The sequence below is a fragment of the Cellulosimicrobium sp. E-16 genome, from assembly GCF_049913115.1.
In the GTDB taxonomy this organism is placed as follows: Bacteria; Actinomycetota; Actinomycetes; order Actinomycetales; family Cellulomonadaceae; genus Cellulosimicrobium.
In genome coordinates, this window is sequence record NZ_CP183974.1 from 3657904 (window position 1) to 3888589 (window position 230686).

A 230686-nucleotide genomic window follows, 5' to 3' on the forward strand; every position below is an offset into this window, starting at 1 on the left:
GTCGACGACCGCGCCGTCGCCGCGGCGGGGCGTCAGGTCGACAGGTACCAGGGGCGGCACGGCCGGACGCCGCCCACGGCGGCGCCGGCCTGACCCCGGCCCCTCAGGACCTCTGGCCCGTCGACCCGGTCCTTCGGCGGCCATACGCCCGCCCGCGGCGAGGCACGCTGGTACCGGGAGCTCCTCCGAGGGCCGGAGGAGCCGGTGAGGAGGTCGGTACGCATGTCGCGGACGTACGTGGTCACGGGTTCGGCGTCGGGGGTCGGTGCGTCCACCGCCGCGCTGCTGCGCGACCGGGGGGACCGCGTGGTCGGTGTCGACCTGCGCGACGCCGAGGTCGAGGCCGACCTGAGCACCCCTCACGGCCGGGCGCGCGCCGTCGACCGCGTCACGACGCTCACCGACGGGCGCGTCGACGGGGCCATCGCGTGCGCGGGCATCTCCGCCCCGGTACCGAAGACCGTCGCCGTGAACTTCTTCGGCGTCACGCGGCTCCTCGCCGCGCTGCTCCCCGCGCTCGAACGGTCGGACGCGCCGCGCGTCGCCGTCGTGTCGTCCATGGCGACCCTGCAGCCGGTCTCCGACGAGCTCGTCGCCGCGTGCCTCGCGGACGACGAGGACGCGGCGCTGCGCGTCGCCGCGGCGCTCGCGGACCAGGGGCCCGAGGTCGGCTACCTCAGCTACCCGTCGTCCAAGCGCGCGCTCTCGCGGTGGGTGCGGCGCGAGTGCGTCACCCCGGCGTGGGCGGGTCGGGGGATCCCGCTCAACGCCGTCGCCCCGGGGACGGTGCTCACGCCCATGACGTCCGAGCTGCTCGCGACCCCGGAGTCCGCCGCCATGGTCGACGCCGCCGTCCCGATGCCCCTGCACGGGCACCAGTCGCCCGAGTCGGTCGCGAGCCTGCTGCTGTGGCTCACCGACCCGGCGAACACCCACGTCACCGGGCAGACGGTCTACGACGACGGCGGTGCCGACGCCGTGCTGCGCGGGGACGACGTGTGGACGGGGACGACGCCTACGCCAGCCGGGTGAGCCCGCGCTTGAGGCCGCGGATCGCCTGACCGATGCGGTGCTCGTTCTCGATGAGCGCGAACCGCACGAACTCGTCGCCGCCGGGGCCGAACCCGACGCCCGGGGAGACGGCGACGTCGCACTCCTCGACGAGGTGCGTCGCGAACTCGATCGAGCCCATGTCGCGGTAGGGCTCGGGGATCCGGGCCCAGGCGAACATCGTGCCGCCGGGCTTGTGGATGTCCCAGCCGATGCGCTGGAGGCCGTCGTACAAGGCGTCGCGACGCGACTCGTAGACGGACGAGATCTCCTGCGGGAACTCCGTCGCCTCGTTGAGCGTGACGGTCGCGGCGATCTGGATCGGCTGGAACGTGCCGTAGTCGAGGTAGCTCTTGAGCTTGGCGAGCGCCCCGACGACGTCGCGGCGCCCCACGAGGAACGCGACGCGCCAGCCCGCCATGGAGAACGACTTCGTCATGGAGTAGAGCTCGACCGCCACCTCGCGCGCGCCCTCGCACTCCATGATCGACGGCGGCTCGAACCCGTCGAACGTCATGTCCGCGTACGCGAGGTCGTGCACGAGCACGACGTCCTTGTCCCGGGCCCAGTCGACGAGGCGCTGGAGGTCCTGCTTGGTCGCGACCGTCGTCGTCGGGTTGTGCGGGAACGACAGCACGACGACGCGCGGCTTGGGCCAGCCCAGCTCCCACGCCTCGATGATCCGGTCGATGTACCCCGCGGCGTCGGTCCCGTCGCCGATGGGGACCTGGCGCGCGTCGGCGCCTGCGAAGTAGGGGCCCCAGATGTGGATGGGGTAGCTGGGCGTGGGGACGAGCGCGACGTCGCCCGGCTGGAGCAGCACCCACATGAGGTGGCTGAAGCCCTCCTTGGCGCCGATGGTCGAGATGATCTCCGTGTCCGGGTCGAGGCTCACGCCGAACCGGCGCTGGTACAGGCCCGCGACGGCCTCGCGGAGCTTGGGGATGCCGCGCGACGCGGAGTAGCGGTGGTTGCGCGAGTTCTGCGCGGCCTCGGCGAGCTTGTCGACCGCGACCTGCGGGCTGGGCAGGTCCGGGTTGCCGAAGCCGAGGTCCACGATGTCGCGCCCCGCTCGGCGTGCCTCGATCTTGAGCCCGTCGATGATGGTGAAGACGTAGGGCGGCAGACCGGGGATCCGGCGGAACTCCATCGCAGTGCTCCAGCTCTGTGCGGCGCTCCCGGGCGCGGGGGTGCGCGCGGGTCGCGGGTCTCGCAGGGTACGCCTGCTGCCGGACGCCGCGCGTCCCGTCTCGTCGGGACGCGCGCTCAGCCCTCCCAGCCGAGGTTGCGCGCCATGCGCTCGAGCGTCGCGACCGTCTGGGCGTACTCCGCGCGGCTCACGCCCTCGGCGACGCGCTCGCGCGCGAGCGACACGGCGTCGAGCAGGTCGTGGTAGGCATGGTTGCCGGCGACGGTCACGGACAACCGGCCCGCGCCGTCGCGCGCGACCCAGCCCCGCCGCACGAGGTCGTCGATCTCGGCCGTCACGGCGCTCGCCCCGTGCCCGACCCCCGGGGCGGCGCCCGTGAACGGCGACAGCACGCCGTCGACGCTCGTCTCCTCGCTCACGCCGTCCCGGATCGTGTTGAGCACCTGCCAGTGTCGGCGCGTGAGCCCCGAGTGCTGGAACACGCCGTCGAAGCTCTCGTCGATGAGCCGGTCGACGAGCTTGAGCCAGTACCCGATAGGCCGTTCCGCCGCGCCGGCCGGAGGGGTCGTGGCGGGCGTCGGGTCGTCGCTCATCGGGTACCTCCCGGGTGCTCGGGTCACGGCTGCTCCCACTCTCGCACCCGCCCGCGCGACGCGCCCGGCGGGCCCCGCTGCCGCGCCCGCTGGCTCCCCCACGCCCCCGGCCCGGGTGGCAGAGTGGGCGCATGAGCGAGAACACTCCCGCGGTGCGCCGCGCGCTGATCGTCGTCGACGTCCAGCCCACGTTCTGCGAGGGCGGGGAGCTGGGGGTCGAGGGCGGGAACGCCGTCGCCCAGCGCATCGCCGACCACGCGCGCGACCACCGCGACGCCTACGACCTCGTCGTCACGACCCAGGACTGGCACGTCGACCCGGGCGAGCACTGGAGCCCGGAGCCGGACTTCGTCGACACGTGGCCGCCGCACGGGATCGCGGGCACCCCGAACGCCGAGCTGCACCCCGCGCTGGCCGACCTCGCGCCTGACGCCGGGGTGAAGAAGGGCGAGTACCAGGCCGCGTACTCCGGCTTCGAGGGGGTCGACGTCGGCGGCCGGCCGCTCGCGGACGTCCTGCACGACGCAGGGATCGAGGCGGTCGACGTCGTCGGCATCGCCGAGTCGCACTGCGTGCGCGCGACGGCGCTCGACGCCCACGCGCTCGGCCTCGCCACCCGGGTCCTCACCGACCTCACCGTGCCGGTCACGCCCGAGCTCGGCGCCGCAGCGCGCGAGGAGCTCGCCGCGGCGGGCGTCGCGCTCGAGCCGAGCGCCGCCGTCGGGCGCTGACGGCCCGTCCCGCGCGGGCTCAGCGGCGGCGCGCCTCCAGCGCCGCTGCGTAGAGGTCGCGCTTCGCGACCCCCGCGTCCTGGGCGACGTCCGCGACGACCTCCTTGAGCCGCTCGCCGCCGTCGACGCGCGCGAGGACTCCCGGCACGAGCTCGGTGAGCGGGACCGGGCCGCGGGGCGGCGCGCCACCGACCACGACGCAGATCTCCCCGCGGAGCTGCTCCTCGGCGGCGCGCTCCGCGAGCTCGGCGAGGGGCCCGCGCAGCACCTCCTCGTACGTCTTGGTGAGCTCGCGCGCGACCGCGGCGGGCCGGTCCGGGCCGAACGCCTCGGCCATCGCGGCGAGCGTCTCCGCCACCCGGTGCGGCGCCTCGAAGAACACGAGCGTGCGCGGCTCGTCGGCGAGCGCGGCGAGCGCGCGCGACCGGTCGCCCGCCTTGCGCGGCAGGAAGCCCTCGAAGCAGAAGCGGTCCGTCGGGAGGCCCGAGAGCGCGAGAGCGGTGAGCACCGCGCTCGGCCCGGGCGCCGTCGTGACCGGGACCCCGCGCTCGACCGCGCGCGCGACGACGCGGAAACCCGGGTCGGACACGCTCGGCATGCCCGCGTCGGACACGACGAGCACCGTCCCGCCGTCGTCGACGACGTCGAGCAGGTCGTCCGCGCGGTCGGACTCGTTGTGCTCGTGGAAGCTCAGCACGCGACCACCGACCTGCACGCCCAGCCGGCCCGCGAGCGCGTGCAGGCGGCGCGTGTCCTCCGCCGCGACGACGTCCGCCTCCGCGAGCAGCCGCCGCAGCCGAGGGCTCGCGTCCTCCGCGTTGCCGATCGGGGTGCCGCCCAGCACCAGGTGCCCGGCCTCCCGCGGGGTCGTGGGCCGGTCGGCGTCGGGCGCGTCGGTCGAGGAGGACATGGTTCCCAGGGTTCCACACCCGTGTGCCCCTACGATGGCCAGCGTGTCCCAGCCGCCCGCCGACGCGCACCCCGGACCCCGGCACGCGACCGACGCCCCCGACGAGCCCGGCGACGCGTCGGCCCAGCCGTCCGACGTCGAGCCCGACGGCGTTCCTTCAGACGCCGACGCATCGCCCTCGCGCCTCGCGCAGGACGCCGACGACGCGCCCGACCTGACCCATCGCGAGCGCCTCCTGCTCGCCCTGCTCGGGCCTCGCCGTCTGGCGCTGGGGGCGACCGCGCACGACCGGCTGTGGGGGTGGCTCGGGGTCGCGATCGTCGCCGCCGTCGCGGCCGTGCTGCGGCTGTGGAACCTCGGCCGCCCGGGCACGCTCGTGTTCGACGAGACGTACTACGTCAAGCAGGCGTGGACGCTGCTCCAGGTCGGGTACGAGGCCGACTGGCCCGAGGAGCCGAACCCGGCGTTCGAGGCCGGGGACGTGAACTCGTTCCTCCCGACCGCCGACTACGTGGTCCACCCCCCGCTCGGCAAGTGGATGATCGCGCTCGGGATGAGGTTCTTCGGTGGCGCGGAGAACCCGTGGTCGTGGCGGATCGCGTCCGCGGTCGTCGGGGTGGTCGCCGTCGTGCTCGTGGCGCGGATCGCCCGGCGCCTGTTCGCCTCGACGGCGATGGGGATCGTCGCGGGCGCGCTCATGGCCGTGGACGGCGAGGCGATCGTGCACTCCCGCACGGGTCTGCTCGACAACATGCTCATGATCTGGGTGCTCGTCGCGTTCGGGTGCCTGCTCCTCGACCGCGAGCAGGCGCGCCGGCGCCTCGCCGAGCGCTGCGGGGCGATCCTCGACGCGGGCGCGAGGATCGGTCGCTACGGCCCCGGGCTCGGGTGGCGGTGGTGGCGGTTCGCCGCGGCCGTCGCGCTGGGCCTCGCGTGCGGGGTCAAGTGGTCGGGGCTGTACTTCCTCGCCGTCCTCGCCGTCGTGTCGGTGCTGTGGGACGCGACGGCGCGGCGCACCGCGGGCGTCGGGCGCTGGTGGGAGGACGCGCTCGTGCGCGACGCGATCCCGGCCGCGCTCGTCATGCTCCCGACGGCGGCGCTCGCCTACCTCGCGTCGTGGACCTCGTGGTTCCGGAGCCCCGGGGCGTACATGCGCCAGTGGGCGCTCGACCACCCCGGCGAGGGGGTCCAGTGGCTCCCGCCCGGCCTGCGGTCGCTGTGGGAGTACCACCTCAAGATGTGGGACTTCCACAACGGGCTCACGTCCGAGCACACCTACGAGGCGCACCCGCTCGGGTGGATCCTCCAGTGGCGCCCCACCTCGTTCTACTGGCGCTCCTACGACCCTGGCGAGGCGGGGTGCGAGGTGGAGCGCTGCGCCCGCGCGATCACGTCGCTCGGCAACCCCGTGCTGTGGTGGACGGCGGCGCTCGCGATCCTCGTCGCGCTCTGGGCGCTCGTGCGGCTCAAGGACTGGCGGGCGCTCGCCGTGCTCAGCGGCATCGTCGCCGGGTGGGCGCCCTGGTTCCTCTACGCCGAGCGGACCATCTTCACGTTCTACTCGATCGTGTTCACGCCGTGGGTCGTGCTCACGCTCGTGTACGCGATGACGCTCGCGCTCGAACGCACCGAGCACCGCCCGGTCGCGCGAGCGCGCGTGAAGGTGGTGCTCACGGTCCTGCTCACGACGATCGGCGCCGTCAGCGTGTTCTTCTACCCCATCTGGACGGCGTGGCAGGTGCCGTACTGGTTCTGGCGCCTGCACATGTGGCTGCCGACCTGGATCTGACGCGTCACCAGTCGACCTGCGCGGACTCGTGGAACGCGATCCCCGCGCGGCGCCAGACGTGCGCCTCGCGGGCGACGCGGCGACGGAAGCCGTCCCAGTCCTTGCGGTCCGGAGCGGTCCAGCCGACCTCCGCGACGGCGCTCAGGCGCGGCAGGAGCATCGTGAACAGCGCGTCGAGCGTCGGGATGCGCTCGGTCCACACCGCCGCCTCGACGCCCTCGATCGTCTCGACCGGCAGACCGGGCACGACCGCCTCGGGCTCCCAGTCGTAGGAGTCGCGCACCTCGACGAGGCCGGCCCAGTCCTGCCCCAGGGCGGGGTCGAACTCGGCCGTGTAGCGCATGTCGAGGTAGACGCGGTTCGCGGGCGACAGGATGACGCGCGCCCCGGACTTCGCGGCGTCGACCAGGTACGTGAGGTCCATGGGGTGCGTGTCCCAGTACTGCACGATCGTGCCCGGGCGCAGCGGCGCCTTCGCGGCCTCCTGCCACGCGACCGGCTTCTTGCCGGCCTCGAGCACCAGGCGCTCGCACAGCTCGACGAACTGCGCGTACTCCGCGGGCTCCATCTTCAGCACCTCGTCACCGCCGAGGTGCACGTGCTCGCCGTCCGTCGCGTGCGCCAGGTCCATGAAGACGTCGCGCAGGAACGGCTCCGTGGCCGGCAGGTCGAACGTGAGGCGCGAGAAGCCGACCTCGATGCCGGAGTAGGCGTCGGTCGCGACGCCGTCGGGCATGAGGTCCCCGTACACGTGCGTCGCCGCGTTGATGTGGCCGGGGACGTCGATCTCCGGCACGACCCGCACGAAGCGCTCCGCCGCGTGGTCCTGCAGCGCGCGGAAGTCCGCGAGCGACAGGTGCCCGCCCTTCCCGCCCGACGTGTCGCTCCCCGAGGAGAGCTTGGCGAGCTCGGGCCGGGACGGCGACTCGATGCGCCAGCCCTGGTCGTCCGTGAGGTGCAGGTGGAGCACGTTGAGCTTGTACGCCGCCGCGACGTCGATCACGGCACGCAGCGCGTCGAGGCCGAAGAACGTCCGCGCGAGGTCCACGGACAGGCCGCGCCAGGGGTAGCGGGGCGCGTCGTGCACGACGACGTGGGGCACCCGCGCGGGCTCGTCGCCCGGGCCGGGCGCCTCGACGAGCTGCCGCAGCGTCTGCACCGCGTGGAGCAGCCCGGCGGGCTCGGCGGCGGTCGCGGTGATCCCGGCCTCGTCGACGACCAGGCTGTACCGCTCCGGGCTCGTGGAACCCTCGGGACCGGCCGGCTCGTCGACCCGGAGCACGAGCGCGGTGGGGGTCGGGGAGCCCGACCCGGCACCCGCCGTGGCGCCCGACGCCGGGTCGTGGTGCGTCGCGGCGACGCCGTCGAGGCCGCTCAGGAGCGAGGCGGCCAGGTCCCCGAGCCACGGGGCGGTCCGCTCGAGACGAAGCGCGTGGACCTCCAGCGTGGCGACGGGAACGTGGCCCGTCCCGGGCTCGACGTGCAGGGGCTGGGGGATGACCGAGACCATCGGGTACCTCGTCGTCTGGCTGGGATCGAATCGATTCGGCTTTTGCGAGCGACACACCCTAACCCGCCGCTCGGGGCGCGGCCAAGCGCCCCCGGACTAGCGCGAGGGCGCGACGTACCGCGGGCTCGGGTCGAGCGAGAGCACGCCCTCGACGTCACGGGCCGGGTCCGACGAACCGGTCGTCCAGCCGCCGGCCACACCCTGCGGCAGCCCGTCGAGGAGCAGCCCCCAGTCCTGCACCCGTGCGGCGTAGCTGTCGCCCGAGGTGGACTGCAGGACCACAGCCGCCTCCCCTGACCCCAGGTCGAGGTCGGACGCCCCCCGGATCGCGTCCCCGTCCGAGCGCTGGAGCACGACCAGCTTCTGCGGGAGCCCCTTCGTCCGCACGACCTCGCCGACCGCGTCGATCGCCGCGCCCAGCTCGGCCGCGTCCACGGTGCCGGCCGGGGAACCGTCGCCGACCCGGCGCGCGTCGACGTCGAGCGCCACACCCACGGTCGGGCGGGCGAGGACGTCCGCGTACTCGGTCACCTGCTCGTCGAACGACGCGCGGCCCGGTTCGAGGCGCAGCACGACCATGACCCCCGCCTCGGACGCCGCGTCCACGAGCGGCACCAGCTCCTCGGCCGGGATCTCGGTCGAGTAGTCCCGGTCCTCGCCGGGGTTCGACGACGCCCGGGTCGCCGGGACCTCGAGCACCGGGACCACGGTCTCCTCCGGCACGGCCTCCGCGTACGACGCCGCCGCGTCCTGCGCGCGCGTGACGGCGTCGGACACCGCCCACTCCCCCACCGCCTCGAGCCCGGAGGTCACCGCGTCCGCCTCGACCGCCACGTACCGCACGCCGTCGGCGAGCACGAGCTGCGACCCGCTCGGGAGCAGGTCGCCGGCCTCGGCCGCGCGCAGCCGCCACCCCAGGTCCTCCGCGGACCCGAAGCTCGCCCCGATGCCCACGACCGCGAGCGCCTTCGCGGCCGCGAGCGCGTCGATGACCTCCGCCGAGGAGCGCGGGTCGCCCTGCGGCACCTCGAGCGGCACCGCCCCGGCCGCACGGGCGGTCGCGATCGCCGCGGACTGCGGGCCGCCGGGCGCGTCGAGCCCCCCCGGCTCCGTGAGGGCGAGCACCTCGGTCAGCGTCTCCGGCTCGCCGCGCTCGGGCAGCGCGGCGCGGACGTCGTCGAGGTCGTGCGGATCGAGAGCACCGTCGGCGCCGAGCGCCCCCACGTCGAGCAGGACCCGCTCGACGCCCTCGACGTCGCCCAGCGTCGCGCGCTCCGGGGTCTCACCCGTGTCGTCCTGCCCGGGGGGCGCGTCCGCCTCGCCGACCTCGACGGCCGCGACCGTGCCGAGCCGGGCGAGCTCCGTGCGCAGCCCCCCGTCGGAGATGGCGCCGCCGACCAGGAGCACGGGCGCGGCGAGCTCGACCGCCGCGGCGGCGGCCGTGGCCCGCGCCGCCTCGTCGTCGGCGACGGCGAGGACGACGACGGGTGCGGACGTGAAGAACGCCTGGCTGCTCGTCAGGGCGAGCTCCGCCGGATCGGTCGAGTCCAGCACGAGGACGCCGTCGCTGGGCTCCGCGGCACGGGCGACGAGCCCGGTCTCGTCCGAGGACGGTCCGTCCGCCTTCGCGGTCTCCGCGGCGCAGCCACCGAGCGCCGCAACGGCACCGAGACTGAGGACGACGGGGAGGGCGACAGGGACGAATCGGACCTTCCGAGAGTTCACGCCCCCATCATCGCGCATGCCCCACGGCTCGCAGACCCACGGATGTGTGGGACTCGTGACGGTCGGCCCGTCGCGTGGACGGCGGACGAACCGCCGACCCGTGTCGGGGACGCGCCGCGGGCGGTCGGGACGGCGGGCGGCCTCGACCGGCATACTGGCCGGGCCCGAACCCACCGCCGAGGAGATCGCATGTCGACCCCCGACCAGCCCGACCAGAACCCGCAGCCCGGCGGGACGCCGTCCGGACCGCCCTCGTACGGCGCTCCGCAGCCCGGCCAGCCCCAGCAGCCGCCGCAGGCCCCGCAGTACGGCGCCCCGCAGGCGCCCCAGTACGGCGCACCGCAGGCACCGCAGTACGGAGCCCCCCAGGGTGGCACCCCCGGATACTCCGCCCCGGCCCAGGACCCCGGCAAGACGATGGGCATCGTCGGCCTCGTCCTGTCCTTCCTCGGCTGCCTCTCGATCGTGGGCCTGATCCTCAGCATCATCGCCTTCAACAAGTCGAAGAAGGCCGGCTACAAGAACGGCGTCGCCCTCGCGGGCATCATCGTCGGTGCCGTCGTGCTGGTGATCTCGATCGTCGTGGGCATCATCATCGGCGTTACCACGTCCGCCGTCATCGAGAAGTGCGAGGAGCTCGGGCCGGGCACGCACTACGAGAACGGCATCGAGTACACCTGCCCGGGCTGACCCGCGACTCGTCGGCCTCCGCGCGCGATCCGAGCACGCGAACGAGGGCCCTCGCCGACCGGCGGGGGCCCTCGTCGTCCGTCAGCCCGCGTCCGCGGCGCAGCGGAACCCGAGGTGCGTCGTCGCGCTGTCGTCCGACTGCGGGGAGCGGGCCGCGGGACGGTACCGGCGGCAGTACTCGGGCGCGCACAGGTGCGACCCTCCCTTGGTGGCGCGCAGGACCTGCGGCGACGTCGTCGGCGCCAGGAGATTCGGCCGCGCACCGGCGTCCGGCCCGCGCGTCCCCGGGACGACGTGACGGGGGGCGAAGGTGTCGGCCGTCCACTCCCACGTGTTCCCGACGAGGTCCACCAGCCCGTACGCGTTTGGCTCGTACGAGCCGACGGGCGACGTCCCGCCCCAGCCCTCGTTCAGGTACGGGAACCGGCCCTGCCACGTGTTCGCCCTCGGACGCCCGCCCGGCGCCAGCTCGTCGCCCCACGCGAACTCGGCGTCCTCCAAACCGCCCCGCGCGGCGCGCTCCCACTCGGCCTCCGTCGGGAGGCGGCGGCCCGCCCAGGCCGCGTAGGCCGACGCGTCCTCGAACGCGACGAGCACCACCGGGTGGTCGGGGCGGTCGTCGACGTCGGAGCCCGGCCCCTGCGGCGCGCGCCACGACGCCCCCGGCTGCCACCGCCACCACTGCCGCCAGTCGCGCAGGTCGACGGGACCGGCCGTCGGGGTGAACACCAGGCCTCCCGGCACCAGGTCCGCCGGGTCGGCCCCCGGGAAGTCGGCCGGGTCGAGCGCGCGCTCCGCGACGGTCACGTAGCCGGTCTCCGCGACGAAAGCCGCGAACTGCGCGTTCGTCACCGCGTGCCGCTCGAGCAGGAACGGCTCGACCTCACGGACGTGCGCCGGCCCTTCCTCCGGGTAGTGCCGGTCGGAACCCATGCGGAACGTCCCGCCGGGGACGGGGACGAGCTCGGTGAGCGCCACGCGGCCAGCATAGGTGCGACGTGTGCGGACGACGCAGAGGCCAGCATCCGTCGCGAGGGTTTCTGACCGTCGGCGCGGGAGGGCGCCAAGAGCCTGATATCACCGCAGAAAAGACGAGACCCTCGCCTTCGCAGGTCGTGGACCTGGTCTGGCGAGGGTCTCTCCGGTGGAGCTAGGGGGATTCGAACCCCCGACCTTCTCATTGCGAACGAGACGCGCTACCAACTGCGCCATAGCCCCTCAAGCGAGGAACAGACTAGCACCCCGGGGGCGGGGTCTACCAAACCGGCCACCCCCGGGGGAGCTACTGCCCTGCAGCCCGACGGCGGGCGAGGATCTCGTTGAGGTCGAGACCCAGCGTCTCGGTCGACGGCTTGCGCTCGTCGCCCGCGGCGGGCTCGGGCGCGCCGGACGACACGTCCACGACGACCTCGACCGCGGCGGCCGGCGCGGGTGCGGCGCCCGCCCGGGCGGGCGAGACGACGTCGTCGTCCGTGAGCGGGACGGGCTCGCGGCGCGGTGCCGTGGGCTTCATCGTGTACGTCGGAGGCGGCACGGGCACCGGGTCCCAGGCGCGACCCGACGGTACGTGGTCCTCCTCGACGACCTCGACGACCTCCGTCACGTCGACCGACACCTCCGTGACGACCACGGAGGTCACGCCCGAGCCGCCGCGAGCAGTGGCGGGCTCCTCGGAGCCGGAGTCGTCGGCCGCGGTCGTGCTCGACGCGGTCGTGCGCTCGCGCGGTGACGAGGCGGAAGCCGCGGACGTCCCGGAGAGCCCCGCCGCGGTGGCGTTCGCCCGCGCGAGGTCCTGGGGCGTGACGCGCGGGATCATCTGCGTGCTCACCTGCGACCCGTGCACGGCGCGGCCGGTGACGCGCGGACGGGCGCCCCGGGGCGCGGGCGGCGCCCCCAGGACGGTCCCGCGCGCGACACGGGCGGCGGCACGACGCTCGGCCAGCCACGCGGCGTCGGACCGCTGCGCGGCGAGCACCGCACGACGGCCCAGCACGAGCACGAGCCCGAGGAACGCCGTCGGGACCACGCCGACCCACCACGGGACGTACCCGAGCGCGACGACGACCCACACCGCGACGCTCGCGAGGAGCAGCACGACCGTGAGCGCGAGACGGCGGCGCGCCGCGGCGGCGCGCCGCTCGAGGAGGGCGAGGCGGGACTGCTCGGACGCCGGCTGACGGCGCGGCGGTGCCCCGCGCGAGGGTGACGCGCTCTCGGTGCTCCCCATGGCGTGCGTTCCCTCCTCCTCGTGCGTCCGGTCCTCCGACCGGCCCTGCGATCCCGCTCCCCCGAGCAGGGGGCGCCCGCCGCCGGCGGGACCGGAGGCGATCGCGGCGACGGTCGTGACGCCGTCGAGCCGCGCGTCCCACCGGTCCATCCCTCCGCCACCCGGGCCGGCGACGGCCAGGACGCGCAGGGAGCCGGAGAAGCGGTCGTCCGTGCGCGCCTCCAGCAGCTGCTGCCGGTGACGCACCCGGTGCGGGACGTAGAACCCGACCCACAGCAGGAACACCGCGAGCGCGACGATCCCCGAGGCCGATTCCACATCACGACCGTAGGCGAGGCGCGCGGCCACGCTCCGCACGCGCTCCGGCGTGTCGGTCGGCTCAGATGGTCTCGCGGCGCTTCGCCTGCCAGCGCGCGAGGAGCCCGTCGGGGACCTCCTCGCTCGTGATCGCGAACGTCCGGTGGTCGCGCCACGCCCCCTGGATGTGCAGGAACCGCTCGCGCACGCCCTCGTCGCGCAGGCCCAGCTTCTCCACGACGCGCAGGCTCGGGCCGTTCTCCGGGCGGATGTTGATCTCGATGCGGTGCAGGCCGAGGACCGCGAAGCAGTAGTCCGTCGCCATGGCCACGGAGGTGGGGATGACGCCGCGGCCCGCGACGTGCTCGCTCACCCAGTAGCCGATGCTCGCGCCGCACAGCGACCCGTACGTGATCGAGGAGACCGTGAGCTGGCCGACGAGCTCGCCGTCCAGCTCGACGGCGAACGGCAGCGACGACCCGGCCCGCGCCTGGGCGGACAGGACGCGGACGTACTCGGCGAACGTCGGCGGGCCTCCCCCGCTGCCGGGGCGCGGCGACGTGCCCTCCCAACGCTCGAGCCAGTCCGCGTTGTGCGCGCGCAGGCGCATCCACGCGTTCGCGTCCCGACGGCGCAGCGGGCGCAGCACGATCGAGCCGCCCAGCGTGTCGTCCCGCAGTGTCACGGGCCACGGCTTGGTGACGGTCCAGCCGCGCGTGATCTTGTGCGTCATCCGGCGGTGACCGTCCTCGGGGAGCTCTCGGCGGGCACGGGCGGGCGCCCGGTCCTCGGTGCACAGGGTGACACCACCGACGGCCCGCGCGCCACCGCGTGGTGGCGCACGGACCGTCGGGTCGTGCCGTGGTCGACGCGCAGGGGCCCCGGGGGCCACGGGCCCCGCGCGTCCGTCGTCGTCAGCCCGAGCGTGGATCAGCCCAGGGTGACGACGACCTTCGCCTCGGTGCCCTCCGGCAGCGCGGGGATCGGGGCCGTCGGGTCGTGCTCGACGCCGTCGACCGTCACGGAGCGCACGCCCTTGGACACGTGGTCGGGGTTGCGGACCTCGATGTCGTAGACGGCGCCGCGCCACTCGCGACGCACCTCGAACCCGTCCCAGTCCTTCGGGATCGACGGGTCGACGACCAGGCCGTCGAGCGCGAGGCGCACGCCGAGGACGTACTTGGTCACCGCGGTGTACATCCAGCCGGCCGTGCCCGTGAGCCACGGGTTCTGCGCCTTGCCGAACCACTCGTGGTCGCGGCCGTAGAGGAACTGGACGTACGCGTACGGCTCCGCGCCGCGCACCTCGATGTTGTCGTTCTGGTGGTACGGCAGGATCGCGTCGTAGAACTGCACGGCCTCGTCGCCGCGCCCGAGCATCGCCTCGGCGATGATCGGCCACGCGTTGGGGTGGGAGAAGATCGCGGCGTTCTCCTTGATGCCCGGGTAGACGCGCGTGACGAAGCCGACCGTGTCGTCGACCTTGGTGAACGCGGGCCAGTTGAGGTGGTTGCCGTACTCGGAGCCGAGCAGCTCGCGCACCGCGTCCATCGACGCCTCGCCGCGCTCCTGGCTCGTGATGCCCGCGATGACGGGCCAGGCCTGGTGCTCGAGGAAGATCTTGCCCTCCTCGTTCTCGGCCGAGCCGATCTTCACGCCGTCGCGCGTGTACCCGCGGATCCACCAGCGGCCGTCCCAGAGCTGGGTGTCCGCGACCTTGGCGATGCGCTCGCGCTCGGCCGTGAACCGCGCGACGTCCGCCTCGGCCCGCTCGTCGCCCGCCGCGGCGAGCGGCTCCGCGATCTCGAGGAACGCGCCGATCGCCCACGCGTGCAGGAACGTCACGAGCGAGGTCTCGCCGCCGCCGAGGTTGAGGCAGTCGTTCCAGTCCGCGCGCAGGCCCAGCGCGACGCCGTTCTGGCCCACCTGCTCCGCGGAGAACTCGAGCGCCTTCACCAGGTGGTCGTACACGGTCGCGGGCGTGCCCTCGGCGAACGGGATCTCCAGGTCGAGGAACGAGCGGTCGCCCGTCTCCTTGACGTACTCGACGACCGACGGCACGAGCCACAGGTGGTCGTCCGAGCACGTGTCCTCGAGGCCGTGGATGAGGTCCTTCGGGTCGACCGTGGGCACGATCGTCGGCGACGGGACGTCGGGCAGCTTCTCCGCGTCGGGGTCGAACGCCTTGGGGTCGAACAGGTGCAGGCCGTACCCGGCCTCCGTCTGCGCGCGCAGGAGCTCGACGATGCGCTGGCGCGTCTTCGTCGGGTTCGAGTGGATGACGCTCATGACGTCCTGCGCGGTGTCGCGGTACCCGAGGCCCGCGCGGCCGCCCACCTCGACGAACGACGCGAAGCGCGACCACTGCACGCACGTCTCCGCCTGGAGGAGGGTCCACGAGTTGATCATCGTGTTCATGCCCTCGTGGGGCGTGCGGATCCGCAGCTTGTCCTGCTTGGTGCGCCAGAACGCGCGGAGCCGAGCGCGCTCGGCGTCGACCGTCGCGACGTCCGAGTACTTCGCCTGGATCGCACGGCCGGCCGCGTCGCGCGAGCCGTAGCCGAGCATGTAGACGAGGCGCTTGGTCTCGCCCGGCGCGAGCATGATCTTGTGCTGGAGCGCACCGCAGTGGTTCTGCGTCGTCGCGGACTCGTTCGAACCGTGCCCGCGCTCGATCGCGATCGGGTTCGCCTCGGAGCGGTACGGGCCGATGAAGTTGTCGCGCAGCGAGTCGTACGACGACGGCGTCTCGCTCGACGCGAAGAAGTGGTACGTCCACGGCTCGTAGTAGAAGTCGTACTCGATGATGCCGTCCTCGTAGGAGGAGCCGGACGCGTAGAGCGACATCTGGAGGTTCTGGTTGTCGATCGTGATCGTGTGGAAGCTGAACTCCACGTACGACCCGACGGTGAGCTCACGCACCTCGTCCGTCGTGTTCGTCAGCCGGACGTCCCAGACCTCGACGTCGTCGTCCACGGGGATGAAGACCGTCTGCTCGGCGTCGACACCCTTGTACTCGGCACGGAACGTCGAGTAGCCGAGCCCGTGCCGGGTCGTCCAACGACCCGCCCCGCCCGCGGGGTCGAGCTCCTCGCCGGGGCCGACGAACGGCTTGCCGACCGGCTGCCACGACACCGACCAGAAGTCGCCGTCCGCGTCGTCGCGCAGGTACACGTAGTGGCCCGGCCGGTCGACCGGGACACCGTTCTGCCGGAAGCGGGTGATCCGGCCGTACTGCGAGCTCTTGTAGTACGAGTACCCCCCGCCGGTGTGCGACAGCACGGTGCACAGGTTCTTGCTGCCGAGGTAGTTCGTCCACGAGACGGGGACGTCGGGGCGCTCGACGACGTACTCGTCGTGCGCGGTGTCGAAGTGGCCGTAGCGCATCGTTGCTCTGGTTCCTGTCGTGGGGTGGGGCTGGGGGCCGGGGGGATGGGGGGTGGTCCGGGGCCGTCAGACGCCGGCGGTGACGAACCCTTGGAGCCACTCGAGCAGCTCGGCGGCCTTCTCGGGCGAGTCCGCCTCGACGAACATGCGCAGGACGGGCTCGGTGCCGGAGAACCGCAGGAGCGCCCAGTTGTCGTTCTCGAGGAGGATCTTGGTGCCGTCGAGGTGGGAGACCGAGACGACAGGGTAGGGGCCGACGTGCGTGAGCGGCTCCGCCTCGAGGCGCCGCGGCACCTCGACGCGCATCTCCGGCGTCGCCGGCACGCCCGCCTCGAGCGTGTGGAGGCGACCCGTGATCTCGTAGATCATCGCGCGCAGCTCGGAGATCCGCTTGCCCGTGCGGGCCAGCATCTCGGCCACCAGGGCGCACGCGAAGATGCCGTCCTTGCCGAGGATCCAGCCGCGGATCGTCAGGCCGCCCGACGACTCGCCGCCGAGCACGGCACCGATCTCCTCCATGCCTGCCGTGACGTGCTTGAAGCCGACCTTGACCTCGCGCGACTCCTCGCCGAAGTGGGCCGCGAGGCGGTCGAGCAGGTGCGTCGTCGCGAGGTTGCGCACGACGCCGCCCTTCTCGCCGCGGACCTCGTGCAGGTACCAGTACAGGAGGAGGAGCAGGTCGTTCGTCGAGATGTACTCGCCGGTCTCGTCGACGATGCCGATGCGGTCGGAGTCGCCGTCCGTGGCCATGCCGAGGTCGTAGCGGCCCCCGCCCTGCTGGATCATCGTCACGAGCGTGCTCAGGCGCTGCAGGTCCGGCGCGGGCGCGACCCCGCCGAACAGGGGGTTGTGCGTCGCGTGGATGAACTCCGAGCGCACGCGCATGTCGGACAGGATCGTGCCGAGCGTGAGCTGGCTCGTGCCGTACATCGGGTCGACGACCACCTGGAGGTCCGAGCCGCGCACGGCGTCCACGTCGATGATCTTCTCGATCGCGTCCACGTACGGGTCGGTGAGCGACCGGTCCACCACGACGCCGGCGCGGCGCGCCACGTCGATGTCGAGCGTGATGACGTCGTCGACCGACAGCGCGTTGGCCTCGTCCTGGTAGCGGTCCGTCTCGTCGTCGAGCGGGAGCGAGCCGTCCTGGCGGAACACCTTCATGCCGTTCCACTCGGGCGGGTTGTGGCTCGACGTGACGATGATCCCGTACGCCGCGCCGAGGTACGGGGCGGCGAACGTCACGAGCGGGGTCGGGACGTCGTCGGGCAGGAGCGTGACCGCGATGTTGTTGCCCGCGAAGACCTCGGCCGCCGCGATGGCCGACTCGCGCGAGAGGAAGCGGCGGTCGCCGCCGATCACGACGCCCTTCGCGTCCAGTCCCCGGCGGATCGTCTCGTTCGCGATCGCCTGGCAGAGCCGGCGCACGTTCGCGAGCGTGTACCCCTCGCCGATGACCGCGCGCCAGCCGCCCGTGCCGAAGACGATCTTGGTGTCCGTGTTCTTCTTCGGGACGAACAGGCGCTTGAGGACGATGTCCGCCGCCTGCGCGAGCTCGTCCGGCGTGTTGATGCCGCGCACCTCGTCGACGTCGACGATCCGGTACGACGAGATGCGCTTCCCCGCGCCGATGACGCGGCGGGCCAGCTCCGTGAGGCGGTGCTCGCCGTCGGACGCCATGCGCTCGAGCTCGCCGAACAGCAGGCCCGGCGCCGCGACGTACGCACCGACGTTGATCTCCGTGCGCGGCCCGGAGACGCCGCCCGCCTCGGACGACTCGAGGATCGCCGTGATCTCGCCCTCGGCGCGCACCACGCGGCCATAGCCGCCCGGGTCGTCCACGACGGCCGAGAGGAGCGAGAGGTCCGCGCCGGTGAGGGTGTGACGCGTGAGCAGGCCGAGGAGCGACTCCGAGCGCAGCAGGGGCGTGTCCGCGTACGCGACCAGCACCGGCTCGTCGACCCCGAGCCCCAGCACCGAGGCGACCGCCCCGCGCGCTGCGAGGACCGCGTCGCCGGTGCCCAGCGGCGCCTCCTGCTCGACGTAGACGACGTCCTCGCCGAGCAGCTCGCGCACCGTCGGGTCGTCGGGCGCCACCACGACGACGATGCGGCTCGCGTCCACCACGCGGCGCACGTTCGCCACCGCGAGCTCGACGACCGTCGCGCTGCCCAGCGGCCGGGACAGGAGCTCGCGCGACGCGGCGTCGTGCCCCGCGGCGAGCACGACGGCGGCCCTCGCGGTCCGGGCGTGGGCGCTCCCCCGCGGTCGCGGGGTCGTCGCGCTGGGCTTCGCGGGCGTCGTCGCGGTCATGGCGTCCTCACTGGTCGACCTCCGTCGGACCACGACCCATTTGTCAGGAGTCCGAACTACTGGCTCCCTCTGATCATAGGCACCCCGGACCCGTCGGCGGAACCCGATCCGGCCCACCAGGGCCGAAGGTCACCCGCGCGGCGTCCGCACGGAACCGCGAGCCGGGTGACAATAGGGACATGAGTGGCCCGGTCCAGCCGTACCCCCTGCACGGAAGCATCGAAGCCGAGGACGCGAAGGAGATCCTCCGCAAGGCCATCCGCACCAACCGCCAGGCGCGGTCCGAGCGGCTCCGCAAGGAAGCGGCCGCCGCGATCGCCGACGTCGTCGAGACCATCCCCGAGGTCGCCGCCGCCACGTGCGTCGCGACCTACGCGGCCCGCCCCGCCGAACCCGGCACCACGGAGATGCTCGAACGTCTCTCCGCACGCGGGGTGCGCGTCCTGCTCCCCGTGCTCGGCGCCGGCCTCCAGCGCGACTGGGCCCTGTACGACGGCCCCGCCGACCTCCAGGTCCGCGCCCCCGGCCGACCGCCCGAACCCGGCACCCCGTCGCTCGGGGCCGAGGCCATCGCACAGGCCGACGTCGTCGTCGCCCCCGCGCTCGCCGTCGACTCGCGCGGCGTCCGTCTCGGCCAGGGCGGCGGCTGGTACGACCGCGCCCTCGAGCACCTGCGCCCCGGGACCAAGGTCGTCGCCGTCGTCTTCCCCGAGGAGGTCTACGACGCGTCCGACCGCCCGCTCCCGGTCGAGTCCCACGACAAGACCGTCGACGCCGTCGCGACCCCCCTCGGCTGGCGCTGGCTCCCGTAGCGTCTCCGGCGGCGGACACCTTCCCGCTGCGCCCGTCCGGACCACGGCTCGGTCGGCCCGTCGCGCTCGGCCTGCCGCCGTGGCGCGACGGCCCCGCGCCCGGACCGGGGACTACGGGACGAGGGTGAGCTCGTCCTTGCTGGCCTCGGCGACGGCCTGCGTGGAGAACGGCCAGTCGTACGTCTCGCCGCGGGCCCAGGTCTGGAGCTGGTCGGAGTAGTGCCTGGACGCCGGGTGGCCGGAGGTGCCGGTGACGGTGACCCAGGTGGAGCCGTCGAGGTCGTCGAGGTCGACGACCATCCGCATCGACGGGCCGGCCGTCACGTCGAACGAGCCGGAGGCCGCGTCCCAGGCCGTCGCGTTGACGATCGACGAGCCGCCGGGCATGCCGACGGGGTCGGGGTTGACCCAGTTGCGGACGGGACCGGGGATGGACTCGCCGCCGAGGATCGGGTGCTCGAGCGCGAGCACGTGGAGCGTGCCCCAGGCCCAGTCGGAGGGCTGCTTGCTCTGCTCCACGGTCAGGTCGAGGCGCGCGGAGACGAGCGCCTGGGTGAGGACCTCGTCGCGCGTCTCGACGACGCTGACGGTCTGGCGGTCGTCCCAGAACGGGTCGGTCGGGTTCTCGAGGAGGTTCTGCACGACGGCGAGCCAGCGGCTCCCGCCGTTGGGTCGCGCCGACTCGGGCAGGTCGTCCCAGAAGGTGAGCTGGAGCAGGTTGCGCCAGACCGCGGCGAAGTACGCGGCCGCGGCGGAGTCGGTGTCCGTCCGGTAGTCCCAGTCCGCGAGGAGCGCCTGGCCCTCGGCCTCGAAGCTGTCGTCGATCTCCTGGTCGAGCAGGAGCGGCACGAGCACCTCGGCGTAGGGGCTGCGGTCGTCGGTCTGGATCTCGTTCATCGTGTCGACGTCGACCGGTCGCCCGGCGGAGATCTCGGCCTCGAGGAGCTGGCGGATGCGCTGCGAACGGTAGCCGTAGTCCCAGTCGGTCGTGAGGAACGGCGCGACGCCGCTGGGCAGGACGGCCTGGTTGGCGGCGACGACGAACCCCTCGGCCGGGTCGACGACGCGCGGCATCTGCTCGCTCGGGACGTACCCCTGCCAGTCGTAGCGCTCGTCGGAGCCGTCGCGGGGCCACGTGCCGTCCGACGGCACCTCGGCGTCGGGCACGGCCTGGCGGACGGGGATCTTGCCGGGCGCCTGGTAGCCGATCTGGCCGTCCACCGTCGCGAAGACGATGTTCTGCGCGGGCACCTCGAACAGCGCCGCGGCGGCCTGCATGTCGTCGGCGTCCTGTGCGAGGTTGAACGCGAAGACCGCGTCGGCGGTGCGGCCCGGCTCGAGCGCGGTCCACTGGAGGGAGACGGCGTACTCGCCCAGGCGCGTGTCGAGGGCGGGGGTGTCGACGGCGGACTCGGTCGCGGGGATCGCCTCGGAGACGATCGGCCCGTGCACGGTCGAGCGGATCTCGAGCTCGACGTCATCGCCTCCGGCGACGCTCAGCGTCTCGGTCCGGGTCTCGAGCGGAACCCACTCGTCGCCGCGCAGGTAGGTGTCGTCCCGCACGCGCTCGACGAAGAAGTCGGTGACGTCGGCGCCCATGTTCGTCAGGCCCCACGCGAGCTGCGCGTTGTGGCCGATGATGACGCCGGGGAACCCGGCGAACGAGAAGCCCGCGACGTCGAACGCGCACTGCGGCCCGACCTCGTTGCAGTGCAGTCCGACCTGCGCCCAGATCCCGGGGGCGCCGAGGCTCAGGTGCGGGTCGTTGGCGAGGATCGGCTTGCCGCTGGCCGTGTGGTCGCCGGAGACGACCCACGAGTTGGAGCCCGTGCCCTCGCCGCGCCCGATGAGCACGGGGACGGCGTCGAGCGCGCGGTCGGCGGCCTCGAGCGCGCCCTGGAGATGGTCGGTGCCGTACGCGGCACGGGCCTCGGGGCCGAGCTCGAGCGCGACCTGCTGGGGGTTGTCGAGATCGCCCGGGTCGAGGATGGGCGCGTTGACGTCGGACGGGTAGGCGGGGAACAGCGCAGCGACGCGCCCCGCGTCCTGGAGCGTGCTGTACGACAGCGCGCGCTCCAGCTCGTCGTCGTAGTTGCCGCGGAGGTCCCACGCCATCGCCTTGAGCCAGGCGAGCGAGTCGACCGGGTCCCAGGGCTCGGGCTCGGCGACGTCGACCTGGAGCCCGAGCACGGTGTACTCGATCGCGATCTCGGACGGGCTGCGGTTCTCGAGGTACGCGTTGACGCCCTCGGCGTAGGCCTGGAGGTACGACTTCGTCTCGGGCGAGACGACGTCCCACTCCTCCTCGGCGACCTGCCGCCAGCCGAACGTCCGCGTCACGGTGTCGGCGGCGATCGCGTCGGGGTTGTCGCCCACGAGCTCGGCGAGCCGGCCCGCGGTGACGTGCCGGCGGTAGTCCATCTCGAAGAAGCGGTCCTGCGCCTGGACGTATCCCTGCGCGCGGAAGAGGTCCTCGGGCGTGTCCGCGTAGATCTGCGGCACGCCCTGGGCGTCGCGCAGCACCGTGACCTGCCCCTCGAGCCCGGGGAGCTCGACCTCGCCGGACGTCTGCGGCAGCGGCCGGCGCACGGTGACGACGACGAAGGCGGCGCCGGCGACGATCGCGAGGACCAGGAGCACGGCGACGCCGATCAGGACGCGCCGTCGTGCCGAACGCCGGCGCCGGGGCGGAGCCGGCGCCTCGGCCGGCGTCGCGGGGTCGGCACCGGGGACGGAGTCACCGGCGGGGGCCTCGGCGGGTTCGTGCACAGACACGGATGCGAGACTACCCGGCCCGGGGCGAGCACCGGGCCGCGTATGATTAGCACTCGGAAGTTTCGAGTGCCAGGCGGTGTTGACACCGACGACCCGGCCGAGACCGACCCGATCCCGACCCGCCGGTGGCCGCCCGACGGCCGTCTCGTGAACGAGGAGAACCCGTGCCCACCTACGCGTACACGTGCACCGCCTGCGGTCACGCCTTCGACATCCACCAGTCGTTCAGCGACGACGCCCTCACGGTGTGCCCCGAGTGCTCGGGTCGCCTGCGCAAGGTGTTCTCCTCGGTCGGCGTGACGTTCAAGGGCTCAGGCTTCTACCGCACGGACTCGCGCTCGGGCGGGAAGTCCTCGACGGCGCCCGCCGCCTCGAAGCCGGCCTCCTCCTCCGCGGCGTCCGGCGCGAGCACCACGTCCGGCAGCTCGACCAGCACCTCGTCCTCGTCGGGAAGCTCGACCGCCTCCTGACCTGACGCCCGCGGGCGCGGTCCGCGGGCAGCACCGCCGACGGCGGTCGACCACAGCCCCGCTCCGGACGGCACGTCCGGGCGTCGACGCTGCGTCCCGTCCACAGGTCCGCACCGGTCCGCGCGTGCCCCGCCCGGCGGGTGGCTACGGTCACGCGCATGCTGCGCTCGCCCCGCCTACCGGATCCCCGCCCGCGACCCGACCGTTCGCCCGCGCGGCGACGGCTGCTGCGCGGGGTGTGGTGGCGGTCCCGGTTCGTCGTGGCCGCGCTGTGCTGCGGCGCAGCGTCCTCCGTGGTCGTCGGGGCGCTCCGCCCTCCCCCTCCCCCGACCGCCCCTGCCGTCGTCACCACGCGTGAGGTGCCGGCAGGCGCCCTGCTGACGGAGGCGGACCTCCGTGTGGACCGCGTGTCCGCGGAGCTCGTCCCGGCGGGGTCCGCGGCAGGTCCGGGCGACGTCGTCGGGCGCCGCGCGACCGTCGCCCTGGCCGCGGGCACCCTGCTCCAGGACGCGCTCGTCACCGGTGGCGAGCTCGCCGCCGCGGCTCCCGCGGGCACGGTCGTCGCGCCCGTCCGGCTCGATCCCGGCGTCGCGGCCCTCCTCGGCCCGGGAGACCGCGTCGACCTCCTCGCCGCGGGCGACCAGGTGCTCACGACGGCGCTCACGAGCGCGGCGACCGACGGCCAGGACCCGACGGCCGTCGACCCCTACCTCGCCCGCGCGGCCGTCGTCGTGCCGGCACCCGAGCCCGAGGGCGGGGGCGGGCTGCTCGGGACGGGCGGGTCAGGCTCGGACGTCGTGACGCTCGTCGCCGTGCGTCCCGAGGAGGCGGTCCGGCTCGCGGCCGTGAGCGGGCAGACGGGTGTCACGGCCGTCCTCGTGCCCTGACGGGCGACCCGAGGACCCGAGCGGCGTGCAGGGTGAACCCGACGCCGGTGCCCGACCCGCCGGGCCAGGCCGTTGCCCATCGGTACCCGCGTTGGGAGGATCGCGCGTGCACCTGTCGTGGCACCGCCGCCACGCGGACCACCGACCTGAGAGGGAAGCAGCACATGAAGGGCGTGTTCCAGGGATTCAAGGAGTTCGTGCTCCGAGGCAACGCGATCGACCTGGCGGTCGGCGTCGTCATCGGCGCGGCGTTCACCGGGGTCGTCACGGCGATCGTCGAGGACTTCATCAATCCCCTCATCGGGGCGATCTTCGGCAAGCCCGACCTCACCGGTCTGTGGGACATCACGCTGCGCGCGGGGAACGAGGCGGAGGGCATCCCGGCGTCCGTGATCTCCGTGGGCGGCGTGCTCAACGCGATCCTCCAGTTCCTCATCGTCGCCCTCGCGCTCTACTTCTTCATCGTGCTGCCGATGAACAAGCTCGCCGAGCGGCGCAAGAAGGACGTCGAGCCCGAGCCCGAGGCTCCGGCAGAGGACGTACGCGTCCTCCAGGAGATCCGCGACCTCCTCGCGGCGCAGGCGGGCACCGGCCCGGGCGGAGCACCCGGCGGCCCGACGCCGCCGCGCGGCCTCTGAGCACGAGCCACCCGGCCGCCGCCTGAGATCCCGCAGCGTGGCGACCCTCGGACGAACCCGGGGTTGCTCCTCACCTCACGCCATGGATGGGGAACGACCCCGGGTTCGACACGTCAGCGAGCAGCTCGGCGCCGACGACCGCCACCACGGACCGGCCGCGGGACTCGTCCGTGCCAGTGCCGACCGTAGGCCGTCGTCAGTGTCGCGCGGTCAGTGCCGCCCGTAGTGGGGTGGGACGTCCCCGAGCAGACGGTCGTCGTTCTCGCCCCGGACCCCCCGTCCGGGCGCCGCCTCGTCGCCCCAGCCCTCGGACCGCTCGTCGGCGCTCACCCCGGACACGACCTCGCTCTCCGTCCCCCGTCGCACGGCCCGCCGCGGCCGACGACGCCGCCCCGCGCCGTCGGGCGCGTCGTGCGTGCGGTCAGGACTCGGGTCGGACGTGGTGCTCACGCCTCCATCGTCGCACCGCTGGCCGACCGGGCGTGGACCACCCACCCGCCCATGGGGGAAAGACGCTCGAGGGCACCAGACGCCGGACCCGGGCGACACGACGACCCCTGTGCCGAGTAGCCGGTGTGATCTCCGGGAGCGCGGCGCACGGTGAGACGACATGGCGGGGTGGGAGGCGGCGCCGGGTCGTGGCGGGCCTGGCGGGAGCCGCGAGGAACGAGCGGCGGATGGTAGACCCGGCGCCGCCTCCCACCCCGCACCCAGCCCGACCACGCGGGTAGTGTTCCCCCGGCCCCGCCCCAGCACGACCACGCGGGCAGTAATCACATGCCGACGGCTACAGGTCGTCGTCGCCGTGCTGCTCGTCGTCGTCGATCACCGGCACGACGACGATCCTGTCGCCCCCGCCGGTCTGCGCGACGCCCCCGGTCTCCGGGAGCCGCTCGTCGCGCACCGCCTGCACGACCCGCCGGATGCGCTCGGCCTCCTTGGCCGGGTCGAGGAACGCGGCGGCGGACCACACCTGCGCGACGGTCCACCCGATGCGCTCGAGGCGCTCGGCCACCTGCCGGTCCCGGACGCGCACGCTGCGCTCGGCGACGTAGGCGGCATCGTCGGTGAGGACGGCGACGAGGAGCTCGCCGGGGAGGTCGGGGTGGCCGACGACGAGCGGGATGCGGTCACCGTCGCCGATCCCGTAGTCGGTCTCGACGACGAGGCCGGCGCGCCAGAGGCGCTCGGCGAGGTCGAGCACGAGCCGGTCGGGGCTGCCGCCGAGGTCGACGCCGTTGCCGAGGGTCACCTGGTCGGAGGCGCCGCTGCGCTGCTCCGCGAGGTCGAGGACCTCGGCGAGCAGCCGGGCACCCGCGCCGCGCAGGCGCTCGGGGTCGAGGTCGCCCGCGGTGAAGCAGGTCACGACGTGGAGGCGGCGGCGGGTCGCGCCGACCGAGTCGAGCAGCATCGCCTCGGCGCCGGGCGTGTTGAGGATGCCGAACCGGTGCAGCACGCGGCCGTGCGGCGTCCGGCCGAACCCGACCGACAGGACGATGGTGTCGCGCACGAGCCCGGCGACGCCGGAGACGTCGGCGACGACGACGGGCTCGGCCCGGGACCCGGAGAAGAAGCCGGCGAGCGCAGGGTTCTGGCGCACCTCGACGAGGAGGGCGTCGCGGATGCGGTCCGCGTGCAGAGGCGTGACGGTGACGATCGCGAGGGACTCGTCGGGTCGCGTGAGCGCGTGCTCGATCGCGACCTCGACGACCCGGTCGACCTCGGCCTGGGTGCTCTCGACCGCGCCGGACGTCGGGTCGGGCATGCCCGCGCCGTCGACGACGTCGAGCTGGACGAGGACCTCGGCGCGCGGCAGGGGCGCGGGGCGCAGCACGCCGTCGTAGCCGTGCTCGGCGAGGAACGTCGTGACGAAGGGGTCGCGCCGCGACCCGTCGGCGAGGAGCTCGACCGTCGGCAGCAGCTCGGCGAGCTCGCGCACGGTCTCGGTCGAGGCGGCGCGGGGGTCGCCGACCGCGACGACCTGCCGCCCGCGAGCGAGGGCGGAGAGCACGAGCTCGACGGGCGCGTGCTCGATCGCGTCGAGGACGACGAGGTCGACGGTGCGCGTCGCGGGGACGAGGTGCGGCATGAGGGTCGGCGTGGCGACGAGCACGGGGCGCAGGCGCCGCAGCACGGCGGGGTGCTTCTCGGCCGTCTCCCGCAGGCTCACGAGGCGGCCCTCGAGCAGCTCGGTGAACAGGTCCTCGGCCTCGTCGCGGTGCTCGCGCATCGCGGTCCCGAGGTGGTCGCGGACCGCCGCGCGGACGGGTGCCGCCAGCGATGCGACGTGCGTGCGGTCGAGGTCGCGGAACCGGCGCGCGAGCGCGTCGAGGCCGGCGCCGTCCTGCCCGGCCAGCGCCTGGTCCTGGGCGAGCACCTGCTCGAACACGGAGCTCCACCACGCGAGCTCCAGCTCCGGACCCACGAAGTCGGGCTCGACGCGGCGCGCCGCGAGGTCGGCGAGGAGCTCGCCGAGGCCGAGGTCGGTGAGCCGGCGCAGGATGGCGGTCCGCGCGGGCAGGGAGTCGAGGGACTCGGCGTCCTCGGCGAGCGCGTCCAGCCGGGTCGCGAGCGCGTCGAGCGGGGCGTCGAGGAGGTCGTTCCCGCCGGGGGTGCCGTCGAGCGCGGGCGCGAGCTCCTCCACGTCGATGCGCACGGCCTCGTGCGTGTCCTCGATCGCGGACAGCCCCTCGGGCAGGACGGGCCAGCCACCGCGCGGGCACTGCTCCTGCCAGACCGCGCGCTGCGCCTGCACCTCGACGAGCGCGGCGTGCAGGTCGGGCACGCGCACGCCCGGGCGGACCATGTCGCGCGCCTGGCGGCGCAGCCGGCGCCGGACGAACCAGCCCATCTCGACGCCGCGCTGCTCGCGCCACTGCTTGGTCGCGGTCGCCTCGACCATGTCCTGGGCGGTGCGCTCGAAGATGAGCGGCTGGAACACGTCGAGCGTGCCGCGCATCCCCCCGAGCATGGTGAGCTGGTCGCCCCACTGGCGCAGCGTCGTCGCGGGCGTGAGCCCCGTGCGCTGCGCGACCTGCCCGACCTGCGCGCGCAGCTGCGGGAGCGTGTGCGTGCGCAGCCGCTCGACGCGCACGAGCGCGTCGTGCGCCTCCTGCGGCGTGGCGAGGGCGGCGCCGTACCAGGGGGTCGAGGTCGCCCGTGCGGTGAACGCGCCGAGCAGTGCGGCCTCGCGCAGCTCTGCGGCGGCGCGTTCCCGCTGCGGCCCGACGCCGAGCACGACCTCGGTCGTGAGGCGCACCCGGGTGTCGGGGGCCGGGCGCTCGGCGGTGAGCCGGGCGAGCGCCTGGAGCGCGTCGTAGGCGGACACGCCCCACGGGTCGCGCACGAGGTGCAGCGCCTCGATGTACCCCGCGAGCCGGGCGCGCGCCCCGAGCAGCGCGTCGCGCGTGCGCGCGAGGTCCTCGTCCTCGCCCGGCTCGGGCTCGGTCGCCATCGCGGACAGGAGGCGGTGCGACGCCGTCTCGCGCCACGTCGGCTCCGGCACGATGTCGAGCACGAGGCCGCCCAGGCCCAGCTCGTCGAGCCGTGCGAGGAGCGCGTCCGCGGCGCGGCGGTGGCCCGGGACGTACAGCACGTGACGCCCCGACGCCGCGGCCTCGGCGACGACGGCCGCGAGCGTGCCCGCGACGTCGGAGCCGGCCGGCGCGTCGACGAAGAGGTGCGACCCGCTCGCGAGCACGTCGACGACGTGGCGCTGGGACGGGTCGAGGTCGCCGGCGCCCCGCTCGTGCACCGGGTCCGCGTCGCCGACGCGCCGCGCGGGCAGCTCGGCGCGCAACGCCGTGGCCGACCGCTCGTCCCCGGCGAGCGCGGCGACGACCTCGTGCCGCTCGAGCGCGGGCGCGAGCTCGTCGAGGTCGTCGACGAGGACCTGCCCCGGGTGCACGAACGTGCCGACGAGGACGCGGTGGGTCAGGTCGAAGTCGTCGAGGACGGCCTGGCCGAGCGCGGCGATACGACGGGTCGCGTCGCCGGGGTCGAACCCCGCGCCGGTGAACGTGGAGCGCGCGAGCGTCACCGGGTCGAGGAGCGCGCCGTGCGCGCGCAGCGTGCGCGCGAGGAGCGGGTTGATCTCGGCCGTCGGCTCGAGGGTCAGCTCGTAGTCGGTCTCGCCGTCCCCGCGCGGCGTCACGGTCAGGGGGCGCAGGAGCACGGGCGCGCGCACGGTCCGGGACGTCGGCTCCTGCTCGCCCTCCTCGACCTCGCCCCGCGGGTGGTGGCCGGCGTCGGGGACGCGTGCGTCGTCGTGCCCGGCGGACCCGCCCTGCGCGTCGGGGACCGCGGGGCCCTGGTCCCCGTCCGTGGGGCGGCCGGGTCCGTCGGCGCCCGGGGCGGCCACGTCGTCGTCCGCGCTCGGGACGATCGTCGCGGGGGTGCGACCCGCGACCCGCGCGAGCGCCGCGACGTCGTCCTCCGCGAGCGGTGCCGCGAGGCTCTGGGTCCAGGTCGCGACCCCGATCGCCAGGTACGTGGGCGCGACGCCGTAGCGCTGGGCGTGCTCGGCGGCGCGGACCACGACGGCGCGCGCGCGGCGCCGCGCGGCAGGCAGCGACCCGCCCTCGCGGAACAGGTTCGAGAGCCGGGTCGGTCGCCCGGCGAAGAGCTGAGCGACGCCCGAGGGGTGGGCCGCCGTCAGGTCGACGACGGCGTCGCCGAGGAGCGAGACGTCGGCGAGCGACGACCCCCCGGCGAGCTCGACGAGACCAGCACGCCACCGCGTCACGGCCTCGTCGACGAGGTCGGCCGTGGTGGGCTCGGGGACGAGCACGGGGCGGGGCGGCGTCACGTCGTCGTCCGGCGCGTCCGCCTGGTCGGCCCCGTCGGGAGCGGTCGCGGGCAGCCGAGCAGGATCGGCCACGCTCCGGGCGGCTGAGCTGGTGCGGGCTGCGGCATTCACCCTCCGACGCTAACCGTCCGCCTCGCGAGGCCCGGGGCGGCGCGCCGGAGGGTCGGCGACCCGGTCCGCCGGGCGGCGCCGGGCCGTGGCCGCCCTCCGACGGGTCGAGCGCGGGACGCTCTGGAGGCGGGACGACGAACGGCCCCGGATCACGAGAATTCGTGTTCCGAGGCCGTCGTTCCGAGCTATTCCGGGGTGTTCTCCCGGAGAAGTGTGAAACAGCGCGCACCGCGCAGGGGGCAGGCGATGCGCGCTGTCGAGGACTATCTTGCACGGCGAGATGCCGGGCGTCAACACGGTCCGCGGTCCTGGACGGGTGAATCACCCGCGCCCCCCAGAGACATCTGAGAACCACCTGGACGAGCGTCCACAACATGCGCGTGATTCCGCGAATTCGAGAGCCCGGACGGCCGCCTCGACGGTGTGGCGCACACCACACCGCACGGCGTGCGGCGAGGCTCCCGCGGCGCCCGACAGCGGTCCACGCGGCCCTCGGCAGGATACGTCGCCGGCGTCGGGCCGCCTTGCCCGTCGCCCCGGGGTCGTGCACCACCCGGGCGCGACGACCGACACCGGCGCGCCCGCCGCACCGCTCCGACCGGCGGCGTCACAGGATCTCTCCCGTTCGTCTGAGCCCCCGGCACGACGCCCCTGAGCGAGGTCCACACGAGCGGCCTACCGTGGGAGGACGCCCGTGGCCCGACGCCGGTCCCTGGCGCGCGGTCGTCGTCCACGGCCGGTGGCGGCGGGTGGTCCTGCCCGCCGACGACCGGAAACCCGCACCACGTGACGACACCCCCAGCCCCCCGCCCCGAGAGCGACGACTCCCCCGCCTCGCGCCCCGCGCCCCACGACGCCGGACGCGAGGCAGGGCGTGCCGCCGCGGAGACCGCACCCGCGAAGGAGCGCGAGGCCCCGGCCCGGCTCTCCCTCACGCAGGTCGTCGCGAGCTCTCTCGCCGCCGTGAGCACCACGGTGCTGCTGTCGTACTTCGGGACCGCGGGCACGATCATCGGCGCCGGCATCGCGAGCGCCCTCACCGTCGTCGCGAACTACGTCTACACGCGCTCGATCCAGAAGACGCGCGAGCAGCTCGTCCCTGTCGTCGGCAAGGTCGTGCAGGTGACCACCGGCGCGAGCACCGCACGCGACCGCGCGACGACCACCGCCGTCACGACCGCGGTCGCGAGCGTGCCGCGCGGGACGGTCGTCGTGGCGGACCCGGCGTCCGACGCGGGTGCGGCGGCGCCTGTCGAGCCGGACGACGACACGACCAGGACGGAGGAGGCCGTGGACCGGGGCGACGTCGGCGCTCCGCCCGAGCCGGGCACGGACCCGGAGCCGCCGCAGAACGCCTGGCTGCGGCTCGTCGACCGCTACGGCCGCGGCCGGGTGCTGACCGTGTCGGCGCTCGCCCTGTTCGTCGTGGTGATGGGCGTCGTGCTCGTCGTCGAGCTCGCGATCGGCAAGCCGATCTCGGACGCCGTGCGGGGCGTGGAGGGCTCGGGGACGACGATCAGCCGCGAACGCTCGACCGGCACGGAGGATCCCGCGACGCCCGCGCCGTCGAACCCGGGCGTGGACCCGTCGACCGTGCCGACCCAGGAGCCCGCGCCCGCTCCGTCGACGACGCCGACCCCGGCACCGACCGACGAGCCCTCGACCACGCCGACGCCGGAACCCACCGAAGAGCCCACGCAGGAGCCCTCACCGGACCCGACGACGCCAGCACCCGAGCCGACCGAGCCCGCCCCCGGCACGGGTGAGGGCGGCGGCGCAGGAACGGGCGAGGGCGCCGAGGCCGAGACGGGCGGCAGCACCGGCACGGCGCCGACACCTGCACCGTCCACGCCCGCCTCGGCCTAGACCTCGCGGCCGGACGACGACGGCGGTGGGAGGATCCGAGGATGCGCCGGTCCCCGCACGCTCCCGCCCTCCGCGCGACCGCCCTCGCGCTGGCCTTCCTGGCCGGGCTCGCCCCGCTGCTGGCGGGGTGCGCGGCCGCCGACGACTCCGACGGGGCCGCCGCGCCCCCGGACCGGCCCGCGGACGTCGCCGGGACCGTCGCCCGTGACGAGGGCGCGCCGCGACTCGTCGACGCGTCCGACCCCTACTACGAGGGCATGTCGCTCCTGTCCGAGAGCACCCTGGTCCTGGACACGGAGGGCGCGCGGGTCGACGGCGACACCCTGACCGACGGTGACGCCGTGGAGGTGTGGGCCGACCTGTGTGCGGAGTCGTACCCCGTGCAGTGCCAGGTGGTCGCGGTGCGCGTCGTCGGCTGAGCGGGCCCCGCGCTCGGGAGCAGAGGGGCGTTCGGTGCGCCTGGCCAGATTCGAACTGGCGACACCCGCTTTAGGAGAGCGGTGCTCTATCCCCTGAGCTACAGGCGCGCGGCCCCGGGGAACGGGCCGGGGGACAGCCTAGCCGTCGGTGGCCGTCGGAGGCGAAGCGCGCCCGCGCCGACGGTGACCGTCGGTGACCGTCGTGCAGGAGCGTGGCCGGCAAGTGGTCGGCGCGCGAGGATGGGCGCATGCCCACCGGACGTGCCGACGCGCCACGCCGCGTCCTCCTCGACTGCGACCCCGGCCACGACGACGCGATCGCGATGCTCCTCGCGCACGGCAGCCCCGCCGTCGACCTCGTCGCCGTGACGACGGTCGCCGGCAACCAGACGCTGGAGAAGGTCACGCGCAACGCGCTCGCGGTCGCCGAGCTGGCCGGGATCGACGTCCCGGTCGCAGCAGGGTGCGACCGCCCGCTCGTCCGGCCGCGGATCGTCGCGCCGGACATCCACGGCGACTCCGGGATGGACGGGCCGGTCCTGCCCACCCCGCGCCGCGCCGTCGACCGCCGCCACGCGGTGGACCTCATCGTGGACACGGTCATGGGCGCCGAGCCCGGCGAGATCACCCTCGTGCCGACGGGGCCGCTGACGAACGTCGCGATGGCGGCGCGCAGGGAGCCGCGCATCGTGCCGCGCGTGCGGGAGGTCGTGATGATGGGCGGCGGCTACCACGTGGGCAACCGCACGCCGGTCGCGGAGTTCAACGTGCTCGCCGACCCGGAGGCCGCGCACGTCGTGCTGAACGAGGCGTGGCCGGTGACGATGGTCGGCCTGGACCTCACGCACCAGGCCGTCGCGACGCCCGACGTGCGCGAGCGGCTCTCCGCGCTCGACACCGCGCCCTCCCGGTTCGTCGGGGAGCTGCTCGACTTCTACGGGGCGACGTACCGCTCGGCGCAGGGCTTCCCCTACCCGCCCGTCCACGACCCGTGCGCGGTCGCCGCCGTCATCGACCCGCAGGTCATGACGACGCGTCGCGCCCCGCTGGACGTCGAGCTCCACGGCGCGCTGACCACCGGCATGACGGTCGCGGACCTGCGCGGCGACGAGCCCGCCCCCGACGAGTGCCGCACCCAGGTCGCGGTCACCCTCGACCACCGTCGCTTCTGGAACCTCGTCCTCGACGCCCTCCGCCGCCTCGAGCCCGCCTGACGCTGAGTGCATGAAATAGTCGCGCTCGGACGGCCCGAGCGCGACTATTTCATGCACTCAGCGGGTGGGGTGGGGGTGGTCGTGGGTGACGAAGCGGTAGCGCAGGCCGGTGGACGACGTCGCCCAGGCGCCCGCGTGCGTTTCCCATCCGTCGGGGACGGGGGGGGCGTAGGTGTCGCCCTCGACGACGGCGTCGATCTCCGTGACGACGCACCGGTCCGCGAGCGCGATCGTCGCGCCGTAGAGCTGCGCGCCGCCCATGACCCAGACCTCGCCCGACCCGGTGTCGCGCGCCGCCGCGCGGGTGGCCGCGAGCGCCTCCTCGACCGACCCGGCCACGCGCACGGGCGCGCCGGCCGGCTCGGGCGGGCGGCCGCCGTCGGGCACCGCGCCGCCGGACGCACCGACGCGCGGCGACCGGTCCCCCGGCGACCACCCGGGCTGCCGCGTCACCACGACGTTCACGCGCCCGGGCAGGGGCCGGAACCGGGGCGGGAGCGAGTCCCACGTGCGGCGGCCCATGACGACGGGGTGGCCCGACGTGAGGCGCCGGAAGTGCGCGAGGTCCTCGGGCAGGTGCCAGGGCATGGTGCCGCCCGCACCGATGACGGGCCGCCCCGCGGCGTCGCGCGCCTGGGCCCAGACCAGCCCGAGCGTCGGCCCGCCGGGCGTCTCCTCCCCCACCGCCGTCAGACCGCGATCGGGGCCTTGATCGTCGGGTGGTGCTGGTACCCGACGACCTCGATGTCCTCGAACTCGTACGCGTCGATCGAGTCGCGCGGCGCGAGGCGCAGGGTCGGGTAGGGGTACGGCTCGCGCGTGAGCTGCTCGCGCACCTGCTCGACGTGGTTGTCGTAGATGTGCACGTCGCCGCCGGTCCACACGAAGTCACCGACCTCGAGCCCGGTCTGCGCGGCGACCATGTGGACGAGCAGCGCGTACGACGCGATGTTGAACGGCACGCCGAGAAAGAGGTCGGCCGAGCGCTGGTAGAGCTGGCACGACAGCTTCCCGTCGGCCACGTAGAACTGGAAGAACGCGTGGCACGGCGGCAGGGCCATGTTCTCGATCTCCGCGACGTTCCATGCGGAGACGATGTGCCGGCGCGAGTCGGGGTTCGACCGGATCTGCTCGATCACCTGGGCGACCTGGTCGACGTGCCGCCCGTCCGGCGTCGGCCACGAGCGCCACTGGACGCCGTAGACCGGGCCGAGCTCGCCGTCGGCGTCGGCCCACTCGTCCCAGATGCTCACGCCGTGCTCCTGCAGCCAGCGCACGTTCGAGTCGCCGCGCAGGAACCACAGCAGCTCGTACGCGATGGACTTGAGGTGCACGCGCTTGGTCGTGATCAGGGGGAAGCCCTGCGACAGGTCGAAGCGGATCTGCCGCCCGAACACGCTGCGCGTGCCCGTCCCGGTGCGGTCGCCCTTGGGGGTGCCGTGCGCGAGGACGTCGCGGAGGAGGTCCTCGTACGGGGTCGGGACGGGCCCGGGAGCGGTGCCCGACGGCGCAGGCTCGCCGGTGCTCACGGGTGCGGTCGGGGCGTCGGTCGCGTCGAGTGCCACACCCGTCAGTGTGTAACTTTGCCGGGGCCGTGTCGAACCTACACACCGCGGCGTTCGTCACCCTCGCTCAGCGGTCCTGGCCGTCCGGCGTCGGGGCGTAGTCGCGGTGGCCCGCGACCTGCGCCTGCGGCACGGCGTCGGCGAGACGACGCAGGTCGTCGGCGGTGAGCTCGAGGCGCGCCGCCGCGGCGTTCTCGTCGAGGCGCTCCGGACGGCGCGTGCCGGGGATGGGCACAGCGCCCTGCGCGACCACCCACGCGAGCGCGACCTGCGCCTCCGTCGCGCCCCGCTCCGCGGCGATCTCGCGCACCCTGTCCACGAGCCGCAGGTTGGCGGCGAACGCGTCGGGCTGGAACCGGGGCAGGCCGCGACGCGCGTCGTCGGGCGCGAGGTCGTCGAGGCTGCGCACGCTGCTCGTGAGCACGCCGCGCCCGAGCGGGGAGAACGCGACGAACCCGATGCCGAGCTCGTCCATGACGGCCTTCTCGCCGTTGCGCAGCACGTCCGGGGAGAAGAGCGAGAGCTCCGACTGCACGGCCGCGAGCGGGTGTACGGCGTGCGCGCGCCGGATCGTCTCGACCGACACCTCCGACAGCCCGAGGTGACGGATCTTGCCGGCGGCGACGAGCTCGGACATCGCGCCCACGGACTCCTCGATCGGCACGGCCGGGTCGGCCCGGTGCAGGTAGTAGAGGTCGATCACGTCGGTGCCGAGGTGACGCAGCGAGCGGTCGGCCGCGCGGCGGATGTACTCGGGCGTGCCGTTGCGCCCGTGGACCGTGCCGTCGTCGTCCGTCTCCGCCGAGGCCTTGGTCGCGAGCACGACCTCGTCGCGCCGGTCGCCGAGCGCGCGCCCGAGGAGCTTCTCGTTCTCGAACGGCCCGTACGCCTCGGCGGTGTCGAGGAACGTCACGCCGACGTCGACGGCGTGGCGGAGCGTCGCGACCGCCTCCGCCTCGTCCGTGGGCCCGTAGAACGCGCTCATGCCCATCGCGCCGAGGCCGATCGCGGAGACGTGCAGGCCGTCGCCGAGCGCGACGACGGGCGGTCGGGTCGTGGCGGGGTGGTGGGTGCTCGTGGTCATCGGGAGACCTCCTGGTCGTGATCGGTCCGGTCGTGGTCGGTGGTGGCGCGGCGGTACGACGCGATCTTGGCGTCGAGGGCCGCGAGGTGGCGACGCGTGCGCTCGAGCTCGGCGAGCACGCGCTCGCGGTGGCCTTCGAGGACGACGAGGCGCTCGGCCTCGGTGCCCGCCCGGCGGCTGAGGTCCGCCATGACGCGCACGTCCGCGATCGACATGCCCGTCTCGCGGAGCATGACGAGCCCGGCGAGCCACGCGACGTCGTGCGGGCCGTAGCGGCGCCGCCCGCCGCCGTCGCGCGGCGCGGGATCGAGCAGCAGCCCCTCCTTCTCGTAGTACCGGAGCGTGTCGACGCTCAGCCCGACGGCGCGCGCCGCGTCGCCGATGGACAGGCCCTCGGGCGGCACCTCGACGGGCGGGACGGGGATCAGCAGCTCGGACATGCCTCGAGCATGCGACCTGGAGTGCGCTCCAGGTCAAGGGGAGTCAGCGTGACGCACGTCATGTCACGGAACGGTTCTCCGCCCGGTCGACAGGGTGAGCGCGCCGGAAGGGCGCACCAGGCGCCCGGCACGCTCACGTCACAGGAGGCAGTGATGGAACGCATCGTCGTCGTCGGTGGGGGCTACGCCGGGTTCACGGCGGCCCGGGAGCTCGAGAAGCGCCTGCGGCGCGAGCTGCGCCGCGGCGAGGTCGAGCTGGTCCTCGTCGACCCTCGCCCGTACATGACCTACCAGCCGTTCCTGCCCGAGGTCGTCGCGGGCTCGGTCGAGGCGCGGCACGCCGCGGTCGCGCACCGAAGCCACCTGCACCGCACGCGCCTCGTCGACGGGACGGTCGAGCGCGTCGACCACGCGCGCCGCGCCGTCGTCGTGCGGCCGCGCTCGGGCGAGCCGTACGACCTCGCGTACGACACGGTCGTCGTCACGGCCGGCGCGGTGACGCGCGTGTTCCCCGTGCCGGGCGTCGCCGAGCACGCGATCGGCATGAAGCACGTCGAGGAGGCCGTCGCGATCCGCGACCGGCTGCTCACGTCGTTCGACCGCGCGGCGAGCCTGCCCGCCGGGCCCGAGCGGGAGCGGCTGCTCACGGTGACGTTCGTGGGCGGCGGGTTCTCGGGCGTCGAGGGGTTCGCCGAGCTCCTGTCGCTCGCGCACGACCTCACGCGCGTCTACCCCGAGATCGACCCGGCGGAGCTGCGGTTCCACCTGGTCGAGCGCAACGCGCGCATCCTGCCGGAGGTCACCGAGCGTCCGGGGCGGTGGGTCGTGCGCGAGCTCGAGCGCCGCGGCGCGCACGTGCACCTGGAGGCGGGCCTCGTGTCCGCCGAGGGCGGGGTCGTGACGCTGTCGACCGGCGAGTCGTTCGCCACGGGGCTGCTCGTGTGGACGGCGGGCAACGCGGCGAACCCCGTCGTCGCGACGCACACGGACCTGCCCGTGGACGCGCGCGGCTACCTCGTCACGCGACCGGACCTGCGGGTCGGGACGGTGGACGACACCGTCCCCGACGCGTGGGCCGCGGGCGACGGCGCGGCAGTCCCCGACCTCGCGGTCCCGCGGCCGGGCGCGCTGACCGTCCCCAACGCCCAGCACGCGGTGCGGCAGGGCCGGCGTCTCGCCCGCAACCTCGTCGCCGCACGTCGCGGCCGTGCCACGCGGCCGTACGTGCACGGGAGCCTCGGCGTGGTCGCGACGCTCGGCCTCGGCTCGGGCGTGTTCGAGTACCGCCGCCTCGTCGTGCGCGGGCGCCTCGCGTGGCTCATGCACCGCGGGTACCACGTGCTCGCGATCCCGACGTGGGAGCGCACCGCCCGGGTGGTCGCCGTGTGGGCGACGGGCGCGCTGTTCGGGCGCGACGTCGTCTCGCTCGCCGCGGTGCAGCACCCCCGCGAGGCGTTCGTGGCGGCCGCCCCGGCCCCGCGCGCCACGGCCGCGCGACCTGCCGAGCAGCCGTCCGAGGAGGGCACCGCCACGCCGGCGGGACCGCGCACCGCGCCGGAGCCCGTCCGCGCGGCCTGAGACCGCCGTCCGGGTCGCGTCGGCCCGCCCCGACCGACGCGACCCGGGCGGCTCGACCGACCTCGCCCGGGCAGGACGAGGGAATCGCCCGCACCCGCCGCGCGTTCTCCCCGGAGGGCGGACCTCCCGGACGCCGCGACCCGACGAGTGCGAGGATTCACGCATGACGACGCAGCCTTCCGAGACCAGCCTGAGCCCCGCCGACGAGGCGGAGCACGACGTGCCCGCACCGTCCCCCGCGCCGGCCGACGCGCTCTGGGTCGAGCGCACCGGGACCCGCACGTACACGGGGCACTCGGCACGCGGCGCCCAGGTGTCGATCGGCCCGGCGAGCGAGGGCGCGGTGTTCACCCCCGGAGAGCTGCTGAAGATCGCCCTCGCCGCGTGCGCGGGCATGAGCACGGACCGGACGTTCGCGCGTCGGCTCGGCGACGACTACGCGGTGACGATCCACGTCGAGGGCGCCAAGCTGCTCGAGGAGGAGCGGTACCCGAAGATCACCGGCACGTACGACATCGACCTCACCTCCCTCGACGACGACGCGCGCGACCGTCTCGTCACCGTCGCCGCGCGAGCGATCGACAAGGCGTGCACGGTAGGGAGGACGGTCAAGGCCGGGGCCGAGGTCGAGTACCTCTTCCAGCCCGAGGGCGCCGGCCGGGAGGTCGAGACACCCGCCTGACGCGGGACCGGCACGCGATGACGGGAGGCGCCATGGCGCACCAGCAGGACCCCTCGAGAACCCCGGTGCCGCGTGGTGGCACGCCTGCGTACGGCACGCCGCCACCCGAGGGCACGCGCGCGGACGTGTCGACGCAGGACGCCGTCGACTGGGCCGCCTACCGGCCCACGCCGCTGCTCGACGCGGCGCTCGACAAGGCCGTGACGATCCCGTCGCACGTCATCCGGGCCCACGTCGACGGGGTCCGCCGTCGGAACCCGGAGGCGAGTCCCGCCCAGATCGTGCGGATCCTCGAGCGCGAGTACCTGCTCGTCATCCAGGCCGCAGGCGGCGCCGTCGGTGCGGTGGCGGCGTTCCCGGCGGTCGGGACGGGCGTCGGGATCGCGCTGACGTCGAGCGACATCGCGACCTTCTTCGCGTCCTCGGCGGCGTTCGCGCTCGCCGTGGCGGACGTGCACGGGATCGCCGTGGACGACGTCGCGCGCCGCCGCGCCCTGCTGCTCGCCACGGTGCTCGGCGAGAAGGGCGCGCGCGACGTCGAGCGCGCGACCCAGGGCTCCGGTCTCGCGTGGGGCAAGGTCCTGCTGACGAGCATGCCTGCCGGGACGCTGGTCAAGGTGAACAAGGCGCTCGGCAACCGCTTCCTGCGCACGCAGCTCGCCAAGCAGTCGGGCCTCGCGATCGGGCGGCTCGTCCCGTTCGGCGTCGGCGCCGTGGTGGGCGTCGCGGGTGCGCGGGCGCTCGGGCACGGCGTGATCGGTCAGTCCCGACGCGCGTTCGGTCCGCCGCCGTCCGTGTTCGGGCGGCTCCTGGAGGTCGTGGAGTCACCGGTCGAGGACGCGCCGCCGCGGCTCGTCCCCGTGCCCGACGACGCGGCGGCCCCCCGGCGACGCCGTCGCCTCCTGCCCGGGCGCGCGCGGCGAGACCGCTCCTCCGCGCGCGACGCGGAGTGACGAGCGGCGACGCGGCGCCCCGCACGGGTCGACCCGTGCGGCGGGTCGCCGTGGCGCGCGAGCTCGACGTCGACGCGTCCGTCGCGTTCGCGTGGGTGGCCGACCCGCGCACGCACCCGCGCTGGATCCCGCTCACCGTCATGGCGACCCCCGCCGCCCGCGGGCCCGAGGTCGGCGACCGCTTCACGATGGTGAGCGGGCCGCGCGTCGGGCGCACGGGCCGCGGGTTCACGGACCGCATGGTCGTCGAGACGCTCGACCGCCCGTCCGTCGCGGCGGAGCGCACCGGGACCACGCGCGTGCGCAAGCTGGGGCCGGTGCTGCTCGGCGACGCCGGGTTCGACGTCGTGCCGCACGGGCGCGGCCGCTGCCGCGTCGTGTGGTGGGAGGAGGCGTACCTCGCCGGCCCGGTCCCCCGCGTCGTGACCGCGCCGCTCGTCGGGCTCGCGCTGCGCGTGATGATGCACGTGTCGCTGCGCCGCCTCGAGACCCGCCTGTCCGCCCACCGCTAGACGCGTGCCGAGCGTGCCGGACGGTCACACCGCCGGTCCTGCGGCCGCCGGCGCGCGGAGCGCCGGGGCGAGCACGGCAACGAGCACCGCGGCCACGACGGCGAGCCAGAACGGTGTAGCGCCCGCGGCCGCGGGCCACCCTCCCGCGCCGGAGCCGCCGGCTGCGGCGAGGATCGCCGCCAGGACGGCGACGCCCAGCGCCCCGCCGAGCTGGTTGCCGATGAAGAGCACGGTGCTGCCCGAGGGGACGAGCGGTACCGGCAGCGCGCGGTAGACGGCGGAGACGGTCGGGCTGCCGATCGAGCCGAGGCCCAGCCCGATCGCGAGGGACGCGAGGACGAACACCACGAACGGGGTCGACGGTCCGCTCGTGACGAGGAGGACCGCTCCCACGAGGGCGACGACCGCGCCTGCCGCGACGGGGCGCGGCGCGCCGAGCCGGTCGCTCAGCCGCCCCGCGACGGGCATCGCGACCAGCGTCCCGACGGCGTACGGCACGAGCATCGCGCCCGCGACGGACGCGGACAGCCCGGCGACGCTCACGAGGTACTGCGGCAGCCCGAAGAACAACGGGTAGATCGACAGGCCCAGCAGCGCCATGACGACGATCCCCGCGGTGAAGCCCGGGTACCGGAACGTCCCGAGGTCGACGATCGCCGCCGACCCGCGACGCCGCGCGACGAGCACGAACGCGACGAAGCCCAGCGCAGACACGGCGACGAGCACGACGAGCCCGCCGTCGACACCGGCCGCGGCCCCGCGGGAGAGCGCGACGAGCGCGGTCGACGTCGCGGTCGCGAGGAGCGCGAGGCCGACCACGTCGAGCCGGACCGGCGTCCGCTCGGCGTCGCGGACCGTCACGACCGACCCGACGAGCACGACCACCCCGAGCGCGGCGATGAGCCCGAGCGACCACCGCCAGCCCACGGTGTCCGCGGCGACACCTCCCAGCACCGGCCCGGCGAGCGGGCCGATCGACATCGCCGCCGCGACGACGCCCATGACCCGGCCCATCCGCGCCGGGCCCGCAGCGCGCGCGACGGCGGTGAGCATGAGCGGCTCGAGCGCTCCGCCCCCGAGCCCTTGGACCCCGCGCGCGAGGACGAGCGTTCCCAGGTCGGGGGCGAGCGCGGCGGCCGTCGCCCCGACGACGAACACCGCGAGGCCCGTGAGCCACGTGGCGCGCACCCCGAACCGTAGGCTCGCCCACCCCCCGAGAGGGATCGCGACGGCGGTCGCGAGGAGGTACGCCGTCGTGACCCAGTGCACCGACGACCCCGCGCGCAGCTCGTGCGCCAGGGCGGGGACCGTGGCCCCGACGATCGTCGTGGCGAGCAGGGCGAGCACTCCCCCTGCGGTGAGCAGGACGATGCCCGCGCGCGATCGCGGGGCACCGGGCGCCGCGGTGAACTCACTGGTTTCCTGGACTGAACTCATGCGTTCACTATACGCACGAGTTCAGTCAGCACAACCCCCAGGTAAGATCGAGCCATGGCCACCCCCCACCCCCGCACGGACCGCCGCGAGGCGATGCTCGACGCCGCGCTCGAGGTGTTCTCCCGCGACGGCTACGACGGCGGGAACATCGACGAGATCGCCCGGGTCGCGGGGGTCGCGAAGCCGACCGTCTACAGCCACTTCGGCGACAAGGCCGCGCTGTTCGAGGAGACCCTGCGACGCGGCGCGCGACGCGCGAACGAGCGGGTCGACGCCGTGATCGACGCGATCGACCTCGACGGCGACGACCTGCGCGGCGAGCTGACGCGCCTCGGCGACGCTCTCGTCGGCTGCGTGACGCACGACGACGGCGCCGCCGTGATCCGGCTCCAGCTCGGCGAGCGCGCGCGGTTCCCCGAGGTCGTCGACGAGGTCAGCAGGGGCAGCCGGGAACGCACGATCGACCGGCTCGCGGGCAAGCTCGCCCAGCTCGGGGCGGCCGGCCGGCTGCGCGTGCGCGACCCACGGCGTGCTGCACGCCAGCTCCTCGCGCTCGTGGCGGACGACGCGCTCGTCACGAGCGGGTACGGCTCGCGCGTGCTCGACCCGGGCGAGCTGCGCGGCACGATCGACGACGGCGTGGACACGTTCCTCGCGGCGTTCGGCCCGGACGCCGCCTGAACCGCGGTCGATCCGGACGAGCGGAGGGGTCGGACGCAGAGACGCCGAACCCGGGGTCGCTCCCCACCCGCGACTGCGGGTGGGGAGCGACCCCGGGTTCGGCGGAGCGGGCGAGGGTCAGGCGGTCGGCTCGTCCTCGACCGGGGCGTCCTCGACGTGCGTGTCCGACGACGCGGGGTCGTCCGCGTCGGACGCGACACCCGACGCGGCCGGGCCGGCGAGGATCAGGTAGAGCTCGCGGCGGGTGCGCTCGAGGAGCTCCGCCGCGGCCTGGGCCTGCTCGTCGGTGCCCGTGCGGGCGACCTGGTGGACCGCTGCGGAGACGGCCTCGACGCCCGCGCGCAGCTCGCGCCGCGAGCGCCCGCCGCGACCGGCAGCCTGGGCGAACGGGTCGCCGAGCTCGGCGGCGTGCTCCGCGACGTACGCGGTGCCCGCCGCGGTGAGCGTCGCCAGGCGGCGCCCGCCGTCGGCCGAGAGCTCGACGAGCCCTTCGTCCTGGAGCAGGTTCAGCGCCGGGTAGACCGCGCCGGGGCTCGGGCGCCACTGGCCCTCGCTCCGCTCGGCGATCTCCTGGATGACCTGGTAGCCGTGCATGGGCTGCTCGGAGAGGAGCAGCAGGACGGCGGCGCGGACGTCGCCGCGACCGGCCCGCCCGGGGCCGCGACCGCCGTGACGACGGCCGCCGTGGCCCGGGCCGAACCCGGGGCCGCCCGGCCCGAAGCCCGGGCCGAACCCGCGCTCCCCGGGGCCGAAGCCGCGCCCGCCGTCGGCCGGGCCGCCGAACCCGCGGCCACCGCCGCGGCGCGCGCCGCCCCGACCACGGCCGGAGGGGGCGTCGCCGCGGAACCAGGCCGCGTCGTCGGGCACGGGCGGGAAGCCGTCGCGACGACGGCGGTCCGGGCGCGGCCCGGGACGCTCGCCGAACGGCTGGGACATGTTCTGGACGTTCTCCGGGGTCCTGCCCCGGTGCTGGTGTGCGTAGCTCATGGGATGTGTCTCCTGTGTTCGTGGGGCTCCGGGTGATCCGCGGAGCGGTGGCGGGCCGGTGCGGCCTCGCGGTGGTCGCGAGCCGCGTCTCAGGCTCAGCGATACGGTAACGATATATCGATAGAATATCGCTGTCAAGACCTTGAGCGAGAGCGCGTCGTCCCAGGACGCGCCCGGGTCGCGGACGTACGCTGGCATCCAGCAGCCAACCGGCAGCCCACCAGCAGCACCGGACGCATCCCCCGTCCGGCCACCACCCGGGCCGCACCACCCCGGCAGGCCCGGCTCACGCGAGGAGGCGGCGATGCGCCCAGGCCAGCCCCGGCACTACCTCATGTGCCGGCCCACGTACTTCACCGTGAGCTACGAGATCAACCCGTGGATGGACCGGCGGACGCCGGTCGACACCCCGCTCGCGGTCGCCCAGTGGGAGCGCCTGCGCGACACCTACCGCGACCTCGGCCACGCCGTCGAGACGATCGACCCCGTCCCGGGTCTGCCGGACATGGTCTACGCCGCCAACGGCGCGACCGTCGTCGACGGCCTCGTCTACTCCGCGCGCTTCACGCACCCCGAGCGCGGGCCCGAGGGGCCCGCCTACCTCAAGTGGTTCGCCGACCACGGCTACGTCACCCACCTCGCCGAGCACGTCAACGAGGGCGAGGGCGACCTCCTCGTCGCGGGCGACGTGGTGCTCGCCGGGACCGGCTTCCGCACCGACCGCGCCGCGCACGCCGAGGCCGCGGCGCTGTGGGGGCGCGAGGTCGTGACGCTCGAGCTCGTCGACCCGCGCTTCTACCACCTCGACACCGCGCTCACCGTGCTGCGCGGGGGCTCCGGCACGGTCGCCGGTTCCCGGGTGCCCGACGGCGGCGCCCACCCCGGCCTCACGGGGCCACCGGCCGTGGACGTCGTCTACTACCCGCCCGCGTTCTCGCCCGCGGCGCAGGAGGTGCTGCGCGAGCGGTACCCCGACGCGCTCCTCGCGACCGAGGAGGACGCCGTCGTCCTCGGCCTCAACGCGGTGAGCGACGGCGCGCACGTCGTGCACGCACCGCGCGCCGAGCGGCTCGCCGCCGCGCTGCGCGAGCGCGGCTACGAGACCCTCCCGGTCGACACGTCCGAGCTGCTGCGCGGGGGCGGCGGCGCCAAGTGCTGCACGCTCGAGATCCGGGAGATCGCTCCCGGATCGCGCACCGCGGCGTCGGGGAGCGCGGCGTGACCGCGCAGGACGTCCGCCCGGTCGCCGGGCCGGCGGACGAGACGCCGCGCGACGCGCTCGCGCACAACTACCACCCGCTGCCCGTGACGGTCGCGACCGCCGAGGGGTCGTGGGTCACCGACGTCGACGGGCGCCGCTACCTCGACTTCCTCGCGGGCTACTCGGCCCTCAACTTCGGGCACCGGCACCCTGCGCTCGTCGCGGCCGCGACCGCGCAGCTCGGGCGGGTGACGCTCACGTCGCGCGCGTTCGACCACGACCTCCTGCACCCGTTCGCCGACGCGCTCGCCGCGCTCGTCGGGCCGCTCACCACCGGCGGGACCGGCTCCCTCGTGCTCCCTATGAACACCGGCGCCGAGGCCGTCGAGACCGCGATCAAGACCGCCCGCAAGTGGGGGTACGAGGTCAAGGGCGTCCGGCCGGGAGAGGCGACGATCGTCGTCGGATCGGGGAACTTCCACGGCCGCACGACGACGATCGTGTCGTTCTCCGACGACGAGGACGCGCGCCGGGGGTTCGACCCGTACACGCCAGGATTCCGGCTCGTGCCGTACGGCGACGTCGACGCCGTCGCCGCCGCGATCGACGACACGACCGTCGCGGTGCTGCTCGAGCCCGTCCAGGGCGAGTCCGGCGTCGTCGTGCCGCCCGCCGACTACTGGCCGCGGCTGCGTGCCCTCACCACCGAGCGCGACGTGCTGCTCGTCGCCGACGAGATCCAGTCCGGCCTGGGGCGCGCCGGCACGACGCTCGCCGTCGAGACGTGGGGCGTGCGCCCCGACCTCGTCACGCTCGGCAAGGCGCTCGGCGGCGGGATCCTGCCCGTGTCGGCGGTCGTGGGGCGCCACGACGTGCTCGAGGTCCTCACGCCCGGGACGCACGGCAGCACGTTCGGCGGCAACCCGCTCGCGTGCGCGGTGGGCCTCGCCGTCGTCGACCTCCTGGCCACCGGCGAGCCGCAGCGCCAGGCGCGCGAGCGCGGCGTGCGGTTCCACGAACGGCTCGCCGGGTTCGTGGACGCGGGACTGCTCGGCGACGTCCGCGGCCTCGGCCTGTGGGCGGGGCTCGACCTCGACCCTGCGCGAGGGACGGGTCGCGACCTGTGCGAGGCGCTGCTCGCGCGCGGCGTCCTCGCCAAGGACACGCACGGCTCGACCATCCGCCTCGCTCCCCCGCTGACCATCTCTGCCGACGACCTCGAGACCGGGCTGTCCGCCCTGGAGGACGCGCTCACGGCGCTCGCGCGGGATCGGTAGAGTCCGCAGGGTGACCACCGCGCAGCCTGAGCCCACCGCCCCTGCCGACGTTCCCACCGCCGGCGCCGCCCCGTCCCTCGACGACCTGCGTCGCGCGTACGCCGACCTGCAGGCCCTGGGGCTGAAGCTGGACCTCACGCGCGGCAAGCCCTCGGCCGAGCAGCTCGACCTCTCCGAGGCCCTGCTCGCGCTCCCGGGCGAGGGCGTGCACACCGACGCCGAGGGCACCGACGTCCGGAACTACGGCGGCCTCGACGGCCTCCGGCAGCTCCGGGAGATCTTCGCCGAGCTCCTCGGCGTGCCCGTCGCGCAGCTGCTCGCGGGCGGCAACGCGAGCCTCACGCTCATGTACGACACGCTCGCGTACGCGACCCTGTTCGGCGTCCCCGGCTCGGAGCGCCCGTGGGGCCGCGAGGAGAAGGTCCGCTGGATCTGCCCCGTGCCCGGCTACGACCGCCACTTCTCGGTGTGCGAGGCCCTCGGCATCGAGATGGTCACCGTGCCGATGAACGCCGACGGCCCGGACGCCGCCGCCGTCGCGGCTCTGGTCGCCGAGGACCCGACGATCAAGGGCATGTGGGTCGTGCCGACCTACGCGAACCCCGACGGGTCGGTCGTCACCGAGGAGGTCGCACGCGCGCTCGTGTCGGTTCCCGCCGCGGCGCCCGACTTCCGCATCCTCTGGGACAACGCGTACGCGCTGCACCACCTCACCGACGACGAGGTCCGCAGCGCCGACGCGATCTCGCTCGCCGCCGAGGCCGGCCACCCCGACCGCGTGATCCTCTACGCCTCGACGTCGAAGATCACGTTCGCCGGCGCCGGCGTCGCGTTCCTCGCGTCGTCGCCCGCGAACGTCGCCTGGTACAAGAAGCACCTGTCCGCCCAGTCCATCGGCCCGGACAAGGTCAACCAGCTCCGCCACGCGCTCTTCTTCGGCGACGCCGACGGCGTGCGCGCGCACATGCGCAAGCACCGCGACATCATCGCCCCCAAGTTCGACGCCGTCACGAGCATCCTCGCCGAGCGCCTCGGCGACGCGGGCGTCGCCTCGTGGACCGAGCCGAAGGGCGGCTACTTCGTCAGCCTCGAGGTCGTGCCTGGCACCGCGTCGCGCGTCGTCGAGCTCGCCCAGGCCGCCGGCATCGCCCTCACGCCCGCCGGCGCCCCGTTCCCCTACGGCAAGGACCCCGAGGACAAGGTCCTCCGCCTCGCGCCGACTCTCCCCCCGATCGAGGAGGTCCGCGTCGCCATGGACGGCGTCGCGACCTGCGTCCTCCTCGCCGCCGCGGAGGCCGCCGCACAGTAGAGGGTTCTCCCCCGCAGCCACACCCCTCTCTGCTCTTGACGAATCGCACTGGTCCTCAGGCACCGGCCCGGCGCAGGATGGAAGACGTGCGCGACCGATGAGTTCTGCCGGCCCCGACGGTCGGTGGGTGGGTGGCCCGGGAAGCCGGGCGGCTCGTCGGCAGCGGCGAACGACCATCCCGCGGAGGGGACATGACCGACACTGCACGCGGCGACCTCGCCGTCGAGGCACGCGGCCTCGTCAAGCACTTCACGACCGGGAAGTCCGTGACCAAGGCGGTCGACGGCATCGACCTGCTCATCCCCGAGGGCACGGTGTTCGGCGTGCTCGGGCCGAACGGCGCGGGCAAGACGACGGCCGTGCGCATGCTCGCGACGCTCCTGCGGCCTGACGCGGGGACGGCGCGCGTGCTGGGCCACGACGTGGTGCACGACGCCGACAAGGTGCGCTCCGTCGTCGGGCTCACGGGGCAGTACGCGTCCGTGGACGAGGACCTCACGGGGACGGAGAACCTCGTGATGCTCGCGCGGCTCTACGGGTTCCTCGGAGGCACGGCGCGCGGGCGCTCGGCCGAGCTCCTGGAGGCGTTCGGCCTCGGCGACGCGGGCGACCGCCAGGTCAAGACGTACTCGGGCGGCATGCGGCGCCGCATCGACCTCGCGGCGAGCCTCGTCATGAGCCCGCGCGTGATCTTCCTCGACGAGCCCACGACGGGCCTCGACCCGCGCAGCCGCAACCAGGTGTGGGACATCGTGCGCGTGCTCGTCGCGGACGGCGCGACGGTCCTGCTGACCACGCAGTACCTGGAGGAGGCGGACCAGCTCGCCGACCGGATCGCCGTGATCGACCACGGCAAGGTCATCGCGGAGGGCACCGCGACGGAGCTCAAGCGCTCCGTGGGCGAGGGCGCGGTCCACGTGCGGCTCGCGGACGCGACCCAGCGCGGCCGGGCGGCGGAGGTCGTGGGCGCCCTGCTCGGCACGGAGATCACGCTCGCGAACGACCCGTACGCGTTCACGGCGCGCGTTCCCGACGACGGCGCGGCCGACGTCGCGCGCATCCTGCCCGCGCTCGGGGACGAGGGCATCGTGGTGCCGGAGTTCACGCTCGGCCAGCCGAGCCTCGACGAGGTGTTCCTCGCCCTGACGGGCCAGCCCATGGAGGACGACGAGACGATCGAGGAGGTGGCCTGATGACCGTCGACCCCACCATCACCGCCGCAGAGCTGCGCGCGCCGGAGGCGAACGCGCTGCGGGCCGCGGTCGCGCTCGAGCGGCGGCCCTCGCGCCCCTCGCCGGTGTCGGCGACCTTCACCTACACGTGGCGCGCGCTGCTCAAGATCAAGCACGTGCCGGAGCAGCTCTTCGACGTCACGGTCTCGCCGATCATCTTCACGCTCATGTTCACGTACCTGTTCGGCGGCGCCCTCGCCGGTGACGTGCAGAGCTACCTGCAGTTCCTCCTGCCGGGCATCCTCGTGCAGGCGGTGCTCTTCACGACGATCTACACCGGCTACACGATGAACACGGACATCAGCAAGGGCGTGTTCGACCGGTTCCGGTCGCTGCCGGTGTGGCGACCCGCACCGATCGTGGGCGCGCTGCTCGGCGACACCGTCCGCTACACGATCGCGTCGGTCGTGACGCTGGCCCTCGGCCTCGTCCTGGGCTTCCGCCCGCCGGGCGGGGTCGTGGGGGTGGTCCTCGGGATCGTGCTGCTGCTCGTGTTCGCGTTCGCCCTGAGCTGGGTGTTCACCGCGCTCGGGCTGGTGCTGCGCTCCCCCAACGCCGTCATGGGCACCTCGATGCTCGTGCTCATGCCGCTGACGTTCGCGTCCAACATCTTCGTCGACCCGTCGACGATGCCCGTCGTGCTGCAGCGGTTCGTCGACGTCAACCCCGTCACGCACCTCGTGACCGCGGTCCGCGGCCTCATGGCGGGCGAGCCGGCGACGGAGGGGATCGTGTGGGTCCTCGTCGCGTCGGTCGTCCTCACCGCGATCCTCGCCCCGATCACGATGCGGCTCTACCGCAACCGCAGCTGACCGGTCATCGGCCGGCGTCCTGCCGCAGCAGGAGCTCGCCCGCGAGGCTCACGGCCTCGCGGGTGGAGCGCCCCGGGTGGTCCGCGACCATGAAGTGCCGCGCCACCGCGAGCGAGAACATCAGGGTGCTGCGGGCCTCGACCTCGTCGGGGTCGTCGACGAAGGTCGCGAAGAGACCGCGCAGGTAGTCCATGCGTCGGTCGTCGACGCGCCGCAGACGCTCGGCGACGGCCTCGTCACGTCGCGCCCACTCGCGCACCGCGAGGTCGAGTCGGTGCTGGTCCGCGACGTGCGAGAGCTGCCCGGCGCGCCGGAGCCGCTCGACCGCGTCGCCGCCCTCGGCCTCCGCCTCTGCGAGCACGGCGTCCGTGCAGCGCCGCTCCCACTCGTCGAGCATCGCCCCCAGGAGAGCCGGGCGGTCGGCAAAGTGCCCGTAGAAGCCCCCCTTCGTGACACCGAGACGGGCCGCGAGGGCCTCGACCCGGACGGCGTCCGGTCCACCCTCGGTGAGCGCGTCGAGGCCGACGTCGACCCAGCGGTGCCGCGGGGTGCGGGTCCGGGCGGGCATGCGTCGCGTCCTCTCGGTCGGGGCGGTCGTGGACGACCGATACATACGGTACCGTACGCATGAACCGTACGGGCCCGTATACATCGGAGGTCGTCCATGATCGAGGCACCGCCGACCGCGCTGAGGACCGCGCGCGTCGCCGCAGGCACGCTCGTCACGCTCGGTACCGGTCACCTGGTGATCGTCTCGGCGGTCGGGCGCGACCGCCTCGCCGCGTGGATCGACGCGGGACTCTGGGCGGCCGTCCCGCTCTTCCCGGGCGCACGGCCGAGCGCCGCGACCCTGAACGACCAGGTGGCGTTCTGGAGCGGCGTCGGAAGCTTCGCCGTGCCGCTCGTCGTGCTGGGCGTCCTGGTCTGGTGGCTCGCCGGCCGGGGCATCGTGCCGCCCGCAGCGGTGGGCTGGTCCCTCGTGGTGTGGTTCGCGCTGGGAGCGGTCCTGCTCGTGCCGTCACCGATGATCGTCGGAGCCCTCGCAGGAGCGCTCCTGGTGGTCACCGACCGGCTCAGCCGTCCTCGGTCGCCGGCGCGTCGTCCTCGCACTTCTTGGTCACGACCATGACCGGGCACGCCGAGTGGTGCAGGACCGCCTGGCTCGTGGAGCCGAGGAGAAGGCCGCGGAAGCCGCCGCGACCGCGGGACCCGACCACGATGAGGTCGGAGGCCGTCGAGAACTCCGTGAGCAGCTCCGCGCCCGTGCCGTCGAGCACGATGCGCTTGATCGTGAGCCCCGGGTGCTCCGCCTCGTGGCGGTCGATGATGACGTTCAGGCCCTCCGTGATGTCCGCGAGGACCTGCTCGTGGTCGATCGACGCAGGCAGCCACGCGAGGAGACCGGCACCGGCACCGACCGGGACGCCGGCGACCGCGACGAGCTCCGCGTCCCAGGCCTGTGCCTGACGGATCGCGTGCCGCAGGGCGATCTCCGCCGAGGGCGACCCGTCGACCCCGACGACGATGCGTCGGAGCGGCTTCACGGCCGGCAGCTCCTGCGGCGCGCCCTCGGAGGCCTTCGCGTCAGAACGGTACGGCACGACGACGGTCGGGCAGTGGGCGTGCGCGGGCAGCGCCGACGACACGGTGCCGAGCAGGCGCTCGGTGAATCCGCCCCGGCCCCGCGTGCCGACGACGACGAGCGAGTGCTCGCGCGACATCTCGACGAGCACGCCCGCGGCGTCCCCCGTCGTCACCGTCGCGGTGGTCCGGACGCCGGCCGCCTCGGACCGCGCCCGGGCCTCCTCGAGAACCGCGCGCGCGCCCTCCTGGATGGCCGAGTCGTCGAGCGCCGCATAGCCGCCGTCGAGCGAGGCCGCCGTGAACGACGGCAAGGAGTAGGTGCAGACGATGTGGAGCGGCCAGCCCACCTGGAGCGCGTACGCCGCGGCCCAGTCCAGGGCGTGCAGGCTCGGCGCCGAGCCGTCCACGCCGACGAGGACGGATTCCGTGCGGGTCATGAGCGACTCTCCTCTCGACGGCCCGGTGCCATCGGACGACCAACCTAGCCGAGACCAGTCCGCTCGTCCGTCTGCCACGAGTCACGAACACGTCAAGAATGCCACGAACCCCGCCTCCTCGCGACGATGCGCGAGGTGACGGGGTTCGTCAGGCCAGTGACCGCTGGGGCCCTGAGAGCGTGGGCGATCAGGCCACGCGGATGAACGTGGGGTTCGACTGCCAGATCTGACGGAACTGGACGGTCTTCCCGGGGCGCGGGGCGTCGATCATCATGTTGTCGCCCGCGTAGATCGCGATGTGGCCCGGCGTCCAGATGAGGTCGCCCGGCTGCGCCTGGTCGCGCGACACCTTGGTGCCGACGGAGCCCTGAGCGCTCGACGTGCGCGGCAGGCTGATGCCGACCTGCGCGTAGACGTAGCTGGTGAAGCCCGAGCAGTCGAAGCCGTCGGGGGTGGTGCCGCCGTAGACGTAGGGGACGCCCACGTAGCGCGCGGCGATCGAGACGATGGTCGAGCCGTAGGCCGAGGCGGGGACGTCGACGGACGCCTCCTGCTGGGCAGGGGCCTCGGACTGCGACTGACGCTCCTGCGAGCGGCTCGTCTGGGTGGTGCGCTCCGGCTCGGGCTCGGGCTCGGGCTCGGGAGCGGGCGTCACGGTGACAGGCGCGGCGGCCTGCTCGATCGTGAACGCCGCGTCGGCCGCGACGGTCACCGCGGGGGCGGCCTCGAGAGCCTGACGGGCCTGCGCCGTGAGGGCGCTGAGGTCGACGGCGTTGAGCTTGCCGGACTCGTTGTCGACGGGGGCGGCGGTCGCCGGGGCGGCGGCACCGATCATCGAGACGATGAGGCCCGAGGACGCGGCGACGACGGCGGTGCGGCGACCGACGGTCGACATCTGGTCCGACGCGGCCTGGGCGATAGAGCTGAGTGGCGTCACGGGACGCCGCGCCGCGCGGTGGCGGGCGCGAGTCGTGCTCACGGTCACTTTGTGCCTCTCCAAGACGCCTGCGAGGTCAGCTGTCGGGTTCGGGTGGAAGAGTCACCCGGCCTGGCGGACCGAGGTCCGTCGGGCTTCACCCCAAGGGCGCTGTCTCCAGCACCCGGAAGTGGGTCCCCCGTCCCTGTCATCGGGTCGTCGTTGGCCTCGTGCGGTGACAGGGTTAGGCGTTCCGCGTGAGGACTCCCCCGGACGTGTCTTCCGATGGAGCAGCACCGACCGTACAGGACGCCTCGGCAAAAGTCACGTTCCCATTACGAATCGATGTGGACGATCGCATCGTCGCAGGTCACGGCTCGTTTGCGGGTGAACGGACGACTAGCCGCGGGCGACGAACAGGTGGCGCGCGACGTCGTCGGGCAGGTCCAGCACGACCTCCGCGCCCTCCCCCTGCACCGTCACGCCGCCGTCGCCGGCCCACCGCACGACGAGCGTCCGGCGCGGCAGCACCTCGGCCTCCGCGAGCCGCGCGAGCAGCTCGACGTCGACCTGGATCGGCTCGGCGATCCGCTGAAGCACGACGCGCACCTCCGCGCCGTCCCGCCCGTGCTCCGCGAGGAGCACCGGGAGCGAGACGACGCCGTCGAGGAAGTCGACCTCCTCGAACTGCTCCCCCAGCTCCGGCAGGCCCGGGATCGGGTTCCCGTACGGGTCGAAGTGCGGGTGGTCGAGCAGCCCGATGAGGCGTTCCTCGACGAGCTCGCTCATGACGTGCTCCCAGCGGCACGCCTCGGTGTGCACGTACTCCCAGTCGAGCTTGATCACGTCGGTGAGCAGCCGCTCCGCGAGCCGGTGCTTGCGCATGACGCGCGTCGCCTTGTCGTGGCCGACGGACGTGAGCTCCAGGTGGCGGTCGCCCGTGACGACCACGAGGCCGTCGCGCTCCATGCGCGCGACCGTCTGCGACACCGTGGGGCCCGAGTGCCCGAGGCGTTCCGCGATGCGTGCGCGCAGCGGGACGATGCCCTCTTCCACGAGCTCGTAGATCGTCTTCAGATACATCTCGGTGGTATCGATCAGATCGGTCACGTCACGCTCCCAGTCGCTCGTCGGCTCGGGGCGCCCGGTCGTCGTCGCCACGGGGCGCCTGCCCGCACCGGCGGGCCGCTGGGGACAGTCTATGGCGAGCCCGTGACCCGGCCCGGGGGCCGCGCGGGAGAACCCGTGGTGCCCGCCCCGACCGGATGCTCCGGCACCCGTGCGCGACGCGACCACCACCGTCGCGCGCGTCCGCGGACGCCGCCCCCGGCCGCCGTGTCACGCGCGTAGGGTGACGGCGTGCCTGATCCCGCCACCGCCCCGATCACGATCCCCTCGGACCTGCTGCCGGCAGACGGCCGCTTCGGCTCCGGGCCGAGCAAGGTCCGCGCCGCGCAGGTCCGCGCGTTGTCCGACGCCGGTGCGTCCCTGCTCGGGACGTCGCACCGCCAGGCGCCGGTCCGCTCGGTCGTGCGCCGTACGCGCGAAGGTCTCGCACAGCTGTTCTCGCTGCCCGACGGCTACGAGGTCGTGCTCGGCAACGGCGGCTCCACGACGTTCTGGGACGTCGCCACGGCCTGCCTCGTGCGCACCAAGGCGCAGCACGCCGCGTTCGGCGAGTTCGGCGCCAAGTTCGCCGCCGCGACGACGGCCGCGCCGTTCCTCGAGACGTCGCAGGTGATCTCGGCACCCGCCGGGTCCGTCGCGCTGCCCGCGCCCGCCGACGACGTCGACGTGCACGCGTGGCCGCACAACGAGACCTCGACCGGCGCCATGGCACCCGTCCGCCGGGTCCCGGGCTCGCGCGAGCGCGGCGCGCTCACGCTCGTCGACGCCACCTCAGGCGCCGGCGCGCTCCCGGTGGACGTCGCGGAGACCGACGTCTACTACTTCGCGCCGCAGAAGGTCTTCGGGTCCGACGGCGGCCTGTGGCTCGCGCTGTGCTCGCCCGACGCGCTCGCGCGCGCGGACGAGGTCGAGTCGAGCGGTACGCGCTGGGTGCCGGAGTCCCTCTCGCTGCGCACGGCGGCGGCGAACTCGCGCCTGGACCAGACGCTCAACACGCCCGCGATCGCGACGCTCGTCATGCTCGCGGAGCAGGTCGAGTGGATCCTCGGCAACGGCGGGCTCCCGTGGGCCGCTGCCCGGTCGGCCGAGTCCGCCGCCCACCTGTACGGCTGGGCCGAGGCCCGCGAGTGGGCGACGCCGTTCGTCGCCGACCCTGCGCAGCGGTCCACCGTCGTCGGCACGGTCGACCTCGACGACGCGATCGACGCGACCGCCGTCGTGGCCGCGCTCCGCGCGAACGGGATCCTCGACGTCTTCCCGTACCGCAAGCTGGGCCGCAACCAGCTCCGCGTGGCGATGTTCCCGGCGATCGAGCCCGACGACGTCCGCGCCCTCACGGCCTGCGTCGACCACGTCGTCAGCCACCTCGCCTGACTCCGGCCGAGCGCGCCCCCACCCCGCGTCGAGCACGGCATGAGGGTCGTCATGACGTCCATGACGACCCTCATGTCGTGCTCGGCGCACGGGGCGAGCCGCGCGCCCCGGTGAGGCGCGAGGCACGGGCTCAGGCGGCGCGGGCCGCCTCCTCGGCGTCCTCGACCCCGAGCCGACGGCGCGTCTCGGCGCGGGCCGACCGGTCCGCCGGGGTGCCCGCGTCGAGGTAGCGCACGACGAGGTGCGGGCGCTGGAGGACGCGATAGCGGACCTCGAGGTGCCAGTTGCGCACCGCCCAGACGGCGGCACCCACGGCGACGAGCCCGGCGGTGATCGACCCGACGCCGATGGCCCAGCGCGGGCCCCACGCCTCGGCGATCCAGCCGACCAGCGGCGACCCGACCGGCGTCGCGCCGAGGAACACGATCATGTAGAGCGACATGACGCGCCCGCGCATGACGGGGTCGACGGACATCTGGATCGTGGAGTTGGCTGCGGTCATCATCGTGAGGGACGCGAGGCCCACCGGGATGCAGGCGATCGCGTAGCTCGGGTACGTCGGCATGAGGGCCATGACGCCCGTCGCGACGGCGAACCCGAACGCGGACCCGATGACGAGCCGGACGCGTGGTCGCTCGCGCCGCGCGGCGAGCAGCGCCCCGGTCAGCGACCCGATGGCGAGGATCGACCCGAGGATCCCGTACTCCCCCGGGCCCTTGCCGAACTCGACCTTCGCCATCATCGCCGACGTGAGCTGGAAGTTGAGCCCGAACGTCGACACGACGCCGACGACGACCATGATGACGATGATGTCGGTGCGCCCGCGCACGTACCGGATGCCCTCGCGGATCTGCCCCTTCTCGCGCGGGGCGCTGGGCAGCACGTGGAGCTCGCGCGTGCGCATGTACATCAGCGCGAGGATCGTCGCCCCGAACGTCACGCCGTTGATGATGAACAGCCAGCCGGAGCCGACGGCCGCGATGAGCAGCCCGGCGACGCCCGGCCCCACGAGGCGCGCGGCGTTGAAGGACGCGCTGTTGAGCCCGACGGCGTTGGACAGCTTGTCGGCCGGGACCATCTCGGCGACGAACGTCTGGCGCACGGGGTTGTCGAACGCGGTGACGACGCCGAGCAGGCCGGCGAACACGTAGACGTGCCAGAGCTCGACGTGCCCGGACAGCACGAGCGCACCCAGGCCGAGCGCGAGGACTCCCATCGCGCCCTGGGTGGCCATGAGGAGCCGGCGGCGCGGGAGCCGGTCGGCGAGCAGGCCCGCCCACGCGGACAGCGCGAGCACGGGGGCGAACTGGAGCGCCGTCACGACGCCCACGGCGATGCCGGAGTTGTCGGTGAGGTCGGTGAGGACGAGCCAGTCCTGCGCGACGCGCTGCATCCAGGTGCCGACGTTCGCGACGAGCGCGGCGCCGAACCAGACGCGGTAGTTGTGGTACTTCAGGGAGGAGAACGTCGCGCTCATCGGGCGGCGATCCGGGTCAACAGCTCACTGGCGCGGGCCAAGGTCTCTCTTTCGTCGGGCGTGAGGGAGGACAGCTGCTGCGTGAGCCACGCGTCCCGGCGGCGGCGGGTCTCCTTGACCTCGCGCACGCCGGCGTCGGTGAGCCGCACGACGACCTGGCGACGGTCGCTCGGGTGCTCGCCCTTCTCGACGAGCCCCATCTCGACGAGGGCGTTGACGGCCCGGGTCATCGACGGCGGCTTGACGCGCTCGTGCTCGGCGAGCTCGCTCGGCGACATCGCGCCGTGCTTGTGCAGCACCGTGAGCACACCGAACCGACCCTCGGGCAGGTCGGCCTCGCCGCGCTGGGCGCGCAGGCGGCGCGAGATGCGCGTGAGCGCCACGCGGAGCTCACCGCCGAGGGTGGCGGGCCGGCACTGGCTCCGGGAGGGGGCAGTGGGGTCCGCAGCAGGCATGATAGTTACCTTAACTCATTACCTAGGGTAAATAAAGAGGCGCACGTCACCCCCGGGCGACGGTGGGGCGAAGGTGCGTGTCCTGATCAGGGCACGTAGGCGACGACGACGCGCCCGTCGCCACGTGCGACGACCGCCCCGGTCGCGTGAGGCACGAAGACCGACTCGCCGCGCGCCAGGCGCGTCTCGGCAGAGCCGTCCCCAGAGCCCCCGACGAGCGTCACGGCGCCCTCGAGGCACAGCACGACGCGCGGACCGGCGTCGGGCAGGGGCACCGCACCCGTGAGCGGCCCCGCACGGAGCGCGAACTCCGCGACCGGGGGGCGGTAGGTGACGAGGCCGGACCCGTCGTCGACGAGGCGCGGCCGTGCGGCCGGGCCGGGCGTGCACGTGGCGCACTCGAGCAGCGCGTCGACGTCGACCAGCTTGCTCGTCAGCCCCGCGCGCAGGACGTTGTCGGAGCTCGCCATGATCTCGACCGCACAGCCGGACAGGTAGGCGTGCACGTGCCCGGAGGGCACGAACATCGACTCCCCCGGCTCGAGCGTGACCCGGTTGAGCATGAGGGAGACGACGGCACCGGGATCGCCCGGGTGCTGCTCGGCGAGCGCGAGCACGGTGGCGTCGGCACGCCGCGACGTGCGCCGCGGGCTTCCGGGCGCCGGGACGGCGCCCCCCTCCGCCCGGGCCCGGACCGACGCGACGGTCCGCGCGAGGTCCGCCGCGACGTCGGGCTCCGACCGGGCATGGAGCGCGAGCGTGAACGCCTCGCGGACGCCGGCCTCGGTCGGGCGGGCGACCAGCGCGGCACGCATGCGGGCGACGAGGTCGCCGTCGAGCCCGTCGAGGAGCTCGAGGATGCGCGCCGGTCGCCGGAAGCCCGACAGGCCCTCGAAGCGCGACACCGCCACGACCATCTCGGGCTTGTGCTGGTCGTCGTGGAAGCTGCGCAGCGGCGAGTCGCGCGCCACGCGCTCCCGGTTCTCGCGGTTGAACCCCTCGCGGGCGCGGTGCGGGTGCGGGTGGACCTGGAGCGAGAGCGCGCGCTCGGCGGCGAGCACCTTGAGGAGGAACGGCAGCCGGGGACCGTACTGGTCGAGCACGCGCTGGCCCAGCGCACCTACCGGGTCCGCGCGCACCAGGTCCGCGAGCGTCGTGCCCGACGCCGTCGCCCCGCCCGGGCGAGGCGCCTCGCCCGGGTGTGCCGCGCCGTCGGGCACGACGCGCGACGGCGCGAGCGGGTGCGCCCCCATCCACAGCTCGGCCGCCGGACGACCGTCCGGCTCCACCCCCAGGAGGTCCTGGATGGCCGACGTCGAGCCCCAGTCGTAGGGCTGGACGGTGTTCTCCAGCCGGTAGAACGCGGGCGGACGAGCGGCGGGGAGGTCGTCGACCGACGCCTTCCCCGACCGCTCGTCCGCCGCGCTCGTCATGGGCCGAGCCTAGAGGCCGAGGGCTTCCCGGATCGGGCCGAGCAGGAAGTACACGAGGAACATCGCCGACGCGACCCACATGAGCGGGTGGATCGCGCGGACCTTGCCGAGCGCGAGCTTGATGACGACGAACGCGAGGAAGCCCGCGCCGATGCCGTCCGCGATCGAGTAGGTGAACGGCATGACGATGATCGTGAGGAAGGCCGGGATCGCGATCTCCACGTTCTTCCAGGAGATGCCGGCGATCTGCGTCATCATGAGGAACCCGACGAACACCAGCGCGGGCGCGGCCGCCTCGTAGGGCACGAGGGCGACGAGCGGCGACAGGAAGGTCGCGAGCAGGAACGCGACGCCGGTGACGACGGACGCGAGGCCGGTGCGCGCACCCTCGCCGGCACCGGTCGTGGACTCGACGAAGCTCGTGTTCGACGACACGGAGCCCGCGCCGCCCGCGGCCGCGGCGAGCGAGTCGACCACGAGGATCGCGCGCGAGCGCGGCGGGACGCCGTCCGCGTCGTTGAGGCGCGCCTCGGCGCCGACGGCGACCATGGTGCCCATCGTGTCGAAGAAGTCCGCGAGCAGGAGCGAGAACACCAGCAGGATCACGGTGACGGTCGCGATGTTCTGGAACGAGCCCAGGAGCGAGAACTGGCCGAGGAGGCCGAAGTCCGGGACCTGGACGACGCCGTCGAACGTGGGCGCGTTGAGGTTGAAGCCGTTCGGGTTGGAGCCGTCGGGCGCCTTGGCGCCGATGTGCAGCGTGTTCTCCAGCACGACGGCGAGCGCGGTCGCCGTGAGGATCGCGACGAGCAGCGCGCCCTTGACCTTGCGGACCCACAGCACGATGGTCAGCACGAGGCCGACCACGAACACGAGGATCGGCCACGTGCCGAGGTTGCCGAGCGCGAGGAGCGTGCCGCTGCCGGCGGTGACGAAGCCCGCGTTGACGAGGCCGATGAGCGCGATGAAGAGGCCGATGCCCACGCTGATGGCCGTCTTCAGCTCGACCGGGACCGCGCGGAAGACCGCCTCCCGGAACCCGGTGAGCACGAGGACGAGGATGATGAGGCCCTCGATGACGACGAGGCCCATCGCGTCCGCCCACGTCACCCCCGGCAGCGACGCGATCGAGTACGCCACGACCGCGTTGAGGCCCAGCCCGGCCGCGAGACCGAGGGGGAAGTTCGCGAAGACGCCCATGGCGATCGTCATGACGCCCGCGACGAGTGCGGTGGCCGCGGCGATCTTGCCGAAGTCGGGCGCGTCGCCGCCGCCGAGGAACTGGCCCGTGCCGTCCTGGACCGTCCCGATGATCAGCGGGTTCAGCACGATGATGTACGCCATCGCGAAGAACGTGACGAGACCACCACGGATCTCGGTGCCGATCGTCGAGCCGCGCTCGGTGATCTTGAAGAAGCGGTCGATCGCGCCGGACGCAGGGGGCGGCGCCTGCTCGTCCTCGCGGACGGAGGTGGGTGTGGACATGGTGAGAATGCTGCCAGAACCCTGTGACCGCGCGGTAACACGTGGGACACGGTCCGGCATCGCCCCCGGGAGGTGTCCGCGCACGTCAGGCGGCGCCGACCGCGGCGAGCGCCGCGACGGGTGTGCTCGACGCCACGTCGGCGTCGTCGTGCCCGCCCTCGCGGAGACCGTCGAGGGCCGCGAGGCGCGGCGTGCCCGCGCCGTGCCCGAGCCCCTCCGCCGTCGCGAGGTCGGTGACGGTCCGGGGAGCGCCGGTCGCGAGCTGCACCGCGTGGAGCGCGTCGAGGATCGCGGCCGCCCGCTCGCCGTCCGGGCCCGCGGGCACCCCGTGGACGAGCCGCGCCGGGCGCAGCAGGTCGACGACGGCGTGCCCGGTGCGGTGCTCGTCGGGCACCCACGCGACCGTCGCCCGCACGCCGTCGGCGAGGAGGGTGGCCGCGAGCCACTCGGCCGTGCCGGCCGGAACCCGGGCGCGCCCGACGACCAGGTCCCCCGGGCCGAGGTGCGGGGCGAGGTCGTCGAGCGCGTCACGGAGCGCCACCACGCGCGAGACGCCGTCGGGGTCGGGATCGGGGCCCGCACCGACGCACAGGACGTGCACGCGCGCCCCGGCGACCGCGGTGCGGTCCGTCGTGGGGCGCAGCCGGCCGCTCACGAGGCCGAGCGCGAGGAGGCGGTGGAGACGCGGCTCAGCGGCGCGGCTCGGTCCCGTGCGGAGCGCGTCGAGCGCGCGGGGATCCGTGTCGTGGAGCACGACCTCGTGGCCCGCCGCCGCGAGGCAGGCCGCGTGCAGGACGCCGCGGCGACCGCATCCCGAGACCGAGACCCGCACGACGCACCTCCCCGCGCCCGACCCTGCACCCCGCCGGCCTCAGTAGGCCCCGGAGCCGGAGAACACCGCGCGCGCCGTGCGCGCGAGGATGAGGAAGTCGCCGAACATCGTCCAGTTCTCGACGTAGTACACGTCGAGGCGGACGCTCTCCTCCCACGACAGGTCCGACCTGCCGCCGACCTGCCACAGGCCCGTGAGACCGGGCTTGACCAGGAGGCGACGCCGCACCTTCTTCTCGTACTTCTGGACCTCGCGCGGCAGCGGCGGCCGCGGCCCGACGAGGCTCATGTCGCCGCGCAGCACGTTGAAGAGCTGCGGGAGCTCGTCGAGCGAGTAGCGGCGCAGCACACGACCGACGCGGGTGACGCGCGGGTCGTCGCGCATCTTGAACAGCGGGCCCGCTCCGTCGTTCTGCTCCTCGAGGTGCTGGACCTCGCGGTCGGCGCCGGCGCGCATCGACCGGAACTTGAACATGGGGAACGTCCGCCCGTTGCGGCCGACGCGCTCCTGACGGAAGAGCACCGGGCCGCGGCTCGTGACCCGGACGGCGAGCGCGACGAGCACGAGCACCGGCAGCGCGACGAGCGTGATGAGCGCGGCGCCGGTCCAGTCGATGACCGACTTCACGGCGAACTTGGGCCCCGTGAACCGGGGCGCGTCCACGTGCAGGAGCGAGACGCTCTCCGCGGGCGTGATGGTGATGCGCGGTCCGGCGACGTCCGCGAGCTCGGCCGTGAGCATGAGGTCGACGCCGTACGGCTCGAGCTCCCAGCCCAGCCGCCGCACGACCTCGGCCGTGATGGCGTCCGAGCCCGACACGGCGACGACGTCCGCGCCGACCCGCGTGGCGACCTCGCCCGCGTGCCGCAGCTCCCCGAGGACCGGGACGCCCCGGATCTCCTCGCCGGCCCCGAACCCGCCCGACGGGACGCACACGCCGACGACGCGGTACCCCGACTCGTCGCGGCCGTTGAGGTCGCGGATGAGGCGCTCGGCCTGGTCGCGGTGGCCGATCGCGAGCACCGCCGAGCGCATGCGCCCGTGGGCCCGCTGGCCGTGCAGCCACTGCCGCCACGCGTAGCGGCCGAGGAGCAGTCCGCCGAGGCCGATCGGGAACGCGAACGCGAGGTACCCGCGCGCCTCCGGGAAGCGGAGGAGGAACGCGAGCACCGCGAGGACGGCGAAGAGCCGCCACGACGCGTCGAAGATCCGGTGGTACTCGGTGGGGCCGCTGCCCATGACCCGCGGGTCGCGCGTCCGGCTCGCGACGAGCGAGATCAACCAGGCAGCGCCGACGAGGAGGCTGAGCACGACGTACGGCACGCGTGTCTCGCGGACGGGCTCGTTGATGAACTGGTCCCAGCGCAGGAAGTAGGCGACGAGCACGGCGACGACGATCACCGCCGTGTCGGTGAGCAGGAGGCGACGCCGGTAGGCGACCTCCCAGCCCTGCGCGGCGAACGCGGCGCGCGCGGCGCGGATCCGGGCCGCGGGTGTCGTGGCGAGAAGGGTGCGCAGGCTCCGCCTGGCGTCCTCGGTGACGCTGTGGGACATGCGTCCACCTCCGGTCGGTTCCACACCCTGCATGGCGACTCATCCTAGGGTTCAGAAACTGCGAGAACGAGAGTTGTCAGGGGGTTTCACCCGGGTGAGAAGACGTTCCGTACCGTCGTGGTCGGAGGCGTCCTGAGGGGCAGGATCCTGCGGATCTCGCGCTGCGCTAGCCGCTCGGAGAAATAGATTGGACGGGTGTCCAGATTCCACGTTCTGCCGTAGGTCCGGATACATCGGACGAAGGTCCCGAAGCGATGCGCGGCCCGGCGCCGACCAGATCCACCTGGACAGGTGACCACATGTGGAGGCCGTAGCGCGGCGCATGCATCCTAGCGTGCCGTTGCGAGTGCTCCCGACGTGTGCTCACACCAGAAGAGGATGTGGCGCAGGTCACGGCTGTGACATCCGGTACGGGTGAAAAACCGCGCCGTGGCTACGATGCCCCTGTGCCCTCGTTCGTCACGCTGCTGCTCCACCCCGACCGCCGACGCCCCGACCCGGCGCCCTGGCGGGTCGACCTGCGCGTCGTGATCCTCGTCGGGATGGGCCTCTGGGCGGTCGCGCTCGTCGTCTGCGCCGTCCTCCTCGCCCTGGGGACCATCTCGCCGCGCGCGGTCACCACGTGCGGCGCCGGCCTCGTCCTCGGCCTCCTCGGGCTCGCGTGGGAGCGCCGGAACCGGACCCGCTACCGCACCTCGTCGGACGACTGAAGGTCGTCCCAGGCCGTCCGCGCCAGCGCCCCCTGCGCCGCTCCCGGGTCGCGGAGCACCTCCTCGAGCACGAACCTCGCGCCGTAGCGTCCCGCCGCGACCGCGAGCCCCGCGGCGAGCCCGGTCGGCCCGGTCGCGTGCACGACGGCGTCCGCTCCCCCGCCACGCTCCACCCACCACGAGACCGCGACCCCGCCCACGCGGAGGTCGTCGTGGCGCTCCCAGGTGCGCGGCACCGGCCCGTCGAGGACCGCGGGCACCACCTCGGGGACGTCGGCACGACGACCTGCGGCGTCCGGGCCGGGGGCGTCGCTCGGGACGATCCCGACGTCCAGGAGGTCCGCGACCTCGGCGACGAGGCCCGGCGGCGCCGGGAGGACCGCGCGGACAGGCGACCACATCGGGTCGGGCGCGACGGCGACGTCGTCCGCGCCGACCACGAGCACCGCGCCGCCGCGCAGCGCGGGTACCCGGTCGGGCGGCGGGTCCAGCCGCTCGCCTCGTCCCGCGAGGACGCCGAGCGCGCGCCAGAGCGTCCGCGCGGCCTGCGCGTCGACGGCCTGCCCGGCGTCGGGCAGGTCGTCCAGCAGCTCGACCCACTCGTCCGGCTCGAGCTCCGCGAGGTCCCGCACGCCGCCCAGCGCGACCAGAGCCTCGTCGTCGAGCCCCGACACCTCCGGCGGAGCCGGGCGCAGGAACGGTGCCCGCCGGGGGCCGGTCCCGAGCGCGAACGCCCCACCGAGCTCCTCGCGCAGCCACCACGCGGTGTACGAGCGCGCCGTCCCGCCGCGACCGCCCTCCGCCCGCACGGGGACGAGCAGCGCCTCGCGCGCGGCAGGGTCCGCGGCGAGGCGCGCGAGGGCGTCGGGCCACGCGTCGTCGGAGACGGCGTCCAGGTCGGCGACCGCGACGACGTCGCCCACGTACGCCTCCGGGCCGAGGACCGTCGTGAGGTACCCGAGGTACCCGCCCCAGTCGGACAGCCACCCCTCCGGCGCGTGCGGGTCCAGGTCCGGCTCGTCGTCGGCCGACGCGGGGGTCAGCACGTCGCGCACGCGCAGCACGTCGAGCCCGTCGGCGGCCCCCGCCGCGCGCAGCACCGGTTCGCCCCAGCGGTCGACGACCGCGGGATCGACGAGGTCGAGCGTGCCGAGCGCGTCCGCGGCCCACGTCCCGGGCAGCGCGCAGCCTCGCACGGGCGCACGGTCGCCGTCGGCCGTCGGGACGGGCAGCTCGCCCCACCAGAACGGCAGCCCCGCCCGCGCCGCGTCCGGCACGTCGCGCACCGCCGCCGCGACCAGCGCGAGCAGCCGCTCGACGTCCGACGTCGGGTCGTCGCCCGCCTCCGCCGCGTCCGACGCCGCGAGGACGCGCTCACGGACGGCCCCGTCGGAGAGCACCGTCCGCAGGTCGGTCACACGCGCCCCGAGGCGTTCCAGCAGCGGGTGCGCCGCGCGCGGGTCGACGACACGCAGCCCGAGGTGGGCCGCGTCGTGAGCGTCCAGCACCCCGCCGCCGGCGTCCGCGGGATCGCCCGACCCGGCGTCCAGGAGGAGGAGGCCGCGGGCGCCGCGCGCGACCTGCCCGCCGAGCAGCGGCACCGGGAGCGCGCCCAGCGCCTCGAGCACCGACCGGTCGGCGGCGTGCGGCGCGAGGGCGTCGTACAGCGCCCGCCAGCGCGCCGGGTCGGCGACGAGCGGGAGGTCGTCCACCACGTCCGCGAGGTCCACGACCTGCGCCCCGAGCGACCGCGCGACCGCGCGGAGCGGACCCGGGACGTCCACCAGGTGCGCCACCCCGAGCTCGGCCCGCACCCGCGCGTCGCCCGCGTCGCCCGCGAGGACCCACGCCTCGGCGGGGGCGATCAGCGAGTGCCGGGCACCGTCGTCCGCGACGTCGTCGTCCGCCCCGGGTGGCTCCTCGGCATCCCGCGCGGGCGGCGCGTCGAGCGGGAGGAGGGGGGTCCGAGCGAGCTCCGCCTCGGCCGACGCCCGCACCTCCGCGTCGACCGCGCTCGCCGGCAGCCCGGTCGGGACGAGGGCGAGCACGTCGGCGCCGCGCGACCGCGCGAGCCCCCCGAGCAGCTCCGCGTACGCGCGCCCCGCCGCGCGCGCGACGTGGGTGGTGACCGGCCCGGGCGGGACGTGCCGGCGCGCCGGGTCCAGCGGGAAGGTCGCCAGGAGGAGCGCGGGGAACGTGAGGCGCTCGTCGGTGGGGGTCGGCGCGTGCAGGACGTCGGTGCGCGCACCGCCGTCGGGCAGCGCCCACGTGACCGCCCACCGCGTCGTCGCGTGCTCCTCGACCGGGCGGTCCGCGAGCAGGGCCGGGTCGATCGCCCCCTCCCGGCGCAGGACGGTCCACCGGTCGGCGACGTCGGCGACCCGGCGCTCCTGGACGTCGTCCTCGGCCACGACGACCTCGGCGAGCGCGGGCAGAGCGAGCAGCAGCGGGTCGTCCACGTCGGCGAGCTCCGCGCGGACGGCGGCGAGCGCGTCGGCGTCGCGCAGCTCGACCTCGACGACCGTGTCGTAGCCCGACGGCACCTCGACGCGAGTCGGGAACGGGAGGCGCAGCACCGGGAGCCGGTCGGCCCGGCGCGCCACCTCGGCGGCGAGGTCGGGGCGGTCGGCGACCACGTCGTCGAGCGCGGCGCGCGTGCGGGCGAGCGAGAGCTCGACGGCACGCTCCCCCGCCCCGACCCGCACCTGGTCGGAGACCGAGCGGACGGCCGCGAAGCCGACCCCGAACCGACCGACCGTGGACGTCCTGCCGTCGGCGTCGCGCGCGCCCCGCCCCGTCGCGGACGCGCGCAGCGCCACGAGCGACGCGACGCCCGGCGCGTCCAGCGGCTCCCCGGTGTTCGCCGCGCGCAGCACCCAGGTCCCGTCAGGTCCCGACGGGGCGTGCAGGCTCAGGCGCAGCCGTCCCGGGACCCCCGCACGGGCCGCCGCGTCCGCGGCGTTCTGCGCGAGCTCGACGACGACCCGCCCCCGGTACGACCCGTGGGCGTGGTCCTCCTCGGTGTTCGCGTCCTCGCGCAGACGCGTCGGCGACGACCGCCACGCCTCCAGGACCGCACGGCGCAGCGCGGCCGTCCCGAAGACGTCGTCCGTCACTCGTGCGGCTCGTCCGCCGCGGGCACTGAGTCGGGCTGAGGGTCCGGCTGCGCGTCGACCGGGGCCTCGTCCGCGTCCGCCGACGAGACCACCGCGGTCGCGGGCTCCGCCGTCGGGGCGACCGACTCGAGCAGCGAGACGATCTCGACGTGCAGCTCGTCGACGAGGGGGTCGGCGGCCGGCCAGTCGCTCCGCTGCGGCTCGACGTCGGTCTCCGAGTGCGCGCCGCAGCCGTGGTCGAGGCTCACGACCTTGCCGTCGTCGGGCGACCACTCGTTCGCGCACACGCCGAACACCTGGCCGAGGCTGCCCCGGAGGGTGACGAGGAAGCCGCACGACCCGCACTCGGCGGCCGACGCGACGGCACCGCGCGCCGTCGGGCCGCGCGAGCCGCGGTACCAGCGCTCGGCCGCCTCGTCCCGGCCCTGCGGGGACAGGACGCGAGCGCGCGCGAGGGCGAGCTCCTCGATCGCGACCGCGTCCTGCTCCTCGTCGCCCGTGGGCACGTAGCCGGGCTCGAGGCGCGGGTCGTCGGCGCGGAACGGGAGCACGTCGCCCGGACCCACGTCGCCCGGGCGCAGGCGCTCGGACCACGGCAGCCACGACGGCGCGAGCAGCGCGCCGTCACCGGGCAGCAGCTCGACCTCGCACACCGTGGCCGTCCGGCCGCGCGGCACGCGCGCGAGGGTGACGGTCCAGTGCCAGCCGCGGTAGCCGCGCATCGTGCACGCGAACCGGTGGGAGATGAGGCGGTCCGCCTCCGCGTACGTGCCGAGGTGCTCCCCGACGTCCTCGGGGCTCTCGGCGACCTCCTGGGCCGCGGCGCGCGCGAGCTCGACCGCGCCCGTGAGCACGGCGTCCCGCGCGGCACGCGCGGACACTCCCCGGGAACGCTCCTCGGCGGCAGCCACGGCGACCATGTCAGCCCTCGATCTCGTCGGCGACCACGCGCAGGACCTTGGCGACCATCGTGGCCTTGCCCTTCTCCGGGTAGCGGCCCTTGCCGAGCCCGTCACGGATCCGGTCGAGCTCCTTGATGAGGTCCTCGACGATGACCGCCATCTCGTCTGCCGAGCGGCGCTTCGCCTTGACCACGGACGGGGCCGGGTCGAGGAGCTTGACCGCGAGCGCCTGCGGGCCGCGTCGCCCGTCCGCGACGCCGAAGTCGACGCGCGCGCCCGGCTTGGGCGCGGGCGCGTCCGCGGGCAGCGCGGAGGCGTGCAGGAAGACCTCGCCGCCGTCGTCGTTGGCGATGAAGCCGAACCCGCGTTCGGTGTCGAACCACTTGACCTTGCCGGTGGGCACGTGAACCTCGTTCGTGCTCGTAGGAACCAGAACCCCCAGGCTACCGGGCACGCGGCGGCAAAGCCGCATCCGTACCGCGCGTGCGCCGCGCACCCGGTCCGCGCGGCGCGGCGGCGGGCCGGTCAGCGCGTCGCGGACCGCGGGACCACGCCCGCGTCGGCCCCCACCCGCAGGGCGACAGCGTCGAACCAGTCGGCGTAGTCGGCCACCGTGCGGTGGAGATGGCCGAACAGCTCGAAGGACACGGTGCCGAACAGGGCGGTCCAGGCCATGAGCGTGCGCACGACGGCCTCCGCCGGGGCGTCGGGCGCGACGAGACCCCGTGCGCTCACGTACGCGACGGCGGGGGCGACGAGAGCGGCCGCGTCGCCCCCGTCCCGCGGGCCAGGGACGGGGCCCTCGCCGCTGTCCCAGGAGTCGGCGACGATCCCCACGAGGGCCCGCACGACGCGCGTCGCGGGCTCGACGGTGTCCTGCGGCGCCGCGTACCCCGGCACGGGCGTGCCGTAGAGCAGCGCGAAGTCACCGGGCCGCCGGACGCACCACGACCGCAGCGCCCGGCACGCGGCGAGCCACCGGCCGGTCAGGTCGTCGCGCGCGACGGCGGCCTCCGCGGCCTCGACGGCCGCGCCGAGCTCGTCGTAGCACTCGACGAGGAGCGCGGTGAGCAGCGCGTCGCGGCTCGGGAAGTAGCGGTAGACGGCCGACGACACCATGCCGACGTCGCGCGCGACGGCGCGCAGCGAGAGCGCGGCAGGGCCGTCGCCCACGAGGCGCGCGCGGGCGGCGTCGAGGATGTCGCGCGTCAGGGTCTCGCGCGCCAGGGCGCGCGCCGTCCGGGGTGCCGTCATCCCGCCAGCGTGGCAGACGAGAGCGCCGCCCACAAACGAGAGCATCGCTCTTGCGCTGGAGCCGCGCCCGTGCCATGCTCCTGGACGAAGCGAGAGCACTGCTCTCGGAGAGGAGACCTCATGTCCAGCGCACCCTCCCCCACCGACCGGCACGTCGTCGTCGGGGCCGGTCCCGTCGGCCGGCACGTCGCCGCCGAGCTCGCGGCCCGCGGGTCGCACGTCACCGTCGTCACCCGCAGCGGTCGGGACACCGGCGTCGCGGGCGTCACCCACCTCGCCCTCGACGCCTCGGACGCGGACGCCCTCACCCGCGCCGCCGAGGGCGCCGACGTGCTCTACAACTGCGCCAACCCCGGCGACTACACGCAGTGGGAGCGCGCCTGGCCGCCGCTCGCGGCCTCGCTGCTGACCACCGTCGAGCGGACGGGCGCCGTCTACGCGATCACCGGCAACCTCTACCCGTACGGTCCCGTCGACGGGCCGATGACCGAGGACCTGCCCGACGCCGCGACCGACCACAAGGGCGTCCTGCGCGCACGACTCTGGGCCGACGCGCTCGCCGCGCACCGCGCCGGGCGGGCACGCGTCGTCGAGGTCCGCAGCTCCGACTTCGTCGGGCCCGGGGTCGGGAGCAACGGGCACGTCTCGCGCGTCGTCCCGGCCGCCCTGCGCGGGCGGGCCGTGACGATGATCGGGCGCACCGACCTGCCGCACTCGTTCACCGACGTCCAGGACGCCGCACGCACGCTCGTCGCGGCCGCCGCCGACCCCGACGCGCACGGCCGCACGTGGCACACGCCCAGCAACCCGCCGCGCACGCAGCGCGAGGCGCTCACCGACGTCCTCGCGAGCGTCGGGCACCAGCCTGTCCGCGTCCGCTCCCTGCGCGGCGCAGGCCTCGCCGCCGCCGGCCTCTTCTCCCCGCTGCTGCGCGAGCTGCGCGACCTCGCCTACCAGTGGGAGCGCCCCTACGTCCTCGACGACACGGCGGCACGCGCCCGCTTCGGGATCGAGCCCACGCCCTGGGACGAGGTCTGCCGGCGTACGGCCCGCGGCTGAGCACCGGATCCGCCGAGGTCGGCGGTCGGAGTCGAGATCGGCGGTCGCACCTGCCGATGTCGACAGAACCTGCCGAACAGGTGCGCCGGGCCTGCATGGCACGGGGGCGCGTCAGGGGCGCCGTCCACAACCGCTGCACCGCGCGGGCGCCGTCCACAGCTCTGGTACCGCCCGGCCGGCGGCGGTCTCAGGAGCGGCACGATCTCTTCCCATGCCGAGTCGAGAGCCCCAGACCCCTGTGCACCTCGCGCACGAGCACCTCCCGGAAGAGGCCCGGCGCCGCCTCGCCGCCGGGGAGTGGGAACGCGTGCGGCGCGGCGCGTACCGCGACACGCCCCCGCCCGACGTCCCGCCCCTCGTGGCGGAGCGCACGCTCGCGGTCGCCCGAGCCCGTGCCGTCGCCCACGCCCTGCGCGCCGACCCCGTCGTGAGCCACGCGTCCGCAGCGCTCCTGCACGGCCTGCCCGTGTGGGAGCTCCCCACGACGACCCACGTGTTCCAGCCGTACCGCAGGTCGGGCTCCGCGGCGCGCGACGTGACGCGGCACGTCGGCGAGGTCGGTGCCGAGGACCGGGTGACGACCCTCGGAGTCACCGCGACCTCGCTCGCGCGCACCGCCGCCGACTGCCTGCGCACGATGCCCGCGCTCGACGGTCTCGTCGTGGCGGACGCGGCGCTCGCGCGGGGCGTCCGGCGGTCCGACGTCGCGGCCGTCCTCGACCGACTGCCGCGAGGGCGCGGTTCACGTCAGGGCCGGCACCTGCTCGAGCTCGCGGACCCGGGCGCGGAGTCGGCTCGCGAGACCTGGCTGCGGTACGTCCTCCTGCGGACCGGGTTGCCGCGCCCGGACACGCAGGTGCCGCTCCGGACCGAGGTCGGCCCGGTGCGGGTAGACCTCGGCTGGACGCGGTGGCGGCTGCTGCTGGAGTTCGACGGCCTCGTGAAGTACCGCACCGGTCCGTCCGGGCTGGCGCCCCGCGAGGACCCGGGCCGCGTGCTCGTCCAGGAGAAGCTGCGACAGGAGGCGATCGAGCGCACGGGGAACCGCCTGCTGCGCGTCACGTCCAGGGACCGGCCGTCGCACGTCGTGGCGCGGGTCCTGCGGCACGTCCCGCCCGACGTCGTCCGCGGCCTCCGCCCCGACCCGTTCCTCCCGCCTCTCTGAGCTCCGCGGTCCGGCACGACGTCGGCACGTTCCGTCGAGATCGACGGTCCCGACTGCCGATCTCGAGCGCGATCACCGATCTCGTGGGACCGGGCCCGGCGCGTAACATCGAACGGATGGCCACCTCCCGGCCCGAGCGGGCTCCGACGTACAGCGAGTCGCTGCGCCAGCGCGACGACGCAGCCCTGGTCGCGCTGCTCGGACGGCGGCCCGACCTCGCGACGCCGTCGCCCTCGACCCTGCTCTCGCTCGCCGCGCGCGCGATGAACCGGACGAGCCTGGAACGCGCGCTCGCGGGGTTGGACGAGCTGACGCTCCACGTCCTCGAGTCGGTGCTGGTCCTCGACTCCGTGGGGTCGGCCGCGACGGCGGCAGCGGTCGCCCGGGCGACGGGCGTCGACCGGCCCCGCGTCACCGCCGCGCTCGCCCTCCTCGACGAGCTCGCGCTCGTCTGGACCCCCGGCGCACGGTCGGCCGGGTTCCGCCCGGCGCCAGGTGTCGCGGAAGTCCTCGGCCCCCACCCCGCCGGCCTCGGCCCCTTCGCCGCCGGCGACGCGAGCGCGGCCGGGACGAGCGCGCCGCCCGGCGACCTGCCCGACGACGCCCCGCCGGGCGCTCGGGCGATCCTCGACGCGCTGACGTGGGGGCCGCCTGTCGGGGTCGCGCCCCGCGCGGACGCGCCGGCCCGGCGCGCGACGGGCTACCTCGTGGGGAACGGGTACCTGCGCGCGACGGACGAGCGGCACGTCGTGCTGCCACGCGAGGTGGGGCTCGCCCTGCGGGGCGGTCGTACGCACCGCGGCGTCCGGACCGCGCCGCCCGTCCCGGAGGTCCGAGAGCTCCCGGCGGCGACGGTCGACGCCGAGTCCGCGAGCGCCGGGCTCGAAGCCGTGCGCCTCGTCGCGCGGCTCGTGACGCACTGGACGGAGCACCCGCCCGGCGTGCTGCGGGCCGGCGGGCTCGGGGTGCGCGACCTGCGGCGGGCCGCCGTCGCGCTCGAGGTGGACGACCCGACGGCGGCCGCGGTCGTCGAGCTGGCCGCGGCGGCGGGGCTCGTGGCCGACGACGGCGACGACCCGCCCACGTTCGCCCCGACCCTCGCCGCGGAGGACTGGCTCGACGACGACCTGGGCGATCGCTGGGCGACGCTCGCCCGCGGCTGGTGGCGCTCGCGACGCACCCCCTGGCTCGTGGGCAGCCGCGACGAGAAGGGTGCCCTGCGTGCCGCGCTCGACCCGGAGCTGTGGCGCCCCTGGGTGCCCCGGCTGCGGCGGTCCGTCCTGGACGTCCTCGATCTCGCCCCCGGGCGCCCGCTCGCCGCGGCCGACGTCGTCGCGGTGCTGCGGTGGCGCACGCCGCGGGCGGTGCCACCGGAGCAGGCCGTCGCGGGGCTGCTGCGCGAGGCCGCGCTGCTGGGGGTCACCGGCGCGGGTGCGCTCGCTCCCCCGGGCCTTGCCCTCCTCGGGTCCGACGACGCGGCGTCGTCGCCCGGGACCGGCCCGACCGATCCCGGCGCCGCCTTCGAGGCGGTGCTCCCGGCCGAGGTCGACGACCTGCTGCTCCAGGGCGACCTCACGGGCATCGTGCCGGGTCGGCCGTCGCGGACGCTCGAGCGGCTCGTGGAGGTCGCGGCCGACGTCGAGTCCCGCGGCGCCGCGACGACCGTCCGCTTCACCCCGGACTCCGTCCTGCGCGCCCTCGACCGCGGCGCGACGGCCGACGAGCTGCTCGCCGAGCTCGCGGCGCACTCGCGCACGCCGGTGCCCCAGCCGCTCGAGTACCTGGTGCGCGACACGGCCCGCCGCCACGGCCGCGTGCGGGTGGGGACGGCGTCGTCGTACGTGCGTGCCGAGGACCCGGTCCTGCTCGCCGGGATCGCGGAGGACCCGGCCCTGCGCGGGCTGGGGCTGGTGCTCCTCGCGCCGACCGTGCTCGCGTCGGCCGCTCCCGCCGGTGAGCTCCAGGAGGCGTTGCGCGCCCGCGGCGTGCCGGCCGTCGTCGAGGGCCCGGACGGGCGTGTGCTCGTCGCGGACCGGGCCGGACGGCGTGGCGCGCCCGACGGCGTCGCACCGTCCCGACGCGGCCGGGTCGCCCCGTCAGGGCGGCGCGCGGGCGGGCGCGCGCGGACCGGGGTCGTCCCCGGTTCCGGGGCGCGCGTCGACGAGCCGGGCGGCGCCGCCGAGCGCACCCAGCGGTTCGCGGACCTCGTCGCACGCCTGCGCGCGGCGGACGCGCGCTCGGCCGAGCGCGCGGGTGACGGAGCGGGCGGGCGTCCCGGACGGACGGCCCACGCGGAGGGCGACGGGACGCGCCCGGGCGAGCGGACGCCGTCGGGCACGAACGGACGCCCCGACGGGTACGCCCCCGCGGAGGGAACAACCGACCCGGTGGCCGCGTTGGGTCTGCTGCGCGAGGCGATCGCGGACGGGGCGTCGGTCTGGCTCGAGGTGGTCGGGCCGACGGGCTCGCAGGACCGCCGCCGCGTGCGACCCCTGACGCTCGATGCCGGACGGCTGCGCGCGCAGGACCCGGCGCGCGACGCGGAGCTCACGGTCGCGGTGCACCGCATCGCGTCCGTGGCCCCCGACACCCCGCCGACGGAGAGTCCTGGTGCCGCGAGGTAGGACCGTGGTCGCGACCACGCCTCGACCTCGCGGCACCACGGTTCTCCCTCGCGAGACCACGGTTCTACCTCGGCAAGGAGACACATGACCGACGGACCCCTCATCGTCCAGAGCGACAAGTCGCTGCTGCTCGAGGTCGACCACCCGCGCGCCGACGACGCGCGCCGCGCGATCGCGCCGTTCGCCGAGCTTGAGCGCGCCCCCGAGCACGTCCACACGTACCGGCTGACGCCGCTCGGGCTGTGGAACGCGCGCGCGGCGGGCCACGACGCCGAGCAGGTCGTCAACACGCTCATCGAGTACTCGCGCTACCCGGTGCCCCACGCGCTGCTCGTCGACGTGGCGGAGACGATGTCGCGCTACGGGCGGCTCACGCTCGCACAGCACCCGACGCACGGCCTGGTGCTCGAGGCGACCGACCGCGCCGTGCTCGCCGAGGTCCTCAAGTCCAAGCGCACCGCCGGGCTGGTGGGCGACCGCATCGACGACACGACCGTCGTCGTCCACCCGTCCGAGCGCGGCCACCTCAAGCAGGTCCTCGTGAAGCTCGGCTGGCCCGCCGAGGACCTCGCGGGGTACGTCGACGGCGAGAAGCACGCCATCGCGCTCAGCCCGACGACGCCCCCGCGCGTCGAGGGCGAGGCGCCGAAGCCGTGGGAGATGCGCCCGTACCAGGCGCAGGCCGTGGACGGGTTCTGGCACGGCGGGAGCGGCGTCGTCGTGCTGCCGTGCGGCGCCGGCAAGACGATCGTCGGAGCGGGCGCCATGGCGAAGTCCGGGACGACCACCCTCATCCTCGTGACGAACACGGTCAGCGCCCGCCAGTGGCGCGACGAGCTCGTGCGGCGCACGACGCTCACCGAGGACGAGATCGGCGAGTACTCGGGCGCGCGCAAGGAGATCAAGCCCGTCACGATCGCGACCTACCAGGTGCTGACGACCAAGCGCAAGGGCGTGTACACGCACCTCGAGCTGCTCGACGCGCGCGACTGGGGCCTCGTGGTCTACGACGAGGTCCACCTGCTGCCCGCGCCGATCTTCCGCATGACGGCGGACCTCCAGGCGCGCCGGCGGCTCGGGCTCACCGCGACGCTCGTGCGCGAGGACGGCCGGGAGGACGAGGTGTTCTCGCTCATCGGGCCCAAGCGCTACGACGCCCCGTGGAAGGACATCGAGGCGCAGGGGTACATCGCGCCCGCCGACTGCGTCGAGGTGCGCCTCACCCTGCCCGAGTCCGACCGCATGACGTACGCCGTCGCGGAGCCGGAGGACAAGTACCGGCTCGCCGCGACCGCCGCGGGAAAGAACCGCGTCGTGGAGCAGATCGTCGCGCAGCACCCGGACGACCAGGTGCTCGTGATCGGCCAGTACCTCGACCAGCTCGAGGAGCTGAGCAACCACCTCGACGCGCCGCTCATCACGGGCGCGACGACGGTCCGCGAGCGCCAGCGCCTGTTCGACGCGTTCCGCTCGGGCGAGATCTCGCGGCTCGTCGTGTCGAAGGTCGCGAACTTCTCGATCGACCTGCCCGAGGCGTCGGTCGCGATCCAGGTGTCGGGGTCGTTCGGGTCGCGCCAGGAGGAGGCCCAGCGTCTCGGCCGCGTCATGCGCCCCAAGTCGGACGGTCGGACCGCGCACTTCTACGCCGTCGTCGCGCGCGACACCGTGGACCAGGACTTCGCGGCCCACCGCCAGCGGTTCCTGGCGGAGCAGGGGTACGCCTACCGCATCGTCGACGCCGAGGACCTGGGCGTCGTGCAGTGACGGGTGGGGGCCCCGCGACGCAGGAGCGCGGCACCCGCCCGGCACGGAACAAGGCCCAGTCCGACCGAGAGCACGAGGACCTGGGCGTCGTGCAGTGACGACCGCCCCCGTTGAGTGCGTGAAATGTGTCGTCTCGAACCGATTCGGGGCGACATATTTCATGCACTCACGGGTCATCCCACGATGTGAGAGCGCTCCCAGCAAGTTACTGACAAGACAGTCAGTCGTGCTCTAGGCTCCCCGCATCGGCGCGACGTCGCGCCGGCGTCGGTGCGTTGCGCCGGCCCCCTGTTCGAAGGAGAACACCCACCGTGACCCTCTCGACGACCATCCCCGGCGCGAGCAGAACGGCCCGTCGCGCCCGTGCCGCCGGCGCGGGCGTGGCGGCGCTCGCCGTGGCCGCGACGGGCGTGGCGCTCGGCGCGCCCGCGACGGCCGCCCCGGCCACCGACCCCGACCTCGGACCGAACGTCGTCTTCATCGACGACTCGTGGTCGGTGGACCAGATCAACACCTACCTCGCGTCGATCAACGACGAGGCGGAGTTCAGCCAGGACCGGCACGCCGTGTTCTTCGAGCCCGGCGTGTACGGCGACGCGTCCGGCGCGAACGACCCGGCGACGGCGACCGGCATCGTCAACGCCGAGGTCGGCTACTACACCGCGATCGCCGGCCTGGGCGCACAGCCGGACGACGTGCTCGTCAACGGCGCGCTGAGCGTGCAGCCGGTCGTGAGCTGCCCCAACAACCCGTGGAGCTGCCAGGACCCGGGCTCGCTGACGCGCTTCTGGCGCTCGCTGAGCAACGTCGCGATCAACCCCATCCAGCGCCCGGTCGACGAGGACGTGAACCGCCCGTTCCCGGCCGGGATCACGGACCCGCACCAGCTCCGGTTCGCGGTGTCGCAGGCCGCGCCGCTGCGCCGGGTCGACATCCAGGGCGACCTCACGGTGTTCGGCCGCTTCGGCGAGTACGCGAGCGGCGGCTACCTCGCCAACTCGCGCGTCTCCGGCCGTCTCGTGACCGGCTCGCAGCAGCAGTGGTACACGCGCAACTCCGAGGTCGGCACCTGGGACGGCGGCGTGTGGAACATGGTCTTCTCCGGCGTCGAGGGCGCCCCGGCCACGGACTTCGGCCCCCAGCCCGACGGCACCGCCGGCAACAAGACGACGCTCGACACGACCCCGCTGAGCCGGGAGGCGCCGTTCCTCTTCCGCGACGGCGAGGACCTCGCCGTGTTCGTGCCGGACGCGCGGACCGAGACGCGCGGCGTCGACTGGTCGACCGATGCGGACGCGGGCCAGAAGCTCTCCCTCGACAGCTTCTTCGTCGCCCACGAGGGCGACTCGGCGGCGGAGATCAACGCGGCCCTGTCGACCGGCAAGAACCTCCTCCTCACCCCCGGCGTCTACCACCTCGACGAGGCGATCCAGGTCGAGAACCCCGACACGGTCGTGCTCGGCCTCGGCTACGCGTCGCTCGCCCCGACGTCGGGCACCGCGGCGCTGGAGATCGGCGACGTCGCGGGCGTGAAGGTCGCGGGCATCACGGTCGACGCCGGACCGGTCGAGTCGGACGTCCTCGTGCGCGTCGGTCCGGCGGACGCGCACGTGGCGGACGCCGCCGACCCGACGACGCTCACCGACGTCTTCGTCCGCGTCGGCGGGCCGTGGGTCGGCAAGGCGACGACGAGCATCGAGGTCAACAGCGACCACGTCCTCATGGACCACATCTGGGCCTGGCGCGGGGACCACGGCGCCGGCATCGGGTGGGACCAGAACACGGGCGACCACGGCGTCGTCGTGAACGGCGACGACGTGACGGCCACGGGCCTGTTCGTCGAGCACTACCAGAAGAACCAGACGATCTGGAACGGCGAGCGCGGCCGCACGGTGTTCTACCAGAGCGAGATCCCCTACGACGTGCCGAGCCAGGCCGCGTTCATGGACGGCGACCGCAAGGGGTACGCGTCGTACCGGGTGGGCGACCACGTCCAGCAGCACGACGCCCTCGGGCTGGGCGTGTACTCGTTCTTCAACCAGGGCGTGGACGTGCGCGTCGCGAGCGGCATCCAGACGCCGGTCCGCGCGGGCGTGACGTTCCGGTCGATGACGAGCGTCTTCCTCAACGGGTCGGGCGGCATCGACCACGTCGTCAACGACACGGGTGCTCCCGCCGTCGGCTCGTTCGCCTCCCCGCAGGTCGTCGCGTACCCGACCGACCTCCCCGCGGAGGCGGACGTCACGGTCGAGGCCACGACGCGCTGCCTCGCGGGCAAGGCGTACGTCGCTGTCCGGGCGACCAACGGCGGCGAGGCGCCGCTCGCGGCGACCCTCTCGACGCCGTTCGGATCGCGCACCGTCGCGAGCGTCGCCCCGGGCGCGAACGCGTACCAGTCGTTCGCGGTGCGCGCCGCCTCGGTGGCGGCGGGCGACGCCGTCGTCAGCGCGGTCGCCGGAGGCGTCACGAGCGAGGTCAGCGCGCCCTACGCGGCGCTGACCTGCGGGTGACCGACCGCACCGGTCGAGCGTCACGAGGCCCGTCTCCCCGAGAGGGAGGCGGGCCTCCGCCGTCGTGCCCGCCGACGGCGGTACGCCCCACGGCGCCCCGGCCCCGATTGCGGGACCCCAGGGGCTGGGAAAGGATCGGCGCGTGAGCACGGCCCACCGTCCCTCGCTCCCCCGCGCCGCCGCGGACCGTGGCGCGCGCGCGTCGCTCGCCCTCGTCGCGGCGGCGCTCGTCGCCCTCGTGACCGGCCTCGCCCTGCTCCTCCCCGCCGCGACCGCCCACGCCGTGGCCCCGTTGGACGTCGCGGGCGAGATCACCGACCCCGACGGCGTGCTCGGCAACCAGACCGACGAGGTCCAGGACGCGCTCGACCGCCTCGCGCAGGACACCGACCTCCAGCTCTTCGTCGTGTACGTCGCGAGCTTCGACGGCATGGACGGCGTCGACTGGGCGAACGCCACCGCCAACACGTCCGGGCTCGGGGTCGACGACCTGCTCCTCGCCGTCGCGACCGAGGACCGGCGCTACGGGCTCTCCTACGACAACAACGTGTCCCTCACCGACGCCGAGCTGGACCGGATCTCCGCCGCGGTGGAGGACGAGCTGCGGGACGACGACTGGGCGGGCGCCGCGATCGCCGCGGCCGAGGTCGCGCGCGGCGCGAGCCAGGGCTCCGGCGGCGTCTCCTGGTTCTGGGTCCTGCTCGGGCTCGGCGTGCTCGTCCTCGTGGTCGTGCTGGTCGTGCGCAGCGTCGCGAGGCGACGCCGTGCCCACCCGGCCGGGGCGCCCGCGGGCGGGGACGAGCTGGGGAGCCTGCCGACGGACGAGCTCAACCGGCGCGCGAGCGCCGCCCTCGTCGCGATCGACGACGCCGTGAAGACGTCGGAGCAGGAGCTCGGCTTCGCGCAGGCCCAGTTCGGCCTCGAGGCGACGCAGCAGTTCTCCGCCGCGCTCGCCGAGGGCAAGCGGAAGGTCTCGGAGGCGTTCGCGCTCCGTCAGCAGCTCGACGACGACCGCCCCGAGACCGAGCCCCAGGCCCGGGACGCGATGGCCCGCATCGTCGCGCTGTGCGACGACGTCGCGGAGTCCCTCGACGCCCAGTCACGCACGTTCGACGAGCTGCGCGACCTCCAGGCGCGCGCCCCTCAGGTGCTCGACGAGACGGACCAGCGCGCGAGCGAGGTCCTCGCCCGCGTCGAGCCGGCGCGCGCGACCCTCGAGGGCCTCGCCCGCACGTACCCGCCGACGTCGCTCGCGTCCGTCGCGCAGAACCCCGACCAGGCGCAGGCACTCGTCGCGAACGCCCGGGAGTCCGTCACGCGGGGCCGCGAGGCGCTCGCCGGCAAGGACCGCGCGACGGCGGTCGCGCTCGCGCGCGCGGCGCAGAACGCCGTCGGGCAGGCGGTCACGCTGCTCGACGGCGTCGACCGGGCCGGCACGGATCTCGCCGAGTCGGGCCCGCGCCTCGACAGGGGGCTGGCCTCGATCACCTCCGACATCGCCGACGCAGGCCGGCTGGCTCCCGCGGACCCCGCCGTGGCCCCGGCCCTCGCGGAGGCGCAGGCGGCCGCGACGACGGCGAGCGCCGCGCGCGACGGAGGCGACCCGCTCGCGGCGCTGCGGCGCCTCACCGCGGCCGAGGCCGCGCTCGACGCCGCGCTCGCACCCTTCCGCGAGCGTGCCGAGCAGGCCGCGCGCGCGAACGCGCTCCTGCGCGACACGCTCGCTCGCGTCGACTCGCAGGTCCGCGCGACGAACGACTTCATCGAGACCCGACGCGGCGCCGTCGGTCCCGAGGCACGCACCCGGCTCTCGGAGGCGATCCGCCTGCTCGGCGAGGCCCGCGCCCTCCAGCCGACCGACCCCGTCGCCGCGCTCGACCGCGCGCAGCAGGCCGACGCGCAGGCGCAGTCCGCCGCGCAGCGCGCCCAGCAGGACGCATCGAGCTGGCAGTCGTCGCAGGGCGGCGGGACGTTCGGCGGTGGTGGCGGCGGTGGGAGCAACGTCGGGGGCATGGTGCTCGGCGGCATCCTGCTCGACTCGATCCTGCGCGGCGGCGGGGGCGGCGGCCGGTCCGGCGGGTTCGGCGGCGGGAGCTTCGGGGGCGGGTCCGGGGGCGGCGGCTTCGGCGGCGGCCGGTCGGGCGGGCGCTCCGGCGGCCGCTCGTCGGGCGGGCGCTCGGGCCGCGGCGGACGCTTCTGACGGGGACCGCGAGCACCCACGACCTGAGCGACGAGACGGACGAACGAGACCGGCACGCAGCACCGACCAGCACGAGACGGCTCACCAGAGAGGGACGACCATGGCGGAGAAGCAGAGCATCTTCGGACGGATCGCGCAGCTCGCCCGCGCGAACATCAACGCGCTCCTGGACAACGCGGAGGACCCGCAGAAGATGCTGGACCAGCTCGTGCGCGACTACACGAACAACATCGCCGACGCCGAGCAGGCCGTCGCGCAGACCATCGGCAACCTCCGCCTCGCGGAGCAGGACTACAACGAGGACGTCGCCGCCGTGCAGGAGTGGGGCCAGAAGGCCGTCGCCGCCTCCGCGCAGGCCGACCGCTACCGGCAGCAGGGCGACACCGCCAACGCCGACAAGTTCGACAACCTCGCCAAGCTCGCGCTCGGCAAGCAGATCTCCGCCGAGGGCGAGGTCCGTCAGGCCGAGCCGCTCATCGCCTCGCAGCGCGAGTCGGTCGAGAAGCTCAAGTCCGGGCTCGCGATGATGAAGGACAAGCTCGGCGAGCTGAGGTCCAAGCGCGACTCGCTCGTCGCCCGGCAGAAGAGCGCCCAGGCCCAGCAGACCGTCCAGGGCGCGATCAGCTCGATCAACGTGCTCGACCCCACCAGCGAGATCTCGCGCTACGAGGAGATCGTCCGCCGCGAGGAGGCCCAGGCGATCGGTCAGGCCGAGGTCGCGGCGTCGAGCATCGACTCCCAGTTCGCCGAGCTCGAGACGTCCGGCGAGGCGGTCGAGATCGAGGCCCGGCTCGCCGCCCTCAAGCAGGGCTCGTCCCCCGCCCCGCAGGTGTCGCCCACCCAGGTCACGCCCGCGATCGAGTCGGGCACCACCACCCAGGACGCCCCGACCTCCGACTGGTGAGCCTCGGGTCAGGCCGGGACGCTCTGACCGACGCTCGCGCGGACCTCGGCGACGAAGGCCTCGGCGAGACGACGGCCGCCGTCGAGGATCTCCGGCGCGTGCTCGTCAAAACCGGCCAGGGCGGCGGCGGTGTCGACGTCGTCGAACGCGTCGCACCACGCCTCGAAGCCCGCACGCGTCGCCTCGGGGTGGAACAGCACGCCGAGCGCCGAGCCGAGGCGGAACGCCTGGTAGGGGTACATGTTGGACGACCCGAGCCAGACGGCGCCGGAGGGAAGGTCGACGACGGCGTCGGCGTGCATGCTCGTCACGTACCGCACCGGCGCGTCGCCCGCGGCGGGCACCGAGAGCACGGAGAGCACGGGGTCGGCCTCGGCGACGGCGCGCCAGAAGACGCGGGTCGCGCCGGCCTCGCGCCCCGGAGGCGCGGCGACCTGGACCTGCCCACCGCCGGCGACGGCGAGGAGCTGGGCCCCGAGGCAGATGCCGAGCGTCGGGACGCCGGTCGTCGCGGCGGCGAGCAGGGTCTCGCGCAGCGCGGGCAGCCAGGGGGCGCGCTCGTCGTCGTGCGCGGACATGTGTCCGCCCAGCACGACGAGGCCGTCCCCGACCTCGTCCGCCGGGGGGATCGTGTCGCCGTCGTACGGGCGCACGACCCGCAGGTCGGCGGCGAGCTGGTCGGCGTAGGCGTCGAGCGTGACGTCCGGAGAGTTCTGGACGACCGTGAGCCGGACGGTTCCGGTTGCGGCCGTGGCGTCGGTGTCGTACGTGGTCACGAGGTCCGACGGTACCCACTCCGGGGTACCCCGACGCAAACACCCACGTCGTGGACATGGCAGGGGACCGTCGCGCGGATAGGCTGACCAGCATGTCCGACCTCCAGACCTCCGACGGCCGAGCGCTGACGACGCCGCGCCGCACCTACCTCGTCGTCGACGGCGAGAACATCGACGCAACGCTCGGCATGAACGTCCTCGGGCACCGTCCCGCACCGGAGGAGCGGCCACGGTGGGACCGCATCGTGGAGTTCGCGCGCCAGGCCTGGGGCCAGGACGTCACGCCGCTGTTCTTCCTCAACGCGTCGTCGGGCCAGATGCCGATGTCGTTCGTGCAGGCGCTCCTCGCGATGGGCTACCGGCCGATCCCGCTCGCCGGCTCGGGCAGCGAGAAGGTCGTGGACATCGGTATCCAGCGGATGCTCGACGCGATCGTCGACCAGCCGGGCGACGTGCTGCTCGCGAGCCACGACGGGGACTTCCTGCCGCAGGTCGAGACGCTGCTCGACGACCCGGACCGCCGGGTGGGCGTCCTCGCGTTCCGCGAGTTCGTCAACGTGCGGCTCACGGAGCTCACCGGGCGCGGGCTCGAGGTGTTCGACCTCGAGGACCACGCGGGGGCGTTCACGACCGTCCTGCCGCGCGTGCGCATCATCCCGCTCGAGGAGTTCGACCCGCTGCGCTACCTCTGACCGAGCCAGGGCCTCGCTGTCAGGCGTGGAGCTCGCGGTACAGCGGCGTGGGGAACGAGGCCGTCACGCCGTCGCCGCCCAGGAGCGCCGCGATGCGCTCGGCCTCCGCGGCGACGGCGCGCTCGGCGTCCGACCCCACGCCCTCGAGCAGGCGGAACGCCGGCTCCCCGCCCGGGCGGACGGCCCACGCGCCGACGATCCGGCCCTCCCACCAGACGGTCGCGCCGGCGTTGCCGATCGTGTCGAAGATCGCGGCCTTGTGCGGGCCGAGGTACCAGTCGCGCGCGGCCCAGCCCATCGTCGTCGGGTCGAGCGACGGCAGGAGCGCGACGTGCCCTGCGAGCGAGACCTCGTCGGGTCCGGGCACGTCGGTCCCGCGCAGCATCACGCCGGCCTGCGGGGACGGGTCGTCCTGCGTGCCGGTCTCGACCTCGACCTCGACGACGTCGAGCGCCGCGAGCGCGGCGCGCGTGTCCCGCTGGTTCCAGCCGGTCCACCACGTCAGGTCCTTGACCGTCGCCGGCCCGAACACCTCGAGCCAGGAGCGGGCCAGCGCCGTGCGCGCGGCCGCCTCCTCCATCGCGGGGATGCCGCCGGGGAACCAGTCCTCGACGGGCGACCAGACGTGCCGGTTGGACGACCACGACCCGCGCGGCTCGCCGCGCACGACCGCGCCCTCCGCGGAGAGCAGCGACATGAGCTGGGACGTCATCGTGCGGCGCACGTCCCACGTCTTGTCGGTGGTGGGCAGGAACGCGGTGCGCAGGAGCGGGGCGGCCTTGGACAGGCTCGCGCCGTCCATCGGCCCGTGCTCCGCGAGCGCGCCGTGCACCTGGGCCTCGACGGCGGCGAGGAAGGTCGCCGCGTCGTCGACCGGCGGGTCCGTGGGCAGCGTCGCGAGCTCCTTGAGCAGGCGGGCGCGCAGCCGCCGGGCCACCGCGAGCGCGGCGGCCGCGTGCACGACGGGCACGGTCTCGCGCCGCACCACGAACATCGTGCGCCGCATGGCGAGCACCTTGACCAGGGTGCGCCGCCGGAACACGGCGTCCCGGACGTCGTCGAGCACGAGGCCGGGGACCCGCGCGAGGACGGAGAGGTAGACGCTCGGGGCGTCGGTGGCGTGCAGGGCGAGCAGCCGGTCGACGACGTCCTCGGGGGTGCGGGCCGCCGGGCGTCCGGGCAGGTCCGTCGCGAGCGCGAGCTGTTGCGCGACGAGCCGCCGTCGCCTCTGGTCCACCGTGATCCGCACGCCCGCCATCCTGCCCGACGCCGCCCACGCGCACCGCGCGGGAGCCACCTCAGGAACGGGTCGCGGTGGAGCCCGTTCCCAGGCGACTCCCAGACCGCGGGAGGACACTGGAGGCATGAGCACCACCCCTGAGGCACGCCTCGTCGTCGTCGACGACGAGCCGAACATCCGCGAGCTGCTGGCCACGTCCCTGCGCTTCGCCGGGTTCGAGGTCCACGCCGCCGCGGACGGGCAGAGCGCCCTGCGGCTCGTACGCGACGTCGAGCCCGACCTCGTCGTGCTCGACGTGATGCTCCCGGACATGGACGGGTTCACCGTCACGCGCCGCCTGCGGGAGAAGGGGCAGCACACGCCCGTCGTCTTCCTCACGGCGAAGGACGACACGCGCGACAAGATCACCGGCCTCACCGTCGGCGGCGACGACTACGTGACGAAGCCGTTCAGCCTGGAGGAGGTCGTGGCGCGCATCCGCGCGGTGCTGCGCCGCACGCACGCCGAGCCCGTCGAGGACGCGGTGCTGCGCTTCGCCGACCTCGAGATGGACGAGGACTCGCACGAGGTCCGCCGCGCGGGCATCGACGTCGACCTCTCCCCCACGGAGTTCAAGCTCCTGCGGTACCTCATGCTCAACGCGGGCCGCGTGCTGTCGAAGGCGCAGATCCTCGACCACGTGTGGCAGTACGACTGGGGCGGCGACGCGAACATCGTCGAGTCCTACATCTCCTACCTGCGGCGCAAGATCGACAACCTCACGGTGCCCGGTCCCGACGGCGAGCCCGTCGCGCTCCCGCCGCTGATCCACACCAAGCGCGGCGTGGGCTACCTGCTGCGCCAGCCGCCGACGACCTCATGACGTCCGGCCCCGACCGCACGACGACGGGTTCCCGGCCGGTCCCACCGCCCCCTCCCCCGCCCCCCGGCTCGGGCACGACGCCCGCCGACCCCGGGCCGTCGGGCACGGGCGACGCCCCCGGGGCGGGAGCCCCTGCCTCGACGGGCGACGGCGGCCCGACGGCGGAACGCCCCTTCGGCCGTCCCGTCCCCACCGAGGGGTGGGGCTGGTTCGCGCGCGTGCCGCTGCGCGCCCGGCTCGTCGCCATCACGGTGCTCCTGCTCGCCGCGGGGCTCGGGCTGGCGTCGGTCGTCACGACGACGGTCGTGTCGAGCCACCTGGTCCGCCAGGTCGACCAGCAGCTCGAGCGGTCCGCGGGGTGGGTCGCACGCGCCACGCTCAACGACCGCACCGGCGCGGGCTCACAGCTTCCGAGCGACTACTACGTCCTCGTCCGGCCGAACGACGGGACCGAGATCCCCTTGCGGTGGCCGGCCACCGCGAACCTCTACGGGGTCCCCGCGATCCCCGCCATGTCGGACCCCGAGGTGGAGGCGAGCCTCGGCGAGCCCTTCACCGTGAGCTCGGAGGGCGGCACCGACCCGGCCCAGTGGCGCGTGGTCCCGTTCTTCTACGGCTCCGAGCTGACGAGCCAGCGGGACGGCACGGCGTTCGTCGCCCTCCCGCTCACCGGAATCCACGAGACGGTCAAGGTGCTGGGCCGCGCGCTCGCGCTCTCGGCGCTGGGGATCGCCCTCGTCGGCGGCGCCGTCGCCTACCTCGCCGTGCACCGCGCGCTGCGCCCGCTGCGCGAGATCGAGGAGACGGCGGCGGACATCGCGGCGGGCGACCTGTCGCGGCGCGTGCGCCCCGCCCCGCCGACGACCGAGGTGGGTTCCCTGGCCGCGTCGCTCAACGCGATGCTCTCGCAGATCGAGGAGGCGTTCGCGGTCCAGGAGGCGTCGGAGGAGCGGATGCGGCGGTTCGTGTCCGACGCGAGCCACGAGCTGCGCACGCCGCTCGCGACGATCCGCGGCTACGGCGAGCTGTACCGGATGGGGGCGCTCGACACGCCCGACAAGGTCGACGACACGATGGGACGCATCGAGGACTCGGCGACCCGGATGGGGACGCTCGTCAACGACCTGCTCGCGCTCGCCCGCCTCGACGAGGGCCGGCCGCTGCGGCACGAGCCCGTGGACCTCGTCTCGCTCGCGCGCGACTCCGCGCAGGACCTGCACGCGCTCGACCCCACGCGCGACGTCCGGCTGGTAGGTCTGTCCCCCGGCGCGGAGGCGCCGGCGGCGCTGCGCGTCGTCGGCGACGAGGACCGGCTGCGGCAGGTGCTCGCGAACCTCGTCGGGAACGTCGCGCGCCACACGCCCGCGGGGACGCCGGTCGAGATCGCGCTGGGCGCCGTCCGCCCCGCGACGCCGCCCGACGACGCGCGGGACGGCTCCCCCGGCACGGTCGCCGTGCTCGAGGTGCGCGACCACGGCCCGGGCGTCCCCAGCGAGCAGCGCGGCCGGGTGTTCGAGCGGTTCTACCGCGCGGACTCCTCGCGCAACCGCGCGTCGGGCGGCTCGGGCCTGGGCCTGGCGATCGTCGCCGCGATCGCGGGGGCGCACCGGGGTCGGGTGTCGGTGCACGAGACGACGGGCGGGGGGCTCACCGTCCGCGTGGACCTCCCGCTCGCCTCCTGACGGGCACGCACCGCGCCCCACCTGCGGATCCGCTCCGGCGCGTCCGACCTGCCGCGCGCAAGCGGTCTCCAGGTTCCCGAGGCACCTCCGAGTGCGGCTACGATGGCGGGTCGTCCCGCGAGACCTAGGCTGGTAGTGAGGCCGCGCGGCGACGCGGGGGCCTCCGCACCCGGCACCACGCCTGGTGCCGACCGCCTCCGTCATCTCCTCGTGTCCGTCGAAGTGTCCGTCGAAGAAGGCGAAAGTCCATGGGCGTCAACAGCGCCGACGCACCGCAGTGGTTCCTCTCCTCGTTCGTCCGCAGCGCCCGTGGCGCCGGGGCGACCGCCCCGGACGACGAGGTCCGCGCCGTCGGGCAGGGGCTGCTCGACCGCTGGGACCAGCCGGACCGCCACTTCCACAACCTGCGCCACCTCGCCGACGTGCTCGGCCGGGTCGACGAGCTCTCCCAGGAGACGCACGACCCCGACCTGGTGCGCCTCGCCGCCTGGTACCACGGCGCGATCTTCGATGCGAAGGGCCGTGCGACGTACGCGAACAAGGGCGGCGAGGACGAGTCGGCGAGCGCCACGCTCGCGAGCGCCGAGCTCACGAGCCTGGGGGTCCCCGAGCCGGCGGTCCGCCGCGTCGCGTACCTCGTGAACGCCCTCGTGCGGCACGCGCCGGACGCGTCGGACTTCGACTGCGCGGTGCTGTGCGACGCCGACCTCGCGATGCTCGCCGCGGAGCCGCAGCGCTACAAGGAGTACCTCAGGGACGTGCGCGACGAGTACGCGCACATCCCGAAGCCCGACTACGTGCGGGCCCGCATCGCGATCCTCACCAAGCTGCTCGACCGCCGGTCGCTCTTCTCGAGCCCGCTCGGCGCCGCGTGGGAGGAGCCTGCGCGGCAGAACCTCGACGCGGAGCTCCAGCGGCTGCGCAAGGAGCAGCTCAAGCTGGCAGAGGCGTCGGCGCCGTCCACAGGTCCCGCTTCCTGATCCGTCGCCCACAGGGACGTCGCCGCGCCCGCGGCGCCCGGGGTCCCGTGGCTAGCGTCGTCGTCGCACCGGCACCCGCCGCGTGCGGGACGGCCCGCGGGCCGACGAGACGACGGAGGACGACATGAGCCGGTACGAGGTCGACAGCGCACGGGTCGCCCAGGCGAGCGCGGCGGTGAACGGGTCGGTCACGGCGATCCGGGCGGAGGTCGGGGCCATGATGCGCCACCTGACCGACCTGCAGGCGTCGTGGCGCGGCGGCGCGGCGACGTCCTTCACGGGCGTGATGACGCAGTGGCAGACCACGCAGAACCAGGTCGAGCTCGCGCTCGACGACATCACGGCGGCGCTCGGCGCGGCCGCCCAGACCTACGCCGACGCCGAGTCCCAGGCCGCGCGGCTGTTCACCACGCGGTAGGCACCCGCGAGGACGGCGTTTCGCGGGTCATGCGTCGAGGCGCACGACGGCGAGCCGGTCGCCGGCGCGCACGTGGTCGCCCGGGCGCACGCGGACGTCGACGACGACACCGTCGGACGGCGCCAGGACCGGCAGCTCGAGCTTCATCGCCTCGAGCACGACGACGGGCGAGCCCTCGGTGACGCGCCGCCCCGGGGACGCCTCCACGCGCCACACCACCCCGCCCAGCGGCGCGCGCAGCACGACGCGCGCCGGGTCGTCGAGGTCGGCGGGGGCGAGCCCGGTGTCGCGTGCGCCGGCGGACGCCGGGTCGGGTCCGCGGCGCGCGGTCGCGCGCGCGGCGGACCCGACGAGCTCGCCCGCTGCTGCCCAGGCCGCCGCCTCGCGTCCGAACGCCGCGCGCCGCGCCGCCCCGACCGCGGCGATGTCGTCCGCCTCGCGGGCGAGGAGCGCGGCGTGCTCCCGGCCGGAGAAGACGCCGTCCTCGACCGGCACCTCCAGGACTCCCGCACGGGCCGCCGCGCGACGTTCGGCGAGCTCGTCCGGGCCGACCGGCTCCCACACGATCCGGTCGAAGTGGCGGAACAGCCACGGGACGCCTGGGCGGAACGGCGGGCGCTGCGCGTGGGCCGACCAGACGGGGACGGTCCGGCCCACGAGCTGGTAGCCCCCGGGGCTCGCCATGCCGTACACGCACAGGAACGCGCCCCCGAGACCGACGGCGTCGGACGGGGTCCAGGTACGTGCCGGGGTGTACTTCGTGGTGAGCAGGCGGTGTCGCGGGTCGACCGGCACCGCGAGCGGCGCGCCCAGGTACACGTCCCCGAGCCCGAGCACGAGGTACTCGGCGTCGAGGACGGTGCGCCGCACGTCCTCGACGCTCGCGAGCCCGTTGGCCCTCCGGACGAAGTCGACGTTGGACGGCAGCCACGGCGCGTCGGACCGGACCCCGGCCGCGTAGCGTTCGACGGCGTCCCGGATCGCGGGGTCGTCCCAGCTCAGCGGCAGGCGGAGCACGCGGCTCGGCACCTCGATCTGGTCGCTCGGCGGAAGGTCCTCCTCCAGCTCGCGCAGCAGCCCGACGAGCCGTGCCACCGGCAGGGTCTCGGGATCGACGTGCACGTGGAGCGTGCGGACGCCCGGGGTCACGTCGCGCACGCCCCGCGGGGCCGCGGCCTCGAGACCGCTCGCCAGGGCGTGGACGCGCAGACGGTCGTGCAGGTCGAGCCCCGCTCCCCCGTCGTACTCCACGAGGAGCGCGTCGTCGGCGCCGCGCAGGTAGCGGACCGCGGGTCGCGGGTCGGAGGGCGACGCCGGCACGCCCGGGGGTCGGACGTCGTCGCCGACGAAGGCCTCGACGTCCCGGCCCCGGACGGCGCGCACCGCCGTCGGGACGCGCGCCGCCGCCCGGGCCGCGTCGTCGCGACGCAGCCGGTCGGCGCCGTCGTCGTGGACGGTCACGAACCGCACGACGTCGCCCGGCCGCATCTGTCCGAGCTTCCACCGGGAGCCGGCGACGACGGTGAGCGCGCACACGAAGCCGCCGAGGCTCGGTCCGTCCGGACCGAGCAGGATGGGCGTGTCCCCGCTGATGTTCAGCGCACCCACCGAGTACGGGTTGTCGAGCACGTTGGACGGGTGGAGCCCCGCGTCGCCGCCGTCGGGCCGCACCCACGTGAGCGGCGGCCCGGCGAGCCGCACGCCGGTCCGGTCCGCGTGCGGCAGGACCCGCCACCACGCCGTCCGCAGCCGTCCGAGCGCGGCGGCGGTGAGCGCTGCGGACTGCGGCCCCGTCGTCACCGCGAGCTCCCACGAGTGCCCCATCCGGGGGCGGGCGTCGGGCGGCACCGCGCCCGCGGCACCGAGCCCGGGAGCGCTCGCCACCGTCTCGCCCGGCCGACCGGCCGCCCCGGGACCGGCGGTGCGAGGGTGCAGCGCGTCGCCCGCGACGAGCGCGCGCCCGGCCGGGCCGCCGACGGCGCCGAGGACGAAGGTCGCTGCCGACCCGAGGTACTCCGGGACGTCCAGGCCGCCCGCGACGAGCACGTACGTCCGCAGCCCGACGGCGTGCGGCGCGCCCACGGCGAGCACGCCGCCCGCCGGGACGACGACGGGCTCCCACTGCCGCACGGGCTCGCCGTCGACCGTCACGGGCGCCGGCGCCCCCGTGACGCACACCGTCGCCTCGTGCGAGAACCGCAGGGTCGGGCCGGAGAGGGTGCACTCGAGCCCCGCCGCGCCCTCGGGGTTGCCGAGCGCGCGGTTGCCGGTGCGGAACGACAGGTCGTCCATCGGGCCCGACGGCGGGATGCCCACTCCCCAGTACCCGGTGCGTCCCGGCCAGTCCTGCACCGTCGTGAGGACGCCCGGGTCGAGCACGTCGACCCAGGGCTCCGGGTCGCGCACGGTCGCGAGCGTGGTGGTGGTCGCCGACCCCTCGGCGACGGCAGGGTCGGCGAGCGCCGCGCGCAGCAGCGAGACGTTCGTGGGGACTCCGTCCACCCGCACGTCCCCGAGCGCGGCGCGCAGCCCCGCGACCGCGCGCGTGTGCGACGTCGCGTGCACGACGACCTTCGCGAGCAGCGGGTCCGCGTCGGGTCCGAGCTCGTCACCCGCGCTCGCGCCGGTCTCGACGCGGACGTCCGTCCCCGCTCCCGCGCACGGAAGGTCGAACCGCGCGATCGTGCCCGCGGCGGGTCGCCCGTGGCGCACGTCCTCGGCGTAGAGGCGCGCCTGCACCGCCACCCCCCGGACGGCGGGGCCCGACGGCGGCACGTCGTCGAGCACGGTCGTGTCACCCAGGGCGAGGCGCAGCATCCAGGCCACCAGGTCGACGCCGGTGACCTCCTCGGTCACGGTGTGCTCGACCTGGATCCGCGGGTTCACCTCGAGGAACGTGACCTCGCCGGAGCCGACGTCGAGCAGCGCCTCCAGCGTCGCGGCCGAGCGCAGCCCGACCCGCGCCGCGAGGCGACGAGCGCCGTCGTGCAGGGCCCTGCGCACGCCGGGGTCGAGGCCGGGCGCGGGCGCGACCTCGACGACCTTCTGGTGGCGGCGCTGGAGCGAGCAGTCGCGGTCGCCGAGCGAGACGACCCGGCCCGCCCCGTCACCGAAGAGCTGCACCTCGAGGTGGCGTGCCCGGTCGACGTGGCGCTCGACGAAAAGCCGTCCGGACGAGCCCGGGCGCGACGACTCCCGCCGCCACGCCGCGGCGAGCCCCGCCGCGTCGCGGCACACGTGCACGCCCGTCCCGCCCCCGCCACCGGCGTCCTTGAGCACGAGCGGGAAGCCGATCTCCTCCGCCCACCCGAGCGCGTCCTCGAGGCCGCCGAGCACCGGCGACCCCGGCAGCACCCGCAGACCGCACTCCTGCGCGAGCGCGCGGGCACGGGCCTTGTCACCGAGGACGCGGAGCTGCTCGGGTGTCGGGCCCGCGAACGTCACCCCCGCCGCCTCGACGGTCGCGGCGAAGCCCGCGTCCTCCGAGCGGAAGCCGTAGCCCGGGTGCAGGACGTCCGCGCCCGAGCCGAGCGCCGCGTCGAGGAGCCGGCGACCGTCGTCGTACGACTCGGTGACGGATGCCGGACCGATCCGCACCGCGTCGTCCGCGAGCCGGACGTGCCGCGCCCCACGGTCCGCGTCGGAGTGCACGGCGACCGTACGCAGCCCGAGCTCCCGCGCGCTGCGCAGCACGCGGCAGGCGATCTCGCCGCGGTTCGCGACGAGCAGCGTGGCGGCCATCGCCCTCCCCGGGGTAGGGGCGCGAGGCCACGCCTCGCCGTCGGACAGAACGGCCCCAGCCTAGTTCCCGTCCGTGCCGCCCCGGTGGGCCGAGCAGTCGGTGCGTCAGACGGCGAGCGCCATGCGGGAGAGCGCGCGTGCCGCGCGTTCCATGACGACGGCGAGCGACTCGCCGACGTGCAGGTGGAGCGCGGTGCGGGCCTCGGGGAGGCGGTCGGCGAGCGCGAGCTCGAGGATCTCGATGTGCTCGTCGATGGTGATGCGGATGCGCTCGGACTCGACGAAGTCGTACATGCGCACGGCGCGCACCTTCTCGTTCACCTCGACGAGCGCCTCGGTCAGGCGTTCGTTGCCCGCGGCGCGGGACAGCACGGTGTGGAAGCGCTCGTCGAGGAGCACGAAGCTCGGGTCGGGCTCGGGCGGCGCGGCGCGGAGCTCGACCCACCGGCCGAGCTCGTCGCGCAGCGCGTCGGTGTCGTAGTGCAGCTCGGTGTTCTCGATGATGCGCTCGACGCCGCGCAGCTCGAGGGTCACGCGCAGCTCGTAGAGGTCGCGCAGCTCGGCGAGGCTGGGCACGACGACGGCGTACCCGAAGTCGGTGCGCTGGATGAGACCGTCGGAGAGGAGCCGGGACAGGGCCTCGCGCACCGGGGTGCGCGACACCTCGAAGCGCCGGCTCAGCTTGGGCTCGGTGAGCCGCTCGCGCGGGTCGACCCGGCCGTTGAGGATCTCGGCGCGCAGCCGCGTGTAGACGGCGTCGCGCAACGAGGTCGCGGCGGGTTCCGGCGCGGTCACGATGTCCATGCGGGGTCTCCTGGTCGTCCGGCCCGTGCGTGGTGGTCCTGCCCTGCCATCATCCCGCACCGCGACCCGGCGGCGGTGGCGCCGGGCACGACTCGAAGGTCGACGCCACGTCGACTACACGGCCATCGCCGCACGGACGCTCTCCTCGGCCGCCTCGCCGCCCGACCCGCGGCTCGTCACGCGCCCGGACTGGAGGACGACGTAGTCGCGCGCGGCGCCGAGCGCGAACCCGACGTGCTGCTCGACCAGCAGCACCGACAGGCCGCCCGCGTCGGTGAGCGTGAGGATCGCGTCCTCGATCTCGGTCACGACGGACGGCTGGATACCCTCGGTCGGCTCGTCGAGCACGAGCACGCGCGGGCCGGTGATGAGGGCGCGCGCGATGGCGAGCTGCTGGCGCTGGCCGCCGGACAGGAGCCCGGCGCGCCGCCCGAGCAGCCCGCGCAGCGCCGGGAAGAGGTCGAGGGCCTCGTCGAGGCGTCGCGGCCCCTCGCGCGACGTGTCGGCGACGAGCTGGAGGTTCTCGCGCGCCGTGAGGTCGCCGAACGACTGCTGCCCCTGCGGCACGTACGCGAGGCCGCGCCGCACGCGCTGGTGCGTCGGCAGCCGGGTGACGTCCTCGCCGTCGAGCACGACGCTCCCCGACCGGGCCTTGAGCAGCCCGAGCGCGGTCCGCAGGAGCGTCGTCTTGCCGGCGCCGTTGTGCCCCAGCACGGCGGCGACGCCGCCCGCGGGCACCGTGACGTCGACGCCGTGGAGCACCATGGTCCGGCCGTAGCCCGCGTGCAGTCCCGTGAGCTCGAGCATCACGCCTCCTCGTCGTCGTTCGTGGTGGTCGCCGGGCTCGTCGCGCGCTCCCCCGTGCCCGACGCCGCGGGCTCGCTCCCCGGGTCACGTCCCGGGGTGCGGCGGCGAGCGCCGCGCGTCGCGCCGGCGCTGCCGAGGTAGACCTCCTGGACCCGCGGGTCGGCCTGGACCTCGGCGTACGTGCCCTCGGCCAGCACCTGGCCCAGGTGCAGCACGGTCACGGAGCTCGCGAAGGCCCGCAGGAACTCCATGTCGTGCTCGACGACGACGACGGTCCGCTGGGCGCCGATGCGCTGGAGCAGCTCGCCCGTCTGCTCGCGCTCGGCCTGGCTCATGCCCGCGACGGGCTCGTCGAGGAGCAGCAACCGGGCGTCCTGGACGAGCAGCATGCCGATCTCGAGCCACTGCTTCTGCCCGTGCGCGAGGATGCCGGCCTGGACGTCGCGCAGGTGCGCGAGCCCGACGGTCTCCAGCGCCTGCTCGACGGCCTCGGGCGTCGAGGTGCGACGCCGCAGGAGCGCGAGCGGCCCGCGTCCCGCACCCGCCGCGATGTCGAGGTTCTGGAGCACGCTGAGCTCCTCAAACACGCTCGCCGTCTGGAACGTGCGCCCGACGCCGGCCCGCGCGATGCGGTGCGTCTTCCTGCCGAGCAGGTCGACCCCGCCGAACTGCACCGACCCCGACGCCTTGGCGAGACCGGTGATCGCGTCCACGATCGTCGTCTTGCCCGCGCCGTTGGGCCCGATGAGGAACCGCAGGTCCCCCGCCGTGACGGTGAGGTCGACGCCCTGGACGGCGACGAACCCGTCGAACTCGACGCGCAGCCCGCGCACCTCGAGGTAGTCGTGCCGGAACCGCGAGTCGTCGACGCCGAGGACGGACTGCGCGGCCTCGAGGTCGAGCCCGTCGCCCGCGACGCCGGTCTCGAGGACGGCGGCGCCCGCCTCGGGCGCCGGCGCCGTGCCCGACGCCGGTCCGGTGGGTTGCGTGGTCATGCGGTCCTCCCGGAGGTCGCGGGGTCGTGGTCGACGGCGGTCGGCGCCTCGGCCGTCGGGTCACCCGGGTCCGGCTCGCCCGGGCGGCCCCCGTCCGAGGCGCCGCCGCCCACCGGGACGGGCGCTCCGCCGTCGGGCACGGAGCCGCGGCGCGAGCGGCGCCACCGCGTGAACAGCTCGGCGAGCCCGCCGGGCAGGAACGCGACGACGAGGATGAAGAGCGCGCCCTGCGCGTAGATCCAGCCGGACGGGAACGCCTCGGACAGGCTCGTCTGCGCCCAGCTCACGGCGATCGACCCGAGCACCGGGCCGAGGAGCGTCGCCCGGCCACCGATCGCGACGCCGATGAGGAAGCCGATCGACGGGACGACGCCGACGTCGGCGGGCGAGATGATCCCCACGATCGGCACGAACAGCGCGCCGCCCACCGCGGCCATGAACGCCGCGACGGCGTACGCGACGACCTTGACCTTCGCCGGGTCGTAGCCGAGGAACCGCACCCGGTTCTCCTGGTCGCGCACGGCGACGAGCAGCTCGCCGAACCTCGACACCATGAGCTGGCGCGCGATCGCGACCATGACGAGCAGGGCCCCGGCGGCGATGAAGAAGAGCATCCGCTTGTTCACCGGGTCGGCGAGGTCGTACCCGAAGAACGACCGGAACCCGTTGAGGCCGTTGGTGCCGCCCGTCGTCGCCTGCTGCCCGATGAGCAGGATCGCGAACGCCGCCGCGAGCGCCTGGGAGAGGATCGCGAAGTACGCGCCGCGCACGCGCCGCGTGAAGACGGCGAACCCGAGCAGCGCCGCGACACCGGCGGGCACGATCGCGATGGCGAGGATCGTCACGACAGGCGACCGGAACGGCTCCCACCAGCCCGGCACCTCGCCCGAGCCGTACAGCATCATGAAGTCGGGCACCCCGTCCGGCCCGGCGTCCGCGAGCTTGAGGTGCATCGCCATGATGTAGGCGCCGAGGCCGAAGAACACCCCCTGGCCGAGGGTGAGCATCCCGCCGCGGCCCCACGCGAGGCCGATGCCGACGGCGACCATCGCCAGGCAGAGGAACTTGCCGAGCAGGCCGAGGCGGAACGTGGAGAGCGTCGCGGGTGCGACGGCGAACAGCAGGACCGCGGCGACGGCGAACCCGACGATCACGCGGGCGCGCGAGGAACGGTACAGGGCGGTGAGCCGGGAGGTCCCCCCGGTCGTGGCGGCGCTCATGCGAGGCTCCTCGTCCGGACCGACACGAGGCCCTGGGGTCGCACCTGGAGGAAGACGACGATGACGACGAACACGAGCACCTTGGCGATGCTCGCCGTCGTGGAGTACTCGAAGGTCGCCTGCAGCAGCCCGAGCGCGAACGCGGCGATGACGGTGCCCTTGATCTGGCCGATGCCGCCGGCGACGACGACGAGGAACGCGTCGACGATGTAGCTCGTGCCGAGCGTCGGGCCGATGGACCCGAGGAGCGTGAGCGCGACGCCCGCGATCCCGGCGAGGCCCGAGCCGATGAAGAACGTCAGGCGGTCCGTCGTCCGCGTGGAGACGCCGCTCGCCTCGGCGAGGTCGCGATTCTGCACGACGGCGCGGATCCGCCGCCCGAGCGGCGTCACCTTGAGCACGACGGCCAGCGCGACGACCGCGACGACCGCCAGCGCGAGGATGAACACGCGAGTCTTCGGGACGGCGAGGCCGAACAGGTCGACGGCGCCGCTCAGCCAGGCCGGGGCGCGGACGTCGACGTTCGGGGCGCCGAACACGTCGCGCGCGACCTGCTGGAGCACGAGCGCGACGCCCCACGTGACGAGCAGCGTGTCGAGCGGCCGCTTGTACATGCGGTGGATGAGCGTCGCCTCGAGCAGCAGGCCGAGCAGACCGCCGACGAGGAACCCGAGCGGCAGCGACACGAGCAGCGAGACGCCGGCGTTCCCGACGACCCCCTGCACGACGAACGCCGTGTAGGCGCCCGCCATCATGAACTCGCCGTGCGCCATGTTGATGACGCCCATCTGACCGAACGTGAGCGCCAGCCCGAGGGCGGCGAGGAGCAGGACCGAGCCGAGGCTCAGCCCCGCGAAGAGCTGCGAGAACAGCACATCCATGGGCGTCGTGCCTTCCGGTGGGTGCGTAGCAGGACGGGTGACGTGACCGCCGAGGTGGGGGCCGGGGGTGTGCGTGCCGGGTCGTGGCGGGACTGGCGGGAGCCCGCGAGGAACGAGCGGGCGGATGGTAGACCCGGCACGCACACCCCCGGTCCCCGCCGGACTCAGCGGGTCGGGAGCGACGAAGTCGTCAGGAGAGGCCCTCGGCCCAGTCGTAGCCCTCGAGGTACGGGTCGGGCTCGATCGGCTCGCCCGAGCTCCACTCGGTGTAGATGAGGCCGTCGGGGCCGATCTTGCCGATGAGCGCGGTCTTGGCGATGTGGTGGTTGTCGCCGTTCACGGTGACGGAGCCCTCGGGGGCGTCGAACGTGACGCCGTCGGCGGCCTCCTGGACGTCGGCGACGTCGAACGACTCCGCCTTCTCGACCATGCCCTTCCACAGGTAGAGCGACGTGTACGCCGCCTCCATGGGGTCGGAGGTCACGCGGTCGGCGCCGTACTTCGCCTGGAACGCCTCGACGAACGTGGTGTTCTCGGGGCTGTCGATGGTCTGGTAGTAGTTCCAGGCCGTGAGCTGGCCCTCGACGTTCTCGACGCCGACGCCGCCGACCTCCTCCTCGGCGATCGACACGGACACGACGGGCATCGTGTCCGGCCCGAGGCCGGCGTTCTTGTACTCCTTGAAGAACGCGACGTTGGAGTCGCCGTTGAGCGTGTTGAACACGGCGTCCGCCCCGGCGGACTTCACCTTGTTGACGATCGTGGAGAAGTCGGTGTGGCCGAGGGGCGCGTACTCCTCGCCGAGGACCTCGATGCCGTTGGCCTCCGCGTAGGCGTTGATGATCTTGTTCGCCGTGCGCGGGAAGACGTAGTCGGAGCCGACGAGGAAGATCGACTCGACGCCCTGCTCCTTGAGGTAGTCGAGCGCGGGGACGATCTGCTGGTTGGTCGTGGCGCCGGTGTAGAAGATGTTCGGCGACGACTCGAGCCCCTCGTACTGGACCGGGTAGAAGAGCAACGAGTCCTGGGCCTCGAAGACGGGGAGCATCGCCTTGCGCGACGCGGACGTCCAGCCGCCGAACACCGCGGCGACGCAGTCGCTCGTGATGAGCTTCTCCGCCTTCTCGGCGAAGACCGTGGGCTCGGACTGGCCGTCCTCCTGGACGATCTCGAGCTGCTTGCCGAGCACGCCGCCGTCGGCGTTGATCTCCTCGGCGGCGAGGGCGAGCGAGTCGGCGACGGTCTGCTCGGAGATCGCCATGGTGCCGGAGAGCGAGTTGAGGAAGCCGATCTTGACGGTGTCGCCGGAGGTGTCGACGCAGCTCTCGGCGGCGCTGGTCGCGGCGCCCGCGCCGTCGCCGGTCTCCGTCTTCGCGCCGCACGCGGTGAGCGTGAGCGCGAGGGCGACGAGAGCGGCAGCCGGGGCGAGACGGGTCGTGGCGCGTGAAGGTGTCACGAGAGTCCTTTCAGCGAGGGTCGCACAGCGGAGTTCTCCGCAGGTTTCTCAGCAGGAGGCCGGCGGCCGCCGGGCAGGCGGTCGCTCGCCGCGAGCACCGGGTACAGGCATGTATACGTTCATGTGCCCGTGAGGGTGCCCACTGGTGTCGACGCTAGTGACGCCGTGTTTCGCCCGATCTGCCCGTGCTGTTAACGGCGCGTGTCACGGGGTCACGATTCGGTCACGCGGCGTCGGGCACCCGACGGCCGAGCCGCCAGGCCAGGGCCCCGACGCCGCCGACCACCAGGCCCGCCGCGGCGACCAGGACCGGGAGGTCCGCGGGGATGCCCAGGTGGACGGTGAGGCCGAGGATCCTCGACAGCCCCCACGGCAGGACCATCATCTGGTCGTTCCAGGCCGTCAGCGTGGGCTCCAGCCCGACCCAGGCCACCACCGCACCACCGACGACGAGCGGCGAGGCGACCGCCACGAGGACCCGGCCTGTCGCGGCGAGGACCCCGGCGCCGAGCGAGCGCAGCGCGAACCACGCCGCGACGAGGACCCACCCGAACGCCGCCGTCGCGAGCGTCACGTACGCCGTCCGCGGGCCGGGCTCCGCCCACAGCCCGTACCAGTACCCACCGGGACCCGTCGGCACGAGCGCCCCGAGCAGCAGGACCGTGCGCAGTACCGCCGCGCCGCCGACCGCGCCCGCGAGCGCGAGGGAGCCGCGCCTCCCGGCGACCAGCCGCAGGACGCCGACGAACAGCACCCACGCCCCGAGCACGAGCGCGAGGTGCACCCAGGAGAGCGCCCAGGTGTACACGACGCGGCTGAGCACGACCGCCACCACGGGCAGCACCAGCAGGACGACGCGGTCGGCTCGTCCGGCGCCGGTCACGGCAGCGGCGACGCGCCACGGGCGGGTCGCGCCGAGCCACAGCGCGCGCAGGGCGAGACCGCCGGCGACCGGCCCGGCCGGGCCTCGGCCACCGGACGCACGGCGACGGCCGAGGCGCGCGAGGAGGCGCTGCCCGGGCGCGGTGCCCAGGAGCAGCGCGACGACGAGCAGGAGGCCGAGCGCCCGTGCGGCCCACGCGGCGGGCAGGTCCCGCCCGGCACGCTCCAGGCCGAGGTCGGCGGCGGTGAACGTGTACGCGGGCAGGTAGAGGTCGTCCCCGTACCGCTCGACGTGCGCGGACCGGGACGCGTCGAACCGGGCCCGGGCGTCGTCCCACGCGGCGCGGGCCGCGCCGTCGCCGGTCGCGAGCCACCGCCCGTGCTGGAGCACGACCTCGCGGTAGTCGGCGAGCACGGTGAAGAGGTCGGCCTCGTAGTCGATCGCGTCGAGGAGCTGCGTCCGCAGCCCCTCGTCGCGCCACGTCGCCGGGTCCGTGCTGCCGACCAGCGCGCGCATCTCCGCGACGGTCTCCACCGCGCGGCGCCCCTCGGCGACCGCGGCCTCGACGTCCTCCGGGTCGGTACCCACGATCGACGAGATCGAGTCGAGCGCCGCGGCGTCGCCGGAGACGATGTCCCACTCGAAGATCCACATCATCGGCGGCGGCTCGAGCCCGAGCGCCCGCACCCGGTTCTCCGCGAACGGCTCGATGTACAGCCCTTGCCGCACGGCGTCGCGCGAGCGGGCCATCGCCTCCCCGACCGCCGCGACGGTCGCCGGGTCGTCGGAGAACGTCGCCCGCGCCCAGGAGGCGGTGATCTCCCCCGGGTCCGCGCCCGGATCGACGGCCAGGCGGGCCGCGGCGTACGTGTTGAGGTCGTAGAGCTGCCAGAACCCGGACTTGCGGTACAGGCTCATGGGCCCGGCCTTCCACGGACCGCCGTCCTGCGCCCACGCCCACACGCCCTCGACGCCCGGGTTCGCGGCGAGGTAGTGGTCGAGCGCCGCGGCGTAGGCGGGCGCGAGGTCGTTGGGCAACGCGCCGAAGCCCTCGAACTCGCGCCGCGACTGGAGCTCGACGATGCGGCGCTGCGTCCCGACCTCCAGCGTGGGGTTGAGCGGCAGCCACGAGTAGAAGTCGCCGGCGACGTGCTTCGTGGACACGACGAGCGACGGCGAGTCGATCCCGGCGAGCACGCTCTCGTACGACTCGGGGTTCGTGTGCAGGTCGCCGACGGCGCCGACACCGACCGACCACGACCGGAAGATGACGTCCTTGCCGTGCTCCTCGGCCACACGCGTGAACGCCCCGAGCATGGCCCGGACCGCCTCCTCGTCCGTGACGGCGAGCTCGGACCAGTAGTCCCAGCCGGGCAGGTCGTAGATCCGGCCGGCCTCCCCGATGCGGACCATGATCCCGTCGACCGCGGGCATCGCGGTGAACAGCTCGTCGAGACCGGCGGCGTACACGTCCCAGAGCGCGGGGTCGTGCACGTCCAGCCCGCGTCCGTCGAGGTAGTCGCGCAGCGGCGTGCTGAGCATGAGCATGTCGGTCTGGAGGTAGACGTCCATGCCCGCCTCGTCCGTGTCCGCCCACAGCGGGCCGAACCCCTCGCGCATCGCGAGCGCGCGGTCGAGGTGCTCGTCGCCCACGGGGTAGACGTCGTGCCCGTCGCCCACCCCGTCGAACGTGACGTACTCCAGGAAGCCCGGGACGACGACCCCCGTGAACCCCTGGGCGAGCTGGGACGCCACGTAGCCCCGGAGGTCCGCCGCGTCGTCGGCGAGCGCGGCGTCGTCCACGTAGGGAGCCTCCGAGAGGATCGCGTCGGCGAACGACCCCCCGTTGTGCGAGTACGGATCGCCCTCGCGCCACCCCTGCGCGTCCGGCTCGATGCCGGTCGCCCCCTTGTCGACGAGCCGCATGCCGAGCGCGGGCTCCCGCACCGCGCCGTCCTGCGGGTCCCCGGCCCCGGCGGGGAGCGCCGCCCGGCCCGTGCGCACGCGGTCCGCGACCTCGTACAGACCGTGCGCGGCGCCGGCAGGATCAGCCGCCTCGAGGAGCCAGCCGTCCGCGACGACCGTCACGCGGTACGCCTCGGGGTCGTCCGAGCCGAGGTCGGTGCCGGTCACGACGCGCAGCTCACCGGCCGGGGCCCGGGTACCGCCCTCGCCCGCTCCCCCGGCGCCCGCCCGCGCCTCGGCGTCGCGCCCGCGGCCGGCGAGCGCGGCGACGAGCGCGTCGGCCGCGAGCGACAGCCTGAGGCTGTCGTCGGGCAGCGCGACGACCGACACCGGGGGCACCTCCGCGACAGGCGTCCGTGGTGCGGCGGCCGGGTCCTCGGGCGCGGCGAACGCCGGCGCCGCCTCGACGGCGAGGACGTCGCCCAGCCCGGCGGCGACGCCGAGCCCGGTCGCGAGGAGGACCGCGACCGCTACCGCGGCGTACCAGGACCGGCGAGGGGCGACGTCGTCGTGCACGGGCGCAAGCGTAGGCGCCGCGGGTCACGCGCCGGTCACGGTCGGGCGGCCGCGGTGGCCTCCTTCCCCCGGGTGCGCAGGAGCGCGACGGTCAGCCCTGCGGCGAGGGCGACGACGAGGGCCACGCCGACGAGGCCCGCGACGCCGACGAAGATCCCGCCGGCCTCGCCGTAGTCGGCGAGCGGCATCCCCGCGAACGCGTGGTCGCGCGCCGCGTCCGCGAAGCCGACCGACTCGGCGGTCGCCTCGAGCCCGTCGGGCGTGGCCGCCGCGAACGACGACACGACGACCGCGGCGAGCAGCGCGCCCGACCCGAGCGCGAGGACCGCGCGCCGCACGGCACCCGGCGAGACCACCGCACCGGGCGAGGCCACGGCGTCGGGCACGAGGGCGCCGTTCGCCGCGGAGCGCGCCACTCCCTCGACCGCCGCCACGCCCGGAGCGACGGCGAGCACGAGGCCGACGACGCCCGCGGTGATCAGTGCCTCGCCGAGCCCGATGACCGCGTGCACGGAGAGCATCTGGCCGACGAGCTCGCCCACCGGGACCGGAACCGTCCCGCCGACGGCGAAGAGCCCGGCGAACACCGCGGCCGAGGCGGGCACGCTGACGAGCGCTCCTATCCCCGCGGCGGCGCCTGCGCCCCGGCCGCGCGTCAGGCGCAGCACCCCGCGCGTCGCCGCCCAGCCGACGAGCGTCCCGACCACCGCCATGAGCAGCACGTTCGTGCCCAGCGCGGTGAGCCCGCCGTCCGCGAAGACGAGCGCCTGCACGAGCAGCACGAGCGTCACGGACAGCACGCCGAGCCACGGCCCGACGAGCGCGGCCGCGAGCGCCCCGCCCATGAGGTGCCCGCTCGTCCCGGCCGCGACGGGGTAGTTGAGCATCTGGACGGCGAAGACGAACCCGGTCGTCGCGGCCGTGAGCGCGACGCGACGTGGGGTGAGGTCCTCGCGCGCCCGGTACGCCGCGTAGCCGACGGCGGCGAGGGAGACGACGGCCGTCGTCGCGGACGTGGGGTCGTTGAGGAAGTGGTCGGGGACGTGCATGTCAGGCTCCTGTCGTCAGCAGTGTCGTACGGGGTTCGGAGAGGTTCGCGCCCGACGGCACGGCACGGCCGGGCGGCGCGTCGTCGCCGGGCGAGGCGGTCCTTCGGGCGGTGCGCGCGGCCGCTGTCCAGGCCGCCACGACGGCGTCGATCCCTGCGTCGTGGGTGCTCGCGCCGAGGTGGCGGGCGATCGCGCCGGGTCCGTCGAGGTCGAGCCGCAGCGGTCCGGCCGGCGTGGGCGGGCCTGCTCGTCGGGTGGGCTCCGGGCTCGTGCCGGAGGGCGCGTCGATCACGGGAGGCCGGGCGCCGAGGCACAGCACCGAGTCGACGACCCGGGCGGCGCCGAGGATCCCGGGGAGCGCACGGTCGTCGCCGAGGTCCAGGTCCTCGACGAAGAGCTCGTGCACGCGCTGCGGCCGCGTCGGCTCGTGCTGCCATGCAGGACCCGACCCGCCCGGCGCCGCGGACTCACCGGTCGTGGCGGCACCGCGGGGCACCCGGGCGTCGGGAGGAGTCGACAGCTCGACCCCGGTGCGCGACCGCAGCCGCCCTCCCGCCTCACCGGTGCGGCCCAGGACGAGCGTCTCGCGCAGGAGCGCGACGCCACCGGCACCCTGCGCCCCGCCGTCGGCGAGCGCCAGGCGCGTGGAGCGCTCGACGTCGGCCCCGTCCGCCACGACGAACGGCAGCGCGTCCCACACCAGGAGCCCCCCGACGTCGACCCGCACGTCCACGTCCCACGAGGCCGACCGGCCGCGCCCGGCGTAGGCGACGGTGCCCGACACCTCGACGAGCTCGAGCTCGACGCCCCGCCCCACGAGCACCTCGACGCGGACGTGGTCGCCGCCGAGGAGCAGCGCGCGCGTGGCCACGAGCGCCACCCGCGCGGTGCCCGGGCCGGTGGACAGGACGCGCGGGCTCAGGGCGCCCGGGCGCAGGTCGCACCGCACGCGACCCCCCTCCCGGTACGCCCCGACCCGCGTCACCTCGTCCACGAGCGTCTCGTCGCCCCGGGCCTCAGTCGCGCACGACGGCGGCCACCGGCTCCGCGGCCGCGCCGCCGTGCTCGTCGGCATGGGGGAGCCCGTGCCCGTGGTCGTGCGACGCGTCGCCCTCCTCGTGGCTGTGGAGGAAGCCGTTGCCCTCCTCGTCCGCGTGGAAGTGCGGTGCCATCGGACCCGGGTCCTGCGGCACGTGCGCGCCCGCGCGGTGCGCCGCCAGCAGCGTCTGCACCCACGTGGTGAGCGCGTCGATCGACTCGCGGTCGAGGCGCGAGAGGGCGAGCACCGGGGCGCCGTCGCGCGCGGCCGTCGCGTCGAGGACCATCCGCGGCACGTCGACACCCACGTAGGGCGCGAGGTCGGTCTTGTTGACGACGAGCAGGTCCGCCCGGGCGATACCCGGGCCGCCCTTGCGCGCGACGTCCCCGCCGCCCGCGACGTCGAGCACGAAGATCTGCGCGTCCACCAGCGCCGGGGAGAACGTCGCGGTGAGGTTGTCCCCACCGGACTCGACGAGCACGACGTCGAGCGGCGCGAAGTCCTCCTCGAGGTCCTCGACCGCGAGCAGGTTCGCGGTCACGTCGTCGCGGATCGCGGTGTGCGGGCACGCGCCGGTCTCGACCGCGCGGATGCGCTCGGGGTCGAGCACGCCCGCGGAGCGCAGGAAGCGCGCGTCCTCGTCGGTGTAGATGTCGTTGGTGATGACGCCGAGCTGCAGCACGCCGGACAGCTCGCGGCACAGCAGCGCGATGAGCGAGCTCTTGCCCGTGCCGACGGGGCCGGCGACGCCGAGGCGCAGGGAACGAGTACTGGCGGGGGTCGTCTGATCAGGCACTGAACAGCCTCTCGGTGGTGCGGGCGTGGAACTCGGCCCACTGCTCGACGAGCGGTGCGCCGTGCGCGGGGATCGCGCGGGGGTCGGTCAGGTGGGCGACGTCGTGGGCGAGCACGTCGATCGTGGGTTGGGCGGCGACGACCCAGCCCGTCGCGACGACCGGGTCGACGGGCTCGAGCTTGAGCGTCGCGGCGGCGACGGTCTGCACGTCCTCGTACCCGACGAGGCGCGCGACCTGGAGCGCGGACAGCCCCGCGCACGCGGCGGTCACGCCGAGCACCACCGGTCGCGGGGGCTGCGGCGCCCTGCGGCCCGTCGCCGCCCGACGCCCTGCACCGGTGTCGGCGCCCGACGGCGCTCGCTCGGCCGACGTCGCGCCGTCGTCCGCGTCGGGCGACCCGTCGGCTCGGCGCGCGTCGGCGACGAGCACCGCCGCCGCGTCCAGCGCGGCGACCGCGGGGTGCCCGGCCCACAGTCGCCGCAGGAGCCGCAGATAGCCGCGGCCGAGCCGCTGCGACGTCTCGCGGAGCGCGGGCGACGGCGTCCGGGCCGTCCAGGCGAGCCACGTGTCGGCGAGGTCGCCCGCCGCGGACGCCACGCCGTCGGGCACGGGACCGGCCGCGAGCGCTGCGTGCCGCGCGACGACCGCCGTGGCCGCCTCGACGCGCGTGACCGTGGCGAGACGCGCGCGCACGTAGCGGGGCACGTGCGCCGCGGGCATGCCCGCCCGCAGCGCGGGCTCGAGGCCCGCGGACTGCGTGTGCCCGCCGGTGGGCAGGCGCGCGTCCGCGAGCAGCGCGAGCATGAGCTCCGCGCGCCCCTCCGCGTCGACCTCGTGCGTCTCGCTCATGGCTCAGAACAGCGAGTAGAGCTGCGCGAGGGGCAGCCGGTCGGCGGGGGCGGGGACGACGAGCTCGCCGTCGACCTCGATCGCGAAGGACTCCGGGTCGATGTCGATCTGCGGCAGGTAGTCGTTGTTCTTCATCTGCGCCTTGCCGACGCCACGCGTGTCCGCGACCGGGAGGAGCTGTCGGGCGAGCCCGAGCCGCTCCTCGAGGCCGTCGTCGAGCGCGGCGGGCGAGACGAACGACATGGACACGTCGGCCCCGATCGCGTCGGCGAGCGCCGGGCGCATGAGCACGGGCTGCGGCGACGGGATGGACGCGTTCGGGTCGCCCAGCGCGCCCCACACGAGCGCACCGCCCTTCATGACGACGCTCGGCCGGACGCCGAAGAGCTTGGGCTCCCACAGCACGAGGTCGGCGACCTTGCCCGGCTCGACCGATCCCACGTACGCGTCGATCCCGTGCGCGACGGCCGGGTTGATCGTGTACTTGGCGACGTACCGGCGCGCGCGCAGGTTGTCCGCCAGCAGCTCCGGCCCGCGCGCGCCGCCCGGGTGCGCGCCGCGGCGTGCCTTCATGACGTGCGCGACCTGCCACGTGCGCGTGACGACCTCGCCGATGCGGCCCATGGCCTGCGCGTCGGACGACGTGATGGACATGGCGCCGAGGTCGTGGAGCACGTCCTCGGCGGCGATGGTCGTGCCGCGGATGCGCGACTCGGCGAACGCGAGGTCCTCGGCGACCTGCGGGTTGAGGTGGTGGCACACCATGAGCATGTCGAGGTGCTCGGCGACGGTGTTGACCGTGTGCGGGAGGGTCGGGTTGGTCGATCCGGGGATGACGTTCGGGTGGCTCGCGACGGTGAGGATGTCGGGTGCATGGCCGCCGCCCGCGCCCTCGGCGTGGAACGCGTGGATCGAGCGGCCGCCGATCGCGCGGAGCGTCGACTCGACGAACCCGGCCTCGTTGAGCGAGTCGGAGTGCAGCGCGACCTGGAGCCCCCAGTCCTCCGCCGCCTTCAGTGCCGCATCGATCGCGGCCGGTGTCGAGCCCCAGTCCTCGTGGACCTTGTAGCCGCCCGCGCCCGCCATCGCCTGCTCGCGCAACCCTTCGGCGCTCACGGTGTTGCCCTTGCCGAGCAGCAGCACGTTCACGGGGAGCCGGTCGAGCGAGCGGTGGATCGCCTCGAGGTGCCACGCGCCGGGCGTGACCGTCGTGGCCTTGGTGCCCTCGCTCGGCCCGGTGCCGCCGCCCGCGACGGTCGTGATGCCCGTCGCGAGCGCCTCGACCACCTGCGACGGCGAGATGAGGTGCACGTGCGAGTCGATGCCGCCCGCGGTGAGGATCTTGCCCTCGCCGCTCACGACGTCCGTCGAGGGGCCGATGTGCAGGTCCGGGTGCACGCCGTCCGCGACGTCGGGGTTGCCCGCGCGCCCGAGCGCGACGATCCGCCCGTCCCGGATCCCGACGTCGGCCTTGACGATCCCCCACCAGTCCAGCACGACGGCGTTCGTGATCACCGTGTCGAGCGCGCCCTCGGCGCGGGTCGTCGACCCCTGCGCCATCGACTCGCGGATCGACTTGCCACCGCCGAAGACGACCTCCTCGCCGCCGAACGTGCGGTCCTCCTCGACCTCGATCCACAGGTCGGTGTCGCCGAGGCGCACCTGGTCGCCCGTCGTCGGGCCGTAGAGCGCGACGTAGCGCTCGCGCGAGATCGCGACCATGCGTCAGTCCTCCTCGGGGATGGTGGTGCTCCGCGCGCCGTCCAGCGCCCCGCCGTCGGGCTTGCCGCGCTGGAGCCCGGGGACGCGTCGTCGGCCCCGGAGGGCGACGGCCTCGACCTCCGCGGACGCGCCGGGCTCGAAGCGACGCGACGTGCCGGACGGGACGTCGAGCCGGAACCCGTGCGCGGCGGCGCGGTCGAGCTCGAGCGCGGCGTTGGCGTCGGGCAGGTGGAGGTGCGAGCCGATCTGCACGGGCCGGTCCCCCGTGTTCGTCACGACCAGCGTCACGCGCTCGTCGTCGGTGCGGTCGGCGTTGAGGACGACGGGCACGTCCTCGGTACCGCGCTTGAGCCGGATCGCGCCGGGTCCGCTCGTGCTGATGCCTGCCATGGGTCGCCTCGCTCTCGCTGAGCCTCGTGCGTGCGCCGGACCGGGCCGGTTCAGGCGATCGGCTGGTGGATGGTGACGAGCTTGCGCCCGTCGGGGAAGGTCGCCTCGACCTGGACGTCGGGCAGCATCTCCGCGACCCCGTCCATCACCTCGTCGCGACGGAGCACCTCGCGCCCCGAGACCATGAGCTCCTCGACGCCCGCCCCTTCTCGGGCCCGCTCGATCACCCACGTCGTCAGCAGTGCGACCGTCTCGGGGTAGTTGAGCAGCACGCCGCGCTCACGCCGGTCGCGCGCGACCATGCCCGCGACGGCGAGCAGCAGCTTCTCGGTGTCCGCGGGCGTCAGGTGCATGGCGGTGATCCTGCCGCGCGTTCGTTTCCGGCGTGTATACACCGCGTTATACGTCCGTGTACCGGAGCTCCGGGCACGACGAAGGCCGCCGACCGGGCGAACCCGGCCGACGGCCTTCGATGTCCTGCGACCTCCCGGACCAGGCCGGGAGGGGGTCAGGCGTGGATCAGAAGTCCATGCCGCCCATGCCACCGTCGCCACCCGGCATGGCCGGGGTCTTCTCCGGCTTGTCGGCGACGACGGCCTCGGTCGTGAGGAAGAGCGCCGCGATGGAGGCGGCGTTCTGGAGCGCGGAGCGCGTGACCTTGACCGGGTCGTTCACGCCGGCGGCGAGGAGGTCCTCGTAGACACCGGTCGCGGCGTTGAGGCCCTGGCCGGACGGGAGGTTGCGCACCTTCTCCGCGACGACGCCGCCCTCGAGGCCCGCGTTGACGGCGATCTGCTTGAGCGGGGCGTCGATCGCGGCGCGCACGATCTGCGCACCGGTCGCCTCGTCACCCTCGAGCTCGAGCTTCTCGAACGCCACGGCACCGGCCTGGATGAGCGCGACGCCACCACCGGCGACGATGCCCTCCTCGACGGCCGCCTTCGCGTTGCGGACGGCGTCCTCGATGCGGTGCTTGCGCTCCTTGAGCTCGACCTCCGTCGCGGCACCCGCCTTGATGACGGCGACGCCGCCGGCGAGCTTCGCGAGGCGCTCCTGGAGCTTCTCGCGGTCGTAGTCGGAGTCCGACTTCTCGATCTCGCCACGGATCTGGTTGACGCGACCCTGGATCAGGTCGGCGTCGCCCGCGCCCTCGACGATCGTGGTCTCGTCCTTGGTGACGACGACCTTGCGCGCCTGGCCGAGCAGGTCCAGCGTCGCGTTCTCGAGCTTGAGGCCCACCGTCTCGGTGATGACCTGGCCGCCGGTGAGGATCGCGATGTCCTGGAGCATGGCCTTGCGGCGGTCGCCGAAGCCCGGGGCCTTGACGGCGACGGACTTGAACGTGCCACGGATCTTGTTGAGCACCAGGGTCGCGAGCGCCTCGCCCTCGACGTCCTCGGCGATGATGAGGAGCGAGCGGCCGGCCTTCATGACCTGGTCGAGGACCGGGAGCAGGTCCTTCACGTTCGCGATCTTGGACTCGACGATGAGGACGTACGGGTCCTCGAGCACGGCCTCCTGGCGCTCGGGGTCCGTCTCGAAGTAGCGCGCGAGGAAGCCCTTGTCGAAGCGCATGCCCTCGGTGAGCTCGAGCTCGAGGCCGAACGTGTTCGACTCCTCGACCGTGATGACGCCCTCCTTGCCCACCTTGTCGAGGGCCTCGGCGATGAGCTCGCCGATCGCGGGGTCGCCGGCGGAGATGGCGGCCGTGGCGGCGATCTCCTCCTTGGTCTCGATCTCCTTGGCGGCGTTGAGCAGCTGCTCGGTCACCGCGTCGACGGCCTTCTCGATGCCGCGCTTGACGGCGATCGGGTTGGCGCCGGCCGCGACGACGCGCAGGCCCTCGCGCACGAGCGCCTGGGCGAGCACGGTCGCGGTGGTGGTGCCGTCACCCGCGACGTCGTCGGTCTTCTTGGCGACCTCCTTGACGAGCTCCGCACCGATCTTCTCGTACGGGTCCTCGAGCTCGATCTCCTTGGCGATGGAGACGCCGTCGTTCGTGATGGTCGGCGCGCCCCACTTCTTGTCGAGCACGACGTTGCGGCCCTTGGGGCCGAGGGTGACCTTGACGGTGTCGGCGAGGATGTTGAGCCCTCGCTCCATGCTCCGACGAGCCTCCTCGTCGAAGGCGATGATCTTGGCCATGGGGAATGATCCTCCGCTGGTGGCGTGTGGCGGTCGGCCGGCGCCCGCGACGGACGGCCCGCGACGGGCGGCGTTCATGTCACGCCGCCGGGGCGGGCCTCACCTGTCGACCTGGTGTGGTGCGCCGCACCCGCGGTGAGCGGCTGCCTGCGCTGGTCACTTCTGTCACTCTCATGACGAGAGTGCTAACGCCATTATTGGCACTCGCAGGGGGCGAGTGCAAGACAGCCTGGCGCTGCCCGTCCTCGTATCGCGACGGGCGAAACCCGCCGCACCTCGCGATCCCCCTAGGATGCGCGGTGTGATCCGCGCAACACCGTCGTGGCGCCTCGCAGCAGCCCTGGCCGGCTTCGTGCTGGTCCCTGCCCTCGGCCTCACCGCCGCGACCGCCGTCGCCGCCCCCACGGGCGAGCACATCGACCTGTACCAGGACGGCGTGGCCGTCACGACCGCGCCCGACGGCGGCACCGCGCTCCTGCGCCTCGCCCCCGGTGCCGGGGCGACCTACCTTCCCGGCAGCCGCGTGCTCGACCCGACGACCCTCGACCCGATCGCGCTCGCCGCGGGCGTCGACCCCGCGGACGGCGAGGCGAACCGGCTCGCCCAGGTCGCCGGCACCCGGCTCGACGCGTCGGCGCTCCTCGACACCGGACGGGCGCAGGACGCCGCCGCCGCGTCACGCGCATGGCTCGCGTCCGGCGTCGTCCCCGGCGCGGACGGCTCGTTCGCCGCGCTCGGCGAGGCCGCGCTGCTCGACCTGCGCGCCCTCACCCTCGACGACGGCGCCGCGCTCGCCGCCGCCTCCCCCAAGTGGCGCTACGTGTGGCCCCGCGACGCGTCGTTCACCGCCGCGGCGTTCGCGCGCACCGGGCACGTCGACGACGCGCGGGACGTCCTCGGCTTCCTCGCCCGCGTCCAGGAGGACGACGGGTCGTTCCACGCGCGCTACCTGCCCGACGGCTCCGGCGTCCCCGACGACCGCGGCCTCCAGTCCGACGGCGTCGGCTGGGTCCTGTGGGCGACCGACGTCGTGCTCGAGGAGACGCCCCCCGCCGAGCGGCGCCAGGTCGCCGCGGAGCTGCGGCCCCTCGTCGACGCCGCGACCGAGCACGCGCTCTCGCTCGTCGACGGCGAGGACCCGCTGCCCCCGCCGTCGAGCGACTACTGGGAGGTCGAGCCGACGGCGCTGACCCTCGGCACCGCCGGTCCCCTGCTCGCCGGGCTCGAGGCCGCGGCGGACGTCTACGCCGCGGCGGGTGACACGGCGCGGGCCACCGAGGCGACGCTCGGCGCCGCACGGCTGCGCATGGCCGTCGAGCGGTCGTTCGGGTCGCAGGGCTACCCGCGCCACGTCACCGGCGGCGCGCGCGACGCGTCGACCGCGTTCGTCCTGCCCCCGTTCCAGCCCGAGCCGCTCGCGGGAGCGGACGTCGCGTGGCGCGCGTCCGTGACGGAGATGCTGCGCCCCGCCGGTGGGCTCGCACCCGGGGCGGGCTGGCGCGAGGACGGCATCTCCTGGACGCCGCAGACGACGCTCTACGCGCTCACCGCCGCGTCGTCGTCCGAGCCCGAGGACGTCGCGGACGCCGAGGAGTGGCTGCGGTGGGTCGACGACCACCGCACCGCGTCCGGCGCGATCCCGGAGAAGGTGCTCGCGGACGGGGCGCCCGCCGCCGTCGCACCGCTGTCCTGGAGCTCCGCGCTCGTCGTGCTCGCCCTCGTCGAGCTCGACGCGCAAGAACCGGTCGCCCCCACGCGGTAGGGCGCGGTCAGGTCCGCGCGCCGGCCCCCGCCGTCGGCGCGAGGCTCGGCTCCTCCCGCACGTCGAACTCCCGGCGCAGGACGCGCCGCGCGGCGTACCAGCCGCCGAGCCCGTGCACGCCCGGCCCGGGCGGCGTCGACGCCGAGCACAGGTACACGCCCTCGAGCCCGACGGCGTACGGGTCGAGGCGCGGCGTCGGGCGCGCGACCATCTGCCACATGCTCACGGCACCGCCCGCGATGTCGCCGCCCACGTAGCTCTCGTCGTGCGCGGCCATCTCCGCCGCGGGGACGCAGCGCGACGTGACGACGACGTCCCGGAAGCCCGGGGCGAACCGTTCGACCTGCGCGACGACGTCCTCCGTCACGTCGCGCGTCGAGCCGGCGGGCACGTGCGCGTACGTCCACAGGGGCCGCAGACCGCCCGACCCTCGGCCGGGGTCGACGACGGTCGGGTCGCTGACCAGGACCACCGGGCGCACGGCGTGGCGTCCGGCCGCGACGTCCGCCTCCGCGCGCGCCATCTCGCCGCGCGTGCCGCCGAGGTGCACCGTGCCGGCGCGCCCCACCTCCGGGTCCGCCCACGGGACCGGCCCGGAGAGGACGAGATCGACCTTGGCGGCCGCGTCACCGTGCCGGAAGCGCCGCAGGGCCCACTCGGCCCGCGGAGAGAGGCGGTCGCCGAACACGTCCGCGACGACGTGCGGCGCCGTGTCGAACACGTAGGCCCGAGCCCGCGGCAGGTCGGCGCGCGTCCCGACGCGGTGGCCCGTGAGGACCTGCCCGCCGTGAGCACGCAGGTCGTCCAGGAGGGCCGCGACGATCGCGCCCGACCCGCCCCGCGGCAGCGGCCACCCGCCCGGCGCGTGACCGAGCGACGCGAGCAGCAGCGCGGTCCCGGCGGCGGCGAGGGACGGCAGGCGGGCGATCGCGTGCGCCGCGACGCCCGTGAGCAGCGCCCCGGCCTCGTCGGTGCGGAACCGCCGCGTCCAGGCCACGCTCCCCTGCTCGAGGACGGCCGCACCGAACCGGGCCGCCGACCCTGCGCCGCCCGGCGTCAGCACGCGCCCCGGCACCGACCGCTTGTCACCCAGGGCGACCGCGACGACGTCGCGCCAGCCCTCGGCGAGCGGGCCGAGCAGCGCGCGCCAGGCTGCGCCGTCGACACCGAGACGCTCCACTGTGCGGTCGAGGTCGTGGTACGCGATGCCCGCGCGGCCGCCGTCGAGCGGCTGCGCGTACGACACCTCGGGCGCGAGCAGCTCCACGCCCCGCGCAGCGAGGTCGAACGCCTCGAAGAACGGGGACGCCCACGCCATCGGGTGCACGGCCGAGCACACGTCGTGCACGACCCCGTCCGCGAGGCCGAGCTCGAGCGTGCGCGAGCCGCCACCGATCGTCGGCTGCGCCTCGAGGACGCGCACGGCGAGACCGGCGCGTGCGAGGGTCACGGCGGCGGCCAGCCCGTTGGGGCCTGAACCGACGACGACGGCGTCGAGGTTCTCCGTCACGCGACCCTCGCGAGCGGCGTCAGAGCGGCCGCACCTGCTCGGCCTGCGGGCCCTTGGTGCCCTGGCCGAGCTCGAACTCGACCTCCTGGCCCTCGTCGAGCGTGCGGTAGCCGTCGGTCTGGATCGCGCTGAAGTGCACGAAGAGGTCCTGTCCGCCGGCCGCGGGCGTGATGAACCCGTAGCCCTTCTCGGAGTTGAACCACTTCACGGTGCCCTGAGCCATCTACGTCTCCTCGTGCATCGTCGCCCGCGAGGCGACCCCCGCCCCGTGGTAGCCCGAGCCTAGCCCGCGAGCGGCGTGCACGGAAGGTCGAACGCGCGGCTGACGTCGTCGGACGAAAACGTGAAAGGGCAGGTCAGCGGAGGGCCGCCGGACCGATGCAGGGTTGTGCGTCCGAACGCCGTCAGCCGGCTGGAGTGAGCTCCGACTTGACGATCACCACGACGTCCCCGGAACGGAGCGTCTGCTGGCTCACCTGCTCCGCCGGGATACCGAGGATCGCCGCCACGGCCGCGGCGCTGTCGCTCCGGTCCTCGCCGTACCAGACCGTGGTGACCGCGACGTCGTCCGGGTCACCCTCGTAGTCCGCGGCCTCGACGTTCGTGAAGCCCTGGTTCGCGAGAGCGTCGCGGCCCTTGCCCGCCTCGCCGCCGATTCCGCTGGCATTGAGGACGCGGACGCTGGCGGCCGGGTCGGCCGCCGCCATGAGCGTCGCGAGGTCCGGGGCCGCGGGGGTCTCCTCGACGGGCGGCTCCTCCTCCGCCGGGGGCTCCTCCTCCGCGGGGGGCTCTTCCGTCTCCTCGGCGGGCGGCGCCTCGGTCTCCTCCGCGGCGGGGTCCGTGGACTGCGCCTGCGGCGGGTTCTCGGTCGCTCCGTTGTCCGACAGCAGCGCGACGCCCCCGTACGCGAGGCCGGCGAAGACGACGGCGACCAGCAGGAACGGCCACGTCTTGCTCCACCCGCTGCGCGGCGTGCGGTGCACCCCCACGGGGGAGCCCTGCTGCGCGGGCGCGTCGAACTCGTCGGGCGCGTAGGGGTAGCGGCTCTTCGTCACGGCGACAGGGTAGCCCGGTCAGGCCCGTTGGCTAAACGCCCAGTTCGCCCGGACTTCACGGGCGAAGGTCCGTCGCATCTCAGAGCCCTTCGAGCCGACGGGCCGTGCGAGCCCGCTGCCTGGTGGAACGCATCCGGCGCAGCCGCTTGACGAGCATCGGGTCGTGCGCGAGCGCAGCCGGGGAGTCGATGAGCGCGTTGAGCACCTGGTAGTAGCGCGTCGCGGTCATGTCGAACAGCTCGCGCACCGCCTGCTCCTTGGCGCCCGAGTACTTCCACCACTGCCGCTCGAACGCCAGGATCTCCTGGTCGCGCTCGCTCAGGCCCGGCGCCGAGCCCTCCTGGACGGTCGGGTCGCCGACCGCGTCGGGTCCGTCGAGCACGTACGCCGCCTCGCTCATCGTTCCCTCCCTGCACTCTCTCGTCACGGGACCTGCGCACCCGGTGCGCGCGGCCGCCTCTCAGCGTACGCACGAACCACACGGGTGTCATTCGTCCTCGCCGTGGTCTGCCGAGCGCATGCCGAGGCTCTCCGCGCGCCGGTTAGGCTCGGGCCGTGGAGAGCGCACCCGTCCAGCCCGTCGACGTCGACCCGGGCAGCACCCCGGCCGTCACCGATCCGGCGCCGAGCCCCCGCCCCCCGCTCGCGAGCATCATGGCGCCCGACTGGGCCGAGGCGCTCGCGCCCGTCGAGCCCCAGCTCCACGCGACGGGGGACTTCCTGCGTGCGGAGGTCGCGGCCGGCCGCGAGTACCTGCCCGCGCCGTCGGCGATCCTCAACGCCTTCTCACGGCCGCTCGCGGACGTGCGCGTGCTCGTCGTCGGGCAGGACCCGTACCCGACGCCGGGCCACCCGATGGGGCTGTCGTTCTCCGTGCAGCCGCACGTGCGCCCGGTGCCGCGCTCGCTCCAGAACATCTTCGCCGAGCTCGCGGAGGACGTCGGCGCCCCCACGCCCGCGAACGGCGACCTCACCGCGTGGAGCGACCAGGGCGTCATGCTGCTCAACAGGGTGCTCACCGTCCGCCCCGGCGAACCCGGCTCGCACCGCGGCCAGGGGTGGGAGGCCGTCACGGAGGCCGCGATCCGGGCGCTCGTCGCGCGCGACGCCCCCCTCGTCGCGATCCTGTGGGGCCGCGACGCCGCGACGCTGCGCCCGATGCTCGGCGACACCCCCGTCGTCGCGAGCGCCCACCCGAGCCCGCTCTCCGCGCGCCGCGGGTTCTTCGGCTCCCGCCCGTTCTCGCGCGTCAACGAGCTCCTCGTCGCCCAGGGCGCGCCCCCCGTCGACTGGACCCTCCCGACCGCGTAGCCCGTCCTCGCCGAGCGAGAACCCCGGTTCGCCGGAGAGCGGGACCGACGGGAGCAGAATGGGCAGGTGACGACGCAGAACCCGACGACCACTCCCCTGGCCGGTGACGCCTCCGACGCCCCTCGACCCGACGCACCGCCCCCCTGGTCGAGCTACCTCGCGATCGGCGACTCGTTCACCGAGGGCCTGTGGGACCCCTACCCCGGCGAGGAGGACCACCAGCGCGGCTGGGCCGACCTCCTCGCGCAGCACCTCGCCGCCCGCCGCGTCGCGGCGGGCGAGGAGCCGCTGCGCTACGCGAACCTCGCGATCCGCGGGCGCAAGCTCCGCTCGATCCTCACCGAGCAGGTGCCTGCGGCGCTGGAGCTGAGGCCGGAGCTCGTGAGCGTCATCGGCGGCGGCAACGACATCCTGCGGCCGAACGCGGACGTCGACCGGCTCGCGCGCAACCTCGAGCACGCGGTCTCCCGCCTGCGAACCGCAGGGATCGACGTGCTCATGGCGACCGGCTTCGACGCCTCGCAGTCTCCGCTCGTGGGCCTCACCCGGTCCCGTGTCGGGGTGTACAACGCGCACATCTGGTCGATCGCGCGCCGGCAGGGCGCGTACGTGCTGGACCTGTGGGGCATGCGCGCGCTCCAGGACTGGCGCGTGTGGTCGGAGGACCGCATCCACCTGACGCCCGAGGGGCACCGGCGGGTCGCGCAGGCGGCGCTCGTCGGGCTGGGCCAGTCGCCCGACGACGCGGCGTGGGACGACCCGCTCGCTCCCCTGCCGCCGCTCCCGGCGCTCGACCGGGCGCGGCAGAACGCGCAGTGGGTGCGGACGCACGTCGTGCCCTGGGCGCAGCGCCGGATCCGGGGGACGTCGTCGGGCGACGGCCGCCTCCCCAAGGCGCCCGAGCTGTTGCCGGTCCCGCTCGCGCAGGACTGACGCCCCCGTCGACCGGGGAACGACGACGCCCCCGGCTCCGCGGAGCCGGGGGCGTCGTGGTGGAGCCGCCTGTCGGGTTCGAACCGACGACCTTTCGCTTACAAGGCGAGTGCTCTACCAGCTGAGCTAAGGCGGCGTGCCCGGGCTGCCGGGCGAGCGAACAGACTACCTGCTCGCCCGACGGCCCGGGACCGCGGCCGGCGCCGCGCGCGGCGCCGGCCTGCGGGTCAGCCCTGCGCGGCGGTGACGGCCTCCGTGAGCGCGTTCGGGTCGCTCCAGTTGCCGTCCCAGCGCTCGCCGTCGATCGTGATCGTCGGCGTGCCGAAGCCGCCCGACTGCGGGTTCACGAGGGCCTCGTCCTGCGTGACGAGGCTCGTCGCGGTAGCGGCCCAGTCGCCGTACGTCTCGACGGCGGTCCCGTCGGCGATGCCCGCGGCGACGTCGGCCGGGACGCCGGCCTGCTCGGCCAGGTCCGCGATCTGCTCGTCGGTGAGGGTCGAGACGTTCTCCTCGGGCTGGTTCTGGAACATGATCGCGTTGAACGCGTTCATCTGCTCCGGAGCGCGGTCCGCGATCCACGCGGCGGCCGCCGCGGAGCGGGTCGAGAACTGCTGCGCGTTCGCCATGCGGTCGAGGATCGAGACGGGGTGCAGGACGACGGTGATGTCGCCCGACTCGCGGAGCTGGTCGAGCGTCGCGCCGTTCGTCTCCTCGAACTGGCCGCAGATGGGGCACATGTAGTCGAGGTAGACGCCGACCTCGACCGCGCCCTCGTTCTCCGTCCCGGCCGCGCCGTCGGCGCCCATCGGGATGCCGCCGTCGTCGCGCGACGTGGACGGGCTCGTCACGTCGGCGAGGTTCCCGGCCGCGACGGCGTCGATCGTCTTGTTCTGGTCCTTCATGGCCGGGATCCACACGGCGAGGAACACGCCGACGAGCACGAGGACGCCCGCGACGAGCGCTCCGATCGTGATGAGGCGGTTCCGCTTGTCGCGCTTGGCCTGCGCCTCGCGCATCGCGAGGGCCTCCGCGCGCGCGGCCTCGCGGCGCTGGGCCTTGGTCTGGGCTTCGTTGCTGGGCATGGTCGTCCTCCGAGGGAGTTCCGAGAGCTGGGATGTGTCGGGGTGCGCGCCGACAGGGGTCGCGCGGGCCGTGCGTCCGACGGCGTCGTCAGACCAGGGCGAGCCGCGGCGGCCCGCGCCGCGTGCGCACCACCGCGTCGGCGAGGTGGTGCAGTGCGACGGGGACGGCGTCGGGCACCGGGCGGACGACCCGCCGGGCACCCGCCACGAGCGCGCCCACCGGGCGGCCCGCGCCCCGCACGACCCTCCGCAGCGCCTGCGCCGCGCCCGCCACGACCGCCCGGGAGCGGTCGTGGGCGCGCCGTGCCCACGCCGACACGCCCCACGCGACCGCCGCGGCCACGGCGTGCGCGACGACGACGGGCAGCGCGAGCACGCCCACCACGGTGACCATGGCGGCGGGGTCGCCGCCGAGCGCGGTGCCGGACGGGCAGTCCGGGGTCTCGTGGACGAGCGCGAGGTGCATCCCGGCGACGCCCCACGCGCCCGGCACCGTGACGCACTGGTGCACGACGGCGTACCCGCGGTCGGCGAGCTGCGTCACCAGCGCGGCGAGGAGCGTGAGGAGCAGGAGGGCGGGGCCGAGGAGCCGGCCGGTCACGGGCACGACGGACGTGCGCGTCACGCCGCGCGACCACGCGCGCGGCACCGTCGTCCGGAGCACGGCGCCCATCCTACGCATGCGTGCTGGTAGCGGGCTGGGAACGCCCGGGGTCGGGTCCACGAGAGGTCGCCGGCGCCGGGACTCGCGCTCAGCGCAACGACGGCGGCCCGGGGAAGGGCCACCACGTCACCTCGGGGTCGCCGGCGAGGAGGACGACGCACAGGACCGTCAAGGCGAGCCCGACGCCCGCCAGCACGAGGGTCCCGGTGCGGCCCGGGGCGAGCCGCGCGAGCGCGGTCCGCGTCCCGTAGCGCGTGAGATGGGTCAGGGGCCCGGCCCACGCGAGCACGACGGCCGCGAGCGACGCGAGGCCCAGGATCACGGTCGTGACGACCGGCGAGTTGCCGCCGTCCGCGCCCTCGACGACGACCCAGCGGTCGGACTCCAGGAGCCACCACCCGGCCACGACGACGAGCACCCCCGCGCAGGCCGCGACGAGCAGCGACGGGAGCGCCCCGACGGCGGCGCGCACGACGTACCAGGGCGACGCCGCGACCGCCCGCACGGTGTCGCTGGGCGAGACCCCGCGCCGCTCGCGGCGCGCGTGGAGGGACTCGGTGGTCACGCCGACGATCCGCGCGAGGACGACGAGCACGGAGAGCACCACGAACGCGACGCCCGGGTGGAGCATGCCGAGCAGGACGAGCGGGGCCGCGAGGAGGAGCAGCGCGGTGCGGCGCGCGGCGGGCACGGGCCGGAGGTACAGCGGCTCGCCGTCCTCCCCCACGGGCGGCGCCCCGAGGTCGTCCATGAGGTCCTGCCCGGCGGGGACGGCCAGGGTGCGGCCGTCGTTGACCTGGGACTGCGAGGTCGGCAGCGGCGGCGGCACGACCTGCGCCGCGCCGGTCCAGGCCTGCGCGCCGGTGCCGCCCGGCACGACGGCGACGGGGGGCACGACCCGCGTGGGACCGGTGGGGGGACCGACGACCTGGGTCGCGGGGGCGAGGTCACCCGTGTCGGCGGCGTGCCGCAGCGCGGCGACGACCTCGGTCGGCCCGAGCCGCTGCGCGGGGTCCGCGTGCAGGGCACCGGCGAGCACGCGCGCCGTGACGGGCCCGAGCCCCGCGAGGTCGGGACGCCCGCTGCGCGCCCGGGCCAGCACGACGTCCGTGGGCCGGACCCCGAACGGCGCCCGACCCGTCGCGGCGTACGCGAGGAGCGCGGCCCAGCCCCACCAGTCCGTGCCGACGCTCGGTGCGGCGCCCTCCAGCAGCTCGGGCGCGAGGTAGCCGGGCGTGCCCATGACGAGGCCGGTCGAGGTGACGCGCGCGTCCTCGAGGCCCTGGGCGATGCCGAAGTCGATGAGCACGGGGCCGCGCGAGGAGACCATGACGTTGCTCGGCTTGAGGTCGCGGTGCACCACGCCGGCCGCGTGCACGGACTCCAGCGCGGCGGCGAGCTGGTCGGCGAGCTCGTAGAGGTCCCACGCGTCGAGCGGGCCGCCCTCGGCGACCTCGTCCTCGAGGGTCGGGCCGTCGACGAGCTCGGTGACGATGAACGCGTCGGGGCCGTCGAGCTCGACGTCGAGGATCTGCGCGACGGCGGGGTGCCGGAGGCGCTGGAGGGCGAGCGCCTCGCGCCGCAGCCGCTCGCGACCCTGGGCCGCGGCGTCGAGGTCGACGTGCGCGTGCAGGAGCTTGATCGCGACGAGGTTCCCGCCGCCGTCGTGCGCGCTGTGGACGGTGCCCATGGCCCCCGAGCCGAGGCGCGCGCCGATGAGATAGCCCCCGACCTCGCTGCCGGGCGCGGGGCCGCGCGACGGCCCGCCGGGGGCGGTCCGCGCGTCGACGCGCTGCGTGGGCTCCTCCATGGTGACAAGGTAGCCGCAGCGGGCGGGACATCGCCTTCCGGACCGGCCCGACGGGCCCGGTGGGCGACCCGGCCCGGGACGGACGGCCCGTCCGCGCGCCGGACGGGCCGACTACCCTGGGTCGCCCAGGCGCGATCCATCGAAGCTCAAGGAGTAGTCCATTGACAGGCAAAGAGGGATTCGATCTCGTCGTGGTGGCCAACCGGCTGCCCGTGGACTTCACGGTCGGACCCGGTGGCGACGTCGAGTGGAACCGCTCGCCCGGCGGTCTGGTCACGGCGCTCGAGCCCGTCATGCAGGCGTCCGACGGCGCGTGGGTCGGCTGGTCCGGCGCCCCCGACCTCGCGAGCGAGCCGTTCGACGCGGACGACATGCGGCTCGTTCCCGTCACCCTCTCGGCCGACGAGATCGAGCGCTACTACGAGGGCTTCTCCAACGACACGCTCTGGCCGCTCTACCACGACGTCATCTCGCCGCCCACGTACCACCGCACGTGGTGGGAGGCGTACCGGCGCGTCAACCAGCGCTTCGCCGACGCCGCGGTCGCACAGGTCTCGCTTGGCGGCGTCGTGTGGGTGCACGACTACCAGCTCCAGCTCGTGCCGCAGATGATCCGCGCCCAGCGCCCGGACGTGCGGATCGGGTTCTTCAACCACATCCCGTTCCCGCCCCTCGAGCTGTTCCAGCAGCTCCCCTGGCGCCGGCAGGTGCTCGACGGGCTCCTCGGCGCGGACCTCGTGGGCTTCCAGCGCGCGGGCGACGCCGCGAACTTCATCCGCGCCGTGCGCCGCCTGCGCGCGCACACGACGCGCGGCCCCATCATCACGGTCCCCGGCGAGGACGGTCGCGACCGCCACGTGCGCGCCGCGGCGTTCCCCATCTCGATCGACTCGCGCCGCTTCGACGAGCTCGCGCGCTCGCCCGAGGTGCAGCAGCGCTCGCGCGAGATCCGCGCCGACCTGGGCGACCCGGACATCATGATGCTCGGCGTGGACCGCCTGGACTACACCAAGGGCATCCGGCACCGCATCAAGGCGTACGGCGAGCTCCTCCAGGACGGGCGCCTCGACGTCGAGCACGCGACGCTCGTCCAGGTCGCGAGCCCGAGCCGCGAGAACGTCGACGCCTACCAGGAGCTGCGCGAGCACGTGGAGGGCGCCGTCGGGCGCATCAACGGGGAGTACGCCGAGATCGGGCACGCGGCGATCCACTACCTGCACCACTCCTACCCTCCGGAGGAGATGGCCGCGCTGTACCTCGCGGCGGACGTCATGCTCGTCACCGCGCTGCGCGACGGCATGAACCTCGTCGCCAAGGAGTACGTCGCCGCACGCTCCGACGACCGGGGGGTGCTCGTGCTCTCGGAGTTCACGGGCGCCGCGGACGAGCTCTCCTCCGGTGCGCTCCTCGTCAACCCGCACGACATCGACGGGATGAAGGACATCATCGTGGCCGCCGCGCACATGGACCACCGCGAGCAGCGCAAGCGCATGCGCCGCCTGCGCCGCAAGGTCCTGAGCGACGACGTCGCGAAGTGGTCGGAGTCGTTCCTCGGCGTGCTCACGGCCATGCCGTCGCGCGTGCCGCACCGCCGGCCGGACGACGTCGGCCAGGACGGGGCGCAGGCCGACCTCTCCGCCGAGGTCGGCGCGTGACCCGGCCCGACGGCGGCCCCGCGCTGCCTCCGTCCCTGCCCCGGCCCGTCGCCGACGCCGTCCGCGCGTTCGCGGGGGACGACAACGACTCCCCGCACGCCCGGCTCGTCGCGCTCGACTTCGACGGGACGCTCGCGCCCCTCGTCGACGACCCGCACGCGGCGCGCATGGCGCCCGCGGCGCGGGCCGCGGTCGACCGCCTCGGGAGGGTGCTCGCGGGGACGACGACGCGCCTCGCCCTGGTCTCGGGGCGCCACCTCGCGGACCTCGCCGAGCGCAGCGAGCCGCCCGTCGGGACCTTCCTCGTCGGCAGCCACGGCGCCGAGACCGGCGTCGTCACGCCGTCGGGTCTCGAGGCCGTCCCGCTCGAGCTGACAGCAGAGCAGACCGACGCCCTCGCGGCGCTGCGTGCGGGGCTCGCGGACGCCGTGGCGGGCCGCGAGGGCGCGTGGGTCCAGGACAAGCCGAGCGCCGCCGTCCTGCACACGCGGCTGGCGTCCCCGGCGGACACGCGGGCGGCCGAGGACGTCGCGGACGCCGTGGCCGAGCGGCTCGGGCTGCACGCGATGCACGGCAAGGACGTGGTGGAGGTCGCCGTCGTCGAGACCTCCAAGGGCGAGGCGGTCGACCGGCTGCGGGACGTCGTCGGGCAGGACGCGGGGATCCCGGGCTCGCGGACGCGCGTGCTGTACGCCGGGGACGACACCACGGACGAGACCGCGTTCGCCGTGCTCGGCCCGGGCGACCTGGGGGTGAAGGTCGGGGACGGCGAGACCCGGGCGAACGCACGGGTGCCCGACGCGGACGGGCTGGCCGCGGCGCTCGACCTGCTCGCCGACCTGCTGGGACGCCCGGAGGGCTGAGGGGCGCGTCACGGGTCGCCACGAAACCGCTACCCGATCGTGACCGGCTCTGTGACGAAGCACTCAGAAGCCGGAGTAGTATCGGGTCCACGATGACGTCGGGTCCCCTGCTCGCACCAGAGGGGGTCCGACTTCTTCTGTGTCGTCGAAGACACGCTCGTCCGCCATCGCGAACAGCTACGTCGACGTGGCACGTCACTGCACAACGGATCGTCCGGCACGTACCTGCCGGTGGAGGGATGTACCAGTCATGGCTACGGTCACCTACGACCACGCAAGCCGGATCTACCCCGGGACCGAGCGCCCCGCCGTGGACCAGCTCAACCTGCACATCGAGGACGGCGAGTTCCTCGTCCTCGTCGGCCCCTCGGGCTGCGGCAAGTCGACCTCGCTCCGCATGCTCGCGGGCCTCGAGGACGTCAACGGCGGACACATCTACATCGGCGACCGCGACGTCACGGACGTCCAGCCGAAGGACCGCGACATCGCGATGGTCTTCCAGAACTACGCGCTGTACCCGCACATGTCCGTCGCGGACAACATGGGCTTCGCGCTGAAGATCGCCGGCACGCCGAAGGCGGATATCCGCCAGCGCGTCGAGGAGGCCGCGAAGATCCTCGACCTCACCGAGTACCTCGACCGCAAGCCGAAGGCGCTCTCCGGTGGTCAGCGTCAGCGTGTCGCCATGGGCCGCGCGATCGTCCGCCAGCCGCAGGTGTTCCTCATGGACGAGCCCCTGTCGAACCTCGACGCCAAGCTCCGCGTCCAGACCCGTACGCAGATCGCGTCGCTCCAGCGCCGCCTCGGCGTCACGACGGTCTACGTCACGCACGACCAGACCGAGGCCCTCACCATGGGCGACCGCATCGCGGTCCTCAAGGACGGCCTGCTCCAGCAGGTCGGCACGCCGCGCGACATGTACGACACCCCGCAGAACGTCTTCGTCGCCGGCTTCATCGGCTCGCCGGCCATGAACATCGGCACGTTCGTGGTCAAGAACGGCGTCGCCGAGGTGGGCCCGGCCCGCATCACGCTCGAGCGTGAGACGGCCGCGAAGATCACCGAGGCCGACAACGGCAAGGTGACGATCGGCTTCCGCCCGGAGGCCCTCGACGTCGTGTCGCAGGCCAACGAGGCCGCCTTCCCGGTCGAGGTGAACATCGTCGAGGAGCTCGGCTCCGACGCGTTCGTCTACGGCACGCTCAAGGGCGACCTGGCCGCGCAGGCCGACGTCCACTCGGGCGCCGGTGACAACCAGGTCATCGTCCGCGTCGACCCGCGCAACGTCCCGGCCAAGGGCGAGCGCATCTACGTGACGATCCGCCCGGGTCACTCGCACGTCTTCGGTGCGGCGTCGGGTCAGCGCATCAGCAGCTGACACCGCCACGCCGTACCGCCGCAGGGCGGGTCCTCCCGGTCGGGAGGACCCGCCCTTCGTCGTCTGGGGGCACGGCGCTCCGCGGGCCCCCTGCCGGTCGCGGGCAGCGAGGATCGCCCTTGACAGGGTCATGGCCGACCACAAGACTACTTTTGCACACGTGACATCAGAAGTCGCATGTTCGTCAGCCAAATCGACAACGCTGTCAATTGGAGCCTCATGCAGATCTCGCACCATTCGTCTCGCGCCCGGCGCCTCGGCGCCGCACTGACGGGCGGCGCGCTCGTCGCGGTCACGCTCGCCGCGGCCCCGGCCGTCGCGACCCCGTCCGCCGCGACCAGCCCCCCGACCACCCTCGCCGCCGCCGAGACGTGCGGCCCGGAAGACGGGCTTCCCGACTCCAAGATCTCCATCCAGCTCTACACGCACGTCGGTGAGCTCGGGGGCTCGGGGACCCCGTCCGCCGAGACGATCGACCGCGTGCTCGGGGAGGTGGCCAACGCGGGGTTCACCAACGTGGAGCCGTACAACCAGCCCTACTCGATGCCCGTCGAGGAGTACCAGGCGATCCTCGACAAGCACGGCCTCGCGGTGTCGTCCAGCCACGGCAGCACGGACTGGGGCTCGTGGCCGCAGACCGTCGCGTACGCCGTCGCGCTGGGTCAGGACTACATCGGGACCGGCGGGATGGCCGGTGGCTACGGCACCTACGCCGAGGCGGTCGCGACCGCGGCCTACGTCAACCAGCTCGGCCAGTACGCGCACGAGAACGGCGCGAACAAGATCGTGCTGCACAACCACCAGAGCGAGTTCACCACGCGGTACCCCGACCCGGCGACGGGCGAGATGGTCAGCGCCTGGGAGGTCATCGAGGAGAACACCGACCCGCGCTATGTCACGTTCCAGCTCGACGTCGGTTGGGCCGCCGACGCCGGCCTCGACGTCCCCGCGTGGATCGAGGAGCACGGGGACCGCATCGAGCTGCTGCACATCAAGGACGCCGTGAACGTCAACGCGCCGGGCGACATGCGGCAGGTCGCCCTCGGCCGGGGCGAACTGGACCTCCCGGCGATCATCGCCGCGGCCGAGCCGTACGTGCAGTACTACACCTACGAGTGGGACTGGGCGCCGTCGTTCGAGACCTCCGCGGAGTCCTACCGGTACCTCCGCTGCTTCGAGTCCGAGGACGGAGGCGGGAACGAGGGCGACGAGTCGCTCGCCCTGGGCCGCCCGGTGACGGCCTCCAGCATCGACGAGGCCGGTCACGAGCCCGAGATGGCGGTCGACGGCAACGCCGGCACCCGCTGGAGCAGCGCGTGGAACGACCCGGAGTGGATCGCGGTGGACCTCGGCGCGAGCTACGACCTCAGCCAGGTCGTGATCGACTGGGAGACCGCGTACGGGTCGGGGTACGAGATCCAGACCTCGCCGGACGGCGAGACCTGGACCACGGTGCACACCGTCAGCGACGGTGACGGCGGCTACGACGAGCTGGACGTCACGGCCACGGGCCGGTACGTGCGCCTCTACCTCACGGAACGCGCGACGCAGTGGGGCTTCTCGCTCTACGAGCTCGAGGTCTACGGCACGCCGAGCGGGCAGCTCGACCTCGACGTCACGGTGCAGGCGCGGTGCCTCGCCGGCCAGGCGTACCTCGCGGTCCGGGCGGCGAACGGCGAGAGCTCGCCGGTCGACGTGACCCTCGCGACGGCCTACGGCACCCGCGAGTTCGCCGACGTCGCCCCTGGCGCGAACGCGTACCAGTCGTTCGCGGTGCGCTCGGCCTCGGTCGCGAGCGGGTCGGTGACCGTCACGGGCACCGCGACGGTCGACGGTGAGGACGTCACCTCGAGCTTCGACGTCGAGCACGACGCGCTCGACTGCGCCTGACGGCTCCCCCGGGTGCGTGGCCCACGGGCCCCGCACCCGGGGCCGCCCGAGCACGACCCGGCGCCCGCCGGCCTCGACCGAGGTCGGCGGGCGCCGTCGTCGTGCCGAGGGACGACGACGCACCCACGTCGGCCGCCCGACGGAGACCGTGGACAATGGACCCCGTGACGGTGCACAACCTGCAGATCACCGCGTCGGCCCCCGACCCGGCTCTCCTCGACCTGCCCTGGGACATCCCGCTCGAGGAGTGGCCGGCCGAGACCCTCGCGGCGCTGCCGCGCGGTATCTCCCGGCACATCGTGCGGTTCGTCCGCCTCTCCGGGCGCGTCATCGCGATCAAGGAGATCGGCGAGACGGTCGCGTACCGCGAGTACGAGCTGCTCCGCCAGCTCCGTCGGCTCGAGGTGCCGAGCGTCGTCCCGGTGGGGGTCATCACCGGGCGCCAGGACGCGGACGGCGAGCGGCTGGAGGCGGTGCTCATCACGGAGCACCTCCAGTTCTCGCTCCCCTACCGCGCGCTGTTCAGCCAGGCGCTGCGCCCGGACACGGCGACCCGCCTCATCGACGCGCTCGCCGTGCTGCTCGTGCGCCTGCACCTCGTCGGGTTCTACTGGGGCGACGTGTCGCTGTCGAACACCCTGTTCCGGCGCGACGCCGAGACCTTCGCGGCGTTCCTCGTGGACGCGGAGACGGGCGACCTGCACCGCGAGCTCTCCCCCGGCCAGCGCTCGTACGACGTCGACCTCGCGCGCACCAACATCATCGGCGAGCTCATGGACCTCTCCGCGGGCGAGCTGCTCGACGAGGACGTGGACGAGGTCGCGATCGGCGACGCGCTCGTGGCGCGCTACGAGGAGCTGTGGGAGGCGCTGACCACGTCGGAGTCGTTCGACGCGAACGAACGGTGGCGCGTCGCGGCGCGCATCGAGCACCTCAACAACCTCGGGTTCGACGTGGACGAGCTCGCGATCACGACCGACATCGACGGCACGACGGTGCAGATCCAGCCGAAGGTCGTCGACGCGGGGCACCACTCGCGGCGCCTGCTGCGCCTCACGGGCCTCGACGTGCAGGAGAACCAGGCCCGCCGGCTGCTCAACGACCTGGACTCGTTCCGCGCGGCGGCCGAGCGCCAGAACGACGACGAGGAGTTCGTCGCGCACGACTGGCTGAGCGGCGTGTTCGAGCCCACGATCCAGGCCGTGCCCCGCAACCTGCGCCGCAAGCTCGAGCCGGCGCAGCTCTTCCACGAGATCCTGGACCACCGCTGGTTCATCTCCGAGCGCGCGGGCCGCGACGTCCCCATGGCGGAGGCGACGCAGTCGTACGTGGAGAACGTCCTGCGCCACCGGCCGGACGAGAAGGCGATCCTCGGCCTCGCGCCCGGCGAGAAGGACCCCGAGTACTACGGCTAGCACCTGGAAAGCCGTCAGCGCTCCACGCGTCTCTGGACCCGTGGAGCGCTGACAGGTGTCGAGGAGGGCTCAGGCCTCGCGGCGCAGGCGTGCGACCTCGTAGAGCGAGATGCCCGTCGCGACGGCGGCGTTGAGCGACTCGGTGTCCGACCCGATGGGGATGGACGCGACGACGTCGCACGCCTCGCGCACGAGGCGGGAGAGCCCCTTGCCCTCGGACCCGGCGACGACGACGAGCGGCTCGGTCGCGAGCTGGAGGTCGCCGATCGCGGTGTCGCCGCCGGCGTCGAGCCCGACGACGAAGCAGCCCGCCTTCTTGAGCTCGCCGAGGGCGCGGACCAGGTTGGTCGCGCGCGCGACGGGCACCCGGGCGGCGGCGCCGGCCGAGACCTTCCAGGCGGAGGCCGTGACGCCTGCCGCACGCCGCTCGGGGACGAGCACGCCGTGCGCGCCGAACGCGCCCGCCGAGCGCAGCACGGCGCCCAGGTTGCGGGGGTCCGTCACGCCGTCGAGCGCGACGATCAGCGGCGGACGACCCGTCGCCTCGGCCGCGTCGAGCAGGTCGTCGACGTCGGCGTACTCGTACGGCGGCACCTTGATCGCGACGCCCTGGTGCACGGCACCGTCGGTGAGGCGGTCGAGCTCCGGCTTGCCGACCTCGAGGAGGTCGTAGCCGCGGCCCGCGACGATGTCGACGATCTCGCGCGTGCGGTCGTCGGCGTCGAGGCGCGACGCGAGGTAGACCACCTCGACGGGGATGCGTGCCCGCAGCGCCTCGAGCACGGAGTTACGGCCCGCCACGACCTCCTGCACCGAGCCGCGGCCCTTCGGGCCGCCGCCGCGCGAGGTGCCGCCCTTGGCGGGGCCGCCCCGCGTGGCGCTCCCGCGCCCGGTCGGCGTCGTGGCGCGCTTCTCGTCCGCGACCTTGCGCTTGTGCGCCGCGTGGTAGACGCGGTCCTCGGCCTTCGGGGTCGGCCCGCGGCCCTCGAGGCCCTTGCGCCGCTGCCCGCCGGAGCCGACGGTCGCGCCCTTCTTGCTTCCGGGCTTGCGGGTCGCGCCGCGTCGTTGTGAGTTGCCAGCCATGGTGTACCGATCGTGTCGTCGTTCAGGTCAGTTCAGGTCAGTTCACGTCGGGTTCGGCGCCCGGCGTGCGTGTCGCTCCTGGACCCAGTGTCCCCCAGACACCTCACCGAGGGAGAACCGTGGTCATCGCCAGGGTTCTCCCTCGCGGTACGGGGTGCTCCCTCGCGAGACCGAGGCTCTCCCCGGCGGTGATCGGTCGGGTGGGCGTCAGGCGAGGGTCCAGCGCGCGCCGTCGGCCGAGTCCTCGACCGCGACGCCCGCCGCGGCCAGGCGGTCGCGGATCGCGTCGGCGGTCGCGAAGTCGCGTGCCGCGCGCGCCTCGGCGCGGGCCGCGAGCTCGGCGCCGACGACGGCGTCGAGCACCGCCGCGTAGCGCGAGTCCCCGCGGTCGGCCCACTGCGCGTCGCCCGGGTCGAGCCCGAGGACGTCGAGCATGGCCCGCACCGCGACGAGGTGGTGCCGCGCGACGGCGTCGGCGGCGGTCGTGCGGTCCGCGAGCGCCGCGTTGCCCGCGCGCAGGTGCTCGTGCACGACGGCGAGCGCCGCCGGGACGTTGAGGTCGTCGTCCATCGCCGCGGTGAACGCCGTCGGCAGCTCGGCCTCGGTCACGTCGCCGACGTCGCCCACGCGCTCGGCGGCGCGCTCGACGAACCCGGCGAGCCGCTCCCACGTGGCCTCGGCCTCGGTGACCGTCGCGGGCGTCCACTCGAGCATCGAGCGGTACTGCACGGACCCGAGGGCGTAGCGCAGCACGGCCGGACTGGTGGTCGCGAGGACCTCGCGCACGAGCAGGCCGTTGCCGAGCGACTTGCTCATCTTGGCGCCGCCCTGCGTGACCCACGCGCTGTGCAGCCAGTGCTGCGCGAACCCGTAGCCCGCGGCGCGCGACTGCGCCTGCTCGTTCTCGTGGTGCGGGAAGCGCAGGTCGAGCCCGCCGCCGTGGATGTCGAACGTGTCGCCGAGGTACCGGCGCGCCATCGCGGAGCACTCGAGGTGCCAGCCGGGTCGCCCACGGCCGAACGGCGTGGGCCAGGACGCCGTCTCCGGCTCACCCTCCTTGGGTGCCTTCCACAGCGCGAAGTCGCGCGGGTCGCGCTTGGCGGCGGCCTCCTCCGCGTCCGCGGGGACGTCGTCGGGCACGGGGTTGAGGTCCTCGAGGCGCTGGTTGGTCAGCGAGCCGTACTCGGACCAGGACCGCACGTCGAACCACACGTCGCCAGCGCCGGTCGTGTACGCGTGCCCACGCTCCACGAGGCGCTCCATGAGCTCGACCATGTCCGGCACGTGCCCGGTCGCGCGCGGCTCGTACGTGGGCGGCAGGACGCCGAGCGCGTCGTACGCGGCGGTGAACGCGCGCTCGTACGTCGCGGCCCACGCCCACCACGGCTCGCCGGCGTCGGCGGACTTCACGAGGATCTTGTCGTCGATGTCGGTGACGTTGCGGATGAGCGTCACGCGCGACCCGCCGCGCCGCAGCCAGCGCACGAGCACGTCGAACGCGACGGCGGAGCGCATGTGGCCGATGTGGGGGGCCGCCTGGACGGTCGCGCCACACAGGTAGATGCCGACCTCGCCCGGAGTCAGGGGCACGAAGTCGCGCACGTCCCGCGTGGCGGTGTCGAACAGGCGAAGAGTCACGTCCGCAAGGGTACCGGGGAGGCGCCGTCGTGACCGAAGCGGGACGCGCCCGCCCGACCGCGGGTCTCGGCGCCGCCCGGGCCGACCGCGTCAGCCGAAGCTCTTGCCCTCGCCGCGGTACGTCGGGACCACGTCGACGACCTCGTCGCCCCGCACCAGGTGCACGCGGTCGAACCGCTCCATCGCCTCGCCCGCCTTGCCGTGCCGGAACCAGACGCGGTCGCCGACGCCGAGGTCGGGGGCGCCCACGGCGCCCCGGGCCCGGTGCAGGGGCGTCTGGACCTCGCCCGCGCCCTCGCGGCCCGTGAGCGACCAGCCGGGCGTCGCGACGCGCGGCAGGCGGCTGCGCGACGCCGGGCCGGACGCGACGTACCCGCCGCCGAACGCCGTCGCCCACCCGGGAGCGGGCACGCGCACCACGTCGAGGCCGAAGAAGGCGGAGGGCCGCGGCCGGAAGGACCGGTACTCGTCGAAGAGCCCCGGGACGTACAGCCCCGAGCCGGCGGTGACCTCCGTGACGACGCCGTCCGCCGCCGACGTCTCGAGCGAGCCCGTGCCGCCCGAGTTCACGAGCTCGAGGTCGTGCCCGACGACGTCGCGCACCGCCGCGACCACCTCGCCGCGGCGCTCGCCCAGCTCGAGCACCGAGAGCCGCTTGACCGCGCGGACGGCGAGGCTCGAGTCGGGCATCCCGGCGACCTGGGCCTCGTAGAACATCAGGCCGCGCAGCGCGAGGCCGGGCGTCGAGACCACGCGGGCCGCGAGCGACGCGACGTCCGGGGGGTCGTGCAGGGGCGAGCGCCGCGTGCCGAGGTGGACCGTGACGAGCCCGAGCCCGACGCGCAGCGACGCGTCGACGTCGAGGCACACGCGCACGGGCGGCCCGTCGCCCGTGCCGGTCTCCGCGAGCGCCTGCCGCACGAGCTCGAGGTGCGCGGCGTCGTCGACCATGAGCGTGATCTCGCGCCGCCCGGCCTCGTGCCGCGCGAGCGCGGCGAGGGCCCCGCGGTCCACCGACGGGTAGCCCACCAGGACGTCGCGGACGCCCGCGTCGACGAGCCACAGCGCCTCGCGCACCGAGAACGCCATGACACCCTGGAAGCCGCGCTCCCCGGCCCGCGTCACGAGCGAGCGGACGCGCACGGACTTCGACGCGACGCGCACGGGCACCCCGCCCGCGCGTGCCAGGAGCTCGTCGGCGTTGGCGTCGAACCGGTCGAGGTCGACGACGGCGAGCGGCCCGTCGAGGTCCGCGGTCGCGCGCGTGAGCCGGGCGAGCAGCGACGGCGTCGCGCCGCGCTCGTCCGCGGCCCGGTCGGCCGTCCCCACCGTCGTCCCGGGTGCCGCGTCGCTCGTCATGGGGAGAACGTACGCCACCCGGGGAGCGTGAGACAGTACGACCTGTGAGCAGCGACGACGCCCTCTCCTGGACCAACTGGGCCCGCACGGCCTCCGCGACCCCGCGCCGTCGGGCCTCACCGCGCGACGAGGCGGAGCTGGGCGATCTCGTCGCCCGCGCCGCCGCCGACGGGACGACGGTGCGCGCCGTCGGCGCGGGCCACTCGTTCACGCCCGCGGCCGTCACCGACGGGCTCCTGCTCAACCTGGACCGCATCGGCCTCGTCGAGCGCATCACGCGCGGCACGAGCGCACCCGGTGAGGCCGACGCCGACGCGATCCTCGTGACCGTCGGGGCGGGCATCCGGCTGCACCGGCTCAACGAGGCCCTCGCGGCCGCGGGTCTCGCGATGCGCAACCTCGGCGACATCGACCGGCAGTCGATCGCCGGCGCGATCTCGACGGGCACGCACGGCACCGGAGCGGGCCTCGGCGGGCTCGCCACGCAGGTGCGCGGCGTCCGCGTCGTCGGGGCGGACGGCGAGGTGCGCGAGGCGTCGGCCACGCAGGACCGCGACCTGTTCGAGCTGAGCCGCCTGGGGCTCGGTGTCACGGGCGTCCTGTCCGCCGTCACGCTCGAGGTCGTCCCCGCGTTCCTGCTCCGCGCGCAGGAGGAGCCGTGGCCGCTGGACCGCGTGCTGGAAGGTCTCGGCACGCCGGACGACGTCGACGGGCTCGTCGGGGGCAACGACCACTTCGAGTTCTACTGGTTCCCCCACACGCGCCGGGCCCTGACCAAGCGCAACAACCGGCTCGCCCCCGACGAGGAGGCGGCGGAGCTCGAGCGCCTGCGGACCACCGGACCGGGCCCGGTCGCGCGGGCGCGCACGTGGGTCGACGAGGAGCTGCTGTCCAACGGCGCGTTCGAGCTCGTCAACCGGCTCGCGACCGCGGTCCCGCGCGTGACCCCGCGGCTCAACGCCGTCTCGGCCCGTGCGCTCGCGCCGCGGACCTACGTCGCGCCGTCGCACCAGGTCTTCGTCACGTCGCGCCGCGTCCGGTTCCGCGAGATGGAGTACGCCGTGCCGCGCGAGCGCCTGGTGGACGTCCTGTCGAGCATCGACGACTGGCTGAACCGGTCCGGCGAGCACGTGCCCTTCCCGGTCGAGGTCCGGTTCGCGGCGCCCGACGACGTCTGGCTCTCCACGGCGCACGGGCGCGAGACCGCGTACGTCGCGGTGCACCAGTACGCGCGCCTGCCGCACGAGCGGTACTTCGACGCCGTCGAGCGCATCGTCGCCGAGGTCGGCGGGCGCCCTCACTGGGGCAAGCTCCACGGGCTCGGCGCCGACCGGTTCCGCGAGCTCTACCCCCGGTTCGACGACGCGGTGGCGGTCCGGGACGCGGCGGACCCCGCCGGGGTGTTCGCGAACGCCTACACGGACCAGGTCCTCGGGCGCGCTCCGGGAGCGTCCGCGCGTGGCTGACGGCCGCACGCGCAGCCCCCGGGACGGTGGGTCAGGAGACGGGCTCCGGGCCGTGCTCACGCACGGGCGTGCCGTCGGGACGGACCATGAGGGACAGCACGTACTCGGCGAGCGCGTGGAAGCTGCGGACCGCGGTCTCGTCGTCCTGCTCGACGAGCCACGCGATCTCGATGCCGTCGATGTACCCGGCGACGATGCGCGAGAGGAAGCCCATGTCCATCGAGTAGGTGACGTTCCCGCGCTCGGCGACGTTCTCGAGGAAGCCGCGGGTCATCGCCCACGTCTGCTCCAGGTGCGTGTGCGCGACGGACCGCAGCGCGCGGCTGCGCACGCCCGCCGTCGCGAACTCGAACGTGAGGAGGCGCATGTGCCGGCGCGGGGTCAGCCCGCTCCAGAGCCCGTCGGCCGCCGCGTGCGCGAGCAGCACGACGTCGCCGTCGACGTCGAGGGCGGCGCGCACCGGCTCGGACGCGACGAGGGCGAGGCTGTTGCCCATCGCCTGGAGGAGCTCGTCCTTGTCCTCGAAGCAGTAGTGCACGACGCCGAGCGACACGCCGGCCTCGGCTGCGACGCCACGGATCGTGACGGCCTCGACGCCCTCGCGGACGGCGATGGTCATCGCCGCGTCGACGAGCTGGGCCCGGCGTTCTTCGACGGACATTCGGTTCATGTGCGATTCATCCCATGTGTCGTTCTTGGGAAAGTCAAACACATCGATGCGCTCCCAGCGATCGTAGTGTCTGCTCGTGGGCCTGGCACCCGGGACGCCGGGAGGCGAGAATGGCGAGCCGAGCCCGCTGAGCCCGTCACGCCCCCTGCCCCCGACGAAGGACGACCGTGCCCCGACCGCGCCCCACTCGCACCCTCTGGACCCTCGCGACCCTCGCGACCGCGGCGCTCGCCCTCGCGGGCTGCGGCGGCCCCGCGGACGGCGGGGCCGACGACGCGCCGGTCACGTACGACGTCCCCGAGGTCCCCGTCCGGATCACCGCTCCCCCGGGCTGGGAGCGCGTCACCCGCGACGGGGCCTTCGTGCTGCGCGCGCCGAGCGGGTCGGGGTCGGAGGACTTCCGGGCGAACGTGGTCGTGACGGGCACGCAGTCCGCGGCCACGCTCGAGCAGGCCGGAGCGAGGACCGCCACGTCCGTCGACGCGATCCCCGGCTGGATCCTGGACGCCGACGGCCAGGGCACGACCACCCTCGGCGAGCTCCCGGCCTTCCGGGTCGCAGGCACGTACGAGACGGCCGGGACGGTCGTCGTGCAGGAGATCCTGGCGGTCCGGACCGGCGACGCGCCGGACGACTGGGTCGTCGACCTCACGGCCTCGTACGCCGACGGTGACGCCGACGCCGCCGCGCAGACGCGCGCGATCCTCGAGAGCGTGCAGCTCTCCCCCACGGGCTGAGCTCACGCGGCCGGCGTCCCGACCGCGACGACGAGCGCCGTCGCGACGGCCGCGACGCCCTCCCCACGGCCCGTGAGGCCGAGCCCGTCGGTCGTCGTGGCCGTGAGCGTCACCGGGGCCCCCGCGGCGGCCCCGAGAGCCGCCTCGGCCTCCGCACGCCGGGGCCCGAGGCGGGGACGGTTGCCGATGACCTGGACGGCCACGTTCCCGATCTCGAACCCCGCCGCGCGCACCCGGCGCGCCGCCTCGGCGAGCAGTCGCGACCCGCTCGCCCCGGCCCACTCGGGCGCGCTCGTGCCGAAGTTCGACCCCAGGTCTCCGAGCCCCGTCGCCGAGAACAGCGCGTCCGCGGCGGCGTGCGCCGCGACGTCCGCGTCCGAGTGCCCGGCGAGGCCACGCTCGCCCGGCCAGAGCAGCCCGCCGAGCCACAGCTCCCGCTCCTCGCCCTCGGGGGCGAACGCGTGCACGTCGACGCCGACTCCGGTGCGCGGCAGGGGGGGCACGGCGGCGCGCGGCGGCGCGCCCTCGGGGTGCTCGGCGGGCGTCGTCATCGTTCCTCCCGGAGGGTCAGCTCGGCGACGCGCAGGTCGTGGGCGGTGGTGATCTTGGCCGCCGCGGCGTCCCCGGGCACGACGTGGACGGGGAGCCCGAGCGTCTCGACGAGGCCGGCGTCGTCGGTCGCGGCGGACCGCTCGTCGTCGGCGCGGTGGGCCGCGGCCTCGTGCGCCCGGACGAGGAGCGCCCGGTCGAACCCCTGCGGGGTCTGCACCGCGCGCAGGACCGCCCGGTCCACGGTCTCGGCCACGGGCTCCGCGCGCGACGGGTCACCCGCCCGCGCGGGCGTCACGCGCTTGATCGTGTCCGTGACCGGCAGCCCCGGCACGACCGCGGCGTGGCCTGCACGCACGGCCTCGACGACGCGACGGACCAGCGCGGGCGGCGCGAGCGGCCGCGCCGCGTCGTGGACGAGCACGACGTCGACCGCCGGCTGCGCGGGGGCCGAGGGCTCCCCGGTCCCGGCGTCGAGCCTGGCGGCGTCCAGACCCGCGCCCAGGCCCGCGGCGACGGAGGCCTGGCGCGTCCCCGCGCCCTCGACGACGCGCACGGGACGGTTCACGGCGGGATCGTCCCGGAGGACCGTCGCGACGTGCTCCCGCAGGCCGGGCGGTGCCGTGACCACGATCGTGTCGACCGCCCCGGACGCGCACAGCCGCCGCGCGGCATGCACGACCAGCGGCAGGCCGTCGAGCTCGACGAGGGCCTTGGGCACGTCGAGCCCGAGACGGGTCCCGGAGCCCGCGGCGGTGAGGACGGCAAGAGTCGGCACGGGCCACACGCTACCCGGCACGACGACGGGGAGGGCGCCGTCCGCACGGACGGCGCCCTCCCCGGTGGTCTGTCGCTCGGGCCGAGGCCCGGGACGTCAGGAAGCCAGCACCTCGTCGAGGATGGCCTCGGCCTTCTCCTCCTCGGTGTGCTCGGCCAGCGCGAGCTCCGAGACGAGGATCTGCCGGGCCTTGGAGAGCATGCGCTTCTCCCCCGCCGACAGGCCACGGTCGGCGTCCCGGCGCGACAGGTCGCGCACGACCTCCGCGACCTTGATCACGTCGCCCGACGCCAGCTTCTCGAGGTTCGCCTTGTACCGACGCGACCAGTTGGTCGGCTCCTCGGTGTAGGGTGCACGCAGCACCTCGAAAACGCGGTCGAGACCCTCCTGGCCGACGACGTCACGCACGCCGACCAGGTCGACGTTCTCGGCTGGGACTTCGATGGTCAGGTCGCCCTGCGCGACCTTGAGCTTGAGGTAGATCTTGTCCTCTCCGCGGATGGTGCGCGTCTTGATCTCCTCGATCAGTGCGGCTCCGTGGTGCGGGTAGACAACGGTCTCGCCTACTGTGAACGTCATCTGCAGATGTCCCCTTTCGCGGTGGTCCACCTTACCACGCGGAAGGGCGGAAATCCGAGCCCCTGGGCCCCTTGACAAGCCGCACCGGACGGCGTTTTCCCAGGTCAGCGCCGTGTCAGCGCGCCTCACGAACCTCGCGGGGAGGGCCACAGGGCCTCGCGGACGGCCGGCGGGCGCTCCCGACGCCCGTTCGACGCCGCGTGACACCGCTCACGCCCGCGCCCCGCAGCGCCGGTTGCGGCCGCCCCGCCCCGCCCGACGCACTAGGCTGGGCGCGGAATCCAGTCCCCCCTCTCGCAGCCCTGGAGTGCACGTGACCCGCATCCCGACCCCCCGAGCAGCGACCCGTGCGGCGTCCCGAGCGACCGGCCGCGCGCGCTACTGGGCAGTCCCCCTCGTGGTCGCGAGCGTGGCCGTCGCCGCCGCCTGCTCCCCCATCGAGACGAACCGCCCCTACTCGCCGTCGGACGGCCTGCGCGTCAACCTCACCGACGACCTGCGTGGGCTCAACCTCCTCGTCGTGAGCGCGGCCGAGGGCGACGCCGGTGCGCTCGTCGGAGCCTTCGCGAACGACTCGACCGAGGACGTGGAGTTCGACGTGACGCCCGAGGGCGGCGACCCCGTGACCATCCCCGTCGCCGCCGGCGAGACCGTCTACCTCGGCACCGAGGACGGGTTCGACGCACAGATCGGCCGTGTCGACGCGGCGCCGGGCGGCGTGCTGCCCGTGACGGTCAGCGTGACCTCGGGCGAGGAGCAGAGCATGTCGCTGCCCGTCCTCGACGGCACGCTCGAGGAGTACGCGCACCTGCTGCCGTGACGCCGGGGTCCGGGCCGGTGACACGGCTCGGAAATGCGCTCGGGCCGTGTCACCGGTCAGCGTTAGCCTTCGCATGCCTGCCCCGACCGCCGTGGTCCGGGGCACCGTCCCCGAAGGAACCCAGGTGACCCTGTCCCGTACCACCCGTCGGCCGCTCCTCCTCGTCGTGAGCGCCGTCGCCCTCGCCCTGACCGCGTCAGGCTGCGGCGCGATCCTCGACGAGATCACCGGTCCGTCCGAGGCCCAGCGCGACGAGCCCGGTGGCGAGGTGACCGAGGCGTCGGACGCCGACGTCTTCTCGGTCCAGGTGGGCGACTGCATCGTGTCCTCCCGGCTCGACGACGCGGCCGAGATCGAGTCGGTCCCCGTCGTCCCGTGCGCCGAGCCGCACGACCTCGAGATCTACGCCGAGACCGAGCTTCCCGAGGGCGACTACCCCGGCGAGGAGGCCATCACGGCGAGCGCCGAGGAGTTCTGCGCCGGGGAGTTCGAGCCGTTCGTCGGCCTGGCGTACGAGGAGTCGGCGCACGAGTACTGGTACTTCACGCCCCTCGAGGACGGGTGGAACACGCAGGGCGACCGCGTCGTCCAGTGCGTCCTCGACACCAACGGTACCGACGTGACGGGGTCGCTCCAGGGCTCCGCGTCCTGACCTCGCCCCGCGCACGACGGCGCCCCTCCCCCGCGTGGGGAGGGGCGCCGTCGTCGGTTCGCCCGGCCGGCCGGGGCCGCCGGGGCTCAGGTCACCCGAAGCGGCCGGAGATGTAGTCCTCCGTGGCCTGCTGCGTGGGCGAGGAGAACATCGTCGCGGTGTCGTCCATCTCGATGAGGCGGCCGGGCTTGCCGGTGCCCGCGATGTTGAAGAACGCCGTGCGGTCGCTCACGCGCGCGGCCTGCTGCATGTTGTGCGTGACGATGACGATCGTGTACTCGTCCTTCAGCTCGGCGATGAGGTCCTCGATCGCGAGCGTGGAGATCGGGTCGAGCGCCGAGCAGGGCTCGTCCATGAGGAGCACCTGCGGCTTGACGGCGATGGCGCGCGCGATGCACAGGCGCTGCTGCTGCCCGCCGGACAGGCCCGAGCCTGGGCGGTCGAGGCGGTCCTTCACCTCGTTCCACAGGTTCGCGCCACGCAGCGAGGTCTCGACGAGCTCCTCCGCCGCGGACTTCGAGATCCGCTTGTTGTTGAGCTTCACCCCGGCGAGGACGTTCTCCTTGATGGACATCGTCGGGAAGGGGTTGGGCCGCTGGAAGACCATGCCGACCTGACGACGGACGGCGACCGGGTCGACGTCGTCCCCGTAGAGGTCGACGCCCTCCATCGCGACCGTCCCCTCGACGCGCGCGCCGGGGATGACCTCGTGCATGCGGTTGAGGGTCCGCAGGAACGTCGACTTGCCGCAGCCGGACGGGCCGATGAAGGCCGTCACGGACTTGGGGTCGATCGTCATGCCGACGTCCTGCACGGCGAGGAAGTCGCCGTAGTAGATGTTGAGGTCCTTGACGTCGATGCGCTGTGCCATCGGAGCTGTCCTGTTCTAGCGGAGGGTCTTGGGGGCGAACCAGCGGGTGACGAGTCGCCCGACGAGGTTGAGCAGCATGACGATGAGGATCAGCGTCAGGGCGGCCGCCCAGGCCCGGTCGTAGTTGATGTCGGGGATGCACACGACGTCGGTGACGTTGCTGCAGGGCACCAGGCCCTGGCTGTACTGCCGGTACACGTACACGGGCAGCGTCATCATGCGGCCCTCGAAGAGGTTGCCGTTGATGGAGTCGACGACGCCGACGGTGATGAGGAGCGGCGCGGTCTCGCCGATGACGCGTGCCACGGCGAGCATGACGCCCGTGGTGATGCCCGCGATCGACGTGCGCAGCACGACCCGCACCACGGTGAGCCACTTGGGCACGCCGAGCGCGTAGGCCGCCTCGCGCAGCTCGTTGGGCACGAGGCGGAGCATCTCCTCGCACGAGCGGACGACGACGGGGATCATGAGGACGGACAGCGCGACCGAGCCGACGATGCCCATGCGCACCCCCGGCCCGAAGATCACCGCGAAGAGCGCGTAGGCGAAGAGGCCGGCGACGATGGACGGGATGCCCGTCATGACGTCGACGAAGAACGTCACCGCGCGCGCCAGGGGGCCGCGCCCGTACTCGACGAGGTAGATCGCGGCGAGCAGGCCGATCGGTACCGAGATCACCGCGGCGCCCAGCGTGATGAGCAGCGTGCCGAGGATCGCGTGGTAGATGCCGCCCGCGTCCATGCCGCCGAACACGCCGCGCATGGAGTGCGTGAGGAAGTAGACGTCGAACCGCTCCATGCCGTGCACGACGACGGTCCACGCGACCGACACGAGCGGCACCATCGCGAGGGCGAACGCGCTCCACATGAGGACCGTCATCGTGCGGTCCTTGCGGCGGCGGCGGGCGTCCGCGCCGCGCAGGAGCGCGCGGACGGACGCGGTGCGCTCCGGGTCCGGGGCGGAGGCCCCGCGCGCGGGGCTGGTGCTGAGGGCGCTCATCAGTTGGCTCCCGAGAAGTCCTTGCGCCGCGCGACGATCGCGCGGGCGCCCATGTTGACGAGCAGGGTGATGAGGAACAGCGCGAGGCCGGTCGCGATGAGCGCGCTCACCCCGAGCGGGTTGGCCTCGGGGAAGTCGGCCGCGATGTTCGCGGCGATCGTCTGCTGCTGCCCGGCCTGCAGGATCTTGAACGAGTAGAGGAGCCCGGGCGAGAGGATCATCAGCACGGCCATCGTCTCGCCGAGCGCGCGACCGAGGCCGAGCATCGCGGCCGAGATGACGCCCGAGCGGCCGAACGGGATGACCGCCGTGCGGATCATCTCCCAACGCGTCGCGCCGAGCGCGAGCGCCGCCTCCTCGTGGAGCTTCGGTGTCTGGAGGAACACCTCGCGGCTCACGGCGGTGATGATCGGCAGGATCATCACCGCGAGCACGAGCGCGACGGTGAGCAGGACGCGGCCGGTCGGCGAGGCCGGGCCGGCGAAGAGCGGGAACCAGCCGAACGTGTCGGCGAGCCACGACCACACCGGGACGACGATCGGCGGAAGCACGAGCGAGCCCCACAGTCCGTAGACGACGCTGGGGATCGCCGCGAGCAGGTCGACGACGTACCCGAGGGTCGACGCGAGCCGGCGCGGCGCGTAGTGCGAGATGAAGAGCGCGATCCCCATGGCGACCGGCGTCGCGAGCAGGAGCGAGAGCGCGGCCGCGAGGAGCGTGCCGAAGATCAGCGGCCCCACGAAGGACACGAGCGACGCGCCCTCCGGGAACCAGGACACCTCCTCGGACAGCACGTCCCCACCCGCGGTGAGCGCGGGCCACGCGCGGATCACGAGGAAGATCGCGACCGCTGCGAGGACGGCGAGGATGAGCCCCCCGGCGCCGGTCGCCGTCCAGCGGAACGCACGGTTCACGCCGCGGTCGGTGTTCCGCGCACGACGGCGCGGGGCGCCCGGGCGCGACGCGCCGGACGGGCCGCCCGGCGCGGGGCCCGGCGTCGTGGGTGGGGCTGTGGTGGTCACTCGTGCTCCCGGTGCATGCGGTCCTGCTGCGTGAGGTCTGGGTCGCGGACGATGTCGCGGATCAGGGGCGGCGGGGCCCGCAGGCCCCGCCGCCCCCTGGTCCGAGGTCGTCAGCCGGCGGCGCCGACCGTGATGGACTCGATCGCCGCGTGGACGTCCGTGCGCAGGTCCTCCGAGATCGGCGCGTTGCCCGCGGCCGACGCGGAGGCCGACTGGCCCTCCTCGCTCGAGATGTAGGTGAGGAACGCCTTGACGAGGTTGCCCGCCGCCTCGTCCTCGTAGCTGGTGCACGCGATCGCGTAGGAGACGAGCACCAGCGGGTAGGCACCGGCCTCGGTCGTCGTGCGGTCCAGCTCGACCGCGATGTCGTGCTCGGCACGGCCCTCGACGCGCGGCGACGCGTCGACGACCTTCGCGGCGGCCTCGGGCGAGTACGAGACCCACTCCTCGCCGACCTTGATGCTCGCGGTGCCGAGGTCGCCGGCCTTCGACGCGTCGGCGTAGCCGATCGTGCCCTCGCCGCCCTGGACCGTCTGCACGACGCCGGAGGTGCCCTGCGCGGACTCCCCGCCCTGCGTCGGCCAGTCGCCGCTCGGCTCGTGGCCCCACGCGTCGCCCGCCGTCGCGGCGAGGTACTCGGTGAAGTTCTCGGTCGTGCCCGACTCGTCGGAGCGGTGGACCGGCGTGATCGCGAGGTCCGGGAGCGTCGCGTCGGGGTTGTCCGCGGCGATCTCCGGCGCGTTCCACTGCGTGATGGTGCCGTTGAAGATGCCCGCGATCGTGGCCGGCGCGAGGTTGAGCTCCGCGACGTCCGGCAGGTTGTAGATGATGGCGATCGGGCTGACGTAGACCGGGAGGTCGATCGCACCGTCGGGGCCGCACACGGCCTGCGACTGCGTGATCTCCTCCTCCTTGAGCACCGCGTCCGAGCCGGCGAACGCGACGCCGCCCTCGAGGAACTGGGTGCGACCGCCACCGGAGCCGACCGGGTCGTAGTTCACGGTGACGTCGGGGTTCGCGCTCTGGAACCCGGCGCGCCACGCCTCCATGGCGGACTCCTGCGAGCTCGCGCCCGCACCGTTGAGCTCACCGCTGAGGTCGCTCGCGGTCTCGGAGGAGCCCTCGGAGGAACCGTCGGTGGCGCCGTCGGCGCTGCCGACGGGGTCGTCCGACCCGCAGGCGGCGAGGGTCAGCGCGAGCGCACCGATCGCGACGGCGGATCCAGCACGGGAGAATCGGCTGAGCTTCACTCTTCGTTCCATCCTGTTCAAGCGTCTCGTGGCACCAGCGAGCGCCGGTGACGAGCCCGACGCTAGGAGCGCCGGGTGACGCGTTCCCCGAGAGCGGGTGAACGAGGGATGAACAGTGCACAGACCTTCCGTGCCACGCTCTCGGCCCGGGTCACGTGGGGCCGGGCCGGCGCTCCGCGCCGCACGACGACGGCCCCGGCGCGTCCGTGAGGGACGCGCCGGGGCCGTTCGTGCGCTGCGCCGGAGCGGTCAGGCCTGGCCGACGCCGTCCGCGATCTTGTAGCCGAGCCCTCGGACCGTGAGGAGATAGCGGGGGCTCGCGGGCTCGGGCTCGATCTTCGACCGGATGCGCTTCACGTGGACGTCGAGCGTCTTCGTGTCGCCCACGTAGTCGGTGCCCCAGACCCGGTCGATGAGCTGCCCACGCGTGAGCACGCGCCCCGCGTTGCGCAGCAGCAGCTCCAGGAGCTCGAACTCCTTGAGGGGGAACGGCACGACCTGGCCGTCGACGCTCACGGTGTGCCGCTCGACGTCCATGCGGACCGGGCCGACCTCGAGCGCGCTCTCCGCGACGACCTCGCCCCCGTTCTCGCCGCCCTTGCGGCGCAGCACGGCGCGCACGCGCGCGAGCAGCTCGCGGAACGAGTACGGCTTCGTCACGTAGTCGTCGGCACCCAGCTCGAGGCCCACGACCTTGTCGATCTCCGAGTCCTTCGCCGTGAGCATGATGACCGGCACGTCGCCGCGCTGCCGCAGCTCGCGGCACACCTCGGTGCCGCTGAGCCCGGGGAGCATGAGGTCGAGCAGGACCAGGTCCGCCCCGTCCGCGTCGAACCGCTCCAGCGCCTCGGTGCCCGTCGCCGCCTCGACGACGTCGAAGCCCTCGCGTCGCAGCTGGTACGTCAACGGGTCGCGGTACGACTCCTCGTCCTCCACCACCAGGATGCGCGTCACGCGCCTACCTCCTTGTTCTGAACGTCGTCGGGTGCAGGGGCCTCCACGGCCCGCCGCACGTCGTGCTGCACGGGCGCGGGGACCGCCCCGGCCGTGGAATCGTCCTGCGCCGCGCCCTGGGTCGTGCCCGACGGCGCGACGTGCGCCTGCCCGGCCGGCACGTCCGCCGCGGGGATCCGGAGCGTGAAGGTCGAGCCGCGCCCGGGCTCGGACCACATGGTGACCTCGCCACCGTGGTCGGCCGCGACGTGCTTGACGATGCTGAGGCCGAGGCCTGTCCCGCCGGTGTCGCGCGAGCGCGCGGGGTCCACCCGGTAGAACCGCTCGAACACGCGGGCCTGCTCGTCGGCCGAGATACCGATGCCCTGGTCCACGACGGCGATCTCGACCAGGTCGGCCGCGAGCGAGACGCCGACGCCGACGCGCGTGTTCTCGCCCGAGTAGGCGACCGCGTTGTCGAGCAGGTTGCGCACAGCGGTCACGAGCAGGTTGTGGTCCCCGTACACGGCGGCGTCGAGCTCTCCCCCGGTCGTGAGCGTGATGCCCTTGCCCTGCGCGGTCGTGCGCGCGCGGTCCACCGCCTCCTCGATCACGCCCCGCACCGGCACCACCGTGACCTCCTGGAGCGCCCCCGCGACCTGGAGCCGCGAGAGCTCGATGATCTCCTGCACGAGCGCGGAGAGGCGCGTCGCCTCCGACTGCATGCGCGCGGAGAACCGCCGCACCGCCACCGGGTCGTCGGCAGCGTCCTGCACGGTCTCGGCGAGCAGCGCGAGCGCCCCGACCGGCGTCTTCAGCTCGTGGGACACGTTCACGACGAAGTCGCGGCGGATCGCCTCGACGCGCCGCGCCTCCGTACGGTCCTCCGCGAGGACGAGCATGTGCTGCGGGCCCACCTGGGCGACGCGGACCTGGAGCATGACCGTGCCCCGGCCGACCGGACCGCGCGGGAGCTCGAGCTCCTCGTCGCGGATCACGCCGTCCCGGCGCACGTCGTCGATCATGTCCCGGATCGCCGCGTGCGCGATCGCGTCGCCCCGCACCACGCCCAGCGCGTACGCCGGCGGGCTGGCCCGCACCACCTCGCCCTCCTCGTCCAGGACCACGGCGGCGGACCGCAGCACGGCCAGGACCCGGACGAGACCCTCGTCGAGCTCCGGCGCCGGCTCCGACCGCGCAGCACGCTGCTGGCGCTCGCTCACGCGGAACGCGATGGCCGCGATCACGCCGACCACGACGCCCACGACACCGGCGAGGAGCACGGTCGCGCCCTCGATCAGACTCTCGGCTTGCACACGACCAGCGTACGGTCGCACGCGGACCCCACCGTCCGAACAGGCGCTCGCACGGGCGCGAGCCGCCAAGAGTTCACCTGGCGGCGCCCTGAAGTTCACCGCCCGGTCGACCGCGCCTGCGAGCGTGACAGGAGCCGACGGCGTGCCCGGGCGCCGCCCGGCGCGCAGGGGTGCACGCCGTCACGGACCGGACCGACCGGTCACGACGAGAGGGAAGCGATGCGGGAGATCTTCGAGGCCGAGCTGAAGCAGGTCGGCGACGACCTGGCCGAGATGAGCCGGCTGGTGGAGTCCGCTGTGAACCGCGCCGGGCAGGCGCTCCTCACGGCGGACCTGCAGCTCGCGCAGTCGGTCATCGGCGACGATCACACGATCGACGCCCTCGAGCGCGAGCTCGACGAGCGCTGCGTGCTCCTCCTCGCGCAGCAGCAGCCCGTCGCCACCGACCTGCGGGTCGTGGTCAGCGCGCTGCGCATGAGCGCCACCCTGGAGCGCATGGGCGACCTCGCCCGGCACATCGCCCAGGTCGCGCGCGGCCGCTACCCGGCCCGGGCGATCGAGCCGTCGCTGCACCGGACGTTCGAGCAGATGCACGACGCCGCCGTGCGCGTCGCCCGCCGGACGACGACGCTCCTCACGACGCGCGACCTCACCGTCGCCGCGAACATCGAGCGCGACGACGACCTGCTCGACAAGCTCCACCAGGACACCTTCACCGCGCTGCTCGACGGCACGTGGACGGGGACCCCGCAGGAGACGGTCGACGTCACCCTCGTGGGCCGCTACTACGAGCGCTTCGGCGACCACGGCGTGTCCATCGCCAAGCGGGTGACCTACCTCGTCACCGGCGACTTCGCCGACGACCGCGGCACCCCCGCCGGCTCGGCCCGCGCGTCCGCCTGACGACAGCTCACGCGAGGTAGAGCGTCAGGTCTCGAGGTAGAACCCGCGGGCCTCTACCTGGGTGCCGTTGGTTCTACCTCGCGGTCTCGTGTCCGACGCGCAGACGACCGTGGCCCGTCCGGAGATCCGGACGGGCCACGGTCGTTCGTGCGGCTGGGCTGTCAGCGGCCCTGGTTGGCGACCGCGGCGGCGGCCTCGGCGGCGGCCTCGGGGTCGAGGTAGCGGCCGCCCTTGGTGACGGGCTTGAGGTCCTCGTCGAGCTCGTAGAGCAGCGGGATGCCGGTCGGGATGTTGAGCGCGGCGATGTCCTCGTCGGAGATGCCGTCGAGGTGCTTGACGATCGCACGCAGCGAGTTGCCGTGCGCCGCGACGAGGACGGTCTTGCCCGCCTTCAGGTCCGGGACGACCTCGCCGTCCCAGTACGGCAGGGCGCGCTCGAGCACGTCCTTGAGGCACTCGGTGCGCACGACGGGAGCGTCGGCGTAGCGCGGGTCCGCGTCCTGCGAAAACTCGGAGCCGAGCTCGATCTCGGGCGGCGGGACGTCGTACGAGCGGCGCCAGAGCATGAACTGCTCCTCGCCGAACTCCTCGAGCGTCTGCTTCTTGTTCTTGCCCTGGAGCGCGCCGTAGTGGCGCTCGTTGAGGCGCCACGACCGCTTCACGGGGATCCAGTGGCGGTCCGCGGCGTCGAGCGACAGGTTCGCCGTCGTGATGGCGCGGCGCAGGAGCGAGGTGTGCACGACGTCGGGCAGGACGCCGGCCTCGGTGAGGAGCTGACCGCCGCGCTTCGCCTCCTCGGTCCCCTTCTCCGAGAGGGCGACGTCCACCCAGCCGGTGAACAGGTTCTTGGCGTTCCATTCGCTCTCGCCGTGGCGGAGCAGCACGAGGGTGTAGGTCATGGGTTCCATCCTGCCGCACGGCCCGCCGCGCGGGCACCCGCGTCCCACGTGGTGGTGACCGTCGCCGTCGGGCGTGGGACGAAGGTCCGGGAATCGGGCGGGCGACGCGCACGTTGCCCCGGACATGCCGATCGACGGAGAGTACGCCCCCAGCCCGAGCGCCTGGTCCCGCAAGCAGGCCGAGTCCTACGAGTCGTCCGGCGGGACGCGCAGCACGACCCTGAACGGGATGCCGGTGGTCGTGCTCACGACCCTCGGGCGGCGCACCGGCAAGGTCCGCAAGACGCCGCTCATGCGGGTCGAGCACGACGGCGTGTACGCGGTCGTCGCGTCGCTGGGCGGCGCCCCTCGGCACCCCGTCTGGTACCACAACGTCGTGGCGCACCCCCTGGTCGAGCTCCAGGACGAGGCCGAGCGCCACGACTACGTCGCGCGCGAGGTCCACGGCGAGGAGCGGGCGCTCTGGTGGGAACGCGCCGTCGCGGCCTACCCGCCGTACGCGGACTACCAGACGAGGACGTCCCGCGAGATCCCCGTCCTGGTCCTGGAGCGCACCGCGCCGGACGCCTGACCCGCAGCGAGGGCCGCGCGGCGTCAGCGCGCCGCGCGGACCTTGCGTGCCTGCGCGTAGACGTCGAGCATGCGCAGCGCGGCGGTGTCCCAGCCGAACCGTTCGCCCGCGCGTCGGGCGCCGTCGCCGAGCGCGGCGAGGCGCTCGTCGTCGGCGAGCAGGTCGCCCAGCACGCGCGCCCAGGTCTCCGGGTCGTGGTCGGGCACGAGGACGCCGGAGACCTGGTCCTCGACCACCGTCCGCAGCCCGCCGACGGCGGCCGCGACGACGGGCGTGCCGCTCGCCTCCGCCTCGGCCGCGACGAGCCCGAACGACTCGTTGTGCGACGGCACGGCGACGACGTCGGCAGTCCGGTACCAGCGGGCGAGCTCGTCGCGCGGGACGGGCGGGCGCACGACGAGCCGGTCGCTCACCCCGACCTGGTAGGCGAGCGCCTCGAGCTCGCGCACCGCCGTCGGGCGCCCGCTGGGGCCGCCCAGCACGACGAGCGTCGGCACGGGCTCCCCGCGCTCGGCGAGGACGCCGAGCGCCCGGACGAGCACATCGGGGCCCTTGAGCGGCTGCACGCGCCCCGCGAAGAGCACGAGCCCGCCGTCGGTGGGCAGCCCCAGCCCGGCCCGCAGCGCCCGGCGCCGCTCCCGCCGCGCGGCGCCGTCCCCCGCCGACGCGCTGCCGGGGTCCGGGGAGAACAGGTCGAGGTCGACGCCCGGCGGCACGACGTGCACGCGCGCGGGGTCGGCGGCGTAGTCGCGCACGAGGTCGTCCGCCTCGGCGTCCGTGCTCGCGACGAGCGCGTCCGCCTCGGCGACGACCTGCTCCTCCCCGATGATCCGGCCCAGCGGCTCGGGCGCGTCGCCAGGGGCGAGCGCCGCGTTCTTCACGCGCGCGAGCGTGTGCATGGTGTGCACGAGCGGGACGTCCCAGCGGTCGGCCGCGAGCCAGCCCACCTGCCCGGAGAGCCAGTAGTGGGTGTGGACGACGTCGTACCAGCCCTCGTGGTGCCGCGCCTCCGCGCGCAGCACCCCCGCCGTGAAGGCGCAGAGCTGGCCGGGCAGGTCGTTCTTGTCGAGCCCCTCGAAGGGGCCGGCGACGACGTGCCGGACCGTCACGCCGTCGGACACCTCGACCTTGCGGGGCTGGCTCGACGCCGTGGCGCGCGTGAAGATCTCGACCTGCGTGCCGCGGCGCGCGAGCGCGTGCGCGAGCTCCGTGACGTACACGTTCATGCCGCCCGCGTCACCGGTGCCCGGCTGGTCGAGGGGCGACGTGTGCACGGAGAGCATGGCGACCCGCAGCGGGGTCGACGGGTCCGGGGAGACGCCCTCCGGCAGCTCGAGCGCGGTCACGGCGGGTCAGGCCTCCACGACGCACGCCGGGGCGGGCAGCGCGAGCACGTCGACCACGTGGGCGGCACCGTCCGAGCGGCGCACGCGCAGGAGCGCGAGGTTCGACGTCGGCTCCTCCCCCGCGGGGGCGTCCTGCCGCTCGATCAGCGGGTCGTCGTTCTGGTTCGCGACGACGACGAGGTCGTGCAGCGGCTCGTCGGGCGCACCGGAGCCGGCGAGGAGGGCGAAGTGGCGGGGCCAGGCGCCGCCCACCGGGGAGTCCGCGAGGTGGCGCAGCGAGGGGACGCCACCCTCGGGCCCCGGCTCGACGGCGTGCACGGCGAGCACGTCGGCGCCGCGCACCGCGGCGAGGACGCGCGTGCCGTCCGCGGAGACCGCGACGTGCGAGGGGTAGTTCCCGCCGCCCGCAGGGGCGGCGGCGTGCGTGACGTCGTAGCGCGCGACCACGTCGTACGTGCGCGCGCCGTCGGGGCCGTCGACCGGCGCGAGGACGAACAGGGCCGGGTCGAGCTCGCCGACCACGACGAGGTGCCCGGACGGCAGCGCGGCGAGGTGGCGCGGGCCGGTCCCCGGCGGGAAGGTCGCGACGACGCGCGGGGTGGCGCCGTCGGGGGCCGCGGGGTCGTGCCGGCGCAGCTCGTCGGTGCCCAGGTCGACGACGAGCACGTCGCCGCTGCCGTCGTCGGCGGCGCCGAGGTGCGCGAGCGGGGCGACGAAGTGGGCGTGCGGCCCCTCCTGGCGGTCGGTGACCGGACCCGTCCCCGCGTGGCCCTGGCGGCGCACCGCGGTGCCGGGCCGGTCGTCCGACGCTGCGGCGAGCGCGCCGTCCGCGGCGGTCGTGACGGCCGTGAGGACGCCGTCCCCGTAGTTCGCGACGAGCACGTCGCCGCTCGCGACGACGTGGCACGGGTACGAGCCGCCCGTGGCGACACGCTCGCCCCGGGGCGCGAGACCGCCGTCGGGCCCGACCGCGAACGCCGACACCGAACCGGCATCCGTCTCCCCCACCGCGTACAGCGTGTCGCCGTCCAGCGCGAGGAACGACGGCGACGGCGACTCGGCCGCCAGCACCCCGCCCACGAACGACCCCGTCCCGGCCGCGGCGTCGACGTCGAGCCCGACGCGCCACACGCCCTCCGCGCCGTCGTTCGCCGGGTGCGGGTAGGTGCCGATCCAGAGGACGCGGGTCGCGGAGGTCATGACCCGAGCCTAGTTCTCCGGACGCGTGCCCCCGGCACCCGCCCGCCCGCGACCGGCCGGCGGCACGGCGCCCGCGGACAGGAGAGCGCCCCGCCGACGGACTCGTCGGCGGGGCGCTCCGGTGCTCGTGCGGCGTCGCGTCAGTGCGCGGCGTCGTACGCCGTCTGGATCTCCTGGGAGATGCGGCCGCGGTCGTTCACCGTGTAGCCGTTGGAGCGCGCCCACTCGCGGACCTCGGTCGCGCGGGCCGAGCCGGAGGAGCGGCTGCTGCGACGCGCGGGACGGGCCGTGCTCGTGCGGGACGAGACCTTGCGCGCGTTGCCGACCCAGGACGCGAAAGCGTCGCGCAGCTCCTGCGCATTCTTGGTGCTGAGGTCGATCTCGTAGGAGACGCCGTCGAGCGCGAACGTGACGGTCTCGTCGGCCGCGCCCCCGTCGAGGTCGTCGACGAGAATTACCTGGACTTTCTGGGCCACTGTGGTTACCTCACGCTTCACAGGAATGATTGTCCTCGTCAGGATGCCATCGAAAAGTCGGGACCGTCAATTGGCCACGCCGTTGTCCGGCGCATGTCGTCCGGGGCCGGGCGCACCATTCCTGGACGCAGGTACATCATTTCGTCGCTATTTGCGCGCGGTGACGGGTGATGCTCAGGCGTCGCGCGCGGGCGCGACATTCCCGTCGACGCCCGATTCCTGCTCCGCGTCCAGGCGCGCGAGCGCCGCGCGCTCGTTGCGGTCCGCGCGCACGATGGCGCGCATCGCCACGTAGAAGAGCACGCCGACACCGATCGAGGGGATCAGTGCCGCGACGGTGGGCCAGATGTCCATGCTGTCGATCCTAGATCTTGGGCGCGCTACTGCTGCGCGGGCTTCACGAGCGGGAAGAGGATGGTCTCGCGGATGCCGAGGCCGGTGAGCGCCATGAGCAGGCGGTCGATGCCCAGGCCCATGCCGCCCGACGGGGGCATCGCGTACTCCATCGCGGTGAGGAAGTCCTCGTCGATGCGCATGGCCTCCTCGTCGCCGGCCGCCGCGAGCAGCGCCTGCGCCTCGAAGCGCTGCCGCTGGACCACGGGGTCCACGAGCTCGGAGTAGGCGGTCGCGAGCTCCACGCCGCGCACGTAGAGGTCCCACTTCTCGACCTGGCCGCGCACCGTCCGGTGGTCGCGCGTGAGCGGGGAGGTCTCCACGGGGAAGTCGCGCACGAACGTCGGCGCGACGAGGTGGTCGCCCACCAGGTGCTCCCACAGACCCTCGACGAGCTTGCCGTGGTTCACGTTCTTCGGGTCGAAGGTGAGCTCGAACTTGTCCGCGTACGTCAGCAGCGACTCGACCGGCGTCTCGGGCGTGATCGCCTCGCCCAGCGCGTCCGAGAGCGAGTCGTACATCTTCAGCTGCGTCCATTCGCCGCCGAGGTCGTATTCCGTGCCGTCGGCGAGCGTGACCAGGGTCTTCCCGAGCGCGTCCTGCGCGGCCCGCTGCACCAGGTTCTGGGTGAGCACCGCCATGGTGTCGTAGTCGCCATAGGCCTCGTACGCCTCGAGCATCGCGAATTCCGGGGAGTGCGTGGAGTCCACGCCCTCGTTGCGGAAGTTGCGGTTGATCTCGAACACCTTCTCGACACCGCCGACGGCCGCGCGCTTGAGGAACAGCTCCGGGGCGATACGCAGGAACAGGTCGATGTCGAAAGCATTCATGTGCGTCTCGAACTGGCGCGCTGCCGCGCCTTCCGGACGCGTCTGGAGCATCGGCGTCTCGACCTCGACGAAGCCGCGCTCCCAGAAGTTCTCGCGGATCGAGCGCACGACGGCGGCGCGCAGGCGCACCGTGTCCCGGGCGGCCGGGCGCGCGATGAGGTCGACGTAGCGCTGCCGCACGCGCGCCTCCTCCGAGAGCTCCTTGTGGAGCACCGGCAGCGGGCGCAGAGCCTTCGCGGCGATCTGCCACGCGTCGGCGAACACGCTCAGCTCGCCGCGGCGCGAGCTGATGACGCGGCCGTGCGCGAAGAGGTGGTCGCCCAGGTCCACGTCCGCCTTGAACGACGCGAGCGACTCCTCGCCGACGACGGCCTGGCTCAGCATGACCTGGAGGCGGTTGCCCTCGCCGTCCTGAAGGGTCGCGAAGCACAGCTTGCCGGTGTTGCGCAGGAACACGACGCGACCGGCGACACCGACCTCGTCCTGCGTCTCCTCGCCGGTCTCCAGGTGCGCGTACGCGGCCCGGACGTCGGCGATCGTCGTCGTGCGCGGGACGGAGACGGGGTACGGCTGGTCGCCGCGCGCGAGGATCCGCTCGCGCTTCTCGCGGCGGACCTGCATCTGCTCCGGCACGTCGTCGACGTGCTCCTCGGGCTCGCGCGCGTCAGGAGAAGGGGTTCCGGCGGGGGAGGTCACCCGAGGATTCTACCGACGCTCGCACGCCGTCGAGGTAGAGGCGCAGTCACGCCCACACCTCTACTGCGCGGGACCAGGGCGCTACCTCGCGATACCAGGGCTCTCCCTCGGCGGGAGGGTGGGCAGGAGGTCCAGGGCGAGGTCGAGGATCGGGGCGGAGTGGGTGAGCGCGCCGACCGAGAGGTAGTCCACCCCGGTGCCCGCGACCTCGCGCGCGCGGTCCAGCGTGAGGTTGCCCGTGGCCTCGAGCTCGACCTTCGCCGGGACGCCGTCCTTCCCCTCGCGCGCCCGGACGGCCGCGACCGTCTCGGCGAGCACCGGCGTCGGCATGTTGTCGAGCAGGAGGAAGTCCGCGCCCGCCGAGACCGCCTCGAGCGCCTGCGCGGTCGTGTCCGCCTCGACCTGGACCAGGACGTCGGGGAACGTCCGGCGGATCGCGTCGATCGCGGCGCTCACCGACCCGGCGGCCACGACGTGGTTGTCCTTGACCATCGCGACGTCGTAGAGACCCATGCGCTTGTTCGTGCCGCCGCCGGCGCGCACCGCGTACTTCTCCAGGGCGCGCAGGCCGGGCGTCGTCTTGCGCGTGTCCAGCACCTGCGCGCCCGTCCCGGCGAGCTCGCGCGCCCACGCGCGCGTCGCCGTCGCGACGCCGGACGCACGGCTCGCGAGGTTGAGCAGCGTGCGCTCGGCCGCGAGGAGCACCTGGACCGGCCCCGTGAGCGCCGCGAGGACGCGGCCGCGACCCACGGCCGCGCCGTCGGACGCGACGAACGCCACCTCGACGGGCGGGAGCCCGAACCGCTCGGCGACCTGCCGCGTCACCTCCTCGACGACGACGAGCCCCGCCACGACCCCGTCCGCGCGCGCCACGAGGTGCGCGGTCCCGGTGGCCGACGGCGGCACGGTCGCCTGCGTCGTGACGTCGCGCCCCGGCGCGACGCCCAGGTCCTCGTCGAGCGCCCGCGTCACGGTCTCCGCGATCCACGCCGGGTCGAGCCCCGGCTCGACGCGCGACGGGACCGACCGTGCTCCGGCGTCGGACGGGCGGGCGGGAACGGGCTCGACGTGGCTGCTCACGATCACCCACGGTATCGGGTCGCGAGCGCACCGAGCCTCGGGGTGCCCCGCACGGGCGCAGGCCGCCGTCCCCGATCAGCCCAGGAGGCCCTGGAACAGCGTGAGGACGATCGCGCCCAGCCCGAGGAGGGACGGTGGCCCCGCCCACCACGCGATGTTCCGCTGCTCACGCGTGTCGGCGCCGGCCGACTCCAGCGAGGCTCGCCACCGCAGGTAGCCGCTCGGGCTCAGCGGCGCGGTCGTGACGGCGAAGGGCGAGTAGGCGAGCGCCGCCGGCACGACGACGAGCAGCACCGATGTGGGGCTGTCGAGCGTCGCTGCCAGGACCTCACCGAGCCAGACGACCAGGCCGTAGCCCACGAGCGCCGTCATCGAGACGAGGAACGACCACGGGCCGGCCCACGCGCCCCGCGATCGGGCGCGGGCCACCCACCATCCGGCGAGCCGCTCCTCCGCGCCCCAGCACACGTCGGCGAGCAGTGTCCACCCGACGAGGCCGACCAGGACGATCGCGGCGGACCACCCGTCCGTCACTGCCGGCCTCCGCTCGTCGGGCACATCCCAGGGGACAAGGGCGGACCGACCTCGGCAGCCCGATGCACCGGTTCGGCCTCCGCCGCCGAGCACGACATGGGTGTGGTCCTCCCGCGGTTCGCGTCGCCCGGGCCGTTCGCGGCGGGAGGCGAGGACTCGTCAGCGGACGCGCAGCGCCCCGTCAGCGTCGAGGGAGACGAGCACGCGGCGCTCCCACGCCGGGTCGGTGTCCGGGAAGTCGGTGCGGAAGTGGCCGCCGCGGCTCTCCGTGCGCAGCGCCGCCGCCGCCGTGAGCGCGGTCGCGACCTGGTGCACGTTCGTCGTCTCCCACTCCGCGGCCTGCGGCTGCGCGACGACGTCGCTCGCCTCGTGCGCGTCGGTGCGGACCGCGGCGAGGCGGGCCGCGGCGGCGGCGAGACCGGCGCCGTCGCGGATCACGCCGGGACCGGCCGAGGCGATCGACTGGATCCGCGAGCGCGCCGCGGCCGCGACGAGCGCCGACGGGCCGGGACGTCGGACGGGCTCGACCGGCTCGAGCTCGCCCGCCGCGACCCGGTCGGTGATCTGGCGAGCGGCGCGGTGAGCGAACACGAGGCCCTCGAGCAACGAGTTGGACGCGAGCCGGTTGGCACCGTGGACCCCCGTGCACGCGACCTCGCCGATGGCGTAGAGCCCGTCGACGGTCGACTTCCCGTGCAGGTCGGTCACGACGCCGCCCGAGTGGTAGTGCTGGGCGGGCGCCACGGGGACCGGCTCCTCGGTCCAGTCGAGACCGTTCTCCGCGAGCCGCTCGGTGATCGTCGGGAAGCGCGAGCGCAGGAAGTCGGCGCCGAGGTGTCGCGCGTCGAGCAGCACGTGGTCCGAGCCCGTGGCAGCCATCTGCCGCACGATCGCGTGCGCGACGACGTCGCGCGGCGCGAGCTCGGCCATGGGGTGCTGCGCCGGCATGAACCGGTGGCCGTCGGTGTCGAGGAGGATCGCGCCCTCGCCGCGCACCGCCTCGGAGATGAGGGGGAGCTGGCCCCGCGCGCCGAGCCCGAGCCACAGGACCGTCGGGTGGAACTGGACGAACTCGAGGTCGCCGAGCGTCGCGCCCGCGCGCAGCGCCGCCGCGATGCCGTCGCCCGTCGCCTGCGGCGGGTTGGTCGACGAGCGGAAGACCTGCCCCACTCCCCCGGTCGCGAGCACGACCGCGCGCGCGAGCACCGCGCCGACGCCGTCGCGCGTGCCCTCGCCGCGCACGTGGAGCGTGACACCGCAGGCACGCGGCGCGCCGTCGGGGCCTTCACCTGTGAGGACGTCGAGCACGAGCGCGTTCTCGATGACCTCGATGCCCGGGTCGCTGCGCACCGCGTCGAGCTGCGCGACGAGCGCGCGCGAGATCTCGGCCCCCGTCGCGTCGCCGCCCGCGTGCGCGATCCGGTCGGCGTGGTGGCCGCCCTCGCGGGTCAGCGCGATGTCGCCGTTCTCGGCGCGGTCGAAGTTCGCGCCGCGGGCCACGAGCTCGCGCACGCGCGCCGGGCCCTCGGTGACCAGCACCTCGACCGCGGCCGGGTCGCACACCCCGACGCCCGCGACGAGCGTGTCCGCGAGGTGCGCCTCGGGCGAGTCCTCGGGGTCGAGCGCCGCCGCGATGCCGCCCTGCGCCCACACCGTCGAGCCGGACGACAGCTCGCCCTTCGTGACGAGCAGGACGCGCGGCACGCGCGTCCGTAGCTCGAGCGCCGCGGTGAGGCCCGCGATGCCGGACCCGACGACCACGACGTCCGCCGTCGTCGTCCAGCCCGGTGCCGGGGCCGCGAGGGTCCGGGCGAGCACGGGAGACCCGGACCCGCCGCGTCCGCTCACGCGGGGCGCACCACGGACGCGACGGTGCCCTCGTCGACCCCGCTGCCCCCGCCGCGGAACGGGGCGAACGGCAGGCCGCTCGCCTCGAGGCCGTGGCCCGCGGGCACGAGCCCCGGCTCGTCCGAGAGCTCGACGATCCGGTTCTGCTCGTCCACGAAGACGACGTTCGGCAGGTAGGTGCGCGCGTCGGCGTCGTCGAGCATGCCGTAGGCGATGAGGATGACGACGTCGCCCGGGTTGACGAGGTGCGCGGCGGCGCCGTTGATGCACACCTGACCGGCGCCGCGCTCGCCCGGGATGACGTACGTCGTCAGGCGCGCGCCGTTGGTGACGTCCACGACGTCGACCTGCTGGCCCGGGTAGAGGTCCGCGGCGTCGAGCAGGTCGGCGTCCACGGTGATCGAGCCGACGTAGTGCAGGTCGGCCTGCGTCACCGTCGCGCGGTGGATCTTGCCGATCATCATGGGGCGCTGCAGGGACGCCGGACGGCGCGGCGGGCTCGACGGGGTCTGCGCGGTCACGCGGTACCTCCAGGTGCGGGGGCACGGCCGGCGGGGTCGGCGGCCCGGGTCGCGGGCGGCGCGATCTCGACGGCCGCGTTGTCGATGAGACGGGTGGTGCCGACGCGTGCCGCGACCAGGAGGAGCCCGGGGCCGACGGCGCCGGGCGCCAGGTCCTCCACGGTAGCGGGATCGACGAGCACCACGTAATCCAGGTCAACGCCGTCGGCGGCGTCCAGGATTCCCCGCGCGGCGGCGAGGACGCCCGGCGCGTCAGCACCCGCGTCCGCCGCGTCCTGACCGGCGCGCAGCGCGCGGCTCAGCGCGAGCGCCTCGTCGCGCTCCGCGGGCGACAGGTAGGCGTTGCGCGACGAGCGCGCGAGCCCGTCCGCCTCGCGCACCGTGGGCACCGCGAGGATCTCCACGTCCAGGTCGAGGTCGGCGACCAGACGCCGCACCGCGAGGAGCTGCTGCGCGTCCTTGGCACCGAACACCGCGACGTCGGGCCGCACGAGGTGGAGCAGCTTGAGCACGACCGTGAGCACGCCGTCGAAGTGGCCGGGCCGCGACGCGCCCTCCAGCACGGTGCCGATCCGGCCGGAGGTGACCCGGACGATCGGGCCGCCGGTACCGAGGTCGGGGTACAGCTCCTCGACGGCGGGTGCGAAGACGACGTCCACGGCGACGTCGTCGCCCGCGGCGGCCAGCAGCGCGACGTCGGCCGCGACGTCGCGCGGGTAGCGCTCGAAGTCCTCGCCCGGCCCGAACTGGAGCGGGTTGACGAAGTCCGTGACGACGACCTGCCCGTCCGGGCCGACCTCGGCCCGCGCGCGGCGCACGAGCTCGAGGTGCCCGGCGTGCAGCGCCCCCATCGTCATGACGACGGCGCGGCGCGCGCCGGGGTGGGCGGCGGCCCACCCGTCGAGAGCGGCGCGGAGGTCCGCGCGCGTCGTCACGACGCGCGGGGTCTCCGGCCGGGACGTCGGGGGGACGCCCGGGGCGGGGGTGGTGGTCATGCCGTTCCTTCGTGGTCGTGCGGGTCGTCGTGCGGCACGGCGCCCGGCCCTGCGTCGGGCGCCTCCCCGAGCGCGTCGAGGAGGGTGCGGGCGGTCGGCTCGTCGAGGCGCCCGCCCGCGAGCGCCCGGTGGGTCGCCGCGCGACCCAGCGCACGGTACGACGGCGGCACGTCGGACGCGTCGCTCGTCGCCGCGAGCGCGTCCAGGGCCGCCAGGTGCTCGCGCACCGTGCCGACGTCGCCGCGCACCACGGGTCCGGTGAGCCCGAGGAGCGCGCCCGCCCCCGCCCCCGTGCCCGACTCTGCGCCCGCGTCCGCGCCGCGGGTCGCGCCGTCGAGCGCGGCGGCGAGCAGCGGGGCGAGGGCCCGGCCCGGCTGGTCGACGCCCGCGGCCTCGAGCGCCTGCGCGGCTTGGGCGACGAGCACGACGAGGTGGTTCGCCCCGTGCGCGAGAGCCGCGTGGTACAGCCCGCGGGACTCCTCCGCCACGACGACGGGCTCCCCGCCGAGCTCCACGACGAGGGCCTGCCCGATCGGCAGGACCGGTCCCGGGGCTGTGACGGCGAACGTCGTGCCCTCGAGCCGCGCGAGGTCGAGCGACGTGCCGGTGAACGTCATGGCGGGGTGCAGCGCGAGCGGGATCGCGCCCGCGGCGCGGGCCGGGTCGAGCACGGCGGTCCCGTAGCGGCCGGACGTGTGCACGACGATCTGCCCCGGCTGCCAGGCCCCCACCTCGGCGAGGCCGCGGACCAGGCCGCCGAGCGCGTCGTCGGGCACGGCGAGGAGCACGAGCTCCGCACGCTCCACGACCTGCGGGACCTCGAGCACCGGCACGCCGGGCAGGAGGGTCTCGATGCGCTCGCGCGACGCGTCGGACACGCCGCTCGCGCCCACGACGGCGTGCCCGGTGGCGCGCAGCGCGCTGCCGAGCACCGCGCCGACGCGGCCCGCTCCCACGACGCCCACGCCCAGGCGCCCGGGCCGCGCGCCCGCCGCGCTCACGGCCGCTCCCCGTCCTCGGCCCGACGGTCGACCGGTTCCGTACCGGGCACGCGACCGGGATCGGCCGCGGGCACCGGGTCGGGCACGGGGGCGGGCTCGGGGGCGGACACAGGGGCGGGCACCAGGGGCACGTCGTCGCGCCGCATCCACAGCTCCGGGCCGGCGTGGGCACGCGCCTCGCGGGCGCGCTCGGCCTGGGTGTCGAGGAGGCGCGCGGCGTCGCCCGCGTCGAGGTGCCAGACCTTCGGCGAGACCGGGCCGGGCGTGGAGTGCACCGCGAACGTCGCGACGTCGAACCGACGCTGGAGCGGGCCCTGCTCGAGCCCGAGCGACTGCGTCCGCTCGTGCGGCACGACGACGAGGCTGCGGAACACCCGCCCGCCGCGCAGCACGAGCGCGCGGTCGGTCACCGTGAAGCCGTTGCGCCGCCACGACACGAGGTCGAGCAGGCGCGCGCGCCGCGGGGTCACCGTGAAGTGCTCGCCCGCGTCGAGGCCGGACAGGCCCTCGTCGAGGAGGGCGCGCGGGTCGGGCGTGCCGAGGTCGGGCAGCACGAGCCACAGCGCGGCGAGCGCCTCGTCGCGCGTCCCGACGGGCAGCAGCACGCTCGTCGTGTCCGACCCGTCGGAGCTCACGCCGTAACCCGCCACGTTGACGTCGACCCGCCACCAGTCCGGCCCGCGCCAGAACGGACCCTGCCGCAGCCGCACGGCCTGGACGCGGCCGGGCGGGATGGTCTGCGACCGGGTCTCCAGGAGGCCGTGCCGCAGGCGGATGCCGTCCGGCGAGATCGCCGAGCGGAAGCCGAACTCGCCCGAGAACCGCGAGAAGAGGAAGCCGCCGAAGCCGAGGACCGCGGGCAGCGCGCTGAACAGCACCCCGATCTCGCGCGTGCCGATCACGACCCCGGCGATCCCCAGGACACCGAGGACGAGGCCGACCGTCGCGCCCGACCGCACGAGCGAGGCGACGAGCCGCCCCGGACCCACCGCCGTGACCGGCTGCTCGGGCGCCTCCGGGGCGACCAGCACCTCGTCTCCTGCGGGCGCTCCGCCGATCGGCCGCACCGTCGACGGGGCGCTCGGGTCAGCCGCCGGGGACGTGGCACCGACGCCCGTCGCGCTCCCGTCCGCGACCGCCGTCGGGACGCCGGCCGGACGCTCGCGCGCGACCCGCAGGCCCGCGGCGCGCGCGAGGAGGTCGTTGCGCAGCCGGTTGGCCTCCACCTCCTTGAGGAAGCCGAGCTTCACGCCCGAGTCCGCGCCCCCGGCGACCTCGAGCTTGAGCTCCGCGAGGCCGAAGAACCGCGCGAGGAGCGGCTGCACGACGTCGACCGCCTGGAGCCGGTCCAGCCGTGCCTTGCGCTGCTGCCGGAACAGCACGCCGGTGCGCAGGTGCACCGACTCGTCGTCGACCGCGTAGCTCGTCATGCGCCACGCGAGCGCCGAGTACCCCAGTCCCACGAGCCCCACCGCGAGGATGCCGAGGAGGATCATCCACCAGCGGTTCCCCTCGAGGAGGTTCTCCCCCTCGGGCAGCCCGTTGAGCGTCTGCTGCCCGACGACGACGAGCAGCACCGCGATGACGGTCCAGCCGCGCACGAGCGGGGTGACCGGGTGCACCCGGTGCCACACGAGGTCGTCGGTGGCCGGTGCTTCGCTCACAGGCCCGCCAGCCTCGCCTCGCCGCGCGACGCGAGCCGGTCGCGCAGGCGCTCCGCCTCGGCGGGCTCGAGGCCGTCGATCGTCGCGTCCGTGGACGCCGACGCCGTGTGGAGCTGCACCTGCGCGATGCCGAGCTTGCGCGCGAGCGGTCCGGCCTGCACGTCGACGTACTGCATGCGGCCGTAGGGCACGACGACGAGCTGGCGGAACATGATGCCGTGCCGGATCAGCAGGTCGTCGTCGCGCTCGGCGTACCCGATCGCGCGCACCTGGCGCGGGACGAGCACGACCGCCCACAACCCGAGGAGCACGAGCACCCCGAGCACGAGCCACTGCCACCAGTGCGGGAAGAGGATCGCCAGCACGATCGCCGCGACCGCCGGCACCGCGAGCGTGATGCCCACCGACAGCAGGCGTGCGGTGATCAGCCGGGGGGACACGCGCGTCCACTCGATGCCGGGCGGGTCGAAGGGGCCGGTGCCGCGGGGGTCCAGGTCCCGTGCAGGGTCGGTCATGCGTCGATTCTCCCATCCCGTCCCGGTGCGCCCGGGGGCGCGTGTCGCGCGTCACGCCCGGCCAGGGCGCAGCCGGCGCCACCGGATGGCGGTGCGCTGCCGACCCGCGGGACGCGGAGCGTCAGGCGGGCGTGCTCGCGCCCGGCGTCTCCGGGTCCTCGCGCGTCGTCGAGCCCTCGCGGCCCTCGCCGCGGTCGTCGGGCGGGAGCTGGCAGAACCGCTCGGCCACGAGCCCGACGACGGCCAGCAGCACCGCGCACGCGACCGCGACCCCCGCCGCCACCGCGCGGTCGCGCTGCGCCTCGATCGAGAGGTCGGGCAGGGCCACGAGCACCTGCGCGCCGTACCAGCCCGCGAGCAGGGCTCCCGTGAGAGCGGCGGCCTTGGCGAGCACGAACGTGCGGGCCGCGCGGATCGCGTCGAGCGAGGGTCGCCTGCCCCGCTGGTAGGCGCGGACGGTCCACCCCGCCCAGAACACCGCTGCGGCGAGCGCGACGACCGCGACGTCGACGATCCACGGCACCGCCGGCAGGTGCGTGCCGCGGCCCTGGAGGAGCCGCACGACGAACCAGCCGACGACCGCCGTGGCGACGGCCACGAGCAGCAGGGTGCGGACCGAGGTGCGCCGCATCAGCGCTGGGCGTCGTGCGCGCCGCCCGAGACCGGCCCGAACGGCGGCCACGGGTCGGTCGCCGGGTGCAGGGACGCGTCGGCGAGCGGCCCGGGTGCCGACGCCTGGGCCGACTGCTGAGCCGGTTGCTGGGCCGGCGGCTGGACCGCGATCGGGGCGAAGGGCACCGACCGGATGATGCCGTCGTCGGCAGGAGTGGCCGGGTCGGCGGGAGTCTGCCCGGACGGGACCGCCACAGGCGAGGCCCCCGCCGGGTGCACGGCGACCGGGGCCTCTGCCGGGCGGACGGGCGCGAAGGCGGGGAAGGCGGGGGCGCCCGGCTCCGGGGGCTGCACGACGTCCTGCGTCGGCGGCTCGGGGTCGGGCAGCGCCGCCGGGCGGTGCGACGGGCCCGGGAACGGCGCGACGGGCGGCGACCCGGCCTCGTGCGAGCCGAACGAAACGTCCGGGACGACCGTCGGGGCCCCGTCGACCGAGGGCGCCACGCCGTCGGACACCGGGGCGAAGACAGGGCGGGCCACGGGGGCCTCCGTCGGGACCGCCTGCGGCGGGAGCGCGGCCTGCGGCGGGGCGACGGGGAGCACCGCGCCCGGGGCGGAGGGCTCCTGCGGCGGCACGGGCTGCGCGGGCAGCGGCTGCTGCGGCACCGAGGGGCGCTGGGGCAGCGCCTGGTGCGGCGCCTGCGGCGGGACGGGCGGGTGCTGGGGCCCGGCCGGCGCGGGGACGTCCTCCGGACCCGCCTGCACGCCGACCGGCCCCGACGTCGACGGTGCCTCGTGCGGCCCGGGGACGGCATCGGCCGACGGCTGCCGGTACGGGTCGTCGACGACACCGGGCTCCGCCGGAGCGGGCACGGGGGCCGCGTCGGAGGCTCCGGTCGCGACCGGGACCGCGCCCGTGGGCTCGGGCGCCGCGTCCGTCAGCCAGTCCAGCGCGAGCCACCGGATGCCGCCGCGGTCGGGCGCGGTCGCCGCGAGCGCGGCGACCGGGCCCCCACCGAGTCCGGGCAGCACCGCGTCCGGGTCGATCTGCGACCACGGCTCGAGCACGAACGCCCGCTCGTGGGCGCGGGGGTGCGGCAGCTCCAGGTCGTCCGCGACGGCCGTGAGCGTGCCGTACACGATGAGGTCCACGTCGAGGGTGCGCGGCCCCCACCGCTCGTCGCGCACCCGGCCGTGCGCGTGCTCGACGGCCTGGCACGCGTGCAGCAGGTCCCGGGCCGAGAGGCGCGTGCGCGCGAGCAGCACGGTGTTGAGGAAGTCGGGCTGGTCGGGGCCTCCGACCGCACCCGTCCGCGCGAGCGGGGAGACCTCGGTGATCTCGAGCCCGGAGATCCGGTCGAGGTCGGTGATCGCGTCGCGCAACGTCTGCTGGGCGTCGCCGAGGTTCGCACCGAGGGCGAGCACCACCTCGACGAAGCCCGCGGGGACGTCGTCCATGCGGTCGTGCTCGACGGGTGGAGCGGGGGCCTCCTCCTCCGCGGCGACCGGCGCGGCAGGCTCCTCGGACGATGCGACCGGGCCACCGGCGTCGGACGCTGCCGCCGCGACCGCGGCGGCGACGGGTACCTCGGGCGCCGCGTCACCATGACCCTCGTACGTCGGCTCGTACGTCGGCTCGTACGCGGGCTCGGCGAAGGGCGCGGGCAGCGGCTCGGCAGGAGCCGCGGGCGCCTGGTCGTGGACCGGCTCCGGCTCGTGCTCCGCGAGGGGTCCGGCGGCGGGGACCGGCCCCGGCTGCTCGGGCGCGGGCGGCTCGGCCGGCGTCGGCACCGGAGCGGTGGCCGCGCCCGGCAGGCCCTCCGCGGAGGGCTCGACCGGCGCCGGGGGTGCTGAGGCCTCGAGCAGCGCGTCGTACGGCGCCGGGGCCGGCGCGGGCGCCTCGGGACCGGACGCGGCGGACGCCGGCTCCTCGTACGCCGGCGCGGCGGGTCCGGTCACCGCCGGGGCCTCGCGCGTGGCGTCGCGCTCGTCGTCGAGGTCCTGGGCGCCACCCGCGACCTCGTGCTGCGGCTCGGGCGACGAGGGCTCGACGGGGACCGCGGTCGCGCCCGGGGGGATGCTCGGCGGCATGACGTCGGGCGCCGGGGCGAGCTCGACCCGCTCCTCGGCGACCGGGGCGTCGCCGACACCGTGGATGAGGGCGGGCGCGACCGAGCCCACGGGGATCGGCGCGACGAGCTGCTCGGACCGGCGGGAGAGCGGCGCGACGACCGGCACGACCACGCGGTCGCGGCGGATGACGACCTCGACGTCCTCGAACGGGACCGTGATCGGCGCCTGCGGCTTGTGCACGGCGACGTCGACCGCGACGACCTCGTCGTGGGTGAGGATCGTCGCCGCGATGCGCTCGGCCACCGTCTCGACGAGGTCGGCGGGCGAGCCCGCGAGGACGGCCACGACGTCCTCGGCGACGCCCGCGTAGCTGACGGTCTGGGCGAGGTCGTCCCCGCTCGCCGCCGCGCGCGTGTCCAGGTGGAGCACGACGTCGGCGCGGAAGAGCTGGCCCTCGGCCTTCTCGTGCTCGAAGACACCGTGGTGCCCCGTGGCGCTCAGGCCCGTGAGCCGGATCCGGTCGAACGGCCGTCCGTCCGCGTCGAGGACCGCTCCTGCGAACGCTGTGGTCACGTCGTGCTCCCGTCCGGTGCTCCGTCGCCGCCCGCCGGTCGGGCGGACGGACCTTTCGTCACCGTGTCTCGTTGCGTGTGTCGTGCTGCGCCGGGCCGGCCGCGCCGCGGGGCCCGTCGCCCATCCTGCTAGGTCGTGGGCCGCGCCGTCGAGTCGCTTCCGGTCCTCGGTCGGTCGGTCGCGCCCGTGCTCCCGTCCCGCCGGCCCGACCCGGCCCCGCCCGCGCGGCCCCATGCCGCCGCGACGCGCACGGCGTCGGCCGACGCCCGGACGGTGTGGACCCGCACGCACCACGCGCCCGCGGCGGCGGCGAGCGTCGTGATCGCGGCGGTCGCGTCGTCGCGCAGCAGGGGCGGCACGGGCTGCCTGTCGGACCGAGCGAGGAGGTGCCCCAGGAACCGCTTGCGGGACGCCCCGACGAGCACCGGCAGGCCGAGCTCCTCGAGCTCGTCGAGCCGCGCGAGCAGGGGCCAGTTGGACGACCCGGCCTTGGAGAACCCGAGGCCCGGGTCGAGGACGACCTGGTCGCGCCGCACCCCGGCGGCGAGCAGCGTCTCGACGCGCGTCGCGAGCTCGTCCCGCACGTCCGTGACCACGTCGTCGTACTCCTCGAGGTCGTCCATGACGTCGGCGTGCCCGCGCCAGTGCATGCAGACGTACGCGACGCCGGTGCGCGCCACGACGTCGGCCATCGCGGGGTCCGCGAGCCCGCCCGAGACGTCGTTGACGATCCGGGCACCCGCCGCGACGGCGCGCTCGGCGACGACGGCGCGCGTCGTGTCGACGCTGACGACCGCACCCTCCGCGGCGAGCGCGGAGATCACGGGCAGCACGCGCGCGAGCTCCGCCTCGACGGGGATGCGCCCGGCACCGGGCCGGGTCGACTCGCCGCCCACGTCGAGGATGTCGGCCCCCTCGCCCAGCAGCTCGCGCCCGTGCGCGACCGCGGCGTCGGGCTCGTACCACTCGCCGCCGTCGGAGAACGAGTCCGGCGTGACGTTGACGACGCCCATGACGAGCGTCCGGCCGACGTCGGCCAGCTCCTCGAGCCCGGCGACCACGAAGCGGTCCACGGGACTAGCGCCCCAGGATGAGGCTCATCGCCTCGGCCCGCGTCGCGCCGTCGCGCATCTGGCCCCGCACCGCCGACGTCACCGTGCGCGACCCCGGCTTGCGCACGCCGCGCATCGACATGCACAGGTGCTCGCACTCGACGACGACGATGGCGCCGCGCGGCTGCAGGTGCTCCACGAGCGCGTCCGCGATCTGCGACGTGAGCCGCTCCTGCACCTGCGGGCGGCGCGCGTAGACCTCGACGAGGCGCGCGAGCTTCGACAGGCCGGTGATGCGCCCGTCGACGTTGGGGATGTAGCCGATGTGCGCGACGCCGTGGAACGGCACGAGGTGGTGCTCGCACGTCGAGTACACCTCGATGTCCTTGACGAGCACCATCTCCTCGTGGCCGAGGTCGAACGTCGTCGTGAGGACGTCCGCGGCCTCCTGGCGCAGGCCCGCGAAGATCTCGCGGTAGGCGCGCGCCACGCGCGCGGGCGTCTCGCGCAGCCCTTCGCGGTCCGGGTCCTCCCCCACGGCGAGCAGGAGCTCGCGCACCGCCGCCTCGGCACGCTCCTGGTCGTACGGCGGCACGTCCGCCGGGGCGCGCAGGTCCTCGGCCGCACGGGCCCGCGTGATGGCGGTCGGTACGGCGCCCGTGCCCGGAGACTCGCCCATCAGTCCTGCCCCGGCTCGCGCACGTCCGTCGCGTCGACCGTGCCGTCGCGGCCGAGCGCCCGGTCGAGCGGGCTGTCCGCCGGGACCTCGCCGATGCGCTCCGGCGGCAGCTCGTCGTTCGCGGCGGCGGCCTCGTCCTGCGGGATCACCGGGGCACCGTTCTGCGACGCCTTCTCGGCGTCCGTGAGGACGGGCCCGCGCTGCGACACGGCGCGCTGCTCGCTCGAGAGCCACACGTCGCGCGCGTCGCGCTTGACGACCGGCTCGAAGACCCGCGCGAGCTCCGCCTGGTTCAGCGTCTCCTTCTCCAGGAGCTCGAGCACGAGCGCGTCGAGCACGTCGCGGTACTGCGTGAGCACCTCCCACGCCTCGTCGTGCGCGGCCTCGACGAGCTTGCGCACCTCGTGGTCGACGGTGCCCGCGACGGACTCGGAGTAGTCGCGCGTGTGGCCCATGTCGCGGCCCATGAAGGGCTCGCCCGAGCCGGTGCCCAGCTTGATCGCGCCGACGCGCTCGCTCATGCCGTACTCGGTGACCATCTTCTTGGCGATCGCCGTGGCCTTCTCGATGTCGTTCGAGGCGCCCGTGGTCGGGTCGTGGAAGACGAGCTCCTCGGCGACGCGGCCGCCCATGGCGTAGGCGAGCTGGTCGAGCAGCTCGTTGCGCGTCGTGGAGTACTTGTCCTCGGTCGGCATGACCATCGTGTACCCGAGCGCGCGGCCGCGCGGGAGGATCGTCACCTTGGTGACGGGGTCCGTGTAGCGCATCGCCGCGGCGACGAGGGCGTGCCCGCCCTCGTGGTACGCCGTGATCTTCTGCTCCTTGACGTTCATGACGCGCGTGCGCTTCTGCGGCCCGGCCACGACGCGGTCGATCGCCTCGTCGAGCGCGCGGTCGTCGATGAGCTGGGCGCCGCTGCGGGCGGTGAGCAGCGCGGCCTCGTTGAGCACGTTCGCGAGGTCGGCGCCGGTGAAGCCGGGCGTGCGGCGCGCGACCGCGGCGAGGTCGATCTCGGGGACGATCGGCTTGCCCTGGGCGTGCACGCGCAGGATCGCCTCGCGGCCCTTGAGGTCGGGCGCCTCGACGGCGACCTGGCGGTCGAAGCGGCCCGGGCGCAGGAGCGCCGGGTCGAGGATGTCGGGGCGGTTCGTCGCCGCGATGAGGATGACGTTCGTCTTGACGTCGAAGCCGTCCATCTCGACGAGGAGCTGGTTCAGGGTCTGCTCGCGCTCGTCGTGACCGCCGCCCATGCCGGCGCCGCGGTGACGGCCGACGGCGTCGATCTCGTCGACGAAGATGATCGCGGGCGAGTTCTCCTTGGCCTGGGTGAACAGGTCGCGGACGCGGCTCGCGCCGACGCCGACGAACATCTCGACGAAGTCCGAGCCGGAGATGGAGTAGAACGGCACGCCCGCCTCGCCGGCCACGGCGCGCGCGAGCAGCGTCTTGCCCGTCCCGGGCGGGCCGTAGAGCAGCACGCCCTTGGGGATCTTGGCCCCGACGGCCTGGAACTTGTCCGGCTCCGCGAGGAACTCCTTGATCTCGTGGAGCTCCTCGACCGCCTCGTCGGCACCGGCGACGTCCGCGAACGTCACCTGCGGGGTGTCCTTGGAGACCAGCTTGGCGCGCGACTTGCCGAAGCCCATCACGCGCGAGCCGCCGCCCTGCATGCGCGAGAGCAGGAACCAGAACAGCACGCCGATGATGAGGAACGGGATGAGCAGGCCGAGCAGCGAGGACCAGAACGACGGCTGGGCGACCTCGGAGTTGTACCCGTCCTTCGGCTCCGCCTGGACGACCGCGTCGACCACGGCCTCGCCCTGGGGCTGGACGTAGTAGAACTCGACGTTCTTGCCCTTGTTCTCCTCGGTGTCCGTGCCCTCGTCGACCACGTAGTCGTCGGACAGCGTGAGGCGCACGCGCTGGTCGCCGTCCACGATGAGGGCCTGCTCGACCGTGTCGCCCGAGAGCAGCTCGAGGCCCTGGGACGTGTCGATGCGCTGGACCGTCGGGCGCGACAGCGTCGCGAACGCGATCCACAGGATCACGAGGCCCAGGACGATCCAGACGATCGGCCCACTGAGAATCTTCTTGATGTTCATCGGCGACGGGGCGTGCGCCCCGGATCCCTCCGCTCGCGCAAGTGTTCGGGCTCGAAACTACACTCTGGACCTTGACGCCTGCTGGGGATCGCGCCTCTGTTCGCCCAGGGCGTGGCCCACGTCCCCTGGGCGCGGGCGCCACGGCGCCCGGACGCGGGACACCGCCGCGCCACCACGGCGAAGGGCGTCCCGCCTCCCGTTCAGCTCGAGTACACGTGCGGCGCGAGCGTCCCGACGAACGGCAGGTTGCGGTACTTCTCCGCGTAGTCGAGGCCGTAGCCCACGACGAACTCGTTCGGGATGTCGAACCCGACGTACCGGACGTCCACGTCCGTCTTCGCGGCGTCGGGCTTGCGCAGCATCGCCGCGATCTCGACCGAGGCCGGCCCGCGCGAGCGCAGGTTCGACAGGAGCCAGGAGAGCGTGAGGCCCGAGTCGATGATGTCCTCGACGATGAGCACGTTGCGGCCCGTGAGGTCGGCGTCGAGGTCCTTGAGGATCCGCACGACGCCCGAGGACTTGGTGCCCGACCCGTACGACGAGACCGCCATCCAGTCCATCTCGACGTGGCTGTGCAGGCGGCGCGCGAGGTCCGCCATGACCATGACGGCGCCCTTGAGGACGCCGACGAGCAGGAGGTCCTTGCCCGCGTAGTCGCGGTCGATCTGCGCCGCGATCTCGTCGAGCCGCGCACCGAGCTGCTCCTCGGTGAGCAGGATGTTCTCGAGGTCGCCTGCGACGTCCGATGCTTCCACGGGGGTCACTCCTGAGGTGTGGGGGTGGTGGGGGTGCTGAGGGTGGTGAGGGCTCGTGGGGGGATGCCGCGCCGGGGCGTCGTCTCCGGGCCCAGGGAAAGCCTGCCACACGCGCGCGCGGCCCTCAGGTCGCCCGGCAGGTGCACGGGGCCCTGGCCCCGCCACGCCGTGACGAGCGCGTCGAGCGCGTCGACGTGCACGGCGAACAGGTCGCCCGCGGGGCAGCCCGCGCGCAGCGCCGCCGACCGCAGTGCCCGACGACGCAGCGCCGGGTGCGCCGCGGCGAGCACCCCGGCGTCGAGCACCACGCCGCCGGGATCGGACGCCACGAGCCCGCCCACGGGTCTGTCCGCGTCCGGCGACGCCTCGGGTGCCGTCGCGACGGCGGTCGCGAGGAGGTCGGCGGCGAGCGCGTCGAGCAGGTCGGCGTCGTCGCGCAGGAGGTCGGCCGTGCGCGCGAGCGCCGGCACCGCGCCGGGCCCGAGCACCTCGACGAGCGCGGGAACGACGCGTCCGCGCACCTGCGAGCGCAGGGGCGGCGGGGCGACGCCCGGCAGCACCGCCGCGTCGCCCGGCACGTCGTTGGTCGGGTCGTCCCACCACGCGAGCCCGAGCGTGCGGCACACGGCCTCGGTGTGCGCGCGCCGCAGCGCGAGGAAGGGGCGCCGGTAGACGCCGCGTCGCGCCGTCATCCCCGCGAGCGAGCGGGCACCAGCCCCCCGAGCGAGCCCGAGCAGCACCGTCTCCGCCTGGTCGTCGAGCGTGTGGCCCAGGAGCACCGCGGCGGCACCGTGCTCGGTCGCCGCGGCGTCGAGCGCCGCGTAGCGGGCCGTGCGCGCGCCGGCCTCCGGGCCGTCGCCCGAGGCGGGCACGACGACGCCGCGCACCTCGACCGGGTCGAGCCCCAGGTCGCGGCACCGCCCGGCCGCTGCCGCCGCGACGTCGGCGCTCCCCGCCTGGAGCCCGTGGTCCACGACGACGGCGCCCGCGCGCAGCCCGAGCCGGGGCGCGACGAACGCCGTGGCCGCTGCGAGCGCCGTCGAGTCCGCACCGCCCGAGCACGCGACGAGCACGAGGGACCCGGGGTCGAGGTCCCCGACCGCCCCGCGCACGGCCCGGCGCACGGCGGCGACGACGGGTGCCGGCCCGCCCACCGGCTCAGCCGTGGACGCGGCGCACCCAGGCGCGCGCGTCGGCGATCTCGCGGGCGGTCGGCAGGTTCTCGGGCGCCGCCCACACGGCGTTGAACCCGTCGCGCCCGACCTCCTTCTCGACCGCGCGCACGAACGCCGCGCCGTCGCGGTACTGGGCGATCTTGGCGTCCATGCCGAGCACGCGCCGGAGCACGACGTCGAACCCGGAGCGACCGTCGCCGTCGCGCCTCGCCTCGAACTTGCGCCGGATGCTGCGCACCGTGCGCACGGTGCGTGGCCCGACGGCGTCCATCGCGACGTCGGCGTGGCCCTCCAGCAGCGCCATGACGGCCGTGACGTCGGCGAGGCGGTCCTGCTCCTCGGGCGTGAGGAGCCCGTCGACGAAGGTCCCTTCCTCGCCGCGCACGGCGTGGAGGACGGCGCGGCCCACGGTGGCGAGCTTCTCGCGCAGCCGCGCCTCGGCGAGCCGGCGCGACGAAGCGGACAGCTCGGTGAGGAGCGCGCTCGCGCGCGTGCGCAGGTGGTCCGCGAGCCACGGCGCGGTGGCGAACTGCAGCGCGTGCGTCTGCTCGTGCAGGCACACCCAGAGACGGAAGTCGGCGGGCTTGAGGTCGAGCGCGCGCTCGACCTGCAGGACGTTCGGCGCCACGAGCACGAGCCGCCCGGGCGAGCCGGTGGCCGCGGGCGACGGGCCGCCGTCGGGCACGACGCCGGTCGCGGCCGCGGGGCCGCCCAGCCCGCTGTAGGGGTCGAACTGGCCGAGGACCCGGCTGGAGAGGACCGCGAGCACCGACCCCACCTGGGCGGCCCCGACGAGCGCCGTCGCCTGCGGGACACGTCCGCGCTCGCCGACGAGCGCATCGGTCACGCCGTCGGTGAGCGACGCCATGATCTCGGTGTTGGCGCGGGCCCAGCGCGCGCGGTCCACGACGTACACGGTGCCGAGTGCGGTCGTCGGCCCGGCCGTCGGACTGCCCGCGGCGGGACTCATGCGCGTCACGTCGAGCACGTGGGGCACGGCAGTCTCTGCCGCGGTGCGCAGCCCCTCGACCAGGTCGGCGAGCTCGTCGCGCGACGCCTGCGGGCCCGGGCGCGCGAGCCGACCCGCGATCTGGGCGGCGGCCGACCAGTCGACGATCGAGGTGTCACCACGTGACGGGTCGCTGCCCGAACGGCCGTCCTGCTCGACGAGTGTCACCGTCTCACCGTATCCCGGGACCGGGGGTCGCGTGAGGGGTGGGGATATACTTCCGGGATATACGACCGAGGAGGCTCGCCGATGGTCCGCACGACGGTGTTCCGCAGCAACCGGACGCAGGCAGTCCGCCTGCCCAAGGCGGTCGCGCTGCCCGACGACGTCCGCGAGGTCGAGGTCCGGGCCGTCGGCAGGTCCCGGGTGATCACGCCGACGGGCTCCGGCTGGGACGAGTGGTTCGACCACGGTCTCCGCGTCGCCGCCGACTTCCTTCCCGACCGCGACCAGGGGACCGCCGAGGAGCGCGATGCCCTGTGAGCACGCTCTACCTGCTGGACACCAACATCCTGGTGGCTCTGCTCCGCGGGAACGGCTCGGCGGCGCGCCCGCGGCTACGGGGGGCAGAAGGGCGCATCGCGGTCTCGACGGTGAGCGAGATGGAGCTCGAGTACGGCATCGAGAGGTCGGACGCACCACATCGCAACCGTCAGGCGGTCGACGAGCTGCTGTCGCTCGTGGACGTGCTCCCCTTCGACGGTCTCGCGGCGATGCACGCCGGACGCGTCCGTGCCCTCCTCGCCGCCCGCGGCACGCCCATCGGGCCCTACGACGCCCTCCTCGCCGGGCACGCCCGGTCGCTCGGTCTCGTCATGGTGACGAACACCGTCCGCGAGTTCTCTCGCGTCCCCGGTCTCGAGGTCGAGGACTGGCTCACGGAAGCGTCGGACGAACCGTGAGCGACACCGTTCAGGCCGTGCAGCCGCACTCCGCGAGCGAGGCGACGAAGTCGTCGAAGATGAGGCGCGCGCCGTACGTGCCCCCGTCGGGGACGGCGTCGGCCATGAGGGAGAACACGAGGAGGCGGTCGTCGGCCGTGACGACCGTCCCCGCGAGCGACGTGACGTTCGGCAGGCTGCCCGTCTTGGCCCGCACGACGCCGCGGCCCGCGTTCTCGAGGTAGCGCTCGCCGAGCGTCCCGGACAGTCCGGCGACCGGGAGCCCGACGGCGCCGGGCCGCAGCTGCGGGTGCGCAGGGTCCGCGAGCAGGCCGACGACCTCGTCGAGCTGGGCGGGCGTGACGACCGAGCCGTCGCCGAGGCCAGAGAGATCGGCGAGCGTCGCGCCCGTGAGGTCGACCCCGAGCCCCTCGACCGCCGACCGCACGGCCTGCGTCGCGCCGGCCGCGGAGCCGGGCAGCCCCGCGTCGATCGCGACGACGCGGCCCACCACCTCCGTGATCGTGTTGTCGGAGTGCTGGAGCAGGTACGCGACGACCTCGCTCAGCGGCGCGGACTCCACCTCGCCGACGGTGCGGCCGTCGTCAGGCGCCGGTGCGCGCACCACGTCCCCCGCCACGGTGACCCCCTGCTCGGCGAGCGCGGCGACGAACGCGTCGGCGGCCGCCATCGCCGGGTCCTCCGCGCGCGGCGCGTACTCCTCGTCCTCGAGCCGCGCGATGTCGACCGCGAGCGCGGCGACGGGCGCGACGTACCCGTTGCGCACGCTCGCCGGGTCGACCGTCGGCGCGACCGCGGCACCCGTGAAGAGCGTGTCGTCGAGGCGCAGCGCGACCGTCGTGCGGCCCGTCAGCCGGAGCTCGCCCGCGACCTGGGCCGCGAGGTCGCCGAGGCCCGCCCGGCCGTTCACCGCCGTCGGGTCGCCCGCACCGGCGGCGAGCATCATGTCGCCGCCGCCCACGAGGTACACGGTCTCCTGTCCCTCGAGGACGGCGCGGGTCGGGAGGGTCGCGTGCGCGCCGGGAGACGTGAGGGCGGCCGCCGCGGTGAGGGTCTTGAGGGTCGACGCCGGGACGTGGCCCACCGCGTCGCTGCTCGCCCCGAGCACGTCGCCCGTCGCGGCGTCGGTCACCAGGACGCCGACGCGCGGGCCGAGCCGGGTGTCCCCCGCGAGATCGTCCGCGAGGTCCTGCACGCTCCCCGTGGCCGGGACCGGGGCCGCAGGGTCGAGGGTCGGCAGCTCGACCTCGAGAGGTGGCGCCGCGACGGCGCCCGGCGCCTCGGGGAACGGGTTCGGCTCCGCGTAGGGCTCCGCGGTCGTGAGCACGCCGGGGACGACGTCGTACGCGTCCGCCACGACGTAGCCGCCGGCGAGGGCGAGCACGACACCCACGGCGACGCCCGTGCGCGCTCCCCAGCCCATGCGTCTCCCTCGCTCCGTCCCGTCCAGGCGCGCCTGCTCGGCACCGGTGGGCACCGGTGCCTGGACCGGGACGTCGGGTGCGGGCACGTGCGCATTATCACTCAGCCCGCCCGCCCGGGAGCCCGGTGGGAACCCTCTCGCGCGGACGGTACGTGTCACACTAGTTCCCGCACGACGGCGTGGTCCGTCGTCCACAGACCCAGCCACCGCCCGAGCGTCGCGGTGCCGGTACGACTGGAGGAAGCAGTGGAGTTCGACGTCACGATCGAGATCCCCAAGGGGCAGCGCAACAAGTACGAGGTGGACCACGCGACCGGTCGCATCCGCCTCGACCGCATGCTCTTCACCTCGACGCGGTACCCCGACGACTACGGGTTCATCGAGGGGACGCTCGGCGAGGACGGCGACCCGCTGGACGCGCTGGTCCTGCTCGAGGAGCCCACGTTCCCCGGCTGCCTGATCCGCTGCCGCGCGCTCGGCATGTTCCGCATGCGCGACGAGGCCGGCGGCGACGACAAGGTCCTCTGCGTCCCGACGGGCGACCAGCGCGCCGCGTGGCGCCAGGACATCGACGACGTCTCCGACTTCCACCGCCTGGAGATCCAGCACTTCTTCGAGGTCTACAAGGACCTCGAGCCCGGCAAGTCCGTCGAGGGCGCCCACTGGGTCGGCCGCGCGGACGCCGAGGCCGAGATCGAGCGCTCGCTCCAGCGCGCCATCGACTCCGGGTACCACACGCCGGGCCACTGACACCCGGCTCGCGCCACCCACCACGACGGCGGCCGCTCACCTCCCGGGGTGAGCGGCCGCCGTCGTCTGCTGACGTCGCGAGGTCGGCCTAGGGGCGGCCCGCGTAGGGCATCGCGTCGGCCCAGCGCATCGCGACCTCGTGCACGGGGCTCCCGGGCTGGCGGGCCTCGATCATCCTGCCGTTCCCGGTGTACATGGCGACGTGGCGGATGGTCGACGGGTTCGAGGTGTCGTTGGCGTAGAAGATCAGGTCGCCCGGGCGGAGCTGGTCGTAGGAGATCTTCTGCACGCGCTGGTACTGCGAGCGCGACGTGCGCGTGATGTCGACGCCCGCCGCGGCCCAGGCGCGCGACGTGAGGCCCGAGCAGTCGTAGCCCGGTCCGGTCCCGCCGAACACGTACGGGGCGCCGATCGTGGTGCGCGCCCACGCGACGGCGGCCCGGCCCTGCGCCGCGCTGCCGACGCCCGTGCCCGGGGGCGGGGTGACGACCGGCGGCGGGTCGGGCGTCGGGGCAGGTGTCGGGTTCGGCGCGGGTGCCGGGTTCGGCGCGGGTGCCGGATCCGGGGCCGGCGCGGGTGCGGGTGCCGGTGCGCGGTCGGGCGCCGGGTCCGCGGGCGCGGGGCTGCTCGTCGGGGGCGCCGCGGGCGCGCCCGACGTCGTCCCCGCCGCCGGGGCCTCGACGCGCGCCCGGGCCGCGGCCTCGCGCTCGCTCGCGGCCTGCGCGTCGAGGGCGTCCTGGCGCTGGCGCTCGACGTCGACGCTCGTGGCCCGCGCGCGGGCCAGCTCGGCGAGGAGCGTCTCCCGCCGGGTCGCGGACTCCTGCACCGCGTCGTCGAGCGCGTCGGACGAGACCTGGGCGGCGGCGAGCGCGTCACGGGCACGGTCCTCGACCTCGCCCTGGTGCGCGAGCGCCGCGTCGGCCCGGGCACGGGCGGTGTCGGCGACGGCCCGCGCGGTCGCGTGCGCGTCGACCGCACGTCCCGCGGTCCGGCCGGCGACGCGCTCCGCGTTCTCCCGCTCGACGACCTGGCCCACCCCGTCCGCGTCGAGAACGGCACGCAACGCGTCGAGGTCGGTGGAGCCCTGCCGGGACGCGCGGAACAGCGCACCGACCGCGGCGCGCGACTCCGACTCGCCCGTCCGGGCGGTCGCGAGCGCCTCCTGGGCGTCGCGGACCGCGGCGTCGGCCGTCGCGAGCGCGTCCTGCGCGGCCGCGTACTCCTCCGCCGCGCTCTCGACGGCCGCCTCCGCGGTGGACTGGCGGTCCCGCAGCGACGCCAGCTCGCTCTCGACGGACTCGACGTCCCGGGCCGCACCGTCCGCGGCCTCGCGCGCCGCGCGGACGTCGTCGTCCGACGGCGGGTCGGACGACGCGGAGGGCGCGAGCCCGACGCCGAGCACGAGCGCGAGCAGGCCCGCCGCGGTCGCGGAGGCGAGCCGGCGGGGCCCGGTGACCGGGCGACGCCGCGCTCCCCCGAGGAGCTCCGGCCGGGCGGCGTGCGCCGACGTCACGTCGTCCATCGCCCCTCCTTCGACCGGTCGCTCGGCGTGTCCCGTTGACAGCACCCGCACGAGTCTGCCCAGAAGGTCCGCGATGCGCCATCGGAGCGGCACCGCCTTTCTCAGGATGTGGTCTCGCATCGCGAGACACCCCTGTCGGGCGGCGCGGATCGGGCCTAGCCTCACCAGCATGTCCCGTCGAATGTGTCGCTGACCCCAGCACACGTTCGCCTGCCCGCGAGCCGTCGTCGACGACGTCCTCGCCGTGGCGATCCCGTCCCGTGTGCGCCCCTCGCCGCGGTCGACGGCCGGCCTCCCGCCTCCTCGTCTCCCACGGCACCCGTCCGCCCGGCGCGCCGAGCGCCGTCGTCCCACCCCACCACCCCGCAGGAGAGTCCGATGAGCACCGAGAACGCCCCCGCCTGGTCCTTCGAGACGCGCCAGGTCCACGCCGGCCAGACCGCCGACCCGACGACCGGGGCCCGCGCGCTGCCGATCTACCAGACGACGTCGTTCGTCTTCCCCGACGCGTCCGTGGCCGCCGACCGCTTCGCGCTCAAGGACCTCGGCCCGATCTACACGCGCATCGGCAACCCGACCCAGGAGGTCGTGGAGAACCGCATCGCGTCCCTCGAGGGCGGCGTCGGCGCGCTCCTCCTCGCGTCCGGGCAGGCCGCGACGACGTTCGCGATCCTCAACGTCGCCGAGGCGGGCGACCACGTCGTCGCCTCGCCGAGCCTCTACGGCGGCACGTACAACCTGCTGCAGTACTCGCTCGCCAAGCTCGGCGTCGAGACGACGTTCGTCACCGACCCGCACGACCCGCAGGCCTGGCGCGACGCCGTGCGCCCGAACACGAAGCTGTTCTTCGGCGAGACGATCCCCAACCCGCAGGCCGACGTCCTCGACATCGAGGCCGTCGCGGCGGTCGCGCACGAGGTAGGCGTGCCGCTGATCGTCGACAACACGGTCGCGACCCCCTACCTGCTGCGCCCGCTCGAGCACGGGGCGGACGTCGTCGTGCACTCGGCGACGAAGTACCTCGGCGGGCACGGCTCCGCCATCGGCGGCGTGATCGTCGACGGCGGCACGTTCGACTACGCGGCGTACCCGGAGCGGTTCCCGAACTACAACACCCCCGACCCGTCGTACAACGGCCTCGTCTACGCGCGCGACCTCGGCGTGGACGGCATCCTCGGCGCGAACCTCGCGTACGTGCTCAAGGCGCGCGTGCAGCTCCTGCGCGACCTGGGCTCGGCGATCTCGCCGTTCAACGCCTTCCTCATCGCGCAGGGCATCGAGACGCTGTCGCTGCGCGTGGAGCGCCACGTCGAGAACGCGCAGAAGGTCGCGGAGTGGCTCGAGGCGCGCGACGACGTCCGCACCGTGCACTACGCAGGGCTGGCGTCGAGCCCGTGGCAGGCCAACGCGCAGAAGTACCTGCCGCGCGGCGCCGGTGCGGTGCTCGCGTTCGAGCTCGACGGGGGCAGCGAGGCGGGGCAAGCGTTCGTCTCCGCCCTGCAGCTCCACTCGAACGTCGCGAACATCGGCGACGTGCGCTCGCTCGTCATCCACCCGGCCTCGACCACCCACGCCCAGCTCAGCCCTGAGGAGCAGGCGAAGTCCGGCGTGACGCCGGGCCTGGTCCGCCTCGCGGTCGGCATCGAGCACGTCGACGACATCCTCGCCGACCTCGAGCTCGGGTTCACCGCCGCCAAGTCGTCGCTCGACGCCTGAGCGACGACGCCGGCCAGCGCGGCAGAACGACGACGAGGACTGCGATGACGGATCTGGACAGCCGGGGCGCCCTGCGCGCCCCGGCCGTACAGTGGCCGACGGTGAGCCCTGTGAACGACGACCTCCTCCCCCCTGCCCCCGACGCCCGGCGCGACCACCGCGCGGACGCCTCGGGGCGCGGCGTCGCGCCGTCGCGCGCGCGGGTGAAGGCGCCGGTCCCGGCGACCGGCGCCTGGCGGGACGGGGACCCTGTGGGGCGGCGGCAGTTCGCCGACGTCGGCACGTTCGACCTCGAGTCCGGCGCTCGGCTGCCCGACGTCCGCGTCGCGTACGAGACGTGGGGCACGCTCGCGCCGGACGGGTCGAACGCCGTCCTCGTGCTGCACGCCCTCACCGGCGACTCCCACGTCAGCGGTTCCGCCGGCGAGGGGCACGCGACCGCGGGCTGGTGGGAGTCTCTCGTCGGCCCCGGCGCACCGATCGACACCGACCGCTGGTTCGTCGTCGCGCCCAACGTGCTCGGCGGGTGCCAGGGCACCACCGGCCCGGCGTCCACCGCTCCCGACGGGCGTCCCTGGGGCAGCCGCTTCCCCCGCGTCACGACCCGCGACCAGGTCGCGGTCGAGATCGAGCTCGCCCGGGCGCTCGGCATCGCGTCGTGGGCGTTCGTCGTCGGCGCCTCGATGGGCGGGCACCGCGTCCTCGAGTGGGCGCTGCTCGGACCGGAGGCGGGCGTCGACGTCGTCTCGCTCGCCGCGATCGCGACGACCGCGCAGACGACCGGCGACCAGATCGCCTGGGCGCACCCGCAGCTCGGCGCGGTCCGCGCCGACCCCGGGTTCCGCGGCGGGGACTACTACGACGCCGCGGACGGCGACGGCCCGCACGTCGGGCTCGGCATCGCACGCCAGATCGCGCACGCAACCTACCGCTCCGCGCGCGAGCTCGACGAGCGGTTCGGCCGCCTCCCGCAGGGCGGCGAGGACCCCTTCACCGACGGCCGGTACGCCGTGCAGTCGTACCTCGACCACCACGGCGACAAGCTCGCCCGCCGCTTCGACGCCAACTCGTACGTCGTGCTCACCGAGTCGATGCTCACGCACGACCTCGGTCGCGACCGCGGCGGGGTCGAGGCGGCGCTCGCGCAGATCACCGCGCACGCGCTCGTCGTCGCGGTCGACACGGACCGGCTCTTCCTGCCCGCGGACTGCGCGCGCATCGCGGCAGGTGTCCCCGGCGCCGAGCCGCTGCGCACGCTCACGAGCGACTTCGGGCACGACGGGTTCCTCATCGAGTTCGACCAGCTCGGCCCGATCGTCGCGGACTTCCTCGGGGAGCCTGCGCGCGTCCGTGACTGACGCGCCGACCGCCCTGTCCACGAGGTGGCTCCGTGGCGGGCGGGCCCGCCTCGTCCTGGCACGATGAAGAGATGGACAGCGACGTGACCGAGGCGGCCCAGCACCTGCGCACCCAGTGGGACCGGCTCGACCGCTGGCTGCGGGACCTCGGGGGCGAGCTGGACCGCGACGCCGGTCGTGCGAGCGTGCTCGACGGCTGGACCGTCGGCGAGCTGGTCACCCACCTCGGCCGCGTCATGGAGACCCTGGCGCTGTGCGGGCCGGTGCCCGCCGGCACCGTTCCCCTCACCCTCGCGGAGTACCTCGGCACGTACCCGGAGCGTGCGGAGGAGATCGAGCACTCGACACGCGCCCTCGACGCAGAGATCGCCGACGACCGGCTCGGGCGCGTCCAGGCCTTCGCCGCAGCCGGCTTCGCCCGGCTCGACGAGCTCGGTGACCAGCGCGTCGTGCAGGCGAGACGCGGCCCCATCACCCTCCAGGACATGGTGCGCTCACGGGTGCTCGAGCTCGTCGTCCACGCCGACGACCTCGCGCGCACGTTCCCGGGCGTGGTCACCGACCCGGTGGACCGCGGCGCGCTCGACGCCGTCGCGGCCGAGCTGCTGCACGTCGTCGTCACGCGCGGTGGCTGGGCGCTCGAGGTGCGCGACCCCCGCCTCTGGCTGCGGCTCGCGTGCGGCCGCGTCCCCTACGACGTCGACGAGCTCGCGCGCGCCCTCGAGCCCGTGCACACCTCCGAAGCGGTGCCGGACCTCGGCCGGATGCTCCCGCTGCTCTGACGCGCCGTCGTCCCCGGCAGCGTGACGCGCCGCACCCGGGCTCCCCGTGGTCGAGGCGCAGGCAGGACCGTAGGTTGGGGGCATGCTCGCCGCCTACGCCGACCACCTCGACCCCGACGACCCCCTGGCCGGTCTGGTCGTCGGGGACCGTCCCGAACCGGAGCCCCGCGAGCACTGGACGACCGTCGACGTGCGCGCCGCATCGCTCAACCACCACGACCTGTGGTCGCTGCGCGGGGTCGGGCTGCCCGCGGACCGGCTCCCCATGATCCTCGGGACCGACGCGGCGGGCGTCGCCCCCGACGGCAGCGAGGTCGTCGTGCACGCGGTGATCGGGGCGGACGGGCACGGGGTCGGGCCGACCGAGCGTCGGTCGCTCCTCTCCGAGCGCTACCCCGGCACCCTCGCCGAGCGCGTCGCCGTCCCGACCCACAACCTCGTCCCCAAGCCCCCGGAGCTGACGTTCGTCGAGGCCGCCTGCGTGCCGACGGCCTGGCTGACGGCGTACCGCATGCTCTTCACCGCCGGCGGCGCCGCGCCCGGGGACCGCGTCCTCGTCCAGGGCGCGGGCGGCGGCGTCGCGACGGCGGCCGTCGCGCTGGGCGCGGCCGCCGGGCTCGAGGTGTGGGTGACCTCCCGCTCGGCAGGCAAGCGCGCCGGGGCCGCGCGGCTCGGGGCGGCCGCGACGTTCGAGCACGGTGCGCGCCTGCCCGCGCCGGTCGACGTCGTCGTGGAGACCGTCGGCCAGGCGACCTGGCGCCACTCGCTGCGTTCGGTCCGCCCGGGCGGGACCGTCGTCGTCGCCGGCGCCACGAGCGGGGATGCGTCGCCTGCCGAGCTCACCCGCGTCTTCTTCCACGAGATCTGCATCCAGGGCGTGACGATGGGGACGCGCGACGACCTCGCGGCGCTGCTGCGGTTCCTCGCGCGGAGCGAGGTGCGGCCCGTCGTCGACCAGGTCCTGCCCCTCGCGCGCGCACGCGACGGGCTCGCGCGGCTCGCCGCCGGGGAGCAGTTCGGCAAGGTGGTGCTCACGCCGTGACGTCGCCCGGCTGGGGTCCGGACGTCCTCGGCGCCGGGTACGAGCAGTGCACGGTCGAGCTGGAGCCCGACGACGAGGGCGAGGTCGTCGTGACCGTGGTCCGCCACGCGCCGGCGACCGACGAGCCGATCCGGCCGGCACGCGCGGTGCTGTACGTCCACGGCTGGAGCGACTACTTCTTCCAGACCGAGCTCGCCGAGACCTGGCGCGCGCTCGGCGCGGCGTTCTACGCCGTCGACCTCCGCAAGTACGGGCGCAGCCTGCGCCCCCACCAGACGCCCGGGTACGCCGACCACCTCACCGAGTACGACGCCGACATCGCCGCCGCGCTCGACGTCGTCCGGGGGGACCTCGGCGCGCACGCCGCGATCATGCTCATGGGTCACTCCACCGGAGGGCTCGTCGCAGCGTTGTGGGCGCACCGGCACCCGGGCGCCGTCCGAGGGCTCGTGCTCAACAGCCCGTGGCTCGAGCTCCAGGGATCTTCGGTCGCCCGGACCGTCTCGGGCCCCGCGATCCGCCAGCTCGCGCGCTTCCAGCCTCGCACGCCGCTGCCGAACGTGGACCCCGGCTACTACGCGCGGACCCTGCGCGACCGTGACGACGGCGCCTGGGTCATCGACGACGCCTGGCGGCCCGTCCCGTCGTTCCCCGTCCGCGCCGGCTGGCTCCGCGCCGTCATCTCCGGCCATGCTCGTGTCGCAGCAGGACTCGCCATCGACTGCCCCGTGCTCGTGCTCCTCGCCGAGAAGTCCCTGTTCAGCACCCGCTGGTCCGAGGACATGCGATCCGCCGACATCGTGCTCGACGTCGAGCCGCTGGCCCGCCGCGCCGCGCACCTGGGACGGGTCGTCACCATCGTCAGGATCCCCGGCGGGATGCACGACCTCTCGCTCTCGGCGCCCGAGCCGCGCGCCCGGTTCTTCGCGGAGATCGTGCGCTGGTCGGCGGCCTACGGCTGGGCCTGACCCGTCCCCGCGGAGCGTCTCTGCGCAGGACCACGGGTGACCCGGGGGGCAGGCGGAGCATGAGGGTATGCGGAAATGCCGAAGGCCCACCCCGTGTGGGGTGGGCCTTCGGTGAAGGGTTGTCCGGCGGCGTCCTACTCTCCCACCCCGTCTCCAGGGCAGTACCATCGGCGCTGAAGGGCTTAGCTTCCGGGTTCGGTATGGGACCGGGCGTTTCCCCTTCGCTGTGACCGCCGTAACTCTGTGAACCTGTCCAACACTGGGCACCCCCGGTGTGGGGGTGTGGTGTTGGTGGTTCGGGAACCGCACAGTGGACGCGTAGCAAAAGATTGTTGGTGTTGAAGTTGTCGGCTGATTAGTACCGGTCAGCTGCACGGGTCTTTCGTCCCCGCTTCCACGTCCGGCCTATCGACCCAGTGTTCTGCTGGGTGCCTCTCACCCCGTAGGGTATGGAAACCTCATCTTGAAGCAGGCTTCCCGCTTAGATGCTTTCAGCGGTTATCCCTTCCGAACGTAGCCAACCAGCGGTGCTCCTGGCGGAACAACTGGCACACCAGAGGTTCGTCCGTCCCGGTCCTCTCGTACTAGGGACAGCCCTTCTCAAGTTTCCTGCGCGCGCAGCGGATAGGGACCGAACTGTCTCACGACGTTCTAAACCCAGCTCGCGTACCGCTTTAATGGGCGAACAGCCCAACCCTTGGGACCTACTCCAGCCCCAGGATGCGACGAGCCGACATCGAGGTGCCAAACCATGCCGTCGATATGGACTCTTGGGCAAGATCAGCCTGTTATCCCCGGGGTACCTTTTATCCGTTGAGCGACGGCGCTTCCACAAGCCACCGCCGGATCACTAGTTCCGACTTTCGTCCCTGCTCGACCTGTCAGTCTCACAGTCAAGCTCCCTTGTGCACTTGCACTCGACACCTGATTGCCAACCAGGCTGAGGGAACCTTTGAGCGCCTCCGTTACATTTTAGGAGGCAACCGCCCCAGTTAAACTACCCACCAGGCACTGTCCCTGGTCCGGATCACGGACCGAGGTTAGACATCCGAAGCGGCCAGAGTGGTATTTCAACGTTGACTCCACCCGCACTGGCGTACGGGTTTCACAGTCTCCCACCTATCCTACACAAGCCGCACCGAACACCAATACCAAGCTATAGTAAAGGTCCCGGGGTCTTTCCGTCCTGCTGCGCGTAACGAGCATCTTTACTCGTAGTGCAATTTCGCCGAGTTCGCGGTTGAGACAGCGGAGAAGTCGTTACGCCATTCGTGCAGGTCGGAACTTACCCGACAAGGAATTTCGCTACCTTAGGATGGTTATAGTTACCACCGCCGTTTACTGGGGCTTAAATTCTGAGCTTCACCCCGAGGGGTTGACCCGTCCTCTTAACCTTCCAGCACCGGGCAGGCGTCAGTCCGTATACATCGTCTTGCGACTTCGCACGGACCTGTGTTTTTAGTAAACAGTCGCTTCTCCCTGGTCTCTGCGGCCGTCCACGCTCCCCGAGCAAGTCGGTTCACGCTTCGGGCCCCCCTTCTCCCGAAGTTACGGGGGCATTTTGCCGAGTTCCTTAACCACGATTCTCTCGATCGCCTTAGTATTCTCTACCTGACCACCTGAGTCGGTTTGGGGTACGGGCGGCTAGAACCTCGCGCCGAGGCTTTTCTTGGCAGCATAGGATCACCCAGTTCGCGCTTGTGCGCTCACCGTCAGCTCTCAGCCTCATGTCTGGCGGATTTGCCTACCAGACGGCCTACAGCCTTGGACGTGGTCTACCATCGCCACGCCGGGCTACCTTCCTGCGTCACCCCTGTTAATACGCTTACCTACTACCGGTTCGGGTCCCGCGCGCCCCTGTCCGGTGGCCCCGAAGGGCCGGTGGACAGGTTTGGGCGGTCAGCATCACCGGGCTCGGTATGGGCGGTTCTTCGCCGGTAGGAGAATATCAACTCCTTGTCCATCGACTACGCCTGTCGGCCTCGCCTTAGGTCCCGACTTACCCAGGGCGGATTAACCTGGCCCTGGAACCCTTGGTCATTCGGCGGACGGGTTTCTCACCCGTCTTTCGCTACTCATGCCTGCATTCTCACTCGTGTGGGCTCCACCACTGGGTTCCCCCGCGGCTTCACTGCCCACACGACGCTCCCCTACCCACCTGCGCCTCTGGACCACGAAGGCCTGAGTTGAGCGCAGATGCCACGGCTTCGGCGGTGTACTTGAGCCCCGCTACATTGTCGGCGCGGAATCACTTGACCAGTGAGCTATTACGCACTCTTTCAAGGGTGGCTGCTTCTAAGCCAACCTCCTGGTTGTCTGTGCAACTCCACATCCTTTCCCACTTAGCACACGCTTAGGGGCCTTAGCCGGTGGTCTGGGCTGTTTCCCTCTCGACTACGGAGCTTATCCCCCGCAGTCTCACTGCCACGCTTCCACTTACCGGCATTCGGAGTTTGGCTGACGTCAGTAACCTTGTAGGGCCCATCGGCCATCCAGTAGCTCTACCTCCGGCAAGAAACACGTGACGCTGCACCTAAATGCATTTCGGGGAGAACCAGCTATCACGAAGTTTGATTGGCCTTTCACCCCTAACCACAGGTCATCCCCCAGGTTTTCAACCCTGGTGGGTTCGGTCCTCCACGCGGTCTTACCCGCGCTTCAACCTGCCCATGGCTAGATCACTTCGCTTCGGGTCTAGACCCAGCGACTATGGGCGCCCTATTCGGACTCGCTTTCGCTACGGCTTCCCCACACGGGTTAACCTCGCCACTGAGCACTAACTCGCAGGCTCATTCTTCAAAAGGCACGCTGTCACCCCAACCAAGGAGGCTCCAACGGATTGTAGGCACACGGTTTCAGGTACTATTTCACTCCCCTCCCGGGGTACTTTTCACCTTTCCCTCACGGTACTGGTCCGCTATCGGTCACTAGGTAGTATTTAGGCTTAGCAAGTGGTCTTGCCAGATTCACACGAGATTTCTCGGGCCCCGTGCTACTTGGGATCCCCTTCGGGAGGCCGCACCATTTCGTCTACCGGACTCGCACCGTCTGTGGTCCGCCTTTCAATGCGGTTCGACTATGACACGACTTTCTGACTCCCCGGCGGACTGTCAGATCCACCAGAAGGGTCCCACAACCCCGAACACGCAACGCCTGACAGCTTTAACACGCGCCCGGTTTGGCCTCATCCGCTTTCGCTCGCCACTACTCACGGAATATCTCTTCCTGTCGGTACTGAGATGTTTCACTTCCCGACGTTCCCTCCACACACCCTATATATTCAGGTGCGGGTCACACGACATGACTCGTGCGGGGTTCCCCCATTCGGAAACCCTCGGATCACAGCTCGTTTGCCAGCTCCCCGAGGCTTATCGCAGGCTACAACGTCCTTCTTCGGCTCCTAGTGCCAAGGCATCCACCCTGTGCCCTTAAAAACTTCAACAAAAACAACAAAACTGCAGAGAACCAAGAACCACACCCGAAGGTGTGTCTTGATCTTTACAAAGATGCTCGCGTCCACTGTGCAGTTCTCAAACAACCAACGACCCCGACCCCCACCAGGACCCGCCTACCCCATCAGCTCCCGAAGAAGCAGACGACGCGGTTCGAGGTCCGGAGACCGGCCCGTACCAGGCACCCCACCAACCGGTGGCCGGTGACCTGAGGACCCAACAGTGTGCTCGACAAGCCCCCCACCCTCACCCGTGATGTTCCACCACCACCCACCCGACCCCGAAGGACCAGGCAGGCCGGCAGGTACTGACACCAGCAAGACCAGAAGACTCTTTCGTCAATGTTCCACCCATGAGCAACCACCCACCACACGTACGGCGATGGCGTGGCACCTGAACGACCCACCCACCAGCAAAGCCGGCGAGGCGAGCGTTGGTAGCTCCTTAGAAAGGAGGTGATCCAGCCGCACCTTCCGGTACGGCTACCTTGTTACGACTTAGTCCCAATCGCCAGTCCCACCTTCGACCACTCCCCCCGCGAACGGTTGGGCCATGGGCTTCGGGTGTTACCGACTTTCGTGACTTGACGGGCGGTGTGTACAAGGCCCGGGAACGTATTCACCGCAGCGTTGCTGATCTGCGATTACTAGCGACTCCGACTTCATGGGGTCGAGTTGCAGACCCCAATCCGAACTGAGACCGGCTTTTTGGGATTCGCTCCACCTTACGGTATCGCAGCCCTTTGTACCGGCCATTGTAGCATGCGTGAAGCCCAAGACATAAGGGGCATGATGATTTGACGTCATCCCCACCTTCCTCCGAGTTGACCCCGGCAGTCTCCCATGAGTCCCCGGCATAACCCGCTGGCAACATGGGACGAGGGTTGCGCTCGTTGCGGGACTTAACCCAACATCTCACGACACGAGCTGACGACAACCATGCACCACCTGTGCACGAGTGTCCAAAGAGACCACCATCTCTGGTGGCTTCCCGTGCATGTCAAGCCTTGGTAAGGTTCTTCGCGTTGCATCGAATTAATCCGCATGCTCCGCCGCTTGTGCGGGCCCCCGTCAATTCCTTTGAGTTTTAGCCTTGCGGCCGTACTCCCCAGGCGGGGCACTTAATGCGTTTGCTGCGGCACGGAACTCGTGGAATGAGCCCCACACCTAGTGCCCAACGTTTACGGCATGGACTACCAGGGTATCTAATCCTGTTCGCTCCCCATGCTTTCGCTCCTCAGCGTCAGTTGCGGCCCAGAGACCTGCCTTCGCCATCGGTGTTCCTCCTGATATCTGCGCATTCCACCGCTACACCAGGAATTCCAGTCTCCCCTACCGCACTCTAGTCTGCCCGTACCCGATGCAAGCTCGAGGTTGAGCCTCGAGTTTTCACACCAGACGCGACAAACCGCCTACGAGCTCTTTACGCCCAATAATTCCGGACAACGCTTGCGCCCTACGTATTACCGCGGCTGCTGGCACGTAGTTAGCCGGCGCTTCTTCTGCAGGTACCGTCACTTGCGCTTCTTCCCTGCTGAAAGAGGTTTACAACCCGAAGGCCTTCATCCCTCACGCGGCGTCGCTGCATCAGGCTTTCGCCCATTGTGCAATATTCCCCACTGCTGCCTCCCGTAGGAGTCTGGGCCGTGTCTCAGTCCCAGTGTGGCCGGTCGCCCTCTCAGGCCGGCTACCCGTCGTCGCCTTGGTAGGCCATCACCCCACCAACAAGCTGATAGGCCGCGAGCCCATCCCTGACCGAAAAACTTTCCAACCACCCCCATGCGAAGGCGGCTCATATCCGGTATTAGCCCCGGTTTCCCGGAGTTATCCCGAAGTCAAGGGCAGGTTACTCACGTGTTACTCACCCGTTCGCCACTAATCCACCCAGCAAGCTGGGCATCATCGTTCGACTTGCATGTGTTAAGCACGCCGCCAGCGTTCGTCCTGAGCCAGGATCAAACTCTCCGTAAATGAACAACGCCCACCACCAGCACAACACCGGCAGTGAACAATCCATACGAAGCGAACCCCAACAGGGTTCACAAAACTGGCATCAACACGAAAGATGACATCATCTTCCGAAATCAACCAAAGGAATCCCAGACACAACCAACCACCCCACCCGACGGGCGGAGAAGATCAGCCATGCCACAGGGACAAAAAATTGGCATTGACTAACAAGCACACTGTTGAGTTCTCAAACAACCGACACACACCGCCTCCGACCTCGTTCCCGAGGCCCTCGCGCGGGGCGTTTCCTTCGTTCTGAATCCTACCAGACCCGGCCGTTCGTCCCGGACCGGTGAAAACCGGATTTCCGTTCAGAAATGTACCTGATCCAGACACCCTCACCTGACGCACGGCGCAGCACTGTGCTCCGAGAAACTGGTGGGAGTTTCACCCGGGGGACCAGCCACTTCGCATCTGCTCCGAGGAGCTGTGCCGTGGTGTCTGTTCCTCCCTGCCGGGCGACCTCGAGAACATTACGGGGTCCGGAGGCAGGAGGTCAACTCGCGCCGTCGTGAGCCGGACCACTCCCCTTCGCGGCGTCCTGCCCCTGTACCCGCTGCCCCTCTTCCGGCGCCCCGCGCCGCGGCGGTCGGCCTGCCGCAGCGGGCGCGGCAGCCACCGTCGCCCGGGCCGCGAGACGGGCCACCGCCGCGCGCAGGTCGTCCGGTCCGACCACGGTGAACGGCGCGTCGAAGATGCCGAACCACGCCGCGAGCCCGCCCCACGACCAGGAACCCGCGGTCAGGCGGCACCGCCCCTCCCCCACGGCCTCCACGAGGGCGCCCGTACCCGCCCACGCGGCCACGACTGCGGCGTCCAGCTCGAGCTCGACCGTCCCCCGCACGGGCATCTCGGGCTGTGTGAACCTCTCGGCGACGAACGTCGCCACGTCCGGGGCTGGCAGCGCCCGACGCTCGAACCGTGCCCCGACACCCTCGCGCGGCGCCATCCGGTCGATCCGGAACGTCCGCCAGTCGTCCCGGTCGAGGTCCCACGCGACGAGGTACCACCGCCCACCCCACGTGACGACGTGGTGGGGCTCCGCGCGGCGCGGCGCACGGAACCCCTCCCCTTGCTCCTGGCCCGGCGCACGGAGCACCTCGCCCGTCCCCCCGTCGTAGTCGAACCGCAGCACGCGGCGCTCGGCGGCGGCCGATCCGACGGACACGAGCACGTCGGCACTGACGGCGGGCAGGGCCCGCTCCCTCCGGCCCGGCACGGCCGTCACCTCCAGCGCGTCGATGCGCGTGCGGAGCCGGGCGGGCATGACCTGGCGGATCGTCGCGAGCGCGCGCGCCGCGGCGTCCTCGACCCCGGGGAGCGTCCCGGTGCGCAGCGCGATCGCGACCGCGACCGCCTGCTCGTCGTCGAACAGGAGGGGCGGCACGTCCGCGCCGGCGTCGAGCCGGTACCCGCCGTCGGGCCCCTTCGTCGCGCGCACCGGGTAGCCGAGCTCGCGCAAGCGGTCGACGTCGCGCCGCACGGTGCGGGGGCTCACGTCGAGCCGCTCGGCCAGCGCGGAGCCCGGCCAGTCCCGGCGCGCCTGGAGCAGCGAGAGCAGCCGGAGCAGTCGTCCTGAGGTCTCGAGCATGCCCTCAGGGTGGCACGGAGTAGAGGACCGAACCTGTCCTCTACCCCTGGCAACGTCGGTCTCGTCGCACGAAGCACACCCAGGAGGAGCCATCGTGATCCGCACCAGAGCACTGACCAAGGACTTCGCCGTCGGGCGCGACGCGAGCGCCACGGTGCACGCCGTGCGCGGCATCGACCTCGACGTCGCACCCGGCGAGCTCGTCGCCGTCCTCGGCCCCAACGGCGCCGGCAAGACGACCACGCTCCGCATGCTCACCACGCTCATCCGTCCCACGTCGGGCACGGCCACGGTCGCTGGGCACGACGTCGTCACCGAGCCCGACGCGGTCCGGCACCGCATCGGCTACGTCGGGCAGGGCAACGGCGCGGGCCACGCGCAGCGCGCCGTCGACGAGCTCGCGAGCCAGGGCCGGATCCACGGCCTCGACCGGCGGGCCGCGCGACGCCGCGCCGACGAGCTCCTCGACTCCCTCGAGCTCGCGTCCTACGGCACGCGCAAGGTGTCCGACCTCTCCGGCGGGCAGCGTCGCCGGCTCGACGTCGCGATGGGCCTCGTGCACGCGCCGTCGCTGCTGTTCCTCGACGAGCCGTCGACCGGCCTCGACCCGCACAACCGGGCGAACCTGTGGGACCACGTCCTGCGCATGCGCGAGGACTCGCTCGCGGCCACGGGCGAGCCCATGACGATCGTCCTCACGACGCACTACCTCGACGAGGCCGACACCATGGCCGAGCGCGTGGTCGTCGTCGACCACGGCCAGGTCATCGCCGACGACACCGCGGAGAACCTCAAGGCCGACCTTGCCGGGGACCGCGTCGTCGTCACGCTGGCCCCCGCCCGCGGGCACGAGGACGGCGCGCGGCTCACCGAGGTCGCCCGCCGCGTCGAAGGCTTCCGCGAGGCGACCCGCACGCCCGACGGAGCACCCGCCGGCGGGCACGACGCCGCACCCACGCTCGAGGTGCGCGCCGAGCGCGGCGACGCCTACCTGCCCCGCCTGCTGCGCGCCGCCGACGCGAACGGCATCGGCGTCGAGACCGCGCAGGTGCACCGGCCCACGCTCGACGACGTCTTCCTCGCCCTCACCGGCCGCAGCCTGCGCGAGGCCGGCGCCGCGACCCCGACCGACACCCCCGCCGAGGGCACTCGCCCCACCGAGAGGACCGCAGCATGAGCACCGTCGACCTCGCCCGCACCACCGTCGCCCCCCACCCGGCTCCCGCTCGCCCTCGCGCACGCCGCGGGCTCGCCGCCTTCACGCGCGACACCGGGATCGTGCTCGTCCGCGAGCTGCGCCCCGTCGTGCACGACCCGTTCTCCGTGCTGTTCGGGCTCGTCCAGCCGATCGTCTTCCTCGCGCTGTTCGGCCCCCTGCTCGTCGGGTCGCTCGGCGGCACGACGACCGGTCAGGAGGTCCTGGGCGGCAACGTGTGGCAGTGGTTCGTCCCCTCGATCCTCGTGATGACGACGCTCTTCGGGACCACGACGACCGGGGCGAACCTGCTCGTCGAGCTCCAGACCGGCGCGCACGAGCGCATGCTCGTCGCACCCCTCTCGCGCGCCTCGCTGCTCGTGGGCCGCGCGCTCAAGGAGATGGTCCCGATCGTCGCGCAGTCGGTCGTCGTGGTGCTCGTCATGCTCCCGTTCGGGTTCGAGCTCCACCCGGCCGGGGCCGTCGTCGGGCTCGCGCTGCTCGCCGTGTTCGGTGTCGGGATCGGGTCCCTCAGCTACGCGCTCGCGCTCGCGGTGCGCAAGCAGGACTGGATGTTCTGGGTCGTGCAGCAGACGCTGATCTTCCCGCTCATGATCCTGTCCGGCATGCTGCTGCCGCTCGAGACCGGGCCGCGCTGGATGCAGGTCGCGTCCGACGTCAACCCGCTCCGGTACGTCGTCGACGCCGAGCGTGCCCTGTTCGCCGGCGACCTCACCGCCTCGGCCGTCGCGTGGGGGTGGGTCGCCGCCGCCGTGACGGCCGCCGTCGGCCTCGCGGTCGGGATCCGCACCATGGTGCGCACCACCGACTGACCGACCGCGCGCGTCAGGCCCGGGCCAGCTCCACGGCCCGGGCCACCGCGCTGCCCGGGCTCGTCAGCACGGGGACCGGGAGATCCTCCAGGAGCACGGCCGCCGGCGCCATGCTGGCCTGCGCGAGCACGACGACGTCCGCTCCCCGCCGCCCGACGGCGTCCCGCGCCGCGTCCGCGACGCCCCGGTGGTACGCGCCCAGGTCCCCGGCCTCGTAGTCCGCCCACGCGCCCGTGCAGACCACGGCGTCGAGCTCGACCACCCTCCCCGCGCGACCGGCCGCGTCGACCAAGAGCTCCGTCGTCGGGCCGAGGGTCGAGGCGAGCGCGACGACGACGGCGACCCGGCCGCCGTCGCGCACCGCCGCCTCGGCGAGTGGCCGGTCGACACGCAGCACGGGCACCCCGGGCGCGCCGACCTCCTCCGCGACCGGCCCGAGCGTCGAGCACGTGCAGACCACCACCGACGCCCCCGCCGCGACGAGCGCGTCGACGTGCGCCCGGACCCGTTCACCCGTCGGCGCGCCCGCACGCGCGTCGTCCAGGAGCAGCGAGTCGACGCGGTGCGCGTGCCCCTCCCCCGGCGCGGCGTCCTCCACCAGCGCACCGAACGTCGCGACGTGCAGCTCCGCCGTGTGCAGGAACCCGATCACGTGCGCCTCCGCTCGTCGTGGTTCAGGTGCTCAGGGTCCGCGGTCGGTCAGGTCTGCAGTCATCTCGGGTCCGCGGGCCGGACCGCCGAACCCCACCACACGGTCCGACCCCACCGCGGACCCGACCGCGCGGGCATTCGACGGGAACCGACGAGCGGACCCGACCACCGGCTCAGGCGTGGTGCTCGCGGAAGGCGTCGGTGAGGGTAGGGCCGTCCTCGGCGCCGAGGCGCCAGACGCTCCAGCCGTCGGCGGTGTGCGTGCCCGACACGGCGACGGCGGCGAGGTCCGGGTGGCGGAACCGCGTGCCGTCCGACAGCTCGATGAAGCCGTCGGGCTGGAGGACCGCTTCGAAGCGCTGGCCGCGGCGCGGCCGGGACCACACGAGCTCGCGGGGCGCGCCGAACGCGCGCGCGAGCGCGACGAGGTCGGGGTCGTCGTCGGGACCGAGCGGCACGTCCGCGGGGGGCGGGGGCGGCACGGGGACGACGTCGCGGCTCGCGGACGCGCGCGTGGGCGCCGGGTCGAGGTCGACGGGCGGGTGGTAGGACAGCGGGTCGTACGGCTGCTCGCGCGACGGGCTGCGCTGCTCGCCGTACTCGTGCGTGAGGTACGACTCGCGCGTCCGGATCGACTCACGGGTGCGGATCGACTCGCGCGTGAGGATCGACGTGCGCGGGGTCGACGGCTCGTCGCCGGCCTCGACGGGCCGACGGTCGGCCCAGCCGGCGGACGCGGGCTCGGGCACGGTCCGGGCGGTGAGCGGGTCGTCGAGGGGCACGAAGTCCAGGACGGGAGGCTCGGCGTGCGACGGCGCCGACGGCACGGCGACCGGGGCCAGCGCGGCGAGGGGGCCGGTCTCGTCCGCCGGGGTCGGCGCGATGGCGGTGCCGGCGCGCGGCTCGAGCTCGGCGGCACGACGGCGCTCGGCCCGGGACTGCGCGGCCTGCCGCGTCACCACGGGAAACTTGCCGGTCAGGGCTCGGCCCACGGCGACGCCGTCCGCGAAGTCGGACCCGGGGGCGACGGCGCGGCCCCGGCGGGGCTCGGGTGCCGCGGGTGGTGCGGAGTTGTCGCGCGTCATCGCCAGCGGGGACACGTCGACGAAGCGGCGGCCGTCGGCGCCCTGGACGACGCCGAGGCGCAGGACGGCGACCGGCGAACCGGGCTGGCGCAGGAAGTCGAGCGCGTCCTGGATGCCGGGGGCGGCGCTCGAGCAGATGACGATGAGGCGGGCGCCGGTAGCGCGGGCGGTCGCCTGCGAACGCGTGAGGGGGACGTTGTCGTAGAACGCGGCGACGTCCTGCTGGAACCGCGAGGCGCCGCCGGTGTAGCGGGCGGCGAGCTCGGCGCGCGTCAGGCGCCCGGCTCGGCCGGCATGGTTGAGCGCCGCGGTGAGGGCCTCCTCCGTGAGCTCGGCGGTGACCTCGATGACGACGGGGAGACCGGCCGCGTCGAGCGCGAGGAGGTGGGGCTCGTCGTCGGACGTGCCCTGCGCGACGGGGAAGATCTGCTCGCCCAGCAGCCCCTCGATGTTGCCGTCCACGACGCGCTGCGCGTCGGTCCCGAAGGCTCCTGCCGGCTGGGGCGGCTGGACCAGTACGGGACGCTCGGCGTCCACCTCGAAGAGGGGCATCGGGAGATCTCCTGCGGCAGCGGAACGCGACCTGGGCGGGGGCGTTTGCGCCATAGCCTACGTCGCCGGTCAAGTCCCGCGAACCGGTCGAACCGTCCCCGCCCCGACCCGCAGGTCAGGCGTGCCCGGTCTCCTCCGACTCGGCCGCGAGACGCTCCTCGACCCGCTCGACCTTCCCCGTGAGCTCACCCGTGCGGCCGGGGCGGATGTCCGCCTTGATGACGAGCGAGACCCGGTGCCCGCCCGCGCCGACGGCCTCGGTGGCGCGCTGGATCACCGGCATGACGGTGTCCCAGTCGCCCTCGATCTCGGTGAACATCGCGGTGGTGCGGTTGGGCAGGCCCGACTCGCGGACGATGCGGACGGCCTCGGCGACGGAGTCCGCGACGGACTCGCCGGCACCGAGCGGGGCGACGGAGAAGGCGAAGACGGCCATGGGCCCATGGTGGCACGGGTGCGGCGCCCGAACCGCGGCGGGACCGGACGGGCCCGCACGAGGTCCCGGCGAGGGCCGCCGGGACTCCCCCGCCCCGACGTAGGCTCGTCGTCGTGACAGCAGAACACCGCACCGACCGCGTGACCGTGCTCGCGGGCGGGGTCGGCGGGGCCCGCCTCGCGCACGGCCTCGATCTCGCCGGGGCCGACCTCACGGTCGTCGTCAACGTCGCGGACGACGTCGAGCTGCACGGGCTGTGGATCTCGCCCGACCTCGACACGGTGACGTACACGCTCGCCGGGCTCGCGGACGAGGAGCGCGGCTGGGGCGTGGTCGGCGAGTCGTACGCGGCGCTGGAGGCGATGGGCCGGCTCGGCGAGGACACGTGGTTCACGCTCGGCGACCGCGACCTCGCGACGCACGTCGTGCGGACGGCCCGGCTTCGCGCGGGGTCGTCCCTGACCGCCGTGACCGCGGAGCTCACGACCGCGCTGGGCGTCCGGGCGCGCGTGCTGCCCGTGAGCGACGACCGCGTCGCGACCCTCGTCGACACACCCGCGGGCCGCCTCGGGTTCCAGGAGTACTTCGTGGGGCGACGGCACGCGGACGACGTGCTGGGCCTCGTCTACGACGGCATCGAGGCGGCCCGCCCGGCGCCCGGCGTGCTCGACGCGGTGACCGGCGCCGACGTGGTCGTGGTCGCGCCGTCGAACCCGTTCCTCTCGGTGGAGCCGGTGCTGGGCGTCGCGGGCGTGCGGGACGCGCTCGCGGGGACGACGGCACGGCGCGTCGCGGTGAGCCCGATCGTCGGCGGTCGCGCGATCAAGGGGCCTGCGGCGCAGATCCTCACGACCCTCGGGCACGAGGTCTCCGCGCTCGGCGTCGCGCGCCTGTACGTCGGGCTCGTCGACGTCATGGTGATCGACGACCACGACGCCCGCCTCGCCGACGACGTGCGGGCGCTGGGGATGGACGTCGTCGTCACGGACACCGTCATGGGCGGCGCCGCGGGCCGCGAGCGCCTCGCGCGCACGCTCCTCACGTCGGCGGGGGTCGCTCGTGGGTGACCTCGTGCTGCCCGACGGCGGCGCTCGCCCGGGCGCGCCGGGCCGCCCGGCGCGCGTGGTCGCCGTCGTGCCGTTGCGCGACGGGTCGTCGGGGAAGTCGCGGCTCGCGCACGTCCTCGACCCCGCGTCGCGCAGCAGGCTGGTCGCCGTGCTCGCGCGGCACGTCGTGGGGACGCTGCTCGCGAGCGACGGCGTCGAGCGCGTGGTCGTGGTGACGTCGGACCCGCGATTCACGTGGCGAGCGCTGCGGGACGTCGTGGTGGACGAGTCCGCCGACGCGGCGCACGCAGGGCCCGACGACCTCCCCCTGCTGACCGCCGACGCGGACCGGCTGCGCATCGTGCTCCAGCCCGCGGACCGGCCGGGCCTGGACGCGGCGGTCGACCTCGGCCGGGAGATCGCGTCGGAGGACGCGGCGACCCAGGGCCCGGTGCGGCTCCTCGTGGTGCACGCCGACCTCCCCGCGCTCACGACCGCCGACGTGGCGGCGCTGCTCGCCGAGGACGCCCCGGTCGTCGTCGCGACGGACCGCCGGGGCGCGGGCACGAACCTGCTCGCCCTCGAACCCCCGGCTTCCGCGGGGTTCCGGTTCCGGTTCGGGCCGGATAGCCGTGCGGCCCACGTCGCGGAGGCCGAGCGCCTCGGGCTGCGGGCCGTCGTCGTGCGGCGGCCGGGCACCGCGGTCGACCTCGACACCGTGGAGGACTGGGGCGAGCTGCCCGCGGACGCGCGCGCCGCCGTCGGGCTGCACGTCCCGGCCCTGCGGGACCACGACGCCTGAGCCGTTCCGGGGGCCTGCCTATGACGGCCAGGTGCCGAGGACCTCGACGGGCGCGACGAGGCCGACGCGCACGTCGGCGAGGAGGCGCTGCCACGCGCCCTCGTCGAACGGCGCGGGGCAGTCCAGCGCGAGCACGACGGACTGAGTGGTCGTGCTGCCGTCGAAGTCGGGTACGGCGACGACGCGTGCGGCACCACGCACCTGCACCGGTCCCCGCGGGGTCGCGACCGTCCAGTCCTGCGCGACGGCGTTGACGCCCTGGACGGCCACGCCGTCGGAGCCGACCGGCAGCAGCACGTCGCGCGTCGCGTCGTCCGGGTCGCCGCCGTCCGCGGCGACCGTCTCCGCGAGCAGGGCGGCGGAGGCGTCGCGCGCGCCCGTCGTCGGTGTCTGCGGGTCGCCCGTCCCCCGGGCCGACAGGACGCACCCACCGCTCGCTCCGACGACCTGCCAACCGCCACGCGCGACGAGCGGTGCCGTGCCCGGCGCGGCGCCGAGGCTCGTGATCTCGGGTGCGGACTCCGACGGTTCACCCGGCCCGGCGGAGTGGCCCGCCGTCGGCTCGCCCGGGCCGTCCGGGGCTCCCGGCGCGCCGTCCGGGTCCCCCGTGGTGGTCGGGTCGTCGCTCGGTCCCCCACCGGGCGCCTCCCCCGTCCGCGTCGCGGAGGGCCCGCTCGCGCGCCCCTCGGGCGTCGGGCTCCCCGTGCAGGCACCGGCACCGAGGACGACGACGAGGCCGGCGACGAGCGCACCGGCGCGCAGGCTCGTCCGCGTCACGGCCGGCCTCTCCAGCGGCCGCGGTGCACGACGTCGTCGAGCGGCTTGCGCGCGCGACGGCGCGGCGATCCCGTGGTCGCCCGGTCCGCGGGGTGCCCGACGGCGACGACCCCGGTCGGCGCGTACGCGTCGGGGATGCCGAACGCCGCGCGCAGCCGCGCGACCTCGCCGGGCGCGACGCCGAAGAAGCACGCGCCGAGCCCCTCGTCGACGGCGGTCTGGAGCATGAGCAGCGCCGCCATCCCGGCGTCGACGTGCCAGTACGGCACGGCCCAGCGGTTCTCGTCGCGGTCGGCCCAGCCCTTGTCGTCCTCGGCGTACCGGTCGAGGTAGACGTCCTTCGACGTGAGGACCACGACGAGTACGGGCGCGGAGCGCATCCCGGCGAGCCACGCGCCCATGCTCCGCTCAGGCTGCTCGGGCGAGCTCGCGGACCAGAAGCGCGCGACGTCGTCGGGCTCGGTGAGCACGAGGAACGACCACCCCTGCGCGAACCCCGCGCTCGGGGCGCGGACCGCGTTGCGCACGAGGCGGTCGACCGCGTCCGGCGCGACCGGCTCGTCGGTGAACCGGCGCACCATGCGTCGGCGTCGGACGACGTCCTGGAACTCCACGTGGCCCCCTCGGCACGGTCCGGCAGCAGGTCCCCGCACACTACCGGTGGATGCGCCGCACCATCCGCAGCTCGGCGAGGCGCGGGTCGCTCGGGAGGGGCTTGGTCTCGCCGGTCGGCGCGAATCCCGCGCGCTCGTAGAGCCGGCGCGCGCGGATGTTCGTCGTGGTGACCCACAGCGCGAGCGTCCACGCCCCGAGCTCGGTGGCGAGCGCGTCGGCGGACCGCAGGAGCGCCGCCGCGACGCCGGTGCCCCGCGCGCCCGGGTCGACCCACACGGAGACGAGCTCGGCCGCGGTCGGGTCGTCGGGCGACGGGACGACCGTGGCGACGCCGACCACCACGCCGGCCGCACCGGCACCCCCGACCCGGCCGTCGTCGTCGGGCACGGTCCGCGCGAGGAGCGTGCGACCCTGCGCCGCGCGCTCGCGCCACACGTCGTCGGGGAAGGCGACCTCGCGCGCGAGCGTCGAGCCGAACGCGGACGGGGCGTCCGCGAGCGCCCGCAGACGGACGTCCCGGAGGTCGCGCCAGTCGTCCGGCCGGGCGCGTGCGACGGTCGTGGTGGGCACCGGTCCATCGTGGCAGCCCGGCCCGGCGCCGAGGCACCGGACCGGGCGGGACACGCGAGCGCTCAGGCCGCGTCGAGGCGCGCGCGCAGCTCCGGGTCGAGCTCGAGGTCGGCCGCACCCAGGAGCTCGTCGAGCTGCTCGATCGTGCTCGGCCCGATGATCGGGACCACCGGGTGCTCGCCGCCGAGGAGCCACGCGAGCACGACCTGGTTGGGCGTCGCGCCGAGCTCGCCCGCGACCTCGTGCAGGAGCCGGATGCGCTCGCGCGTGGTCGGGTGGTCGAACCCGTCCCACAGGGGCTTGTCGCGGCGCACGTACGCGCCCTGGAGGATCGGTGAGTAGGCGGTGACGGCGAGCGGCGGGCGCCCGTCGACTCCGGTGGACGCCGCGTAGTCCAGCAGCTCGTACGACGCCCAGTTGCGCCGGCCGACCTCCGGCGTCGGGTAGGCGTAGGTGTAGTTCTGCTGGACGAGCCCGTAGGGCGCGATGCCCTGGCGCAGCGCCTCCTCGCGCGCCTCGACGACGCGCCACAGCGCGACGTTCGAGATGCCCGTGATCCCGACGACGCCCTCGGCCTGGAGCTTGCCGAACGCGCCGACGGTCTCGGCGATCGCCGTGTCGTGGTCGTCGACGTGCCCGTAGAGCACGTCCACGTGGTCGATGCCGAGGTGGCGCAGGCTCTCGTGCGCCTCGTACGCGACGACGTCGGCGCCCAGGCCCTGGAAGTTCGTGGGCTCGACGTTCTGCAGCGGCAGGGCGGGGTCCTTCTTCGCCGCGCCGAGCTTCGTCGCGATGCGGACCTCGTCGCGCACGCCGCGGCTCGCGAGCCAGCGGCCGAGCAGGTCCTCGCTGTCACGGCCGTGGCCGCCGGCCCAGAAGCTGTAGTTGTTCGCCGTGTCGAGGAACGTGCCGCCCGCCTCGAGGTAGCGGTCGAGGATCGCGAACGACGTGTCCTCGTCGACGAGCGTGCCCATGTTCATCGTGCCGAGGCACAGGGTCGACACGTCGAAGGAGGTGCGCCCGTCGCCGATGGTGCGGTACCGCATGGTGGTCTCCCGAGGTTCGTGGTGGACCCGAGTGGTCCGTGGTGGACCCGTGGTCCTGATGACGTGCTCCACGCTACGGACGGATCGGCATGGGTGTACGGTCCGATTCCATGGCCGTCAACCAGACCAATTCGCCCTCGGCCGCACGTCCGGGCACGACGGCGGAGCTCGCCTGGGAGGCCCTCCTCGACCTGGGCGCAGGGCCGAGGTCGCGCGTCGAGCGGCTCGAGCGCGCGGTCCGCGACGCCGTGCACACCGGACGCGTCCCGATCGGGGCGGCGCTCCCGCCGAGCCGCCAGCTCGCCGAGGCGCTCGGGGTGTCGCGATGGGTCGTCACGGAGGCGTACGGCCAGCTCGTCGCCGAGGGCTTCCTCGAGGCGCGCACCGGCTCCGCGACCCGTGTCTCCGCCGCGGCCCGACCGACGACCCCGGGGGGAGCGAGGGTGGGCACGGGTCGTGGCGGGTCCGGCGAGAACCACGAGGAACGAGCGGCGGGCGGTAGACCCGCGCCCGCCGACATGGGCTCCGGGCGGTCGCGCACCGCCGCGCGGGCCCGGTTCGACCTCGCGCCCGGTGTCCCGGACCTCCGGCACGTCCCCCGCGATGCGTGGCTCCGCGCCGCGCGCGAGGCGCTCGGCACGTCAGGCGGCACGGCGTCGAACGACGACCTCGGCCAGCCCTCCCCGGCCGGGCACCCGCACGCGCGGGCCGTCGTCGCCGACCACCTGCGCCGGGCGCGGGTCGCCGCCGCGGCGGACGACGCCGTCGTGCTCACGCGCGGCGCGACCGACGGGATCGCGCGCGTCGCCGCGGCGCTCGTCGAGGCGGGCCACACGCACCTGCTCGTCGAGGACCCGAGCTGGTCGGTGCTGCGCGACGTCGCCGGTCGCGTCGGCCTCACCCCCGTCCCCGTCCCCGTGGACGACGCGGGCGCGGACATCGAGGCGCTCGTCGCGGCGTCGGGGCGGACCGGCGCACGTGCGGCGTTGCTCACGCCCGCGCACCAGTTCCCCACCGGCTCCGCGCTGGCGCCCGAGCGGCGCGAGGCGGTCCTCGGGTGGGCGCGAGCCGTCGACGGCCTCGTGGTCGAGGACGACTACGACGCCGAGTTCCGGTACGACCGCCGGCCCGTCGCCGCGCTCCAGCAGCTCGACCCCGAGCGCGTGGTCCTGCTGGGGTCGGTGAGCAAGACGATGAGCCCGGCGTTCGGCGTCGGGTGGATGGTCGTGCCCGCGCGCTGGCGCGAGTCGGTGATGCGCGCCGCCTCCCCGACGCACGGCGCGGCGGCCGCCCCCTCCACGGTCGACCAGCTCACCTTCGCGCGGTTCGTCGCCTCGGGCGGGTACGACCGGCACCTGCGCGCCGCGCGCGGCCGGTACCGCCGCCGTCGCGACGCCGTGCTCGACGCCCTCGCCCGCGAGCTGCCGGACGCCGCGGTGAGCGGCATCGCGGCGGGCATGCATGCGCTGCTCTCCCTGCCGAGCGCACCGGACGACCCCGCTCCCGACGCCGCGCACGTCGTGCGCGAGGCCGCGCGGCGCGAGGTGACCGTCGTCGACCTGCGCCGCTACCAGGTCCGCCCCGCCGACCGGTCGACGACCCTCGTGCTCGGGTACGGCAACCTCGCCGACGCCCGCGTCGACGAGGCCGTCGCGCGCCTCGCCGACGCGGTCCGCAGCGCCCGCAGGACCGGCGTCAGCCCTTCAGCACGGTGACGAGCGCGGAGAGCGGCGCCGGGAGGTCGCGCGCTCGGTGCTCGTCCACCCACGCACCCCGCACGACCTCGCTCCAGGCAGGCTCCGCCCGGCACCGTGCGGCGATGCGACCGGCAAGGTCGGGCCGACCGACGATCGCCTCCTCGACCGGCCCCGCCCCGAGCCGCGTAACGAGGCGCTCGTCCCCGCGTGCGACGGCCTGCGCGACGAGCGCGTCGAGCAGCGGCAACGGATCAGCGTCGTGCTCCACGCGGCTCCGTACCTCTTCCGAGACTCCGACTTCCGCCTCCGCCCGCAGACGCTCGGCACGCGTGCCCTCGGTCAGCAGGAGCCAGCTCAGATAGCGGCGCGCGAGGCCCTCGACGGTCTCTCGGTCGTGCGGGGCTGCGTGGCCGGCGTCATCGCCTTCCTCGGGGAGCATCACGAGCCGATCGTGCCACGGGGCAGGCACGAGCAAGACGGGGCCGGGTCGGCACACGAGCAGGGCATGGAGACGACATCGCGTCGCAACCCCCGCCCGTCCGGGACGACGGTGGCGCTCGCCCTGGGCGGGTTGCTCGCCGTCTCGTCCGGAGCGGGCGCGTGCGCACCCGCGGGCGTGTCGTGGCCGGTCGCCGGGCTGTCGGACGCGCGGGACCGGTGGGCCGCGGCGGGGTACGACGACTACGCGTTCACGCTCACGTCGTCGTGCGGCGAGCGGAACCTCGTCGGGGACTTCGACGTCGAGGTCGCCGGCGGCGAGGTCGTCGCGGTCGCCGCGAGCCTCGCGCACCTGGAGATGACCCCCGAGTCCTACGTCGAGAGCGGGGGCCGCACGATCGACGGGTTCCTCGACCTCGTCGACGAGCGGCACGACGACGTCACCGACGTGGCGTTCGACGACGTTCTCGGGTACCCGACGTCGCTCACGCTCGACCCGATGCCGCGCGCGATCGACGACGAGGAGTGCTACACGATCACGGACGTGCACCCCGCGCGCGGCTGACGGCCGCCCACCCGGGCGACCGCTCGCCGTCGGGCGGCACGGCCGACGGTCAGAGCCGCTCGGCGAGCAGCTCGACGAGGGCCTTGCCCTGCACGCCGGCGAGGTCGTCGGCCTGCGTGCGGCACGAGAACCCGTCCGCGAGGTACACGTCGCCCGGGGCGGCGTCGCGCAGCGCGGGCAGCAGAGCGTTCTCCGCGACCGCGACCGACGTCTCGTAGTGGCCCTTCTGCATGCCGAAGTTGCCCGCGAGCCCGCAGCAGCCGGCGAGGACCTTGATCGTCGCGCCCGCGTCGCGCAGCAGCCGCTCGTCGGCGGCGAAGCCCATCACCGAGTGCTGGTGGCAGTGCGGCTGCACGACGGCGGTCACGTCCGACAGGTCCGGCACGCGCCACCCGGACTCGCGCCCGGGCGCGGTGTCCACGGACGTGAGGAGCTCGGCGAGCGTGCGCGTCGCGGCGGAGACCGCCTGGGCGCGCGGGTCGTCGGGGAAGAGGTCCACGAGGTCGGAGCGCAGCACCGCGGTGCACGAGGGCTCGAGCCCCATGATCGGGATGCCGTTCACGGCGTACGGGCCGAGCACGGACAGCAGGTTCTCCAGGCGCTTGCGCGCGCCGTCGAGCTGGCCCGTGCTGATCCACGTGAGGCCGCAGCACGCCTGCTCGTCGGGCACGACGACGTCGTACCCGGCCGCGGTGAGCACCTTGACGGCCGCCTGCGGCACGCCCGGCGACATGTTGTCGCTGAACGAGTCCGTCCACAGCACGACCTTGGGGCGCTCGTCGCGCACGGGGTGGCCGGGCCGCTCGCCGATGCGCAGGCCGGGCACGCCCTGGGTCGCGCCGCCGCGCTTCCACCACGTGCGGAAGGGCACCTCGGCGAACGTCGTCATCGAGCGGCGCGTGTCCATGCCGCCCGCCCACAGGACCGTCTTCGCGAGCGGCCGGAACCCGAGCAGCTTGTTGGCCAGGCGGGGCATCCCCGTCGCGAGCCGCGCCCAGACCGGGAGCCAGCCGAGCGAGTAGTGGTCGACCGGTCGCAGCTTGCCGCGGTACGTACGGTAGAGGACCTCGGACTTGTACTGCGCCATGTCGACGCCCGCGGGGCAGTCGCTCGAGCACGCCTTGCACGACAGGCACAGGTCGAGGGACTCGCGCACCTCCGGTGCCGCGAGGCCACCCACGAGGGTGCCGTTCACGGCCTCCTGGAGCACGCGAGCGCGGGCGCGCGTGACGTCCTTCTCGTCCTTGGTCGCCTGGTACGACGGGCACATGAACCCCCCCGCCGCGCTGTTGTCGGCGCGGCACTTGCCGACGCCGACGCAGCGGTGCACGGCCTGCGTCATGTCGCCGTGGTCGTGCGCGAACGAGAAGCCCTGGTAGCCGGCGCGGCGCGAGATCGTGGTGACCTTCGCGGGCGCGGCCGTGCTCGTCCCGGGCGTGCCCGGCGCGCCGACCTTCGACAGCAGCGGGTGCGCGTGCGGGCGGCGCAGGTCGTCGTCGACCGCGCTCGGGCGCACCACGACGCCAGGGTTCATGACGTCCTGCGGGTCGAACAGCGCCTTGAACCGCTCCATGAGCGCGATCGCCTCGGGGCTGTACATGACCGGCAGCAGCTCCGAGCGTGCGCGGCCGTCGCCGTGCTCGCCCGAGAGCGAGCCGCCGTACTTCGCGACGAGCTCGGCCGCCTCCAGCATGAACGTGCGCAGCACCGACCCCGACGCCTCGAGCGGGATGTCGATGCGCAGGTGCACGCAGCCGTCGCCGAAGTGCCCGTACGGCAGGCCGTCGGCGCCGTAGCGCGCCATGAGCGCGTCGAGGTCGCGCAGGTAGTCGCCGAGCTTCTCCGGCGGGACGGCGGAGTCCTCCCAGCCCGGCCACGCCTGCTCGCCCGCGGGCGTGCGCCCGGCGAGCCCCGCGCCGTCGGCCCGGATCTGCCACATCTTGGTCGCGTCGGGCCCTGCGGGCAGGATCATCGTGGCCTCGCTGCCCGACGCCGCGACGATCGCCTCCGCGTTCGCCATCGCCTCCTCGGGCGTCGCGCCCCCGACCTCGACCATGAGCCAGCCCGCGCCGGGCGGCAGCGGCGGGACGGACTGCGCGCCCTTGGCGCGGCGCACGACGTCGACCAACCGCGCGTCGAGGCCCTCGACCGCGAGCGGGCTGAGGTTCAGGAAGGTCGGGACGTCGTCGGCCGCCGAGGGCATGTCCGGGTAGCCCAGCACGACGAGCGTCGGCTTGGACGGCACCGGGACCAGGCGGACCGTGGACTCGAGGATCGTCACGAGCGTGCCCTCGGTGCCGACGAGCGCCTTCGCGAGGTCCGACCCGTTCTCCGGCAGCAGGTGCTCGAGCGAGTACCCCGACACCTGGCGCCCGAAGCGCCCGAACTCCGTGCGGATCAGCGCGAGGTTCTCGCGGACGAGCTCTGCGAGACCCGGGACGTCGGCGAACGTCGGGTCGCCCTTGCCCGCGGTGAAGCGGCGGCCGCGGCCGTCGACGACGTCGAGCTCGATGACGTTGTCGACCGTGCGCCCGTAGGCGACCGCGTGCGGACCGCACGCGTTGTTGCCGATCATGCCGCCGAGCGTGGCGCGGTTCTGCGTGGACGGGTCCGGCCCGAACCGCAGGCCGTGCGGAGCCGCCTCCTGCTGGAGCGCCGACATGACGACGCCCGGCTCGATGCGCGCCGTGCGCGCCTCCGGGTCCACGTCGAGCACGCGGTTCACGTGCCGCGTGAAGTCGAGCACCACGCCCGGGCCGATCGAGTTGCCCGCCACCGACGTGCCCGCGCCGCGCGCCGTGACCGGGACCTCGAGCTCGCGCAGCACGTCGAGCGCCGCGACGACGTCGTCCGCGTCCTGGGGGTACACCACGGCCTCGGGCACGACGCGGTAGTTCGACGCGTCCGTCGAGTACTCGGCCCTGCGCCGCGTCGAGGAGTCGACCGCGCCGCGCACGACCGTCCGCAGCGCCTCGGCGAGCGCCGTGCGCGCGACGTCGGCCGCACGTTCGGCCTCGCGGAGAGCGGCCGCGCGCTCCGCCTCCGGCGACGTCGTCGCACGGGAGCCGGACCGCCGCGAACCGTTCCCGTCGTGCTGCGGGGCGGGGGTCGGGGTGGCGTCGATCTCAGCGGACACGTCGCGATTGTCGCACCCTCGCCCCCGGACCCTCCGGACGGTCCGCCCCCTGACCCCCGATCGGCGCTCGATCATGCCGTTGTCGCCCGCCGACCATGCGGTTGTGGCCCGTCAGAGGCTCCGGACGAGCCGCAACCGCATGGTCGGCCGGTCCTCTCGCGAGTCGAGCGGTCAGAGGACGAGCTCCGGTTGGAGCTTCTTGATGGTCCAGACGCGCTGCTTGCGGGCCGCGAGGGTCGTCAGAGCGAGGGCTCCGGCCAGGACGACGACGAGCACCGTGACGTCGCGCGTCACCGTGGCCATGTTGCCCCCGTAGAGGAGCTGGCGCAGGCCCTCGACGGCGTAGGTCATAGGCAGGAACTGGTGCATCGAGCGCAGCGGCTGCGGGATGGTCTGCCACGGGAACGTGCCGCCCGCGGTGACGAGCTGGACGAGCATGAGCACGAGCCCGAGGAACTGCCCGGCGGCGCCGAGCCAGACGTTGAGCGCCTGGAGGATCGCGACGAACGTCGCGGAGACCAGCACGAGGAACAACGCGGTCCCCACGCCGTGCACGGGGTCGATGTCGAGCGCGAACTTGGTCACCGTGAACATCGCGGCAACCTGCACGACGCCGATCGCGGCCGGGGTGAGCCACCCGCCCAGGGCGGTGGCCAGGCCGGACCGCCCGGCGGCGAGGGCGCGCGAGGACAGCGGGCGCACGAGCAGGAAGAGCACGTAGGCGCCGATCCAGGTCGCGAGCGACAGGAAGAACGGCGCGAGCCCGCCGCCGTAGGTGCCCGCGGACGACAGCGCCTCGTTCTGCACGGACACCGGGTTGCCGATGGTCTCGGCCGTGTCCTGACGCGTCTGCTCGTCGAGGTCCGGCACCTGGCCGAGGCCGTCGGCGAGCCCGTCGCGGAGCTGCGTGACGCCGTCGACGAGCTCGCCCGAGCCGTCGCGCAGCTGCGACGTGCCGTCTGCGAGCGAGGTGGCCCCGTCGGACACCTGGCGCGTGCCGTCGGCGAGCTGCGAGACGCCGTCCACGAGCTGCGGGGTCGCGGCGGCGAGCTGCCCGGTGCCGTCGGCGAGGCGGTCCGCGCCGTCGGCGGCCGTGGCAATCCCGGCAGTGAGCTGGGGCGTCGCGGCCGCGAGGCGGGCCGCGCCGTCGGACACCTGGCGCGAGCCGTCGGCGAGCTGGTCGAGCTTCCTGGAGGCCGCGGTCACCTGGTCGACGGCGCCCTGGACCTGCTCGCGCTGCTGGTCGAGCACGGGCGCGACCTGCGACCGCACCTGGTCGGCCGTCGCCTGGTCGAGGACGCCGTCGGCGACGAGCTGGTCGAGCTGCGCGTCGACGTCGCCGCGGATCGCGTCGAGCGCCGGGAGCACCTGGCCCGCCGCGTCGGCGGCCTGCTGCCCGTACTGCGCGACCTGCGCGTTCCCGTCTGCGACCTGCGCCGCGCCGTCGGCGAGCTGCTGCGTCTGGTCGGGCAGCGACGACGTCGCGCCGCGGAGCGTCCCGAGCCCGGAGGCCAGGGACTCGGCACCGTCGTCGAGCTGCCCGACGGCGTCCGCGAGCGTCCCGGTGCTCGCGTCGAGGCGCTCGGCGCCGTCGGCGGCCTGGCCCGCGCCGGTGGCGAGCGTGTGCGCGCCGTCGTCGGCGGTCACGAGGCCGTCGCGGAGCTGCGTGGCCCCGTCGAGGAGCTGGTCCGCACCGTCGACGGCGTCGGCGAGGTTGGTGTGGATGGAGGCGAAGCCGCGCAGGAACGTGTCCGCGGCCTCGGTGCCGACCTGCTCGGCGATCGAGTCGCGCACCGTGCCGACGATCTGGTCCGCGATGGTGCGCGCGAGGTAGTTGTTCGCGTCGTTGGTGATGAGCGTGAGGCTCGCCTGCTGGGGCTCGAACTCGCCCGCGGACGCGAGGTCGGCGGAGAACGTCGGGCCGATGACGAGCGCGGCGTCGTACCGCCCGGACCGCACGCCGTACTCGGCGTCGACCTGGCTCGTCTCGACCCAGCCGAACCCGCCGTCGTCGAGGAGCTGGTCGGCGACGTCGCGGCCGAAGTGGCGCTCCGTCGTCGTGCCCGTCCCCCCTGGGGCCGAGGCGTCCGTGGTCGTGGTGCCCTCGTCGAGCACCACGAGCGCGGCCGGGATCTGGTCGAGCTTGTCGTACGGGTCGTGGTTCGCGAACAGGTACAACCCGGCGTAGAGGGTGGGGATGAGCGCCATCGCCAGGATGGCGAGGCGCGGCAGCGTGCCGGCGGCGAGGCGGCGCAGCTCGGACAGCCCGAGGCGGATCGCGGTCATCGGCCCTCCTCGGGGTCGTCCTGGGCGTCGGCCCACTTGTCGAACCCGGGATCGTTCCTCAGGTCGTCGCCCGCCTGGGGAGCGGCCCCGGGTTCGGCAGCAGCGGGTGCCTCGACCGGGTCCGGGTCGGGCGGCGGGGTGGGGCGGGTGCGGAGCACGACGACGGGCGGCTCGTGGATCGAGGCGCCACGGGCCGGGGGCAGGTCGACGCCGAGGTCGCGGGCCGACGCGCGCGTGCACTGCACGAGGACGCCGTAGCCCGCGCCGGCGAGAGACTGCGCGACCTCCCACCAGCCCGACGGCTCGCCCCCGTGGCGGTCCGGGAGGGTGAGCACGAGGAAGCGGACGTCGGGGCCCTCTGCCGCGAGCGCCGCGAGCAGGGCGGTGCGCACGACCCCGGGGACCTGGTCGAGGCGCCGGGCGCGGTCGGCGGTGAGCGAGTGGTCGGCGAGCCAGCGCGTCACGTCGGAGGGCAGCGACCGTCGCCCGGCGAGCGCGAGGCCCTCGGCGACGACGTCGGAGACGGTGAGCGCGTCGTCGGGCTCGCTGATGCCGGGGACGTCGACGACGGCGGTCACGTCCCGCAGGGTCGCGGCGGCGCCGCGGGACGTGCGCCCGGCGCGGCGCGACGGCGTGCTCGCCGGCAGCAGCCGGACCTCGCCCGCGGACGGGTCGAACCGTCCGGTCGCGACGAGCGCGAGCGCGGTGTGCCCGTGCCCGGGCTCGCCCGCGACGAGCACGCACTCGCCCGTGGACCAGGCGAGGTCCATCGGCTCGAGCATCGGCTCGCGCCGTCCGTCGACGCGGACGTCCGTCAGCGTGATCTGCATCCCGGCTCTTCCCTCTCGTGGGTCCCCGGTCCTCACCGAGGACGCCGTTGACTCACGGTCAACAACGCTACGCCTCTTGTTGACTCGTGGTCAACAACGGCGTACAACGGATGTCATGCCCCGCACGCCCGCCCCCTCCGTCGATCCCCCGCCCCCCGCCGAGGCGACGGGCCAGCCGCACGGCTCCCGGCGCCGTCGCGAGCCCGCCGACCGCCGCCGCGAGCTGCTCGACGCCGCCGCGCAGCAAGCCGACGAGCACGGCCTGGACTCGCTCACGCCCGCGGCCGTCGCCGCACGCGCCGGGGCGTCCAAGGCGCTCGTCTTCCACTACTTCGGGTCCACCGCCGGGCTGCGCCGGGCCGTCGCGCTCGAGGCCGTGGCGGGGCTCGAGGCGGCGACCGTCGCACCGGACGATCGTCCCCTCGTGGAGCGCCCGGCGCTCGCCGTCGCGTCGTTCCTCGACGCGGTCGAGTCCCGGCGCCTCGTCTGGCAGGACCTCTGGCGGGGCGCGCTCGGCGAGGACGACGCGACGCAGGACGCGCTCGCGCGCGTCCGCGAGGGTCTCGTCGCCCGCCTGACCTCGACGGTCGCCGCGACGACGGCCGGCTCGCCCCTGGCCTCGCCGCGCCTGCGGCTCATCGCGGCGGGCTGGGTCGCGCTCGTCGAGAACGTCACCGCCGCGTGGCTCGGGGGAAGCGACCTGTCGCGCGCGGAGATCGAGCGGCTCGTCCTCGCGAGCACCGTCGTCCTCGTGCCCGAGCTCCCCGAGCCCGCGCGCGGCGCCGTCCTCGCCATCGCCCGGGCGAACTCGGGCGCGGCGGGCTAGCGTCAGGAGAGCGCCCGCCGAACTCGTGCACAGGGGGCGCGGACGAGGTCGGGAGGCAGCGCATGCGCGTGGTGGTCGTCGGGGCGAGCGGGAACGTCGGCACGGCGGTGCTGCGCCGGCTCGCGGCCGAACCCGTCGTGACGTCCCTCGTGGCCGTCGCTCGACGCGTGCCGCGCGCCGACGGCTCGAGCACCGTGCGGGCCCCGCACGACGCGGCGACGTGGCGGTACGCGGACGTCGCCGCGGCCGACGCGGACGAGCGGCTCGACGCCGCGCTCGCCGGGGCGGACGTCGTCGTGCACCTCGCGTGGGCGATCCAGCCGAGCCACGACCGCAAGCGCCTGCGCCGGGTCAACGTCGAGGGGACACGGCGAGTGGTCGAGGCCGCGCAGCGGGCCGGGGTCGCGCACCTCGTCGTCGCGTCGTCGGTCGGCGCGTACTCGCCCGCCCCGTACGCGGGCGACGCGCGCGACACCCCGGTCAACGAGGGCTGGCCCGTCGAGGGCGTGCCCGGCTCGTCGTACTCCGAGGACAAGGCGGCCGTGGAGTCGCTCCTCGACGAGGTCGACCGCCACAGCGGGATCGTCGTCTCGCGCGTCCGCTCGGCCCTGGTGTTCCAGCGCGACGCCGCCTCCGAGATCACGCGGTACTTCCTCGGCCCGTTCGGCACGCGGGTGCTCCGCCGGGCGCCCCTGCCCACCGTCCCGCTGCCCGACGGCCTGCGGCTCCAGGTGGTGCACGCCGAGGACGTCGCCGAGGCGTACGCGCGCATCGTGGTCGGCCGGCACCCGGGGCCGTTCAACGTCGCCCACCCCACGGTGCTCACGCCGCAGGACGTGGCGGACGTCGTCGCGGACGGCTCGCTGCGCACCGTCCCCTACGGGACGGCGCGGACGGCCGTCGCCGCCGCCTGGCGCGCCCGCCTCGTGCCGGTCGGCGAGGGCTGGCTCGACATGGCGATGCGCGCGCCGGTGCTGGACACGAGCCTCGCCGGGGAGCTCCTGCGGTGGCACCCGGCCCACGGCGCGAAGGACACGCTCGCCGAGCTCGTCGACGGGATCCGCGACGGCGCGGGGACCTCGACCCCGCCGCTCCTCCCCCGCTGACCCCCATCCGCGCCTCGACCCGTGCCGGGCACGACTGAGGGCCGCCGTCCGGGGACAGCGACCCTCAGGTCGTGCTCGGCGAGGTGGTACCCGTGCGTCAGCTCTCGAGCGCGGCGTCCAGCGTGATCGTCGGGACGCTCGCGAGCGCCTTCGACACGGGGCACGTCGCCTTCGCCGTCTCGGCCGCCTGCTGGAACCCGGCCTCGTCGATGCCCTCGACCTCGCCCCGGACCGTGAGCGCGATCGTCGGGATCTGGAAGCCGCCGGCGGGGTCCGGCGCGAGCGTGACCTCGGCGGTCACCTCGAGCGAGACGGGCGTCGCGCCGGCCTCGGCGAGCACCGCCGAGAACTGCATGGCGTAGCAGGACGAGTGCGCGGCGGCGATGAGCTCCTCGGGGCTCGTGACGCCGCCCGCGTCGTCTGCGGCGCGGCGCGGGAACGAGACGTCGTACGTGCCGACCTTCGAGCTCGACAGCTCGACCTGGCCCTGACCGTCCTGCAGTCCACCGTTCCAGGCGGTACGAGCGATACGCGTGGGCATGCGAGATCTCCTTCGACGTCGGGGTGCCCGGGAGGGACCGGGCTCGTCCCGACCGTAACGCCCCGCGGGCCCGCCTGCCCCCGAGCGCGGCGCACGTCACATGCCGACACCACCCGCGGGAGCCCCGCGGAGCGCCCGTAGAGTGAGCGCCCGTGAGCGTCGAGGAGATCCTGGGGTTCGTCACGGGCGCCGCGTGCGTGTGGCTCGCCGTGCGGCAGAACGTGTGGACGTTCCCCGTCGGGCTGGCCAACAACGTCGTGTTCCTCGTGGTGTTCACCGGCGCGGGGCTGTACGCGAACGCCGGGCTGCAGGTCGTCTACCTCGTGCTCGGCGCGCTCGGCTGGTACTGGTGGCTCCGGGGCGGCACCGACCGGGGCCGCCTCGTCGTGCACCGCACGCCCCGCGCGGCGTGGGTGGTCGGGCTGGTCGCCGCCGCGGGGACCACGGCGGCGCTCGTCGCCGTCCTCACCACCTGGACCGACTCCGCGGTGCCGTTCTGGGACGCCCTCACGACGTCGTCGAGCCTGCTCGCGCAGACGATGCTCGGGCGCAAGTGGATCGGCAACTGGTGGGTGTGGATCGCGACGGACGTCGTGCTCGTCGGGCTCTACGCGAGCCAGGGCCTGTGGCTCACCGCCGCGCTCTACGTCGGGTTCGTCGCGCTGTGCGTCCAGGGTCTGCGCGAGTGGTCGGCGGCCCGGCGCGACTCGGGCGCCGAGCAGGCCGTGAGCACCGCCGGGCCGGGAGCCGTCGGCCCGGCCCTCGTTCCCGACGACGCGGAGCCGGCCCGGTGACGCGGCTCGCCCACGGCCTCGTGATCGGCAAGTTCTACCCGCCGCACGCCGGCCACGTGCACCTCGTCCGCACCGCGCTCGCGCGCTGCGAGCGCGTCACCGTCCAGGTGCTCGCCTCGACGAGGGAGTCGATCCCCGCCGCGCTGCGCGCCGCGTGGCTGCGGGCCGAGGTGCCCGGCGCGCGCGTCGTGCACGGGCTCGACGACGCGCCCGTCGACTACGCCGACCCGCACGCGTGGGACGAGCACGTGAAGGTGATGCGCTCGCTCCTCGACCCGGACGACCCGCCGGTCGACGCGGTGCTCACGTCGGACCGGTACGGCGTCGAGCTCGCCCGGCGGTTCGACGCGACGTGGGTCCAGGTGGACCCCGACCGCCGCCACCTGCCCGTGTCCGGGTCGGCCGTGCGGGCCGACCCCGCGGAGCACTGGTGGGCGCTGCCCGCCGCGGTCCGGTCCTGGTACGTGCGGCGCGTCGTCGTGCTCGGCGCCGAGTCCACGGGCTCGACGACCCTCGCGACCGACCTCGCCGCCCACCTCGGGCTCGACCCCGTGCTCGAGTTCGGGCGCGAGTGGTCGGAGGTCCGGCCCGGCGGCCTCGCCGCGCCGTGGCACACCGCCGAGTTCGACCTCGTCGCGCGCGAGCAGGCCCGCCGTGAGGACGCCGCCGCCGCGACGTCCCCCGTCCCGCTCCTCGTGTGCGACACGGACGTGCTCGCCACGACCCTGTGGCACGAGCGCTACGTGGGCCACCGCTCCCCGACCGTCGAGGCGCTCGCCGCGACCCGCCGCCCCGACCTCTACGTCCTCACCGGCGACGAGATCCCGTTCGTCCAGGACGGCCTGCGCGACGGCGAGCACGTGCGCCACGCGATGCAGGACCGGTTCCGCGAGGTCCTCGCCGGGACCGGACCGCGCCTCGACGACCCGACCGACGTCGTGCAGCACCTCGGACCCGCCGAGCTCCCGACACCGGACGGTGGGCACCCCGGCGTCCCCTGGTTCGAGGTGCGCGGCGACCGGGCGAGCCGGCTCGCCCAGGCGCTGGCCGCCGTCGCGCCGCTGCTGGCCACCCCGCGCCACGTCGCCGACCCGCTCCCCCAGGCCGGCACCGACGCCTTCTGATCCCCGGACGCGCCCCGGCGAGCCCCGCGGACCGGGCACGGACGTCCCCGCGACCCGCGCAGGACGGTGGCAGGATCGGCCCGTGACCGATCTCGAGCACGTGTCCTCCGCGCCGACCCGGCCGCAGCCCGCGGGGCAGGCCGGCGGGCGCGACCCGTTCGCTCTGGGCGTCGACGACCTGTTCGGCACGCCCGTCGCCGAGGCGGGCCCCGACGACGGCGCGGCGCCGAGCGGTCTGCCGCTCGACGAGAAGCTGCGCCAGGCGTACTTCTGGGTCGTCAACCACGCGATCATCAGCCCGCACTACGACGTCGAGTTCGCGGCCCCCGGCGCGCGCGAGACGAGCTTCCGCCTCGGCGACTCCCAGGCGCTGCTCACCCTGCCGAGCGACCAGTCGTACTCGAGCTTCGTGCTGCTGCCGCTCCTGACCTTCGCGGTGCGCGGGCGGTGCCTGATGATCGGCGGGCCGGGTCGCGGGAAGACCGCGAGCGCCGTGCTCATGGGCGTCCTCGCGGGCTACCCGGTGCGCGACGTGCGCCGCGCGATGCAGCACGGGCACCCCCAGCTCACGGTGTCGGACCTGTTCGGCACGCCGCTGCCCAAGGACCTCGTGCAGGCGGACAGCCTCGCGGACGTGGACGTCGCCTGGCGGTCGTGGCTCGGGATGCGCGTGAAGATCGTCGACGAGTACAACCGCATCCCGACGCGCACGCAGTCGGCGCTGCTCACGGTGCTCGCGGACGGGTACGTCGAGGTCTACGACCAGGTCTACGAGACGGGCGACGCCGCCTGGTACCTCACGGCGAACGACGACGCGGGCGGCGGCACGTACCAGGTGGTGGACGCGCTGCGGGACCGCATCGACGTCGTCGTGCACGCGATGCCGTTCAACAACCGCTTCCTGGGCGACCTCGTCGCGCGCGCGGAGCGGCGCGTGCGCCCGGAGGAGAACGTGCCGCCGGAGATCGTGTTCGACGCCGCCGAGCACGACGCGCTGCACGCCGCGATCCTGGCCGTGCCGTTCCCCGAGCCGGTGCGCCGTCGCCTCGAGTTCTTCGCGAGCCAGCTCGAGGTGCTGGAGCGCGCGGGGTGGCAGTTCGAGTACCGGACGAAGGACACGGCGCGCGTCGCCGGCGTGGACCCGCACCTCGTGGCGACGGCGGACACGGGCCGCGACCGCCTGGGCGACGTGGGCGCGCAGACGCTCAACGGCCTGTCGGTGCGCGCGCTCCAGTCGCTCGTCGCGTACGCGAAGGCGATGGCGTACTTCCGCGGGGACGCCGAGGTGGAGCTCGCCGACCTGCGCGCGGTGCTCCCGTTCGTCCTGCACGACAAGCTGCTCCCCGACCTCCGGTCCGCCCCGTTCGACGACCGCGAGCGGGAGCCGCTGCGCTCGGACCGCGTGTCGTGGATCCGCGACCTGTTCGACACGGCGTGCCGGCAGTACGACGCCGCCGGCCTGGACGACCAGGACGACGTCGGGGCGGTCCTCGCGGACGTCGCGGCCGGGTTCGAGGGGCTGCCCGAGGCGGACGTGCTGCGCCGGCTCGCCCGGATCGAGCAGGTCCTCGCGTCGTGGGAGAAGCACGCCAAGCTCCACGGCCACGTGTACGAGGACGCGCTCGCGCTCAAGTACGCCCACCAGCGGTACACGAACTACCTCGCGTGGCTGCGCTGGAGCGGCTCGTGACCGGGGTCGCCACCGGTCCCGCCCTGGTGCCCCGCGAGGTCGCACCGGCCGCGTTCTCGGCCCGCGCGCTGGCGGCCCGCGAGCGCTACGACGCGGCGCTGGCCCGCGCCCTCGCGCTCGGCGCGGACCGGGACGTGCTCGCCGAGGCGGTGCGCGAGGCGGCCCTCGCGGCGGATCCCCTCGTCGGCCCGCTCGGGGCCGACGCCTTCGCGGCGACGTGCGACGCGCTCGTCGACGCGGTCGCGCGGCTCGTGGCGGCGCGGCGCTGGCGCGTCGGCGGTCCGGAGCGGCGCGCCGTCCTCGACCTGGTGCCGCGCCTGGGGCCGTGGCTCGCGGCGGCGCCCGCGGTCACGGTCGCGGCCGTCGTCGACGGGGCGCGCGCCGTCGGCGGCGGGCCCGGTTCGCGGGGGGACGTCGCCGGATGGGCGACGCGCGTCGTGGCCGCGTCCGAGGTGTCGCCCGCCGCGGAGCCAGGTGCCCCGGTGGCCGGCACCGTCCGGGGCGCGGTGCTCGTCGCCGCGTGGCGCAGCGGGCTCGTGCGCTACCGGGACGCGGCGCTCGACGCCGCACGCTCGCTCCCGGCACAGGTCGCGCGGGCTGCGCTGTCGCTCCCGGCGACCGGCACGGACGCGCGGACCGGTTCCCCCGACCTGCGGGCCGTGCTCGACCGCCACGCCGCGGACCCGTGGTGGTGGCCCACCGACGGCGAGGGCGGGGAGGACGACGGACCCGCCGGCTCGAGGTGGGTCCGCCTGCCGGGTGCTCCCGGGCCCGCCCAGGTCCTGGGGCGGTTCGGCGGCTTCCGCGGGTTCGGCGGCCCGTGGCGGTCGCCCGCGCTGGTCGTCGGTGCCGACGCGCGCCACCCGGGCCTGCGCTGGGTGCTGCTCTCGACCGGCGACGGCCCGCCGGCCGGCGACGCCGCGGCGACCGGCGACGAGACGGTCGAGTGGACGCTCGTCGCCGACGTCCACGGCGCGTTCGTCGCGCGCGCCCCGGGTGCCGGCGACCACGCCACGGGCACGGTCACCCGGCCGGGGCCCGACGCCGTCGACCAGGGCCTGCACGCGTCGGACCACCGAGCCGCCGGCCGGGGCGCGGCCGACCCCGCGCCCGACGACGTCCTGACGGACGTCAGCGGCGCCGCGGTGGTCGAGACGCCGTCCGGCCGGCTCGCGCTGGTGAGCCGGACCGGCTCGTACGACGTCCTCCTCGTGCGGTGGCCCCGGTGAGCGCGGCGGCGCCGGACCGTCCCGGCGCGCCGCCCGACCTCGGCGCGCTGCGCGAGCGGTGGCACGCCGCGTGGCCCGAGGCGCTCGCGGCCTGGGGGCGGTTCACGCGCCTGGGCGCTCCGACGCTGCACGGCCCCGGCACCGCCCCGGAGGGGGTCGGGTCGTTCGCGTGGTTCTCGACGACGCGCGTGAGCGTCCACGTGGACCTCGCCGAGGTCGTGGAGCTGGGCATCGAGGACCACGCGGTCGCGGTCCTCGCGCACGAGGTGGGGCACCACGTGCTCTCCCCCGGCGACCTCACGACGAGCGCGCTCCTCGTCGCGCGCACGCGTGCCGGGCTCGTGGACCAGGACCAGCTCGCGCCGCTCACCGCCAACCTGTGGAGCGACCTGCTCATCAACGACCGACTCCAGCGCCGCGCCGGGACCGACCTCGCCGGGCTGTGGCGCGCGCTGGGTCCGGGGACGAGCGTGGTCATGCAGACCGTGCTGCGCGCGGACGAGATTCTCTGGGGCCTGCCGCGCGGCGACCTCACCTCGTCCGAGGTCCCGGTGGCCGAGCGCGAGGCGACGCTCGTGGCGCGGCTCGTGCGCGCCTACGCGGACGACCCCGTCGGCGGCGCCGCGGGGTTCGCCGCGCTGCTGCGCACGCTGCTCGCGTCGGAGGCGGGGTCGCTGGCGACCGCGAAGGACCGCCAGGCACGACCCGAGCACGGAGACCGCGAGGCCCGCCGGCGCCACCTCCGGCGTCGGCGGTCCACGCTGCCCCAGGTGGTCTGCGGCCAGGACGAGGTGGCCGGGGCGGTCCCCGGCGGGCTCGCGACGGACCCGCGCGCCGTCGAGCCCGTGCGCCACCCCGCGCTCGACCCGCGCGTCGTCGGGGACCTCGGGCTGGGCGCGGATGACGTCCCCCCGGCGCGACCGGACACCACCCAGCACGCCCCCGGGACGGACGGCGAGGGCGCGCACGACGCGACCGGCCAGGCCCTCGCGCCGGCGGACTACGACGCGACGCTCCGGCTGCTCGGGCTCACGACGGACGCGGCGGCGTCGGCCCGGCGCTGGTACCGCGAGCACGCCGCGCCCCTCCTCGTCCCGTTCCCCGTGCGCGAGCACGTGCGTGCCACGGAGCCGCTGCTCGGCGCGCACGAGCAGTGGGACGTGGGCGACGAGCTGAGCGAGGTGGACTGGACGGGGACGCTGCTGCGCTCGCCCGTCGTCGTGCCGGGGTTCACGACCGTGCGCCGGTCGGTCGACGAGGACACGGGCGACGAGCCCGACCGCGTCCCCGTCGACCTCGACCTGTACCTCGACTCGTCCGGCTCGATGCCGGACCCGACGCGGCGGGTCGCGCCGATCGCGCTCGCCGGGGCGGTCCTCGCGCTCTCGGCCCTGCGCGCCGGTGCCCGCGTGCAGGCGACGACGTGGAGCGGGCCGCAGCAGGTCGCCGGGACGGACGGGTTCGTGCGCGACGAGGACCGCGTGCTCGACGCGGTCGTCGCGCACTTCGGTGGCTCGACGTCGTTCCCGGTCCCGCTCCTGGAGCGCACGCACCTCGGCGACCCGGCGACCGGAGCCCCGCCGACCCGCACGCGCCCGTGCCACGTCGCCGTCATCTCCGACGACGGCGTCGTCTCGATGTTCGACGACGTCGTCCGGATCCGGTGGGGCGCTCGCCCCGACGCCGAGCTGGTCGCGCCGCACGAGGGCACCGCGGCGCGCGCCGTCGCGGCCGCCGGGGGCGGGGGCACGCTCGTGCTGGACGTCGCGGCGAAGGGCGCCGAGACGGTGCGGGAGTACGCGGTGGGCTACCGGGTCCACGCCGTGCAGAGCCAGGAGGACCTCGTCGCGTTCGCCCGCGCCTTCGCGCGCGAGCTGTGGGGCGCCTCGACCGGTGCCCTGGCAGGTGCCCCGGGAGCGGGCAGCCGACCGGAAGGAGCCCGTCGTGGCCGATGACCTCACCCGCCCCACGGTCGAGGGCCCCGCGCTCGCCGACGTCGTGCACCGCCTGGCCGACACTCCCCCGGACGTGCTGGACCACCCCGTGGTCGTGGCCGCCGCGCTCGTCGGCGACACCGCGGACCTCCTCGCCGCCGGCGGCGCGGTCGGCGTGCTGCGCGGCCCGCAGCGCGCCGCCGTCGAGGCGCTGTGCACCCACGCCCCGTACGCGGCGCTCGCCGGGACGGTCTGCTGGCTCCTGCGCGACGAGCACCTGCTCGCCGCGCCCGCGTTCCGGGCCGCCGCGACGCCGGGCGCGCTCGTCCGGGTCGTCGAGCAGGCCGTGCCCGCCCTGGCGCTGCTGCGGACGCCGGACGACTGGCTGCACGCGCCCACGGCGCGCGAGGAGCTGGCCCGCGCCGTGCTGCGCGAGCTCGGGCTGCGGCCCACGGGCGAGAGCCCCGAGGTGGCCCAGGACCGGTGGACCGCCGTGAGCACGGCGGAGCAGCGCCGGATCGCTCACGAGATGGCGCAGGAGGCGCGTCGCGCCGAGCAGCTCGCGCGCGAGCTCGCCGAGAAGCGCGCCAAGGAGGCCGCCGCGCAGTACGCGAACTACTGACGAGGAGCCCATGACGACACCCGACGACGCCCCCGACCTCACGCTCGACGAGTACGCCCCCGGCGCGGCGGTCGCGCTCACCGACGCGGAGCGCTGGCCCACGCTCGACGACGCCGGCCGGGCCGCGCTCGACGCCGTGCGGGACCACCCCGCCGCGCCCGCCTGGGTCCACGTCACCGGCGACCGGCTGCGCCCCGACGACCTGCCCGTGCTCGACGAGGTCGCGGCCCGCCTCGCCGCCGGCCGCCCCGACGCCCGTGCCGACACCTGCGCCGAGGACCGGGGCGCGCCGCCCGTCACCGCGGACGGGTCGCCCCTCGCACCGCCCGCGTGGGTGCGCGCGCTCGTCGACCGCGCGCACGCCGTCGTGCCGCGGTACCGCCGGGCGCGCGACCGCGGCGAGAGCCGTGCCGGGTCACCGCTCACCGCGGTCCGCCCTGTCACGCGCGACGACCTGCGGCACGACGTGGCGTCGTTCGTCCCCGTGGACGTGCCGCTCGGCCGCGTGCTCGAGGGCACGAGCTCCGGCAGCACGGGCGCGGCGGTCCGCGTGCCGCTGCACCCCGTGGCCGTCGCGGCGGACCTCGTGCTCCTGCAGCACCTCGTCGCGAGCACGGGCGCCGCCTGGGAGCCCGCGCCCGGCCGCCTGGGCCTGATGAACCTCGTGGACCAGCGCGAGGCGTTCACGTACGCGTCGGCGATGACCGGGTTCCGGCGTGGACCGGGTGCCGCCGCCCCGAGCATGGCGCGCGTGAACCTCGACCCCGGTGCCTGGAGGAACCCCGGCGACCGCACGGCGTTCCTCGCGGCGCAAGACCCGCAGGTGGTGTCGAGCTCGCCGCTGCCGCTCCTCGCGCTCGCCCGGCTCGCGGAGGAGCTAGGCCTCGCGCTGCACCCGGTCGCGCTCGTCAGCGGGGCCGCGCACCTGTCCGACGTCGCCCGCGCGCGCCTGCGCGCGACGTGGGACGTGCCCGTCGTGGACCTCTACGGGCTGCGCGAGACCGGCGCGGTCGCAGCCCGCACCGGCGCGGGGCCGTTCGTCGTCGTCGCGGGGCGGCGCGTCTGGGTCGAGGTCCTCGACGACGACGGCGCCCCGGTCCCCGACGGCGACCTCGGCGAGGTCGTCGTCACGGTCGACGAGAACCCGTACCTGCCGCTCCTGCGCTACCGCACCGGCGACCGCGCGCGGATCGTGCGGCGCGGGGAGCGGGTCGAGCTGCACGACCTCGAGGGCCGGTCCCCCGTGCGCTACCTGCGGCCCGACGGCGCGTGGGTGCCGTCGGTCGACGCCGCCCAGCACCTCCAGGCCCACGGCATGGCCGCGTGGCAGCTCCACCAGTCGGCCGACGGGAGCGTCACGCTCGACGTCGTCCCTGACGCCGCGGGCGACGCCGGGGCGCGGGCCGCACGGTCCGCGGGCGACGCCGTCGGGCAGCTGCTGGGGCGCCCGGTCGCCGTGCGCGAGGTGAGCCCGGCCCGGCTCGGCGCCGGCCGGGCCCGCCGCTGGTCCAGCGACGTGCCCGGCGGCGCCGCGTGACGGCTCAGCCGAGCTGGCCCGCGGGGCGGTAGACGACCGAGGACGCCCGGTTGTCGAACGTGCCCAGCGTCGCGCAGTGCGGCGTGCAGTTCTTCTTCGCGCCCGCGTAGCTGTACGAGTCGTACAGGGTCACCCAGCAGCCCGCGTAGGTCGTCGCGGAGGTGACGACGTTGTTCATGAGCAGGTTCGCGAGGTTCGGGAAGCCGTAGGTCGAGCCGGTGTAGCACCCGTTGGTGCCCGACCCGTAGAGCACCTTGGACGCTCCCTTGTAGTTGGCGTCGCGCCACAGCACGCCCAGGACGAGCGAGCTGGCGGCGGCGGCGGTCGCGCGCTCCGTCCCGGCGAGGCGCAGCCCGGCCGAGGCCGACGACGCCGACGCGTTGAGCTCCGAGACCAGACCCTCCACCTCCGCCCCCGTCGCGTCGGCGAGCCGCGACGAGGCGACGTCGCCGCCCGAGACGAACTCGAGCGCCTCCTCGAGCGAGCCGAAGCACACCTCGGGCGCGGGCGGGAGCGTGTCGGCGTCCTGGCCGGGCAGGAGCGGCTGGGCCTCGACCGCACAGCTCTCGCCCGTCGAGACCTGCGCGTCGGCGGCGGGGTCGGCACCGCGGTCCCAGGTCACGACCCGCAGGTCGGGCTCCGACGCGAGGGCCGGCGCCGCGGCGACGGCGCTGAGGGCGAGTCCGGCGACGAGCGTGGCGGACAGGACGCGGCGCGAGGATCTGGTCATGGTTTCTCCTTCTGCGTGGGCCACGCCCCCGGGTTCGCACCCCGTGGACCTGCCGCGGGAAGGGGACTCCCACAGGACGGCCACGTCCTGTGACCCCGCCCGCATCGTAGAGCGTGCCGCCCCCGTTGTCTCCGGCTCGTCGCCGGCACCGGCACCCGCCGCTGGGCACGTCGTGCACTCGTTGGTTACCGTGCTCGGGTGGCCTCCGTCCCACCCGGGCGAGACCGCTGGGAAGGACCCATCCACGAACCCTTCGCCGAACCGGCCCTGCCGGGGAGATGAGTGTCGATGAAGCACCGTTCTCTACCCGTGTCACTGACCGCTGCCGCCGCGAGCCTCGCCGTCGTCGCCGCGGCCGCCGCGCCTGCCGTCGCGGACCCGCCGCCCGACCCCGGGGACTCCCTCGGCGTGCAGTCGGGCGCGTCCCTCGCCCCGACCGACAAGGTCGCGCCGTCCCTCGCGAAGGCGACCGGCACCGTCACGGCGTTCGTCGAGCTCGACGCGCCGTCGGCCGTCGACCTCGCCGCGCAGGGCGCGAGCCCCGACGAGGTCGAGGCCAACGCGCAGGAGGTCGCGCAGCTCGCGGACGACGTCGTCCCGCAGCAGGCGACCGCCCGCAGCGCCGGTGCGCGCGACCCGCAGCAGGTGTCGGTGACGAGCACGCTCGTCGCGGGCGTCGTCGTCACGGGCGACGCGGCCCGGGTGCGCGACCTCGCGCGCGACGCCTCGGTCCTCACGGTCTACCGGATCATCCCCAAGAAGCCGGCGAACAAGGGCACGGACGTGTTCACGCGGGCGCTCGAGACGTGGCAGAGCACGGGCCTCACCGGCGAGGGCGTGCGCATCGGCATCATCGACACGGGCATCGACTACACGCACAAGGCGTTCGGCGGCCCCGGCACCCAGGAGGCGTTCGACGAGGCCTACGGCGACCGCGGCACCGGCCCGGTCCCCGACGGCACGTTCGACGAGCTGAAGTTCCTCGGCGGGCACGACTTCGCTGGCTACGACTACGACGCGAGCGGCACCGTCCCGGGCACGTCGATGGTCCCGACGCCCGACGAGAACCCCATCGACTCGCTCGACTCGGTCGGCTCGGGCCACGGCTCCCACGTGGCCGGCACGACGGCGGCGTACGGCGTCACCGCCGACGGCGAGACGTTCGACGGCGACTACTCGACCCTCACCGACATCTCCGACTGGCAGGTCGGCCCGGGCTCGGCGCCCGAGGCGGGCCTGTACGCGCTCAAGGTGTTCGGCGACCTCGGCGGCTCGACGGGCGTCGTCGTCGACGCGCTCGAGTGGGCGGCCGACCCGAACGGCGACGGCGACCTGTCCGACCGCCTCGACATCGTCAACCTCTCCCTGGGCTCCGACGGCTCCCCCGCGGACGACCCGGAGAACCTCTTCATCGACCAGCTCTCGCGCCTCGGCACCCTGTCCGTCATCGCGTCGGGCAACGCTGGCGACGTGACCGACGTCGGAGGCTCGCCCGGCAACGCGCGCACCGCCCTCACGGTCGCGAACTCGCTCGGCGACACCCAGACGTTCGACGCGGTGCGCGTCGACGCGCCCGAGTCGCTCGCGGGCGAGTACCCCGCCCAGAACTCCCAGGACTACGCGGGTGGCGCGGACGTGACCGCCCCCGTCGCGTTCGTCGCGGACGACTTCTCCGGCTGCCAGGCGTTCACGCCCGAGCAGGCGGCGGCCGTCGCGGGCAAGATCGCGTTCCTCTACTGGGACGACAACGACGCGACGCGCGCGTGCGGCAGCGCCGCGCGGTTCAACAACGCGCAGGCCGCGGGCGCGGTCGGCGTGCTGCTGTCCTCCGAGCTCCCGTCGTTCGTCGCGGGCATCGCGGGCAACGCGGGCATCCCCGGCGCCCAGCTCACGGCCGCGAGCCACGACGCGCTGCGCCCGGCGATCGAGGCCGGCGAGGTCACGATGACCATCGGCCCGTCGTTCGCGCTGTCGTCGTTCGTCTCGATCCCGGAGATCGGCGACACGCTCAACAGCGGCTCGTCGCGCGGCGTGCACGGCTCGCTCGGCGTCGCCAAGCCCGACGTCGCGGCCCCCGGCACGGGGATCGCGTCCGTCGCGTCCGGCCACCTGGACGGCGCGAGCATCAAGTCCGGCACCTCCATGGCCACCCCGCACGTCGCGGGCATCGCGGCGCTCGTCAAGCAGGCCCACCCGGGCTGGGCGCCGGCGGAGGTCAAGGCGTCGGTCATGAACACCGCGACGCACGACGTCTTCACCGGCCCCTCGGGCACGGGCACCGCCTACGGCCCCGAGCGCGTGGGCTCCGGGCGCGTCGACGCCGTCGACGCGGTCGCGAACACCACGCTCGCGTACGCGTCGCAGGACTCCGACCAGGTGTCCGTGGCGTTCGGCGTCGTGCCGGTCGGCAAGGACACCGTGACCGTGCGCAAGACCGTGACCGTTCAGAACACGGGCGACGCTCCCAAGACGTACGCGACGAGCTTCGCCCAGTCGAGCACCGCGGGCGGCGCGACCGTGTCGGTCGCCCCGGCGTCGGTCACCGTCCCCGCGGGTCAGCGCACGGTCGTCACGGTGACGCTCACCGCGGACCCGGCGACGCTCGCCAAGGAGCTCGACCCGACGTCGTCGGCCGACTCCGGCCTCGGCGTGCCGCGCGACTTCGTGTCGTCGGTCAGCGGCCGCGTCGTCCTCACCCCGACCGACGGCGGTACCGCGCTGCGCGTCCCGGTCCAGGCGTCGCCGAAGCTCGTGAGCGACCTCTCCGGCAAGGCCGTCGCCTTCCCGGGATCGGCGACCACCGCCGACCTCGACCTCGACGGCCGCGGCGTGGCCTCGGGCGGCTGGTACTCGCTCGTCGCGCCGTTCGAGCTCAAGACGACGAGCCCGCGCCTCGAGGCGGACGCGGCGGTCGGGGCCTCGGCGTCGGCCATCGCGGCGGCCGACGTGCGCGCGGTCGGCTTCACGTCGACGGCGCCGCAGGTCGCGGCGGACGGCGGCGACCCCGCCGACGGCGTCATCGGCATCGGCGTCGCGGTCGACGGGCAGTGGGCGAGCCTCGGCTCCGTCTCGATCCCGGCGGTCGAGGTGGACGTCGACTCCGACGGCACGGCCGACTTCGAGGTCGCGGCGATGAAGCTGAACTCCGAGACGGATCTCACGGTCGCGGCGACGTTCACGCTCAAGGACTGGACCGACCCGGACGGGAAGGCCTGGAAGGCCGGCGCCAACATCGACGTCCAGCCGATCAACTCCGTGTGGGGGAACGTCGACACCTCGGTGTTCGACAACAACGTCGTCGTCATCCCCGTCGGCATCGGGTCGCTCGGGATCGAGGAGGGCGACGTGCCGACCTTCCAGGTCCTCACGTACTCGCCGTACTCGCAGGCCGCCGACCAGCTCGTCGACGCGACCAAGACGTTCACGGGCGACCCGTACGACCCGGCCTACTGGTTCGACGGCGGCGACCAGCTCCTGTTCGTCGGGGCCGACGACACGTCGATCCCGGTGCACCGCTCGGAGGCGGCGGCCGAGGCGGGCAGCGGCAAGCTCCTGCTGCTGCACCTGCACAACGCGACGCCGACCAAGCGCTGGCAGACCGTGGACGTCACGACGTCCGCCGTCGTCGACGCGACGGTCACCGCCGAGGCGCGCTGCCTCGGCGGCAAGGCGCACGTCGCGGTCCGCGTGCTCAACGAGTCGGGCGCCGCGGCCGACGTCGTGGTCACCACGCCGTACGGCGAGAAGACGTTCCCGAACGTCAAGGACGGCAAGAACGCCTACCAGTCGTTCTCGTCGCGCTCCGCGTCGTTCGACGCCGGGTCGGTGACCGCGACCCTCACCGCCGAGGTCGACGGCGAGGAGGTCACGACGACCTACGACGCGGACTACGAGGCGCTGAGCTGCTCGTAGTCGTCAGCGGCCGTCAGCGGCCGTCAGCAGTACGCACGACGGCGAGGGCCGCCATCCGAGACCGGGTGGCGGCCCTCGCCGCGTCAGGGCGCGAGACGCCGCGCGCCCGGGCGCACCATCGCCGTCCGGTCGGGCGTCTCGAAGCCGAACTTCGCGTAGAGCCCGTGGGCGTCGTCGGTGAACAACGTCCAGCGGAACCGCGCCCCGGGGCCGTCGTCGATCATCGTGCGCACCAGGAGCGTGCCGACACCGCGACCGCGGTCCGCCGGGTCGACGACCACGTCCGCGAGGTAGGCGTCGTTCACGCCGTCGGACACTGCCCGGGCGAACCCCACCTGGCGACCGGTCGCGCCGTCGTAGACACCGACGACCCGCCACGCGCCGTCGATCTGCCGCTCCACGTCGGCGCGCTCCCGCCAGCGGTGCCAGTAGACCTCGGTCGAGAGCATGCGCCAGATCCACTCGCGGTCCAGGTGGCGAGGGTCGTCGTCGGTGGTCAGCGGCATCCGGCCATGATGCCCGGCTCCGCACCGCGGGCGCAGCGGCGTCTCCCCGGGCGGCACGCCCGCTCCGGCGGCTACGCTCGCGGCGTGAGCGACTTCCCCACCCCTGACACGTTCTTCGCCCTGCGCCCCGGCCCCGCCGCAGGGACCGGCGCCCCGGGCGGCCCGGGCCTGCGCCTCACCGTGCACGACCTGGGCGAGCTCGTCCTGCCCAGCGGCAGGATCGAGGCGTCCGACCCGTTCACGCTGCTCGGCGAGGGACTCGTCGTCCAGGTCGAGCCGGGCCGGTACCCCGTGCGCGTCACCGTCGCCGACGTCTCCGACGAGCAGGACGGCTCCCACCTGCGCGAGGCGTACCTGAGCGTCGTGCTCGCCGAGGGCGACGTGGCGGCCGTCGAGCCGGTCGTCCCCGAGGGCGCCGACGGGCCTCCCGAGGCCGGCGCCGCCTACGGCGTGCCCGTGGACGCCGGGACGGTCGCGTTCGCGGACGCGGACGCCGTCGCGCGGCTCATGCCCGACGGCGACTGGTACGACGAGGTGTTCGACGACGGCACGGACACGAGCTGGTTCGCGCTCACCGACTCGCCCGACCACCTGCGCGAGGGGTCGGCGAACATCCTGCTCCCGGGTGCCCAGGAGGGCGAGAACGTCGTGCTCTCCCACTCGGGGTGGGGCGACGGCTTCTACCCGCTCGTGCGCACCGTCGCGGCCGACGGCACGCTGCTCGGCCTGCACCTCGACCTCCTCGTCGCCCTCCCGGACGACGACGAGGACTGACGGTCGCGCCGAGCCCGGGACCGCTCCTCAGCGGCGACCGTCGCGGAGGAGGAGTCCCGGGTTCGGCGTCGTGGCCGGGGCACGGCAGGCTCGCGGGCTGCGGGTCAGACGCGGACGCCGAGGCCCTGGAGCTCGAGCACCAGGCCCTTGATCGCCGCCGCCGGGATCTGCCCGCTCCCGCTCTCCACGACCCCCGCGACAGACACCGGGACCTCGGCGTCGGAGCACAGCACGAGCGGGGTGTCGGCCGAGGAGTCGGGCAGACGGCCGTGCGAGCCCTTCACGTACGACGCGTCGAGCGGGACGGTGCTCATGGCGTACCGCAGGCCGACCTTCTTCTTCACGAGGTTGAGCCCCGCCTTTGCCTTGGCGAGCTTGTCGGCCGGGTCGAAGAACAGCTCGGCGGGGTCGTAGCCCGGCTTGCGGTGGATGTCGACGCCGCGCGCGTACTCCGGCGCGCGCGCGTCGTCGAGCCAGAAGTAGTACGTGAACCAGGCTCCGGGCTCCGCGACGACGACGAGGTCGCCGGAGCGCTCGTGGTCGAGCCCGTACCGCGCCTGCGCCTCGCGGTCGAGCACCTCGTCGACGCCCGGGACGCCGCGCAGCAGGTCGGTGACGCGCCGCTGGAGCGCGGGGTCGTGCTGGTCGCCCAGGTAGACGTGCGCGACCTGGTGGTCCGCGACGGCGAACGCGCGCGACGTCCACGGGTCGAGCTGCTCCTTGCCGTCCTGCACGTAGACCTCGAGCAGCCCCTCGCGGCGCAGGATGCGGTTGAGGTGCACGGGCCGGTCGGCGTCCGCGATGCCGTACTCCGAGACCACGAGGACGGTCACACCCTGGTTCGCGGCGTCGTCGAGCAGGGGCGCGAGGGTCTCGTCGAGCTCGGCAGCGGCGGCGTCGGCCTGCGGGGACGTCGGCCCGAACCGCTGGAGGTCGTAGTCGAGGTGCGGGACGTACGCCATCGTGAGGTCCGGGGCGTGCGTGCGCAGCACGTGCCGCGTCGCGTCGACGATCCACCGCGAGGACGAGATGTCCGCCGTCGGGCCCCAGTACGTGAACAGGGGGAACTCGCCGAACCGGCCGACGAGATCGTCGTGCAGCGCCGGGGGGCGCACGTACGCGTCCGGGGACTTGCGCCCGTCCGCGTGGTAGATCGGGCGCGGCGTGACGGTGACGTCGGTCGTCATACCCATCGCGTTCCACCAGCACACGTTCGCGGAGGAGTACTCCCGGCGCGCTCGGCGGGCGGCCTCCCAGAGCTTCTCACCCTCGACGAGCCGGGCGTGCTGCCGCCACAGGTACACGTCGCCGAGCTCGCGGAAGTACCAGCCGTTCCCGACGACCCCGTGCTGCGACGGGCTGAGCCCCGTCGTCATCGTGGCCTGGACGCTGCACGTCACCGCGGGCAGGACCGTCGCGAGCTCGGACTGCCAGCCGCTCGCGGCCAGCTGGCGCAGTCGCGGCATGTGCGCGAGCGCGGTCGACGTGAGCCCGACGACGTCGAGCAGCAGCACGGGCTTCATGCGGTCCTCCTGGTGGTGAGGTCGATGTCGGCGGTGAGGTGGGTGGTGGCCCAGCGGAGCTCGGCCGCGATGCCCGCGACGAGCGAGTCGGTCGCCGCACCCTCCGGGAGCACCGCCCACGTGTACGTCTCGACGTCGAGGTGCGCCTCGTCGCCGTGCGGTGCCGCCCGGACGGCGTCGACCGCGTCGCGCAGAACGTCGGTCGTCGCGGCGAGCGGAGCGGCAGGCTCGTGGTGCAGCGGCACGTGGAAGTGCACGCGCCACGGCCCCTCCCCCGGCAGCGGGTGCCCGACGACGTCCCCCGGCCCGGGCGCAGGCCCGTCGCCGAGCGCGTCGGGCAGGTCGTCGGCGGCGAGCACGTCGCCCGACGCCGTGAGCTCGCGCACCTGGTGGATGTAGCGCTTCTCGGCGAACGCGCCGACGGCCGCGCGCGCGGCCGGGTCGGACGGGTCGTCTACGTGGAGCGCCGCCGACGCCTGCACCTTGACCACGCGCAGCCCGGCGTCGGTGATGCGGCGCACCGTGGCGGCCGTCCCCGCGCGCCGGTCCGCGAAGGACACCGCGAGGTGGCACGTGTCGAGGCACACCCCCACGTGCTCGGGGTCGATCCGCTCCTCCCCGGCGCCCGCCGCGGTCCCGTCACCCCCGGTGCGCGCCGCGAGCCAGGCCACGACGTCGTCCACCGTGTCCAGCACGCAGCCGGGCTCCGGCTCGACCGCGACGCGCACGACCTTCCCCGTCCGCTCGTGCAGGTCGCGCAGGCCCGCGCCCAGCGCGACGAACGCGCGGGTCGCCGCCTCGTCGTCCGCCGCGGACCACGGCGCGCGCCACGCGAGCGGGAGGGTCGAGATCGAGCCCGCCGCGCCGTCGGGCAGGAGGTCGGCCAGGACCTCGGCGCACTCGAGCGTGTACGCGAGCCGCTCGGGCTGCGCCCACGTGGGCGTGTAGACGTCGAGCTTGACGACGTCCGCGTGGAACCCGCCGTAGGGGAACGCGTTGAGCGTGTGGACCTGCAGACCCTGCTCGTCGAGGACGGCGCGCAGCCACGCCCGGTCCGCCGGCGACGCGGCGAGCCGGTGCGCGAGCGTCGCGGGCATCCAGAGCCCGACCCCGAGGACGTCGAGCCCCGCGGCCGCGCGGACCGGGCCCGCGTAGGTCACGAGCTGCTCGACGACCCCGTCGAGGTCCTCAGCGGGGTGGACGTTGGTGCAGTACGACAACAGCATGGTGGTGGTGCCCTTCCGAGACGGCCCGCTACGCCCGCACGCCGCGCAGCACGGACGAGCCCTCGAACTCGACGCCGGGCGTCGGCAGGTCGCCCTCGACGAAGCCCGGCACCGGGTCGAGCACGAGGTTGCCGGACTGCCCGTAGAACTCGACGGGGTTGCGCCACAGCACCTTGTCGACGTCGTCCTCGGTGAACCCCGCGGCGAGCATCGCGCGGCCGGTCTTGAGCGTCTTGAGCGGGTCGGACCGGCCCCAGTCCGCAGCCGAGTTGACGATCATGCGGTCGGTGCCGTGCTCCTGGAGGATCGCGACCATGCGGTCCTCGTCCATCTTCGTGTCCGGGTAGATGGAGAAACCCGCCCACGCGCCGGCATCGAGCACGAGCGCCACGTTCGTCTCGTTGAGGTGGTCGACGAGCACGTGCTCGGACGGCACCCCGGACTCGCGCACGACGTCGAGCGTGCGGCGCGTGCCCGCGAGCTTGTCGCGGTGCGGCGTGTGCACGAGGACCGGCAGCTCGACGTCGCGCGCCATCTGGAGCTGGCGGGAGAACACCTCGTCCTCCTCGGGCGTCATCGAGTCGTACCCGACCTCGCCGACGGCCACGACGCCGTCCTTGAGCAGGTAGCGCGGGATCTCGTCGAGCACCTCGCGGCAGCGCGCGTCGTTCGCCTCCTTGGGGTTGAGGGCGATCGTCGCGTGGTGCCGGATGCCGAACTGCGCGGCCCGGAACCGCTCCCAGCCCAGGAGGGCGTCGAAGTAGTCGAGGAACGACCCCACGTTCGTGCGCGGCTGGCCGAGCCAGAACGCCGGCTCCACGAGCGCGCGCACTCCCGCCGCGTACAGCGCCTCGTAGTCGTCCGTCGTGCGGCTGGTCATGTGGATGTGGGGGTCGAAGATGCGCATCAGGCGGTCCTCCCGGTGGTGACGTCAGGGGCGAGGCGGGCGACGTCGTCGGGCACGACGCGGCCCGCGGCGCGGCGCTCGGCGGCGAAGTCGCGCGCCATGCGGGCGAGCTCGTCGTCCGCGCGGTCGTCGAGGCCGGCGACGGCGTCGAGGCTGACGCCCATGAACACGAGCTTGAGCACGGCGTGGCGCCACGCGTGCGGGTCGAGGTGCGCGGCCGCGAACGGCCCGACCGCCGCGGCGACGAGGCTCTGGTCGTTGGTGCGCAGCGCGTCGGCGGCGAGGTCGCGCCCGACGGCGACGACCGAGGCGGCGGAGTCGCCCGCGAGCGTCCCCCGCTCGGTGAGCGCGTCGAGCCCGCGCAGGACGCCGCGCCGCTCGGCGGTGTCACCGTGCTGGTACAGGTCCGCGAGGCGCGCGGCGAGCGCCGCGTCGGCGTCGGAGCCGCGGCGCCCGACGGCCCCGGCGAGGGTGACCACGAGCGCGGCGCGCGCGGCGTCGTCGACGGTGCCGTGGACGATGCCGGCGGGGTCGGACTCGGGGCGGACCGGTGTGCGGCCGACCTTGCGACCGGCGAGCGCGAACGCGCGCGACACGGCCGCGGGGTCCTGCTCGACGGCGGCGCGCGCCTCGGCGAGCCAGCGCTCGCCCTCGGTGGTCGCGCCGTCCTGGGCCGCGGGGGCGGCGGGGGCTGGCTCGGTCATGGCACCTCCTGGGGGTGGTCGGAGACGGGTGGTTCCTGGTCGGGGACGGTCGTCCCGGGCCGCCCCCATGCCTCGTGCAGCGCTGTCATGCTGCGGCGCGCGAGACCGGGGGCGTCGTAGGAGTGGCGGGGCAGCTCGACCGCGGCCACACCGGTGTACCCGACGTCGGCGAGGGTCGAGAGCACGAGCGGCAGGTCGATCTCGCCCTCGCCGAACGGGCGGTGCTCGTGGTGCGTGCGCGGCATGTCGTCGAGCTGCACGTTCGCGAGGTACGGCGCGGCGGCGCGCAGCGCGCCCACGACGCCGTCGGGCTCCACCACGAGGCAGTGCCCCACGTCGACGGTCACGCCGAGGTCGGCCAGGTCCCCCGCGTCGCCGCCGAGGTCGTCCCGCAGCCGCAGCGCGTCGCCGACGGTCTCGACGAGCATCCCCGGCTCGGGCTCGAGCGAGAGCCGCACGCCGTGGTCGCGCGCGTGCTCGACGAGCCCGGGCAGGCGGTCGCGCAGGAGCGACCAGCCCTCGGCCGGGGACGCGCCGTCGGGCAGGACGCCGGAGAAGAAGGACACGCACTCGGCGTCGAGCGCGGCCGCGATCTCGACCGCGCGCCGCAGGAACCGCAGCCGGGCGTCGGCCTCCGTGTCCACGAGCGTGGGCCGGTGCTTGCGGTACGGGTCGAGCAGGAACCGCGTGCCCGTCTCGACGACGACGCGCATGCCCGCGCCGCCGTGCAGGGCGGCGAGGCGACCACGCAGCGCGCCGACCTCCGCGCGCCACCCGTCCGTGAACGGGTCGAGGTGCGGGAAGCCGAGCGTGAGCGCGACCGCGCCGTAGCCCTCGTGGTCGAGCACGTCGAGCGTGACATCGAGCGGGTGGTCCGTGAAGCCGTTGGTGCCGTAACCGAGCGTGAAGGGCATCCCCGGCCCGGGGGCCCGGTCCGCGCTCACGTCTCGCTCATCTCGGCACGCCCGCGCCCGGACCGGCGCAGGAGCCGGCCCGCGACCTCGACGCCCGCGAGCACGCCGACCGACGCGAGGCTTCCGCCGCGTGCCGCCCACGCCGCCTGGAGGGGCAGCATCGCGCGGATCCCGGCCTTCGTCGCCGCGAAGGCGTTGCCCGCGGACGGCGTGATCGCGGCGTCGACCTGACGAGGCAGCGCTGTCGCGAGGTACGCGCCGGCCGCGACGACCCCGGCCACCGCCGTCGCCACGCGGGTCGCGCGGCCCGGGCCGACCCCACGACCACGGCGCAGCGCCCCGACCCCGACGACCGCCCCGCCGACCGCGGTGGCCGCGGCCACGCCGGCGGCGAGGGACGACGTCGTGCCGTGCACCTCGCCGCGCGACACGAACGTCACGCCCGCGGTGTGCACCGCCATCCCCGCCGCGGCGGGCAGCGCGGCGCGCAGGTGCCCGACGCCCGCACCCAGCAGGACGTCGAGCCCGCGGCACGCGGCCATGACCACGGGGCCGACGGCGTGCTCCTTGGCGACCGTGTCGTACGTCCAGACGCTCGCGGCGAGCGGGACGGCGACCGCGAGCGCCCGCGGTCCCCCGCCTGCGGCGGCGAGCCCGACGCCCGCGGCCGTGAGACCCACCGCGACCCGGAGCGCGCGGGCCTCGGAGATGCGCCCGGACGGGATCGGGCGCTCGGGCCGCTCGACCGCGTCGAGGTCGCGGTCGGCGTAGTCGTTGAGCGCCATGCCGCCCGCGTAGAGGCACGCGGAGGCCAGCGGGAGCAGCGCGCGCCGCGGCGTGAGCGCGTGACCGGCCGCGGCCGCGCCCGCGAGCGTGTCACCGACCACCGAGAGGACCGCCGGGGCGCGGACGAGGTCCAGGTGGTCGTGGAGGGAGCCGGTCACGGCCGGTCGGCCGGTGCGGCTCCGACGCGGGCCGCCGCCTCGCGGACCCAGTCCGCGAGCGCGACGGTCTGCGCCGCGAAGTCGTGCACGCCGCTCCCCCACGGGTCCTTGAAGAAGAACCCGAGCTCGGGGACCGGCCCCCCGTACCCGGCGGCGTCGGCGAGCGCGAGCAGGCGCGCGAGGTCGAGCACGAGCGGCGCCGCGAGCATCGAGTCGTAGGCCGACCACGTGGTCTGCAGCGTGAGGCGCGAGCCGAGGAAGCCCTCGACGTGCACGTGGTCCCAGGCGACCTTGATGTCGCCGAGGTCCGGCACGTTGTCGATGTGCAGCGGGGTGACGTCGCTGCCCGTGAGGTCCTGCAGGCCGCGGGACTTGGACACGAGCTTGCTCTGGACCGCCTCCGGGTCGGCCAGGGTCGCGCCGTCGCCGCCGCCGAGCAGGTTGGCGCCCGCCCAGGACAGCACGCGCAGGCCGCGCGCCGCGAAGGCCGGGGCGAGGATCGTGCGGAGCCACGTCTGCCCGGTCTTGCCGTCCTGGCCCGCGACAGGGACGCCGAGCTCCGAGGCGAGCTCGAGGAGCACCGGGAGGTGCATGCTCGCCGACGGCGTGAACTCGGCGAACGGGGCGCCCGCGAGCAGCGCGGCGTACGCGGTCACCGAGCTCGGCGGGAGCACCGCGCGCTCCGGGTCGGCGAGCGCCGCGCGCAGGAGGTCGCGGTCCGAGAGCTCGGGGGCCGGCTCGGGGAGCGGCTCCGTCGACACGAGGTCGACCACGACGACGCGCGCGAGCCCGTGCCGCTCGCGGAAGTCGACGATGTCCGCGGCGAGCCGCTCCGCCGCAGCCTGCTGGGACTCGCGCGGCGCGCCCTCGGCGGGGTGCGCGGAGTAGCCGGGGCGGACCTCGGCGTCCGCCCGCTCGAGCGCGGCGTGCGCGGCGGTGAGCAGGCGAGGGGCGATCATGCCGGCCTCGACGAGGAGCTCCGCGCGCTTGACCATCGAGACGTCGGAGATGTCGTGACCGCCGACGACGAGGTCGCCGAACGACGGGAGCGGGGCGGAGGCGAAGGGCTCGGAGACCGTGACGCAACCGGTCGGCGCTGCGCGTCCGTCGGCGATGGCCGCGAGGCCGAGGGCCGCGGTGGTCGCGACGGAGCCGCGGGCGCCGACGAGCCAGAGCCCCGTGCGCGCGTCCGGAGCCGGGCGGTCTGACGAGCTGTCAGAAGCGAAGTGGTGCATCGTTGCTCCCGTTCCCGTCGGCGGGCGCCGGAGCGCCGCCGAGCACGACGACGATGGCCTCCCTGCCATCGTCGGACCGCACGCCCGGACGAGGGCGTGTGAACGCTCTCCGACCCGGTGGGCGCCCGGTCTGCTGCGACCCTAGTCACACTTTTGTCGATGGTCAATCAAAAGCGTGGCCACTTTCGCGAGGCAGAACGCTTGCAGCGTGCAAAAGCGTACGGCAAACGCGACCGGGCGGTCGCCATCGCTGGGATGGCGACCGCCCGGCCGCGCTCGGTCTATCCGGTCAGCCGGCGGGCGCGAAGTCGAGCTGGTCGTCGACGACGGCCACGACCGACCACACGTTGCCGTCGGCGTCGGACAGCTCATACGCGGGCAGGAGCACCGCCGCGCCGTCGGGCTGGTACTGCACCGCGAGGCCGAGACGCGCGTCCGTGATCGTCACGTCCGTGACCGGCCACGCGAACCGGGCACCCTCGCCGACCGTGGGCGGCACGGTCGGCGCCTCCGGCTCGGCGGGCGCGATCTCGGGCACGGCCTGCGCGGTCGCGTCCTCCCGCGCGAGGGCGATCATGCCGCCCCCGCCGAACCGCGGGTCGCCCAGGCGGTCCACCGCCTCGGCCGGGCTCACCACGTCGTACGCGCCGATCGCGACGCGCGGTGCGAGGCTCCCGTACAGCGACGCGAGCCCTGCTCCGGAGTACGTCGCGCTCCACTGCGCCCCGGTGCGCTGCCCCTCGACGACCTCGTACGCGGTCGCGGTCGTCGACCGCGGCGCGCCCTGGTCGGCCACCTGCTCCTCCGCCACGACCTCGTACCCGGCAGGGTCCAGGCCGAGCGACCCGAGCACGTCGCGGAGCGCGTCGACGGCGTCCGCACTGCTCGGAGGCGCGCCGTGGTCGGACTCCTCGCACGTCCCCGGCTCGGCGCCGGAGCTCCCCGAGCCCTCGTCGCCCTCGGCCGGCATCGGCGTCACGACGACGCAGCCCCACGGGTCCTTCGTCGGGTCGTTGAAGCTCACGCTCGCGAGCCCGTCGGCCTGGAGCGAGACCGTCGGCCCGGTCCAGTCGGTCGACCCCACGACGTACGACCCGTAGTCCTCGCGCACCTCGCCGGAGACACCCAGCGCGTCCGCGACGCGGCGCGCCGTCTCCTGCGAGTACACGCCCGCGGCGTCGTACGCCCAGGCGTCCGCGCCGGCCCCTTGCGTCGAGAGACCGTCCTGGTGGAACACCGTGCGCCCGCCCCAGAACCCCGGGTAGGCCATGTCGGCCGTCGCGCGCGACCCGGCGGCGAGGCTCTCCGGCGCGACCGCCCCGCCGGCGGCGTCTCCCGCGGCGGGCGCGTCGGCGGCACCGAGCTGGATGGGCGCGAGCGCCGTGGACTCGACGGCCGAGTCCCCCGCGGACGAGGCCCCGACCGCTCCGGCACCGAGCGCGTAGCCGCCCGCCCCGACGACGAGCACGCCGGCCACGGCCGCGGCGACCTGGAGCGGGGCCCGCCGGCGCAGGCGGCGTGCGCGACGCTCGGCGAGCTCGTCGACGAGCACCGCGGTCAGGCCCGCAGGCCCGGAGAGCGGGGCGCTGTCAGGCGAACCGGCCGTCGCCCCGCCGGCGAACGCCTCGGGGACGCGGTCGCGGACCGCGGCCTCCAGGGCGCCGGTTTCCGGTGCGGTGCCGGCCGCCGGGTCGGCGGCGCGGAGGCGCTCGAGGTCGGCGTCGTCGGGCTGGTCGGGGATTCGGGTGGTCATGTCGCCCTCCAGGTACTGCGGGGCCGCGCCGCGGGGGCCGCGGCCGGTCGGGTCTACCCGTGATGTGTGCTCAGGCGCCCGACTCTTGCGCGAGGGCCGACTGCTCCGCCCACGCGGTGCGCAGCCGCGCCCGCGCCCGCGAGAGCGCGGCGTCGGCGCCCCCGCGCGACGTGCCGAGGACCGCCGCCAGGTCGTCACCGCCCAGCCCCTCCCACGCGTGCAGGAGGAGGATGCGCCGGTCGCGGACCGACAGCGCGCCCAGCGCACGCCGGACCTCGTCGTCCTGCACGACGACGTGCTCGACGTCCGCGCCCTCGTCACCACGGTCCGGCACCTCCGCCACCGGCACGGCCCGCGCCTTGCGCCGGTGGTTGGCGAGGACGAAGCCCGCGGTGCGGTACAGCCAGGGAAGCTCGGCGCCGTCGGGCACGTCCGCGCGGCGCCGCCAGGCCGTCGCGAGGACCTCGGCCGTGAGGTCGTCGGCGTCGGGCCCCACGGAGCCGGCGGCGCTCGGCAGCCGACGGCGGAAGTAGCGGTAGAGCGGCGTCGCGTGCGCGGCGAAGAGCGCGGCGAACCAGGCCTCGTCGTGGACGGCGGCGTCGGCATCGACGTCGTGGCCCTCGTCGGTCGTCACGGCGGCTCCTCGTCGGCGGGGTCGGGGCTGTCAACCGCTCTGTGTCCCGGGGGGTCCGTTCCTTGCACGGCGCATCCTTCACCCGAACCTCACCCGCGACGGCACCGATCCTGCCACCGCCCAGCACCTACGCTGTGGGGCATGACGACGACGGAGCCGGCCGACCCGCCGCCGCGCCACACGGGCGGTCGACGACGTCGGCACTGGGCGTCCTGGTTGGGCTGGGGCTTGATCCTGCTGGCCGTGCTCCTCGTGGCGTGCGTCGCGCTGCTCGCTCGCGACGCCCTCGCCGCGCGCGACGCGCTGACCCGCGCGCTCGACGAGGTCCCCGCGGCCGAGGAGGCGCTGCGCGCCGGCGACGTGGACTCCGCGGAGGCCGCCCTGGACCGGGTCCAGCCCTTCACCGCGACCGCACGCGCGAGCACCGACGGCCCGCTGTGGTCCCTCGCCGCGCACCTCCCCGTGTACGGCCAGGACGTCCGGGCGTTCTCCGCCGCGGCCGCGACCGTGGACGACCTCGCGGCGGTCGTCCTGCCCTCGCTCACGCAGGCGCTCGGCGCGGTCGAGGGCGACAGCGTGACGATCGCGGACGGCGGTGTCGACCTCGCCCCGCTCGTCGACGCCGCGCCGGCGGTCGCGCGCGCCGCGGACGTGTTCGACGACATCGACGCCCGGCTCGCCCGCGTCGACCCCACCGCCCTGCACCAGGAGATCGCGGAGCCGTACGCGACGCTCGTCGCCCGGACGGACGACCTGCGCCCCGTCGTGCGCACCGCCGACCGCCTCACCGCGCTCGGCCCCGCCATGCTCGGTGCCGACGGGCCACGCCGGTACCTCCTGGTCTCGTTGAACAGCGCGGAGCTGCGCGCCGGCGGCGGCATCCCCGGAGCGCTCGCGGTCCTCTCGGTCGACGACGGCGCCCTCTCGCTGGAGCGCCAGGCGTCGACGGCCGACGTCCCGCCGTTCGCCGAGCCCGTCCTC

The 230686-nt window shown here is 74.5% G+C and carries 196 protein-coding genes, 3 tRNA genes, 3 rRNA genes, 1 pseudogene and 1 riboswitch (2 of these 204 running past the window's edge); of the genes and pseudogenes, 77 read left to right on the forward strand and 126 right to left on the reverse strand.

Annotated features, from left to right (window positions below):
* Both ACN9MS_RS16025 and ACN9MS_RS16030 read left to right on the forward strand, forming a co-directional pair.
* A protein-coding gene (locus ACN9MS_RS16025; protein ID WP_426309456.1) for a hypothetical protein crosses the window boundary here: on the forward strand, positions 1 to 93 show its 3' end. It extends 342 nt beyond the left edge of the window; the window shows 93 of its 435 coding nt (coding positions 343–435); the start codon falls outside the window, past its left edge; the stop codon is at positions 91 to 93.
* Positions 94 to 222: 129 nt separating this feature from the next.
* Entirely contained in the window at positions 223 to 1032 is an 810-nt protein-coding gene (locus ACN9MS_RS16030; RefSeq protein WP_426309457.1) for an SDR family oxidoreductase, read from the forward strand.
* Here ACN9MS_RS16030 and ACN9MS_RS16035 read toward each other — a convergent pair.
* Both ACN9MS_RS16035 and ACN9MS_RS16040 read right to left on the reverse strand, forming a co-directional pair.
* Positions 1016 to 2200, reverse strand: coding sequence for an aminotransferase class I/II-fold pyridoxal phosphate-dependent enzyme (locus ACN9MS_RS16035; RefSeq protein ID WP_426309458.1), 1185 nt, complete (start codon positions 2198 to 2200; stop codon positions 1016 to 1018). The genes ACN9MS_RS16030 and ACN9MS_RS16035 overlap by 17 nt on opposite strands.
* Positions 2201 to 2316: 116 nt before the next feature.
* Entirely contained in the window at positions 2317 to 2793 is a 477-nt protein-coding gene (locus ACN9MS_RS16040; protein ID WP_426309459.1) for a MarR family winged helix-turn-helix transcriptional regulator, read from the reverse strand.
* 131 nt (positions 2794 to 2924) lie between these two features.
* Here ACN9MS_RS16040 and ACN9MS_RS16045 point away from each other — a divergent pair, with 131 nt between their 5' ends.
* Complete coding sequence (locus tag ACN9MS_RS16045) at positions 2925 to 3524, forward strand: isochorismatase family protein (RefSeq protein WP_426309460.1); 600 nt, start codon at positions 2925 to 2927, stop codon at positions 3522 to 3524.
* Between the two features lie 19 nt (positions 3525 to 3543).
* On the opposite strand, the gene rsmI is transcribed toward ACN9MS_RS16045, so the two are convergent.
* The gene (gene rsmI / locus ACN9MS_RS16050; protein WP_426309461.1) at positions 3544 to 4434 is read right to left on the reverse strand and encodes a 16S rRNA (cytidine(1402)-2'-O)-methyltransferase; all 891 of its coding nucleotides are present in this window, start codon (positions 4432 to 4434) and stop codon (positions 3544 to 3546) included.
* Positions 4435 to 4468: 34 nt separating this feature from the next.
* Here rsmI and ACN9MS_RS16055 point away from each other — a divergent pair, with 34 nt between their 5' ends.
* Complete coding sequence (locus tag ACN9MS_RS16055) at positions 4469 to 6223, forward strand: dolichyl-phosphate-mannose--protein mannosyltransferase (protein WP_426309462.1); 1755 nt, start codon at positions 4469 to 4471, stop codon at positions 6221 to 6223.
* A 4-nt stretch (positions 6224 to 6227) separates the two neighbouring features.
* Here the strand turns inward: ACN9MS_RS16055 and ACN9MS_RS16060 are convergent, their stop codons facing one another.
* Both ACN9MS_RS16060 and ACN9MS_RS16065 read right to left on the reverse strand, forming a co-directional pair.
* Positions 6228 to 7733: a family 20 glycosylhydrolase gene (locus tag ACN9MS_RS16060; protein WP_426309463.1), complete on the reverse strand. Its 1506-nt coding sequence runs from the start codon at positions 7731 to 7733 to the stop codon at positions 6228 to 6230.
* Positions 7734 to 7829: 96 nt separating this feature from the next.
* Complete coding sequence (locus tag ACN9MS_RS16065) at positions 7830 to 9458, reverse strand: hypothetical protein (protein ID WP_426309464.1); 1629 nt, start codon at positions 9456 to 9458, stop codon at positions 7830 to 7832.
* Between the two features lie 189 nt (positions 9459 to 9647).
* Between ACN9MS_RS16065 and ACN9MS_RS16070 the strand changes: the two genes are divergently transcribed.
* Entirely contained in the window at positions 9648 to 10148 is a 501-nt protein-coding gene (locus ACN9MS_RS16070; RefSeq protein ID WP_426309465.1) for a DUF4190 domain-containing protein, read from the forward strand.
* 81 nt (positions 10149 to 10229) lie between these two features.
* On the opposite strand, the gene ACN9MS_RS16075 is transcribed toward ACN9MS_RS16070, so the two are convergent.
* The 6 genes from ACN9MS_RS16075 to ACN9MS_RS16100 form a co-directional block, all read right to left on the reverse strand.
* Entirely contained in the window at positions 10230 to 11081 is an 852-nt protein-coding gene (locus ACN9MS_RS16075) for a formylglycine-generating enzyme family protein (RefSeq protein ID WP_426311911.1), read from the reverse strand.
* A gap of 212 nt (positions 11082 to 11293) precedes the next feature.
* Positions 11294 to 11366 (reverse strand) — tRNA-Ala (locus ACN9MS_RS16080).
* Between the two features lie 64 nt (positions 11367 to 11430).
* Positions 11431 to 12693, reverse strand: coding sequence for a hypothetical protein (locus ACN9MS_RS16085; RefSeq protein WP_426309466.1), 1263 nt, complete (start codon positions 12691 to 12693; stop codon positions 11431 to 11433).
* Positions 12694 to 12754: 61 nt separating this feature from the next.
* Positions 12755 to 13405, reverse strand: coding sequence for a GNAT family N-acetyltransferase (locus tag ACN9MS_RS16090; protein ID WP_426309467.1), 651 nt, complete (start codon positions 13403 to 13405; stop codon positions 12755 to 12757).
* A gap of 197 nt (positions 13406 to 13602) precedes the next feature.
* On the reverse strand, positions 13603 to 16059 hold the full coding sequence (locus ACN9MS_RS16095; RefSeq protein WP_426309468.1) for a GH36-type glycosyl hydrolase domain-containing protein: 2457 nt from the start codon (positions 16057 to 16059) through the stop codon (positions 13603 to 13605).
* 66 nt (positions 16060 to 16125) lie between these two features.
* A complete protein-coding gene (locus tag ACN9MS_RS16100) occupies positions 16126 to 18372 on the reverse strand; it encodes an NTP transferase domain-containing protein (RefSeq protein ID WP_426309469.1) in 2247 nt (748 codons plus the stop codon).
* A gap of 179 nt (positions 18373 to 18551) precedes the next feature.
* On the opposite strand from ACN9MS_RS16100, the gene ACN9MS_RS16105 reads away from it, so the two are divergent.
* A complete protein-coding gene (locus ACN9MS_RS16105) occupies positions 18552 to 19184 on the forward strand; it encodes a 5-formyltetrahydrofolate cyclo-ligase (protein ID WP_426309470.1) in 633 nt (210 codons plus the stop codon).
* A 111-nt stretch (positions 19185 to 19295) separates the two neighbouring features.
* On the opposite strand, the gene ACN9MS_RS16110 is transcribed toward ACN9MS_RS16105, so the two are convergent.
* Entirely contained in the window at positions 19296 to 21839 is a 2544-nt protein-coding gene (locus tag ACN9MS_RS16110) for a penicillin acylase family protein (protein ID WP_426311912.1), read from the reverse strand.
* Between the two features lie 284 nt (positions 21840 to 22123).
* Between ACN9MS_RS16110 and ACN9MS_RS16115 the strand changes: the two are divergent.
* A pseudogene (locus tag ACN9MS_RS16115) lies at positions 22124 to 22216 on the forward strand (FmdB family zinc ribbon protein); the annotation flags it as partial.
* 62 nt (positions 22217 to 22278) lie between these two features.
* On the opposite strand, the gene ACN9MS_RS16120 reads toward ACN9MS_RS16115, so the two are convergent.
* On the reverse strand, positions 22279 to 22503 hold the full coding sequence (locus ACN9MS_RS16120) for a hypothetical protein (RefSeq protein WP_426311945.1): 225 nt from the start codon (positions 22501 to 22503) through the stop codon (positions 22279 to 22281).
* An 84-nt stretch (positions 22504 to 22587) separates the two neighbouring features.
* On the opposite strand from ACN9MS_RS16120, the gene ACN9MS_RS16125 reads away from it, so the two are divergent.
* A complete protein-coding gene (locus ACN9MS_RS16125) occupies positions 22588 to 23316 on the forward strand; it encodes an SAF domain-containing protein (protein ID WP_426309471.1) in 729 nt (242 codons plus the stop codon).
* A gap of 173 nt (positions 23317 to 23489) precedes the next feature.
* The gene (mscL, locus tag ACN9MS_RS16130) at positions 23490 to 23954 is read left to right on the forward strand and encodes a large conductance mechanosensitive channel protein MscL (RefSeq protein ID WP_426311913.1); all 465 of its coding nucleotides are present in this window, start codon (positions 23490 to 23492) and stop codon (positions 23952 to 23954) included.
* A 210-nt stretch (positions 23955 to 24164) separates the two neighbouring features.
* On the opposite strand, the gene ACN9MS_RS16135 is transcribed toward mscL, so the two are convergent.
* Both ACN9MS_RS16135 and ACN9MS_RS16140 read right to left on the reverse strand, forming a co-directional pair.
* Positions 24165 to 24404, reverse strand: a complete 240-nt coding sequence (locus ACN9MS_RS16135; protein ID WP_378233739.1) for a hypothetical protein — start codon at positions 24402 to 24404, stop codon at positions 24165 to 24167.
* 337 nt (positions 24405 to 24741) lie between these two features.
* The gene (locus ACN9MS_RS16140) at positions 24742 to 28833 is read right to left on the reverse strand and encodes a hypothetical protein (protein WP_426309472.1); all 4092 of its coding nucleotides are present in this window, start codon (positions 28831 to 28833) and stop codon (positions 24742 to 24744) included.
* Positions 28834 to 29658: 825 nt separating this feature from the next.
* Here ACN9MS_RS16140 and ACN9MS_RS16145 point away from each other — a divergent pair.
* On the forward strand, positions 29659 to 30738 hold the full coding sequence (locus ACN9MS_RS16145) for a hypothetical protein (protein WP_426309473.1): 1080 nt from the start codon (positions 29659 to 29661) through the stop codon (positions 30736 to 30738).
* A gap of 41 nt (positions 30739 to 30779) precedes the next feature.
* A complete protein-coding gene (locus ACN9MS_RS16150; protein WP_426309474.1) occupies positions 30780 to 31157 on the forward strand; it encodes a hypothetical protein in 378 nt (125 codons plus the stop codon).
* A gap of 35 nt (positions 31158 to 31192) precedes the next feature.
* On the opposite strand, the gene ACN9MS_RS16155 is transcribed toward ACN9MS_RS16150, so the two are convergent.
* A tRNA-Arg gene (locus ACN9MS_RS16155) sits at positions 31193 to 31265 on the reverse strand.
* Between the two features lie 140 nt (positions 31266 to 31405).
* Here ACN9MS_RS16155 and ACN9MS_RS16160 point away from each other — a divergent pair.
* Complete coding sequence (locus tag ACN9MS_RS16160) at positions 31406 to 32371, forward strand: nucleoside hydrolase (RefSeq protein WP_426309475.1); 966 nt, start codon at positions 31406 to 31408, stop codon at positions 32369 to 32371.
* A 57-nt stretch (positions 32372 to 32428) separates the two neighbouring features.
* Here ACN9MS_RS16160 and ACN9MS_RS16165 read toward each other — a convergent pair whose 3' ends face one another.
* The 4 genes from ACN9MS_RS16165 to ACN9MS_RS16180 all read right to left on the reverse strand — a co-directional run bounded on the left by ACN9MS_RS16165 (position 32429) and on the right by ACN9MS_RS16180 (position 35460).
* On the reverse strand, positions 32429 to 33055 hold the full coding sequence (locus ACN9MS_RS16165) for a dihydrofolate reductase (RefSeq protein ID WP_426309477.1): 627 nt from the start codon (positions 33053 to 33055) through the stop codon (positions 32429 to 32431).
* Positions 33056 to 33060: 5 nt separating this feature from the next.
* Entirely contained in the window at positions 33061 to 33900 is an 840-nt protein-coding gene (locus ACN9MS_RS16170) for a thymidylate synthase (protein ID WP_426311914.1), read from the reverse strand.
* 103 nt (positions 33901 to 34003) lie between these two features.
* Positions 34004 to 35020: an aldo/keto reductase gene (locus ACN9MS_RS16175; protein ID WP_426309478.1), complete on the reverse strand. Its 1017-nt coding sequence runs from the start codon at positions 35018 to 35020 to the stop codon at positions 34004 to 34006.
* A complete protein-coding gene (locus ACN9MS_RS16180; RefSeq protein WP_426309479.1) occupies positions 35017 to 35460 on the reverse strand; it encodes a MerR family transcriptional regulator in 444 nt (147 codons plus the stop codon). The genes ACN9MS_RS16175 and ACN9MS_RS16180 overlap by 4 nt, the downstream gene beginning before the upstream one ends.
* Positions 35461 to 35613: 153 nt before the next feature.
* Here ACN9MS_RS16180 and ACN9MS_RS16185 point away from each other — a divergent pair, with 153 nt between their 5' ends.
* From ACN9MS_RS16185 to ACN9MS_RS16200, 4 genes are all read left to right on the forward strand, one after another.
* On the forward strand, positions 35614 to 37038 hold the full coding sequence (locus ACN9MS_RS16185; protein ID WP_426309480.1) for an NAD(P)/FAD-dependent oxidoreductase: 1425 nt from the start codon (positions 35614 to 35616) through the stop codon (positions 37036 to 37038).
* 163 nt (positions 37039 to 37201) lie between these two features.
* On the forward strand, positions 37202 to 37720 hold the full coding sequence (locus tag ACN9MS_RS16190; protein WP_047232436.1) for an OsmC family protein: 519 nt from the start codon (positions 37202 to 37204) through the stop codon (positions 37718 to 37720).
* Between the two features lie 32 nt (positions 37721 to 37752).
* A complete protein-coding gene (locus ACN9MS_RS16195) occupies positions 37753 to 38673 on the forward strand; it encodes a hypothetical protein (RefSeq protein ID WP_426309481.1) in 921 nt (306 codons plus the stop codon).
* Between the two features lie 35 nt (positions 38674 to 38708).
* Positions 38709 to 39185, forward strand: coding sequence for an SRPBCC family protein (locus ACN9MS_RS16200; protein ID WP_426309482.1), 477 nt, complete (start codon positions 38709 to 38711; stop codon positions 39183 to 39185).
* Positions 39186 to 39209: 24 nt separating this feature from the next.
* Here the strand turns inward: ACN9MS_RS16200 and ACN9MS_RS16205 are convergent, their stop codons facing one another.
* Positions 39210 to 40622 (reverse strand): DHA2 family efflux MFS transporter permease subunit, encoded by a 1413-nt coding sequence (locus ACN9MS_RS16205; RefSeq protein ID WP_426309483.1) that lies wholly within the window; start codon positions 40620 to 40622, stop codon positions 39210 to 39212.
* A 54-nt stretch (positions 40623 to 40676) separates the two neighbouring features.
* On the opposite strand from ACN9MS_RS16205, the gene ACN9MS_RS16210 reads away from it, so the two are divergent.
* Complete coding sequence (locus ACN9MS_RS16210; protein WP_426309484.1) at positions 40677 to 41303, forward strand: TetR/AcrR family transcriptional regulator; 627 nt, start codon at positions 40677 to 40679, stop codon at positions 41301 to 41303.
* Between the two features lie 117 nt (positions 41304 to 41420).
* Here the strand turns inward: ACN9MS_RS16210 and ACN9MS_RS16215 are convergent, their stop codons facing one another.
* Positions 41421 to 42290, reverse strand: a complete 870-nt coding sequence (locus ACN9MS_RS16215) for a PadR family transcriptional regulator (protein WP_426309485.1) — start codon at positions 42288 to 42290, stop codon at positions 41421 to 41423.
* A 304-nt stretch (positions 42291 to 42594) separates the two neighbouring features.
* Here ACN9MS_RS16215 and ddaH point away from each other — a divergent pair, with 304 nt between their 5' ends.
* From ddaH to ACN9MS_RS16240, 5 genes are all read left to right on the forward strand, one after another.
* Complete coding sequence (ddaH, locus tag ACN9MS_RS16220) at positions 42595 to 43512, forward strand: dimethylargininase (RefSeq protein WP_426309486.1); 918 nt, start codon at positions 42595 to 42597, stop codon at positions 43510 to 43512.
* Positions 43509 to 44768 (forward strand): ornithine--oxo-acid transaminase, encoded by a 1260-nt coding sequence (gene rocD / locus ACN9MS_RS16225; RefSeq protein ID WP_426309487.1) that lies wholly within the window; start codon positions 43509 to 43511, stop codon positions 44766 to 44768. Before ddaH ends, rocD begins: the two co-directional genes overlap by 4 nt.
* A gap of 10 nt (positions 44769 to 44778) precedes the next feature.
* Entirely contained in the window at positions 44779 to 46077 is a 1299-nt protein-coding gene (locus tag ACN9MS_RS16230; RefSeq protein ID WP_426309488.1) for an aminotransferase class I/II-fold pyridoxal phosphate-dependent enzyme, read from the forward strand.
* Between the two features lie 191 nt (positions 46078 to 46268).
* A complete protein-coding gene (locus tag ACN9MS_RS16235; protein WP_426309490.1) occupies positions 46269 to 47270 on the forward strand; it encodes an ATP-binding cassette domain-containing protein in 1002 nt (333 codons plus the stop codon).
* On the forward strand, positions 47270 to 48121 hold the full coding sequence (locus ACN9MS_RS16240; RefSeq protein ID WP_426309491.1) for an ABC transporter permease: 852 nt from the start codon (positions 47270 to 47272) through the stop codon (positions 48119 to 48121). The genes ACN9MS_RS16235 and ACN9MS_RS16240 overlap by 1 nt, the downstream gene beginning before the upstream one ends.
* Positions 48122 to 48125: 4 nt before the next feature.
* Here ACN9MS_RS16240 and ACN9MS_RS16245 read toward each other — a convergent pair whose 3' ends face one another.
* A complete protein-coding gene (locus ACN9MS_RS16245) occupies positions 48126 to 48689 on the reverse strand; it encodes a TetR/AcrR family transcriptional regulator (RefSeq protein ID WP_426309492.1) in 564 nt (187 codons plus the stop codon).
* Positions 48690 to 48785: 96 nt separating this feature from the next.
* On the opposite strand from ACN9MS_RS16245, the gene ACN9MS_RS16250 reads away from it, so the two are divergent.
* Entirely contained in the window at positions 48786 to 49250 is a 465-nt protein-coding gene (locus ACN9MS_RS16250; protein ID WP_426309493.1) for a hypothetical protein, read from the forward strand.
* Here ACN9MS_RS16250 and ACN9MS_RS16255 read toward each other — a convergent pair.
* From ACN9MS_RS16255 to ACN9MS_RS16265, 3 genes are all read right to left on the reverse strand, one after another.
* A complete protein-coding gene (locus tag ACN9MS_RS16255; protein WP_426309494.1) occupies positions 49195 to 50142 on the reverse strand; it encodes a universal stress protein in 948 nt (315 codons plus the stop codon). The genes ACN9MS_RS16250 and ACN9MS_RS16255 overlap by 56 nt on opposite strands.
* A 187-nt stretch (positions 50143 to 50329) precedes the next feature.
* On the reverse strand, positions 50330 to 51037 hold the full coding sequence (locus ACN9MS_RS16260; RefSeq protein WP_426309495.1) for a C40 family peptidase: 708 nt from the start codon (positions 51035 to 51037) through the stop codon (positions 50330 to 50332).
* Between the two features lie 92 nt (positions 51038 to 51129).
* Positions 51130 to 51290: riboswitch (cyclic di-AMP (ydaO/yuaA leader) on the reverse strand.
* 167 nt (positions 51291 to 51457) lie between these two features.
* Positions 51458 to 52168, reverse strand: a complete 711-nt coding sequence (locus ACN9MS_RS16265) for a metal-dependent transcriptional regulator (RefSeq protein ID WP_064315815.1) — start codon at positions 52166 to 52168, stop codon at positions 51458 to 51460.
* Positions 52169 to 52417: 249 nt separating this feature from the next.
* Between ACN9MS_RS16265 and serC the strand changes: the two genes are divergently transcribed.
* Positions 52418 to 53560, forward strand: a complete 1143-nt coding sequence (gene serC, locus ACN9MS_RS16270) for a phosphoserine transaminase (protein ID WP_426309496.1) — start codon at positions 52418 to 52420, stop codon at positions 53558 to 53560.
* Between the two features lie 130 nt (positions 53561 to 53690).
* On the opposite strand, the gene ACN9MS_RS16275 is transcribed toward serC, so the two are convergent.
* From ACN9MS_RS16275 to ACN9MS_RS16300, 6 genes are all read right to left on the reverse strand, one after another.
* Positions 53691 to 55037: an MFS transporter gene (locus ACN9MS_RS16275; protein WP_426309497.1), complete on the reverse strand. Its 1347-nt coding sequence runs from the start codon at positions 55035 to 55037 to the stop codon at positions 53691 to 53693.
* On the reverse strand, positions 55034 to 55492 hold the full coding sequence (locus ACN9MS_RS16280) for a MarR family winged helix-turn-helix transcriptional regulator (RefSeq protein WP_426309498.1): 459 nt from the start codon (positions 55490 to 55492) through the stop codon (positions 55034 to 55036). The genes ACN9MS_RS16275 and ACN9MS_RS16280 overlap by 4 nt, the downstream gene beginning before the upstream one ends.
* Positions 55493 to 55578: 86 nt before the next feature.
* Positions 55579 to 56925, reverse strand: coding sequence for a mannose-6-phosphate isomerase, class I (gene manA / locus ACN9MS_RS16285; RefSeq protein WP_426309499.1), 1347 nt, complete (start codon positions 56923 to 56925; stop codon positions 55579 to 55581).
* A 9-nt stretch (positions 56926 to 56934) separates the two neighbouring features.
* Positions 56935 to 58410, reverse strand: a complete 1476-nt coding sequence (locus ACN9MS_RS16290; RefSeq protein ID WP_426309500.1) for an NCS2 family permease — start codon at positions 58408 to 58410, stop codon at positions 56935 to 56937.
* 85 nt (positions 58411 to 58495) lie between these two features.
* A complete protein-coding gene (locus ACN9MS_RS16295; protein WP_426309501.1) occupies positions 58496 to 59242 on the reverse strand; it encodes a hypothetical protein in 747 nt (248 codons plus the stop codon).
* Between the two features lie 39 nt (positions 59243 to 59281).
* Entirely contained in the window at positions 59282 to 60796 is a 1515-nt protein-coding gene (locus tag ACN9MS_RS16300; RefSeq protein ID WP_426309502.1) for a sugar transferase, read from the reverse strand.
* Between the two features lie 446 nt (positions 60797 to 61242).
* On the opposite strand from ACN9MS_RS16300, the gene ACN9MS_RS16305 reads away from it, so the two are divergent.
* A complete protein-coding gene (locus tag ACN9MS_RS16305) occupies positions 61243 to 61506 on the forward strand; it encodes a DUF2530 domain-containing protein (RefSeq protein ID WP_141390019.1) in 264 nt (87 codons plus the stop codon).
* On the opposite strand, the gene ACN9MS_RS16310 is transcribed toward ACN9MS_RS16305, so the two are convergent.
* The 4 genes from ACN9MS_RS16310 to ACN9MS_RS16325 form a co-directional block, all read right to left on the reverse strand.
* Positions 61482 to 64622 carry a sacsin N-terminal ATP-binding-like domain-containing protein gene (locus ACN9MS_RS16310; RefSeq protein ID WP_426309503.1) on the reverse strand — a complete coding sequence of 1047 codons (3141 nt, stop codon included), beginning with the start codon at positions 64620 to 64622 and terminating at the stop codon, positions 61482 to 61484. The two genes, ACN9MS_RS16305 and ACN9MS_RS16310, sit on opposite strands and share 25 nt — an antisense overlap.
* Positions 64619 to 65542 carry a DUF3027 domain-containing protein gene (locus ACN9MS_RS16315; protein WP_426309504.1) on the reverse strand — a complete coding sequence of 308 codons (924 nt, stop codon included), beginning with the start codon at positions 65540 to 65542 and terminating at the stop codon, positions 64619 to 64621. The genes ACN9MS_RS16310 and ACN9MS_RS16315 overlap by 4 nt, the downstream gene beginning before the upstream one ends.
* A gap of 1 nt (position 65543) precedes the next feature.
* Positions 65544 to 65927 (reverse strand): cold-shock protein, encoded by a 384-nt coding sequence (locus tag ACN9MS_RS16320; RefSeq protein ID WP_047232420.1) that lies wholly within the window; start codon positions 65925 to 65927, stop codon positions 65544 to 65546.
* Positions 65928 to 66049: 122 nt separating this feature from the next.
* Complete coding sequence (locus ACN9MS_RS16325; protein ID WP_426309505.1) at positions 66050 to 66778, reverse strand: TetR/AcrR family transcriptional regulator; 729 nt, start codon at positions 66776 to 66778, stop codon at positions 66050 to 66052.
* Positions 66779 to 66898: 120 nt separating this feature from the next.
* On the opposite strand from ACN9MS_RS16325, the gene ACN9MS_RS16330 reads away from it, so the two are divergent.
* From ACN9MS_RS16330 to ACN9MS_RS16360, 7 genes are all read left to right on the forward strand, one after another.
* Positions 66899 to 67837 carry an NAD-dependent epimerase/dehydratase family protein gene (locus ACN9MS_RS16330; protein ID WP_426309506.1) on the forward strand — a complete coding sequence of 313 codons (939 nt, stop codon included), beginning with the start codon at positions 66899 to 66901 and terminating at the stop codon, positions 67835 to 67837.
* A 211-nt stretch (positions 67838 to 68048) separates the two neighbouring features.
* On the forward strand, positions 68049 to 69002 hold the full coding sequence (locus ACN9MS_RS16335) for a hypothetical protein (RefSeq protein ID WP_426309507.1): 954 nt from the start codon (positions 68049 to 68051) through the stop codon (positions 69000 to 69002).
* Between the two features lie 116 nt (positions 69003 to 69118).
* Entirely contained in the window at positions 69119 to 71626 is a 2508-nt protein-coding gene (locus tag ACN9MS_RS16340; RefSeq protein ID WP_426309508.1) for a helicase-associated domain-containing protein, read from the forward strand.
* An 84-nt stretch (positions 71627 to 71710) separates the two neighbouring features.
* Positions 71711 to 73390: a DNA repair helicase XPB gene (locus tag ACN9MS_RS16345; protein WP_426309509.1), complete on the forward strand. Its 1680-nt coding sequence runs from the start codon at positions 71711 to 71713 to the stop codon at positions 73388 to 73390.
* A 311-nt stretch (positions 73391 to 73701) separates the two neighbouring features.
* Entirely contained in the window at positions 73702 to 75900 is a 2199-nt protein-coding gene (locus ACN9MS_RS16350) for an adenylyl cyclase (RefSeq protein ID WP_426309510.1), read from the forward strand.
* 142 nt (positions 75901 to 76042) lie between these two features.
* Entirely contained in the window at positions 76043 to 78100 is a 2058-nt protein-coding gene (locus tag ACN9MS_RS16355) for a TPM domain-containing protein (RefSeq protein ID WP_426309511.1), read from the forward strand.
* A gap of 100 nt (positions 78101 to 78200) precedes the next feature.
* Entirely contained in the window at positions 78201 to 79004 is an 804-nt protein-coding gene (locus tag ACN9MS_RS16360; protein WP_426309512.1) for a PspA/IM30 family protein, read from the forward strand.
* A gap of 8 nt (positions 79005 to 79012) precedes the next feature.
* Here the strand turns inward: ACN9MS_RS16360 and ACN9MS_RS16365 are convergent, their stop codons facing one another.
* The gene (locus ACN9MS_RS16365; protein ID WP_426309513.1) at positions 79013 to 79780 is read right to left on the reverse strand and encodes a type 1 glutamine amidotransferase; all 768 of its coding nucleotides are present in this window, start codon (positions 79778 to 79780) and stop codon (positions 79013 to 79015) included.
* 92 nt (positions 79781 to 79872) lie between these two features.
* Here ACN9MS_RS16365 and ACN9MS_RS16370 point away from each other — a divergent pair, with 92 nt between their 5' ends.
* The gene (locus tag ACN9MS_RS16370; RefSeq protein ID WP_205206933.1) at positions 79873 to 80472 is read left to right on the forward strand and encodes an NYN domain-containing protein; all 600 of its coding nucleotides are present in this window, start codon (positions 79873 to 79875) and stop codon (positions 80470 to 80472) included.
* A gap of 19 nt (positions 80473 to 80491) precedes the next feature.
* On the opposite strand, the gene ACN9MS_RS16375 is transcribed toward ACN9MS_RS16370, so the two are convergent.
* Positions 80492 to 81721 (reverse strand): winged helix DNA-binding domain-containing protein, encoded by a 1230-nt coding sequence (locus ACN9MS_RS16375; RefSeq protein ID WP_426309514.1) that lies wholly within the window; start codon positions 81719 to 81721, stop codon positions 80492 to 80494.
* A 115-nt stretch (positions 81722 to 81836) separates the two neighbouring features.
* On the opposite strand from ACN9MS_RS16375, the gene ACN9MS_RS16380 reads away from it, so the two are divergent.
* From ACN9MS_RS16380 to ACN9MS_RS16395, 4 genes are all read left to right on the forward strand, one after another.
* Positions 81837 to 82574, forward strand: coding sequence for a response regulator transcription factor (locus ACN9MS_RS16380; protein ID WP_378216568.1), 738 nt, complete (start codon positions 81837 to 81839; stop codon positions 82572 to 82574).
* Positions 82571 to 84256 (forward strand): sensor histidine kinase, encoded by a 1686-nt coding sequence (locus tag ACN9MS_RS16385; protein WP_426309515.1) that lies wholly within the window; start codon positions 82571 to 82573, stop codon positions 84254 to 84256. The genes ACN9MS_RS16380 and ACN9MS_RS16385 overlap by 4 nt, the downstream gene beginning before the upstream one ends.
* Positions 84257 to 84504: 248 nt before the next feature.
* A complete protein-coding gene (locus tag ACN9MS_RS16390; protein WP_426309516.1) occupies positions 84505 to 85236 on the forward strand; it encodes an HD domain-containing protein in 732 nt (243 codons plus the stop codon).
* Between the two features lie 124 nt (positions 85237 to 85360).
* On the forward strand, positions 85361 to 85654 hold the full coding sequence (locus ACN9MS_RS16395) for a WXG100 family type VII secretion target (RefSeq protein WP_237840153.1): 294 nt from the start codon (positions 85361 to 85363) through the stop codon (positions 85652 to 85654).
* Positions 85655 to 85681: 27 nt separating this feature from the next.
* On the opposite strand, the gene uca is transcribed toward ACN9MS_RS16395, so the two are convergent.
* The 16 genes from uca to groL all read right to left on the reverse strand — a co-directional run bounded on the left by uca (position 85682) and on the right by groL (position 106913).
* On the reverse strand, positions 85682 to 89395 hold the full coding sequence (gene uca, locus ACN9MS_RS16400; RefSeq protein WP_426309517.1) for an urea carboxylase: 3714 nt from the start codon (positions 89393 to 89395) through the stop codon (positions 85682 to 85684).
* Positions 89396 to 89500: 105 nt separating this feature from the next.
* Entirely contained in the window at positions 89501 to 90199 is a 699-nt protein-coding gene (locus ACN9MS_RS16405; protein ID WP_047232408.1) for a GntR family transcriptional regulator, read from the reverse strand.
* Positions 90200 to 90313: 114 nt separating this feature from the next.
* Positions 90314 to 91006: an urea ABC transporter ATP-binding subunit UrtE gene (gene urtE / locus ACN9MS_RS16410; protein ID WP_426309518.1), complete on the reverse strand. Its 693-nt coding sequence runs from the start codon at positions 91004 to 91006 to the stop codon at positions 90314 to 90316.
* Entirely contained in the window at positions 91006 to 92001 is a 996-nt protein-coding gene (urtD, locus tag ACN9MS_RS16415) for an urea ABC transporter ATP-binding protein UrtD (protein ID WP_426309519.1), read from the reverse strand. The genes urtE and urtD overlap by 1 nt, the downstream gene beginning before the upstream one ends.
* Complete coding sequence (gene urtC, locus ACN9MS_RS16420; protein ID WP_426309520.1) at positions 91998 to 93221, reverse strand: urea ABC transporter permease subunit UrtC; 1224 nt, start codon at positions 93219 to 93221, stop codon at positions 91998 to 92000. The genes urtD and urtC overlap by 4 nt, the downstream gene beginning before the upstream one ends.
* Positions 93218 to 94102, reverse strand: coding sequence for an urea ABC transporter permease subunit UrtB (gene urtB, locus ACN9MS_RS16425; RefSeq protein ID WP_141390001.1), 885 nt, complete (start codon positions 94100 to 94102; stop codon positions 93218 to 93220). Before urtB ends, urtC begins: the two co-directional genes overlap by 4 nt.
* A gap of 190 nt (positions 94103 to 94292) precedes the next feature.
* On the reverse strand, positions 94293 to 95558 hold the full coding sequence (gene urtA, locus ACN9MS_RS16430) for an urea ABC transporter substrate-binding protein (protein ID WP_426309521.1): 1266 nt from the start codon (positions 95556 to 95558) through the stop codon (positions 94293 to 94295).
* Positions 95559 to 95781: 223 nt separating this feature from the next.
* Positions 95782 to 98922: a hypothetical protein gene (locus tag ACN9MS_RS16435; RefSeq protein ID WP_426309522.1), complete on the reverse strand. Its 3141-nt coding sequence runs from the start codon at positions 98920 to 98922 to the stop codon at positions 95782 to 95784.
* Positions 98923 to 98957: 35 nt separating this feature from the next.
* Complete coding sequence (locus tag ACN9MS_RS16440; RefSeq protein ID WP_426309523.1) at positions 98958 to 99971, reverse strand: energy-coupling factor ABC transporter permease; 1014 nt, start codon at positions 99969 to 99971, stop codon at positions 98958 to 98960.
* A 1-nt stretch (position 99972) separates the two neighbouring features.
* Entirely contained in the window at positions 99973 to 100965 is a 993-nt protein-coding gene (locus ACN9MS_RS16445; protein WP_426309524.1) for an urease accessory protein UreD, read from the reverse strand.
* Between the two features lie 22 nt (positions 100966 to 100987).
* On the reverse strand, positions 100988 to 101806 hold the full coding sequence (ureG, locus tag ACN9MS_RS16450; RefSeq protein ID WP_426309525.1) for an urease accessory protein UreG: 819 nt from the start codon (positions 101804 to 101806) through the stop codon (positions 100988 to 100990).
* Entirely contained in the window at positions 101799 to 102656 is an 858-nt protein-coding gene (locus ACN9MS_RS16455) for an urease accessory UreF family protein (protein ID WP_426309526.1), read from the reverse strand. Before ACN9MS_RS16455 ends, ureG begins: the two co-directional genes overlap by 8 nt.
* A 3-nt stretch (positions 102657 to 102659) precedes the next feature.
* A complete protein-coding gene (locus tag ACN9MS_RS16460) occupies positions 102660 to 104378 on the reverse strand; it encodes an urease subunit alpha (protein WP_426309527.1) in 1719 nt (572 codons plus the stop codon).
* A gap of 3 nt (positions 104379 to 104381) precedes the next feature.
* A complete protein-coding gene (ureB, locus tag ACN9MS_RS16465) occupies positions 104382 to 104768 on the reverse strand; it encodes an urease subunit beta (RefSeq protein ID WP_426309528.1) in 387 nt (128 codons plus the stop codon).
* Between the two features lie 50 nt (positions 104769 to 104818).
* Positions 104819 to 105121, reverse strand: coding sequence for an urease subunit gamma (locus ACN9MS_RS16470; RefSeq protein WP_237840218.1), 303 nt, complete (start codon positions 105119 to 105121; stop codon positions 104819 to 104821).
* A gap of 166 nt (positions 105122 to 105287) precedes the next feature.
* Entirely contained in the window at positions 105288 to 106913 is a 1626-nt protein-coding gene (groL, locus tag ACN9MS_RS16475) for a chaperonin GroEL (protein WP_426309529.1), read from the reverse strand.
* Positions 106914 to 107205: 292 nt separating this feature from the next.
* On the opposite strand from groL, the gene ACN9MS_RS16480 reads away from it, so the two are divergent.
* Positions 107206 to 108675: a glycoside hydrolase family 15 gene (locus ACN9MS_RS16480; RefSeq protein WP_426309530.1), complete on the forward strand. Its 1470-nt coding sequence runs from the start codon at positions 107206 to 107208 to the stop codon at positions 108673 to 108675.
* A gap of 7 nt (positions 108676 to 108682) precedes the next feature.
* On the opposite strand, the gene ACN9MS_RS16485 is transcribed toward ACN9MS_RS16480, so the two are convergent.
* From ACN9MS_RS16485 to ACN9MS_RS16500, 4 genes are all read right to left on the reverse strand, one after another.
* On the reverse strand, positions 108683 to 110185 hold the full coding sequence (locus ACN9MS_RS16485; RefSeq protein ID WP_426309531.1) for a phytoene desaturase family protein: 1503 nt from the start codon (positions 110183 to 110185) through the stop codon (positions 108683 to 108685).
* Positions 110186 to 110204: 19 nt separating this feature from the next.
* Positions 110205 to 110408, reverse strand: coding sequence for a cold-shock protein (locus ACN9MS_RS16490; RefSeq protein ID WP_047232397.1), 204 nt, complete (start codon positions 110406 to 110408; stop codon positions 110205 to 110207).
* 181 nt (positions 110409 to 110589) lie between these two features.
* Entirely contained in the window at positions 110590 to 111240 is a 651-nt protein-coding gene (locus ACN9MS_RS16495) for a LytR C-terminal domain-containing protein (protein WP_426309532.1), read from the reverse strand.
* A 79-nt stretch (positions 111241 to 111319) separates the two neighbouring features.
* Complete coding sequence (locus ACN9MS_RS16500; RefSeq protein WP_426309533.1) at positions 111320 to 111640, reverse strand: DUF3263 domain-containing protein; 321 nt, start codon at positions 111638 to 111640, stop codon at positions 111320 to 111322.
* Positions 111641 to 111894: 254 nt separating this feature from the next.
* On the opposite strand from ACN9MS_RS16500, the gene ACN9MS_RS16505 reads away from it, so the two are divergent.
* A complete protein-coding gene (locus ACN9MS_RS16505) occupies positions 111895 to 112551 on the forward strand; it encodes a uracil-DNA glycosylase (RefSeq protein ID WP_426311915.1) in 657 nt (218 codons plus the stop codon).
* A 66-nt stretch (positions 112552 to 112617) separates the two neighbouring features.
* The gene (locus ACN9MS_RS16510) at positions 112618 to 113484 is read left to right on the forward strand and encodes an SGNH/GDSL hydrolase family protein (RefSeq protein ID WP_426309534.1); all 867 of its coding nucleotides are present in this window, start codon (positions 112618 to 112620) and stop codon (positions 113482 to 113484) included.
* Positions 113485 to 113544: 60 nt separating this feature from the next.
* Here the strand turns inward: ACN9MS_RS16510 and ACN9MS_RS16515 are convergent.
* From ACN9MS_RS16515 to ACN9MS_RS16530, 4 genes are all read right to left on the reverse strand, one after another.
* Positions 113545 to 113620 (reverse strand) — tRNA-Thr (locus ACN9MS_RS16515).
* A 91-nt stretch (positions 113621 to 113711) separates the two neighbouring features.
* Positions 113712 to 114566: a DsbA family protein gene (locus ACN9MS_RS16520; protein ID WP_426309535.1), complete on the reverse strand. Its 855-nt coding sequence runs from the start codon at positions 114564 to 114566 to the stop codon at positions 113712 to 113714.
* Between the two features lie 88 nt (positions 114567 to 114654).
* On the reverse strand, positions 114655 to 115230 hold the full coding sequence (locus ACN9MS_RS16525; protein WP_426309536.1) for a hypothetical protein: 576 nt from the start codon (positions 115228 to 115230) through the stop codon (positions 114655 to 114657).
* Between the two features lie 88 nt (positions 115231 to 115318).
* Positions 115319 to 117040 (reverse strand): protein kinase domain-containing protein, encoded by a 1722-nt coding sequence (locus tag ACN9MS_RS16530; protein ID WP_426309537.1) that lies wholly within the window; start codon positions 117038 to 117040, stop codon positions 115319 to 115321.
* A gap of 191 nt (positions 117041 to 117231) precedes the next feature.
* Between ACN9MS_RS16530 and ACN9MS_RS16535 the strand changes: the two genes are divergently transcribed.
* The 5 genes from ACN9MS_RS16535 (at position 117232) to ACN9MS_RS16555 (ending at position 124241) form a co-directional block, all read left to right on the forward strand.
* Complete coding sequence (locus ACN9MS_RS16535) at positions 117232 to 118695, forward strand: alpha,alpha-trehalose-phosphate synthase (UDP-forming) (protein ID WP_426309538.1); 1464 nt, start codon at positions 117232 to 117234, stop codon at positions 118693 to 118695.
* Positions 118692 to 119558: a trehalose-phosphatase gene (gene otsB, locus ACN9MS_RS16540; RefSeq protein WP_426309539.1), complete on the forward strand. Its 867-nt coding sequence runs from the start codon at positions 118692 to 118694 to the stop codon at positions 119556 to 119558. Before ACN9MS_RS16535 ends, otsB begins: the two co-directional genes overlap by 4 nt.
* 250 nt (positions 119559 to 119808) lie before the next feature.
* Positions 119809 to 120936, forward strand: coding sequence for an ABC transporter ATP-binding protein (locus tag ACN9MS_RS16545; RefSeq protein ID WP_426309540.1), 1128 nt, complete (start codon positions 119809 to 119811; stop codon positions 120934 to 120936).
* Positions 120937 to 121113: 177 nt separating this feature from the next.
* Positions 121114 to 122826 (forward strand): discoidin domain-containing protein, encoded by a 1713-nt coding sequence (locus ACN9MS_RS16550; RefSeq protein ID WP_426309541.1) that lies wholly within the window; start codon positions 121114 to 121116, stop codon positions 122824 to 122826.
* A 155-nt stretch (positions 122827 to 122981) separates the two neighbouring features.
* On the forward strand, positions 122982 to 124241 hold the full coding sequence (locus tag ACN9MS_RS16555) for a DUF4032 domain-containing protein (RefSeq protein ID WP_378233802.1): 1260 nt from the start codon (positions 122982 to 122984) through the stop codon (positions 124239 to 124241).
* A gap of 69 nt (positions 124242 to 124310) precedes the next feature.
* On the opposite strand, the gene rlmB is transcribed toward ACN9MS_RS16555, so the two are convergent.
* The 3 genes from rlmB to ACN9MS_RS16570 form a co-directional block, all read right to left on the reverse strand.
* Complete coding sequence (gene rlmB / locus ACN9MS_RS16560; RefSeq protein WP_426309542.1) at positions 124311 to 125324, reverse strand: 23S rRNA (guanosine(2251)-2'-O)-methyltransferase RlmB; 1014 nt, start codon at positions 125322 to 125324, stop codon at positions 124311 to 124313.
* Positions 125325 to 125531: 207 nt separating this feature from the next.
* Entirely contained in the window at positions 125532 to 126962 is a 1431-nt protein-coding gene (cysS, locus tag ACN9MS_RS16565; RefSeq protein WP_426309543.1) for a cysteine--tRNA ligase, read from the reverse strand.
* A 90-nt stretch (positions 126963 to 127052) separates the two neighbouring features.
* The gene (locus ACN9MS_RS16570; protein ID WP_426309544.1) at positions 127053 to 128321 is read right to left on the reverse strand and encodes an alanine racemase; all 1269 of its coding nucleotides are present in this window, start codon (positions 128319 to 128321) and stop codon (positions 127053 to 127055) included.
* A 44-nt stretch (positions 128322 to 128365) separates the two neighbouring features.
* Between ACN9MS_RS16570 and ACN9MS_RS16575 the strand changes: the two genes are divergently transcribed.
* Entirely contained in the window at positions 128366 to 129787 is a 1422-nt protein-coding gene (locus ACN9MS_RS16575; protein WP_426309545.1) for a D-arabinono-1,4-lactone oxidase, read from the forward strand.
* A 31-nt stretch (positions 129788 to 129818) separates the two neighbouring features.
* On the opposite strand, the gene ACN9MS_RS16580 is transcribed toward ACN9MS_RS16575, so the two are convergent.
* Entirely contained in the window at positions 129819 to 130457 is a 639-nt protein-coding gene (locus tag ACN9MS_RS16580) for a TetR/AcrR family transcriptional regulator (RefSeq protein WP_426309546.1), read from the reverse strand.
* A gap of 167 nt (positions 130458 to 130624) precedes the next feature.
* On the opposite strand from ACN9MS_RS16580, the gene ACN9MS_RS16585 reads away from it, so the two are divergent.
* On the forward strand, positions 130625 to 131194 hold the full coding sequence (locus ACN9MS_RS16585) for an LpqN/LpqT family lipoprotein (RefSeq protein ID WP_426309547.1): 570 nt from the start codon (positions 130625 to 130627) through the stop codon (positions 131192 to 131194).
* 2 nt (positions 131195 to 131196) lie between these two features.
* On the opposite strand, the gene ispF is transcribed toward ACN9MS_RS16585, so the two are convergent.
* From ispF to ACN9MS_RS16600, 3 genes are all read right to left on the reverse strand, one after another.
* Positions 131197 to 131745 (reverse strand): 2-C-methyl-D-erythritol 2,4-cyclodiphosphate synthase, encoded by a 549-nt coding sequence (ispF, locus tag ACN9MS_RS16590; RefSeq protein ID WP_426309548.1) that lies wholly within the window; start codon positions 131743 to 131745, stop codon positions 131197 to 131199.
* Positions 131742 to 132521 (reverse strand): 2-C-methyl-D-erythritol 4-phosphate cytidylyltransferase, encoded by a 780-nt coding sequence (gene ispD / locus ACN9MS_RS16595; protein ID WP_426309549.1) that lies wholly within the window; start codon positions 132519 to 132521, stop codon positions 131742 to 131744. Before ispD ends, ispF begins: the two co-directional genes overlap by 4 nt.
* 96 nt (positions 132522 to 132617) lie before the next feature.
* Positions 132618 to 133100, reverse strand: coding sequence for a CarD family transcriptional regulator (locus tag ACN9MS_RS16600; protein ID WP_024841917.1), 483 nt, complete (start codon positions 133098 to 133100; stop codon positions 132618 to 132620).
* A gap of 313 nt (positions 133101 to 133413) precedes the next feature.
* Between ACN9MS_RS16600 and ACN9MS_RS16605 the strand changes: the two genes are divergently transcribed.
* Both ACN9MS_RS16605 and ACN9MS_RS16610 read left to right on the forward strand, forming a co-directional pair.
* Complete coding sequence (locus ACN9MS_RS16605) at positions 133414 to 133920, forward strand: hypothetical protein (RefSeq protein ID WP_426309550.1); 507 nt, start codon at positions 133414 to 133416, stop codon at positions 133918 to 133920.
* Between the two features lie 73 nt (positions 133921 to 133993).
* Positions 133994 to 134572 carry a septum formation family protein gene (locus ACN9MS_RS16610; RefSeq protein WP_426309551.1) on the forward strand — a complete coding sequence of 193 codons (579 nt, stop codon included), beginning with the start codon at positions 133994 to 133996 and terminating at the stop codon, positions 134570 to 134572.
* Between the two features lie 91 nt (positions 134573 to 134663).
* Here ACN9MS_RS16610 and pstB read toward each other — a convergent pair whose 3' ends face one another.
* From pstB to ACN9MS_RS16640, 6 genes are all read right to left on the reverse strand, one after another.
* The gene (gene pstB / locus ACN9MS_RS16615) at positions 134664 to 135443 is read right to left on the reverse strand and encodes a phosphate ABC transporter ATP-binding protein PstB (protein ID WP_087469843.1); all 780 of its coding nucleotides are present in this window, start codon (positions 135441 to 135443) and stop codon (positions 134664 to 134666) included.
* 15 nt (positions 135444 to 135458) lie between these two features.
* On the reverse strand, positions 135459 to 136442 hold the full coding sequence (gene pstA, locus ACN9MS_RS16620) for a phosphate ABC transporter permease PstA (RefSeq protein WP_047233891.1): 984 nt from the start codon (positions 136440 to 136442) through the stop codon (positions 135459 to 135461).
* On the reverse strand, positions 136442 to 137464 hold the full coding sequence (gene pstC / locus ACN9MS_RS16625) for a phosphate ABC transporter permease subunit PstC (RefSeq protein WP_378233788.1): 1023 nt from the start codon (positions 137462 to 137464) through the stop codon (positions 136442 to 136444). The genes pstA and pstC overlap by 1 nt, the downstream gene beginning before the upstream one ends.
* A gap of 110 nt (positions 137465 to 137574) precedes the next feature.
* On the reverse strand, positions 137575 to 138714 hold the full coding sequence (gene pstS / locus ACN9MS_RS16630) for a phosphate ABC transporter substrate-binding protein PstS (protein WP_231581894.1): 1140 nt from the start codon (positions 138712 to 138714) through the stop codon (positions 137575 to 137577).
* Positions 138715 to 138963: 249 nt separating this feature from the next.
* On the reverse strand, positions 138964 to 139668 hold the full coding sequence (locus tag ACN9MS_RS16635; RefSeq protein ID WP_087469847.1) for a response regulator transcription factor: 705 nt from the start codon (positions 139666 to 139668) through the stop codon (positions 138964 to 138966).
* The gene (locus tag ACN9MS_RS16640; protein ID WP_426309552.1) at positions 139665 to 140963 is read right to left on the reverse strand and encodes a sensor histidine kinase; all 1299 of its coding nucleotides are present in this window, start codon (positions 140961 to 140963) and stop codon (positions 139665 to 139667) included. The genes ACN9MS_RS16635 and ACN9MS_RS16640 overlap by 4 nt, the downstream gene beginning before the upstream one ends.
* Before the next feature lie 219 nt (positions 140964 to 141182).
* On the opposite strand from ACN9MS_RS16640, the gene phoU reads away from it, so the two are divergent.
* The gene (phoU, locus tag ACN9MS_RS16645) at positions 141183 to 141866 is read left to right on the forward strand and encodes a phosphate signaling complex protein PhoU (RefSeq protein ID WP_053370239.1); all 684 of its coding nucleotides are present in this window, start codon (positions 141183 to 141185) and stop codon (positions 141864 to 141866) included.
* 161 nt (positions 141867 to 142027) lie between these two features.
* On the opposite strand, the gene ACN9MS_RS16650 is transcribed toward phoU, so the two are convergent.
* Positions 142028 to 142765 carry a phosphoglyceromutase gene (locus ACN9MS_RS16650; RefSeq protein WP_264031612.1) on the reverse strand — a complete coding sequence of 246 codons (738 nt, stop codon included), beginning with the start codon at positions 142763 to 142765 and terminating at the stop codon, positions 142028 to 142030.
* A gap of 124 nt (positions 142766 to 142889) precedes the next feature.
* Here ACN9MS_RS16650 and ACN9MS_RS16655 point away from each other — a divergent pair, with 124 nt between their 5' ends.
* Entirely contained in the window at positions 142890 to 143336 is a 447-nt protein-coding gene (locus tag ACN9MS_RS16655) for a nitroreductase family deazaflavin-dependent oxidoreductase (RefSeq protein WP_426309553.1), read from the forward strand.
* Positions 143337 to 143359: 23 nt separating this feature from the next.
* Here the strand turns inward: ACN9MS_RS16655 and mshA are convergent, their stop codons facing one another.
* The 21 genes from mshA to ACN9MS_RS16760 form a co-directional block, all read right to left on the reverse strand.
* Positions 143360 to 144619: a D-inositol-3-phosphate glycosyltransferase gene (gene mshA, locus ACN9MS_RS16660; protein WP_426311916.1), complete on the reverse strand. Its 1260-nt coding sequence runs from the start codon at positions 144617 to 144619 to the stop codon at positions 143360 to 143362.
* Positions 144620 to 144688: 69 nt separating this feature from the next.
* The gene (locus tag ACN9MS_RS16665; protein ID WP_426309554.1) at positions 144689 to 145882 is read right to left on the reverse strand and encodes a lactonase family protein; all 1194 of its coding nucleotides are present in this window, start codon (positions 145880 to 145882) and stop codon (positions 144689 to 144691) included.
* A 140-nt stretch (positions 145883 to 146022) separates the two neighbouring features.
* The gene (locus ACN9MS_RS16670; protein ID WP_378233782.1) at positions 146023 to 146358 is read right to left on the reverse strand and encodes a histone-like nucleoid-structuring protein Lsr2; all 336 of its coding nucleotides are present in this window, start codon (positions 146356 to 146358) and stop codon (positions 146023 to 146025) included.
* 174 nt (positions 146359 to 146532) lie between these two features.
* Positions 146533 to 146712, reverse strand: coding sequence for a hypothetical protein (locus ACN9MS_RS16675; protein WP_378233781.1), 180 nt, complete (start codon positions 146710 to 146712; stop codon positions 146533 to 146535).
* Positions 146713 to 146738: 26 nt separating this feature from the next.
* Positions 146739 to 148202, reverse strand: a complete 1464-nt coding sequence (lysS, locus tag ACN9MS_RS16680) for a lysine--tRNA ligase (protein WP_426311917.1) — start codon at positions 148200 to 148202, stop codon at positions 146739 to 146741.
* A 156-nt stretch (positions 148203 to 148358) separates the two neighbouring features.
* Positions 148359 to 149261: a carboxylating nicotinate-nucleotide diphosphorylase gene (nadC, locus tag ACN9MS_RS16685; protein ID WP_426311918.1), complete on the reverse strand. Its 903-nt coding sequence runs from the start codon at positions 149259 to 149261 to the stop codon at positions 148359 to 148361.
* 171 nt (positions 149262 to 149432) lie between these two features.
* Positions 149433 to 149891 carry a hypothetical protein gene (locus ACN9MS_RS16690; protein WP_141391019.1) on the reverse strand — a complete coding sequence of 153 codons (459 nt, stop codon included), beginning with the start codon at positions 149889 to 149891 and terminating at the stop codon, positions 149433 to 149435.
* 159 nt (positions 149892 to 150050) lie between these two features.
* Positions 150051 to 151739 (reverse strand): L-aspartate oxidase, encoded by a 1689-nt coding sequence (locus tag ACN9MS_RS16695; protein ID WP_426309555.1) that lies wholly within the window; start codon positions 151737 to 151739, stop codon positions 150051 to 150053.
* On the reverse strand, positions 151736 to 152203 hold the full coding sequence (gene panD / locus ACN9MS_RS16700) for an aspartate 1-decarboxylase (protein ID WP_426311919.1): 468 nt from the start codon (positions 152201 to 152203) through the stop codon (positions 151736 to 151738). Before panD ends, ACN9MS_RS16695 begins: the two co-directional genes overlap by 4 nt.
* A gap of 53 nt (positions 152204 to 152256) precedes the next feature.
* A complete protein-coding gene (panC, locus tag ACN9MS_RS16705) occupies positions 152257 to 153255 on the reverse strand; it encodes a pantoate--beta-alanine ligase (protein WP_426309556.1) in 999 nt (332 codons plus the stop codon).
* Positions 153252 to 154256, reverse strand: a complete 1005-nt coding sequence (locus tag ACN9MS_RS16710) for a Rossmann-like and DUF2520 domain-containing protein (protein ID WP_426309557.1) — start codon at positions 154254 to 154256, stop codon at positions 153252 to 153254. Before ACN9MS_RS16710 ends, panC begins: the two co-directional genes overlap by 4 nt.
* Positions 154253 to 155920, reverse strand: coding sequence for a PH domain-containing protein (locus tag ACN9MS_RS16715; RefSeq protein ID WP_426309558.1), 1668 nt, complete (start codon positions 155918 to 155920; stop codon positions 154253 to 154255). The genes ACN9MS_RS16710 and ACN9MS_RS16715 overlap by 4 nt, the downstream gene beginning before the upstream one ends.
* Positions 155917 to 156435 carry a PH domain-containing protein gene (locus ACN9MS_RS16720; protein WP_426309559.1) on the reverse strand — a complete coding sequence of 173 codons (519 nt, stop codon included), beginning with the start codon at positions 156433 to 156435 and terminating at the stop codon, positions 155917 to 155919. The genes ACN9MS_RS16715 and ACN9MS_RS16720 overlap by 4 nt, the downstream gene beginning before the upstream one ends.
* Positions 156436 to 156556: 121 nt before the next feature.
* On the reverse strand, positions 156557 to 157066 hold the full coding sequence (locus tag ACN9MS_RS16725; RefSeq protein WP_426309560.1) for a DUF3180 domain-containing protein: 510 nt from the start codon (positions 157064 to 157066) through the stop codon (positions 156557 to 156559).
* Positions 157066 to 159693: a 2-amino-4-hydroxy-6-hydroxymethyldihydropteridine diphosphokinase gene (gene folK, locus ACN9MS_RS16730; RefSeq protein WP_426309561.1), complete on the reverse strand. Its 2628-nt coding sequence runs from the start codon at positions 159691 to 159693 to the stop codon at positions 157066 to 157068. Before folK ends, ACN9MS_RS16725 begins: the two co-directional genes overlap by 1 nt.
* A 128-nt stretch (positions 159694 to 159821) precedes the next feature.
* A complete protein-coding gene (gene folP, locus ACN9MS_RS16735) occupies positions 159822 to 160706 on the reverse strand; it encodes a dihydropteroate synthase (RefSeq protein ID WP_426311920.1) in 885 nt (294 codons plus the stop codon).
* 64 nt (positions 160707 to 160770) lie between these two features.
* A complete protein-coding gene (folE, locus tag ACN9MS_RS16740) occupies positions 160771 to 161424 on the reverse strand; it encodes a GTP cyclohydrolase I FolE (RefSeq protein WP_426309562.1) in 654 nt (217 codons plus the stop codon).
* On the reverse strand, positions 161424 to 163526 hold the full coding sequence (gene ftsH, locus ACN9MS_RS16745; protein WP_426309563.1) for an ATP-dependent zinc metalloprotease FtsH: 2103 nt from the start codon (positions 163524 to 163526) through the stop codon (positions 161424 to 161426). The genes folE and ftsH overlap by 1 nt, the downstream gene beginning before the upstream one ends.
* 200 nt (positions 163527 to 163726) lie before the next feature.
* Complete coding sequence (hpt, locus tag ACN9MS_RS16750) at positions 163727 to 164281, reverse strand: hypoxanthine phosphoribosyltransferase (RefSeq protein ID WP_047233909.1); 555 nt, start codon at positions 164279 to 164281, stop codon at positions 163727 to 163729.
* A 5-nt stretch (positions 164282 to 164286) separates the two neighbouring features.
* Positions 164287 to 165435, reverse strand: a complete 1149-nt coding sequence (gene tilS / locus ACN9MS_RS16755) for a tRNA lysidine(34) synthetase TilS (protein ID WP_426309564.1) — start codon at positions 165433 to 165435, stop codon at positions 164287 to 164289.
* A 4-nt stretch (positions 165436 to 165439) separates the two neighbouring features.
* Complete coding sequence (locus tag ACN9MS_RS16760; protein WP_426309565.1) at positions 165440 to 166633, reverse strand: zinc-dependent metalloprotease; 1194 nt, start codon at positions 166631 to 166633, stop codon at positions 165440 to 165442.
* 81 nt (positions 166634 to 166714) lie between these two features.
* Here ACN9MS_RS16760 and vapB point away from each other — a divergent pair, with 81 nt between their 5' ends.
* Together vapB and ACN9MS_RS16770 are read left to right on the forward strand one after the other, a co-directional pair.
* Positions 166715 to 166948, forward strand: coding sequence for a type II toxin-antitoxin system VapB family antitoxin (vapB, locus tag ACN9MS_RS16765; protein ID WP_426309566.1), 234 nt, complete (start codon positions 166715 to 166717; stop codon positions 166946 to 166948).
* Positions 166945 to 167367 carry a type II toxin-antitoxin system VapC family toxin gene (locus tag ACN9MS_RS16770; protein WP_426309567.1) on the forward strand — a complete coding sequence of 141 codons (423 nt, stop codon included), beginning with the start codon at positions 166945 to 166947 and terminating at the stop codon, positions 167365 to 167367. The genes vapB and ACN9MS_RS16770 overlap by 4 nt, the downstream gene beginning before the upstream one ends.
* A gap of 10 nt (positions 167368 to 167377) precedes the next feature.
* Here the strand turns inward: ACN9MS_RS16770 and dacB are convergent, their stop codons facing one another.
* Complete coding sequence (dacB, locus tag ACN9MS_RS16775; RefSeq protein WP_426309568.1) at positions 167378 to 168877, reverse strand: D-alanyl-D-alanine carboxypeptidase/D-alanyl-D-alanine endopeptidase; 1500 nt, start codon at positions 168875 to 168877, stop codon at positions 167378 to 167380.
* A gap of 159 nt (positions 168878 to 169036) precedes the next feature.
* Between dacB and ACN9MS_RS16780 the strand changes: the two genes are divergently transcribed.
* Positions 169037 to 169540 carry an inorganic diphosphatase gene (locus ACN9MS_RS16780; protein ID WP_034655165.1) on the forward strand — a complete coding sequence of 168 codons (504 nt, stop codon included), beginning with the start codon at positions 169037 to 169039 and terminating at the stop codon, positions 169538 to 169540.
* An 88-nt stretch (positions 169541 to 169628) separates the two neighbouring features.
* On the opposite strand, the gene ACN9MS_RS16785 is transcribed toward ACN9MS_RS16780, so the two are convergent.
* Positions 169629 to 171062: a C40 family peptidase gene (locus ACN9MS_RS16785; RefSeq protein ID WP_426309569.1), complete on the reverse strand. Its 1434-nt coding sequence runs from the start codon at positions 171060 to 171062 to the stop codon at positions 169629 to 169631.
* A 378-nt stretch (positions 171063 to 171440) separates the two neighbouring features.
* Between ACN9MS_RS16785 and ACN9MS_RS16790 the strand changes: the two genes are divergently transcribed.
* The 5 genes from ACN9MS_RS16790 (at position 171441) to ACN9MS_RS16810 (ending at position 176928) form a co-directional block, all read left to right on the forward strand.
* Positions 171441 to 172778 (forward strand): bifunctional o-acetylhomoserine/o-acetylserine sulfhydrylase, encoded by a 1338-nt coding sequence (locus ACN9MS_RS16790; RefSeq protein WP_426309570.1) that lies wholly within the window; start codon positions 171441 to 171443, stop codon positions 172776 to 172778.
* Between the two features lie 44 nt (positions 172779 to 172822).
* Positions 172823 to 174136, forward strand: coding sequence for a homoserine O-acetyltransferase MetX (metX, locus tag ACN9MS_RS16795; protein WP_426309571.1), 1314 nt, complete (start codon positions 172823 to 172825; stop codon positions 174134 to 174136).
* Between the two features lie 71 nt (positions 174137 to 174207).
* Positions 174208 to 174918 (forward strand): maleylpyruvate isomerase N-terminal domain-containing protein, encoded by a 711-nt coding sequence (locus tag ACN9MS_RS16800; protein WP_426309572.1) that lies wholly within the window; start codon positions 174208 to 174210, stop codon positions 174916 to 174918.
* A gap of 82 nt (positions 174919 to 175000) precedes the next feature.
* Entirely contained in the window at positions 175001 to 175960 is a 960-nt protein-coding gene (locus tag ACN9MS_RS16805; protein WP_426309573.1) for a zinc-binding dehydrogenase, read from the forward strand.
* Positions 175957 to 176928 (forward strand): alpha/beta hydrolase, encoded by a 972-nt coding sequence (locus ACN9MS_RS16810; protein ID WP_426309574.1) that lies wholly within the window; start codon positions 175957 to 175959, stop codon positions 176926 to 176928. Before ACN9MS_RS16805 ends, ACN9MS_RS16810 begins: the two co-directional genes overlap by 4 nt.
* Before the next feature lie 121 nt (positions 176929 to 177049).
* On the opposite strand, the gene rrf is transcribed toward ACN9MS_RS16810, so the two are convergent.
* From rrf to ACN9MS_RS16830, 4 genes are all read right to left on the reverse strand, one after another.
* Positions 177050 to 177166, reverse strand: a 5S ribosomal RNA gene (gene rrf, locus ACN9MS_RS16815).
* Between the two features lie 97 nt (positions 177167 to 177263).
* Positions 177264 to 180370 (reverse strand): 23S ribosomal RNA (locus ACN9MS_RS16820).
* Between the two features lie 458 nt (positions 180371 to 180828).
* Positions 180829 to 182350, reverse strand: a 16S ribosomal RNA gene (locus ACN9MS_RS16825).
* The 16S, 23S and 5S rRNA genes sit together here, the layout of an rRNA operon.
* Positions 182351 to 182885: 535 nt before the next feature.
* Positions 182886 to 183980: a helix-turn-helix transcriptional regulator gene (locus ACN9MS_RS16830; protein ID WP_426309575.1), complete on the reverse strand. Its 1095-nt coding sequence runs from the start codon at positions 183978 to 183980 to the stop codon at positions 182886 to 182888.
* 94 nt (positions 183981 to 184074) lie between these two features.
* On the opposite strand from ACN9MS_RS16830, the gene ACN9MS_RS16835 reads away from it, so the two are divergent.
* Both ACN9MS_RS16835 and ACN9MS_RS16840 read left to right on the forward strand, forming a co-directional pair.
* On the forward strand, positions 184075 to 185157 hold the full coding sequence (locus ACN9MS_RS16835; RefSeq protein ID WP_426309576.1) for an ATP-binding cassette domain-containing protein: 1083 nt from the start codon (positions 184075 to 184077) through the stop codon (positions 185155 to 185157).
* Positions 185154 to 186008 (forward strand): ABC transporter permease, encoded by an 855-nt coding sequence (locus tag ACN9MS_RS16840; RefSeq protein ID WP_426309577.1) that lies wholly within the window; start codon positions 185154 to 185156, stop codon positions 186006 to 186008. The genes ACN9MS_RS16835 and ACN9MS_RS16840 overlap by 4 nt, the downstream gene beginning before the upstream one ends.
* Positions 186009 to 186021: 13 nt before the next feature.
* On the opposite strand, the gene ACN9MS_RS16845 is transcribed toward ACN9MS_RS16840, so the two are convergent.
* The 3 genes from ACN9MS_RS16845 to ACN9MS_RS16855 form a co-directional block, all read right to left on the reverse strand.
* A complete protein-coding gene (locus ACN9MS_RS16845; RefSeq protein ID WP_426309578.1) occupies positions 186022 to 186660 on the reverse strand; it encodes an aspartate/glutamate racemase family protein in 639 nt (212 codons plus the stop codon).
* A 172-nt stretch (positions 186661 to 186832) separates the two neighbouring features.
* Positions 186833 to 188296, reverse strand: a complete 1464-nt coding sequence (locus ACN9MS_RS16850) for a hypothetical protein (protein WP_426309579.1) — start codon at positions 188294 to 188296, stop codon at positions 186833 to 186835.
* 115 nt (positions 188297 to 188411) lie between these two features.
* Positions 188412 to 188732, reverse strand: a complete 321-nt coding sequence (locus tag ACN9MS_RS16855; protein ID WP_064316860.1) for an MTH1187 family thiamine-binding protein — start codon at positions 188730 to 188732, stop codon at positions 188412 to 188414.
* A gap of 113 nt (positions 188733 to 188845) precedes the next feature.
* Between ACN9MS_RS16855 and cofD the strand changes: the two genes are divergently transcribed.
* Both cofD and cofC read left to right on the forward strand, forming a co-directional pair.
* Positions 188846 to 189799 carry a 2-phospho-L-lactate transferase gene (cofD, locus tag ACN9MS_RS16860; RefSeq protein ID WP_426309580.1) on the forward strand — a complete coding sequence of 318 codons (954 nt, stop codon included), beginning with the start codon at positions 188846 to 188848 and terminating at the stop codon, positions 189797 to 189799.
* Positions 189792 to 190580, forward strand: a complete 789-nt coding sequence (gene cofC, locus ACN9MS_RS16865) for a 2-phospho-L-lactate guanylyltransferase (RefSeq protein ID WP_426309581.1) — start codon at positions 189792 to 189794, stop codon at positions 190578 to 190580. Before cofD ends, cofC begins: the two co-directional genes overlap by 8 nt.
* A gap of 18 nt (positions 190581 to 190598) precedes the next feature.
* Here cofC and ACN9MS_RS16870 read toward each other — a convergent pair whose 3' ends face one another.
* The 4 genes from ACN9MS_RS16870 to ACN9MS_RS16885 form a co-directional block, all read right to left on the reverse strand.
* Positions 190599 to 191357, reverse strand: a complete 759-nt coding sequence (locus ACN9MS_RS16870) for a hypothetical protein (protein WP_426309582.1) — start codon at positions 191355 to 191357, stop codon at positions 190599 to 190601.
* On the reverse strand, positions 191354 to 191971 hold the full coding sequence (locus tag ACN9MS_RS16875; RefSeq protein WP_426309583.1) for a nitroreductase family protein: 618 nt from the start codon (positions 191969 to 191971) through the stop codon (positions 191354 to 191356). Before ACN9MS_RS16875 ends, ACN9MS_RS16870 begins: the two co-directional genes overlap by 4 nt.
* Positions 191972 to 192011: 40 nt before the next feature.
* Entirely contained in the window at positions 192012 to 192542 is a 531-nt protein-coding gene (locus ACN9MS_RS16880) for a GNAT family N-acetyltransferase (RefSeq protein ID WP_426309584.1), read from the reverse strand.
* Positions 192543 to 192604: 62 nt separating this feature from the next.
* On the reverse strand, positions 192605 to 193588 hold the full coding sequence (locus ACN9MS_RS16885; protein WP_426309585.1) for an aldo/keto reductase: 984 nt from the start codon (positions 193586 to 193588) through the stop codon (positions 192605 to 192607).
* Positions 193589 to 193698: 110 nt separating this feature from the next.
* Between ACN9MS_RS16885 and ACN9MS_RS16890 the strand changes: the two genes are divergently transcribed.
* Positions 193699 to 195303 (forward strand): PLP-dependent aminotransferase family protein, encoded by a 1605-nt coding sequence (locus ACN9MS_RS16890; protein ID WP_426309586.1) that lies wholly within the window; start codon positions 193699 to 193701, stop codon positions 195301 to 195303.
* On the opposite strand, the gene ACN9MS_RS16895 is transcribed toward ACN9MS_RS16890, so the two are convergent.
* Entirely contained in the window at positions 195284 to 195727 is a 444-nt protein-coding gene (locus ACN9MS_RS16895) for a hypothetical protein (protein ID WP_426309587.1), read from the reverse strand. The genes ACN9MS_RS16890 and ACN9MS_RS16895 overlap by 20 nt on opposite strands.
* Before the next feature lie 63 nt (positions 195728 to 195790).
* Between ACN9MS_RS16895 and ACN9MS_RS16900 the strand changes: the two genes are divergently transcribed.
* A complete protein-coding gene (locus ACN9MS_RS16900) occupies positions 195791 to 196288 on the forward strand; it encodes a DUF6174 domain-containing protein (RefSeq protein ID WP_426309588.1) in 498 nt (165 codons plus the stop codon).
* 49 nt (positions 196289 to 196337) lie between these two features.
* Here ACN9MS_RS16900 and ACN9MS_RS16905 read toward each other — a convergent pair whose 3' ends face one another.
* From ACN9MS_RS16905 to ACN9MS_RS16915, 3 genes are all read right to left on the reverse strand, one after another.
* Complete coding sequence (locus ACN9MS_RS16905) at positions 196338 to 199256, reverse strand: FAD-binding and (Fe-S)-binding domain-containing protein (protein WP_426311921.1); 2919 nt, start codon at positions 199254 to 199256, stop codon at positions 196338 to 196340.
* A 339-nt stretch (positions 199257 to 199595) separates the two neighbouring features.
* Positions 199596 to 201710: a YhgE/Pip family protein gene (locus tag ACN9MS_RS16910; RefSeq protein ID WP_426309589.1), complete on the reverse strand. Its 2115-nt coding sequence runs from the start codon at positions 201708 to 201710 to the stop codon at positions 199596 to 199598.
* The gene (locus tag ACN9MS_RS16915) at positions 201707 to 202540 is read right to left on the reverse strand and encodes a hypothetical protein (RefSeq protein WP_426309590.1); all 834 of its coding nucleotides are present in this window, start codon (positions 202538 to 202540) and stop codon (positions 201707 to 201709) included. The genes ACN9MS_RS16910 and ACN9MS_RS16915 overlap by 4 nt, the downstream gene beginning before the upstream one ends.
* Positions 202541 to 202655: 115 nt before the next feature.
* Between ACN9MS_RS16915 and ACN9MS_RS16920 the strand changes: the two genes are divergently transcribed.
* Together ACN9MS_RS16920 and ACN9MS_RS16925 are read left to right on the forward strand one after the other, a co-directional pair.
* Positions 202656 to 203366 (forward strand): TetR/AcrR family transcriptional regulator, encoded by a 711-nt coding sequence (locus tag ACN9MS_RS16920; RefSeq protein ID WP_426309591.1) that lies wholly within the window; start codon positions 202656 to 202658, stop codon positions 203364 to 203366.
* Positions 203367 to 203428: 62 nt separating this feature from the next.
* Entirely contained in the window at positions 203429 to 204472 is a 1044-nt protein-coding gene (locus ACN9MS_RS16925; RefSeq protein WP_378234669.1) for an NAD-dependent epimerase/dehydratase family protein, read from the forward strand.
* Positions 204473 to 204569: 97 nt separating this feature from the next.
* Here the strand turns inward: ACN9MS_RS16925 and ACN9MS_RS16930 are convergent, their stop codons facing one another.
* Positions 204570 to 205013: an OsmC family peroxiredoxin gene (locus ACN9MS_RS16930; protein ID WP_064316525.1), complete on the reverse strand. Its 444-nt coding sequence runs from the start codon at positions 205011 to 205013 to the stop codon at positions 204570 to 204572.
* Positions 205014 to 205165: 152 nt separating this feature from the next.
* Here ACN9MS_RS16930 and pnuC point away from each other — a divergent pair, with 152 nt between their 5' ends.
* The 7 genes from pnuC to ACN9MS_RS16965 all read left to right on the forward strand — a co-directional run bounded on the left by pnuC (position 205166) and on the right by ACN9MS_RS16965 (position 213943).
* Positions 205166 to 205807, forward strand: coding sequence for a nicotinamide riboside transporter PnuC (gene pnuC / locus ACN9MS_RS16935; RefSeq protein ID WP_426309592.1), 642 nt, complete (start codon positions 205166 to 205168; stop codon positions 205805 to 205807).
* Complete coding sequence (locus ACN9MS_RS16940; protein WP_426309593.1) at positions 205804 to 206931, forward strand: AAA family ATPase; 1128 nt, start codon at positions 205804 to 205806, stop codon at positions 206929 to 206931. Before pnuC ends, ACN9MS_RS16940 begins: the two co-directional genes overlap by 4 nt.
* Before the next feature lie 82 nt (positions 206932 to 207013).
* Entirely contained in the window at positions 207014 to 208621 is a 1608-nt protein-coding gene (locus tag ACN9MS_RS16945; protein WP_426309594.1) for an ATPase, read from the forward strand.
* Positions 208597 to 209850, forward strand: coding sequence for a hypothetical protein (locus ACN9MS_RS16950; protein WP_426309595.1), 1254 nt, complete (start codon positions 208597 to 208599; stop codon positions 209848 to 209850). Before ACN9MS_RS16945 ends, ACN9MS_RS16950 begins: the two co-directional genes overlap by 25 nt.
* A complete protein-coding gene (locus ACN9MS_RS16955; protein WP_426309596.1) occupies positions 209838 to 211805 on the forward strand; it encodes a hypothetical protein in 1968 nt (655 codons plus the stop codon). Before ACN9MS_RS16950 ends, ACN9MS_RS16955 begins: the two co-directional genes overlap by 13 nt.
* Complete coding sequence (locus ACN9MS_RS16960; RefSeq protein ID WP_426309597.1) at positions 211795 to 212406, forward strand: hypothetical protein; 612 nt, start codon at positions 211795 to 211797, stop codon at positions 212404 to 212406. Before ACN9MS_RS16955 ends, ACN9MS_RS16960 begins: the two co-directional genes overlap by 11 nt.
* Before the next feature lie 10 nt (positions 212407 to 212416).
* On the forward strand, positions 212417 to 213943 hold the full coding sequence (locus ACN9MS_RS16965; protein WP_426309598.1) for an AMP-binding protein: 1527 nt from the start codon (positions 212417 to 212419) through the stop codon (positions 213941 to 213943).
* A 4-nt stretch (positions 213944 to 213947) separates the two neighbouring features.
* Here the strand turns inward: ACN9MS_RS16965 and ACN9MS_RS16970 are convergent, their stop codons facing one another.
* Positions 213948 to 214673, reverse strand: a complete 726-nt coding sequence (locus ACN9MS_RS16970; RefSeq protein ID WP_426309599.1) for a hypothetical protein — start codon at positions 214671 to 214673, stop codon at positions 213948 to 213950.
* 309 nt (positions 214674 to 214982) lie between these two features.
* Between ACN9MS_RS16970 and ACN9MS_RS16975 the strand changes: the two genes are divergently transcribed.
* A complete protein-coding gene (locus tag ACN9MS_RS16975) occupies positions 214983 to 218585 on the forward strand; it encodes a S8 family serine peptidase (protein WP_426309600.1) in 3603 nt (1200 codons plus the stop codon).
* A gap of 83 nt (positions 218586 to 218668) precedes the next feature.
* On the opposite strand, the gene ACN9MS_RS16980 is transcribed toward ACN9MS_RS16975, so the two are convergent.
* Positions 218669 to 219091 (reverse strand): GNAT family N-acetyltransferase, encoded by a 423-nt coding sequence (locus ACN9MS_RS16980; RefSeq protein ID WP_426309601.1) that lies wholly within the window; start codon positions 219089 to 219091, stop codon positions 218669 to 218671.
* An 84-nt stretch (positions 219092 to 219175) separates the two neighbouring features.
* Here ACN9MS_RS16980 and ACN9MS_RS16985 point away from each other — a divergent pair, with 84 nt between their 5' ends.
* Positions 219176 to 219865, forward strand: a complete 690-nt coding sequence (locus ACN9MS_RS16985) for a DUF4241 domain-containing protein (RefSeq protein ID WP_426309602.1) — start codon at positions 219176 to 219178, stop codon at positions 219863 to 219865.
* Between the two features lie 104 nt (positions 219866 to 219969).
* Here ACN9MS_RS16985 and ACN9MS_RS16990 read toward each other — a convergent pair whose 3' ends face one another.
* From ACN9MS_RS16990 to ACN9MS_RS17030, 9 genes are all read right to left on the reverse strand, one after another.
* Positions 219970 to 221388, reverse strand: a complete 1419-nt coding sequence (locus ACN9MS_RS16990; protein WP_426309603.1) for an alkaline phosphatase family protein — start codon at positions 221386 to 221388, stop codon at positions 219970 to 219972.
* The gene (gene eboE, locus ACN9MS_RS16995; protein WP_426309604.1) at positions 221385 to 222614 is read right to left on the reverse strand and encodes a metabolite traffic protein EboE; all 1230 of its coding nucleotides are present in this window, start codon (positions 222612 to 222614) and stop codon (positions 221385 to 221387) included. Before eboE ends, ACN9MS_RS16990 begins: the two co-directional genes overlap by 4 nt.
* A gap of 28 nt (positions 222615 to 222642) precedes the next feature.
* Entirely contained in the window at positions 222643 to 223521 is an 879-nt protein-coding gene (locus tag ACN9MS_RS17000) for a TatD family hydrolase (protein ID WP_053371741.1), read from the reverse strand.
* Positions 223521 to 224225, reverse strand: a complete 705-nt coding sequence (locus ACN9MS_RS17005) for an EboA domain-containing protein (protein WP_426309605.1) — start codon at positions 224223 to 224225, stop codon at positions 223521 to 223523. Before ACN9MS_RS17005 ends, ACN9MS_RS17000 begins: the two co-directional genes overlap by 1 nt.
* A complete protein-coding gene (locus ACN9MS_RS17010; protein ID WP_426309606.1) occupies positions 224222 to 225169 on the reverse strand; it encodes a sugar phosphate isomerase/epimerase family protein in 948 nt (315 codons plus the stop codon). Before ACN9MS_RS17010 ends, ACN9MS_RS17005 begins: the two co-directional genes overlap by 4 nt.
* Positions 225166 to 226083 carry an SCO3242 family prenyltransferase gene (locus ACN9MS_RS17015; RefSeq protein WP_426309607.1) on the reverse strand — a complete coding sequence of 306 codons (918 nt, stop codon included), beginning with the start codon at positions 226081 to 226083 and terminating at the stop codon, positions 225166 to 225168. Before ACN9MS_RS17015 ends, ACN9MS_RS17010 begins: the two co-directional genes overlap by 4 nt.
* The gene (locus ACN9MS_RS17020; protein WP_426309608.1) at positions 226080 to 227318 is read right to left on the reverse strand and encodes an inositol-3-phosphate synthase; all 1239 of its coding nucleotides are present in this window, start codon (positions 227316 to 227318) and stop codon (positions 226080 to 226082) included. The genes ACN9MS_RS17015 and ACN9MS_RS17020 overlap by 4 nt, the downstream gene beginning before the upstream one ends.
* A gap of 289 nt (positions 227319 to 227607) precedes the next feature.
* Complete coding sequence (locus ACN9MS_RS17025) at positions 227608 to 229071, reverse strand: hypothetical protein (protein ID WP_426309609.1); 1464 nt, start codon at positions 229069 to 229071, stop codon at positions 227608 to 227610.
* Positions 229072 to 229141: 70 nt separating this feature from the next.
* Positions 229142 to 229705 (reverse strand): RNA polymerase sigma factor, encoded by a 564-nt coding sequence (locus ACN9MS_RS17030; protein WP_426309610.1) that lies wholly within the window; start codon positions 229703 to 229705, stop codon positions 229142 to 229144.
* Positions 229706 to 229846: 141 nt separating this feature from the next.
* Here ACN9MS_RS17030 and ACN9MS_RS17035 point away from each other — a divergent pair, with 141 nt between their 5' ends.
* A protein-coding gene (locus ACN9MS_RS17035) for a DUF4012 domain-containing protein (protein ID WP_426309611.1) crosses the window boundary here: on the forward strand, positions 229847 to 230686 show its beginning. 999 nt of this gene lie beyond the right edge of the window; only the first 840 of its 1839 coding nucleotides appear in the window; it begins with the start codon at positions 229847 to 229849; its stop codon lies beyond the right edge, outside the window.

Coding starts and splice junctions, on each gene's coding strand:
- ACN9MS_RS16030 (WP_426309457.1), top strand. CDS start 223: ATGTCGCGGACGTACGTGGTCACGGGTTCGGCGTCGGGGGTCGGTGCG.
- ACN9MS_RS16035 (WP_426309458.1), bottom strand. CDS start 2,200: ATGGAGTTCCGCCGGATCCCCGGTCTGCCGCCCTACGTCTTCACCATC.
- ACN9MS_RS16040 (WP_426309459.1), bottom strand. CDS start 2,793: ATGAGCGACGACCCGACGCCCGCCACGACCCCTCCGGCCGGCGCGGCG.
- ACN9MS_RS16045 (WP_426309460.1), top strand. CDS start 2,925: ATGAGCGAGAACACTCCCGCGGTGCGCCGCGCGCTGATCGTCGTCGAC.
- rsmI (WP_426309461.1), bottom strand. CDS start 4,434: ATGTCCTCCTCGACCGACGCGCCCGACGCCGACCGGCCCACGACCCCG.
- ACN9MS_RS16055 (WP_426309462.1), top strand. CDS start 4,469: ATGGCCAGCGTGTCCCAGCCGCCCGCCGACGCGCACCCCGGACCCCGG.
- ACN9MS_RS16060 (WP_426309463.1), bottom strand. CDS start 7,733: ATGGTCTCGGTCATCCCCCAGCCCCTGCACGTCGAGCCCGGGACGGGC.
- ACN9MS_RS16070 (WP_426309465.1), top strand. CDS start 9,648: ATGTCGACCCCCGACCAGCCCGACCAGAACCCGCAGCCCGGCGGGACG.
- ACN9MS_RS16075 (WP_426311911.1), bottom strand. CDS start 11,081: ATGGGTTCCGACCGGCACTACCCGGAGGAAGGGCCGGCGCACGTCCGT.
- ACN9MS_RS16090 (WP_426309467.1), bottom strand. CDS start 13,405: ATGACGCACAAGATCACGCGCGGCTGGACCGTCACCAAGCCGTGGCCC.
- ACN9MS_RS16095 (WP_426309468.1), bottom strand. CDS start 16,059: ATGCGCTACGGCCACTTCGACACCGCGCACGACGAGTACGTCGTCGAG.
- ACN9MS_RS16100 (WP_426309469.1), bottom strand. CDS start 18,372: ATGACCGCGACGACGCCCGCGAAGCCCAGCGCGACGACCCCGCGACCG.
- ACN9MS_RS16105 (WP_426309470.1), top strand. CDS start 18,552: ATGAGTGGCCCGGTCCAGCCGTACCCCCTGCACGGAAGCATCGAAGCC.
- ACN9MS_RS16125 (WP_426309471.1), top strand. CDS start 22,588: ATGCTGCGCTCGCCCCGCCTACCGGATCCCCGCCCGCGACCCGACCGT.
- ACN9MS_RS16150 (WP_426309474.1), top strand. CDS start 30,780: ATGCGCCGGTCCCCGCACGCTCCCGCCCTCCGCGCGACCGCCCTCGCG.
- ACN9MS_RS16160 (WP_426309475.1), top strand. CDS start 31,406: ATGCCCACCGGACGTGCCGACGCGCCACGCCGCGTCCTCCTCGACTGC.
- ACN9MS_RS16175 (WP_426309478.1), bottom strand. CDS start 35,020: ATGACCACGAGCACCCACCACCCCGCCACGACCCGACCGCCCGTCGTC.
- ACN9MS_RS16180 (WP_426309479.1), bottom strand. CDS start 35,460: ATGTCCGAGCTGCTGATCCCCGTCCCGCCCGTCGAGGTGCCGCCCGAG.
- ACN9MS_RS16185 (WP_426309480.1), top strand. CDS start 35,614: ATGGAACGCATCGTCGTCGTCGGTGGGGGCTACGCCGGGTTCACGGCG.
- ACN9MS_RS16190 (WP_047232436.1), top strand. CDS start 37,202: ATGACGACGCAGCCTTCCGAGACCAGCCTGAGCCCCGCCGACGAGGCG.
- ACN9MS_RS16195 (WP_426309481.1), top strand. CDS start 37,753: ATGGCGCACCAGCAGGACCCCTCGAGAACCCCGGTGCCGCGTGGTGGC.
- ACN9MS_RS16205 (WP_426309483.1), bottom strand. CDS start 40,622: ATGAGTTCAGTCCAGGAAACCAGTGAGTTCACCGCGGCGCCCGGTGCC.
- ACN9MS_RS16210 (WP_426309484.1), top strand. CDS start 40,677: ATGGCCACCCCCCACCCCCGCACGGACCGCCGCGAGGCGATGCTCGAC.
- ACN9MS_RS16215 (WP_426309485.1), bottom strand. CDS start 42,290: ATGAGCTACGCACACCAGCACCGGGGCAGGACCCCGGAGAACGTCCAG.
- ddaH (WP_426309486.1), top strand. CDS start 42,595: ATGCGCCCAGGCCAGCCCCGGCACTACCTCATGTGCCGGCCCACGTAC.
- ACN9MS_RS16235 (WP_426309490.1), top strand. CDS start 46,269: ATGACCGACACTGCACGCGGCGACCTCGCCGTCGAGGCACGCGGCCTC.
- ACN9MS_RS16240 (WP_426309491.1), top strand. CDS start 47,270: ATGACCGTCGACCCCACCATCACCGCCGCAGAGCTGCGCGCGCCGGAG.
- ACN9MS_RS16245 (WP_426309492.1), bottom strand. CDS start 48,689: ATGCCCGCCCGGACCCGCACCCCGCGGCACCGCTGGGTCGACGTCGGC.
- ACN9MS_RS16250 (WP_426309493.1), top strand. CDS start 48,786: ATGATCGAGGCACCGCCGACCGCGCTGAGGACCGCGCGCGTCGCCGCA.
- ACN9MS_RS16255 (WP_426309494.1), bottom strand. CDS start 50,142: ATGACCCGCACGGAATCCGTCCTCGTCGGCGTGGACGGCTCGGCGCCG.
- ACN9MS_RS16260 (WP_426309495.1), bottom strand. CDS start 51,037: ATGTCGACCGTCGGTCGCCGCACCGCCGTCGTCGCCGCGTCCTCGGGC.
- ACN9MS_RS16275 (WP_426309497.1), bottom strand. CDS start 55,037: ATGAGCGCGACGTTCTCCTCCCTGAAGTACCACAACTACCGCGTCTGG.
- ACN9MS_RS16280 (WP_426309498.1), bottom strand. CDS start 55,492: ATGCCTGCTGCGGACCCCACTGCCCCCTCCCGGAGCCAGTGCCGGCCC.
- manA (WP_426309499.1), bottom strand. CDS start 56,925: ATGACGAGCGCGGCGGACGAGCGGTCGGGGAAGGCGTCGGTCGACGAC.
- ACN9MS_RS16290 (WP_426309500.1), bottom strand. CDS start 58,410: ATGTCCACACCCACCTCCGTCCGCGAGGACGAGCAGGCGCCGCCCCCT.
- ACN9MS_RS16300 (WP_426309502.1), bottom strand. CDS start 60,796: ATGTCCCACAGCGTCACCGAGGACGCCAGGCGGAGCCTGCGCACCCTT.
- ACN9MS_RS16315 (WP_426309504.1), bottom strand. CDS start 65,542: ATGGTCGCCGTGGCTGCCGCCGAGGAGCGTTCCCGGGGAGTGTCCGCG.
- ACN9MS_RS16325 (WP_426309505.1), bottom strand. CDS start 66,778: ATGACGGCACCCCGGACGGCGCGCGCCCTGGCGCGCGAGACCCTGACG.
- ACN9MS_RS16330 (WP_426309506.1), top strand. CDS start 66,899: ATGTCCAGCGCACCCTCCCCCACCGACCGGCACGTCGTCGTCGGGGCC.
- ACN9MS_RS16335 (WP_426309507.1), top strand. CDS start 68,049: ATGCCGAGTCGAGAGCCCCAGACCCCTGTGCACCTCGCGCACGAGCAC.
- ACN9MS_RS16340 (WP_426309508.1), top strand. CDS start 69,119: ATGGCCACCTCCCGGCCCGAGCGGGCTCCGACGTACAGCGAGTCGCTG.
- ACN9MS_RS16345 (WP_426309509.1), top strand. CDS start 71,711: ATGACCGACGGACCCCTCATCGTCCAGAGCGACAAGTCGCTGCTGCTC.
- ACN9MS_RS16360 (WP_426309512.1), top strand. CDS start 78,201: ATGGCGGAGAAGCAGAGCATCTTCGGACGGATCGCGCAGCTCGCCCGC.
- ACN9MS_RS16370 (WP_205206933.1), top strand. CDS start 79,873: ATGTCCGACCTCCAGACCTCCGACGGCCGAGCGCTGACGACGCCGCGC.
- ACN9MS_RS16380 (WP_378216568.1), top strand. CDS start 81,837: ATGAGCACCACCCCTGAGGCACGCCTCGTCGTCGTCGACGACGAGCCG.
- ACN9MS_RS16385 (WP_426309515.1), top strand. CDS start 82,571: ATGACGTCCGGCCCCGACCGCACGACGACGGGTTCCCGGCCGGTCCCA.
- ACN9MS_RS16390 (WP_426309516.1), top strand. CDS start 84,505: ATGGGCGTCAACAGCGCCGACGCACCGCAGTGGTTCCTCTCCTCGTTC.
- ACN9MS_RS16395 (WP_237840153.1), top strand. CDS start 85,361: ATGAGCCGGTACGAGGTCGACAGCGCACGGGTCGCCCAGGCGAGCGCG.
- uca (WP_426309517.1), bottom strand. CDS start 89,395: ATGGCCGCCACGCTGCTCGTCGCGAACCGCGGCGAGATCGCCTGCCGC.
- ACN9MS_RS16405 (WP_047232408.1), bottom strand. CDS start 90,199: ATGGACATCGTGACCGCGCCGGAACCCGCCGCGACCTCGTTGCGCGAC.
- urtE (WP_426309518.1), bottom strand. CDS start 91,006: ATGCTCGAGCTCACGGGACTGCACGCGGGCTACGGCCGGACCATGGTG.
- urtD (WP_426309519.1), bottom strand. CDS start 92,001: ATGACCACGCAACCCACCGGACCGGCGTCGGGCACGGCGCCGGCGCCC.
- urtC (WP_426309520.1), bottom strand. CDS start 93,221: ATGAGCGCCGCCACGACCGGGGGGACCTCCCGGCTCACCGCCCTGTAC.
- urtB (WP_141390001.1), bottom strand. CDS start 94,102: ATGGATGTGCTGTTCTCGCAGCTCTTCGCGGGGCTGAGCCTCGGCTCG.
- ACN9MS_RS16440 (WP_426309523.1), bottom strand. CDS start 99,971: ATGCACGTCCCCGACCACTTCCTCAACGACCCCACGTCCGCGACGACG.
- ACN9MS_RS16455 (WP_426309526.1), bottom strand. CDS start 102,656: ATGAGCGAGACGCACGAGGTCGACGCGGAGGGGCGCGCGGAGCTCATG.
- ACN9MS_RS16460 (WP_426309527.1), bottom strand. CDS start 104,378: ATGGTCGCGATCTCGCGCGAGCGCTACGTCGCGCTCTACGGCCCGACG.
- ureB (WP_426309528.1), bottom strand. CDS start 104,768: ATGGCAGGCATCAGCACGAGCGGACCCGGCGCGATCCGGCTCAAGCGC.
- ACN9MS_RS16470 (WP_237840218.1), bottom strand. CDS start 105,121: ATGCACCTGACGCCCGCGGACACCGAGAAGCTGCTGCTCGCCGTCGCG.
- groL (WP_426309529.1), bottom strand. CDS start 106,913: ATGGCCAAGATCATCGCCTTCGACGAGGAGGCTCGTCGGAGCATGGAG.
- ACN9MS_RS16480 (WP_426309530.1), top strand. CDS start 107,206: ATGCGCGGTGTGATCCGCGCAACACCGTCGTGGCGCCTCGCAGCAGCC.
- ACN9MS_RS16490 (WP_047232397.1), bottom strand. CDS start 110,408: ATGGCTCAGGGCACCGTGAAGTGGTTCAACTCCGAGAAGGGCTACGGG.
- ACN9MS_RS16500 (WP_426309533.1), bottom strand. CDS start 111,640: ATGAGCGAGGCGGCGTACGTGCTCGACGGACCCGACGCGGTCGGCGAC.
- ACN9MS_RS16505 (WP_426311915.1), top strand. CDS start 111,895: ATGGCGCCCGACTGGGCCGAGGCGCTCGCGCCCGTCGAGCCCCAGCTC.
- ACN9MS_RS16520 (WP_426309535.1), bottom strand. CDS start 114,566: ATGCCCAGCAACGAAGCCCAGACCAAGGCCCAGCGCCGCGAGGCCGCG.
- ACN9MS_RS16530 (WP_426309537.1), bottom strand. CDS start 117,040: ATGGAGGAGCCCACGCAGCGCGTCGACGCGCGGACCGCCCCCGGCGGG.
- ACN9MS_RS16545 (WP_426309540.1), top strand. CDS start 119,809: ATGGCTACGGTCACCTACGACCACGCAAGCCGGATCTACCCCGGGACC.
- ACN9MS_RS16550 (WP_426309541.1), top strand. CDS start 121,114: ATGTTCGTCAGCCAAATCGACAACGCTGTCAATTGGAGCCTCATGCAG.
- ACN9MS_RS16555 (WP_378233802.1), top strand. CDS start 122,982: ATGGACCCCGTGACGGTGCACAACCTGCAGATCACCGCGTCGGCCCCC.
- rlmB (WP_426309542.1), bottom strand. CDS start 125,324: ATGGCTGGCAACTCACAACGACGCGGCGCGACCCGCAAGCCCGGAAGC.
- ACN9MS_RS16570 (WP_426309544.1), bottom strand. CDS start 128,321: ATGACGAGCGACGCGGCACCCGGGACGACGGTGGGGACGGCCGACCGG.
- ACN9MS_RS16580 (WP_426309546.1), bottom strand. CDS start 130,457: ATGAACCGAATGTCCGTCGAAGAACGCCGGGCCCAGCTCGTCGACGCG.
- ispF (WP_426309548.1), bottom strand. CDS start 131,745: ATGACGACGCCCGCCGAGCACCCCGAGGGCGCGCCGCCGCGCGCCGCC.
- ACN9MS_RS16600 (WP_024841917.1), bottom strand. CDS start 133,100: ATGACGTTCACAGTAGGCGAGACCGTTGTCTACCCGCACCACGGAGCC.
- ACN9MS_RS16610 (WP_426309551.1), top strand. CDS start 133,994: ATGCCTGCCCCGACCGCCGTGGTCCGGGGCACCGTCCCCGAAGGAACC.
- pstB (WP_087469843.1), bottom strand. CDS start 135,443: ATGGCACAGCGCATCGACGTCAAGGACCTCAACATCTACTACGGCGAC.
- pstA (WP_047233891.1), bottom strand. CDS start 136,442: ATGAGCGCCCTCAGCACCAGCCCCGCGCGCGGGGCCTCCGCCCCGGAC.
- phoU (WP_053370239.1), top strand. CDS start 141,183: ATGCGGGAGATCTTCGAGGCCGAGCTGAAGCAGGTCGGCGACGACCTG.
- ACN9MS_RS16650 (WP_264031612.1), bottom strand. CDS start 142,765: ATGACCTACACCCTCGTGCTGCTCCGCCACGGCGAGAGCGAATGGAAC.
- ACN9MS_RS16655 (WP_426309553.1), top strand. CDS start 142,890: ATGCCGATCGACGGAGAGTACGCCCCCAGCCCGAGCGCCTGGTCCCGC.
- mshA (WP_426311916.1), bottom strand. CDS start 144,619: ATGCTCTCCGTGCACACGTCGCCCCTCGACCAGCCGGGCACCGGTGAC.
- ACN9MS_RS16665 (WP_426309554.1), bottom strand. CDS start 145,882: ATGACCTCCGCGACCCGCGTCCTCTGGATCGGCACCTACCCGCACCCG.
- ACN9MS_RS16675 (WP_378233781.1), bottom strand. CDS start 146,712: ATGGACATCTGGCCCACCGTCGCGGCACTGATCCCCTCGATCGGTGTC.
- lysS (WP_426311917.1), bottom strand. CDS start 148,202: ATGCAGGTCCGCCGCGAGAAGCGCGAGCGGATCCTCGCGCGCGGCGAC.
- panD (WP_426311919.1), bottom strand. CDS start 152,203: ATGATGATCGGCAAGATCCACCGCGCGACGGTGACGCAGGCCGACCTG.
- panC (WP_426309556.1), bottom strand. CDS start 153,255: ATGACCACCACCCCCGCCCCGGGCGTCCCCCCGACGTCCCGGCCGGAG.
- ACN9MS_RS16720 (WP_426309559.1), bottom strand. CDS start 156,435: ATGACCGACCCTGCACGGGACCTGGACCCCCGCGGCACCGGCCCCTTC.
- ACN9MS_RS16725 (WP_426309560.1), bottom strand. CDS start 157,066: ATGCGGCGCACCTCGGTCCGCACCCTGCTGCTCGTGGCCGTCGCCACG.
- folP (WP_426311920.1), bottom strand. CDS start 160,706: ATGGGCGTCGTCAACGTCACGCCGGACTCGTTCTCCGACGGCGGCGAG.
- folE (WP_426309562.1), bottom strand. CDS start 161,424: ATGGGCGAGTCTCCGGGCACGGGCGCCGTACCGACCGCCATCACGCGG.
- ftsH (WP_426309563.1), bottom strand. CDS start 163,526: ATGAACATCAAGAAGATTCTCAGTGGGCCGATCGTCTGGATCGTCCTG.
- vapB (WP_426309566.1), top strand. CDS start 166,715: ATGGTCCGCACGACGGTGTTCCGCAGCAACCGGACGCAGGCAGTCCGC.
- ACN9MS_RS16785 (WP_426309569.1), bottom strand. CDS start 171,062: ATGGACGACGTGACGTCGGCGCACGCCGCCCGGCCGGAGCTCCTCGGG.
- ACN9MS_RS16790 (WP_426309570.1), top strand. CDS start 171,441: ATGAGCACCGAGAACGCCCCCGCCTGGTCCTTCGAGACGCGCCAGGTC.
- metX (WP_426309571.1), top strand. CDS start 172,823: ATGACGGATCTGGACAGCCGGGGCGCCCTGCGCGCCCCGGCCGTACAG.
- ACN9MS_RS16800 (WP_426309572.1), top strand. CDS start 174,208: ATGGACAGCGACGTGACCGAGGCGGCCCAGCACCTGCGCACCCAGTGG.
- ACN9MS_RS16805 (WP_426309573.1), top strand. CDS start 175,001: ATGCTCGCCGCCTACGCCGACCACCTCGACCCCGACGACCCCCTGGCC.
- ACN9MS_RS16830 (WP_426309575.1), bottom strand. CDS start 183,980: ATGCTCGAGACCTCAGGACGACTGCTCCGGCTGCTCTCGCTGCTCCAG.
- ACN9MS_RS16840 (WP_426309577.1), top strand. CDS start 185,154: ATGAGCACCGTCGACCTCGCCCGCACCACCGTCGCCCCCCACCCGGCT.
- ACN9MS_RS16850 (WP_426309579.1), bottom strand. CDS start 188,296: ATGCCCCTCTTCGAGGTGGACGCCGAGCGTCCCGTACTGGTCCAGCCG.
- ACN9MS_RS16855 (WP_064316860.1), bottom strand. CDS start 188,732: ATGGCCGTCTTCGCCTTCTCCGTCGCCCCGCTCGGTGCCGGCGAGTCC.
- ACN9MS_RS16885 (WP_426309585.1), bottom strand. CDS start 193,588: ATGCGGTACCGCACCATCGGCGACGGGCGCACCTCCTTCGACGTGTCG.
- ACN9MS_RS16890 (WP_426309586.1), top strand. CDS start 193,699: ATGGCCGTCAACCAGACCAATTCGCCCTCGGCCGCACGTCCGGGCACG.
- ACN9MS_RS16900 (WP_426309588.1), top strand. CDS start 195,791: ATGGAGACGACATCGCGTCGCAACCCCCGCCCGTCCGGGACGACGGTG.
- ACN9MS_RS16910 (WP_426309589.1), bottom strand. CDS start 201,710: ATGACCGCGATCCGCCTCGGGCTGTCCGAGCTGCGCCGCCTCGCCGCC.
- ACN9MS_RS16915 (WP_426309590.1), bottom strand. CDS start 202,540: ATGCAGATCACGCTGACGGACGTCCGCGTCGACGGACGGCGCGAGCCG.
- ACN9MS_RS16920 (WP_426309591.1), top strand. CDS start 202,656: ATGCCCCGCACGCCCGCCCCCTCCGTCGATCCCCCGCCCCCCGCCGAG.
- ACN9MS_RS16925 (WP_378234669.1), top strand. CDS start 203,429: ATGCGCGTGGTGGTCGTCGGGGCGAGCGGGAACGTCGGCACGGCGGTG.
- ACN9MS_RS16930 (WP_064316525.1), bottom strand. CDS start 205,013: ATGCCCACGCGTATCGCTCGTACCGCCTGGAACGGTGGACTGCAGGAC.
- ACN9MS_RS16965 (WP_426309598.1), top strand. CDS start 212,417: ATGACGACACCCGACGACGCCCCCGACCTCACGCTCGACGAGTACGCC.
- ACN9MS_RS16970 (WP_426309599.1), bottom strand. CDS start 214,673: ATGACCAGATCCTCGCGCCGCGTCCTGTCCGCCACGCTCGTCGCCGGA.
- ACN9MS_RS16980 (WP_426309601.1), bottom strand. CDS start 219,091: ATGCCGCTGACCACCGACGACGACCCTCGCCACCTGGACCGCGAGTGG.
- ACN9MS_RS16990 (WP_426309603.1), bottom strand. CDS start 221,388: ATGAAGCCCGTGCTGCTGCTCGACGTCGTCGGGCTCACGTCGACCGCG.
- eboE (WP_426309604.1), bottom strand. CDS start 222,614: ATGCTGTTGTCGTACTGCACCAACGTCCACCCCGCTGAGGACCTCGAC.
- ACN9MS_RS17000 (WP_053371741.1), bottom strand. CDS start 223,521: ATGCGCATCTTCGACCCCCACATCCACATGACCAGCCGCACGACGGAC.
- ACN9MS_RS17005 (WP_426309605.1), bottom strand. CDS start 224,225: ATGACCGAGCCAGCCCCCGCCGCCCCCGCGGCCCAGGACGGCGCGACC.
- ACN9MS_RS17020 (WP_426309608.1), bottom strand. CDS start 227,318: ATGCACCACTTCGCTTCTGACAGCTCGTCAGACCGCCCGGCTCCGGAC.
- ACN9MS_RS17025 (WP_426309609.1), bottom strand. CDS start 229,071: ATGACCACCCGAATCCCCGACCAGCCCGACGACGCCGACCTCGAGCGC.